The following is a 230,686-nucleotide window of genomic DNA, read 5'->3' as shown; positions in this document are numbered from 1 at the left end:
TATCGTTTCACCGATTGGCTCAACCTTCGCGGCGGTATCCTGTTGATCCCACTCGGACGATTCAACCTGGTTCATGACTCACCACTCAACGACCTTCCTTTGCGACCGATGGTCAGCCGTCTCATCATTCCTTCCACCTTTGCTGAATCCGGTATCGGAATCTTTGGAACGGTGTACCCGACTCAATTGGCCAAGGTCGACTATGAATTCTACGTGACGCAGGGATTTGACGGTGGAAGCAGTCAGGCCAATATCGGAGGAACTTTTGGAGAAGGTGGGTATCGAGGCAACCGAGGAAGCTTTCAAACCGACAACAACCAGAACAAAGCTATCGTAAGCCGAATTTCGGTCAGCCCGATCCTCGGCATCGAAGTCGCCGGATCTGTCCACCATGGCAAATGGGATGATGAGGGCAGACATAACATGACCATTGTGGCCGTTGACGGACTCCTCCAACGAGGACCATTTGAAGTACTTGGAGAAGCGGCCTGGACACATGTTCAGGGCGGCAATCGTACTCCCAATACCGCAGGTGGAATTCCTCCTCAAAAAATGTCCGGGTATTATGTCCAGGGGAATTACCACTTCTTGCCTGACGTGTTGAAACAAGCAGCCCCGTCATTCTTTTCGGATGCATCAACCTTCACAGGAGTAATCCGTTGGGGGCAGGTCGATACGAATACACAAAGTAGCAACAATGTGAATGATGTCAGCCGCCTGACCTTTGGCCTGAACTTCCGTCCTGTGGAAGACGCCGTGATCAAGTTAGCCTACACCCTCAATGATCATGAGGATGATCCAGGGCAGCGAAATGGATGGCAATTCAGCATGGCCACCTATTTCTAAGTGAGCACAGAGTGCTCTTCATGAGTGAAATGACACGATATGTTTAAACAAGTGTTTGTCATAAGCGTTTTTCTGTCGCTTTCGTTTGGGTGCGTTGGCTGGTCCAACGCGCCCAGCGTGGCGACACACTGTTCACCCGAACAGACATGGAGCGTTGCCCTGGCCAGCTTGCAAGAATTCGAACTTCGCAAAATCGATCAAGAACACCGGATCATCGAAACGGACTGGGTCGCAGTGCAATCAAGCCGTCTCAGCGGAATGATGAATCGAAACATCAATGAAGAACGAGCTCGATTTGTTTTGGAGATCGAACCGGATGAGGGAGGTCACAGCACAGTCAGAGTCAAACAAATTCGAGAATTCTGGTCACCACAAGGTGTCCAGTCACGATCGTGGAGACAGATTCCGGCCAACGAAGAGCAAGAACGACAACTTGCCGCGCGAATTCAAGCTAAACTGAAGAGGGTATCATGCTAACTATTCATCATCGACCTACGATCATCTCAACCTTGCTATTCGGACTTATACTCTGCGTCGTATGTGGTGTGATTGTGTCCCCAGCTCACGCCCAGCAACAACTCGAACGCATTTGGGACCATGAATTGAACCGTTGGCTCAATGCCGAGGAACTTGGCCATTTGGAAGTGTTTTTCACTGAGGAAGAAGCAGCCAAAGTCATGTTTCCAGATTCCGATCATATTCGCAAAACCACCCTCTCCCTGAATCCGGAACAAAAACAATTAGTGGAAGAACAGATTGGCTGGAAATTTCCCGAAGATTCGTTCACCACCTACATAGGGGAAACCGGCGGAAAGGCCGACGGGTATGCGATGGTCCAAAATACCATCGGGAAACACCGTCCAATCACCTACATGGTCGGAGTCGACACCGAAGGCGAAGTGACCAACTTCGAAGTCCTTGTGTATCGTGAGGCTCGAGGCAACGAGATTGCCACCAAACGGTTCAACTATCAATTTCAGGGCAAAGACATACGCGACCCCATTCGCATCAATCGCGACATTATCAACATTTCAGGAGCCACGATGTCGGTCCGTTCGGCCAGTGCGGGCGTTAAACGCGTCCTCGTGCTTGTCAATGAATTTTACTTAAAACCGTTAGGCTTAGGAACCAACACTCTCGTCGCCGGAAGTGCGGAAAAAGGATTTCTTGAATCCATTTTAGGATTTTAAATGACAAGTGATGCTGCATGCGGAATTTTAATACACGGTTTCGTCTACGCGATACCGATAGACAAATCCGGCTGGTTTACACCTGGTTTCTTCTCATGATGTTGGCGGGATTTATCTTTACGTTTGTGTGGGCCCATAGCATGACGGATCTCTCACCCAAAGGTATTGCCCAACATTACCGAGGCTCCGATGCCAACTTTGGCGAACCCATGTCCTTTGGTCAGTTGGCGGAGACAACACATTTTCATTTATTTACGATGCCTGTCGTTTTTTTGATTATGGTCCATGTTCTCTACCTCACCATGGCTAGCTCCATGACCAAGGTCGTCACAACATGGCTATCGTTCATGGGAGTCACCTTGGACCTTGTTTCTCCCTGGTTAATCACGTACGTATCCCCGGTGTACGTCTTGACGATGCTGGCAGGAGACATCATGATGACGCTGGGGTTTCTTGTCATGTTTATCATCCCCATGCGTGAAATGTGGTTGAACAAACAACCCTTCATTCATCGTGAGCCACAGGATTAACAATTAGAACGAACCCAATGACTTCCAGCCGAATTCACATCGTGAACACCGCACGATAGTACGTGTCGTCGTAGCTATAGACATGTATTGAAACGGCTATACACATTTGCTGTAGCAAAACTTCTACCGGCCAGAGACCATGAGTCCAGAGCCCATGAGAGTTATTCGCTCTCATGGGCTTTTTTATTCATGCGAGGGGACGAACCCATCATTCGCTTCTCGTCGCGGGGGATCTCCTCCTGGATCCCCCGCCCCCTCTTGCCGCCCCCTTATGTATCCGTACGGCCGCAGTAGGTTTCGCGACAGGACCAAAAATTTTGCAACAATTCATAGCCTTCATATATACACATTCTTTTTCAGACAGCGCGCGACTTTTCATTATCCATACATTGTCTTTTTTACGTTTTCATATGACTGACGGAGGTTCAAACATGCACAGCAATAGCCGACGACACCAACCGTTGAGATACATGCTCACGATGTCAGTATTCCTAGTGAGTGTCGGCTCGTTGATATCCATCCCTCACGCTCAGGCCCAAGAAATCGAAGAAGCTGATCCGCCAGAAATCACGAACGGAGAACGACTCTTTTTAGAAACGCGATTTGCACAATTCTTTAAGGTGTTCCTTGAAAACGGTGGTGACACGAATGACGTATTGCCAGCAGGTGATCCCTCACTCGATCAGGCCGTACATGCGACCCTGCCAGCCGATCAATTGGCTGAGGGGCCATTTATGGGCCAATCCATGAATTGCCGTAGTTGCCACTTTGTCGATGAACTTGGGGTCGAAACGCCGATGCCAGGGTATTCCATGCGCACCTATACCGATTTTGCTCGTCGAAGCCCTATTCCCCTTCGAGAAGACGGTCACACGGTCACGGTTCGCAACTCACCGCCGCTGGTCAATGCCGCTCTCCCACGCAAAGATTTCTTTCTTCATTTTGACGCCGAGTTCACCACCATGGTGGACTTGGTGAAAGGCACGTTAAGCGGACGGAATTATGGATGGTTGCCTGGCGAAGGTTTGGCTGCCATCGCTCATGTCGCTCGCATCATCCGAGAGGACGATGGAACAGGAGCGTTAGCATCGGAATTTGCCGGACTTTCCTATACCATGCTGCTGACCGGAACGGATCCATCAATTCCGACAGACTTTGTTCTTCCTGAAGATTTTCGGGTGAATGTCGCCCAGGCCTCGGATGAAGAAATTTTCGAGGCTGTGGCAAAACTCATTGGCGCCTACACGGAAGATCTGGCCTTTTCTCAAGACGAGGATGGAAACTTCAATCTCTCGCCTTACGATGTGTTTCTCCAAACCAACGGGCTACCACGACAACCAAGAACATGGGAATCTGACAGTAGATACAACACACGACTCCTTCGGAAAATTACGCGATTAGAGCGGAAGGGCCAGTTACAATTCATCACCAAGAATCCACATACCGACGACGGCCAATTCGAATTTCATGACCAAGCGTTCGCCTTTGGGCCCCAAGAATTAGACGGACTGAAGATCTTTTTCACCCAGCCACATCGCCGTCTCCAACCAAGTGACCTGACTCAAGGCAAAGTCGGAAATTGCATCGCCTGTCATACGGCACCAAACTTTACAGACTTCCAATTTCATAATACGGGAATCGCGCAATCCGAATATGACGAAATCCATGGTGCCGGAGCTTTTGCCCAACTCGACATTCCTCACTTCTGGCAGCGCAATCGACACCATAACGAGTACTTGCCCGCCACAGGACAACACCCTCAGGCCAAGGAACCCTTTCGCATGATTCCTTCAACCGGCAACACGCAACACACAGACCTAGGAATCTGGAATATTTTCATGAATCCTGACTTCCCTCGATCCCAGGATCGAATATGGGTCATGCTATGCCGAGAATCGCTCAATGGAAACGTTCGAGTGAGAAACATTATTCGATCCTGTCGACCAAGCCGGCTTCTGCCTCATGCAATCGCCCGCTTTAAAACACCTGGGCTTCGAGACCTTGGACACTCGGCACCATATAGTCATACCGGCCAAGTTGATACGCTGGAGGGTGTGATACGTGGCTACATTACGAACTCCGAACTGCAACGACAAGAAAACCTTCGAAATGGCGATCGACGACTGAAGCATATTGCACTCACAGAGCAAGACATTGCGCCCTTGGTCTTATTTTTGAAATCGCTCAACGAAGATTATAGTTAACCAGAATATCGTTACCACACGCAGGAGTCAGATTGATGAAACGTGATAACCGCGCATCACACAGCCCTATTCGCAACTACAGGCGGAGAAGCCTTCTCACAGTAATAGCCGTAGCCATAAGCTTTCTGCCTCTGTCTCTCGCACAAGCCACCGCCATCGGCGAAGCTGACGTGCATGCGCAATTGACATTCTCAATGCCGGCTAACGGAATCGATTTTTCCATCATTGATACCTTCAGTATCATCGATACCCTCGAACATGGAAACGCATCTGCCACGGCTCACGCTCCCTCACCGATGAGCTTCAACCATGGCGTTCAAGCCGTGGTCAGTGCCGCATCGACCGCTATGCCGGTAGGGTCGGCATTGGGAATCGGTGCGGCATTCGGCCTTGCCCAGCTCACGAATACAACCATCAACCCTATCAATATTGATCTCAATTTGCTCTACGACTGGTCGTTACACAGCATCGCCGATCATCCAAATGTTGAACAAGCTTTCTCTGAAATCGCGTTAGAGATTTTCATAAATGATGTCTCACATTTCACCATTTTCGAAGAAATCAGTACCGTGCCAAATTTCATGATGGGATCGGGCAATAGCTTATCCGGACCCCCAACAACACATGTACTTTCCACTATTGCGATTCCATCCGGAACGACATTTATCGAAATAGCAATGGCTGCACAGACAGAAGCAATGGCCACGACTATTCCTGAACCTTCAACATGGATCTTATTTGGATCAGGCTTGATAGGCTTGACGCTTTGCTACCGAAAAAATGTAAGAAAATCACTATGAGTATTGACCCATAATTGAGTGCAGCCGATATGGCCAGAGGACATGATCCCAGAGCCCAAGGTGTTTCGACACTTTGGGCTTTTTTTTTTGCTTTACGGAACAACCAAAACGATCTAGATGCTTTCAAAAAATCCAGATAGACAACAGAGACCAACAACACATGATAATCGTGCATTAACGTACGGGAGGACTGCCATGACCGTATCTCAGTTATCGATGACACACTTGGAATCCCATACGAGAGGCGAAAGAGATTTAATCCAAGAGCTACGCGAATACACGGAAAACTGGGTGAATCGAATGAAGCTTCTGAAACCCATCAACGAACCACAAGCGATTGCACGGGAAGTACTTGATGAACTCTTGCTCTACGGCATCAATCCTTCACACGTAATCCCCCCCCTTCCGAGACAAATTCATGACTTCATCATGTCCCATCTTCGCCATGGCGTTTCACTGAAAGATCTCTCGAGGTTCCTTGGGTATTCTGAAAAGTATTGCTCTGAACTATTTCAAACACAAATGGGAGAGTCCTTCTCTGGCTACCTCAGACGTGTAAGGATTGAAAAAGCCAAACGGCTCTTAGAAGATGACACCATCGGACTCACGCATATTGCCGACGAATTAGGATTCGGGGATCAATTTGCCTTCAGCCACTTCTTTAAGAAAACAACGGGACAATCTCCTAGACAATATCGCATGCACGTTCAGAAAAAACCCAAAGTCCATTCATGAATACTATCGCGAAACCAAATAACTTCCGCTCGTTGAAATATGGTACTGCGCTGAGTTCGTGGTATTTTCCTGTTTGGAACGTATTTGGATTCGCTATAAACATCGAAGCACCCGACACGCACGAATATTATTTTCCCGAATCACTGAGTGTCCGAATATACGCAAGCACGTCATGAATCTCCTGTGTTGAGAGCGATGACTTCCACGCCGGCATGCCTTTATCGAGTATCCCATTGCTAATAATTGACAAGAGTTCTGCATCCGGATCTGTGCGCACATCTTCACTCGTCAGATCTGCGGGTGGCGGACTCATATAGGCTCCCGTTGGCCCATTGCCTTTTCCGCTCTTCCCATGGCACGTCACACAATTTGCTTCAAACACTGCGCGTCCATGTTGAGGATCTGATACCACATCTTCGGTTTTCACAGTCTCGCCCCCTACAGGTGAACTCCAGAAAAGTGCGCCAGCAAACATGAGTACAGACAAACGTCGCATAAATCTTGTCCCTTTCAAGCAATAAAGTTTAGACGTGAATACACACTATATGTTCAGAGAAAGCTCATGACAACCACCCTCGTCAAACACACAACATCAGATGAATCAATGGTGACTATTAGGATTGACCATGGAACCATCATTCTCTGAAACTGGAATTTGAACATATTTTTCTGGAATTTGGACATGTAGAACATGGCGTGCACGATGGTAGAGTTACGATGATTTTGAGTTTCGATATCAATAAGAGACGCACATGAAATTCTTTAGGATTTCCTATTAATGTTTATGACTTACCACATCACGTCTCACAAGAAAATGTCTCGACAGTCCATCCTCTCCTGGGCAGGATCCTTCGTCATCCATGGACTCATGGTTTTTCTGGCCCTGGAACTCATGACACATGTCACACCCGCTCCTTCATCGAAGCCACTTCAATGGAATGTCTCTCTCATGAACCCGCTACCCGCCCCGCATACCCCTCAATCACAGGAGACAGTCAAACACGTTACGCCAACACATCGTGCAGCCATTTCTCGATCGCAGCCGAAAACACAGGTCACGCAACACCGACGCCGCACACGGCAGGCACCCGCGCATCAAGTCGTCCACAGATCCACGCATAGTCACGTCACCACCAAGGCATACACACCGCAACGAGCATTACCAAAATCCATGGTACAAACCACGGCGCAAAGGTCCCCTTTGCGTCAGGTCACTGCAACAACGCACAACACCGTTCGTCTCAAGAACAGTACGCAACAACAGACGCCAGTTGTCACATCCCCTTCTGGACTCAAGACACAGACTCACACGACATCGACCAAGCCTGTCTCCCAATCTGTCAAAACGTCATCGTCTGTTCAACACTCACAGAGTAATCGATCAGGCAGTATGAGCAGACCAGAACCCAAACAAAAAAATCTACACACGGCCATCTATGCCGGCAAACCTGACTCACAACCAGCAAGGCGTGTTTCCGCTCAGCCGAAACCCGTATCGACACCAACACACAAAGTTGTCTCGCGGCCACAGTCCTCCAGAAACACACGCGTCGCATCACCTAAGCTGTCACCCGAGGTCCTTGCCTTCTTAAAACGACTTCGGGAGAAAATCCAGCGACATCGGGAGTACCCACGTGTCGCAAAACGACTTGGCTATCATGGCGTCACCACGGTCGCGTTTTCCTTATCACAGGGCGGGAATCTTACTTTGCTACAAGTATCTGAACCATCGGGACACGACATCTTAGATCAAGCAGCGTTGGACGCTATTAAAAAAGTCATGCCGTTAAAGCCACCTTCGATGATGGGAAATGCAGCCATCGAAATCCCGGTGTCGTTTGAATTGCGACGCTAACAACACCGTTTCAACCAATAACTCCGTCAACCCACTACGCGAGACATACAACAGAGAGAACGCAGTACAATTATTTTCTATCCGTCAACAAAGGAGAATGTGCCATGTCGATACGATTGTTACTGACCTTCATTATTCTTGGATCCCCCATGTTCACAACCGTGACCCTGGCAAACCAATCGGCCTTCACGGCTCAAACAACAGATGCCGGCGGTGTAGAAATGACCTTGGGCAACGCACGACTGTACTGGGAAGATCAAATTGATGAGACCACATTTGTCCCACATGAAATCACTCACGTCCCAGTCAAGCGCGGAACCGCAACGGTGAATGTGAAGTTTGAGAACATTAAACACATCGATGTAAAACCTGGCTCATCAGATAAAGACACGGCCTCTCTGACCATCGCACTCCAAAATGGAAAAAGCGGTGAATTTCCTCTTGCCAAAAATGTGAGCCTTATTGGAGATTCTGATTTTGGTCAAATCAAGGTCCCGGTGAAAGATTTGAAAACCATTGTCTTCACCAAAAATACAAACATGAAAAGTGTTCAGTCTCAATCAAAGACGAAATAGCGGAATTGCGATAGAACGTACAAAGGAGCCACTCGCATGAATTCATTACACGCCGTCGTCGATTACGGAGTCATCGGACTGTTGATAGCCTTAAGTATTTGGGCACTGGCTGTGGCAACAGAACGATGGTTGTTCTATCGACGACTCAATCTTGCTCAATTTCCAGACCGACAACGTCTCGAAATTTCGTTAACCAAACGACTCGTCATTATTGGAACCGTCGCGGCCAACGCGCCATATATTGGGCTACTGGGTACAGTCTTGGGAATTATGATGACATTTCAAAGCATGGGAGAAGCGAAAACCATTACAGTCAGCACGATTATGGTTGGATTAAGCCTCGCCTTAAAAGCGACGGCCGTCGGTCTGCTCGTCGCCATTCCCTGTGTCGTCATGAATAATGCCTTACGTCGGCGAGTCACAGAACTCCTGACAGAACATGCGGTGGTCCATGGATCGTGAACTCAATGAAATCAATGTCATTCCACTTGTCGATGTAATGCTCGTCTTATTGGTTATTGTTCTCACCACCGCAACCTTCATCACGACCGGCCATATTCCTGTCGATTTAGCCAAAGCGTCAGAAGCGACAGCCCAGCCGGACGAACCCATTCGTATTACGTTGACGTCAAAGGGAACACTGTTTCTCAACGATCAAGAAATATCCCGAGAGGGCCTCATTGCACAACTACAAGAATATCCACGAAAAACACTGGTGGTCGTGCGAGCCGACCGGATCATCAAACTCGAACAATTTGTCGACGTCGTCGATGAAGTGAAGGGCGAAGGATTTCAGCAAGTCAGTCTCGCCGTCGAGCGAAAGTAATCCAGAGAGTAATGGAAAGTCCGTCAACGAACAGAACCCCTCCGCACACATTCCGGTAGAGCAAACTCGAGATGGTCATGAGGTTTCATGACCATCTCGAGCATTCAGACTGAACAAAGCAATACGGTTCTACGCATTTATTCTTCGAATTTATCACCTTTTCCTCTACGACATTCTCCAGTCAATACGGTTTTTCACTCCTCTCTCCTATTATCAAATCGTCCACCCATCACTCACTGCTGCATTCACACATGCAACGGGCTGCGTGTTCTTTGCTTAGTCAGCGGGATAACAAGAATTCAAACGGCATTTCCACAAAATCAACATATTTTTCTGGCAGATAAACATTCTCTTACTACAAGTCATCATTTACACTGGGCCACATTTTTGTGCCATACAAAGAACACAAAGTAGTCTTATCCATTTTGGTGACGACGTGAAATACCGTTTCACTCACAACACACTATGGACTGGAGTGTACATGCCTATTCATTATGACCGCCGATCACTGAAAACCACTCTCATCAGCCTCGTCGTCTTACTTAGTCTCACATCAGCCGGCCTTGCGGATGAGTTGAGCACAGAAAACCCATTAGCACCTAGAGAAGATACGCCAACAGAATCAACACTATTGCCACATACTTCAGCGAAAACAAGGCCCCAAGCACCGAGCAATCAGACATCCTCCCCTCAAAGGATCAAGTTGAAACCAGTCACGGTGACGGCAACTCGGTTCGAATCACCCTTGTCGTCCATTCCTGGCGCCGTCACCGTCATTTCACCGGAAACCATTAAAGAACAAACCCTGTTAACACGAAACCCAAGCGATCTTCTTGGAAAACTCGTTCCCGGCTTAGCCCCAGGAAATCAATCGCCAACCAACAATCCGATTGGCAGCAATGGTGGACAAACACTCAGGGGCCGCACGGCATTAGTCCTGATCGATGGTGTCCCGCAAACATCTATCCGTAATGCCGGTCGTGATTTGCGAACGATTGATCCATCGGCCATTGATCGTATCGAGGTCGTCCGTGGGGCTACGTCAATCTATGGTGATGGAGCCACCGGAGGCATAATCAACATCATTACCAAACGACCAGAATCTGAAACCCCGGTCTTCACGACGGATGTCATGATCAATTCAGCCCCCACCAATCCGTCGGCCAGCTTCGGTGGACGATTTGCGCAATCACTCTCTGGAAAGAAAGCTGGCGTGGACTACTTCGTGAGTGGGTCATACGAACATGTCGGCGGCATGTTTGACGCCGATGCCAGTCGCATCCCTCCGGATTTATTGAGTGCTCAAGGGGGATTATCCGATCTCCAGGTCTACAACATCATGGGGAAATTCGGATATGACTTCTCTCAGCAACGCATCCAACTCACCGTTAATCATTTCCAGTCACAGCAAGACACAGATTACGCATCAGACCCCATCGTCAATACGCTTCCCCTGAAATCTGAACGTGCGCAAGCACGCAAAGGCCTCAAATTAGATGACCAACCCGAGTCTCGAAATACCATGGTCAATCTGGACTATACCCATCAGAATGTTTTAGGAAGTCGAATCCATTCCTTGGCCTACTACCGAAACGCGTTAACACGGTTTCAGCCCTTTGATGGTCAAGCCATTGCCAGTCTCGGGAATAACATCACGCAATCACGTGTAGAGTCAGAGGAAGTCGGGTTTCGTCTAGAGATCAATACTCCCATTCCTCTTCCACAGGTCACGGCGCCACGACTCTTATGGGGGTTTGATTTCTCTCGAGAAGAAGCCTCTCAGCGTGTGGCAATTATGGATCCGACTGCCTTCAATAATTCAGGAGGACTCGTTTTTCAAAAAGTGGATGATCGAGTGTGGGTTCCACCACTGGAACAACGCAACCTGGGCCTATTTGGACAGCTGGAATGGAGCCCATTGGAAAACTGGATCATCCAAGGAGGCATTCGCTATGAACGCATTGATCTCAACCTTGACTCCTTTACAACGCTGGCCGGAAATACGATTGCTGGGGGAGACCTTGATTTTGACGCAACCGTCTTCAATGCAGGAACAGTCGTCTTCCTCACTGATGCCGTCAATGTCTTTTTTAATTATTCACAAGGGTTTTCCGTTCCCGACACCGGATTAATCCTCCGAAGCGCCCCCGCAAACTTTTCATTTGCGTCCTCCCAACTTGAGCCCATTGAAGTCGACACCTATGAAATTGGGATCCGTGGAGAATGGCACACGTTCCAAACGTCACTCTCCGGGTTCTACAGTGAATCGGATATGGGCGTCTCTTCAAACGGATTCGCCGCAAATGTCATCCGTGCCCCAGAACGCGTGTGGGGAATCGAAGGCACATTTGACGTCCAACCGGACGAAGCCTGGGCCTTGGGCGGCACGCTCACATGGCTCGAAGGTGAAAACGATGTGAATGGCGATGACAACTACAATGCCCTGAATGGATTTCGAATACCGCCGGTCAAATTAACCGGATACATTGAACACCACACCGCTCCTGCCTGGAACTGGAAAAACCGTATTCAGATTCTCTATGTTGGAAATCGCAATCCCGGATTGAATCCCACATCTTTTGGTGGAAGACCCGTAGAAAGTTACGCCGTGCTCGATCTTATTAGCACAGTCCAAGCGGGACCGGGACTCCTACAGTTTGGCATTGAAAATCTGCTGAACCAAGATTATTTCAATACCACGGCGCAACTGCTCAGGACAGGAAGAAACGATAGTTACACGGCATCACGCGGCATGGTGCTCACATTGGGCTATCGTGTTCAATACTAACCCCTGTGAGAGAGCAGAGCTTGAACAAAATATCGAATATTGACCTGAAATCCGGGACTGAAACTACTGGGAAACCAGTCAGAACACCTGTCCCATCACACCTGGCTATTGAGAGCCTCGACCTCTTCCAAGGTCATCAGAAAATTATCATCATTCACCAAGGGCAAGAATATACATTACAGGTCACACGTCAGGGAAAATTACTCCTGACGAAATAGTACAAAGCCAGCGTCCCATGGGTAGATCTCCTGCCAGTGACTGGGTTGCCAGCCAACACCATCAATTTTCACGATCAGTGATAGGAGAGTCTATGGGAATCCTCACCAGTCGGGCGTTGACCATTATTATCGTTTCCATGAGTAGTCTCCACATGGCAACTCCAAGTATTGCAGAAACAGGTGCAGCAGAGCATGGCATCGCTCAGCAAGAAACCTCGTCAGGAGAACAATCAATTCCCGGTGATTCGACTCCGGAAGCTAACGCTCCTGGGGAGCGGACTAGCGAGGGCACGACGATCCAAAAGATCAAACTCACACCCGTGACTGTTTCCGCGACACGAGTCGAGAAACCCATTACGGCAATTCCCAATACCGTCACCATAGTGGAACGAGAAACCATTACCCAACAAACCACCATTCGAGATGACGTGCAAAGTATTCTCGAAAATACCGTTCCTGGATTTGGGCCAAGCCTGAGAAGACTGAATGGACAAGCCGAGAGCTTTCGTGGACGAAACCCCCTCTATTTAATCGACGGCGTGCCGCAGTTCAATGCGCTGCGTAATGCTTCACGCGACGGCAAAACCATCGACCCATTCTTTCTCCAACGTATTGAAGTGATACATGGATCCAATGCCATTCAAGGCGTCGGCGCAACCGGCGGCGTTGTCAGCATGGTGACTCGCTCGCCTCGAAGCGATGGATCTTGGACGAATATACTCCGAGCCGGTGTGACGTCACATGACAGTTTTAATAAAGACGGATTCACGTACAAAGTTGCCGGACTGACCGGGAAAAAACTTGAACGATTCTTCGATGTGATTGGTGGTGCGACCTTTCACCACCGAGGCCTCTACTTTGACGGCAACGGTGACCGCGTTGGGTTGTATCAATCACAAGGCGACACGATGGACTCAAAATCATGGGATGTGTTTTTCAAGGCTGGATTCGAGCCAGATGACCATCAACGCCTCCAAGTCATGGTCAATCACTTCAACCTGGAATCTGATGGAGACTTTGGTCCGGTCATCGGAGACCGCACAACAGGACGCCTCACCACGACGGAAAAGGGTGGCCTCTTTACACGAGAACTGGATCCACCTGAAAATGACGTCACCACGCTTTCAGTCGATTACACCCATAACTCATTGTTGAACGGAAAATTAACTTCTCAACTTTTCTATCAAGACTTTGCCGCAGTCTTCGCGGGCGGGTTCAATACATTTTATACGCTGACCCCGGGAGGCGCAGCCGAGTTTGATCAATCCACCTTAAAATCCAAAAAACTCGGCGCAAAATTTATTTATTCGTGGAATGGTCTGGAAAACTTGGATATGACGCCAAGTCTTGGGTTTGATTTCATACGCGATGAAACATCACAAGTCCTGGTTCAGACGAATCGTAGCTTTATGCCGGAAACGATCTTCGACAGTTACGCACCATTTGCCCAATTCGACTATACCCTCTTTGATCGAGTGCATCTGACCGCCGGCGTGCGCTATATCTTTGCCGAACTGACGGTTGACGACTTCACCACACTTCCCGTCTCGAATAACACGTTTGTCTCCGGCGGCAATCCGACATTCCAGGAAGTCTTACCAAACGGAGGTATTACATTCGAAGTAACCCCGTGGATGTCAGTCTATGGCTCGTATGCCGAAGGCTTCACGATGCCGGACGTAGGACGGGTGTTACGCGCCATCAATTCCCCAGGACAAGATGTGGATTCCTTTCTCAACCTCGATCCTGTGGTCACGGAAAATATTGAATTTGGCATGGACTTCACTTTCACCAGAGGGCAATTACATGTGTCCTATTATCGCTCCGATTCGGATCTTGCCGCCAGACTACAAGCGAATCCTGACGACAGCTTTACCGTCGAACGTGAGAAAACCCGCATCTACGGGCTTGATGTCACTGGATCAGTGGACGTCACTGATGCAATTGTCGTCGGACTGAACTATTCCTGGATTCAGGGAGAAATAGATTCGGATGACAATGGATCATTCGATACGGAACTCGATGGGATCAACATTTCACCGAATCGCCTGAATCTCTTTAGTACCCTCTCTCTTGATAACGGACTCAGCGGACGGGTGCAGTTGTCCCATTTGTTTAAACGAGATTTCGGAGGACTGGCAGCCAGTCCGAATGCCGACTTTAACGGTATCACACTCGTGGACTTGTTGATTGCGCAATCAACTGAATACGGACAGTTCAGTCTGGGCATTGAGAATCTCTTGGATAACCAATATGTGACGTACTTTTCCCAAGTGAATCCATCACAAAACAATCAATCATTTTTTGCTGGAAGCGGACGAACGCTTTCATTATTTTGGCAACATGAGTTTTAACCCGTTCCTTTACACATGTGAATTATGACAGGCCTTCGATTATTCCATCGTTGGATGGGTCTATTCTTAAGCCTGATCGTCATCGCCATTGCCTTTTCCGGCGGCATCCTGATTTTTCACGATGCCGCCCTTCGCTACGCATGGCCGGAACTGGCTCAGCCAATTCAAGCAGGCCAGGAGCATGCGTACTCGACCATACTGACGGGACTGAATCATCGCATTCCAGATGCCTCAATCCGCCAGATTCGATTTCCCGTTCAGGGGAAAAATGCCTTTCAGGTCTGGTTAAGTGATGACTCTGAAGCCTTCGTCCATCCGATCTCAGGTGAAGTGATCACTCGCTGGACCTGGGATGAATCGCTGATGGATATCCTCTTTGAACTGCATGTTCATTTGTTTGCTGGAGAAGTGGGCGAGCAAACGAATGGGATCGTCGGCATACTGGTTGTCGGCTTTGTCGTTTCGGGGCTCATCCTCTGGTGGCCTCGACGTAAAAAATGGGGCGTACGATCAATCGTTCCACAACACGCATCTTCGCTTCATTTTATGCGATCCCATTCCGCTCTCGGCGTTATCTTTTCCGCTTCTATTCTCTTAATCGTCGCAACCGGTATCACCATGGTTTTCAATCAACCCATTGTCACGGCCATCACGTCTCTGTTGGATTCCCAGCCTCCCGCAGTTCCTACCGCCACGGTAACATTCGTGGATCAACCCACGCAGTCTTGGGCAACCATTCTGGGAACAGTCGCCAAGGTCTTACCGAAAGGCCAAGTGATTTCAGTCAGACTTCCGAGCAAAGACAACGCCGTCATGAGCTTTCGGAAACGTATGCCGGAAGAGTGGCACCCCAACGGACGATCATTTGTGTTACTCAACCCTTACACCGGAGAGGTACTGCAAGCCATTGATGCTGAGCAGCAAGAGTTTGGCATGCGTATCACGCAAAAATTCTATCCACTCCATGCGTCAAAAGTCGGAGGCATCCCCTACACCTTGCTTTCGCTCGGCACGTCTGCAGCCCTTGTGATCATTGGAATATTCGGCATCATGAGCTATCTCTATCGAACGTTTCCTCAAAGAAAATATGAAAAAGTAACTCCCAACCCAGCGCCGACTCTCGATCAGGAATGTTGAAGAACAGGACACGCCTCACATGGTCATCATAGTGTGTGTTGAGAAACACGGTAAGTCACAGAGTGCACAATAAGACATAACTGTTGACTATATAGCTCGAAGCCAGCGTCCCCATAGGTAGTTCCTGCCAGTGATTGGGTTGCCAGCCAATATTGCCTTTTTCACAAAGAATTCATGGGAGAGTCTATGAATATCCGTATTTGTCGATCGTTGGTCATTGTCGTCATGTTCATGAGTAGCCTGCACATCGTTATTCCAAGTCGTGCAGAAACAGGCTCAACGCAGAAACACATCACGCAGCACGAGACAAACTCAGGAGAACACGTCACGCCTCGTGGTTCAACACCAACACCCAACGACGCTCTTGATTCTCCTCCCGAGTCAACGACGATTCAGCAGATCAAGCTAAAGCCGGTCACCGTTTCTGCCATGCGAGTCGAAAAACCGGTAACGGCCATCCCGAACACTGTCACCATCTTGGAACAGGAGGCTATTACCCAACAAACCATCATTCGAGATGACGTGCAAAGTATTCTTGAAAATACCGTTCCTGGATTTGGCCCCAGCCTCCGACGACTGACTGGACGTGCAGAAAGTTTCCGCGGACGCAATCCGCTGTATTTAATCGATGGCGTCCCGCAATTTAATGCGCTCAGAGATGGCTCTCGAGACGGCAAAACCATCGACCCATTTTTTCTCGAACGAATCGAAGTCATTCACGGCTCCAACGCGCTTCAAGGCATCGGGGCAACCGGAGGAGTTGTCAGCATGATTACGCGTGCACCTCGAGCAGACGGAACGTGGACGAACCTCGTACGGGCAGGCATCACCAGCCATGATAGTTTTAATGGCGACGGATTGACGTATAAATTGGGGGCAATAAGCGGAAAACGATTTGACCGGTATTTTGATGTGATCGGCGGCGTCACGTTTCACAAACGAGGTCTCTTGTTCGACGGCAATGGAGACAGTGTAGGGCTCTATCGAACGCAAGGCGATACAATGGACTCGACATCCTACAATATCTTCTTCAAGGCCGGCTTCGAACCGGATGACCATCAACGCCTACAAGTCATGGTTAATCACTTTGACCTCGAACGTGACGGAGACTTTCGCCCGGTGTCCGGCGACCGATCAGTCGGACGGCTAGCCACGACGGAACAAGGCAATCCACGCGCCGAGGTCGGGGACCCAGCAGAAAACATTAACACTACCGTGTCGGTCGATTACCGCCACGACGCGTTATTCAATGGAGAACTTGTCACGCAATTTTTCTATCAGGATTTTTCAGCCCTATTCGAAGGAGGCACCTTTGACACGTTTCGCCTTACCCTCGCTGGACCGGACTTTCTTGACCAATCGGAAATTCAGTCAAAAAAACTCGGCACGAAACTCATCTATACCTGGAACGGGCTGAAAGACATCGACTTTCAGCCAAGCGTAGGATTTGACTTTCTTCGCGACCGGACTTCACAAATCCTTGCCCGCACGAACCGTGAATGGGTTCCGGAGACGATCTTTCATAGCTATGCACCTTTTGCACAATTCGACTACACGCTTCTCGATCGCGTGCATTTCACCGGCGGCTTTCGCTATGTGTTCGCGGAACTTATCGTGGATGATTTTACCACTATCGCTTCGGCCAATAATTCCTTCGTCTCCGGAGGGAATCCGACGTTTCAAGAAGTGTTGCCGAATGGCGGGATGACCATTGATCTGACCTCTTGGCTATCCATCTATGGCTCCTACGCCGAAGGATTTACAATGCCGGACGTTGGCCGTGTGCTACGCGCAGTAAATACGCCAAACCAGGATGTGGAATCACTCGTCAATCTCGACCCCGTCGTCACGGAAAACATTGAATTCGGCGTTGATCTGGAATTTAGTCGCGCCCGCATGCACGTCGCCTTTTATCGTTCAAATACCGACCTCGGGTCACGCCTCGACCCCAATGCGAATGGCATCTTTCAGGTTCGACGAGAAAAGACGCGCATTTACGGCATAGATTTTACCGGCTCGGTCGATGTCACGGAACATCTTGTCGTCGGGTTGAACTATGCCTGGATTCAGGGGGACTTTGATTCGGATAACAATGGGAAGGTAGACACGGAACTCGATGGCGTAAACATAGCCCCGAATCGACTCAACATGTTCAGTACCGTCTCACTCGACAACGGCCTGAGTGGTCGCGTGCAGGTTTCCCATCTGTTTGATCGTGATTTTGGAGGCCCAGGGTCCAACCCTCAGGCTAACTTTAACGGCATAACACTCGTAGACCTCTTGATTGCCCAAGATACTGGCTACGGACAATTCAGCCTCGGGATCGAGAATCTTCTGGATAACCAGTATGTCACCTACTTTTCACAAGTCGACCCGGTGCAATCCAATGATACGTTTTTCGCCGGTAGCGGACGAACGCTTTCAGTATTTTGGCAACATGAGTTTTAGTCCTTCAGAGAACTCATGAATCAAAGAGAATGAATTATAGCGAAACCAAATAACTTCCAACCGAATGTACATCATGTACACAGCGCAAAAACACACGTCGTATAGACGGAAGTAAATTGGAACGGCTATAACGCTGAGAAATGTTTCAGCAGAAGACGGGTAGGATTTAACAACATGCTCTCATTCATAGAAAGTCATGCGTATGTCATCCGTGAGATTTCGAGATGTGCCAAAGTAAAATGATGACGGTGTACCCCAACGTCCCCCAAGAGAGGACATCCCACCACGCGTCTCCTAATAGGGCCGAGAGTAAACCAATCGTACTGACAAGCGCCAGCATCGATGGCATACGCCAAATCTGACGGCGATTCAACGTGGCACTCATGCAGAGGACTTCCGTGATGATGGAGACAAAACAAACGCATCTTCTTGCTCCACAGCGGCCAATGCCTGGTCTTCGATTGATACCGCGCTTTTCTTCTTCCAGAGATACAAACCACTACCCAGCACGATGATGGTGATGATATCGAGGAAGGCCCAGATCAACTTAAGTGGCAGGCCTCCGTAATCACCAAAATGTAACGGTTGAGACAGCAACAACACGGTGACATACCAGGGCAGCTCACGCGAATCCGCAACCTGAGCTGTTGTTGCTTGTATCAGCACCGGCTTGAGCAATTTCGACGTCAAGGGCGTCTTCCCGCGCATGAAGGCTGTATAATGTTGAGGTCCGGCAAAACGAGTGCCGGGAAACGCCAGAAAGAACAGTTCCCCATCCGGCTCCGCCGCCCTGGCGGCTTTGACCACCCGATCAACAGAACCCGGTTCGACAGATGATACCTGGCCTTGATAGGGAGCAAGCATCGAGGCTAACTCCGTGGCCTGCCATTGTTGAAAAATTGGATTGGCCAGGGTATTGATTGATCCCGTTGCGCCAACCACCAATGCCCAGACCACCGTAACAATGCCTAGCAAATTGTGAAGATCTAACCATCGAGTACGTCGAGACCGTTCCCACCGGATCGAACCAAACGACAACTTACGCATGAACGGGGCATAGAGCACAATGCCCGATATGATCGCCGCAAGAAACAGAAGTCCCATGGCGCCCAAAAACAAGGTGCCCGGCAACCCAGTGAACATATCCACATGCAGCCGCCAGAGAATACGCATGATGCCTTGATTGACAGGATAGTCGTGGATAAATTTTCCAGTCCGCGCATCAAACATCGATAAGGTCGAAGTTTCCTGCGACGTCGCGGTTTCTCCGAACCGCACCCACCAGGCATAGGGCTCATCCTCATCGCTCACCAGAAACTTTACCGCTTCATTTGGACGCCTGGCTTTGGCCGCCTCCACGATGTCATCAAGATTGGCTCTTGCTGTGACACCAGGCATCTCGGGCGGGTCTACTGAATTCCCTACCAGATGATCAATTTCGTGATAAAAGATCAGGGGTAAGCCCGTCACGCAAAGCAATAGTAAGAAAATCGTACAGATCAAACTCGTCCATTTATGAACGAGATACCAACCCCTGATTGTCTGTGGATTCATATTTTGGCCCTAACATGTCGCAGTCTTACCGACTACCACCGATACGTCACACTGCCAACAACGTTCCGTCGCTCTCCAAACGTGCAGAAAAATGTTGTTCCTCTCTCAAAACACCCGAACTGTTCATGATCGAAGATATTGGTGACATTGAGCGCAAAGAGAAAGCGTCTCCATTCATAATCTAGTGCGACATCACCGACAACATAGCTCGGCACTTCAAAGGTGTTCGTGTCATTCGCAAAGGTGGATCCGGTATAACGCACACCTCCACCTATCCCAAGCCCCTGAGCATGACCTGACGGAACGGTATATTTCACCCACAGGGAGGCTAATTCCTTTGGGGTTTGGGACAACCGAGAGCCTTCTTCGCCGGCGTCATTGCTCTGTAAAATTTCATTATCTAAGTAGGTATACGACGCAATGAGATTCAACCCAAAATCGAAACTGGCAATGCCTTCGAGTTCAAAGCCTCGAGAGCGCACCTCTCCCGTTTGAAGCGTGTTACCGGGAACACCGGGATCGCTGGTACTCACATTCTGACGCGTCAGATCAAAGACTGCGGCAGTCACAGAGCTGTTCGTACCGGGGGGTTGATACTTGATGCCGAATTCAAACTGTTCTCCGGTTTCTGACTTGAACGTGTTGCCGCTCACATCGGTTCCAATCACCGGAAGAAACGAGGTGGCATAGCTAAAGTATGGCGCGACTCCGATGGGCGAGTGATACATGATTCCAGCACGTCCCGTAAACTTGGAATCATTTTGATCCGTCTTCGCACCAGTCAAGTTATTCTTTGTGTCATTGCTCGCCCAATCGTGACGCACCCCACCAGTAATGTGCACATCATCAAACATCGTGATCTCATCTTGAAGATACACCCCTGTCTGCCACTGGACCGTGTTCCGAAATCGCCATTGTCGAAAATATCAATAGAGGATGCGGCACTGAAGATTTGGACGGCATTGACGTTCACACGCTGCACATCCACGCCACCCAACAATGTATGCGTCATCGATCCTGTTGCCACATCACCCTCAACATGGGTGTCAAAGGTAATGGCCTTCACTTTTCCAGCAGTACCAAACACTTGCCGCTCAACTGTCCGTTTATCCGCTCCAAACCCTGAACTGAAGACCGTCACATCATCAACATTCGTTGAGTTGTAGCGGAGATTTTGCCGAATGGTCCATGCGCTATTGATATGATGCTCAAATTGATGGCCGATTGAAAATTCCGTTCTATCGTACTCGTCAATGCCAGGTTGACCAGTAAATCGCTTGAAAGAAATGCGCCCATTAGGATTCCCTCGTAACGTTCCCTCAGCCGGTAAAGCTTGAGAAGAACCCAAATTATCTTTCTGATACCAGCCATGGATCGTGAGCGATGTGTCCAAAGTTGGCTGCCACGTCAACGCCGGAGCAACATACACTCTATCGTTTTGGACAAAGTCCAATTGTGTATCACTCTCCCGGAATAGGCCCGTTAACCGATAAAAGACCGTCTCGCTGTTTTCCAGTGGCCCTGAAACATCAACCCGGCCTTCATAACGATCGAAGCTCCCTGCCAGAAATTGCACTTCACGAAAGGGGTCTCGTGTCGGCAGTTTCGAGACATAGTTCACCAGACCACCTGGACTTCCCTGACCATACAGCACAGACTGTGGCCCTCGTAAGATATCGAATTGCTCTGCACCATAGGGTTCAAGATTGTAGCTTATGGCAAATCCAGGGTTACGCAGTTGCAACCCGTCCCGGTACAAACCGTCAAGGTCAGCACGAAATCCTCGAATTCTCAAAAAGGTTAAACGAGGGTCAAACCCGAATGGCTCTCCTTGCACACCTGGGGTATACCGTACGGCATCACTGAGACTATTGACATCCTGCGCACTCATGACCTTGCGTGTGAGCACTGAAATCGACTGAGGGGTTTCAATGAGTGGGGAGTCCGTCTTCGTGGCAGAACGCGCGGTCTCCGCAACGTAGCCGGTCTCCCTACTTTCTCTCACAATCACTTCGGATAATCTGATTTTTGGAATACCCTGTGTCTCAACGGTTTTCTCGCCAGGAGCGCGATGTTCCGAGGAGTCTTCGTGGATACGATTTTCCCAACCCTCACGTTCCACGATTCGAATCACACCCGATGCGTTGGCCTGAGATGAGAGGCCGGTCCCGTCAAGCAATCGATCCAAAGCCTCTTCTGGAGAAAATATTCCCGCAATTCCCTTTGTGCGCCGCTCATGAACGATGTCTGTATCATAATTGAGGGAAAGGGCACTCTTCTTGGCAAACATCGTGAGGGCAGGCTGAAGCCGTTGTGGCGGGATGTGAAACGGCAATTGCAGATCGTGTACGACTTTGGCGACGATTCGCGATGTCGATGGTTTCGTGCGAGCATCTGATGGTTCACCGGCCAATACGCTTCCGAGTACAATGACACTCAAGACGACTCCGGTCAGCACAGATGAAACTCCATAGCCCAAAAGTCGTCTCGCCATACACATGACTCCGCTAAGCAATACGATGGGTGATAAAGAACATGTGTTCGAGGTGAACGGCGAAGACACATGGCTCATTCGAATCCGTTCGAAGGAACGAGTGATCTTAGGTGATCCTGCTCGGTGGAGGGAATGTTAAAGCAGCGGGAAAAACATGTTTATCGGCCGGATGAACACGAACAGATGCGTCATGCAGTCTGTGTGATAGAGATCCATGCAAAACAGGTATGGCGGCATAGCCATGTCCAATTGCATACCACACAAGGCACTCACCAACGCATATACCGGAGCCAGAGCGCTGACGGAACCAAAAGCATCACGCAGAATCCGGCAATGCTCCAATACACGGCCATCGGCACTTCAGGACGGGGCGGGACCATAACCGCGCCTTCTTGCTGTAAATCAATTGCCCCAATCTTGAGTACGTGTTCCATTCCATCTTTAGCGATAAGCCGAAGATGAAATGGTTCAGGGATGAAGCGCTGCCCCTTTGGTAATGTTACCTGCCCCCGCACACGGTCAGATAACACTTGCAATGAATCGGCATGGACTTCCGCATCCCGGCCATATTCATAGAATGCGTTCTGAATGTTGAAATGCAATTCCGAATCGAAATGTATACTGATAGTCTGAGTCCCTGCCTGCGGTTCGCCCTCCCGATAGACCGTGCCCCTCCAATCCTGGAACGTCAGCGAACCGGCTGGGATGGGGGTGATCCTCTGCAGTCCAGCGGACACCTGTCCCCCTGTGATAAACGCGACGGCAGACCATGCACTGGCGATCAGAACCATCGTAGTCGCAATGCCGGAAATCATCCAACGATAGCGACGCCGCCCATAATGATTCTCGGTTCGTGTAACCCGTACCCAATGAATCGTCGATCCGGAGAGAATACCAATCGTGAGGACAAGACCAGACGCAAACCACAAAACTTTCGTAGCTGTTCCCCCGAACGTGCCAAAATGCAAGGGATCTGCGGTGTGCATCAGGCGTTCGCCAAGAGACAACTCGATTCCTCTTTGAAGATCGAGGATTTCCCCAGTATAGGGATCCAGCGAAACAGAGTTGGCCTGGCTTCGCACGACAGAAGCTTCCCCCTGGCCATACACTGTGACAATGTGCTGCGGGTGGGTTGGGAGTGAGATCGTATCAATCGTGAGCTCCGGATACGCCGTCTCGACCCGTTGAACGATTTCATCTAGCGGGAGCGGGCGTAAGACGACTGAATGGGCATTGGCAGCCTCGTCGCGCACGCTCGCAAGTGCAACCTCCCGGTTGAGCACACCGGCTCCAGCCAGGACAAGTTCCGTCAAATACCACACGCCCGTCATGGAAAGAAGCATCGCCACAAGCAATGACCACACGCCGCAACAACGATGCATGTCGGACCACATGATGCGCCATCCACGCCCAAGACGAATCGTGTAAAACGCCCGCCACCAATGCTTGAACACACATAAGCCGGTGATGGCTGCCCCGAGCGTAATCAGCGAAAACATTCCAACCAGGAATGTGCCATGAACACCGATCGTGTCCGGCACCAGGTAGAGTTGCTTGTGAAAGATGCGGATGAAACTCTTGATGTCCAGAAACGTCCGCTGTCCGGTCACTTCATGTGTATAGGGATTAAGAAACACCACCCGGGTGTCGCGAGGTGGATACTGTACGACAGCCGCGGCCGCACTGTTCGGATCCGGCGGTGCGAAAACCCTGGCAACCATGGCATGTGGATGCGTGGTCTTGACGGCCTCATACAGCTTGTCCCACGAGATAGGCCGTTCGGCGACATCGGCTGGAGGAGAGACTTGCCGAATCGGGTCGAGCCACCAATCCAGCTCAGGCGTGAACACAGCTATCGTTCCCGACAGGCAAATGGCAAATAGCAGAATCCCAAGATTCAGCCCAAGCCATCCATGAATACTGAATAGTTGTCTGTTGGTAAACCAGGCGGACATGAACAATGACAAAAAGGACTGAACCAATGCACCAGAAACGCCTCGCCGGCGCCAGCTAGCAATGCAACGCAATTGAGCAAACGAACGACACGAGCTGGCGCCCCTGGCACGGCAGAGACAAAGAGACTGCGCCTTCCACACACATGTTAAAATTCAATGCCAATCGATCCGATCGCGGAGAATGGCATACCCGGATGCGCAACCGATTGATCACTCGCTCGAATGATATAGCCTTTATCCAACAGATTTTGCAGATTAAGTTGTGCACGCAACACCTGCCCGCTTGATAGGGTGTACCGGTACCAGGCCGCCGCGTCGAAGACAGTAAATTCATCCACGGTAATCGCTGTGGCGAATTGTACTGGACGAGCACTTTCATACCGAACGCCTGCGCCAAGTCCAAGGTTCGACAGAAACGTGTCCGGCCCGAATGTATAGGCGAACCAGAGTCTGGCCATGTGTAACGGAACATTGCCCAACGGCTGTCCGACTTCAGCGGGATCCTCTTGATTTTTTAATACCTTCGTATCCGTATAGGCATAGTTGGCAATCACACTCAATTCGTCAGTGATTTGCCCCGTAATATCCAATTCAATTCCCTGGCTGCGTTGATTGACCCCTGGGATCGAAGCAATACCTCCTGTATCGATAAAGAATTGATTGTCGGAAACTGGAACATCCTCTTTCTGAATTTGAAACAGCGCTACTGTCGCGAGCAATCGTTCATCAAACAAGTTCACTTTCAGACCGGCCTCATATTGAATGCCAGTCTCTGGATCGAGACCATTGCCATCCCGGTCTTGCGTGGTCGGGCTTGTCGGACGAAACGATTGAGTCACGCTGGCATAGGGCGAGAGCCAATTTGTCAGTTCATACAATACCCCCGCACGGCCGGTAAATTCGTGATCGGTTACACGTATTGACCCAATATGATCCGATTGTCTGACCCAATCAAACCGGCCTCCCAGCAGCAGCTTGAGACGCCCGTCTTCGAGCATGGATATTTGATCCTGAACGTACAACGCTAACCACTTCGTGCTTCTCGAGAAGTCTAGTATTCGCTGGAGATTGGCAGGAGGGTCAAAATTCACGTTTGGCTTTGACGAGATGGCCACATCAGCTAAATTCTGTCGAAAGCGCTCAAAATCCGTATCCTGCCGAATCAAATCGATACCGACCAATGCCTTGTGATCCAACCCGCCTGTTGCGAAATTGGCCAGTAGATCGGTCACGAGTTGATATTCAACATCCTCGCGCTCTTCATTCTGATAGCGCTGACGAAGCAATTCAGCCCCGGGAGCCCCAATAACCCCTCGATGACGGATGGCTTCGTTTCGAGGATTTGCGCGGTGATATTGAAAACGGTTACGGAGTGTAAACACATGATTAAACCGATGCTGGAACAAATAGCCCAGAAACAGATCCTCCAAGGTACGTCCGGCTAGATTGCTGTCGCCAAAAAACGTTTCGATCGGAACTAACGGATCGCCATCTGCGTCCAGCGGAATACCGCTGTCGTATGGCACGGTCTCATGCGTATAAGACAAATCGAAGGTTACATCGGTTTGTTCGCTAATCCTCCACGTAAGGGATGGGGCAATGGCAAATCGTTCCAATTCAATTTTATCGCGAAACGACCCTTGATTCGTGTAGGCGGCATTCAGACGATACAGCCACGTACGATCAGTATCCAGCGGACCAGTCGCATCAAAGGTTGTCCGGGAAAGTGAGAAACTGCCAATCTGTTGCTTAAAATTATAGTAGGGTTCATCGAGCGGCAGTTTAGTCGTGTAATTCAACACCCCCCCCGGCTCTAAAGCACCAAACAGAATGGAAGCCGGGCCTTTTAGCACTTCCACGCTCTGGATATTGACTAAATCCACAGATCCAACGAGCGTAGATCGCATGCCATTGCGAAGTACGATGGGTGCCTCAAATCCCCGAATGAAGGGCAAGACCTCCGACTGTGCATTCAACGTATTTCCGGACTCACCAACGCCGCTCACATTTTTATACACATCTTGGAGACGCTGTGCCGCTTGATCTTCGATCACTTGCCTGGGAACCACTTGAATAGATACCGGAGTTTCCCTAATCGGAGTATCGGTTTTCATTGCCGTACTCGCTGTTTCGGCTTTATACCCGGTCCCCCTCGTCTCTCTGACCACAACCTCCGATAATTTGATGAGTGGTGGAGTCGTGGTCTGCCGATCATCATTTGCCTTGCTTGAATCAGAGCTCTGCTGGAGTTTCTTGGTCTCTCCGCGCTTTGCTTCGGAATTTTCCACGACCCGGATGACTCCAGAATGATTGGGATTGTGCGAAAGTCCGGTCCCCGCTAATAAACGGGACAATGCCTCATCGAGAGAAAACCGTCCTGCTACGCCCGGCGTATGCCGTCCTTTTAGTAACGCGGGATCATAGACGAGATGAACACCACCCGCTTTGGCAAAACTCGATAACGCGGTCTCTAATCCACCTGACGCGATGGCAAACATTTTCTGATTGTGAACGTCGGCTGCGTCGAATTGTGAATCATGTTGTTGTGAGGCTGGCAGGTCGGGTGCCCCGTTGACTTCTTCCGCGCCGAGCATCATCATAATATTCAACACAAATCCAACGACGAGACACCAACCCGTTCGTCGTAGAACTCTTGTTAACTCGTTGTCTTGCAAGCACAGAAGAGACATCAATTTTCTCCTTACATCATTGCCGTATAAACCGCATGGTTCTGGAATAACCGGAACAGACTTGCTCTCAAGCTATTGAAGGGAACGAGGAATCGGACGGAGACTATAGGCAAACACCTTGCCAATAGGAATGTGCATATTCCATAAAAATATGTTTATTTTCCAGAGAGAACTACACAGACAAAAGAAGAAGAAATGTCCCCGTGAAAAATATCGAAGATCACGAGTGAACGCATGTACATTTCGGTAGACAATTCATACGATTTCAATAGATACTCTACGGAAAGAGAACAACGTGCTTCGCGCTAGATAACACTAAACTGGTGCTGAATTATCCCCCATCTTCTTTCATGACCTTACCTTCAGAACAATCTACTCAGTTGCGAACCCGCTACGAAGCGGGATTAGCGCACATACGGCTAGCGCCACAAGATGCAGGATGGGTGCATATGATCGTGGGACGCCCGGAAAAGGGTAAGCGGCAGATTGTCGACGTTGGGGAGTTGGATGTCACCAATGGACTCGCGGGCGATAATTGGAAAATCCGTGGGAGCTCCAGAACCACAGATGGGTTGGCGCATCCCCACACCCAGCTCACCATCATGAACTCCAGGGTGATCGCACTCATCGCCGGGGACAAAGATCGTTGGCCGCTCGCGGGAAACCAAGTCTATGTTGATCTTGATTTACACAAAGACAATCTTCCCCCCGGCACTCAATTAGTGCTGGGCACTGCGGTCATCGAGGTCACCGATCAACCCCTGACAGGGTGTAAAAAGTTTTCAGCACGATTTGGAGTGGAAGCCGTGAAATTCGTCAACTCTGCCATTGGGAAAACCCTTCAGTTACGCGGCATCAATTCCAAAGTCATTCGCTCCGGCAGGTTTCGAACTGGAGATATCATCAAGAAAATTTAGAAACTCAAATCACGTGCCGAGAACTCGGGGAAATATTAATGCATAAAACATGGAGACCTTTAGAAACACTCCTGCGTGTGCAATCTGAGACACATCAAACACAGGTACGATAGCACCCTCCGCATTACGGTTTATCTATAACACCCATATACATTCAAAAATTCGTTCGTATCTTTTTTTTGAATATCTCACCTGGCACTTCTCGTAACACCGCCTCGGACACCCTCTCCTCTCAATATGTTTAACCAATTCGCATCCATTCCAGGAAAATGAGCATTTTAAAGCAGGAAATTGAACATGTTCATCTATACCGCAGATATCGTAATTTAAAAAAAAACCCTTTAATCTCCTCGAAAGGAAATACCGTGAAAACTTTCCACACCATACACTCTCACGCTACAGGCCGTTGCGTTCTGTTTTTCGGACTCGTGCTCTCGGCCATTCTCACTGCGGGGGTTGCACAGTCTGCTGATCCGCTCACTGTGTATTCAGGTCGAGCCGAACGACTCATCAAACCCGTCCTAGATCGTTTTGAAAAAGAGACCGAGATCAAGGTCCAGCTCCTGACGTCGAAAACAGCGGAACTCGTCAACCGGCTCAAAGCGGAAGGTGAGAACACGCCGGCCGATGTACTTATCACCAACGATGCGGCGGGACTCGAACAGGCTCGACAACTGAGCCTGCTCCAGCCCCTGGTGTCCTCGAATACGATTGAAGCGAATTCCTCGGCCAAAGGCTCAGAGTCTCTTCCTCCAGCAGATCTCAAAAATATTTTGAACAATATTCCGGAACCGTATCGTGCTGCTGACAATAGCTGGATCGGTTTGTCTGGTAGATTTTACGTCGTGGTCTATAACACCACGAAGGTAAAGCCAGATGAGATAGAATCCATTCTCGATCTGGCTGACCCGAAATGGAAAGGGAAAATTGCCATAGAGAATGCCGGGAGCGAATACCTACAATCTGGAGTGTCGGTGATTAAAGCCGCATATGGGGAAGATGCGACACGAAAGTTTTTGCAAGGTCTCAAAGACAACGCCGAAAACCGGGTATATGGAAAAAGTTCACAGCTCGTCAAGGCTGTCGCGCGAGGCGAAGTCTCGGTGGGTCTTGTGAATCATTACTATGTGTATCGACAGTTAGCGGAAGAGCCAAAAGCTCCAATTGCGACACTCATGCCTGACCAACAACAAGGAGGCATGGGGGCCATTTTGAATGTTGCCGGGGTAGCCATTACAAAACCGACCAAACATGCCCAAGACGCGCATCGGCTCGTAGCGTTTCTGGCCTCTCCCGAGGGGCAAGAAATGTTTGCGGATATGAATAAAGAATATCCACTGAACCCAGAAGTGAAAACGAACGACGTTCTGCCAAAACGAGCAAGTTTTCGTGCCGCAACCGTTCCGCTTGGACAACTTGGCGAACTACGCGAACCGGCCATGACTCTTATCGAAGAAGTCGGAATGCGATAATGTTTAGCAATGACCAAACACGAAAAACGCCAAGTTGGCTACACCGACACTTTCCTTTCAAGTAAATCGTTAACCTCATAAGCCTGGAAGGTGTCACATTTCTAGTGAAGAGTTGTGACACCTTCTTCAGGCATACTCAATGTCACCAATTTCTGTTGCGAATGAATTCTTAAAAATCTATACACAACAGACTCCATCCCTACCTGTCATTGACTTCAACCTCGTATGATCATCAAACCATCCATACCTGTTATAGCCGTTTCAGTTATGCCGAATCTGCATGTCGTCGCACTGAATGCGGGTTGACCCATCGTGATTGAAACGTCAATCGCCTGTAGGTCATCCAGGCGGGCATAACCTTCCTTACGTTCAGGCGGTATCGCGCGGGGCTATAGCCGATTCACTGAACTTCTGAACCCTTGAAGGTTTTGACACCGCGTTGAAAGTCTTTAGGCATTATAGCGAAACCAAATAACTTCCAACCAAATGTACATCATGTACACAGCGCAACAACACACGTCGTGCAGACGGAAGTAAATTGGAACGGCTATAACTGGACCGAATTGAGATTCGCTATAATTGGTCGACCTCAGCTGGATCGTATTTGGATTCGCTATAATCTGTTGCACCCCACACTCTTCCTCACAAAACATTTCCTGTAAATTCGCATAATTTTCCGGAAAATGAACATTCCACAAGGTATCGATCAATGGTATCTATGTTGAAAATGATAATGCATTTCAAATTCATTAACAAGCACCACACATTAATCCTGTCATTTTTTCACACACGTTCCATGCAACCTTCACCTACGCATAGCCTACGGACAACCAGCCATGCACCAGAGGGCAAGCCGCGTCACTTGCCCTCACCTTGGTCAGAGCACCTCTCCTCCGGGGTGCTCTGACACCATTTCGTCTCACCGCTTCTGTTTTCAGCAAGGCTGCGAGGCATGAACGTTCCGTGATGAACCACACACGACTTGTCGTTGAACCGCATATCTCTCCGAGGATAGTAACTGGCGAATGAAGCTTGGCTCTCATATCTCTATGCATATTCAAAAGTACACATCCATGAAAGCACAGACCATCATTGTCGAAGGTGAGCGCGCCGCGTTTGTCAGCCTGACGTTCTCACTCGTACTTGTCGCACTCTATGTGCTGGGAGTTTGGATCTGTCCGGCTTTGCCTGTATAGAATCTGACAATACCTTCAAATTCCAGCCAACAGAGACTCCTACATGCAAAACCTCGAACAGTTCGTTCATCCGCATTCATCCCAGGCAATACGGGAAACCCCTGTCCTGGTTTTCCGCATGTATTTCCTGTGGCTGAACATTCTTTTTTTTCAGATGTTCGGGTAGTAATAGGCCTCGTCCGACTTCAACGTGATTATAAGCACACCGCATCCGATTCCATGAATGTTGTATCGCGGCATTAATCCTGTGTTGGCTTTTCTCACGTCCTCTGTCAAATCAAGTCTACTTATTTTATTAAAGGAGTTCCGAATGCTTCAACGAATGTTCAGGGTTCCGTCTCACCTTATTCTTTCTGTATATATGGGAATCATCCTCTGTCTCTTCCCCTTATCAGATGATGCATGTGCTGACACGGCGAAGACAACACCTACGTCACAGAGCGCGACACAAGAAGCTGACGCTGACAGTGATGTTCCTAAGCTGAAATTGAAAGAGATCACGGTCAAAGCCAAGTCACAAGAACTGAAAGAACACCCTGGAGCCGCCACGGTCATTTCCAAGGAAGCGATCGAAGTTTTTAAACCTATTAGCACTGTTGAAATTCTCCGAAGAGTTCCCGGCATTCATGCACCGGATGAGTACGGACGTGGACTACGTCCCAACATCGGAATTCGTGGAATGAATCCAAACCGAAGTGAAAATGTGCTGCTCCTACTTGACGGAGCCCCCATTCAACCGGCCGTGTATGGTGCAGCCTCCGCGTACTTCAATGTTCCACTCGAACAGATTGATCACATAGAAATTCTCAGAGGAGGAGCATCGGCATTGTATGGACCCAACACCGTTGGCGGTGTCATCAATTACATCACACGCCGTCCTCCACTGACACAAGAGATTAATATTCGCGAAACGATCCGCGCAGGTGAACAATTTTCTTCAACCGTGTCCTATGGCAACACATTCAATGAAACCGGCGTGCAGTTTCAGTACACCAACAATACCGGGAGACTGGTCCGGGAAAATACCGACATCCAACTCAATGACGTGGCCCTGCGCTTTACATTTCCAGTTGGCCATGACGGGAAAGCCGACCTTCGTTTGAGCGGGTATGTCGAAGAAACGGATACCCCTGGCGGCTTGTCGGCCGCTCAATTCAAAAGTAACCCTAAGCAAAGTCAACGATCGAACGACGAATTCTTTGGACGTCGATGGTCTGCCTACTTTCGTTACACACAGCCCATCACCAAGAGCGTGAAATTTGATGCCATGACCTATACCAATTCGTTTCAACGAGATTGGTTTATTGCTGACGGCCCAGATTCTACCGCCACAGGTAATACACAATTCCTGCGTGACTTCTTTGTCGCCGGGGTCCGGCCTACCGTTGAATGGTCCCCGAACAGCCGAATCAATATCGTGGGAGGCGGGAAAATCCACTTTGAAGAACAAGAGGACGTTGTCCGCCTTGGGTCAACTCCTCAAGCTCGCAATGGGATCACCAACCAACAAGCTGAATTATCAACGTTGGCTGGAACAGTCTTCACCAGCGCTAAACTCGAACTCCTCGAAGGGCTTATTATTTCACCCGGCATCCGATTTGAACGGTTCACCCAAGAGCGGGAAGTCGGGCTACAGGCAGGGACAGGGGGGGTAGGCGGAAGCTTAACAACCGAAGAGATTGTTGGAGGAATCGGTCTTTTATATCACCTCCCCTTGGGAATTGAGATTTTCGGAAACTACTCTCGCAACTTTCAGCCTCCGACGTTCAGTGAAGCGACCGACCCCACATCGGGAACAGCGAATGATCTTGGCGTGGAAACCAGTAACAATTATGAGGTTGGATTCCGCTCAAACCTCTCTGACTTAGTGTTCATCGAAGGAACCGGCTTCTGGATCAATTTCGACAACCAAATCATCGAAGAAGCCGGTGTCCTGACGAATGCACAAAAAACCAGACATCGAGGAATCGAAGGAACCATGAATGCAGGGCCATGGAATGGATTGAATGCGAATTTTAATGTCACCCTTCTCGAGACTGATTTTTTAACGGGAGTCAATAAAGGAAATGATCTTCCTAGCGCCCCAGAACTCCTCTTTAACTGGGCGGTCTCCTATGCCGTTGACACAACGCTTGGCTTGGCCAGAATCCAAATGGATGGAACCTTTGTCGGTGATCAATTTGCCGATGCAGCCAATACCGTTCAAGAAACTGCGGATGGGAGCAATGGACAACTCCCCTCCTATCATGTCACGAATTTGCGATTGGACTTTGGCATTCCCAACACCTTCGCCGGAGACATGAATCTCTTTGCAGGCGTGACCAACATTACCAATGAACACTATCGAATTCGACGTCAGGCATTCGTCAATGGAATTATTCCGGGATTAACCCGGGTATTCTATGGCGGCGTCTCGCTAGACTTTTAACTCTCACTGACTCACAAGGAGATGATCATGACACACACACGTAGAACCGTCATTGGGTTGACCACACTGTTGGTAGGACTTCTGGGCTATGCGGCCAACACGCCCGCTCATTTTGTCTGGATTGAAAGTCCAGCAGCGCTTCCCACCAATCAACCCGCAATCGTGAAAGCCTATTTTGGAGAGTATAACGAGCAGCTCAAAGAGCAGACTGGGGGGCGGTTAGATGAACGCGCCGGATTGGCGTCATGGCTGATTGAACCAAACGGGACCAAACGAGCCCTCGACATGACGCAACAATCTAACCACTTTCAGATACCCATTCAACCACGTAACCCTGGCACATACAATCTTATGGCAATGGATCAAGACGAACCTGTACGTGATGGGACACCCTACCCAAGTATCGGCATGCTCTATAAACCGATGTTTTACGCCCGCACACAATTTTCAATCATTGACACGCATGCCGTGTCCGCACAGACAGGAATGACAACAGAAACATTGCCATTAGATATTGTTCCTCGCCAGACATCTTCAGCCAAGCAGTCTACCCGTCCAACCGTGAATGAGGAACTGGCTCTTCAAGTCATCTTTCAAGGTCAGCCTCTCGCCAAGGCCACTCCGGTGGCCCATGCACCCAATGGATGGAGTAAAGAATTGCAGACCAATGAATCAGGAGTCACGAAGTTTACGCCACTCTGGCCAGGAACATATGTCATCGACTATGTAAACCTCGAAACAACACCTGGAGATTTTCAAGATCAACCGTATGAAGCTATCCGTCATCGAGCCACCCTCACCATCCAGGTGACTGGCGATCAATAAGGAGAGCATCGGCCAATGTCATGGGGAAACGAACGCTGGTCCCGGAGAATGCACCGGATTATCGGAGTCTCGTCTGTTGGATTTCTGTTGTTTATGGTCATCACGGGTCTTCTCTGGGCCAATGCCCAATACACCTATTGGGACGCAGGATATAAAGAACGGGTGGGGAGCGTCTTGCCAGCCCCATCCGTGGAGTCTGCACGGATTTCTCTCCACGAACTCTTTGACCACTTGCATCACCACGACATGCTTGCAGGCAGAGAGATCCAAGAAGTGAGTCTACGGCAAGACTTTGGCCGGCTCTTCTATGATGTTCGCCTCTCTGGAGGACATCCCTCTTCATCCATATTGATTGATGCGTTGTCGAAAGAACGTCTGTCCCCTATCTCCCGAAACCTGGCAGCCATCATCGCTCAGCAATATGTGAGCACAGAGTCTCACCTCGCTGCTATCACCATGGAGTCATACACACCACAAAATACCAACCTCGAGCTTGAGGCAATCCGCGTCAATTTTGATAGACCAGATGCTGCCACGATTATACTCGACCGGCACACCGGAAGAATTCTAGAAGACGAAAGCCTCTGGCGACAGTTTCATTTTCTCGTAAAACAATTACATCAATTAAACTTCTTTGGCTTCAACAAAACGCTCTTAAACATTCCAGGCATGGTTCTCTTAATCATGGGGATTAGCGGTCTGTGGCTTTGGCGATTGCAGGTCATTCGAGAGCATCGAGCCCAACAAAAAGCCTTACATTCGGAATACGGATATACCCGACCCACTCGTCAATCATAAGCCGACTCTGACATAAGAACGCAACCCTGTTTCCCAGCAAAACCATCTAGCTCCACTCCGTTTTCACAATTTCCCATATACCATTTCCTTCTATTTCATATGTGTCTATGGAATTTGAACATGTTTTTCCTCTGATATGACATGGCCGTAGATATGAATTATGACTACTATTGAAATTGATAATGATAACCTATATCATTTAAAGGAAAAACGAATGAGCCACCTATCTCTCATAAAAAAACGAATGAGTTCTTCTACAGAAAAAGTGACGTTCATCCTCTTCAACATGTTGCTGTTGTCCAGTCTCACCAGCTTCGTCCATGCAGCTCCGCCGATCGAACCGGAAAAAACCTATCTCGTAAACGAAGACGTCAATGTCATTGCTGGACTGTACTTTCGGGAATATTCGCTCACAGGCAATGGCGTGATCGACTACAAAACAGCGCGGCAAATTATCGTGTCGGAGTACAACGAATACTGAAATACGGTCGTGCATACCAAAGAACACCCCTTACTTTATTGGTATGACAGCGACCAAAACGGCCACATGGACATGTGGGTTGATCGAAAGGTGGAAGGATGCGCATGTGACATTGTCCCCTATGAGACAACCGACTCCGAAAACGGCCACTCGTATCAACAGGAGACCATATCGATTCATAGTACACACCAGCCATAGTTCGATAAAGAAATTGGGAAAGAAGTGCCTCTAGGGAAGGGCATGTTTCACAAAGTACCTCTGAAATCACATGATGATTTTCGGTCACACAACCTCTTACCAACAAGGAGAACATTTTCATGAATACCATGCGTCACTTCAAGCAACGACGATTTGGACTCTCGTTACTCGTAGGCCTGGGAATCATTATCCTCACGTCCGGGACTGCGCCAGCAGCACAAAGTCATGAGCAAGTGAAGACCAACATGGCTCAATCGGCACGTATCACCATAGACCAAGCCATTCAAACCGCGACACAAGAAGTCCCAGGCACCGTGATTAAAGCCGAACTTGAGCAAGAACATGGTCCCCTCATGTGGGAAATTGAAGTTGTCGCGTCAGATGGCAAAATCCATGAAGTCCACATTGACGGCACAAGCGGAAAACGCTTAGCCCTGGACAGCAGCCATGAGGCTCATCACGCATCAGAGGAAGGCATTCATGCCGGTTCGGTCGACAAGGGTAGCGCAACCATGCCTGAACAAAACATGAAGCCAGCCACGACTGAAGAGAAGACGCCAAAGATGCAACCATAAGAAACGCTCGCCCTCAAAACCACAATCTCTTGAGGGCGAGCAAGCGACGACCGTCACATAACTCGATACGGCACCAGGAACCATGACCAAAGGATGATCCACCAAGGAAGGAAATTTATATGATTTCTGAACGCTTAGAACACACCACCGATACGATCAGCATTCATGGAGAGTTTGACTCTAAAGCTGCGCTAGAGTTTTCCATTACGGCACAACGCGCTTACCATATGGGCTTCCGAGACTTTCACGTGAGCCTCAAAGCCGTCACGATTATCGATAAAGCAGGACTGATGCTCCTCTCCTCGATCATTCAGCAACTCCAGCAAAAAGGCTGCACTGGAAATATTATTCATTCACCGGCCTCCCTTCAAACTGAACTGCTCACGTATCAGCAAAGCAAGATACTTCCCACCGTACGCAGGAAACGTGCAAAACCTGTAGCACTTACTCATTGATCGACCTCACAACCTAGGAGCCTTGCGACCATGAAACCTCTTCTCGAAGACATTTCTTCTTACTGGCCACCTCCCCCTCATGACCCGCGTGAACGAACACGCGTGGGACGAATTGATCGGTGGGAGGTCAGGATGTTTTCACAACACGACGCCTCTCACGCATACGCCACACACAACGAGTGTATGCACTTACAATTATGGCATCCAGCTTGGAAGGTATCGATCTTAACGCCTTCTCGCTTGACGGGAAATTTCTATGAACTCTTTCCGTTTCGAGGGGCGAAACTCCCAATCTGTTGCCTCACGACCGTGAATAACGTCCTCCAGCATCTTGAGGTTCCTAGTATTGATCTGGTGATTGTACAATTCATGGAACGCTATTTAATTTCTGATGAATCATTTCGAGCCCTATCCACTTACTCACCAGTCGAGGCTGTGCCATACGAAAACTAAGACTAAAACGATTAAGACAATGGAGACGAGGCCGACGTTTCTCGACAGCAGTTTATGGCTCTCACGCCTCAGAAACAGAAACACCTCGTGGCATTTCCCGAAAACTTCATTCTTTTTAAAATTGAAGAATAATAACTCAAAGCATTATCTGATTCGACTGAGGCTCGACATGCCGCCACAATACATTTCAGCCCCCTACGCTTAGTCGTTCACCTCCCGCATGTTCCATTTCCTCGACCTGGTTATTGGACATATTTTTCCGGATATTGAACATGTCAATTAATTTGCCAATCCCTTAATATTGATAATGATAATAAAATTCAAAAACATAAATAGACATTGACGAAATAGTAGGCAATATTCATGAAACAGGATAATTCTCGAGATCTATCTCAGCCATCGGAATTGAACTATGAGCAAGATGATGAAGACAACACCGATGTTCGATGCACATGCGGTCGCCTACTCGCACGGCTCACAGTTGACGGGACCGTACTTGAAGTCCGATGTCCCCGATGTAAACGACTATGGTCATTCCCATTGAAACCTGCATCGTGAATCCAATGGAACGCTAAAAACCTCATTCTCATTCACCCTTCCCGACCACGAATGACCGTCCAGCAGAGAGGACCAAATCCATGAGCAAAGCACCACTTCATACAACCCCACAAACCTCCAAACCTTCGACCTCGACCTCCTCCAATTCTCATGACCACCCCATGAATGCGACGAAATCTGAGCCTGCAAGCACGCATCAGCCTCCTCGAATATTTCACCGGCAAACCATCTACCTTCGCCTGCCTTTCGTCGTACTTGGGTTTTTACTGGGAAGCGCTTTAGGTTGGCAGATCCATCCTCATAATTGGTCAATGGTCTTGGGGTGTGGACTTGGCGGACTCATGCTTGCATTGACCATTCTCGCGATTGAATCCATCACCTTTCGCTATCCCGCCTCTCGCATTATACAGGTGGCGCAAAGCGCCGGGATTGGAGTGTTGCTTGCGTCACTATTCGTATGGATGATCACGATCCTCTTCCCAGCATCATCGACACTTGTGTCGTTCATGACCCTCGCGAGCATGCTCGCCTTTCCGTACCTCACTCTCTCCATCAAGAGTCGAACGCCAGAAAACACACCACAGCCAAGCCCAGAACCCTGGCCTTGGCCCCTTGAAGAACAGGCTACGCTTCCAGTGAAAATACTCGACACAAGTACCATTATCGACGGAAGAATTTTAGATCTCTATGAGACTGGATTTTTGGAAGGGCCTGTCATCATCCCACGCTTCGTGCTGCTTGAACTCCATTCTGTCGCCGACTCATCACAGGCATGGAAACGTGCGCGTGGCAAGCGAGGCCTAGACATCCTGCATCACCTTCAAACTCTTGCCAACATTGACGTCCAAGTGTCGGAGCAAGACTTTGCCGATGTTCCCGAAGTCGACCATAAGCTGATCAAACTTGCTCAACATGTTCACGGGAAAATCGTCACGAATGACTGGAACCTCTCTAAAGTGGCCGCGCTTCAAGGAGTCCAGACTCTCAACGTCAATCGCCTATCCTACCAACTCAAGCCTCCCGTTTTACCCGGCGACACGATTCGCGTATTCATCAATAAGGAGGGAGACTTGGACGGGCAAGGGGTTGCCCATCTAGACGATGGAACGATGGTCGTGGTTGATCAAGCGCGAGCCTATGTACAGAAGACCGTCGACATTGTCATCACCAAATTCATGCAGACGCATACTGGGCGTATCCTCTTTGCAGCCCGACTTGAGCATGAACCAGATAATCCGTTATCCGCGAGTCATACGTCATCACTCACACCTGAATCTCGCACCTATTCACGCCATTCACTCGTCGCTTCAGGAGGAACAAGAAAGGAGTCCTATAGATGATCATTCAACATTGTCCACGCTGTGGAAAAGAAAGCCTTGCACCAACTGGGGCCTATTGGACATGTACCGTCTGTCGCATGGCCATTACGTCTCAAGCATGGTCACGAGATACCCGACATCAAACCCTCTCACGTCGACCATTGGCTCAAACTAAGTAGAGTGCTTGCATCATTGACAATCGTACGTCTTGTAGTACGCAAAAAAAAGGGAAGCGCGAAAGCGCTTCCCTTTTGCCTAACGGGTATTTCTACAAACAGAATGCCCTATGTACAGTAGAGCGTTTCTCAGCCTTCTTTTTTCATTTGCTCGCTTAAGTAGTTTTCAAGCCCAACCTGCTTAATCGTCTCGAGCTGCGTTTCAATCCAGTCAATGTGCTCTTCCTCATCTTCAACCATAGTCTCAAGCTTCTGACGAGTGTTGTAATCCCCAACTTTCACGCAATGCTCAATCCCTTCCGTCAGCAACTTCACCATCTCTTTTTCCTTCTGAAGGTCAAGCTTGAGTTGCTCAGGAACCGTTTCTCCAATCGTCACTTTTCCGAGACGTTGGACATTAGGCAACCCTTCCAAAAAGAGAATATGGCGAATGATCTCATCGGCATCCTTCATTTCGCCGAAGCTCCGCTCTTTCACTTTGTGCTCAAGCCGCTCAAACCCCCAGTTTTCACACATTCGGGAATGCAAGAAATACTGATTTATGACCGTTAATTCTTCCGTCAAGATTTTGTTCAATAAATCGACGACACCTTTTTTGCCTTTCATGACCGGCCTCCCTTACTTCATAAACGTGAATAATACATCTGTGAAAATTTTATATTTTTTATTCTCTATTATGATCATTGCTCAGATGATTCTATTATCGGAGAAATCCATACAAAAGTCAATATAAAGTCCTAGGTACAAATAACTAACATTGAATCTCATTATCATCTTCGATGAAACAACTTCTCACAATCATTTCATATATTTAGGTAATATCACCCATGTTGTAGCAAAAATTATAGATCTTACTCAAATCGCATACTCTTGACACACCCCAACAGCTTCAATTATGATAATGATAATAGTTATCATGATCATGCAAAGACGGCCATGCAACTCGCCTCATTAAATACCGCAACCCTTCTTCAGGGGATTGGAAAAGCCTATTTCCTGGCCAAGGGGCGTTCTCATGCGCCCACCCTCCTCTTCGCCTCTTGGCCTTCCCCTATTTCGACGTATCCGGCTCAGGCATAACCATGACATTCACGAAACACGGACATACTCATAGCACTCAGCACACGACAGATCCGCTGTTTCATTTTCTGACATTTTGAACATTGGAGGATCATTCACATGAAAATTGGATCACCTATTCCACCTTGGCGCGTTCCCACGTATATCAAAGGCACACTCACCTTTTCTTCTCTCTCTCACTTTTCCACTCACCCATTGGTTCTCTGCTGTGCGCCATCACTCACTGCGCCACAAGCGTGGCTGCTCGAATCCCATATCAAAGACTTCCACATGCGTCAGGTATTTCTCGCCACACTCGTTTCGCGTTATATGGATTATGACGTGCCATGGACTCTCCCCTCATCGAATTTTCGTCTACCATTACTGACAGACCCATTGAATCGGTTAGGTCGTTCGCTTGGCCTCTCTCGTCATCTTCCCGCGAACCGATGCGAAACCCTGTTTTTTAATCAATGCCATCGATTAGAATTTCGCTTACTTCATGACTTGACTGCGAAAGGGATAAGCAGAGTCCTGGAAATCACAGAACATCATTTCCCACATCTCCTTCTATTCCAAACACCAGAATCAATGCCAGAGGAACAACACGTGCAGCCTGCCCTCCAAGACGTTGCAACTCTTGCAACCGCACATGTTCCAACATGAGCCTTGCTCAGCCTGCTATAGTCGGTCATCATGATTGCAGAACTTGAAGACCGGAACTTCGATCAGTACGTGGAGTCGGCTTCCGTTCCCGTACTGATTGAGTTCTGGCAACCCGCATGTCGGCATTGTCATGCACTCCTCCATGAACTGGAGCTTGTCCAAACTGAGCTCGGCGACCGCATCCTTATTCGAAAAATGAACGTACAGGAAAACCACCTCATTCCTGCCGATCTTGAGATTCAATCACTCCCCGCACTTGCACTTTTTATCAACGGTGAATTTCAAACCTTCATCGGTGGGATTGGAAAGAAGAATGAACTCTTGCAACAGCTAGAGCCTTGGCTACCAATACACTACCCCAAACACTAACGGTTGGTCCGCTACTCAATAGATCCTATCGAGGTTCCGGCGAGAAACGTATGAGCAACGCGAATCATGTTCTCTTGTCTCATGAAGGTGAAGACTCTCAACGGTGAAAGTTTCGAAGATATCTCGCCTGCTGCTAATGCATGGTTGCCGCTTAATTAAATGGCGTATTCGTAGCAGCTTCTGAGTCTGATTCGTGAGATGCTTCAGCGACTTGTTCCTAGGAGTAGTCAGTGGCAGTTAAACAAACTTATGACTCAACAATAGATATGCCCCTATTTTTAAATGCGTACACGCAAATACACATTGCTCCCTTACATTGCTGTTCTCCCCGCCCTTTCGGACGGGGAGTCCTCGTTAAAAGTAAAGGAATGAGGTCATCCCTCTTTGACACTTCGTTTGGCACAGATGAAGCTCCAATGCAGCCAATTCACACTCAATAATGTATTAGAGTGCACCACTACCCATTTCTGTCATTAAGGATGCTTGCGGGCAATGGGACGATAATGCCAGGCTATTTCACTGTCCTTCCATTTTCTAAAGAGAAGATTTGCAAACGCCCATAGGGGGCATCGCAGTGGATGGGTATTGTGTTCCATCACACATGTCATACCACTTCTGCAATTACTGTTGCAGTCACGTATCCAGAGAAGGCATCATCGAAGTTCTTGTCCGCATACTGGCACTCGACACGTACATTAACGGTATCGCCAGATACCGATACGACATCGGTGTCTACTTCAAGAACATTGATGTGATGATCCGAGTTAACAAAGTCAAGTTTATATCCATTTAATGCAACTCCTGCCTGAAGGACGTTTGAATTAAATTTCGTACTTCCTTCAATGCTTCTGCGACCAGTACCAGAAGGTACGCTGAGGCTAATTGTGCGAAAATCGAGATTTTGACTATTGCTATTGACGATACGCATTAACGTATTAGACACGGCGAGAATCGAAGTGATTCTCACCCCATGATTGTGACTTTGAGCCGCAGCTGAACATCCGCCATTCGTGTGCACACCGATAATATGACCGTCTGGACTCTTTAGAAGCCCAGACCCCGAACTACCGCCCAAGGTATCAATACTGTCATATCCAATCCTGGAATCGTGCAAATGAAATACTGGACCAGCTTCCACTCGCTTAGGAAGGCCGGCGGGATGCTGAATGATACACAGCGTGTCTCCTTCAGCAGCATCTGCAGAAGAGATTTTGGTCCATCCGAAGAAGTCTCCTGGATTGCCCGCCAACCGCACAATAGCAAAGTCTAGACTACCCAGCCTATATTCGACGAGACTGAGAACATCAAATGATTGTTCGTTTCGCAGAGTTCCATTTTGATCAACTTGATAATTGAAGTTGACTTGCATATTAGTCGCTATTTCTTGTGATGAAATGATGTCATTCGTCCCATTTTGCAATGGCCGTTGCCAACCGCCTCCGGTTTGATCAAAACAGTGCCCTGCTGTGAGGAAGAGATCTCGTGAAATGAGTGTGCCAGAACACCATCGCACACCGGACACGTTACCTGGGTTTGTGTAAATAGATGCTAAGTTGTCGTTCCACTGGAGCTGACCTACGGCGGCCTGATGTTCTGCGACAAACTGTTTCGTCACCCCTAGTGTCCCATCGTACTGCTCAACTGGCTGAGAGTCATCGATTCCACCGCAGATGCTTTCAATCTGGATACTTCCTGGATTTTCCCGGAAATTTTCAGAAAGGCCATGCTCCCCAGCTCGAAATGGAAACTCCGGAGCAAATGTCCAGTTGGTATGTTCAAATTTATGTTCTCTCTTTTTCTTGTACACCTTCGATTGTGTTTGTTTCTGTCCAATTTTCTCTTTTGCCATGAGAGCTACCTCCTTTATTTTCAGTCCGTTTTCATTCAACATCAGCGATTACTAAAGCTGTAACATACCCCGAATACGAGTCATCAAAGTTCTTATCAGCGTAGTGGCATTCCACACGAAATTTAACTGTGTTGCCACTGATAGTCACTGTATCCGTATCAGCTTCAACGACATTGATGTGGTGATCAGAATTTTCATAATCCAACTTAAATCCGTTCAATGCAACACTTGCACGCTTCACGGAGGAATTAAAAGAAGCGTTCCCTTCAATGCTCCTACGCCCTGTACCATTTGGAATTACGACACTTGATGTACGGAATTCGATTGCCATAGCCTTACTCCTTTTTTTATTTGTTTTAATAAGTTGAGACTGAAAACGACACGTTGTCGAACGCCAACCAGCCTATCATGACCATAGATTATCTAAAGTCCAGAATGAGTAACTGCGGAGGTGCTCTGGCTATCGCCTGCTTGAAGACACACCCCCTTGTCTCATTTGCGAATAACACCAAGGCTCCTTCTCCAGTTCGCGTTTCATGTGTTTCACTAAGGATATTTTGAGCCACCCCCTAAAGTCGTTGACCTTCCTTGAATGTGTTGAATAATGAAGTGATGCGGATGATTTTCAATATGACTTAGATAGAAGTAAACGCCTTCGCAATTCTTCTGAATTCTCTCTTCCCCAAACCGTGAAGATGGAAAGGCCGCAGTCATTTCAAAAACAAAGCAAGGGACATACCAGTCCCACAATAAAGGGTGAAATTACTGGAGTTAACAGAGAAATCAGAGTTTAGTTGGAGGTGAACAAGGCAGGCTTCGCAAACGAGGAGCCATGTATGTATCGAAATATGGACTAACTGTATCTAAGTGGATAAACAAGGAGTTGTTGAAAGACTCAGTATTTCCCAATCGGCGAATTACATCTATAATTGTCTATCAACGTAATGAGTAGAGAAGTGGGTTGCGTCAGCGTCGGGAATGATTACCCGTTTAATATTCAGATACTATAGCCCATGGGGAGAAAATCGAGGCAAACAAGTTGAAGGAATCATCGCGCATCAGTATAGCCATCAATACTCTTCAGTCTTTAAATATTGTTTAATCGCTGCCGTCTCAAATAAATGCACAGAGTAGCTAATCGTCACAAGTCCGTCGACCAACCAGTACCAGTTCATAGATCTATTCCACCACCTAACTAATATTGGCATTCAAGTCTATCGCACTCTAGAATTTGTTCGTGATTTCTTCTGTAAGTCAAGGCTTGAGAATCAAGCCTCACCTTCTCTCAACTGTACAGGCTACTCAAGAAACTGCCTAGATGAGCATCAAGGTTTGCACTGTTGGTTATTGGACGCCTGTACATTAATTCATCATACTTATTTCAATCTAATTGAAGATCAAGACAATAATCTGGAAAAAGGAATGTTGTTGAAATGTTTCACGCAAGTCAATGATGCTAAAAACCCAGAGGCCTATGGAACAAGGAGTGAGATGATAGTGCTATCGAAAGTCTTATCTTTATCCATCAAGGAACACGTCAACTTCTTGTTGAATTGTTTCTTGAATACGTTCGCAGGTCTGTTGATTCACGATTTTCTGACCATCCGACGTAACATAAAAAACATCGGCGGCTTGATCTAATCGCTTGCCAATTCGCGCGGAGTGAATGGAAAGCTTCAAGCCAACTAACGCCCTGGCGATCACAAAGAGCAGCCCTTGCTTATCATCGGCAAACACCTCGATCACCGTATGCTGATCTGAGCTGTCATTATCGATTTGCACTTCTGTTTCATTTCGACCGGTAGGATAGAGTCGACCAAAGACGACTCGTTTTCCTCGTGCAAATACTTGATCAACCGTGTCTTCGCCTTTCAATACCGAAATGACGGTCTGACAGACTCGCTCCAGCCTTCTGGGAGGAGGAGCCCCATCATAGTCTGGGTCTTTGACCGAAAACGAATCGACAACAATGCCATCTTTTCTGGTCAGAATTTGCGCATCAAGCACTTCCAAACCCAGCGCCGCCAACACTCCTGTCATATTCATAAAAATACCAGGCTTATTCCCTCCGTAAGCCAATAAGGTATATTCCGTCACGTTCAAATCTTCATGGTATTGCGTTTCAACCAACGGAGCATCAGGGGTCAAGCGTTCGATAGCCGCAAGATGCAACGCAATACGCTCTAACGAGGTACTCGATCGGTAACGTGCAGGAAACTGAGACAACTGCACCTCGACCCACGGCTTATCGGGTTCCGCATGGTGTGCTGAAGAATCATGCACCTGTCCAGCCTGACACAGTCGTAGGTGCACATCCTCCACTTGCTGTTGCTCTTCTTGTTCATCCAGCCTTAAGTCTCCATGACCGGCAAGCGTGTCTTGTGTGTGTGAAAATAATTCGATCAAGAGTGTCTCTTTCCACTTATTCATCACGTCAGGCCCAACGGCGGCAATATCTGCAACCGTTAAGATTAAAAACTGCCGTAGGACTTCTTGAGATTTTACCGCGCGGGCGAATTTCTGAATAACTTTCTCATCATGAATGTCTCGACGAAACGCGGTATGCGCCATTAAAAGATGCTTATGCACAAGAAACTCCAACATCCGACTCTCGTCGTCCGTCAAGCCCAGACGCTCTGAGGTCTTGTGCGCAATCACCTTCCCAGCATCACTGTGATCCTCGGACTTCCCTTTTCCCAGATCATGAAGCAAGAGGGCCAGGTGCAGAAGATCCTTCTGTTTGATATCAGCATAGACTGTTCCGAGTGTTCCCTGATCTGTTGCTAACAACTCGGCCTGTCGAACGGCGAGAAGGCTATGCTCATCAACCGTGTATTTATGATATTGATTGAATTGCATCAATCCCCGAACGCGGGCAAAAGCCGGAACGAGTTTCTCCAGAAGCGTGGCTCGATGCATCGCCGTCAAGGTCTGAGCCACACGCCCCGTGTCGGAAAGAATTTCCCGGAATATACGACTCACGTTTGGTGTATGAAACTGTTCATTGGGAATATCATTCACATAATCATGTAGCTCTTCTATCGTATGACTTTTCACAGGCAACCCACGTTCCTGGCTGAGACGAAACAAGCGAACGAGTAATTCTGGGTTCCCTAAGACCTGCGTAAGCTTCTCCGAAGGAACGGTGAGCCGATCACCAACCTTGAGGAAGCATCCTTCGATCAAGGGTGAAGGGAACGAGTGCCACACTCGCTTCCACCAGGGGAATTCCCGGGTCCGATCGATAAAACGCAGACATCGATCATGAAGACCCATCGTATGACGATAGTACTGCTGCATGAATTGTTCGACGGCTAGCAGATGCGGTTGGTCAGACATACCAAAATTCGCTGCTAATCGCTCCTGATCTTCAAAGGTCAAGATATCTTGCGCTCTCCCTGCATCAAAATGCATCAGGCATCGAATGCGCCATAAAAACTCTCGAGCTTCCTGTATAGCCAGTGCATCTGTCCGTGCAATGACTCCGCAATTGGTTAAGTCTTGAATAGTAGACGCTTGATATTTCGCCATTCCGACCCATTGTAAGAGGTGAAGATCGCGTAACCCGCCCTTACTTTTCTTGATATTGGGTTCAAGTAAAAAGACGGTTTCCCCAAATTTCGCGTAATCCCGTTGACGTTCTTTGAGTTTTTGCTGGATAAATTGAGGCACCCGTTTATCCAAATTTCGACGGGTAAAGCGATTCTGGAAATCTTGGAATACCGCAGGATTTCCCGCAAGGAAACGTGACTCCATTAATGCGGTTTTGGCTGGCAAATCGGCATCTGCCAGTGACAGAGCTTCGGAAATGGCGCGAACACTGTGTCCAACTTGAAAACCTAAATCCCATAAGTGATGAAAGAGCCCTTTCGATAAGTCCGAAACCGCTTGAGAGTCACTGGCAGCTTCCGATAACAGCATCACATCAATATCCGAATAAGGAGCTAACTCCCGACGGCCATAGCCGCCAACCGCCACCAGACAACATCGCTGGACATCCGCTGCCGCAGCTTGACCGGCTTGATGGATAAGGTGCCGATATCGACCGGTCAACTGCTCATCGACGAGGTCGGTAAGAGATTCCACAATCGCCGCGCCGGTTGAACCGTTGACGAGTTGTGCGCGCAAATCTTCGCGGCGCGCGTGAAGCATCGTCTGAGTTGAACGTGTAGGGGAATCCGGATGATTCGGTTCAGGGTCACGAGTCTGAATTGAATCACTCATCGTAGACAGCCCTCCCGACGCAAAACGTTACTCGACTGGAATTCCGATACTCATGAATGCGGATATCGATTGGTAATCGGCATGCGGCGGTCTTTCCCGAGCGCCCTTGGTGTAATCTTTATCCCAATGGGGGCTTGCCGACGCTTGTACTCGCTTCGGTCGACCATGGTAATCACTTTCTTCACGAGAGGTAACTTAAACCCAAGGGCCGCTATGTCTTGCGGAGATCGATCCTCTTCCACATACGCTCGAAGAATCTCATCCAAGACGGAATAGGGTGGCAAGGTGTCTTGATCCAATTGATTATCCTTGAGTTCAGCCGATGGTGGACGATCTTGAATGCGTTGCGGGATTTTCAGATGGTCAAAGTGATCGCCGTGATACAGGCTCCTCCAACGAGCCAATTCAAACACCATCGTCTTGGGTACATCTTTGATGACCGCAAATCCTCCAGCCATATCGCCGTACAATGTGGCATAGCCCACACTCATTTCACTTTTATTTCCGGTCGTCAAGACTAAATACCCAAACTTGTTCGATAAGGCCATTAAGAGATTCCCTCGAATTCTCGCCTGAAGATTCTCCTCCGTCGTATCGGGCGGTCTATTCTCAAACACTCCATCAAGCAATCGAAGATAGGAGTGAAATAAACGGCTAATCGGAATGTTGAGTAATTCCATACCAAGCTCTTTGGCTAATGCTCGAGCGTCCACACGACTGGCCTGAGATGTGTACGACGACGGCATGACGACTCCAATAACATTCTCTGAACCGAGCGCATCTCGTGCAATCACTGCGGTGAGGGCTGAGTCGATTCCTCCACTGATACCAATGAGCACTTTGGTAAATTGGTTTTTTCTCACATAATCATGCACCCCAAGCACCAGGGCTCGATACACTTCCTCGAGCGGCTCAAGCACCGAAGTCAATCTAGGCTTCACGTGTTTTCGTGTTTGGGCATATGACGTGGTCGAGATGATAACGCGTTCAATCTGCTTCCCAAATTTTTTCGTGGCACGCGCTTTAGCCTTTACCGATGTCAGAGAGCTTGTCGATTTACCGAGACAGAGATCAGTCACGATAAAGTCTTCCTCAAACGCCTTGCCGCGGACAATGACCTGACCCTCTTCACTGACAATCATGCTGTTCCCGTCAAATATAAGTTCGTCTTGCCCTCCCACCATATTGGTATAACTCACGGGAATACCGTTCTGACGAGCACGGGCGGCCAGCATCCTTTCACGATTATGGCCCTTTCCTGACTGGAAGGGAGAAGCATTAATATTAAGAATCAAATCGGCGCCTCCAACAAGGGCCTGCACACGTGCAGGTCCATCCGGGTACCAGATATCCTCGCAAATATTGACGCCCACAACAACGCCATTCATGACAAACACTGGAATTTTGTGCCCGGCATGAAAATACCGGCGCTCATCAAACACACCATAATTCGGAAGATATCGCTTGCGGTACGTACCGTAGATATGACGATCAGCCATGACAGTCGCGGCATTGTAGAGATGACTTAACGCCGTCGGCACAATCTGTGTCGGCGGCTCGTCATTTTCATAGTTACCAGTGAGACACCCCACCACAGCACTCAGTCCATGGCTCTGTTTAACAATACGCTCCATCATTCGATTCGCATCATACAGAAACCTCGGCTTGAGCAGAAGATCTTCCGGAGGATAACCAGTGACCGCCAGCTCTGGAAACACGACCACATCTGCTTTGGCTTTACGTGACTCTTTTAGCCATCGACAAATCGATTGGGTATTCCCTTCCAAGTCTCCAAGAATGGGATTCATTTGTACCATGGCGATTCGAAATGTCTGCATAAAAAAAACGCCCTCGACTCCACCCAGAGTGAGGACGCCCTTGTCCTGCTATAGTATGTTCGTATCCAGATGAGACGTCATTGTCTCACACATCATGCGCTACGTTCGTTAGAAGTAGCAATCCACCTCTTCAGGTGTCAAGCACAAGAACCCCCCTAGAATTCACTGAGAGTCAATTTATGGGCTTTTTGTAGCCACCTGCAGCTCTTCCGAAAGGATAATGGCCTCCGCGATCTCCCGCATGGATTTTCGTAAATTCATACTTTGCCGCTGAATAAGTTGAAACGCTTCCGGCTCTGACAACTTTCTTGATTGCATGATATAGCCTTTTGCACGATCTACCAGTTTTCGAACTTCTAAGGCTTCCTGCATTTCAAATGACTTTTCAACCACGTTCGTATGAGCAATAGCCACAGCCGCTTGATTGGCAATGGTTTGCAACGACTTAAGCTCTTCCGAAGAAAACTCGTACACAAACGAAGTATAGCAATTAATCACACCAATGGCTTTATCTTTCATCATCATCGGAACCGAAACCAACGAACAAAGCCCTTCCCGTTTCGCAAGATCTTTATAGAAGTAGTCTTTTTCGGTTTTCACATCGGGAACGTAGACCGGTTGCTGCTTCTTAATCGCACGTCCACTCATACTTTGCCCAATTTTCAAGACCGGCTTGCGACGATAGCGTTCACTCAAGCTTTGTGTTGCTTCAATTCTCAATTCCCCTTTGCATTCATCCAGCAACATAATTGAGCATATTTTTGAGTTCGTCATGTGGGCCGTCGTCGTCACTATCAGTTGAAGAACCTCGTCTAGCAATCGATTGGATACAACCGTTTCGGACACTTGGGACAAGGTATCGAGCTGCAATGCTCGCGACTGCATTTCTTCGTACAAACGAGCATTATCAATTGCCCCCCCAACTTGATGGGCAATGGTCGAGAGGAGCGTTAAGGATTCGTCGCTATAGCGTTTTGCCCGTTTGTGCTGGACATTAATGACACCAACGACAACGCCTTTACTTTCAATCGGCACAGACACAAAGGCTTGATACCGATCCTCAGGCAAACGATTAAAGAGTTTGAATCGTGGATCATCACTGGCGTTCTTGGGAATCACAACACGAATATTTTCTCGTGCCACCCAACCAGTAATACCCTCACCCAGCCCAATTGATACGCGACCAATCAACTTCGGATGCGGGTTTTTTGAGGCCCGCAACACTAATTCGTCACGTCGGTCCGACAACAGATAGAGGAGACAGGCATCGGCCTTCGTCACCTCGACCACGACTTCCACAATATGCCTGAGAACAGCTTCGAGGTCCAAGGTGCTGCTAATGGACTTACTGATTCGGTGCAACACTTCGACTTCACGCGTTCGCTCACGCAAGGTCTGCTTGAGGGCATCGAGAGTCTGTGGTCGCTTACCAGCCATGAGTGTTGTTAGACTTGATTTGTAAAATTGATTCCATATGCATAAGGAAATTTGTGCAGAGACAACATGGAATTAACAGGTTTAGGTATTCCGGGCAAACCATTTCTTCACTGATTTCTGCTCTAACGGAATGACTGCAACCCGACCGATAGCCTTGGGAACGACACAATGAATATTCCCGTTGACCACCTTTTTGTCATGTTGCATCGCTGTCCAAAATTCGGAAAACTTCATTTTGGGAAGTTGATCCGAGAGTCCGGCTTTCTGAATGATTTCTCGTTGCCGCTTTACGACCAGGGAAGAACAGAGCCCGAGAGAATGCGCCAGATCGGCTTCTTGCACCATTCCAATACCGACGGCTTCCCCATGTATCAGCTTACGATAGCCAGACAGGGATTCGAGCGCATGGCCAACCGTATGGCCATAGTTTAAAATTCGTCTCAATCCCGACTCTCGCTCATCTTTCGCAACCACCTCTGCTTTAATTTCACAACACCGTTTGACAAGATATTGAATCGGTTCTGTTTTCAATTTCAAAATTTCTTCGATATGGTCTTCGAGATACTGAAAAAAATGACGGTCATAAATGACTCCGTACTTAATCACCTCGGCTAATCCTGCGACCAATTCGCGTGTCGATAGCGTGCGAAGTGTGCAGGTATCCATCAGCACCATTTTGGGTTGATAAAATGCGCCGATAAGATTTTTCCCTAAACGGTGATTAACGCCGGTTTTTCCTCCAACGCTCGAATCAACCTGCGCAACTAGTGTGGTGGCGACCTGGATAAACGGAATCCCCCGTACATACATTGAAGCGGCAAACCCAGCAATATCTCCAACCACCCCTCCTCCTAATGCCAGAAGGTTATCCGACCGCTCGAAACGCTGTGCGACCAACTGATCAATTATTTTCGATGCCCACCCGAATGTTTTTGCACGTTCACCATCAGGCACTTCGATAAAGAGAGGACGAAACCCGCTCTGTTTGAGAGAGGTCTTGACAATATTTCCATAGAGTTGACGAACAAGGGGATTGGTCACGATGGCCACGCGACCGGAAAGACCGGCCTGCTGAAGACACTGCCCGATGTCGTACAGCAAGCCTTCTTGAATATGAATAGAATAGCTTCGTTGTCCTAATGCAACGGGCACGGTCAGTCGAGGAGCTTTCAGACGATGAGAATGTTTCATTGGTTCAAATCAGATGGGATTCATGAATATTCAGTAATGCCGGCGACAGACACATCAAGACAATCGCATGTGAAATAATCATCTGGAGGTTGTCACGATTTGTAACCATTAGAAAGACTTGACATATTCCTGATAGGCATCAAAATTTCGCTTCATCTCTTCTATCGTGTCACCCCCGAACTTTTCAACCATCACATTGGCCATTTCAAACGCAATCACGGCTTCTCCCACGACCCCAGCTGCAGGGACGGTACAAATATCTGAACGTTCAACTGTGGCTTCAAATGGTTCTTTCGTTTGGATGTCGACACTATTCTTTGGGGTATAGAGTGTCGCAATAGGCTTCATCGCAACCCTGAGTACGATTGGTTGCCCATTCGTAATACCACCTTCCAGACCACCGGCATTATTTGTTTTACGAAGAAACGTATTTCCCTCTTCGCCTGGATAGATATCGTCATGGACTTCAGAGCCAAAGCTTCTCGCCGCCTCAAAGCCCATTCCAATCTCCACACCTTTCATTGCTTGAATGCTCATGGCGGCCATCGCCAGGCGAGCCGTGAGTCGCCGATCCCATTGCGCATACGTACCTAATCCTATAGGAGGATTGGTCACCACGACCTCAAATACTCCACCAAGAGAATCTCCCTTATGTTTCGCGGACCGGATCAGTTCGATCATTTTATCACCAGCGGCTGAATCGTGACAGCGCACTTGTGATTGCTCCGCGTGTTCATAGGCACGCAACGGATCATCTGCGATTGGAGCCTTCACACTGCCAATTTCAGTGGTATAGCTCACCACTCTCATATCAAATTGCGCTAGCAACGCTTTTGCCACTCCGCCAATTGCCACTCGAATCGCGGTTTCTCGCGCACTGGCTTTTTCCAAGACATTACGAATATCTCGATGTCCATATTTAATCGCACCGACCAAATCGGCGTGCCCCGGTCGAGGGCGGGTTACGACTCGTTCTGTGACCGGCGGACCAGGCTCAGCCGCCATAATATCTACCCAATTTTTCCAGTCCTTATTTTCAATTGTGAGGCCCAGAGGATTGCCAAGGGTTTTCCCTTTTCGCACACCACAGGAAAACTCAATGCGATCCTTTTCGATCCGCATTCGGCCACCACGTCCATACCCCCCTTGCCGCCTGACAAGGTCCACATTAATCTCCTCTGCCGTTAGGGGTAATCCAGCCGGAACACCCTCCAAGACCGCCATCAGACATCGTCCATGAGACTCTCCAGCATTCAAATACCGCAACATAGCATCACCTTATCACCTAAAATGTTCGTAACTGCTGACTATGACTTGAATTGAATCGCAAGAATGCTCTTGCGCACTTTAATGGCATATTTGACTCGTGCCGCCAATGTAAAGACAAGACGGAGCTTTTGAGGATTTTGCTCTATTCGAATTTCTTTGAGCAAACGATGTTCTACCTGAAGTGTATCAAAACTCAATGACGAAATACTGTCAGAAAAGTCCAATGCCAATTGAGACGCGCGAATCGCGACCAGTTGATAATGAATGTTTCCATCGCCTCGTACAAACACTGTAACAGAAGACGTTTGACGTTGGATGGTCACCTCGGTCAATGTCAATCCGAGCTTTCCAGTTTTCACCCGCATTTCAATTTGATATTTGAAGCGTTATAGCGAATCCATGAGGACTCTCAACGCGGTATCACTCGCTTCAAGGATACGAAGTTCATTGAATCAGCTATACCGGAAGTTATTGAAAACAGCTATAACCTTCTCACTCTTCGCGTGAATTGAACCCGCGTGGCAAGATATCTTCATACTCCACAGCGTGCAAACAGATATCGCTACTTACCACTCGTAAACGTCAGTTCCATGGTCTGTGGCTGATCTCTACCATTCTGGACTCTTCCACCGTTCTGTTCCAACCACTCCAGCGTCACGATCGTGCGAGTCAGACCTATAACTCGAATATTTTCATCTGGGAGAATATCACCAAGAGACACAAAATATCGACTGCCATTTGTATGCTGAAGCATAGCATGAGGACCCGTCACGCCAGACATGATACCAAGCAGACTCCAGTGAACTTTTGGCAAAGAGGGAGGATGCACGGCAGGCTCTTGGACCCATGGCACGATGTTCGGTTTTATAATTGAGCGAAATGGATCGCGTCGGCCTTCTGCGACATACTTATACGCTTGAGATCGGCTACGATCTTGTATGAGGGAGTCCTGAGCTTCGACCTGAGACCAGCCAGCGCCAAGCATAAGCACACCTGTTGCTATGCCTATTATCAACACCATATGGGCATAGCCGGAGCATCCCAAGCCCACATCAGCGACATTTGGTAGATACGAATATGTTTTCATCATCGGTGTTCTAGAAAGAAACCCTCCTACATGTGATTCTGTGTGTTATGGCTTGAACCCAGTAATGGCGAAGGGACAAGACTGAGAAGTTGAAAGTCAGCCGTCAAGACATCCTCTCCTCTGCTTACATCATTCAACATACGAAGGCGTATGTGATCAACATCGACGACCCAGGGTAATTCAAGAATCGCCGCAAAACATTGCGCAATACGGTGATATCCTCCCTCAAACCTTCCCCTCATTGACAAGAATCGACCTTCAGAATCTGACCCGTTTCCTCTGCTATTCGGCATCCAAAATACGAGTGGCAGCCCAAAACGTTCTGCAATTTCCATCACCTCTTTTCTTGGACGAACCGTCTGAATACGGGAAGACATAATGACTTCCTGCAGAGCCTGCGAACTGACTCCCTTTTGCCGATTCGTATCTAATTCAGCAACCTTTTCCTTTTGACGCTCAACAGCTTGCTCTAGATACCGAACATTAGCTTCTAGCGCTTCGATTTCATTTGTGGTTGGCTGCCACACCAGGGCATAAAACACAGCCCAGATAAATCCAACTGCCACGATGCACAACATGAGACGTTGGCCGGAAGGTATGGTGTTGAGCCAACTCACGATGACGACCCCGGCCGCTGAGTAGTAAATTGAAGAGAAAACTTCTGCATAATGGCATCTTCATGGAGAGTTTGAGGCTGAATTTCCATTCGAACCAGACGTCCGAACATGATTGACTCTTCGAGGGTTTGGAGAAATTGCCCCACATCTCTGTGAGACAATGCATGTCCCTCAACAGCAACATCGTCTTCTTCAATCGATAGCGCACTAAACCATATGCCAAATGGCTCTGCACTCCGGCTAATCTCGTCCAAAATGAGAATGGGGAAAATCTGTTGTTCACCTGTCCTCGCCAGAAATTGAGCCTGCGCCATTAATCGCCCCGATTGATCTGGTGCATTCAACAGCATTTCACCGCTTTCCGTATTCGCAACTATTGTTGCGAGCACCTGTTCTTGGGCATTTTTTTCTTGGCGTATCAAATCTCGCCGTTCAAACAATGAATTCCCCCAACTCCAACAAACTGTTCCATTCAACAGCACGAGAACAATCCCTAAGATCAATTGCCAGTGCACGCCTGCAGATTCACGACGGGCGCTGGAGATACGATGAGGAAGTAAATTAATCGTAATCATTGCTGATAATTGCATCGTACGGCTAATCCAACCGCCACGGCCGCTAAAGACGAATACGGTGCCACGATATTCCCGCTAGCCATAGCAGAAATTTTGAGGCTACGAAAGGGATCGATAATATTGACCGGAACATGTAGGTGCGAAGACAGATGTGCAACTAACCCGGGAAGATGAGCATAACCTCCAGATAACCAGATTTGTTGAATCATCTGACTTTGCTCGTACGAATGACAGTCGTCGAGAGCTCTTCGTACCTCATAGAGTATTTCGCTATAGACCTCTTCTAACATTTCATGTTGAGCCATAGGCTCGAAAACCTGTTGAGGAACTTCAGCCTCCCCGTCGTTCAAATACTGAGACTCTTCTTGCAAAAGATCTTGCGCCCATTCTCCTCCAAGAGCCGCATCCCGCATGGCAAAGTGCTCAGCGTCTCCTACGGTGATGATGTTTAGACCGCTAGGCCCAATATTCACCACCAGCCCTGGAACATGGACGACGCCGTGACCATTCAACTCATGCATATTCGCTAGAGCGACACAATCAATATCCACGACGACTGGACGCAAGCCTGCCCGTTTGACTAAGGCGACTCGTTGATCAACTATGTCCTTTTTAGCCGCCACAAGATAGACCAGCATTGACGATGAGGGATGAAGGTGATGCCGTTGCGGAACATAATAGTCCCAATACACCTCATCACGTTCATAGGGGAGATATCGCTCCACCTCCCATTCAAGATGACCTGCAAGTTCGTCTTCGGACATCCAAGGTATTTCTAGGGGTTTCATGATAATTGAAGGCCCTGAAATAGAAATAGCGACATGTGCCCCCTCTATTCCCATGTCCACAATCAACCGCCTTAGTACTTCTGGAAGATCGTGTTCTTGCTTGTTGGTTGTCAGGTCACCCGTTCCAATCGAGATCGCCTTCACGCGAACATCCGCGAGCTTCCACCCTCCTGCGTCACGGTTCAGTTGTACAACTTTGATCAGCCGGGTTCCAATATCCAACCCGATATGTCGTGAAGACGGTCGAATGTTCTTAGAGAATCTTTCCCAAAAAGGCGGCTTACTAGTCATGAGCTTTTCTGTGAAGAAACCTTGCATGCGTGAAACCCGTATCCCAATAGAAGAATATTTTATCGTTTTGTCATGCAACGAGTGCTTATAGCGAAACGAAATAACTTCCAGCCGAATGTACATCATGGACACAGCGCACAAACACACGTCGTACAAACTAAAGTATATTGGAACGGCTATAACAGACGACGCTGAAACGTTCCCTTACACAACAACCAATGCATGAACCTTCTCGCTCACGTATCCTTCGTCAGCATCTCAGGGTAAAACACGAGAAGGATCAGCAATGAACACAAACAGCACTTACCGTGCATCGATACGTCATTCAGAATTCAGAAATAGCCAGAAACGAGTTTAAGAGTCAAGGTAGATTCAAAAAGAAATGAGGGGTCAATGGGCGAGAAACCGGAAGGGTGCACTCAAAAACGAAAGCGGGACAATCATCATGTATCCAAGAGGGCATACGCGGAACGGAATGCGTATAGAGTCGAACGTTTAAACTTTTTCTGTTTCGGCTGACGAGCTCACGATCTCTCGATGACGTAGCATAGCCTTATAGCCAAATGCTTCGAACATCTCACATAGCTGGATCGCCATCACAACCGATCGATGTCTGCCGCCAGTACAGCCAATGGCAATCGTTAAATAACTCCGTTGTTCACGTTCAAAGAGCGGGAGTAAAAACGAAAATAAACCCTGTAAATGCTGTAAAAACGATTGCGCTTCACTGGTCTCTAGTACGTACTTTTGAACTTCTTTTTCTTCTCCGGTGAGAGATTGCAAACTCGGAACAAAGTACGGATTTCGTAGGAATCGAACGTCAAAGACCATATCCACATTGTAGGGAACACCATGTTTATACCCGAAGGTTTGCAGCGTCACCTTCATTTTCTCAGCGTGACTGCGTTCTTGATATTGCCGACCAATCCATTGTTTTAAATCGTGTATGGAGAAATCTGACGTATCGACGATTCGGTCTGCTTGCTGGCGCAACGTTTCAAGCCGTTCTCGTTCAAGCAGGATACCTTCGATGACTGGTTGCTGTGGGAGTAGCGGGTGGGGTCTTCGAGACTCTGAGAAACGACGAACGAGAATCTCATTCTGCGCTTCGAGAAACAACAGCTCAATTTGATAGCCATGGTTTTTCAAACGTTCAAGATTGCTGGAAAAATCAGAAAAAAACCCTCGTTCCCGAATGTCAATTCCTAATCCGATATTCTTGACATCCCCCCCTCGTTCAGCGCACAGCTCAATAAATTTTTGAAACAAGGCAGGCGGAAGATTATCAACACAGAAAAACCCAATATCTTCAAGACATTTGAGCGCTTGAGTTTTCCCTGAACCAGACGACCCTGTCACGATCACGAGTCGAAGATTGGCTAACTCATCACGATAACTATCCAGTTTATCCTCATTCGGCATAGAGCAGTTCGCTATCAATCAAGTGCATTGATTGTTAATTCATTCGTTGACGGGACCGGAGTCGTTGGCTATGACACGTGAGAGCATGAAACACCTTCTCGTATTACTCGTCATGACTGTATCACAAGGCACGCAGCAGGTGTCACTCGAAGGCTTAAGACGGGATCCGCTTCCGTTGACTCGCCGAAGCAATATGTAACTCAGCTCGATACTTTGCCACGGTACGTCTGGCAATAATGATATCTTTTGTTCGTAATCGAGTCACAATTTCCTGATCTTTTAATGGACGTGTCGGATCTTCTTGAGCAACCATTTCCCGAATCATTTCTCGCACCGTGACTGAAGACATTTCTTCCCCATGCATATCAGTCCGCTGAATCCCAGCATTAAAAAAGTACTTTAATTCGAGAATACCTTGCGGACAATGCATATACTTATTCGTCGTCACACGACTAATCGTCGATTCATGCATTCCTACATCCTCAGCAACTTGTTTGAGCACAAGGGGGCGCAAGTGTTGAATGCCTTTTTCTAAAAACGCTTCCTGGAACTTCACGAGGCTTGTCACAACTTTCACGATGGTTTTATTTCTCTGGTCAATGCTTCGAATGATCCACTGCGCCCCTCGTAATTTTTCTTCCAAGTAGGTCTTCGTCGACTCTTGGCCTTCCGATTGATCGGTCATCAGTCGTCGATAGTACGGACTGACTCGCAAGCGTGGAAGTCCATCTTCGTTCAGTAACACCACCCACTCACCTTCATGTTTCATGACATATACATCGGGAATAATGGTGGAATTGCTATCGGTCGAAAAGGGACGCCCAGGCTTTGGCTCTAAACATTCAATCACGCGAACGGCCTCATAGATATCTTCAACGGGAACACCCAAGGCTTTCGAGATATTGGCATACCGTTTCTTTTGTAAGTCCGGCAAATGCTCAGAAACGACCGCGGCAACCAGATCAGTTTTACTATGAGAGTGGAGATAACTCCCGATACCGATAGGGTCACAGGCCAAGTACCCCAACTGAATCAGCAAACATTCTCGCAAGTCTCGAGCTGCAACGCCTGGAGGATCGAAGGCTTGCACTTGACGAAGAACCGTTTCCACCTCATCCAGCGTGGCATGACTATCTTCGGAAATTTCCTGAATGGGAACGCTCAGGTATCCATTTTCATTAAGATTTCCAACAATTGTCCGGCCAATGACTCGGTCTTTCCCTTCAAGGGAGGAGAGCCGTAATTGCCATTCCAAATGCTCCTCAAGAGACGTTGGTTTGGCAAGTGTCTGCTCATATGATGGGAAGTCATCGTCAGAGGCAGCGGTTTGCTCCATCGGCCCAGAACGCCAATCACCATCTAATACACTATCCCATTCTTCGGATGTCAGTGGCTCGACATCTTTCTCTGGTTCCGGCTCACTGCTTTCGGCGACACTCTCTCCATCCGGCCCAACCTCTTTGACTTCAAGTGTACCCTCTTCACTTTGAGCAATTTCTTCATCCTGCACTTCATTCGTCAAATCTTCGAGCAAGGGGTTTTCAACTAAATGTTGGGACAACGTTTGTTGGAGTTCTAACCGAGACAGCTGTAAAAGCTTAATGGCTTGTTGAAGCTGGGGAGTCATCACCAACTTCTGACTGAGTCGAAGATCTAACCGAAGATCCATAAAGATTCGCCTTTACTAAGTAAAGCAAAACCAAATCATCAAGACTGGAAGACCATACCTACTCGCACGCACATAATTTCACGAGTCTCCCAGACGTCTTTCCTTACCCCGCCTCAACCATATTCATCATGTCGAGGACACTGGCACAACGTCCATTCGAGTACCATAGCACAACACCAACTAGCAAACGTTCACTGGGAATGAACGGAAAATTTCTCACAGCCGAAATCGTTCTCCAAGATACACGGCCCTGGCTTTTTCGCTCGAGACGATGGTTTCAGGCGTTCCTGCTTCTAGGATTGTTCCCTCGTTAATGATATAGGCCCGATCCGTTATCGAGAGTGTCTCTTGTACATTGTGATCGGTAATGAGTATGCCAATATGCTTCTTTTTTAGCGCGATAATGATGTCCTGAATATCCCCAACGGCGATGGGATCGATACCAGCAAAGGGCTCATCCAACAATAAGAATCGAGGCTCCATCGCCAATGCTCGTGTAATCTCCAAACGACGTCGCTCACCACCAGAAAGCGCATAGGCACTACTTTTCCTCAATGGTAAAAGCGAGAGCTCATTCAACAACTCTTCTAATCGCTGATATCGTTCCTGCTTAGTAAAACTCAATGTTTCTAAGACAGCCAGAATATTCTCTTCAACAGACAACCGCCGAAAAATTGATGCCTCCTGCGGTAAATACCCGACTCCACGACGCGCCCGCTGATACATGGGCAAATGAGTAATGACCTTACGGTTAAGGTAGATGGTCCCATGGTCTGGCTGACATAACCCCACCACCATATCAAAGATGGTTGTCTTCCCTGCTCCATTCGGGCCCAACAAGCCAACGATTTCTCCGGCCTCTAAATCAAGACTGACCCCCTGAACGACTTCCCGCCCTTTAAAGCTTTTTCGAAGTCCCTCCGCGAGTATCCGATGCCGAGGCTTCGTCTGTGTATCAGCCGTCATCACGAACTAGACGCTCTGGTATCCACCTACGAACCTTCCTCATCTGTCATAATTACCCGAGTTTCGCCTTCAACTTCACTTCGATCTTCCTTCAAATACATCGTCATTTTGGTACCACTCACTCGCGTCCCATCTTGCCACGCGATAGGGGATCCAGTTAAGACGATTCTTTCCTCATCTTTGAAGTAGACGGCATGACGACTTGTGGCTTTGCCTGTCGGTTTGAGAATAACTACCTTCCCTTTCGCCACAATCTTTTCAATTTTATTTCTGCTGTTTGTGCTCTCTGGCTCCTCAGTCTGTGTGTCTGCTGATGTTTCAGGGGCTGGCTTCCACCAGACGATCATCAGATCTGAATGCACCACTAATTCCCCTTGAGTCAACACAACGTTCCCTCTGAATATGGCCCGTCGCTCCTTACTCTGCGCGGTCATCGTATCAGACTCGATATGCGTCTCCTCGCTTTCTTGTCCAAACAGTGGTTCCGGGATTACAGTACCTATCCAGAGAACAACAAGAAGACAGCAACAGCAAACCCTCAACTGTGTTATGACGATACCTCCACCTGAACATCTCGCAAGACTTTAAACTCTTCGTCATCAATGGTTCCCACAAGGCCGATTCCCGTGATGGTGAGACCATGCCCACGAATCACAACTGGTGTTTCCGTTGTAAACTTTCGAGACGCTTCAATCCACGTGAGATGCGTTGAGAAAATAGTATATCCGCTAGCAAGATGAACAGCCATCATTTCCTTTTCATTATCTAATGCAAAGTTATTGGTGGCCGTGTCAATCGTACCCTTTTCAGCTTCGACGGTCATTTCTTGTTTATCTGTTTCATGTCCAAGAAGTTCAACATACACCGTTTCCAAATTCGCTCGATGCTCAGACTCAAAAACCTGTGCACGCTCTGCTGCAACTTTCCATTTCGTCTTGCCCGACTGTGTTTGTCGATACGTAAACCCATCTATCCATGCATCAGCTGGTGTGGACGTTGTTGATTGAACAGCAGATTGGCTAGCCCGTTCCTCCATATGTGTCACTACCCGATGGACAATAAACATGCCCATGACTAACACAATGCCGGTCAGAGTCCATCTGACCCAATAATGTTGCATAAAAAAATATACGTAGCAGCAGCAAAAAAACCCTTAAAAAATGATAGCATACGACCAATAGCAAGTAAACAAATTACTCCATATCTGGTGCACACTTGAGCTGTGGATTGAGCAAAAAAAGAAAGGGCGACTTTGACAGATGCCTACACATTTAATGATGTGAAGACACCTGCCAGGTCTAATACTGCTGACAACCTAAAAAAAAGAGCGAGGATCAACTACCTTCGTCGGCAGAAGAAGATGGGGTTGGGACTGTGGCTACGGCTTCACCCTGTTTCTCAACAAGTTCAATAGCTACGAGTTCGGCTCCGTCTCCAGGTCTACGCCGAGTTTTGATTATACGAGTATACCCACCTGGTCGGTTTTGAAAACGCGGGGCCACATCATTAAAGAGCTTTTCAACGCTCGCCTTTGTTTGGAGCACGGTCAATGCCCGACGCCGAGCATGGAGCGTGCCGAGTTTTCCAAGTGTAATCATTCTATCTGTCAGGCCACGCAACTCTTTTGCTTTTGCTTCCGTTGTCTCAATTCGTTCATGTTCTAACAACGATGTGACAAGGTTACGATACAATGCCCTGCGATGTTTGGTATTCCGCCCTAACTGCCTGCCTTGTTTTCGATGTCGCACGGCTAGTTCCTCTTTTTACCTTAATAACGTAAGTAATTAAGCGGAAAATGTTAGTTGGATTCGGCTCCGGCTGCTACCATATCAGTGACCTTAATGCCGAGTTCCAACCCCATTTCTGCCAAGACTTCCTTGATTTCGTTCAAAGACTTTTTCCCAAAGTTTTTCGTCTTGAGCATTTCATTTTCCGTCTTCTGGACAAGATCGGCGATAGTTTTAATATTCGCATTTTTCAAGCAATTGGCGGCTCTGACCGACAGCTCAAGTTCGTTGACACTTTTAAACAAGTTCACATTGACCTCTTCGCTACTCTCATCAGAGGCCACTTCTCGCTTCGCATCAACACCTTCTTCATTCGGAATGCAAATATCAAGATGCTCCCGTAAGATTAAGGCCGCAGAGGCCACACTATCTTGTGGAGTCACACTGCCATCGGTCCACACTTCAAGGTTGAGTTTATCGTAATCCGTCACTCGGCCAACTCGAGCGCTTTCGACATGAAAGTTGACGCGTTTAATTGGCGAAAATATTGAATCGACAGGAATGACGCCAATAGGTAATCCTTCTTCTTTATTCCGCTCCGCAGGCACATAGCCCCGTCCAGGCTTGACGATCAATTCCATATCAAGTGTGCCATCTTTATCAAGTGTGGCGATGTGCAAATCTGGATTAAGTATCATCACATCAGGGTCTTCGATGATATCAGACGCTTTCACTTCACCTGGACCTGTTTTCTTCAATCGAATGGCTTTGGCTCGTTCGGAAAGTAAATTTACCCGAAGTGCCTTCACATTTAAGATAATGACTGTCACGTCTTCCGTGACGCCTGGAATAGTTGAGAACTCATGAAAGACACCCTCAATTTTCACAGAAGTCACAGCTGAACCTGGAAGAGACGAGAGCAAAACCCGACGTAGTGAATTCCCGACTGTGGTGCCAAATCCGCGCTCAAACGGCTCTGCAGTAAACCGGCCATATGTGGGAGAGGCGGTCTCTTTTTCCAGTTCAAGCCTCATTGGCAGCTGGAAATCCTTCATCCCTTTAATCATACCTTCCCCTTCCGTTGTTCTCGTTTAATAAGTTGTGAGTAGTGCCAACTCTTTGAGATAAGATTTCCGTATGGACTACCGTGAATAGAGTTCAACTACAACTTGTTCATTCACAAGAACGTCAATGTCTTGCTTTGAAGGCAGTGCACGAATACTTCCCTTAAATGCCGCACTTTCTAAGTCCAGCCAATTAGGCACCCCTCTTCCCTCTACCGTCTCTAGTGCTGCCTGAATCGTTGGAATTGTCCGACTTTTTTCACGAATTTCAACAATATCATCAATTTTCACTGTAAAGGAGGCAATATCAGTTTTTCGCCCATTGACTTTGATATGGCCATGATTCACCAGTTGCCTTGCTTGACTTCTTGACGTGGCAAAGCCAAGCCGGTACACCACGTTATCAAGCCGTCGTTCCAACAAACTGAGGAGCAGCTCTCCAGTAATTCCCTCTTGACGCTCTGCTGATCGAAACGTCCCAAGAAATTGTCGCTCCTGCATCCCATAGACTCGTCGGAGTTTTTGCTTTTCTCTCAGCTGAACTCCATATTCGGTTACTCTCGCCCGTCGGGACTGCCCATGTTGTCCCGGAGCATAGCTTCTACGCTCAATGGCACACTTCTCTGTCATACAACGCGTACCCTTGAGGAACAACTTCACCCCTTCCCGTCTACATAGGCGGCAAACTGGCCCTGAATATTTTGCCACACGCTACCTCCCTTCGATGATGCAACCGTATTGCTCAATAAGTCGTATTTGATAAAGTAATCTGTATTATACCCGTCTGCGTTTGGGTGGTCGGCATCCATTATGAGGAATAGGCGTGACATCCCGAATCAATGTGACACGTAACCCAGCTGATTGTAGCGCACGAACAGCAGATTCACGACCTGACCCTGGTCCATTGACATACACATCAACTTGTCGCATGCCATGTTCCATTGCCTTTCTGGCCGCAGCCTCACCTGCACGTGTCGCGGCAAATGGAGTACTTTTCCTTGATCCTTTGAAGCCTTGACTCCCAGAACTTGCCCAGGACACAGCTCCACCGGTCATATCGGTTATCGTGACAATGGTGTTATTAAAAGAAGCTTGAATGTGGACAATCCCAGCTTGAACAACTTTTCGCTCCTTCTTTTTCCCTTTTTTTACACTCATGCTCGTATGTTCCTTGTCCGTTTACCTTCGTTGATCAGAGGGAGCTACTTTCGCCCCTTTCCTCCAATAGCCGCACGTTTCCCTTTTCGTGTTCTTGCATTCGTTTTACTTCGTTGCCCTCGGACAGGCAGCCCTCTTCGATGGCGAAGACCACGATACGCTCCGGCATCCATCAGTCTTTTAATGCTCATGGTCACTTCCTTACGGAGATCACCCTCGACATTATAATCCTGATCAATCACTTCACGAAGTTTCACGATATCTTCTTCTTGAAGATCCTTTACTCGAGTCTCACCAGGCACACCGGTCTTTTTTAGGATGTCTCTAGCCCGAATAGGCCCGATTCCATATATATATCGTAAGCCGATATCAATACGTTTCCCTACCGGTAAATCAACCCCTGCAATTCTTGCCATATAAACTCCTTTAGTTGGCTCTTATGTGCATCTGAGCCAACATCTCACACTTTCTTCTCTCCATTAAAATGCTCTACGATGCAAGAAATTCTTGATCACCCCTGACGTTGCTTATGCCGAGGATTAGAACACAGCACACGGACAATCCCCTTCCGGCGAATGACCTGACATTTCACACAAATTTGTTTTACAGATGACTTTACCTTCACAGCTCATCTCCCTTACTTAAAACGATAGGTAATTCTGCCCCTTGTCAGGTCATAGGGAGAAAGTTCAACTGTGACCTTATCACCAGGCAAAATTCTAATAAAATGCATTCTCATTTTCCCTGAAATATGCGCGAGGATAACGTGGCCATTGTCCAATTTAACACGAAACATTGCATTCGGTAAGGTCTCTTGGACCGCCCCTTGCACCTCTATGACATCTTCTTTAGCCACTCGAGCACCTATAATAACAATCGCAATACCTAGACAACTTCAACATATAATGAATCCTCAATCGCCAGAACAATCTCACCTATCGTGCTCGAGAACACCCCTATATAACATTGCGTCTATATTCAACAGCTACAGACTGTATTCTAATGTTTCAGCGCCGTCAAAATTCTCGCTGGCCCTTCGGGTTGTATCGATATCGTATGCTCAAAGTGAGCTGATAACGATTGATCACGAGTCACTGCGGTCCACCCGTCATCTAACACTCGCACCGACGCCTCTCCAATGTTTACCATGGGTTCAATGGCTAATACCATCCCAGCTTTAAGTCGCGGCCCTTGACCGGGTCTCCCATAATTTGGCACCTGTGGCTCCTCATGCAATTGACGACCGATACCATGTCCCACGAAGTCCCTCACCACGGAAAAACCTTGAGACTCGACGTACGACTGAACCGCATGAGAAATATCAGATAAACGATTTCCCACAATAGCCTTTGCAATTCCCCGTCTTAATGACTCTTCCGTCACCATGATAAGCTTTTTGATCTCAGGCGATATTTCCCCAACGGATACAGTGATAGCCCCGTCTCCGTAAAACCCATCAACAATAGCTCCAAGATCTAAACCGATAATGTCTCCATCCTTTAGCGCACGCCCTGAAGGAATGCCATGGACGACCTCTTCATTGACGGAAGCACAAAGAGTTTTGGTATAGCCACGGTAGCCTTTAAATGCTGGAATCGCACCATACTCCCGTATACACTCTTCTGCCAATTTGTCTAGCTCTAAGGTTGTGACACCTGGCTTAACTTCTTCCAGAATCCTTTGATGCGACTTCGCCACAATGTGTGACGCACTAGCAATCAGCTCAATTTCTTCAGGAGTTTTAAGAACAATCATTCGCTCAGGAACCAGATAACGCTGCGAGCAAGCGTTTCTGAACATCGGCTACAGCTCCCGAACCATCTAGCTCACATAAGTTATTTTTGTCTCGATAATACTCAATTAGCGGAGCAGTTTGCTCTTCGTATACCGAGAGTCTAGCTTGAATCGTATCCGGCTGATCATCACTCCGTTGGACGAGTGTCGTAGAGCAAAAATCACACACTCCGTCATTTTTAGGAGGAATCGACTCAATATGAAAAACCGCGCGACATTTCGGGCAGCTTCGCCTCCCACTCAGTCGACGAACGACTTCTTCACGAGATAGCACAAAATAGACAACCTTATCTAATGATTGATTCTTCGCTTCAAGTATGTCTGATAATTTATTGGCCTGCGCAACAGTGCGAGGAAACCCATCTAACAAAAATCCAGCTCGACTCTCTGGTGTTATAAGCTTTTCCTCAATGAGTCCAATAACCACTTCGTCAGGAACTAATCCTCCGCTATCCATATACTCCTTGGCTTTCTTTCCCAGAGTAGTTCCGTTTGCCACACCTTCTCGAAGGAGATCACCCGTTGATATTTTAGTAATAGCAAACTCTTTCGCAATCGCGTCAGCTTGCGTTCCTTTTCCTACTCCTGGAGGGCCGAGAAATATGATACGCATGACTAGGAACTTCTACCTCGCAAAGGTCCCTTTGACAAAAAGCCATCGTAGTTACGCATCAACATATGCGACTCTATCTGTTGAGCGGTATCTAACCCCACGCCAATCACAATCAAAAGAGAAGTTCCACCAAAATAAAACGGCATATTCAATTTATAAATCAGCAGTTCAGGAATGACACAGACAATGGCCAAGTATATAGCACCGGCAAACGTGATCCTCGTTAACACTTTATAAATATAATCTGCAGTTCGCTGCCCTGGGCGAATGCCAGGAATGAAACCGCCATGTTTTTTCATATTGTCAGCCATATCAACAGGATTGAGCACAACGGCGGTGTAAAAGAAACAGAAAAATAAGATGAGTCCAACGTAGAGCAAGGTATACAAAAGAGAACCAGGAGCTAACTGAGCCCCAATTGACTGCACCCATGGTACTTGGATAAACCCAGCAATTGTAGCAGGAAACGCGATGATTGATGAAGCAAAAATTGGAGGAATCACTCCTGCCGTATTAATCTTCAATGGTATATGCGTACTCTGCCCACCATAGACTTTTCTTCCAACAACACGCTTTGCATACTGAACAGCAACTTTCCTTCTCCCACTCTCCAAAAACACAATAGCCGCGACAACCGCAAGCATGACGACGACAAGCAAGAGTAATAAAGGCAGGCTCAGCTGCCCAATTTGATATAAATCAAATGTTTGAACGACCGCACTTGGGAGGCTTGCAACGATTCCAGCAAAAATGATGAGCGAAATCCCGTTTCCAACTCCACGCTCTGTGATTTGTTCACCAAGCCACATGAGAAATGCAGTGCCTGCAGTTAACGTGATGACGGTCATAAAGCGAAAAGACCACCCAGGCTCCAAGACAAACGCACCCTGATTCATCCCTTCAAGGCCCAACGAAATACCGAAACCTTGAATAAGAGCGATTCCAATTGTGCCATATCTGGTGTATTGAATGATGGCTTTTCGGCCTCGTTCACCCTCCTTCGCCAGCTTGGATAAATGAGGAACAACAACGGTCAGGAGCTGAATGATAATCGAGGCGCTGATGTATGGCATAATGCCCAGCGCAAAAATGGTTAACCTCGATAACGCTCCCCCAGAAAAAATATCGAGGAAGCCCATAAGAGCTCCCCCTCTATCTTGTAAGAAATTAAAGAGTTCTTCATTATTAATTCCAGGAGTGGGAATATGAGCTCCCATCCTGTACACAGCAAGCATTGCCAACGTAAACAACACGCGGCTCCGCAACTCTGGAATTTTAAAGATGTTTTGGAGGCTCGTGATGAGCCGTTCAAGCACGGCTGATCACCTTAACTTGCCCACCGACTTTTTCGATCTTCTCTCGTGCCGACTCACTAAATTTGTGAGCTTCGACAACTAAAGGATAACCCAACTCGCCATCGCCAAGAATCTTAACCTGTGATCCTCGCCCCTTGACCAAGCCAGCTTCACGCATTGTGTCAGGAGAAACGGTTGCACCTTCCTTAAAAGCCGATAAAGCCTTTAGATTAATGATGACATATGAAATGCGAAATATATTGGTAAATCCACGTTTTGGGAGGCGTCTCGCCAGTGGTGTCTGTCCACCTTCAAAGCCAGCCTGATTTTTCAGACCGGACCGTGCCAATAGACCTTTATGACCTTTCCCAGACGTCTTGCCTCGACCTGACCCAGGTCCACGACCGAGCCGCTTTCTTTTCTTTTTTGAGCCTGGAGATGGCCCGAGTTCATGCAGCCTCATGGATGTGTTACCTCGACTAGATGCTTAACTTTATTGACAAGCCCACGAACCTGGTTCGTATCAGGACGTTGGACGACTTGGTGCATTCGACGTAAACCAAGCCCCATCAAATTTCGACGGATTTTCTTTGGACTGCCTATAGGACTTCGCTTGAGCTGTATAATGAGTGTTGCTGGAGAGCTATCTTGATGAGTAGATACCATTTCTTCACCCTACCTTCGGAAGTGACTCGTCGTGCTCACCCTCTTGATGACGTATTTGCCTGACTTGCTGCGGGTCACGAAGCTGAGTTAATCCCTCCAAGGCTGCACGCACAGCATTAAACGGATTTCCTCTTCCCAATGTTTTGGCGACAATATTATGAGTGCCAGCAACCTCTAGAAGAGCTCGAACTGCGCCGCCAGCGATAATGCCTGTACCTTTTTTAGCCGGCTTTAATAAAACATGCTCTGCACCAAAATACCCATGCACTTCATGTGGTATCGTTTCATTTTTTAGAGGAATTCTGATCATATGCTTTTTGGCATGCTCAACAGCTTTCGCAATTGCTGAGGGAACTTCTGTGGCCTTTCCCTTACCGACGCCAACCCAACCTTCGCCATCACCAACAACGACTAAAGCAGAAAAGGAAAACCGCTTTCCACCCTTAACCACTTTAGCAACCCGATTGATCACGACCGGCTTGTCTCGTAAATTTAGCTCTTCAATTTTTACACGCACTCAGCAATACTCCTCTCCACAAAAGCCTGCTTCCTAGTTTGCATACTCGTATAAAGAAATTTTAAAATTCTAACCCACCTGATCTTGCCGCATCGGCCAACGCTTTTACTCGACCATGATACATTCTTCCAGCACGATCAAAGACGACTTTCTGTATTGGGATAGCTTTTGCTCTCTCAACCAACATGTTGCCTACTTTTTTCGCGGCTTCGATATTCCCACCTGATTGAATGTCTTTGCGCAACCCAGGATCACAAGTTGAAGCCGATACCAACGTTCGACCTGTCTCATCATCAATGATCTGAGCATAAATGTGATTATTGCTACGATAAACACTCAATCGAGGGCGTACCTGCGTACCAATTACACGTTGACGAACACGTGCCCGTCTCCTTGCAAGTCCTTGTCGCTTCACTAGTGGATTCATGTTATGTCCTATTTTTTCCCAGCCTTGCCGGCCTTCTTTCTCAACGCCTCACCTGCATACTTAATCCCCTTCTGCTTATACACGTCAGGAGATTTAACTTTTCTGATTTTCGCTGCGACTTGGGTGACGAGTCGCTTATCGATACCCTTGAGTGACACTACGGTTTGCTTGTCAACAGTAGCCTTAACTCCATCTGGCAGGTCAAGCAAAACAGGATGAGAGAAACCGACATTAAACGACAAGGACTGTCCTTGCATTTGCGCACGATACCCCACACCAGTCAGCTCAAGCGTTCGCTCATAACCATTGAGAACTCCCTCAATTTGATTCGATAATTCCGCACGAGTTAAGCCGTGTAATGCACGAAGCTCTGCGCCACCACCATTGCGCGACACATTCAAATGACCATCTTCAACCTGAGCCGTTACGCCAGGAGGCAACGCCCAAGTCAGTCGACCAAGCGGGCCCTTCACGGCTACCTCATGTTCATTCACCTGCACATCAACTTTTGATGGGATTACAATGGGTTTTCTTCCGATCCTAGACATCTTGTACCTTATTCATTAAATCAACAACGCCCTACTACAGCATTAACAACGAGAAAGAAATATTTGCTACCAAATATGACAGAGCACTTCACCACCAACACCTTGCTGGCGTGAGTTATAATCACTCAGTACCCCACTTGGCGTCGTGAGAATGGCAACACCAAGTCCATTCATCACTCGAGGAATATCTTTTTTCCCAACATATACCCTACGCCCAGGCTTACTGATTCTCTTTATTCCTGTGATATATGATTTTTTTTGTCGAGTTGGAAAATAGCGAAGCTCTACCTCTAACACTTCATGCCCATCACCAGTGATTGACTGATATTTTTTAATAAAACCTTCAGCTTGGAAAATTTTCAGTATTTCTGCCTTTAATCGTGAGGCTGGAACGAGAACCTTTTCATGGCCCCTGGCTCCGGCATTGAGAATACGCACAAAAAGATCAGAAATTGGATCAGTCATCGACATTGGCTACTCCCACCATCCCATCTTAATTTTTAACTATGGTCATCGTAAACATGCTCAACGGATAAAGGTCAATCACTTAAAAAACACCAAGAGCGTTTTCACCAACTCGACTTGGTCACTCCAGGAATATCTCCCTTAAGACTTAAAAGTCGAAAGCAAATTCGACACATTCTAAATCGACGAAGAAATCCCCTCACTCTCCCACACAAAGGACAACGATTATAACACCGAACTTCAAACTTTGGTTTTTTTGCGGCTTTATTTCGTAAAGCGAGTCTTGACATACACGTAGCCCCTTATTTCGACAATCATGAAGTTCTAAATGGCATACCCAAGTGAGCCAACAAAGACCGGGCTTCGTCATTTCGCTTGGCCGTCGTCACAATCGTAATATCCATTCCATGAATAGAGGTAACCTCATCGTATTTAATTTCAGGAAAGGTTAGCTGCTCTTTTAACCCCAACGTGTAATTACCGTTACCATCAAATGCCTTTGTGGACACACCTCGAAAATCACGTATTCTTGGTAACGCGATATTCATTAAGCGGTCTAAAAATTCATGCATTCGATTTCCACGTAATGTCACTTTGGCCCCAATAGGCATTCCCTCTCGAAGCTTAAACCCTGCAATCGCTTTCTTTGCACGCGTCATAACTGGTTTTTGACCTGTTATTTGCTTGAGCTCGAGGATTGCACCCTCTAATAGCTTAACATTCTGAACAGCCGCACCCATTCCGACATTTAACACAACCCGGTCAAGCCTAGGAACCTGCATCGCGTTCGCGTACGAATAGTCCTTAAGCATAGCTGGCACAACACGCTCATGATACACAGCTTTCAATCTCGGGGTATACGACTGACCAGTTGAAGAGCCGACCCCTTCGCTCTGCTTTTCAGATTTTTTTTCACTTTTCATCAGTTCTTATCCAATGACTCATCAGGAGCCTTCTGATACACTCGTATTTTCCGTCCGTCATCAAGAATCTTCATCCTGGTACGTGATGGCTTTTTCACCAACTCACAATACGGCATAATATTCGAAATGGCCATCGATGCCTCTTTCTCTAAAATTCCGCCCTGCTTATTTTTTTGAGTAGGCTTCGTATGGCGTTTTACAATATTAATTTTCTCTACCATCACTCGACCAGCCTGCATCGAAATAGAGAGGACCTTCCCGATCTTCCCACGATCTCGACCAGCAATAACCATAACGGTATCACCTTTTTTTATTCGACACTTTGCTCGCTCACGCACACGTTGACTCACAACTAAACCTCCAACACGCTAAATAACTTCAGGTGCTAATGAAATAATTTTCATATACTTTTTCATTCGTAGCTCGCGAGCAACAGGGCCGAATATTCGAGTCCCGATTGGATCGCCTTGGGCATTTACCAATACGCAAGCGTTTCGATCAAACTTGATATGAGAACCGTCAACACGGCGCCGACCTTTCTTTGTTCTCACAATGACAGCTTTGACCACATCACCTTTCTTAACCGAAGCCTTTGGAATAGCCTCCCTCACGGAGACGACTATTAAATCTCCCAATGAGCCATATCGACGCTTTGTTCCACCAAGCACATGAAAACATCGCACACTTTTCGCGCCTGAATTATCTGCAACATCAAGATATGTATAATTTTGAATCATAATGAGTCTCAACAAGGATGATTACTAATTGTCAAAATTTTTAAACGCCCCCACCCTTAGACAGTATTTCAGCGACCCGCCAATGCTTTTCCTTGCTTAAGGGCCTTGAAGGCGAGAGCCGAACACGATCACCAACTTGACAACGATCACCCTCATCATGCGCTTTCAGCTTCGTAATTCGTTTCATAATTTTCCCGTAAAGTGGATGTGCCACTTGACGAGTTACCGCCACGACAACAGTTTTAGCCATTTTATTGCTAATCACACTGCCATAAAAGTACTTGGGTTTCTTTCGAATCGTAGTCATCATATTTTATTCAGCCTACCCTAACGGCTTGCCGCGTCAGGACCTTTCGCCATTGCACGCTGCCGGATGACGGTCATTACCCTGGCCACATCGTGTTTGGTTTGCCTAATACGCATTGGGTTTTCAATTCTTCCCATCGCAAGCTGACAACGGAAATGAAATAATTCCTCTTTCAACTGCTTGACCTTCCCAAGCAGTTCAGACTCTTCCATATCTCGCAATTCACTCACATTCACTGAAATGACCCCTTATCACAAATTAATTTCACCGCGAACCACAAATTTCGTCGCAATTGGCAACTTGTGCCCAGCTAACCGTAAAGCCTCTTCCGCCACAGGCCTCGTCACATCATCCATCTCGTAGAGAATACGACCAGGCTTGACAACAGCAACCCAAAACTCAGGGTTACCCTTACCTTTACCCATTCGAACCTCTGCTGGTTTTTTTGTGACTGGCTTATCAGGAAAGACTCTTGTCCAGATTCGACCTCCACGCTTTACATGACGGGTCATAGCAATTCTCGCCGCCTCAAGCTGCCTTGCCGTGATGCGCCCTGGCTCTAAAGCCTTCAAGCCAAATTGGCCAAGGGTTACATTACCGCCCTTATAGGCCTTCCCGCGCATTCGCCCCTTCTGCACTTTACGGTACTTTATTCGTTTCGGTGCTAACATTCCCTATTTCCTTAAACCGGCTAAGAAAGTCTACAATACCCGAACACAACCTTACGTGTTACAAAAATCCTAAAGTGGAGTCAGCTTTTTCCGCAGAAGGTACTGTTGCCTCACCCTTAAAAATCCACGCTTTCACTCCAATTTGCCCCATGGCCGTCTTCGCCTCGGCAAAACCATACTCCACGTCCGCCCGAAGGGTATGAAGAGGAACGCGACCTTCACGATACCATTCAGTCCGAGCAATCTCATTCCCACCTAACCTACCGGCACAGTATACCCGAACCCCTAAGGCTCCAAGACGCAAAGCCGATGCGACACTCCGCTTTAAAGCGCGGCGAAAAGACACACGCTTCTCGAGCTGCGTCGCAATATTTTCAGCAACAAGCTGGGCATCCAACTCCGGCTTTTTAATTTCCTTGACCGTGACATACACTTCATTCCCATATTCACGCTCCAAGGAAGCCTTCAATTTATCGACCTCTGCCCCTTTTCGACCAATAATAATACCAGGGCGTGCCGTATGGATGATGACTTTTACTTGATTACCAGACCGCTCTATTTCAACTCTGGAAATTCCCGCGTGATAGAGCCGCTTCTTCACGAGACCTCGTATAGCGAGATCTTGATGCAAAAGCTTTGTGAAATCTCTCTTTGCATACCATCGAGAATTCCACGTTCGCGTGTAACCAAGACGAAAACCGAATGGGTGGGTTTTTTGACCCATCTTTACCTCACAGCCTTCCGATTAAACATAAACAATAGACTTACCCTCAGGACATCGGACCTACAACGAGCGTAATATGGCTTGTCCGTTTCACTATAGGATTAGCCCTTCCCATGGATCGAGCACGAAACCGTTTAAGCACAGGCCCACCATCCACATAGGCTCGGATAATCCTAAGCGAATCAGGTTCGCCCAACTCCTTCTGACCAGCATTCGCAACAGCCGACTGCAATACCTGCTCCACAACCCTTGCTGCCGAGCGCGGCGTATATCGTAAAAGGTTCAACGCCTCTTGAGCTTGTCGACCGCGAACCATGTCAACCACTTCCCTAGCTTTCCTAGGCGTAATTCTTACATGACGTAAAAGAGCACGAGCTTCAGACACAACAGTTACCTCAATTCACAACTTCGCATTAAACATAAACTGCCTTATGTACATTCACTACTTTAAGGCGGCACCTTTTTCTGTTTTCGCAGCGCCATGGCCCTTAAAGAACCGAGTAGGAGAAAACTCCCCAAGCTTGTGGCCAACCATATTTTCGGTGACATACACTGGAATAAACTTTCTCCCGTTATGCACACCAAACGTATGACCAATCATCTCGGGAACAATTGTTGATCGACGAGACCAGGTTTTAATCAACTTTGATTCACGTGAATCATTCATCTTTTCAACTTTTTCCATTAGATGATCATCAACAAATGGACCTTTTCGTACTGATCTAGGCATTTAAGATCCTCACTTACCTTTCTTGGACTTCCGCCGTGAAATAATGAACTTTGATGACGGATTTTTCTTTTTTCGAGTCTTATATCCCTTTGTCGGAACACCCCACGGTGAAACAGGATGAGGATTTCCCTGACCAGACTTCCCCTCACCACCTCCATGCGGGTGATCTACCGGATTCATGACGACCCCACGCACATGAGGACGGCGTCCCTTCCAACGCGAACGCCCCGCCTTGCCGACTGTGATATTTCCATGATCACTATTACCAACCTGCCCAACCGTAGCCATGCACGTACCTAAAATACGACGCATTTCGCCAGACACCAAACGAACCTGAACATACGCTCCATCACGACCCATAACCTGAGCCGAAGAGCCCGCACTCCGAACTAACTGCGCACCCTTCCCAGGGCGAAGCTCAATATTATGAACGACAGAACCAAGAGGCATAGACATGAGAGGCAAGGCATTTCCAACTCGAATCTCTGACCCGACACCGGCATACACACGGCCACCCACATTCAATCCATCAGGAGCTAAAATATAGCGCTTCTCCCCATCTTTATAGCAAAGAAGAGCAATTCTGGCTGAACGATTAGGATCATACTCAATACTTATGACCTTCGCCTCAACGCCAACCTTATCTCTCTTGAAGTCTATCTTTCTATACAGTCGTTTATGCCCACCTCCACGAAAACGAGAGGTAACTCTTCCACGATTGTTGCGACCTCCTGACTTCGCTAAACTTTCAGTGAGGCCCTTTTCCGGTCGTTTCTTTGACAGTCCCGCATTCGACAGCGCGGACATTCCTCGACGCCCAGGCGATGTTGGCTTATATTCTTTAATTGGCATTTCGTTTACTCACAGCAGTACAAAAAGAGAATGTCTAGGAGAGCGAACTACGCGCTCTCATACAAATCAACCTTTTCACCTTCCTTAAGCGTCACTATGGCCTTCTTCCAATCAGGCCTACGTCCAACAAACCGACCTTGACGCTTAGGCTTTCCCTTAACATTCATGACATTAACGGCCTCGACCTTAACTTTTAAGATCGCCTCAACAGCTTGCCCTATATCGATTCTCGATGCCCTTCGGCTTACGACAAACGATACACAATTCTTACTATCACGAAGATTCGTAATCTTCTCCGTCAAAAGAGGGCGAATTAAAATATCATATGGATTCAACATTACGACCAAAACTCCTGAATCTTTTCAACTTCACTTTGAAGAAGTACCACCTTTTCGTACCGCAAAATGTCATAGACATTCAAATTTTCAACCTTCGTCAGCTTGACTCCACTAAGGTTACGCGATGCCCTCTCTAAGGCATGGTAATCATCACCAGCCACGATTAACGCCCCGCCAGATAAACCTGCACCTGACAATACTTTGGCCAAATGACGTGTCTTTTGCTCAGGCAAGGCAATACTCGCCAGGATGACAACATCACCATCACCCACTCTTGATGACAAAGCGGAACGAAGGGCTAATCTATACATCTTCCTTGGCATCCGATAACTGTAATCCCTTGGCTTTGGACCAAACACAATACCACCATGACGCCAAATTGGCGAACGAACAGACCCGGAGCGCGCACGACCAGTATGCTTTTGCTTCCATGGCTTCTTACCAGAGCCAGCCACTTCTCCTCGCCCCTTCGTTGACGACGTTCCCTGCCGAAAGGAAGCTCTCTGCATATTCACAGCCGCATGCAGAAGAGAGCGGTCAACTGGAGTACCAAATACGCGTTCACCCAATTCCACAGTTTCAGCTTGACTGCCATCTGCCTTAGTGATCTTGTACGTTGGCATTTCCTCTACTATTCCTTACCCTTAAGTTTTCTCACAATCACAAGTGAACCAATACTGCCAGGCACAGACCCAGAAATAAACAATAGATTTTCTTCAGGTCGAACCTCAACAACCTTTAACCCCTGAACCGTAATACGCTTATTACCCATTTGACCAGGCATACCCTTATTTTTCCATACACGCGATGGATAGGAAGCATTACCAATTGACCCTGGAGCGCGATGAAACATTGAGCCATGCGTGGCAGGTCCACCTGAATAATTATGACGCTTCATGACACCCTGAAAGCCCTTACCCTTTGATACCCCCTGAACATCAATCCCCTCACCCTCAGAAAAGATATCAACCTTAAACAGATCACCCACCTTACACTCACCAGCCGCAGAAAACTCACGAAGGTAACGCCAAAGCCGAGACTCCCTCGCACGAAAATGACCCACATTCGGCTTGGCTAACTTCTTCTCTTGAATCTCCTCAAATCCAACTTGAACAGCATCATATCCATCACGATCCTTCGTCTTGACCTGAGCGACCCCACATGGCCCTGCCTCAACAACGGTAACCGGCAACAGCCTACGCTGAGCGTCAAAGACCTGAATCATTCCCAACTTTCTACCCAACAAACCAGCAATCATGTGATAACCCTGAGTTTCTATATTTCAGTACAAGTAATTGCCATGCAGCGCGGACAACAAATCACACGAACATTACAATTTAATTTCAACGTCGACACCTGCAGCCAAATTCAACTTCATTAAAGCATCCATCGTTTCAGGCGTCGGCTCCATAATATCCAACAATCTTTTATGGGTTCGAATTTCAAATTGCTCGCGAGATTTCTTATCGCAATGAGTCGCTCGCTGAACGGTAAACTTTTCGATGCGCGTCGGCAACGGAACAGGACCGGCAATCCTGGCACCACTCCGCATCACCGTATCAACAATCTCACGCACGGACTGATCCAAAATGCGATAGTCGAACCCTTTTAACCGAATCCTAATTCTGCGCTCTCCATTCACCGTGTCAAAACCCCTCTTTCCAGCCTCAGGCTAAGATTTCCGTGACCACACCGGCTCCGACCGTCCGACCACCTTCCCGCACCGCGAACCGTAACCCCTGCTCCATCGCGATCGGCGCGATCAACTCGCCCGTGAACGAGACATTGTCCCCCGGCATCACCATCTCCACCCCGGCCTCTAACTCCACAATCCCCGTCACATCTGTCGTCCGGAAATAAAATTGTGGCCGATACCCCTTAAAGAACGGCGTATGCCGCCCCCCCTCTTCCTTTGTCAACACATACACTTCCGCCTTAAACTTCGTATGCGGCGTGATACTCTTGGGCTTCGCGAGCACCATCCCGCGCTCCACGTCCTCCTTCTTCGTCCCCCGAAGTAAGGCCCCAATGTTATCCCCCGCCTGCCCTTCATCCAACACCTTGCGAAACATCTCCACGCCCGTCACCACGGTCGTCTGCGTATCTTTCAACCCGACAATCTCAATCTCATCACCCACCTTCACTTGCCCACGCTCCACACGACCCGTGACCACCGTCCCCCGCCCACTGATCGTAAACACATCTTCAATCGGCATTAAAAACGGCTTATCAATCGCGCGCTCTGGCGTCGGGATATAACTATCCACCGCCTCTAACAATTTCATAATCGAAGGCACCCCGATCTCACTCTGATCCCCTTCAATCGCCTTAATCGCCGAACCCGTCACAATCGGCACATCATCGCCTGGAAACCCATACTTACTCAGCAACTCCCGCACTTCCAGCTCCACCAACTCCAAGAGCTCGGGATCTTCCACTTTATCTGCCTTATTCAAAAAGACCACAATATAGGGCACCCCCACCTGCCGCGCCAAGAGTATATGCTCGCGCGTTTGCGGCATCGGCCCATCAGCAGCTGAGACCACCAAAATGGCTCCATCCATTTGCGCCGCGCCCGTGATCATATTCTTGACATAGTCCGCATGCCCCGGACAGTCTACATGCGCATAATGGCGATTCTGCGACTCATACTCGACATGGGAAATGGCAATCGTGAGAATTTTCGTGGGATCCCGACGGCCCTGCGATTCACTCGCCTTGGCCACCTCATCGTAGGCCACATATTGCGCCATCCCTTGATCGCCCATCACCTTCGTCAACGCCGAGGTCAGCGTCGTCTTCCCATGGTCCACATGCCCCACGGTTCCCACGTTCAAATGCGGCTTCTTCCGCTCAAATTTCGCCTTCCCCATTCCCGCCTCCTTATCAGTTCTTTTCTATCAAGCCATCACACAAACAAGTCAACAACATACACCAAAAAGAAACGCTAAAACCCTACTCTCCACTCTGCTTTTTGATAATTTGCTGAGCTAACTGCTTTGGCACAGCTTCATATTCCTCAAATTCCATACTATAAGTCGCACGCCCCTGAGTCTTTGACCTCAAGTCGGTTGCGTACCCAAACATCTCGCTTAACGGAACAGCAGCGTCAACGGCCTGCGATGAAGCCCGCGCCTTTATGCCATGGACCTTACCTCGCCGGCTATTCAGATCACCAATTACATCACCCATAAAATCTTGAGGCACGAGAACTTCAACCTTCATAATCGGCTCCAACAATGTTGGATCAGCCTTTCGACATGCAGCCTCGAAAGCCATAGATGCGGCGATCTTAAAAGCCATCTCATTCGAATCAACATCATGATACGAGCCATCAAACAAGGTCACCTTCAGGTCTCGCATGGGATAACCCGCCAGCACGCCAGACTCCAAACGCTCACGCACACCCTTTTCCACAGCAGGAATATACTCCCTTGGAATCGCCCCACCAACAATTTTGTTGACAAATTCCAGACCAACCCCAGTATCTCCAGGCTCAACAGTCAGCATGACATGACCATACTGACCTCGACCACCAGTCTGCTTCACATACTTGCCTTCAGCATCAGCAGCCTTCTTAATAGTCTCTCGATAGGCCACCTCAGGCTTTCCGACGTTGGCCTGCACCTTAAACTCCCGCAGAAGACGATCAACAATAATCTCCAAGTGCAATTCACCCATACCAGAAATTAATGTCTGCCCGGTCTCCTCATCAGTCTTCACATGAAAGGAAGGATCTTCCTGTGCAAGCTTACCAAGCGAAAACCCAAGCTTTTCTAGATCCTGCTTGGTTTTTGGCTCAACAGCAAGGGAGATAACTGGCTCTGGAAACTTAATGACTTCCAGCAAAATTGGATGCTTTTCATCACTCAACGTATCGCCAGTCCGCGAGTCCTTTAACCCAACTGCCGCGGCAATGTCTCCAGCAAAGACCTCATCAATATCTTCACGTTTATTCGCATGCATCTTCAAAAGTCGACCGACACGCTCTTTTCTACCCTGCGTGACATTGTAGATGTATGACCCGGTAGACAGCCTTCCGGAATACACACGAAAATATGTCAATTGACCGGCAAAGGGATCACTCATAATCTTAAATGCCAAGGCAGAGAACGGCTCATCCAATTCAGGCTTGCGCGCAAGCTCCTCCCCACTCTTAGGCTCCACGCCAACCACAGGAGGAAGATCCAAAGGCGAAGGGAGAAAATCAATGACTGCATCCAATAAGGGCTGAACCCCCTTATTCTTAAATGCAGACCCGCAAAAGATAGGCGTAATCTTCATGCTGATAGTGCCAGCCCGTATCGCTCGCTTAATCTCATCAACACTAAGCTCTTCCCCGTTCAGGTAACGCTCCATCACAGAATCATCAAATTCCGCAACAGCATCAATCATTTTTTCTCTATATTCCTGCGCCAATTCAAGAGACTCCGAAGGAATATCCTCAACGGTATATGCCGCCCCAAGACTTTCATCGTCATAGACATAAGCCTTCATTTCAACCAAATCAAACAACCCACGAAGCGAATCTTCCTTCCCATAGGGCAATTGAATAGGAACAGGATTCGCTCCCAAGCGATCAACCATGGTCTGGATTCCAGCAAAATAGTCGGCGCCGACACGATCCATCTTATTCATAAAAGCAATACGAGGAACCTGATACTTATCAGCCTGACGCCACACCGTCTCCGATTGAGGCTCCACACCTTGCACGGCATCAAAAACCGCTACAGCACCGTCCAACACGCGAAGCGATCTTTCGACCTCAATAGTAAAATCGACATGACCAGGAGTATCAATGATATTAATCCTATGCTCACCCCAAAAACAGGTTGTCGCAGCCGACGTAATCGTAATACCACGCTCACGCTCCTGCTCCATCCAGTCCATCTGAGCAGCCCCCTCATGGACCTCACCAATACGATGAGACACTCCGGTATAAAACAATATCCGCTCAGTTGTCGTCGTCTTCCCAGCGTCAATATGGGCCATAATGCCTATATTCCTAGTACGACTCAGACTTAATGGTAAATCTATACCCACACGTTCTCCACAAAAAAATACTGCAGGATTATTAAAGCCCAACACCCCAAGCAGTCAAAGCACCAACAGACCGCCCTGGACGGGACCACCTGCAGCACACAAAAAGCTACCTACCAACGGTAGTGCGCAAAAGCTCGATTCGCTTCAGCCATCCGATGCACTTCATCTCGCTTCTTCACAGATGCCCCGGCATTGTTCGCCGCATCCAACAACTCACCCGCAAGCTTCTCCTGCATGCTACGCCCAGCCCTCGCCTTTGCACTCTGACTAATCCACCTCAGCCCCAAGGCGATCTGGCGCACAGAACGAATCTCAACGGGAACCTGATACGAAGCCCCACCAACACGACGAGACTTCACCTCAACAACAGGCTTTACGTTTCCGAGAGCCGCGTGAAACACCTTTAGTGGGTCATTCCCCGTCTTCTCCTGAACGAGATCAAAGGCCCCGTAACATACGCGCTCAACAGTGCTCCTCTTACCATCCTTCATAAGGATGCTCAGAAACTTCCCGACCACCGGGTCATTAAAGCGCGGATCATACGAGACTTTCTTACGGAGTACAATAGGCCTTCTAGGCATAACGAAAAAATTCCAATTTAAAGAAAATTAAGAGTGAGAATGGAGCACATCAACCACTACTTAGGCTTCTTCGCTCCATACTTGGATCGACCCTGCTTTCGATTGGCCACACCAACGGCATCCAAAGCCCCACGAACCATATGATACCGAACGCCAGGCAAGTCCTTAACCCGACCGCCACGAATCAGTACAATGGAATGCTCCTGAAGGTTGTGACCCATACCAGGAATGTACGTCGTCACTTCAACGCCCGTCGTTAATCGAACCCTCGCAACCTTACGCAAAGCTGAATTCGGCTTCTTTGGAGTCGTCGTATAAACCCTGAGACACACACCGCGACGCTGAGGGCAACGGTTCAATGCAGGGCTCTTGCTTTTAGCTTTTGCACTCTTTCGTGATCCACGAATTAATTGATTAACGGTAGGCATGTATTTTCCCTGATTGCTTTCAGATATTATTAAATCTTGCGCAAAACCGACGAATTATATAGAGCAAACCTTACTCTGTCAAGAGATGTTTCCTGCATCTCAAATAAATAATTCGCCCCTTACGTACCTCCGGAAGGAACCACTGCCAACGGACTCACGCTTCCCTCTTCACCTTCAGGCAATTCCGTTTTTTGAACAGGTCCAGGAACGTAGGTTTCTCGATACTCTGAATAGCCAGTCCCGGCTGGAATTAACCTTCCAACAATGACATTCTCTTTTAACCCACGGAGATCATCGACTCGACCATTGATAGCCGCCTCCGTCAGCACTCGTGTCGTTTCCTGGAATGACGCCCCAGAAATGAAGCTGTCCGTGCTCAATGAAGCCTTGGTTATTCCAAGGAGAACCGGCTTTCCAATCGCAGGAACCCCGCCCTCTGCCAGAACTCGTTCATTTTCATCTTCAAAATTAAACCTATTAACCTGAGTCCCAGGCAAAAATATCGTATCACCCGCTTCCTCAATTCGTATCTTCCGAAGCATTTGACGCGTAATAACCTCAATATGCTTATCGTTAATTACCACACCCTGCAAGCGATACACTTCCTGAACTTCATTTACAAGAAACTTCTGGAGCTCCCTTGGCCCCAAGACCGCAAGAATATCATGTGGATTCGCTGAGCCATCCATCAGCGGCTCACCAGCACGAACCCAATCCCCCTCATGCACATTGACATGCCGCCCGCGCGGGATAGAGTACTCCTTGACATCACCAATTTTATTATCGACCGAGACCTTCCGCATGCCTTTTACGAAACCACCAAAGGACACCTCACCATCAATTTCACTGACAACAGCCTGCTCCTTTGGTTTCCTTGCCTCAAATAGCTCCGCAACTCTCGGTAAACCACCAGTAATATCTTTGGTTTTCGTTGTTTCTCGAGGAATTTTTGCCAACACGTCGCCAGGATGAACAATACCACCTTTTTCAACAAAAATATGTGCACCAACTGGCAATAAATATCGCGCCTGAGCCCCAGATGAAAGCTTACCGGTCTTCCCTCCATCATCTTTGATTGACAAACGTGGCCGCAGATTCGTCCCGGCTTGCTCAATGACAACCTTCCGCGATAACCCGGTCACCTCATCGACCTCTTCCTTCATGGTCACGCCTTCGGATATGTCACCATAAGCAATTTTTCCACCAACTTCAGTTAAGATCGTCAGAGAATAAGGGTCCCACTCGACAACCTTTTGCCCAAGTTCAACCTTCCCGCCATCCTTCACCTTTATTTTCGCGCCATAAACAACAGGATACTTCTCTCGTTCACGACCGCTATCATCGAAAACCGCAACCTTCGCATTCCGACTCATCACAACCCAATCACCCTTCTGGGTTTTGACGGCCATCGATGGATTATGAAAATCTGCATTCTTTTTGGCATCAAAGCTCAAATACTTGAGATACCCTTCATGCCGAACCTCAAGCACTGTCTGCTCGACAACTTTGCTTGCCGTTCCGCCGATATGAAATGTCCGCATGGTTAACTGCGTACCAGGCTCACCAATGGACTGTGCCGCAATCACACCAACGGGCTCACCTTTCTCCACAAGCCGCCCCTTTGCTAAGTCGCGACCATAACACATGACGCACACACCCCATCTTGCCTGACATGTCAGGACAGATCGAATACGAACTTGATCAATACCCGACTCAACAACGGCACGAACACGAGCCTCATCAAGCTCCACATTGGCCTTCACAATGACTTCTTGCGTAACGGGATCATGAACATCTTCTGCCGTAAGACGGCCCAGAATTCTCTCCTCCAAAGGCTGTATGACCTCACCACCTTCAACAAGCGATGTGACGATAATTCCATCAGTGGTCATGCAATCAATCCCGCTGACAATGACATCTTGAGCAATATCAACAAGACGACGGGTTAAATACCCTGAATTTGCAGTTTTCAGCGCGGTATCCGCTAGACCTTTCCGTGCACCATGCGTAGAGATGAAATACTGGAGCACCGTCAACCCTTCCCTAAAGTTGGCCGTAATTGGCGTCTCAATGATTTCACCGGATGGCTTAGCCATTAATCCCCGCATACCTCCAAGCTGCCTGATTTGCTGAGAACTCCCTCGAGCTCCAGAGTCCGCCATCATGAAAATCGGGTTTAAGGCTTGCATCTCACTACCGTCGCCGTCTGCAGCACTAATTTCGCTCATCATCTCATTGGCAACCTGTTCACTGACATGGGCCCAAATATCAATGACTTTGTTGTACCGTTCACCATTCGTAATGAGCCCCTCACTATATTGCTGCTGAACATCATGCACCTCAACTTCAGCCTTTTTAATGAGTGCTTCCTTCTTTGTCGGAATATGCATATTGTCGATACAAATGGATACGCCAGCTTTTGTCGCATACGCAAAGCCTAAATCCTTCAGTTTATCCAACATCACGACCACTTCATGAAGGCCTGCCTGGCGATACACCGCATCAATCAGCTTTGTCATTTCTTTTTTGGTCATCAATTGATTGACATTTGAAAACGGTATTTTCGATGGTAGAATTTCATACAACAATATTCTTCCCACCGTGGACTCAATCAATGCATGCTCGATGCGCACCTTGACGCGAGCCTGCTCTTCAACCTCTCCAGCATCATAGGCAATCCGCACTTCCTCAGGAGAAGAGAAAATCGCCCCTTCACCCTTCGCCCCCTTGGACTCCTTCGTCAACCAGTAACAGCCCAACACCATGTCTTGTGACGGGATTGATAATGGTTTTCCATTCGCAGGAGAAAGCACATTATTAATAGACATCATCAGCACCCGAGCCTCAATTTGCGCCTCAACGGAGAGCGGTACATGAACCGCCATCTGATCACCATCAAAGTCAGCATTAAAAGCGGCACACACAAGAGGATGAAGACGGATCGCCTTCCCCTCGACCAACACAGGGTCAAATGCCTGTATACCCAATCGGTGCAGTGTCGGTGCTCGATTCAACATTACGGGATGCTCACGAATCACTTCATCCAAGACATCCCAAACCTCAGGACGCTCTTTCTCAACGAGACGCTTCGCACTTTTAATAGTCGTCGCAGCACCACGCTCTTCAAGTTTATGGAAAATAAATGGCTTAAACAGCTCCAGAGCCATTTTCTTGGGAATTCCACATTGATTCAACCGCAGCTCAGGGCCCACGACAATCACGGAACGGCCAGAGTAATCAACGCGTTTTCCTAATAGGTTTTGACGGAATCGCCCCTGTTTTCCTTTGAGCATATCGCTCAGGGATTTTAACGGACGCTTGTTCGCTCCCCGAATAACTCGTCCACGGCGTCCGTTATCAAATAACGCATCAACCGCCTCCTGAAGCATTCGCATCTCATTGCGAATAATCACTCCGGGAGCCTTCAGCTCAACCAATCGCTTGAGGCGATTATTTCGATTAATGACACGCCGGTACAGGTCGTTTAAGTCAGATGTGGCAAATCGCCCACCATCTAATGGCACGAGCGGACGAAGCTCTGGAGGTAAAACAGGAATGGCATCCATGATCATCCACTCAGGATTGTTCCCTGACTTAAAAAATGCCTCAATCACCTTGAGTCGCTTCGTTAATTTTTTATTCACAGCCGAAGACACAGATCCCTTCATCTTGGTATCGCGCTCATTCCATAAGGCTTCAACATCAACTTTCCGCAGTAACTCGCGAATAGCCTCCGCACCGATACCAACCTTGAAGGACTGAATCCCAAACTCCTCAAGGCATTCCCGATACTTCTCTTCCGTTAACAATTCATGTTCTTTAAGCGAGGTATTTCCTGGATCAAGTACCACATACGCTTCAAAATAGAGAATTTTCTCTAATTGCTTGAGGCTCATGTCCAATAAGATACCAATCCGGCTTGGGACACCTTTTAAGAACCAAATATGGGCAACTGGAGCCGCCAGCTCAATATGCCCCATCCGCTCACGACGTACCTTTGACTGGATAACCTCAACGCCACACTTGTCACACACAATTCCCCGATGCTTCATTCTCTTGTATTTACCGCAATTGCATTCCCAGTCCTTTGTGGGACCAAAAATTTTCGCGCAAAAAAGCCCGTCACGTTCAGGCTTAAACGAACGATAATTAATGGTTTCTGGTTTTTTCACCTCTCCGTATGACCAAGACCGGATTTTTTCCGGAGATGCAATACGAATTCGCATGGCATCAAATGACACAGCATCACGCGGCTTCTCAAATAGGGAATATATACTTTCCAAAGAATTTCCCTCCAATTAAAAAGACAACTGCATTACTCAGGTGACAGACCGATTAGTCGGCAGACTTAATCAATTCAACATCCAAGCCCAAACTTTGCAGCTCTTTGACCAACACATTAAACGATTCAGGAAGACCAGGCTCTAAGAAGTTTTCACCCTTGACGATCGCCTCATACATTCGGGATCGCCCAGGAACGTCATCAGACTTCACGGTTAAAAACTCTTGCAGTGTGGATGCAGCGCCATACGCCTGAAGCGCCCACACCTCCATTTCGCCAAGCCGCTGGCCACCAAATTGCGCTTTTCCTCCAAGTGGCTGCTGCGTGACCAATGAATAGGGCCCAATCGAACGAGCATGAATCTTATCATCAACCAAATGATGCAATTTCAACATATACACATAGCCAACGGTCACAGGACTCTTGAATGGCTCACCGAACCGACCATCATACACGACCGACTGCCCACTTTCAGGCAGATTGGCTTGCTTGAGGAATTGCTTAATTTCCATTTCAGATGCGCCATCAAATACTGGGCTTTCCACATGAATGCCCAACGCTTTCGCAGCCCATCCAAGGTGCGTTTCAAGGATCTGCCCTACATTCATCCGAGACGGAACACCCAACGGATTGAGCACAATTTCAATCGGCGTCCCATCTGGCAAATACGGCATATCCTCTTCTGGAAGAATCCGGGAGACCACACCTTTATTCCCATGACGGCCTGCCATTTTATCGCCCACAGCAATCTTACGTTTGATGGCGAGATACACTTTCACTAACTTAATGACGCCAGGCGGCAACTCATCCCCTCGCCTCAATCGACCAACTCGTTCATCATACATGGTTTGAAGAATTTCGATCTGATCTTTGACCGCTCGCTCAATTTCCTCAAGTTTCTTTTGCTCTTCCCCATCACCAAGAATGACACGACGCGCATCATCATTCGAAAGCTTCCTCAAGACTTCTGCTGTAATTCGCCCTTTTTTCTTGAGAATCACTTCGCCACTATCAGGATCCATGAGGTCACGGCCAACAAATTGACCAAGGAGGAGTTTTCGAATTTTCTTGTTACGCTCCTCCTCAATGATGCGAAGCTCGTCCTGATAGTTTCTTTCAATTTTGACACGATCATCAGACTCAATCGTCTTGGACCGATCATCCTTATCAACGCCTTTTCTGGAGAAAATCTTGACGTCAACGACAATACCTTCAATGCCAGGTGGGACCTGGAGAGACGTGTCCTTCACATCACCCGCCTTCTCGCCAAAGATCGCTCGAAGAAGTTTTTCCTCAGGCGTCAACTGCGTTTCGCCTTTCGGAGTCACCTTTCCAACCAAAATATCTCCAGCTTTCACCTCGGCTCCAATTCGAACGATCCCACTTTCATCAAGATTTTTTAGCGCCTCTTCACCAAGATTCGGAATATCTCGAGTAATCTCTTCTTTACCAAGCTTGGTATCACGGGCTTCGACTTCAAACTCTTCGATGTGGATAGACGTGAACGTGTCATCACGAACAAGTTTTTCACTTAATAAAATGGCATCTTCGAAGTTATATCCACCCCATGGCATGAAAGCGACGAGGACGTTTTTCCCAAGCGCCAACTCACCACGATCCATGGCAGGCCCATCAACGAGCACCTGCCCCTTCTTGACGGGCTGCCCGACACGCACGATCGGAGTTTGCGTAATACAGGTGTTTTGATTCGTTCGTTGAAACTTAATCAGGTCAAATGTTTCCAACAACCGACTCCCACCTTTTTTTCCCTCTTCCGTCTTTTGAAGCTCGGCTCGTATCACAATCCGCCTGGCATCGACACTTTCAACAACTCCATCACTCGATGCGCGCTCTAAATACCCAGAATCACGTGCAACAATCGACTCCATTCCCGTGCCAACCAATGGCGCATCACACTGTATCAATGGAACAGCCTGTCGCTGCATGTTCGACCCCATCAATGCGCGATTCGCATCATCATGTTCTAAAAATGGAACGAGTGCCGTCGCAACACTCACCACTTGCTTGGGCGACACATCGAGGTAATCCACTTCTTCTGGTGTCGTGATGACAAACTCACCACCTGCCCGCGCCGTAATCGTGTCGGACTCAAACCGCCCAGCCGTATCGACTTTGGTATTGGCTTGCGCAATGACAAATTTTTCACCTTCAAGTGGCGAGAGGAATTCAACCTCATCAACCGGACGGCCCTTTCGCACTTTACGAAATGGCGCCTCAATAAACCCAAACTGATTGATGCGGGCATAGGTTGCCAACGATGTAATCAGACCAATATTGGGTCCTTCAGGCGTTTCAATTGGACATATTCGACTGTAGTGGGACGGATGCACATCCCGCACTTCGAAACCCGCCCGCTCTCGCGTCAATCCGCCAGGACCAAGTGCCGACAATCGCCGCTTGTGCGTAATCTCTGCCAGAGGGTTCGTTTGATCCATAAATTGAGAGAGCTGACTCCCCGCAAAAAACTCCTTGATCGCCGCAACAATGGGTTTCGCATTGATCAAATCATGCGGGAGCACCGTTTCCATATCGAGTAAGTTCATACGCTCTTTAATGCTTCGCTCCATGCGTGCGAGACCCAATCGAATCTGATTCTCCAACAATTCACCCACAGAACGAACACGTCGATTCCCCAAATGGTCAATATCATCGACTTCGCCTTTTCCTGACTTCAACTCAACAAGACACCGCACAACCTCTACAAGATCTTGGGAGGTTAATGTTCTCTGGTCCAAAGGCAAATCTAATTCGAAGCGTTTGTTCATCTTCAAACGTCCAACCGGGGAAAGGTCATAACGTTTTGGATTGGAAAACAAATTTTCAAACAGTAATTTTGCTGAATCAACAGACGGCATCTCGCCAGGCCGAAGCCGCTTATAAATTTCAACCCAAGCTTCCTCCCGGGAAGAGGTTTTTTCCGCATCCAATGTATCAAGAATCACAGGACTCGCCGTCCCACCAAGATAAATAACCTTAAATGGCGGAAGAGCACCTTCAATAATTTGCTCAATAATTGCTGGAGTTAATCGCTGATTTTTTTCAAGAATGACCTCGTTCGAAGTCGGATCAATTAATTCCGTTAAGACAGCACGACCCACAAGCTCATCCGGCTTCACAGGAATCTCTTTGACTCCTGCAGCCTTAATCTTACCCAAGATGGCCTTCGTAAGACGCATCCCTTCTTTGACGAGCGGATCACCACCACCAGACCCAACAATGTCAACGGGAGCGCGAAGACCGCCATGCAGCTCAGGGTCGAGTTTCCGCACTAACGTGCCCTGACTCACTCGAATTTCTTCAACCGGGTAATACATTTTTAAGAGATCATCTGCAGAATACCCGAAGGCCTTGAGCAAGATCGTCGCCGGCATTTTTCGGCGCCGATCGATGCGAACATACAAAATGTCTCGCGCATCAAATTCAAAGTCCAACCATGAACCACGATACGGAATAATTCTCCCAGAATAGAGAACCTTTCCACTCGCGTGCGTTCGACCTTTATCATGACTGAACGAGGCTCCCGGAGAACGATGAAGCTGACTCACAGCCACTCGCTCTGTTCCATTCACAATGAACGTTCCTCGATCAGTCATTAAAGGCAACTCCCCGACATAGACTTCTTGCTCTCGAACGTCTAGGACTCGATTCTTAACAGCCTTATCTTGACTATCAAACACCACTAATCGAACTCGAAGCTTTAAAGGCGCAGCCAACGTCATCCCTTGCTCTAAACATTCCCGAACATCATACTTTGGCGTGCCTAAGGCATAATTAGAGAATTCTAAAAGAGCCGAATTATTGTAATCTCCGATAGGGAACACGCTTTTCAATGCCGCATGCAGCCCTTTCTCTTCTCGCCTTTCCGGAGGTGTTCCAGCTTGAAGAAATTCATCGTACGACCTTCGCTGAACTTCCACGAGGTCTGGAATTTCAATGGTCAACGGTATTTTTGAAAAACTTTTACGCTGAATTGTCCCCTGATTCACGGATTGGGCCATTCGGTGCTCCTTTAATAAATGAACATGTCGTCGCCAGGGATGGTCGAGACTCTACTTAATTTCTACTGTCGCACCAACCTCTTGAAGTTTCTTTTGGAACCCATCAGCCTCTTCCTTCGACACACCTTCCTTAATAGGCTTAGGAGCGGCTTCCACAAGATCCTTGGCTTCCTTCAATCCCAATCCCGTAATCTCCCGCACAACCTTAATGACTTGAATTTTCTTGTCAGCAGGAGCGGCACCTAACACCACGTCAAAGGAAGTCTTTTCTTCTTCTGCAGCGGCGGCACCCCCTCCAGCAGCTGGAGCAGCCATCACACCAACCGGTGCTGCAGCCGTCACACCAAACTTCTCCTCGAGCGCCTTCACTAATTCAGACAACTCCAAGACACTCATGCTCGACACTCCGTTAATAATATCTTCTTTTGATAAATTCGATTCTGTTGCAGGCATTTCTCCCTCCCCTTTCTGACTTTTGTTTTCTTGTATTGCAGCCACAACGGCAACAAACCCACGGACAATTTGATTCAGCGCTACCACAAACCCACGCACAGGCCCTTGCACGGCTGACAGGAACATCGACAACAATTCAAGCCGAGAAGGAAGGTCCGCAACGGCATGTAAGCGTGCAGGGTCAAGTGCCACACCATCTAGCACGCCACCCTTAACGCTCAACTTGTCTTCACACTTTTCAGCTTTAATAAAATCCCGGACAACTTTGGCAGGCAACACGGGATCATCGTATCCGATCACAAGTGCCAACTGCCCACTAAATAAACCTTGAACCGGCAATAACGGCGTTCCTTCAACAGCTCGACTCGCCAACGTATTTTTCACGACGTGCATACGAGCCTGCGCATCACGAAGCTGCCGACGCAACTGCGCGACCTGATTCACGGGCATTCCAGAACACTCTGCGACAATCGCGAGTCTCGCATTGAGAAACCGATCATGCATCTCCGTCACCACTGCTGACTTTTCTGTCTTTTTCATCGATTCATCTCGCTTCCTGCATCCACCCAGGCCATTACCCAAATTGACGAATGACACCAACGCTATCAAGTGGCACACCAGGGCCCATCGTGCTGGAAAGGGTGGCAGTCTTCACATATCGCCCCTTACTTGATGCTGGCTTTGCTTTCATAATAGAGTCAAAAACAGCTAATGCGTTATCCTTAATCTGCTTGCTGTCAAAGGACACTTTCCCAACAGGCACATGGACAATGCCGGCCTTGTCTACCTTAAACTCAACACGGCCCTTTCGAATCTCCTCAACAGCCTTTCCCACTTCAAACGTGACCGTTCCCGTCTTTGGGTTCGGCATCAAGCCTCGAGGCCCAAGAACCTTACCCAACTTCCCGACCGCCCCCATCAAATCAGGAGTGGCAATCGCAGAATCAAAGTCGAGCCAACCATCCTTGACCTTCTCCAAAAGATCCTCAGCGCCAACAAAGTCAGCTCCAGCCGCTTTAGCCTCCTGCTCTTTTTCCCCTTTAGCAAACACAACGATTCGAACCTTCTTCCCCGTTCCGTAGGGCAGAGCCGTCGTCCCACGAACGAGCTGATCCGCACGTTTTGGGTCAACACCCAAACGTATAGCCAACTCGACGGTTTCATCAAATTTAGCGAACGCAATCTGTTTCACCAGTTCACTTGCCTCTGGAAGGTCATACAACTTTTCTTCCACTTTGGCGCTTGCGGCTCGAAATTTTTTATTCACCCCACACCATCCTTCCTCCAATTAAGACAAAGACACCGCACAGTCGTCACCCTTCAATCGTAATCCCCATGCTTCGCGCAGTTCCGGCAATAATTTTGGCGGCACCCGCGACATCTATTGCATTAAGGTCGACAACTTTTTGTTTGGCAATTTCCTCCAATTGGGAATGCGAGATCTTTCCCACCTTCTGCTTGTGAGGAATACCAGACCCCTTAATCAAGCCAGCCGCTTTTTTCAGCAGATCAGATGCTGGCGGAGTTTTGGTTATAAATGAAAAACTTCGATCTTTGTAAACCGAGATCACAACCGGTATGACCGATCCTTCTTCTTTTTGCGTCTTCGCATTAAACTGTTTACAAAAATCCATAATGTTGACTCCGTGCTGACCCAATGACGGTCCAACAGGAGGTGCCGGATTCGCCTTACCGGCTGGAATCTGTAACTTAATTTGAGTCATCACCTCTTTAGCCATGAGATTTCCCTACACCAGGATTAATGAAGATAACAACGCCCATCCATCACACGGAACAGACAGGCAAGAACCCACCGCATCTATAAAATACTGTACCGATACACACTCACATACATAAAGAACTACCCACGTTCAACTTGCGAAAAGGCAAGTTCAACCGGCGTAGATCGACCGAATATACTCACAAAAACTTTCACTCGAGAATGATCTTCATCAACTTCGTCTACCAACCCGTTAAACCCAAGGAATGGCCCGTCGATAATCCGAACGCTATCACCTTTTTCAAAGTCCACCGACTCCTTCGGAACGGTCATTCCTGACTCAAGTTGCCCCAATAAGGTCTCTGCTTCACCAGGATCTAAAGGGATGGGCCGTATTCCTCCGCCAACAAACCCCGTAACTTTTGGAGTTTCTTTAATCATAACCACGGCTTCATCACTCAATAGACCTTCCGATTCTAGCAAGACATAACCAGGAAAGAATTTTCGTTTTGAAGCTCGCCGCTTTCCATCCTTAAACTCCACAACCTCTTCCGTTGGAACCAACACCTGACCAACGACATCACTCATGCCCATCTGGTTAGCTCGTTCAACGATACTCGTTTTCACTCGCCCCTCATACCCAGCATACGTATGAATAACATACCAATTTTTCGGCATGACGATTTTGACCCCACTAAAGAATTTTACTGATTACCCAAACAAACAACGAATCAGCTATAGACAAATAGATTGCCATAATGACACAGAACAGCAACACGACAGTAGTAGAACCGACCGTCTCCGTTTTGGTTGGATAGGAGACTTTCTTCAGCTCACTCTTAACATCAGAAAGAAATTCTACGATTGACGTCCACAACTTCTTAAACACAATCTATCCCTTATCGCTATCAACTAGCCTATCGGACAACATAAATCTATTCAGACACATTCCTGGCAGGGGCACCAGGATTCGAACCCGGACTTTCGGTTTTGGAGACCGACGTGCTAGCCGTTAACACTATGCCCCTCTATGTTCAGCGAAACGTATTGCGCAAAATCACATGCCGCCCATTCACCCTCGACATTCTCTCCCACGCGTTTACCCTTCCATCTCATAGCACCCCTACTATTTCACTTCTTTATGGGGAACGTGCTTTCGACAAAACCGACAAAACTTTTTTCTCTCCAGTCGGTCCGGGTCATTCTTCTTATTTTTCATTGTCGAGTAATTGCGCCTCTTACATTCACCACACGCCAAAGAAATAATCACCCTCATAACTTTGCTACCTCAACTTGATAAATGAACGTACCAGCCTCAGGCTAAGATTTCCGTGACCACACCGGCTCCGACCGTCCGACCACCTTCCCGCACCGCGAACCGTAACCCCTGCTCCATCGCGATCGGCGCGATCAACTCGCCCGTGAACGAGACATTGTCCCCCGGCATCACCATCTCCACCCCGGCCTCTAACTCCACAATCCCCGTCACATCTGTCGTCCGGAAATAAAATTGTGGCCGATACCCCTTAAAGAACGGCGTATGCCGCCCCCCCTCTTCCTTTGTCAACACATACACTTCCGCCTTAAACTTCGTATGCGGCGTGATACTCTTGGGCTTCGCGAGCACCATCCCGCGCTCCACGTCCTCCTTCTTCGTCCCCCGAAGTAAGGCCCCAATGTTATCCCCCGCCTGCCCTTCATCCAACACCTTGCGAAACATCTCCACGCCCGTCACCACGGTCGTCTGCGTATCTTTCAACCCGACAATCTCAATCTCATCACCCACCTTCACTTGCCCACGCTCCACACGACCCGTGACCACCGTCCCCCGCCCACTGATCGTAAACACATCTTCAATCGGCATTAAAAACGGCTTATCAATCGCGCGCTCTGGCGTCGGGATATAACTATCCACCGCCTCTAACAATTTCATAATCGAAGGCACCCCGATCTCACTCTGATCCCCTTCAATCGCCTTAATCGCCGAACCCGTCACAATCGGCACATCATCGCCTGGAAACCCATACTTACTCAGCAACTCCCGCACTTCCAGCTCCACCAACTCCAAGAGCTCGGGATCTTCCACTTTATCTGCCTTATTCAAAAAGACCACAATATAGGGCACCCCCACCTGCCGCGCCAAGAGTATATGCTCGCGCGTTTGCGGCATCGGCCCATCAGCAGCTGAGACCACCAAAATGGCTCCATCCATTTGCGCCGCGCCCGTGATCATATTCTTGACATAGTCCGCATGCCCCGGACAGTCTACATGCGCATAATGGCGATTCTGCGACTCATACTCGACATGGGAAATGGCAATCGTGAGAATTTTCGTGGGATCCCGACGGCCCTGCGATTCACTCGCCTTGGCCACCTCATCGTAGGCCACATATTGCGCCATCCCTTGATCGCCCATTACCTTCGTCAACGCCGAGGTCAGCGTCGTCTTCCCATGGTCCACATGCCCCACGGTTCCCACGTTCAAATGCGGCTTCTTCCGCTCAAATTTCGCCTTCCCCATTCACGCCTCCAGATTCTCTAATCGATAAAACCGTTATTTTTACAACACAAACTAGTCAGGATATATGAAAACAAGTAAACCGATCACAATACGAAAGTGCCGCCATTAATGGAGCCCACGACGCGGATCGAACGCGTGACCTCGTCCTTACCAAGGACGTGCTCTACCAACTGAGCTACATGGGCCCTCAGCTCTTAACGGTGAACCGTCAAATGCGGAAGAAGGACTTCTCATCCATCATCCCCTCATGGCTCACATAAAATTGGAGCGGGCGATGGGATTTGAACCCACGACAGCCAGCTTGGAAGGCTGGAACTCTACCACTGAGCTACGCCCGCTATTAGTAAATTTCCTAGCGACTAACTAACTTGCTTACCTGCATTCACATCAAATGTATGGTGGGCAGGCAAGGATTCGAACCTTGGAAGCCGATGGCAGCAGATTTACAGTCTGCCCCCGTTGTCCACTTGGGTACCTGCCCTTTATATGTTCCTATGATCGATAGCTCGCAACAGGGAAAGACTGAGTTGGGGGTGGGATTGCTGGCCACTTGCCCACAGAGAAAGATCCTGCCGTTTTAACAGTTTACAAGAAAGCATGAGACTGGAGGTCCCTTGCCTCCGCCAGAAGGGGTATCAAATTGCCACAAGGCAAGGCAATAGCCCAATTTGTAAAGAGCTTATTATACGGAGACTTATTTAGTCAGTCAAGAAAAGACTTCTTGAATAATCCCGAGGTCAACGTTACAACATGATAACGGGATACTAGAGCGAATCCAAAAAAGTTCCAAGCAGGAAAATACCACGAACTTGGCGCGGTGCCGTGTTTCAACGAATGGAAGGTTATCCCCGCTTGAATGTACTGACAATGAGTGACGTGTTCTCTCACGTATTGGATATCACACGGTGACAAGATGGCGTGTTATCGTTTCGGTATAACTGAAACGGCTCTAGACACAAACTCGCTTTCACGAACTGGCACAATCTTGTCATATGGACTTGCATACCAGTGCTTTAGCCTCCTTAACGTATGAGCGAAACCCTTAACTTGACAAAAATTATAGATTCCCCCTAGGATCGCCTCCCCAACCCGTGACCAAAAGGCTTTGTTCTCAACAGATGCCATGCAAAACACATATTTCATCACAATAGGGGTATGCATTCACTTTTTCGTGCTGGGCTTCATGGTGACGACGTCACAGGGCCAAAGTTTAACCCATCCACCTACCGACCAAGAATTTGCCAATGACGGATTGGCAGAAATCATCACTCCACAAAAATCTATCATTATGGGTGAAATTGCCGACACTCCGGCAGAACGATCCAAAGGCCTGATGTTCAGAACACATATGCCACCCGATCATGGCATGCTTTTTATTTTTCAAGAGTTGGATTATTGGAATTTCTGGATGAAAAACACCAAAATTCCATTAGACATTATCTGGATTGATGTGGACTGGAAAGTGGTACATATTGAATCACACGTTCCAATCTGTACGAAAACTGATGATAGCTGCCCTCGATACCGCACGTTGAAAGAAGCGCTCTATGTTCTTGAACTCGGAGCTGGCATGGCCAAACACTACAACATCCGTTTAGGTAGCCAATTGATCGTCAAGTGAGCAAGACATTAGCTCCATACCGGCAATCGGTCCATGAAGCCGATCACAGCCAGCTTCCTACCATCCTCTGACTCGCCTCGCATTCACAACACCTTCAACCTGCTCAATCCCCTTTATCATACGTTCCAAATGGAGGGTATTGGTAATTTCAATCACAAAATCAAGCACGGCCTTTCGATCTTCACGCGTAGAAATTTCTGCTCGAGTAATATTGGCCTGGCAATCTGAAATGGCGGAAGAGATGTCAGCCAATACTCCCGTACGATCCAAGGTTAGCACTGAAACTTTCACGGAGTGGGTCCCCGCAATACTGGAATCCCAATCCGCTTCGACCAATCGATTGTGATCCCAGTCCAAGGCTCGAAGATTTGGGCAACCTACGGTATGAATACTCAGCCCACGCCCACGTGTAATATATCCCATAATCGGATCGCCAGGGACGGGGTTGCAGCATTTAGATAGCTGCATCAGCACGTCGTTGCCCCCCTTCACCTTTACCGACTTTTCTGGATGTGCTGGAGACGTCTTTTCACGTTCTTCGACCACTCCAATGCTCTTATCGCCTGTACTCGTAGAACTTGGAGGCTCCAGTTGATTGACCACCTGGCTCGCTGAAAGTCTTCCATAGCCGACCAACCGAATGAGTTCGTCAACAACATCAAGGCCTCGGGCTTTCGCAATTTCCACGAGACGTTCAGACTTTAGCGTTTGAGCTGTGGGGAGACCATGACGGCGAAACTCTCGCTCCAATAATCTGCGACCAATGTCTAGCGCTCGCTTTTGCTCTTCAATCTTAAACCAATGACGAATTTTGGCCTTCGCACGTGAGGTACGAACAAATTTCAACCATCCTTTATGGGGCACCTGAGAAGACGAGGTGAGAATTTCCAACATATCGCCACTACTCAACTTGTGCCGAAGCGGCACGAGCTTTCCGTTAATTTTAGCACCAACACAATGATCTCCAATTTCCGTGTGAATGGCATACGCAAAATCCACGGGCGTCGAACCAACCGGCATTTCCTTCACTTCGCCAAGCGGGGTAAAGACGAACACGACATCATGAAACAGGTCCAGCTTGACCGAATCCATGAATTGACGATTATCGGAAAGATCTTTGTGCCACTCCACAAACTGCCGTAACCAACTAAAGACTTTCTCATCCTTGCCGGTGACCGCGCCGGGTTCTTTGTAACGCCAGTGCGAGGCAACGCCATACTCATTTATCCGATGCATTTCCTCTGTTCGAATTTGAAACTCGACATATTCGCCTTGCGGACCAACAACAGTGGTATGCAACGATTGATAAAGGTTCGTCCTCGGCGTGGCGACATAATCTTTAAATCGACCAGGAACAGGTGGCCACAGCGAGTGCACTAACCCAAGAATGGCGTAACAATTCATTTTTGAATCAGTAACAATCCTGACAGCCGAGAGATCATAGACTTCCTCGAACGTAATCGATTGTCGCTCCATTTTCTGATAAATACTGTACAGATGCTTAGGCCTACCTTGAATATCACCAGGCAGATGAGCCTGAGCCAAGGCCTCACGTGCCATTCCAATCAGCATGTCCAGAAACTCCTGTCGCTCTTCATCCCGCTTGGCCACGCGCAATTTCAGCATGGCATACGCATCGGGCTTTAAGTATTGGAGACATAAGTCCTCGAGCTTTTGCTTAATGGAACTCATCCCTAATCGATTGGCCAGTGGGGCATAAATCTCAAGCGTCTCTTGAGCGATTTGTTGCTGCTTGCTCTCTGATAGATGTTCTAACGTTTCCATATTATGAAGACGATCCGCGAGCTTGATAAACACCACGCGAATATCATCTGCCATCGACAACACCATTTTTCTAAAATTTTCCGCTTGCTTTTCGGCATGTGACTTGAAGGGAATCTGCCCGATCTTTGTGACGCCATCGACAAGTCTCGCCACATCCTTTCCGAATTTCGCCTCTAATTCGTCATGCGTCGCAACCGTATCCTCGACGGTGTCATGAAGCAGTCCCGCGACAATGGCCGGGACGTCTAATTTCAAAAAGGACAAGATGCCGGCAACAGCCAATGGATGTTGCAGATACGGTTCGCCGGACTGCCGCATCTGCCCTTCATGCACTTGCGCAGAAAAATCATACGCACGTCGAAGCATGTCGACATCCGCTTCCGGATGATAGGCCTGTACCTGTTGAATCAGTTCGTCAATTTGTGTGATAGCCGTCATCAACATCGTGAAACCCTACCCGTCTCCTTCACTCGCAAGTCACGAATGCGAAGTTGAATGCGATCCATGCCGTTCCAACGGTTTATCTCGGGAACAAACACCATATCAATCATACGATTTTCGAGTCGCATACAATGCTCCAGGGCTCCCATTCGAAAGCCCATACATTCAAATGGAACAGAACCTTCCTGACGCACAACCAATTTCAAATGGTCATCTCCAACAATCCGTGTTTCTAACACTTTGATCTGCTGGCCCAAAAATGTCGGCTCGGGATTTCCCATACCAAACGGGTGCAATTGCTCTAACTCACGAATCAACTGGGGGTGAACATGCTGAAGCGCCACTGCCGCATCAATGCGTAACACCGGACATCGAATCTCCTCATTCATTTCTGCCGAAGCCAATTCGGACATCCGCTGTTGAAAAGCAGGAAACTGCTCTTGGCGAACTTGCAACCCCGCAGCAGCTGGATGCCCGCCAAATCCTTCCAACAAATCGGAACATTGACTTAAGAGTTCGCAGACATTGACGCCAGGCACACTTCGTACAGAGCCACGGCCGAACCCTTGCTCATCAAAAGACACCACAACCGATGGTCGATAATACCGCTCGACCAACCGCGAAGCCACAATTCCCACAACCCCAACATGCCACGCACAATCACCGACAACAATCGCCCCAGGAAGATTGTCCCCATTTATCATTTTGACGGCTTCAGAAGCAGCCTCTTGCTCGATGGCACGTCGTTGCCGGTTCAGATCATCTAATTGACGAGCAATGGGCAATGCATCCGTTAGCGTGCCACTAGTAAACAGCTCCACTCCCAGGCGAGCATGAGCAAGGCGCCCAGCCGCATTTATCGTCGGCGCGAGGCGAAACGCGACCATCCCTTCCGTACATAGCCCATTAATTCCCGCCAATTGCTTCAGAGCCTGAATGCCAAAACGAGCACGACCAGCTATCTGCTTTAACCCCTCGCGTACGATCCAACGATTTTCGTCTTGCAACGGCACCATGTCTGCCACAGTGGCTAATGCGGCCAAATCAGTATACGGCGTGACATCGATATCGGAAGATCCATACTTTGACGTGTAGGCCGTCGCAACCTTCAAGGCCAACCCACCCGAACAGAGCCCTTTAAACGGATACTGACAATCGGTTCGTTGTGGATTCAAAAAGGCAAACGCTTGCGGATGCGCACCGAGGATTTGATGGTGGTCCGTAATAATCACATCGAGCCCAAGGTCTTGAGCGAGAGCAATTTCTTTATGTGAACTCGTCCCACAGTCAATCGTCACAAGCACCTTGACACCGGTACTTGCTATGCGCTGTACCGCGGCTTCATTCAGCCCATACCCTTCCAGCTTGCGATCGGGTATGTAAAATTCGACGTAGGCCCCCTGCAGCTTAAGAAATAAAACATACAGACTCGTAGCGGAAATTCCATCAACGTCATAATCGCCATAACAACAAATTTTTTCTTGTTGCGTAATGGCGTAATGCAGCCGATCCACGGCCTTTGCCATGTCAGCCATTTGAAAAGGATCATGAGCTTCCGGCGAATCTAACGACAGCCATTGACGCGCAGATTCGACATCGCAGATTCCCCGATTCACCAACACCGTCGCAGTAATTGAGGAAAGGCCTAGCGCATCTGCCAATTGTGCAACATGCTCAGCATGACCATTGCGCATATCCCATTTTTTTTTAGTCATGACGATGTCATCTCCCACACTTCACTACCCTCATTCATTCCTGTGCTCTCACAGGAAGAAACACAGACAAACGCTCTGCACAAAAAGCACAACGCCGGAAACCACGCCCTATTGTACAGGAAAGGCAAAGTCAGGAGAAATACAGAGATGACAAGGAGAGGAAACGTTCAAAACTGGAGTGAGGAGAATTTCACAAAATGGCTATGAGGCTGACAGCACAATCGTTACCTTACTGCCCACCTTTTTGCACGTAGTTCTTAACAAATTCGGCCGCATTTTCTTCTAACACTTGGTCAATCTCATCAACTAATTCATCCATTTCTTCTTTGAGCTTTTCCCCAGTTTCTACAACCTTGGGATTCGCTTTGACCTCTTCGTTCTCTTTCGGGGAATCCGCTTGTCGATTATCCTGCTGGCGTTCTTTCTTTTCCATAACCATTCCTCCAAACTGAATAAGAACAATGCACCATGACCGTGAGTCCCTTGTCGATGCATGATCTACTTCACACTACTCCTCATAGAATCAACCGTCAAGATCCGGCATTCGCTCCTTCATTGATCCCCCCAAACTGGTGTGCTAGTATTTTCTCTCACGGGCGATTAGCTCAGGGGGAGAGCGCTACCTTCACACGGTAGAGGTCACTGGTTCGATACCAGTATCGCCCACCAGCCTACGCTTCAGCATCGGCAAACGATCGAATGACTGAAAGTAAAAGAATGCCGGCCAGAAGCGTCTAAGCCACTCATGCGCCAACGCTGGCTTGTATGGTGAGCACATCAGGGTACTCGTCATTTTTTCTAGCATCTGTTCCATCTCCATGAATCCTTTCCAAGCGAACGAAAGCGTGTTCTCAATCGTGGTGTTTCCGTGATGCAACGTCTCAACCTCTACAAACTACACGTCATTATCCTGTTATTTCTCGTAAGCTGTAGCAGCGGACCCACTCCACCTCCATCAAACCTTCCCCCTTCAGCCAGCGATTTAGACCTTCTTGGCCTCACACGATTGTGTGACAAGATGGACATGATACCCAAGCTAGATGGCAAGCAAACGTTTCAGCAATCCGCATGGGGCACTGGAAAAGAATGGTATACCGAAACCACAAGCCCGACACACAGAAGACAATGGTTGTTCTTTAATGATGATGAGACGTTGGTGGCAGTCGTTTCGACCTATCCGTCTGGACTCACTCTCGAACCCTACCCGGTCTTGAGAGACACACTGTCCCAGCTGACTCCCGCAAGAGAGTTTTTTGAAAATTCCGACTCTTTAATACAAGGGACTCAACCAAACACCGTCCTGCTCTATCGAACCGGTGACGAAAAATCCACGACACAATACCTTATACGAGAAGATCTCAAGCATGAGAGTCAGTTGCTTGTCGCCGTTGTGGTTCTTGACCCCTACGAACAACTCCTTGACGGAGCGCAAAAAAAATTCATGGCCCAACCCAATGACACCAAAGACAACACCTCATCCTCCCAATCATCGCCTCAACAACACACCACGAAATTTCTTGCGACACAACAATTCGCTCGTGGCGAAATTGCACTATTTGAATCGTGTCCAGGGAAAAAACCAGATATTGCTATAGATGCGTACCGCCAAACGATTCAATTAGGTCTAGAGGATCCAAAACGCTTAGCTGAAGCCCATCATCGACTTGGACTTGCGCTGAGAAATAAAGGGCAACTCACCGAAGCCAAATTGGCCCTCGAAGAATCATTGAAAATCCAACAGTATTCACCTCGTGTTCTCAATAGTCTCGGGACGGTGCTCGTTCAATTAAAGGACCCGGTAAAAGCCATCGAATTACTAGAAAGAGCCATTACATTACAACCCAACTACGCCCGTGCGCGCTACAATCTGGCCGAAGCCTATGAATCAGTCAACCGGAGCAGGGCAATCGAAGAATATGAAACGTATTTAGCCCTGGTTGAGAATATCCCAGAGGAAGCGACTCGCGCCGCTCTTGCGACAACTCGACTCGAAAAACTGAAATAGATAGGCAGGCCGAAAGTCTGGAGCAGACGAGAGCTATTTTTCTCAATACGTTTTTCGACGTTTGCATTTCTACACATCCCTACTTACAGACATGAAACAAAAATATTACGGGGTGCGACGTGGGCGAAAAACTGGGGTCTTTTTCAGTTGGCCTGAATGTCAACGACAGATCGTCAAATACCCTGGAGCAGAATACAAATCTTTTCCAACCCAAGAAGAAGCAGAGGCCTTTGCCTTCCCAGCATCGTCCACGAATTCCGAGAAATCAGACGATGCGAAGACCATTGTCGATATTTGGGTTGACGGATCTTGTATGCCACGCCCCAATGGAGTACTACTTCTCGGATGGGCCTATTTAGCATGCAAGGCTGGGAAGGAAATCCACCGGGAACGAGGGAATGACATCCCGGACGACGCGCGCCGACATCGCAATGTCGCTGGTGAGATTATGGCCGTACTCAAGGCGGTGGCTTGGTGCCAATCTCAACACATTACTAGCATCAAAGTGTATTACGATTATCAGGGACTCGCGAGCTGGCCGACACATGCATGGAAAAGAAACACCCCGTTCACACAACACTATGCAGAAACCGTTCGAGCGTCAGAAATTGCTATCGAATGGGTCAAAGTCAAAGCGCATAGCGGAGACCCCAACAACGACATCGTCGATGAAGAAGCCAAAAAAGCGGCGCAAGAGTAAAGGATGATAGGAATAGAAATAAGAGTTTCAAGAATTAAATGAGATATTTGAGTCCAATCCTAATCCAAAACTCACTCCTCACTCCGGATTAATTTCCTTATAAGTTCACTCATCAGGCCGAACACAGTTCTACCCTAGTCTTCTAAAACTACTCAACTCTGGTCTTTACTTCCTCTGTCTAAAATGTAAGAAGAAAGAATAGAATTTTGCATCCTTGGATGTTGGCTGCTCCGATCTGGTTTTGCCCGATTAATAGAGGACGTGTCTAATCTAAGCGACAGACATAAGTGAATATGTTTATAAAAAGATCTTTAGCTCAGACATTTAGAATTTCTGATGTTGTTATCCATTATCTTTCATCTTTCGGATAACATTCTTGAAGGTCGGAAGATCTGAACTGGGTTGAATGTCGGAAATTTTCAATTCAAGGGACATTCCATTTTTAGCAGCGGTTCGTATACGCGAGCGAGTGGTTTCAGAAATTACAGATCCAAAAAACTTAGTTCGTCTAAAAGTCGGTTCTACTAAATCTGGAGTAATGCCACCACTCGGAATCCAAGTCAACCACCTTTTTGCCTCGTTCTGGTCTTGCACAACTCCCTGGCCAGCTAGATGGGCTAGTGCTACATTCATGATAGCTACCGAATTGCCAATCTCAGCAGCAGCGAGATGCCAACGATAGGCCATCTGCTCACTATCAGTACCACCTAACTGCAAATGTAGATAAAGTTGTCCTAAATTATTCATGCTAGGAGCAAAACCCATCTTGCTCGACTTTTCGTACCATAACCGTGCGAACTCCCAATGCCTTTCTACCTCTATTCTTGAAGGGTTACTGTAATGTCCACTTTTCTCGTCTTGGATAAAATTTTCAAGACTTGGGCTAGCCATTTCCTCATGTACCCAGGCCAAATGGAACATCGCCACAGAATCCCCATAGTCCGCCGCGCGGTGATACCAGAATTTAGCCTTATTTAAATCACCTCTTTGTGATCTTATGTGCCCTACAGCACGCATTTGGGAGAGACAAGTTTGGCTCGGGTTTGCCTCCGAACATTGCCATTCGATTAATTTCTCTAGTACCAGTGGCACCGTCATCATATATATAACGGAACCTAAAATAACCATTGATAAAGCAATAACGAAAAGTTTTTTCAACATGTTGCGATCTAAGTAAATATAGATAAACGACAAACAAGACTCAGACTATATTCATCTATTCATATTTGTGCCTATCAATTAGCAATAATCACTCTTTGCTCTCCTCGGTCGGTTTTTGAAAATTCCTGACTCCTAGTAGTTATTTTTTGAACCATATTGGTCCAACAACTTTGAAAATGAATCACCTGCAAACGTTATACATATGTACCTGGCAGAACGGATGTGTTCCACTTCTACAAATCGGGGAATATACTTACGTCGAGTGTCCCCGCTAACAAAAATACAAACAAGAAACAGTTTTTGACCAGAAGAGAGATTGTCTGAAAACTCCATGCATCTTTTATCGTGTGACTTCCAAACCCGAGGATTGCTCTTCTTGATCAAGTAACCATCACTTTCTCCCGAAAAACCTATGAAACAGCACCCCCGCAGTTCGTGTCGATCCAAGAACCCGAGAGGGCTGCCCATGATGCTATACAGAACCGTAAATGCAGTACTGGTAGGAGTGATAGCGCTTTTACTGACTCAGTGCAGTGAAGCTACCATCGAAAATAAGAATGCTGGCAAGAGCACTGTGCAAGTTCCAACGCCACTTAGCTTGTTTAACTTATACAATCAAACTTTTGACCCAAAATCAAAATCTCCTTGGGTTTATGGCCAAGGTGGCTTCCGCTACGGGCTAAATACTGACGGAGAATTGGTAATAGAGAACACGATAACTCGTAATGTCTCTAACCGTGGGCCAATGTTTGTGAGCATTGGTTCGGTGAGCCCATTTGCACCCAAGAGTAAACGCACTGCCGGAATCATGCTGTTTAATTACGAAATCATCATCAAGAATTTATAGAAGAATGACTTAAAGAGGTTAATGAAGCCTGTTTCTTACTTAGAACCCCGCCCAGACACAACCCTCCCAGTAGCTTCCAATCTGACACAACCATGTCCTGGGTCTCCTTTAGGTACCTCAACTCCGTCGGCGATAAGAAAATGTACGGAATGGCCACCATGGAGACCAGCAGGAAAGCGGGGGATGTTTTTGAGGATTTTGACCGTACGGGAGCCTGGAGTGATGAGTCCATCATACGCCAGTTTTGCCAGTCCGGCTTGTTGAGGAAGAACTTCATATTTTTCGACATTAGAATCCGCAACCACTGTTTGAGGATCGATAGCAGTCACACCACCGGAATAATTCTTGAGGAACGAGCTCCACAACTCTGGATGAAATCCGTCTGGGAGCGGCTTTTTAAGGATTGACATTGCGTGTCTTGTAGAAGAAAACTCTGCATGGTCAGATGAAAGTGTAATATTCCCGACTTGGGAATGCCCTTCAGTGAGGTCAGGAATGCGCCCGATCATCTGCTTGATCGCTGAATTCGCTAGTACGGTTTCTTTCGATTTGGCTTGACGGTGATTCGGCATACACCGACTACTTAAAAAGCTGACCTTGTTTCTTGCTATTCCAGTAATCCCACTGGATAATTTTTCAGTCTTATCAGGGTAATTATTGTGGAGGGCTACATGAGAGATAGCATTCACGTTCCCGGAGAGCTGCCAAATCACTGGAGAGAAACTGGTTAACACCAGATACGTGGAATCGACATCATCCCCTACAGTAACCGTGACCGTTGTCGTGACCTGGTCTTGCCCCGCGGCGGTTACAGAAGAAATGGCGGAACCCTTATAAATTCCAATGCTACGCAATTGTTGCCCTTTACCGGTTTGCGGAAGTTTGCAAAATGCAGGAACGTCAAACACGTATTTGACAGCTTCTGTAAATGCCTCGAGCTCCTCGGAAGAAATCGCCGCGTTGCCATCCTTGTCGACGGTCGAAAAGGCCCTTCTGGCTAACGTGTCAAGTTCTATGACCGTCAGCTTTCCATCGTGATTCGGGTCAAGCGATAAGAACTCTTGATAGAGTTTTGACGAATTCTGTTTTATGCGTTTGACCTCATTAGGACTGAGGGTGCTCATTTCTTCATAGGAAAGTACACCATCTTGATCATGATCAGCCCGGAGGATAGCCTTCAGTCGTTTTTGAAGCTTTTCCGCATTTCTCGGCTTCTCTAAACTTGGCTGTTGCTTTATCATAGATGATCGGACCTCATCGACTGTGACCTGCCGATCAAGATTTTGGTCATACTTCACCATTCTCGCGAGCTGCCGTTTTCGGGCTTTTGCAATCATTTCCTTTTCTAGTTCTACGAGATCCTCCTCGCTTAAGTAATGCTTGCTTTGGCTTTTCTGTCTGATGAACGACAATTGCAGATAAATATATTGCTCCAGAAAGCTGTTTCGGCGCAGGGCTTTTCGTAAGGGCTTGGGAATGTCCTCGTAACTTTCATAGGCAATCGTTTCAGTTGGCTTTTCGTTTTCTTGAGCCTGGAGACTAAGGAAATAGAAGGAGCCAATGACAAGCAACGCTAGACTAATAAGGATTTTGTACATATTGATTCCTCGCAGCAGCTATCGGTGAATTTGAATCACGCCAAAGATACAGTGTTGGTTCGAAATACACCTTTGACGAGATAACAATTACTCTTTTGCACTCCAATCCCCCGACTGAGTGTTGGACATTTTCCGTTTTCTATTTCTATTCATATATTATTGGACGAAATCAAGAATTCTAGATCAACCTTGCATACCAAAGAGTCAGTTACATTTAACATCGCACTATTGAACGTTATGCACCAATTTAATCAAACGGTAATCGCATACCTACAAAAATGATGAAGGGGGCTCGTCCTTAAATAGTTGAAAATGGAATTCCAGGCCAACCTTTCTATTATTCGTGTTAACGCTAGAATGCGATAGGAGTTCAGGCCTTGTACTGTATCACTATTTACAATATCGACCTGATACGACTTCCCCGGTTTCTTCCATCTTGACACAGCGGTGACCTGGATCGCCTTTAGGGACTTGTACACCTTTCGCGATAAGAAAGTTCACGGATTGCCCTGCCTGTAATCCGGCTGGATAGCGAGGGATGGTTTTGAGGATTCTGAATGTGTTGGACCCTACTGGTGCAATGTATCCATCATAGGCTAACTTTGCGAGTCCTGCTTTTACAGGAAGTATTTCATAGGATTCTACCGGAGCATCGGCCACCACCTCCGAAGGAACGATGTCTATTACCCCGTTAGGATATGAAGAAAAGAGAGATCGATAGACTTCGAGATGATAGCCTTGGGGGATAGGTCTATCACGAGTTTGAGGTTTAAACCTCGTATGTGAAACATCTATGCGATTAGACGTCACTAAAATATTTCCCACTTCATACGATCCTTTGATGCGGTCAGGCACCCGTCCAACCATCTGTCTAATGGCAGACTTCGCTCGTGAGCTTGGTCCTTTTTGGGAACCATAGTAACTTGGAATACACCCACTCCCGAGAAAACTGACCCGCTCTTTTGGAATTCCGGTAACACCGCTGGTTGCATGGTCAACATTCTTAGGTGCGGTGTTGTGGAGAGCCAGATGCCGAATTGCTTCTGTGTGACCAGAAAATTTCCAGATAACTGGATCCGAACTCGTTAATACAACATACATGGGATTACTATCTTCCTTAATCTTGACCGAAACTGATGTAGTGATTTTGTCTTGACCTGCAATGGTCACAGAAGAAATACCGGTACCTTGGCGAATGCCAATGCTGAGCAATTGGACTCCTTGATCCACCGATGGCAACTTGCAAATGAGAGGAAGGTCGTAGGCAAACTTTACGGCTTTTTGAAAAGGTTGGAACTCATCGGAAGAAATGAAGGAGTCACGATCTTTATCGACCGTCGCAAAGGCCTTTCTTGCTAAGAGCTCCAATTCTTCTGCGGTAAAACGCCCGTCCTGATTTGGGTCAAGTAATAAGTACTTCTTGTACAGGGTAGAAAACTTCTTGGTTGCACGTTTAATCATATTCGGGGCCAAGGAATTCATTTCTTTATAAGAAAGTACTCCGTTCTTGTCGAGATCAAGTTCAGAAATTTTTTTCAGCCGTTTATTGAACTTATCGGCATAGTGCGGATTTTCTAATATAGGGTTTTGCTTCAAAATGGAAGTCCTGATTTCCTCAATCGTGACTTCTCCATCAAGATCTTGGTCATACTTGATAACCTTTGACAGTTGATTTTTTTCGGCTTTATCAATCAACTCATTCTCTTGATTCAGTAGATCTGCTTCATTCAGATATTGTCGGCTTTGGCTTCTGTTTCGAATAAAAGTCAATCGTTGGGAAATAAATTGTTCAAGGAAAACATTTTCCCGAATACCCTGACGTAATGGTTGTGGAATGTCTGTGTAATTTTTGTACGTGATTGTTGTGGATGACAATACAGCTGCGTGGCAATTTAGACTAAAGAAGACGGATGAGCCTATGACGATCATCATAAAACACATACCAATTTTACTCATGTGCCTCTCCTCAAGAAGTTCTCGTCATCTCATAGAACCTTTCAATAAATAATGACTTATTGAAAAGCCTACTTACAGAACAATGGTATTATCGGAAAAAATCCCCAATCCTATCCTTATTTTTCAATCATGATAGAGGCTCAGACTAGCCATGGGAGTTTCTTAGAATAGAAACATGCGAAAAAGACTATTAACTTTCAATAAAATCAAAAAATTCAGTTTCATCGGTTGAGCCACAAATTCTGTTAAGGAATAAAATCCAGGAAAATAGGGCACTCTATTTTACGTATCATAGCCTAATTACACACTTAAACTTCTCCCGACGAGCTGACTTTGAAAGACTACCTGAAATAACATGAGAAAGACGCTATCGAGGCTTTCCTCATATCTAATATTTTGGATTTAACTAAAAAAAGATACGGCTTGGATTGGCAAGAGTGGGAGGGCAACCAAAGAAGGAACGAGGTATAAAAAACAGATGCTTAGAATGCGCCTTCGTCTTTGAGGTATTTGCGGAAGCGGCCCATGAGGTCTTCGCCGCGGACGCCGACATCGGGTTTGGTTTGCATCGTGTGGTGCCCAACGGGATGTGGAAGACAAATCGAAGAATGCCAGAAACGATCGAAGATTTGTCCCCACGCTGATTGTCGAAATCGTTACAGGACACGCATTTTCTCAAACACCCTCAAGGCACGGCAGGCAATGCCTCAAGCAGATTCTCCAAACGATTCATACGGTGATCGCCTTTTTGTAATTCTTTCGAGATTAACTTTTCCAAGAGACTCACATCGATATGTTCTTTGATTTCTCCAGCAAACGTAAGAAATTCTAAGGAGTCTTCAAGGTCAGATTCAGAAAGTCTCGGGAGTTTCAATTGGATAAAAAGATTCACATTGGGTCGATACACAGAGAAATCGCCTTTGAAATACATGCGGACTAAGTTGTTCTCAAACCCAGCTATCTTTCTCACAAAGAATTCCGCAGCCGTATTCACAGCCTCAACAGGTAAAGACAACGACTCAGCAATCTCCATCAATTCAAGTTGGTGTTCACCTGCTCGCAGTGATGTTGTCGCTAGATCAATATCGACTGTGGCACGAATGGGCCTTCCTAGATACGGCAAAACGGAGCCACCCAGCAAAACCCATTCTCCAGAAATTTTCTCTGACGCGAGCTCGAAAAAACGATCGAGGAGTTCTTTCGAAATCGCTTTCATAGGTACGTGCCTATCTGAGCGAGAGCCAGGCGCTTCAGCTTAATATGCTTACCCTCGATCGTGTCCTGAAATAATTGCTCTACCATAGGACACTTGTGACAAAGCTCTTTGTACAGATCGGCATAATGTAACTTTAAGGCAAGAAGTGTTCCGATGAGAGCTTCTTTTTTGCGAGAAAAGTCTGGCGACTGCCTTTCCTGTATCAATGAGGAGCAGGCTCGACACATAGCGGTCAAAAAGTTTTCTCGCGTTTTCCTCACGTGCCGAATTTCTCGACGTTGCAGAGGCAAGCCGTATGCAGCTAATTCATCCCAATCCACAGACACGTCGTTGCAAGACAATTCAAGATCCAGAGCAGAAGTAAGCAACTCAAGTGTCGAAAGTGAAGGATTGGCTTTTCCTGACTCAATTCTCTGCAGAGTCGGCAAGCTCACTCCAGAACGAACAGATAATTCCACCTGACTAAGCTGTAATTCCTTCCTTTTTTTTAACATTTTCACCAGTATTTCATTCATACCCTTATATGATACATCATATATGATGTCTATGCAACTACATGCAAATTAAACTAAAACTCTTGTATTTTGTATAGATTTAGTCGAGATGGCCAGCAATGTTCCGAAAAGGGTAGATCCGCACATTGCACTGTAGCCGTTCCAATTCACTTCCGTATGTACGAAGTGTGCTCTTGCGCTGAGCGAGTGATGTGAATTCAGCTTGAATTATGTGGGTTCGCTATAATTGAATCGGCCATGAAGGTCTCTTCAAATAATAGTCCTAGGGTGACACCCAGCAATTGACAGCGCCGAGCTATTTGGCGGAATGTTAAATAGGTAGGAGAGGAACGAAGTTGAGAAAGGAATCGTTTACAGCTTCCCTTCACCTTTGAGATACTTGCGGAATTTGCCCATGAGTTCTTCGCCTAATACACCGACATCGGGCTTAGTTTTCATGTAGTCCCGGATTTCTTCTAAACGATGTTCGGCTTGATCATTCCCCTTCAGCCGTTTCACCTTTTCTAAGGCATCATCAAAGGCATCAAAGGTCAGCTCTTTATACCCGAATGCTCGAATACGCTTGACAGCTTTCATCATGGCTTCATTGCGAAAGACGGTCAGATGTTCCGAGTCAATTTCTTGAAGTCCCAGTTTTCTCGCACGCCGCTCAGCAGCTTTTCGAATACCGCTTCGCACAAAGTCTGGAGACGTTTGCAGGCGCTTCCAGGCATCATCAGCCCAAGCGACTTGAGATTGGGGGGCTTCCCACAAGCGAACAAGCGATGCGCCATCAATACGTGTAATGCCTTGTTCCCGGGCTAAGTCTTCAGCATCGTGCTTGAGCATATCCGCAACAAACTCTTTCGCCATTGGAGGAGAGTCTTGAATCTTCTGTTGTAATAACGCCAAGGCATCTTCTGTCCATTCTAATGGCGGACCACCAGCTTGCTCCTTCAGATCACCTAAGGCCTCTACCTTTTCGAACAACTCGACATTGACCTCCATATGACCACGTTCTCTGGCAATATCGTCGGCAATGCGTTTAATCATGTCCCGCATAAACTCCGGAACTGACTCTAAACGTTTTTTGGCTTCAGCCGTCCAAGGAAGGTTTCCCTTCGCCATATCATCAGCCGCTTGGCTCATGCCAGATTCGCCACCCATCTGACCCATCATTTGCTGTTTGAATTGGTCGAGGATTTCAACGGTAATCTCCGGGTAGCCAAGCTCTTTAGCTTTTTTCACAGCTAAACGCTTCACCATTCCTCGCAGAAAAAATGGCGCCCGCTGTAACCGTTCTAGGGCCTCATCTGTCCAAACAACATCTTGGTCGATGACATCTTGGTCTGAGGAACTCATATGCGTAGTCTCACCTTACGTTTATTGATTGAGCAATTCCTTAATTTCTTTGCCAGCTTTAAAAAATGGCATTCGCTTCTCTGGAACTTCGACCGTTTCGCCAGTCTTAGGATTACGTCCCTCTTTGGTCTGTCGTATTCTTAAACGAAAACTACCAAATCCTCGGATTTCAGTTTTTTCACCTTTTTTGAGAGAGTCTCGAATGGAGTCAAAGAGTGTGTTCACGACAAGTTCAGCTTGCCGATGGCTTAACGTTGGAGCTTGTTCACCAAGTTTTTCAATAAGATGAGCTTTCGTCATTCATCCCTCCTCAATCAACCCCAGCCAAACACGGCTTCGATTCGAAACCCGATCATAGCATACCAGACGAACTCCCTAAAAAACCATTAAGTACATGAGTGGAATCCATGTCGCCTGGAAAACCATAGAAGACGTCTTTCCAAGAAATGAACTTTCAAGTAAATCCCTAATAGAAAACTCTCTTGTTGGTTCGACAACGCGTGGTTCACCTTCAATTCCACCCAGTCTTCCGGCTAATGCAATGGCATCAGTCAGGTCTCCCAGTTCATCAATGAGCAGCGAATCCTTGGCTTGTTGACCTGTAAACACCCGTCCATCCGCCAACACTTCAACATCGGCCACATCCAATGATCGCCCCTCAGCCACGGCCTCGATAAACTGACGATGGACATCATCCATTACCGATTGCAACAACTGCCGGTCCTCATCTTCCATAGGACGAAACGGCGATCCAATATCTTTATACCGTCCACTCTTAATCACAAAGTTTTGTACGCCAACTTTTTTCAATAACTCTTCAAAGTTGGCCATTTGCATGATGACACCAATACTCCCGGTCAACGTCCCGGGATTCGCCAAAACTCGATCACTCGCAACAGCGATATAGTACCCGCCGGAGGCGGCAACGGTCCCCATCGAAGCCACAACGGTTTTGTTGTACTCCGACTTTACGCGCTTCACGGCATTATAGATCTCCTGAGATGGCGCAACCCCCCCGCCCGGGCTATCAATCCGTACGACAATCGCCTTGACCATCGGGTTTTCACTAAAGTCCTGCAACTCGCTGACAGCTTGCTTCGAGTCAAGAATTGGACCTTCAACCCGTACAACCGCGACCTGCTCCTTCCCGTAGGAATCCATGTCAGGCAACAGCGTCTTCCCCACCCAGGTGAGTGCCACTGCAGCCATCAAGATCCAAAACACTCGCTTCCACCAGGACTGTCGTGGTGGGCTTGGGGGCGATGCGTACGTATCAGACATAGGCGTTAACGAGAGCCCCTCTCTTCATTAGGAATCCCCTTGCGTTTCAGCATTTTTTTCCTGGGTCATCCGACCTAAGCTTTGATCGATCTGCCCCTGAGTGGCGTGAAATGCTTCAAGTTGATCTTGATCACTTTCACGAAGATGCTCAGATAAACTCAACGCAATTTTCCGTTCATCACAATCAACCTTAACAATTTTAGCCGTAACCTCTTGGCCGATCTCAAACTTATCTTCAACTCGTTCTTGGGAATCGATATTAATTTCACTGATGTGAATCAGGCCTTCAACTCCACCATCGAGCTCGATAAACACCCCAAAGTCCGCAATCTTGGAAACCTGGCCTGAAGCCTTTCCGCCAATTTGGAATCGTGCCGGAATCTCAGATTCCCATGGATCGGAAACAAGCTGTTTATAGCCCAACGATAAGCGCTCTTTATCTTTGTCGATACGAAGAATAACGGCTTGCACCGATTGCCCTTTTTTGAACAATTCAGACGGATGCTTGATATGTTTCGTCCAGGACATGTCAGAGATATGAATCAGACCATCGATGCCTTCTTCAAGACCAATAAAGGCTCCAAAGTCTGTGACACTCTTGACCTTGCCTTCGATTTGCGTCCCTTCCGGATATTTGGACTCAATGACATCCCACGGATTCGGAGCCGTCTGCTTCATGCCCAGTGAAATCTTCCGACTCTGCTGATCGACGTGGAGCACCTGAGATTCAATTTGATCACCAATCGACACGACTCGTGAAGGATGACGCACTTCATGCGTCCAAGACATTTCAGAAACATGCACCAACCCTTCGACGCCAGGCTCCAATTCCACAAAAGCCCCGTAATCAGTCAAGCTGACCACTTTTCCTGGAATCCGACTGCCTTCGGGATATTTGGCTTCAACCTGACTCCACGGATCTGCCGTTTTTTGTTTTAAGCCGAGAGAAATTCGTCCGGTTTCACGATCATACTTTAGCACCAAGACTTCAATCCGATCGCCAATGGAGAACATATCCGAAGGATGACCAACCCGTCCCCACGAAATGTCTGTAATGTGGAGCAACCCATCAATGCCCCCAAGATCAAGGAAGGCTCCATAGTCGGTGATGTTTTTCACGGTTCCGGTAATGAGCTGGCCTTCCGCAAGCGTCGACAACGTCGTCTGCCGTTTCTTATCTCGTGTTTCCTCAAGCAACGCCCGACGAGACACGACCACATTGCCTCTCCGATGATTGACCTTAATAATCTTAAAGTTAAAGACTTTTCCAACTAATCCATCCAAGTCTCGAACAGGAGTCAGGTCAATCTGCGAACCAGGAAGAAAGGCTTTCACACCAATATCGACCATCATGCCGCCCTTAATTCTCGACAGCACTTTTCCTTCAACTTCTTTATCATCGCGGTGAGCGACTTCCAGGTCTTCCCAGACCTTCATCTTGTCGGCTTTTTCTTTCGAGACGAGCAAGTTGCCTTCGGCATCTTCGCACTGCTCGATATAGACCTGAATCGTATCGTCGACGGCAAGAGTCTGAAGTTCTTCGCTTGTAAATTGATCAGACGGAATCATCCCCTCAGACTTGTACCCGATATCGACGACAACCCGTTCACGCTGGATATTGACCACGCGTCCTTCCGTTATGGTGCCTTCCTCGATATTACGAAAGGTTTCTTCATACAGTGCGGCTAATGCCTCACGATCCAGCTGTTCAGGTTGTTCAGATACTGTATTCATCCTCTTCCTACGCCTCCACTCTGCTCAATGCACGGCTGATAATGACAATAAAACTTCCATGTACCCCTCAGCATTAGAGTACCGGGAAGGTTTGCATATGCATAAAAATATATCATAGAGACCGCTTCGACGATGGAGCAGATACCTGCCCTAATTCAGCAATCCGTGCCATCACGGCGTCACTCACGGTACGATAATAGGCTTTTGGCTCTTCTCCTTCTTGATATGGAAAGGTCATCGGCTCTCCAAAATGAATGTGTATGGGTTTCAGCCGCAACCGAGCCGACCCCATAGGCAGCACCTCAAACGTTCCACCAATATAAGCTGGCACCACCGGACATTGCGCCTCAGAAAGAATGAGGCCAATCCCAGGCTTTCCCTCTTGCAGGCCCCCATGCGGGGTTCGTGTACCCTCTGGGAAAATCACAACGGACTTTCCAGCCTTCAGTCGAGACACGGCTTCATTCACTGCAGGCCGGTCTAACCGGTTGGTCTTGAGTGGAATCCAGGCAATTTTTCGAAGCATCCAATGAAGAAGAGGATGGGCGAAAAGATTCGCTCGCCCCAGAAACGATACGCGTCTGGGAATGCCACACCCCAAGAAAGGAATGTCTACGTAACTGGCATGGTTGGCTGCGAATAGGACTCCTCCACGTTTCGGAATATGCCGCGCCCCATGGACACGATAACGAAAACACAATCGACCAAGTATGTTGAAAGCCGCCCAAATGCAGGCGTATACAAGCCCGCTCACTGGCGTGCAGACACCACTTCCGTCAGATGGTCCAACACCTGATCAATCGACAAATTGGAGGTATCAATCATCATCGCATCAGTAGCCGGAATCAAGGGAGACACCTCTCGAGAACGGTCACGATCATCTCGAATGGTCATCTCTCGTCGAACATCGTCCAAGTTTTTCTGTTGATCATCCGTTTGAAGTTCACGATATCGTCGACTGATCCGAATTTCAGGATCAGCATCAAGGAAAAATTTCACGTCGGCTTGAGGAAACACCTTGGTACCCATGTCTCGTCCCTCAACCACAATACCACCATCAGCCGAAAAGTTTCGCTGAATTGGTAGCAGCCAATGTCGAACCTGAGGGAGCGCTGCGACCGTTGAAGCTAATTGACTCACGTCAAGGCTTCGAAGTTCACGAGTCACGTCTTGTGCATCAACAAACACAGACAGTGTATGCTCACGCGCCGCTAACTCAAGCTTTGTGGATGCAAGCAATTCGGCAACTTGATCCGAATCACCAGGATCAATGTTGCTCGACCGGACCTTCCACGCCACGCCACGATACAAAGCACCAGTGTCCAGGTAGGTGTACCCTAGGCGTACGGCCAGCTTTTTGGCAACTGTACTTTTGCCGACCCCAGCCGGACCATCAATCGTAATAAGCAATCGACGGACCTGAGGTTTCGGACGTTGCCCGCTTTCCTGCCATTTGCGTATTATAGTGTTCACTGAGAGTTTGTCAATAAATCCAATAACTTGCCCTGAAATCCAGGGAAAGACGTTTCAATGCAATCTGTCTCATCAATGACAATAGCCGAATTGGCAATCAGTCCGGCCACAGCCAATGACATGGCCACTCGATGGTCTCCATAGCTTTGGCAGTGCGCCCCTGACAGTGTTTTCCCGCCCGTAATACTCAAGCCATCAGGTTTTTCTTCAATAGGAATGCCGAGTTTTGATAATTCCACCGCCATGGCATGAATTCTGTCGGTTTCTTTGACTCGAAGCTCTTGAGCCCCAGTAATATGCGTGTGCCCTTCCGCAGCGGCAGCGGCAACACACAAAATGGGGAGTTCGTCAATCGTCTTGGGGATATCCTCAGCCTCGATGGTAATTCCATGAAGATTGGTTGACTTGACCAATAGATCGGCAACCGGTTCACCAGAAACCTCTCGTCTATTGCGAACTTCAATATGTGCCCCCATCTTTTGCAGAATATCGACCACCCCCGTTCTGGCAGGATTCATCCCAATTCCAGAGAGACAGAGCTCCGAACCTGGCACAATAGAGGCGGCAACCAGAAAAAAGGCTGCGGCTGACATATCTCCAGGAACTGAAAGCGGCTTCCCACTAAACGACCGACGACCAGTTACCGAGACAGTACAGCCATCAACTTGGACATCAACGCCCAAGTGTTGGAGCATACGTTCCGTATGATCCCGAGACTTGATCGGCTCGGTCACACTCGTTACCCCATCAGCTAAGAGCCCTGCCAATAGAACAGCGGACTTTACCTGGGCACTGGCCACAGGAGAGGCATACTCACAACCTTTTAAGCCTTGACCAGTAATGGCCAATGGCGCGTATTCGCCAGCTTTTCGACCGGTAATTGATGCGCCCATCATCCGAAGAGGTTTGACCACTCGCCCCATGGGTCGATTGCGCAGTGATCCATCGCCTGTGAGCACTGAAAAGAAATCCTGTCCAGCCAGCACGCCGGCAAGGAGGCGAAGGCCTGTTCCGGAATTTCCACAATCCAGAACCGTCGAAGGCTCAGTGAATCCCCAAAGGCCTTTCCCTAGAACTCTTAGGGTCGTGGCATCGATGTCTTCAATTGGAATGCCTAGCGCACGGACAACACGAAGCGTATTAAGGCAGTCTTCTCCAAGGCAGTAGCCGGAAATGATCGTTTCCCCTTGAGCCAGCCCTCCCAGGATCAGCGCCCGATGGGTAATGGATTTATCGCCTGCAACCTGCACAGTTCCACGAAGCGGTTTTGTTGCGGCTGTCGTTGCCCATGCACTCATGAAAGTCGCTCCCTTGCTTGCTTCGCCTGTTCCATAATTTTCTCGAGCCCCGCCCCATCGTGTTGTTCGACACAGCCCTTGAATTGGTTGAGATGCTCGATATAGGCATCAATCATCTTCATAAGATTGTCTCGATTGGCTAAACAAATGTCCCGCCACATCTCAGGGGAACTGGCGGCAATTCTGGTGGTATCCCGCAGCCCACCCCCAGAATACCCTAACAACGTAGTGGAGTGCCCTAATTGACTTTGGAGTTGCGTGAGCGCTTGCATCAAGGCAAAAGCCGCGACATGAGGTAGATGGCTGACCGCTCCTAACACAAAGTCATGGTCATAGGGGTCAAGCGAGCAGACATCCGATCCTGCAGATTTCCAGAGCTGGCAAATAGACTCCAAGGCCTCAGGATCCGTTCGTGTCGTTGGGGTGACAAGGCAACGAGCCCCTTTAAATAAATCAGCCGTAGCATAGGCAACCCCGGACTTTTCGCGTCCTGCAATTGGATGAGCCCCGACGAAGCGAACATGTTTCGGGAGCAACTGCTCGGCCTCTTCAACCAACTGCCCTTTCACGCTTCCCACATCACTCACAATAGCTTGCGCCGGAAGACGACCGCCCCAATCACGCAAATGCGTCGCATAGGTATCAACCGGTGTGGCTAACACAACCAAGTCAGCGCCTTGAACCGCATCCTGGGCATCGGACTCATACTGATCTATAGCACCAAGCGTCACGGCTAACTGAAGATTCTCAACACGGCGACCGACACCAATCACTGTTTCAGCCAAACCTTGCTGCTTCAGAATCAAGCCCAGCGACCCGCCAATCAGCCCAACACCAACAATAACGACTCTATGAAAAAGCCTATTCATCTCTGATTCAGTTCATCACGTAACACACATTATGATATTGCCAAAAATTGACAAACAGAAGCTTCCCAATCGACGAAGAACGTCGGGCCTCGCATATGCCTACTATAAATCCCGCCCAACAGCTTCGGCAATGAGCTTCAAACTCGACATGAGATCTTTAAAGCGCGATGGCTTGAGCGATTCCTCTCCATCGCAGAGGGCGCATTCGGGATTGGAGTGAACCTCGATCAGCAAACCATCGGCTCCGCAGGCAATCGCGGCTTTCGCCATAGGGGCCACGAGGTTCCACTTTCCAGTCGCGTGACTGGGATCGACAATGACTGGCAGATGAGACATTTCCTTCAAGGTGGGAACAGCGCTGAGATCAAGCGTATTTCGGTATTGTGTTTCGAATGTTCGAATGCCTCGCTCACACAGCATCACGTTGCGATTGCCACGAGACATGAGATATTCAGCCGACAGCAAGAATTCTTTGATAGTGGCAGAAAGGCCGCGTTTCAATAATACCGGCTTATCATAATCGCCAACCTCTTTGAGTAATTCAAAGTTCTGCATGTTTCTGGCGCCAATTTGAATGATATCCGCCTTCTCTAAAAAATGTCCCAGATCCCTGGCGTCCAAAATTTCACTCACAACAGGAAGACCCGTTTGCTTGCGGGCCTCGACTAAAAAATCGAGACCTTCTTGACCGAGCCCTTGAAAGGAATAGGGAGATGTTCGCGGCTTGTACGCACCGCCTCGTAAAATTCCTGCCCCGGCGGACGAAACTTCCCTCGCAATCCCCACGGTTAACTCTCGCTTTTCAACTGCGCAGGGACCTGCCATGACGGCAATTTTCTTCCCGCCAACTTTAACCCCATTTACATCAATCACCGTGTTATGTTTCTGGAATTCGCGACTCACCAATTTCCACGGCGCTAACACCGGCGTCACACTCTCAACCCCAGGAAATACCGTGAGGGGTTGCCCTTGAAGAATCCGGTCATCCCCGATCACGCCCACCACAGTGCGCTCCTCCCCAATCGAAACCTGGGCCTTTAAACCTAATTCACGAAGACGCTCAACCAGATGCTCAACATCTTGCTCAGTCGCTTCCGGTTTCATCACAATGATCATAGAGCGGATTTCCTACCTTCTAAATATGACCTAACACAACTTTCAAGGCTTGAAGAAAGCGACGGTTTTCTTCGGGCTTTCCAACCGTCACACGAATCATTGAACCTTTAATATGCCGCACGATCACGCCTTCGCGAAGCAGACCATCAAACACCTGTCGCCCATCTTGCTTGGTATCAAAATAAAGGAAATTGGCTTGACTGGGAATGACCACCATGCCCAACTTCGTGAGCCCTGCTTCTAGGATCGCCATCTCTGTAGCATTGACGGATCGACTCGTCGCGACATGTTCTTCATCGTCGAGAGCCCCCAATGCAGCCAATTGCGCAAGGCTATTTGCATTAAATGGCGGACGTATTCGATTCACATAGTCAACAATCTCTGTAGATGTGACCCCATATCCTACACGCAATCCAGCCAAGCCATAAATTTTCGAAAACGTTCGCAAGACGACAACCGGGCGCTGCTGTTTCACATATTGCAGGCTGTCTGGATACTCGGCTGACCGGACATATTCATAATAGGCTTCATCAAAAACAACGATCACATGATCGGGAAGCTTAGCTAAAAACGCATCAACCTCCGTCATCGACACCATCGTGCCAGTGGGATTATTCGGATTACACAAAAAAACGAGTCGAGTCTTATCGGTCACCGCTGCGGCCATGGCAGACAAATCATGTCGCCAATCTTTCAGCGGCACTTCGACCGGCACGCCATGCGATCCTTGAACCGAAAGCTTGTACATCACAAAGGTATGATCAGCCATCACGGCTTCTTCACCCGGTGCTAAGAACGCTTTGATTAAGAGACTAATGACTTCGTCCGAACCATTGCCCACGATGAGTTGATCCGCCGACACTTTCCATCGTTCCGCCAGGGCTCGCCGCAAATAATGCGCTCCGCCGTCGGGATACCGGTTCAACGTCGCAACCCCCTCAGCCAATACTGCTTGAGCTTTTGGCGACGGACCTAAAGGGTTTTCATTTGAGGCAAGCTTAATTGCATTGGTTATTCCCAACTCGCGTTCTAACTCGTCCAAGGGCTTTCCTGGAGAATAAGGAACGAGAGAAGAAATATTGGGGTGAACGATTAACGGCATGTGAGAACTCAATGGTTAGAATAGAAACATCTCCACCGGCTTAATTCAAAATGTAAAATGAAAAGTGCAAAGTAACGGATCGGAGATGGAAACACCTGACCCTGCATTCAATTTCATCTATTTTGCATTTTTCACTTTGCAATTTACATTTCCCCTCTATCCACTTGCGGACGGATACGACCCTAAAACCTTCAAGAAGAGACAGCGCCCCTTCACTTCATCAATCGCCTTCTTTACCCGGTCGTCATCTTGATGCCCCTCCAGGTCCATGAAAAAGAGGTACTCCCAGACTTTACGCCTCGTAGGCCTGGACTCGATCTTCGTCATGTTAATGCCATAAGACGAAAATGGTCGAATCATGTCATATAACGCGCCAACCCGATCCTTCGCTGACACGATAATGGAAGTTTTATCTTTTCCGGTTCGCTCGGATCCACGTTGGGATAGGATTAAAAATCTTGTCGAGTTATGAATATTGTCTTCTATCCGCGATCTCAGAATCTTCAATCCATAGATTTCCGCAGCGATTTCAGACGCGATAGCCCCGGCGGTTGCATCATTAACACATCGTTCAGCCGCGCGCGCCGTGCTGGGTTCCTCTGCAATAACAGCTGCGGGCAAATTGGCCTCTAACCATTTACGACATTGCGCGATGGCTTGCGGGTGGGAATAGATCGTCTTAATGTGCTCGAGAGAGTCCGCCTTCGACAGCACATTGTGCGCAATCTCAAACATGATTTCGCCATAGATGAGCAAGGGTGAATCTACCAGCAAATCAAGGGTGTGATTCACCACGCCTTCGGTTGAATTTTCAACAGGCACAATACCAAACCGAATTCGCCCACGCTCCACTTCATCAAACACATCTTTAATGCTACTCACCGGAATATACTCTGCCGACTCCCCAAACTTGTTGACCGCTGCCAAATGAGTGAAGGTTGCTGGCGGCCCGAGGTATGCCACTGTTTGAGAGCCCTCTAACGAAAGCGAGGCCGACATGATCTCACGATACACAGGACGGATGGCCGAACTGGGAAACGGACCAGGGTTCTTTGCCGCTAATCGCTCGACAATAGCCGTCTCACGACCCTGGGTATGCAGGTGAGCCGAGGCATCCTTCTGCTTCTTTAAATGCCCGACTTGAATGACGTATTGCGACCGCTCATTCAGAATACGAAGAATTTCGTCATCCAAGCGATCGATATTATCGCGACAAGAGGGAATATCGTTAGGCAGTTCCACAGAGTCTACTCCGGGTTATATCAGTTTTCTATACTCCGACTTCGCGTTGTCCTGCTTCCCCTTTTTGGATACGGGAAAGACGTTTGGACAACATACACAACTATAACTAATTTGAACCGACCAGCATAGCCGGAAAACAAGGGGTTTTCAAGCAGAAGGTCTATGCTTATGACGAAGTTAAGGACAGCGAAACTGCAAAATTCGTTTCTAGGTGGGCACTAATATTTCAACGTACGATCAGCGACAACATACTTGGGAGAAATGCAGGAAAGAAATCTAAAACAGAAAGGGGCCATAAATCCCATATTTCTCTATAAGATCTAATCGTAACTTTATCTCAATTCGGATGTAGTTGAGCAGTTGAATGAATTTAATGATATATTCGGTGCCACTTTCCATTGGTCTGCAACCTAACGCCTAACCTCGTGAGGTATATTAGCTACTTACATACCTATAAATCGGTCTCAGCAGCGGGAGCAACACTTGGTGTTTATTTCCAGATTTACAAATGGTAGGTGGCCTCATTCAAGACTTTGGTGAGAAGACACGGTTACAGGAGTACTTCAAGAACTGGTCGCAGCTGAAAGCGGTCTAACTCAATTTGGAGCATTCCACGTAGCGATGACTATTTGGCTGTTCAATGAAACGGAACCACCTCTATCTTAAATCCACTTCTCTAGCTTTTGATAGCCACTTATTAGATGTATTGGACAAGGACAATTGAATATCATTCCTCGGCACATCATCCCAGAAAGCTGTAATGGCATTTGAAAACTCAAATATGTGCGAATCAGTGACCTTCAGGTGTGGATAATATAAATAATATCCTATGATATTTACATCCCACAAACGACCTAAAACTTCCTTCATAAATTGCGGATAATCCTCTTTCAATTTGTCGAATGAATGCCCAATCCCATGTTTATATACATTGACTACTAGCCGGCAGATATCAAGTTGCTTAAAATAGTGCTTGTCCCGCACCTGCCAGCCAGAACTTGCTAATAGATCAATAATATTGTCAAAGGTTGCTGTCCAAATTACGGCTTTCGCATTTGAATTATCCACCAAAAAAGAACGATCTAGACATATCGCAATCCATTTCCGAAGTTCTTTATCCCACGTATGGTACATACCCGCAACAACGCTTAATTGCGTTTGCTCATGCATGTCAGTTAACAATTCATTAAAAATGCATGCTTCATTTTCAGCAGGCACTAGCAAAAAATCATCTGGATCGTGGCAATCAGGATTAAACCCCGCGTTCGCATTTGAGTTCCATTCGTTCATATGCTTGTCCATCTCACCAGAAATATCTTCGAATTGTGACAGCAAACGTTTCTTAGCTTGTTCCACATAAAATTTGTGTTTCGTAATTAATTGTTGCCGATATGGTTCTTGCATTTGAAGAATAAACAGATCACTCATCATACTGTCCCTTTCCAATTGGAAAGAGCAAAGCAACTCTTACTAACATAGTAGAAGCCACGAAACAGATCGGTTACTGCGAACACGTCGTTAATCATGCGTAGTCCTATTCCATTCTGTATTGCCTAAATACAAAGATAAGCCCAGAGTTCTAATAGTGTTAAGCCCATGTAACAATATTTTCTAGTCGGTTACATTTTCATATTGAGAACTTCAAATACTTCATGACAGTAAAGGATTAGTCTCTCTACAGAAGTTATTACCTCTGAAATTCAAAAAATCCATTTTTGAGGCCATTCACAATCAATCTAGCTTAGCTGAATATTTAGATTCACAACTCAACTAGACCCGCCAAACGATTTTGGGATGCATCAAACTTGTGGGTGGGGCCATGAGCTTCATCACCTTCAAAAACTGGGAGTAGACGACCGCGTAGTGATATGTAGCACGATTGACCTTTGCAGGAGATACTGAAGTCGGGAGTAGCATGTTCTATTCAATAAGAGCGATGATTTTGGCTCGTACTTCTGCGAGTTCGTCTAGAGATACGCTACCTTTTCGCTTGGCCTTGCGGCTTCGCCAGTCGAGACTTTTCACTTGGTCGGCGAGAACTACGCTTGTCGGGTCACCAGAGATCAAGACTTCAAACGGGTAATGTTTAATTTGAGTCGTGATGGGACAGCAGATCATCAGGCTGGTTTTTTGGTTGTAAACCTTGGGACTCAGCACCAATGCCGGACGATGGCCAGCTTGTTCATGGCCCGTCTGTGGTGTGAAGTTTAGCCAAACAATGTCACCGGCTTGCGGAATATACCCACTAGCCATCACCAAGCTTCTTCGCCTTGCGGCTTTCCAAAATCCACCGCTCGATGTTGATTCTTAGACGTGATGCCTTTGAGTAGGTTTTTGAGATCGTATTTTTTACTGTGGATTGGTTCAATCACGATACGTCCATTTTCTTCCGTAATAGACACTTCTGATTCCGAATGAAGAGAGGCGGCTTCGAGAATATGTGACGGTATACGAATAGCCGCGCTATTACCCCATTTCTTTACCGTTGATTTCATATCAGCCCCTTAATGATTCTACATTGTATATACACCATATCATGGCTTTACAAAAGATGCAACATTGTGTATACATTTCTCGAAGCAGGAAAAGTGGGGACAAAAAAAGGTCTTCCGATCTCAGGCTACAAGAAACTAAAAACATCCAATAGATGTAATTGATCCAGTCATGGATGTGGGAAGTGCGACTCAAGACCTGCCCTTGCTCTGGATAACCATCCACGACAACCGCGATTGCTGGATAATTTCACCACAGTCTTTTACTCAGACCCGCCGCGCAACACCCGCCAGACAATCTTGGGATGCATCAAACTTGTGGGTGGAGCCATGAGGTTCATGACTTTGAGAAATTGTGAGTAAACGACAGGATCGTGCTGCGTGGCACGATGGACTTTGGCGAGGTAGGCATTGGTGAGATCAGTCATCGCTGGCTTCTTGCCTACGGTTTCCGGATATCGGAAATCCTCACAGGCGGCCATTTGCCAGGGAATGTCCACGACCTTGGCGATTCGCTGAAAGAATGGCCGCCATAGACCAGTCAGGCTTGGCTGTTGGCGTAAGAGAGCATCAAGGGCTTGAACCTGCATGGCCGCAGAGGTCATCCCTTGTCCATAAATTGGATTGAAGCTCGCAATGGCATCGCCTAAGACGAGATAGCCTTCTGGAAACCGAGTTAGGTTCTCATAGCGGCGACGAAGACTCGATGGGAATTTATAGGTAAATACATCTGAAAGCGGTTCAGCACGACTCACGACATCGTAGACATCCGAGACAGGCAGACGACGGATAAATTCAAGATACTCCGACTCATCTGTTGGCGGATGATCTCCAAGCCACCCACCGGCAGAGACAATCCAACGATCGTGTTCGACAGGAAAAAGAAAAGACATATGCTTTTGCCTTGGTGGCGTTGGGGAAATCATCACCAGTTTTGCCCCAACGAGATCGTTCTCCCGACGTCGATACAGACGAGTCGCATATCCGACTCCAACCTTGACCTCATCTTCGTGCGGTCGCTCATACCCCAAATGCTCCAGCCACTTACCAGCCGACGAACCACGTCCCGCCGCATCGACAACTAGATCTGCGTCTATGGTCGTTTCGTCTGCTCCGTCGTTTCCAGTCACTACATGAACACCAAGAACTTGAGTCCGATCGTTGTTCGTCATCAGTCCACGTACGGGACAGGCAGATTGAACTGTCACATTGGGCAATCGTGAAACATAGTGACGAATGTTCCACTCTAAAAATATTCGACTCACCGAAACAGCATGAAGTCCGCTCCTAAATTGCTTCTTGTACCCATCAAAGTGATACCAGCGAATCGCTTCACCCATATCTGAAATAATGGCTCCACCATTAATCAGAGCCTCCTCCAGATCGGGGAAAAGATCTTTGATGATACGAAACCCTTGGGCAAGAAGGCCGTGGAGATGGCGGGTGTGAGGCTGACCTCGGCGAGATTCAGGATGATCGTGTACGACATCACGTTCGAGAATCGTGACTCGTTCGAAATGATCGCTTAAGACACGAGCCGTAAACAGCCCGGCTAAACTGCAGCCAATAACCACCGCATGCGTTCGCTGGTTTGGTAAGTTTTGAGTCATGTAGGACTTATGCTTCGTAAGAAGCGCCTTTCGCCCAAACAAAGATCATCACTCGTTCATCATCATGTAGACATACGAGTGGCAAACTACTCTTGGATTCAATTATGAGGATTTGCTCAATTCTTGAACAAGTTGTTTTGGCGTGATCGCTTTAATGGATAAATTCGTATAATCACGAATGTTTCGTGTTGCGATACCCTCGGCTCTTCCTGCAACCGCCGCAAGACCTGCATCACATTCTCAAAGTCCTTCATGGGTAACTGACAGGCATATCGTAAACTTTCCGTCGTTGTCGGAGCGACCTGAACGAACCGAGTCAACTCTTCAAGATACACCCTTGTCTCAGGCGCCCCTTTAATAGGAGCCACAAGATAAAAAAAGTTGGAAAGCGTATGCCATGAAACAAACCCCGTGCTGACGCCCCCCTCCAATGCCTCAAGCAAGCCCACAGAGGCATCAGCATGTGGGGTGCGATTCAGAGCTGTATCAATCAACACACCTGTATCAATGAGGATATTCACAAATATTTCTTGATTAGTCGCGTATATCGATCATCATTGCGACCAGCTGCTTGAAACTTCCCATGCCATCGTTGCGCAAACGATTCTTGCACTTTCGAACTGATCTTTTTCAGAGTCGTTTCAATGAGCTGAGAAAGTGAAATGCCTTGCGAACGAGCATATTGTTTGGCTTTGGGCAATACCTCCTCATCAATCGTTACGGTGAGCTTCGTTATCATAGGATCCTCCGTATACGTATCAACATTATTAGTATACGTAATATTCCTGGCAAGCTATAGCGAACCAAATACTTACAATGAAAAGGGGTAAAGGACTAACCTGTCAATGTAACTAGACGGATTATCAGGAAACGAGTTAATGATAACTCTCTGAGTCGGAGGGGAATTTGGCGCATTCGACTTCTTCTTTAAATCGACTGAGCGCCTGCAGTGCATCGGCTTTGAGGTGAGCATACGGCTTGACGAATTTAGGCACAAAGTCATCGAACAGCCCAAGCAGGTCATACAGCACCAGGATTTGCCCATCACAATGTGGTCCCGCCCCAATACCGATTGTCGGAATCGAGAGATGTTCCGTAATCGTCTTGGCTAAGGCCACAGGCACAGCTTCGAGCACCAACGAAAAAGCACCGGCATCTTCAAGGGCTTTGGCATCGGCGAGCATGGCTTCGGCTTGGTCTCCTTCCTTTCCTTGGACTTTATAGCCACCGTACTGATTGACAGATTGCGGAGTCATGCCGATATGAGCCATCACAGGAATCCCGAATCGCGTCAACGCTTCGACGCGATCAATCACCTGACTCCCGCCTTCAATTTTTATAGCTGCTGCCCCGGCCTGCAGAAAGAGTCCGGCATTGCGCACGGCATCTTCGACACTGGCTTGATAAGACATAAACGGCATGTCACCAATGACAAGCGACTTTTCTGCCGTCTGCGCTACCAGCCTCGTATGATAGAGCATATCGTCCATGGTGACTGAGAGGGTATTTGGCTTTCCCTGAACCACGACTCCCAGAGAATCGCCGACCAAGATCGCTTCAATGCCCGCTTGTTCGACAATCCGCGTAAACAGCGCATCGTAGGCCGTCACGACCACGAGCTTTTCTCCCTGACTTTTGCGCTGCTTGAATTCTGGAACGTTCATCAATGTTTCACTCTTTTTTATATTTAACTCTGGTCATAGGGGAAACTAGGAATCGCTATCCTCAGGGAAATGAAGACTTATTGCTTAGCAAAGCGCTTGGCTGATTCTAACGTATTTTGCAAGAGCATGGCGATGGTCATCGGACCAACCCCGCCCGGTACAGGCGTAATCCACCCAGCCTTCTCTTTAACCGGCTCAAAATCCACATCACCCACTAAACTCCCATCCTCTCGTCGATTAATACCGACATCAATGACAATAGCCCCCTCTTTAATCATCTCAGAAGTGACAAATTGCGTACGCCCGATCGCCGCGACCACAATATCAGCTTCTCGACACACAGCTGGTAGGTCTTGGGTGCGCGAATGACACACGGTCACGGTGGCATGTCGATGCATCAACAGTAGTGCGACAGGCTTTCCCACAATATTGCTTCGACCGATGACGACCGCTCGCTTTCCCGTGATTGACTGTCCGGTTGACTCAATCATGTGAATCACGCCTTTGGGCGTACACGGCGTAAACACCGGTTCCCCCTCAACTAACCGTCCAACGTTATAGGGATGAAAACCATCGGCATCTTTGTGCTGAGAGACAGCTTCTAAGATGGGTTTACTGTCAATATGTTTGGGAAGTGGGAGCTGCACGAGAATCCCATGAATTTTGGGGTCGGCATTAATTTTGTGAATAAGCGTCAGCAACTCATCTTGAGTCGTGGATTCAGGCAACTTATATTCTTCAGGGTAGAGTCCAGCTTTTTCGCAGGCAATTTTTTTATTTCGGACATAAATGGCCGAAGCGGGGTCTCCCCCCACCAACACTGCAGCTAGTCCTGGACGAATCCCAGTTTGCTCATGAAACTCAGAGACTTCTTTTGCAATATCAACTCGTATTTGCTGTGCTAAGACTTTTCCGTCGATAATCTGTGCTGCCACATTCCCTCCTCTGTATTCCGAACATTGGTCTTTCAGACGTTCACGATATCAAGCTTGAAAAAACTTCGTCAATCTAGACAAAGTAGAGACTCTAGCCGACTCACTAATTTTTAATGTGTGAAATGGGAACTCACGCTGGCTTGTCAGGCGAAGACAGGCTTAAACGTAGGTTGCCTACTTGGCCGACCAAGGGTTAATCATTGATCGTAGCCAAGGTCACTGCCCGATGCTTATTGGGATTCGCTATATTTCTTGACAGCTCTCGAAATGGTCACTTACCATACTGTGTGAAGCAACTATCCCACCACCTCTTCTTGTTCGCACTCAGCATTTGTACGTTTTTCACTTCACCGCTTAAAACCAAAGGGTGTACCGATGAATAGTCATGTCGCATCTTCGACGAAAGCCCTTTGCTTGATACTATGGACTTGCACCGTTTTCACTCCAACATTGGCGTATGCTCAAGCCATTATCAACGACCTTGCTGCCCCTCAGAGCATTATTGCGAATTCTGAAAAAGGGTATCTGGTCGCCAATGCCAATGGGGACCCGGGGAATCGAGATAACAAAGGATTCATTTCTCAACTTGATGACGCTGGAAAGCTCACCCACACTCACTTTATACAAGGTGGGAAAAATGGGACGGTCCTTAATTCGCCTACAGGCATGGTAATTGTCGGCGACATTCTCTATGTAGCCGATATCGACACCATTCGAGGTTTTTCGAGAAAAACAGGGGAAAGCGTCTCCTCCGTCTCCATGACTCGCTATCACTGCTCAACGCTCACGGGGCTTACCGCCAATACCGATGGACAGCTCTTTGTGTCGGACACTGCCACCAATGCTATTTATCAAATAGACCCCGCACAGGAATTCGCCGTCTCCCTAGTCATTCAAGACGAAGCCCTCTCCGGGCCGCGCGGATTAGCCATCCATCCACAGACTGGACGTTTAACCGGTGTGAGTTGGGAGGGGGGAAAAGTCTTTGAAATCAGTGAATCCGGGACGATCAAAGAATTACTCGCCAACTCGTTTTTTTCTCGTCGTTTTCAAAATTTGGATGGGATCGCATTTGACCGGTACGGCAGCATGTACATCTCGGACATGTCGGCAGGAAAAGTCTGGAGGGTTCTCGCCGACTTAAAGAAACAAGTAATTGCCGAGTTTCTGGTTTCGCCAGCCGGCATAGGCGTTGATCGTGAAAAACACCTGATTCTCGTGCCCTATCTCTACGCCAACGGGGCAGAAATTAATGGATTAGAACAACCGTCTAATTCAGGAAAAAAACGAAAACCTCGCGACTTGTCAGATTATGGTCTTGGGTGGACAAAGAAAGATCAACCCGATGAGTAAATGTCAACACTGCGACCAACGAAAAGGCAAACGCCCCTGCCCAGCCTTGAGCGGATTCATCTGCAGTCAATGCTGCGGAACCTATCGCATGAGTAAAATTTCCTGTCCTCCGGATTGCGTCTACCTTGACACAAACCTGGAGTACCAGCAAAAACGCGTTGGGGTCCATTTCGAGCAAGATCGTCGAACATTTTATCGTGAATTGATGGAATTGGGAGGGGAGCGTGCAGCCGAAGTGTTCTACGTCTTAGAAGCCATCACCTACCGATTCTTCCAGTCACGACCCGAAGCCCAAGATGGTGAAGTGATCGATGGCCTCAAACACCTTCGTCAATCTTTCAGCCCGATTCATATTCCCGGGGCGGCACCACCTGCCTTTGGAGAGGAACTCAAAAAGGAATATAAAACGTTGGATGATCGCCAACCCCTAGATACCCACATGGTTACTCAGGTGCTCGATCGAGCAAGTCAGTTTATTCAAGAATTTTCTGGGGAAGGGCTTCGATCTCACCGCTTTCTCAGTGGGCTCATCGGCTACATCAAGCTTCGGCATCCAGATGTTGCCGAGCAACTCGCTCGTCAATCTGGAGCCGGGGGAAGAATCATCATACCCAGTGGCGCTCCACTCGACGACTCGCCATCAGTTGCCCAACAACCCTCATGACTAGATGATGAGGTGGACAGCCCCTATTACAAATTAAGTTGAAGCCTTTACCATAGAGCTTTTAACTTTTAAAAATAGGAGGCTCCACTATGGGCATCACTACGATTGGAATTGACATTGCCAAGAATGTCTTTCAAGTCCACGGTGTTGATGATGAGGGCAACACCGTACTTCGTAAAAAGCTAAGACGTAACGTCGTCCTCCCTTTTTTCAGAAAACTCGAACTCTATCTGATTGGCATCGAAGCCTGTGCAACTGCCCATCATTGGGCACGTGGACTGAGTGCTTGGGTCACACTGTCAAGCTCATGCCTCCAACGTATGTGAAACCGTACGTCAAATGTTCCAAAAATGATGCGGCTGATGCTGAGGCCATCTGTGAAGCGGTCAACCGACCTACCATGCGATTTGTCCCAGTCAAAGATGAAGCCCAGCAGGCTGTCCTAATATTGCATAAGACGCGGGACCTCCTGACTCGGCAGAAAACCATGCTTATTAATGCACTCCGCAGTCATTGTGCGGAATATGGCATCATTGTTTCCATAGGGGTTCAAAATATACAAAAACTTGTAGAGAAGATATCCGAAGAAAGAAAGTCACCATTCCCAAAGTTAGCCAGTACCACTATGCAAATACTGATTGAGCAATTAAAGACGTTGGAGACAAGACCTCAGCATCTAGAGGAAGAATTGAAAAACTGGCATTACAATAACGAGATTAGTCAGCGGATGGCCACTGTGCCCGGCGTAGGTATCATCACCGCGACTGCTATTGCTGTCACCATTACTGAGGCAAACCATTGTAAGTCAGGGCGACAATTTTCCGCGTTTTTAGGATTAGTACCAAGACAGTTTTCAAGTGGCAGGAAAGAACGCTTAGGTAGGATATCCAAGAAAGGAAATCGATACGTCAGGCGATTGTTAATTGTTGGTGCAACATCGATGCTTCGGCATTTTCGGGATAAACCCGGGAAAGAAGCCGACTGGATGCGACAACTTCTTGAACGTCGTTCTCCACACATTGTGTCGGTGTCCTTGGCGAATAAAATGGCACGGATTGTGTGAGCGGTCATGTCGCAGCACACGGTGTATCGACCAGAAGGAGCGGCTTCTTAGGATGATGGCCCACATAGCCGAGCTTTTGACTTTGACAAGTGGTCAGGATACCTTGCGGAATGACATGGCATCTCAGCTTTTTAACTAAGGAGGCGGAAATTGAGCACTCAAAAAACTCTGTATGCACGTCTTGGTGGCTATGATGGAATCACCACGTTCGTCAATGATCTCTTACCACGGTTACAAGGCGACTCACAATTAGGGCGATTCTGGCAAAATCGTGGAAATGATGGTCAAGCACGAGAAAAACAATTGCTGATTGATTATATATGCACGAGTGCGGGTGGCCCCATGTATTACACGGGGCGAGATATGAAGATGACTCATGTTGGCATGAAAATTAGTGAAGGAGATTGGACAATATTCTTGGAACATGCTGGGGGCACCATGAAAGCCCTGCAGGTTCCCCAACAAGAATGTGACGAAGTGGTGGCTTTCGTCTTAAGCTTGAAAGCGGATATTGTCGAGCCATAAACAATCTACCAAGACGTTGCATAGGATATTGGAATGGGTCGTAAGGTGAAGAGGGTCTGATGAATAACCGGTTCTGCCGGAGATTGGCCAAACCCGTTGACGATTATGCGCTTGTATGCGCGCTCGTGATGAGTGGGACCCGATCTCAGCGGGTTCCATCAAGGCCCGCGGTCATGGGTGCCGCACCAAGAGGCCGGACACATGACGACACTTGACCTGGGTTGCATTGATCTAAACGCCTGCGTTCCCGCGGGGCTGTCCACACATAATCGTCAAACCAGGATACCCTATGCCTCGTACGAATATGTGGTGAGGGTTATTCCACGACTTCAATTGTCATCTCAATGCGCTCAAGTGGATTGTCGCGCGGGTCTCGAGCTTGACTCACGATTTTATCAATAATATCAAGTCCCTTCACAACCTCTCCAAAAATCGTATATTGCCCGTCAAGGTGTGACGCTTTATCAGCCATGATGAAAAACTGTGAACCGGCGCTATTGGGATCCGCAGTTCTGGCAGCGGAGAGAATACCTTTTTCGTGAGCGACCTTGCTAAATTCCGCTGGCAATGTGTAGCCAGGACCACCAGTACCATACGACTGGACTTTACTCGGATCTTTCGTATTTGGATCTCCACCCTGAATCATAAACCCCGGTATCACGCGATGAAAAATTGTCCCATTATAAAATCCAGACTTGGCCAATTTCATAAAACTCTCAACATGTTTCGGTGCCAACTCTGGGAAAAACACAATTTCCATTTCACCAAACTTGGTCTTGAGTATGGCATGCGGGGCCTCCGACGACATGGACGTCTCTTCGCCAGCCAAGGCAATGCTCGCAGAACCAACCAAGCCAAGCGTTCCCCACGACATGAGGACCAAACCGACACATACGATACTCGTTCTTATCAATCCTAAGCGGCGTACACTCTCCATAAACCTAGCTCCTCTCCCTGAGTCCTTGAAAATGAATGTCGTGATTATATCGCATCTTCTGCCAACCCTTTTTCCAGTGCTTCACGGGCAGCGATTTGTTCCGCTTCTTTTTTGGTTTTCCCGATACCGCGGCCACGAACTCGATCATTAATGAACACTTCCATTTCAAAAACTTTTTGGTGATCGGGACCTGTTTCCTGAACAAGCCGGTAGTCAGGATTCATATCGAACTTCTTATGCGAAAGCTCTTGGAGGTGGCTTTTATAATCACCTCTGAACTCCCCGTCTGCTGCAGTCTGCAGTTGGCCAAGTTCGGGGTTCAACACTCGAAGGATAAAGGTTCGAGCCTGCTCACTTCCACCATCAATATACACCGCAGCAATGATGGCTTCCAAGGCATTCGCGAGTAATGAACTTTTTTGTCGTCCAGCAGTCGCTTCCTCTCCTCTGCCCAACCGCAGCCAATGTCCCAACTGCAAGCGGGTCGCAGCCTTCGCCAAGGAGGAACGGCTCACCAAGAACGCTTTAATCTTCGAGAGTTCTCCCTCATCTGCATGCGGAAATAACGTAACAAGATACTCACTCACCACCAAGGCTAAGACGGCGTCTCCTAAAAACTCTAACCGCTCATTGTCTTTTCCAGCCTTATCCTGACTGCCCTGCGAAAAAGACTTGTGCGTCAAGGCTGTCTGCAAGAGCTCAGGCTTACGAAACACATATCCAAGTGTAGTTTGGACGTCTGACAGCACGGAGTTTCCATTATCAATATTTGGCGAAGTCCTAGAACCTGCTCTATTTTGTCACAATAATATCGGATTATACCACAATTGGGGGAAGGGACGGTTTGGGAACCAGACGCGTCTCACGCACACAGTGAAACCCCTAGACGATACAGCCCTTTACTCAGCAAAGCCTTTGAATATCAAACAAGCATTGACACCTCCAAACCCGAACGCGTTCGATACGGCAGCGGAAATGTTTACATCCCTTGCTTTGCCGGGGATATAATCTAAATCGCAATCAGGATCAGGGGTCTCAATATTCATCGTGGGTGGCAACCGACCTTCGCGCAATGCCAATGTGGTGAAAATAGCCTCTATCCCACCAGCAGCTCCCAAAAGATGACCCGTCATAGACTTTGTGGAACTGACCGGGATACTATACGCCCGCTCTCCGAAAACCTTCTTGATGACTCCAGTTTCTACACTATCAGCAAACGTCGATGTTCCATGAGCATTAATATAGCCAATATCATCTTTTGATACTCCTGAACCCTGGAGCGCACGCTCTAAACATTTTGTCGCCCCACTCCCATCTTCAGGCGGTGCGGTGATATGAAATGCATCACTATTCATCGCATATCCGACGACCTCGGCGTAAATTTTCGCGCCTCGAGACCGAGCCTGCTCTAATTCCTCCAAGACCAACACTCCAGCGCCTTCGCCAATCACAAAGCCATCACGATCTTTATCAAATGGACGGCTGGCATGTTCAGGATCATCGTTCCGTCGCGACAAGGCCTTAGCCGAAGCAAAGCCAGCTAGAGCGGTCGAACAAATCGTACTTTCGGCCCCTCCGACAATCATCGTATCCGCCTCACCATGTTGAATCAGACGAAATCCGTCACCGATACTATTGTTTCCTGACGCACAGGCTGTGACAGCACAGGAGTTGGGGCCCTTGGCACCAAAACGAATCGCGACCTGGCCAGACGCCAAATTAATAATCACCATGGGAATAAAAAATGGAGTCACACGATCAGGACCGCGCTCAAGCAACACTTTATGATAGTGCTCAATGGCAGGCAGCCCTCCAATCCCCGATCCGATATACACGCCAACACGATCTGCATTTTCTTGAGTAATCTCAAGTTTGGCATCATCGACCGCTTCTTGACTCGCGGCGACGGCATACTGGATAAATGTATCCATCTTCTTAATTTCTTTTTTCTCAATATAGTCAGCCGGATTAAAGTTTTTGACTTCTCCAGCGATCCGGGAAGGATAGTTCGTGGCATCAAAACGCGTGATGGGGCCAATGCCAGATTGTCCGGCACATAAAGCCTCCCACGTTTTCGACACACCAATTCCCAGTGGCGTCACGAGCCCCAAACCGGTTATCACGACTCGTCGTTTCAGGTCATTGCTCATGATACCGATACCCCTCGAGCTTCACTCAAGTCAGCCAGAAAGATAGTGGGCAGAAACATTAAGGGGCGCAAGAAAAACAACGACACCTCTCTGGACATAGAGTTCTCCTGATTACAGGATGGGTTCACTCTAGGCAATTTCATTACACTTTTTCTTTAATGAAATCGATGGCCCCACCAACGGTCTGAATTTTTTCAGCATCTTCGTCAGGAATTTCTACATCAAATTCTTCTTCTAAGGCCATCACGAGCTCAACCGTATCTAATGAATCCGCACCGAGATCATCAACAAACTTCGCATCATGGACAACCTCGTCCTCTTCCACACCTAATTGTTCAGCAATAATTTTTTTAATGCGATCTTGTACTTCCATGGCCCATCCTCCTAATGTCAAATTGTAACCTGAATATCATGAATCACCAGAAACTTCGTTATACCACTTTAGCCATGCTCATGCCATGTGCATACCACCATTGACATGCAAGACTTGCCCCGTCACATATCCCGCTGCCTCGGAAGCAAGAAAACACACAGCTTCGGCAACATCAGTGGGTTGCCCCAAACGCTGCAAGGGAATCTGCTTTAACAGGGCATCTTTGACGTCCTGCGAAAGGCCTTGGGTCATCGCCGTATCAATAAATCCTGGAGCCACAGCATTGACCGTGACCGTTCGACTTGCGTACTCACGGGCCACGGTCTTGGTAAACCCAATCACCGCCGCCTTCGACGCCGAATAATTCGCTTGCCCGACATTGCCAATGGCCCCCACAATCGAGGCAATATTAATGATACGACCGGATCGTTGTTTGCTCATGGAAGACAAACAGGCTTTCGTACAATTAAAGGTCCCTGTCACATTCACCTGCAGAACGAGATTCCAATCGTCCTCTTTCATCCGCATCAATAATCCATCTCTCGTAATTCCCGCATTATTGACTAAAATGTCAATATGGCCCCATTCTTTGAGAACCTGATCCATGCTAGCCTTCACGGAGTCCCACTCTGCAACGTTAACTTTTAAGGACATGGCCTTACGGCCTTGACCTTCAACTGCCGCCACAGTGTCCTTGCATCGATCAACATCAAGATCCATCACCACAATATCTGCACCATCACGAGCGAGACAGGTGGCAATTGTTTGGCCAATTCCTTGAGCCGCGCCCGTAACGACCGCGACCTTTCCTTCTAACGCCATAGCAGTTTCTCCCGACTCTTCGTTGCTAAGAGCTCATGCAATCCCATCAGGAAGCCAAAGACGAACGAACAGCCTGAAAGGATTCCGCATTATCAACATTCCACATTGTTGCTTTGGGTAAAATACGTTTTACCAGCCCTGACAAGACTTTCCCTGGACCAACTTCAATAAATGTATCGACTCCCATCTCCGCCATATATTGTATTGATCGTGACCATTGAACCGGCGATGGCAATTGACGGATTAACGACGCGCGCACATCGTCAACCTTCGTTAATGATCTCGCTTCTGCATTGTTGATCAACGGGACGTGTAAATCAGACCAATCGAGCGTCGCCATATCCGCCTGCAAACGATCTGCCGCCACTTGCATCAACGGCGTATGAACTGGAACACTGACAGGAAGCGGCATCACCCGACGGGCTCCCTGCTCCTTCAACAGCGCAATGGCTCGCTCGACAGCCACTTTTTCCCCGGCAATAACAATTTGACCAGGACAGTTGAAATTGGCTGGCGCGACGACACCCTCAGACTGCGCATCGTGACAAGCCCGTTCGACTTCTTCTTCAGATAACCCCAGCACCGCCGCCACTAACCCCGTTCCCGGAGCCACGGCCTCCGACATGTATTGTCCTCGTTTTTGAACGAGTTTGACCGCATCAGAAAACGAAAGCCCCCCAGCAGCCACAATGGCCGAATATTCTCCAAGGCTATGTCCGGCAACGGCAGTAGGTTGAATCGGTATCTGATCAAATAATGACAATGCTGCAAGACTCGTCACGAGCAATGCCGGTTGAGTATATTCAGTTCGATTAAGTTTTTCTGATGGCCCGTCAAAGCACAACGCAGCCATATCATATCCCAGAACATCGCTGGCCTCCTGATACAATCCACGAACATGGGGATCAGACTCATGCAACACGTGCCCCATGCCAACACTCTGAGAACCTTGTCCAGGGAAAAGAAGCCCAATGGAATGTGTCATAGTTTTACACTGTCATAAACGACAGTTGATTTACTTAACAGAGACTCCTAGTGACCCGTTTTGGTTAACTTAAGCAGCGACATTGTTGTCCGAGTCAGGGTCACACAGTGAACTGCCATATTGTTTCACTGGGTTACTAATATTCGTGGTAGAAGCGCTAGTTTCCTGTCACGGTTATTTACGGCAATACCAGAGTCAACGTCGGGTTGAACAACACAATAAGACGGACTCCATAGTAACATTGGTTTGCTGATTTTATAGGTACAGCCTCCCTAGTATGCTGCTCAGTTATTTACGGCATTACCTCACTAACAACCGATTGAGAACAAAAATGGCAATAGCTTAGAGATATTGGCTCTTTAACAATTTTGGTACAGCATACTAGTCAACAATAAATTCTCCTCCATCGACACAGATGACGTTTCCGGTTATCCATTGACTCTTTGGTTGGCTTAAGAGACCAATGGCATCCGCAACATCCTTCGGCAATGTTAACCGTCCAGATGGATTCTTGCGTTTGGCAAGAGTAATCATTTCTTCAGATCCTGGGATTTTTCGTAATGCAGGGGTGTCGGTTACTCCCGCCATAATGGCATTCGCGGTAATACCTAATGGAGCCAACTCCAGAGCTAATTGTCGGGTATGAGATTCTAAAGCAGACTTAGCTGCAGAAACAGCACCATACGTTTTCCATACCCGTGCGCCACCTGCACTCGTCATTGAAAATATTCGTCCGCCCCGCCCCATACATTGCTGATCGAGTAAGGCTTGCGTCCAATACACTAAGCTATTCGCCATGACATCCAACGTCATATCAACTTGTGGTTTTGACACAGCTTCGGCTTGGGATTGCGCAATATAGGGCTTTAAAGTCCCAAAAGCCAATGAATGCAGGAGGACTCGGACAACGAGAGGAGAACCCATCTCTTCTGCCTTTGCCTGCATCGCGGAAAGAATTTCGCTGCGTTTATCAGAGTCGGCAGCATTGGCATTAAAAAATACGGCTGTTCGTCCCAATCCTTGAATGTCTTTTACAATTCGATCCACATTAGGAAGGGTAGATTTCCGATCTAAATGCACACCAAAAATATTTAATCCTAACGAGGCCAATTCCAAAGCGACAGACTCTCCGAAACCACTTGAGGCACCTAAAATCAAGGCCCATTGCCCTTCTAAGGGCTTGATCGTTTCGCTCATAATTTCCTCACTTTCCTCGTTTACTCAGCATCAACAATACCCATGATACTCTCCTCTGGTCACAGACTCATGCTACGAGATGCCTCAAAAACACGTATTTGATTTTTGAACTGTCGCATAGTGTCTTACCATCGAATAAGTCCGGAAGCCCACGTGAGCCCCGCCCCAAATGCCGCTATCAGTAACAAATCTCCTGGACGAATCCGACCTGACAGCACTGCTTCATCCAGGGCTAACGGAATTGATGCGGCCGAGGTGTTTCCGAAACGATCAAGATTGATAACCGTCTTCTCCAGTGGAAGCTTTAGACGTTGAGCAACCGCCTTCAGGATACGAATATTGGCTTGATGGGGAACAAAAACATCGACATCATCAATAGACCGACGGTTGAAAGTCAAGACTTCATGCACGGAATCCTCCATGGTCTTGACTGCGACCTTAAACGTTTCATTCCCCTTCATCTTGACAAATTGAAGACGTTCCTTCATGACGTGTTCCGAGGCCGGAAGACGTGAACCTCCGCCTGGCACTTGTATGAGCTCTGCATGATCACCATCACCATGGAGATGAACCGAGAGGATACCATTGTCGCCTTCCGACTTTCCGACAACCACGGCTCCGGCACCGTCACCAAACAACACACAGGTGTTACGATCCGTCCAATCTGTAATCGAAGACATGACTTCTGCTCCGATTACTAGAACGTAGCCTAGACCTGTTTGGACATACGAATTGGCTAAGGCCAACGCATAGACAAATCCACAACAGGCCGCATTGAGATCAAATGCTGCCGCTCGTGTCGCCCCAATTTGCTGTTGAACGAGACAGGCCGTGGATGGGAGAGGCGAGTCTCCAGTACAGGTGCCTACGATAATCAGATCAAGCTGTGCGGCCTGGATACCAGCCTGGGCCAAGGCCTTTTGTGCAGCTTTGGTGGCTAAATCCGAACAGGCCTCCCCTGGTCCAACTAATCGACGCTCTCGAATTCCCGTTCGTTCCACGATCCAGGAGTCGGACGTTTCCACCATTTTTTCCAGATCGGTATTGGTCAGGATACGATCAGGAACATACGACCCTGTTCCAAGAATTCGACTTTTCATGGCTGAACAACTGGTGGGGTTTCAGGAATGGAAACCTTGAGGCCATCAGCAATATCGGCACGAAGCTGCTCCACAAATCCACCATCCGCAAGCTTATGGGCTCGACAAATGGCATTTTTGATGGCCTTTGCCGAAGAGCGACCATGACAAATCATACTAATCCCATTGACCCCGAGTAACGGCGCTCCTCCAAACTCGGCATAATCCGTCCGACGACGAAGACGCAGCAACGGACCGGCAATAAAGAGATACGACAATCGTCCAAGACGAGATTGAGCAATCTCCTTCATCAACATTTTTTTGATGGCATCGGCAAGACCTTCAGAGATTTTTAAGGCAACGTTTCCTAAAAAACCATCACACACAATCACATCGGCATTGCCGCTATACACATCACGGCCTTCGATATTCCCAATAAAATTAATTGGACTACTCTTTAATAATCGAAACGCTTCTTTTGTGACGTCATTACCCTTCGTGTCTTCTTCACCAATACTCAAAATGCCCACACGAGGTTTCTCCACCTCTAAGACATGCTTGCCATATTCATTCCCCATAATCCCAAACTGATAGAGCTGTTTTGCCGTACAATCAACAGTCGCGCCCACATCCAACATGACAGCATTCCCTTGCCGAGTAGGCAGACTAGCCGCAATGGCAGGACGTTCCACCCCTTGAATCGACCCAAGAAGAAAAAAGGCCGAGACCATTGTGGCACCCGTATTGCCAGCACTGACGACAGCTTGAACGTCACCAGTCTTGACAAGCTTGGTTGCCACCCAGATTGAGGAATCCCGCTTCTTTCTTGCAATCGAAGCCGGCAATTCCTGCATCCCCACTACTTGAGATGCATGGCAAATGTGGAGTGCTGTTTTTTTCCCTTTGATCGTATCAAGATGGGCCTGAATCTTTTCTTGATCACCAACTAAGATGATTTCGTCACCAAGCTCTTTGGCCGCTTGCATCGCGCCATCAACGAGAGGAGGTAACCCAAAATCACCCCCCATCGCGTCAAGTGCAATTTTCATAGTCCAACCGAGAGATTAGTGAGTCACAAGAAATGGAAAGAGAGATCTCTTATCCCTCTTCAACGGCAATAATGGCCATTCCCTTATACGTACCGCAATTGAGGCAAGTGGTATGTGGAAGCTTTGGTTCGTGGCATTGGGGACAGAGAGAGAGATTAGGAGGGGAAAGTTTGATCTGTCCTCGCCGTTTATCTCGACGTGCACGTGAAATTTTATGTTTAGGATTTGCCATTGCAAATGTACCTTCCTAGTCTAGAGGCTTCGTCGATTTTGTTCGACAACATTTCACTGTATGCGAATAAAAATTATAGATTTTTCTTCAATTGCTGCAGGGCTGACACCATTGGGGAAAAATGCACGGTATCGGCACAGGCACAAGACGACTGATTGAGGTTCGTTCCACAATGCTGACATAACCCTCGACAATCGGACTGGCAAAGCCTCTGAATAGGTGTACCAAGGATACACTGCTCACGTAACATGATGTCCAATTCAACTTGATCGTCTTGGCAAGGATAAATTTCCTCAATCTGCTCAAACCCGATATCGGAAGACTCTTCATCGAGCACAACAGTTGTCGACTCGATTTTTGTCTGTTCTCCTTGAAAAAGTCCAAGGCAGGGCAGGACGATCAACTCTTGATACTCTCCCAGACACCTCACACATTCTCGAAAAATAGTTCCCGATAACGTTCCTTTGACACAGACCCCTTCTGGACTATGACAAATATCACAATCTAAATGCAGGGGATCTACAATCCGACCTTCATCTCGGGTCAGCTCTAAATCATCTTGACCGACATCATAATTTAAATGAAACCCCTCCTGAGGAATATCCTGAACAAGGAATTTCAATGAGGTCGGTGCAATAGATACCTTTTTCTTCGCCATCTCGATCACACTCTTTGCTTCATACCCATTCATGAACGCTATGGCGCACAGTTATGGCCAGAATAATTATCGTTCTTCTGCAAACGAGAGTATGGCAATTTGTCGAGCTCGCTTGATTGCAACGGTTAAACGTCGCTGATGTCTCAAGCAATTTCCAGATGTTCGCCGCGGAATGATCCGCCCTCGCTCAGTTAAAAAATTCCTGAGCAACCCCACATCTTTGTAATCGAGGGGGGTGCTGTCATGACAAAATCGACACAGTCGACGTCGTTGAAACAATCGTCCACGTTCCACAAATACTTCTCCTATCTACCCTCAGGAGGAATAATAGTCTGCATCATACGAGGGTTCTTCTACCATATCCGTTTCTCCACCACCTTGTTGGGGACCACGCTTCGGCATAAACGTCACATTTTGGGCCACCACTTCATGCTTACTACGTTTCTGGCCATCTTCCGTTTCCCAGCGACGTTGTTGAAGTCGACCATCAACAATTGCGCCATCCCCCTTACTCAAGTATTGCCCACAATGTTCGGCTTGACGGCCAAACACGACAATATCGACGTAACAAACCTCTTCTTTAGGTTCATCCGCCTGCTTGTACCGTCGGTTAACCGCAAGCGGGAAATTCACAACAGGAGTGCCACTTGGAGTGTACCGAAGTTCTGGGTTTCTTGTAAGATTCCCGATAAGAATGACCTTATTGAACCCGGTCATCTGACGACTCGGCTCCCACTGTTACGGTCTCTTGACTTTCCGTATTCTCAGTTTCAGGTGTTGCTGTTTTCACCTGATCAGCTTGGATCTCAACGGTCAGAAACTTCATCACTCCATCTTCCATACGATGGAAACGTTCCAACTCACTGACCGCGTTGCCTTTTCCTTCGAATTGAATGATGAGGTACGTCCCCCGTCGCTCATGTTGAATATCATAAGCGAGCTTCTTTTTGCCTTCATTCGTGATATTCAGTACGGAGGCGCCAGACTTCACAATAGTTTCTGTAATTTTTTCTGTCAGTTTCGTAATTTCTTCATCAGTCTGAGACGGAGACACAATACATACGGATTCATATATTTTCATAGATTACCCTCAACAAGATCGCTTAGATAATTAGGTCTACTCAGGAGGACAAGGAATGAAAAGTATCACAGGTGAAAAGAGAGAGTCAAACAAACAACCACCGGCATTCCTAACACACGAAAACCCCTTCTCTTCCACACAGCACATGACCTACCTGAATATATGACATTTTCAAATGTTCGATGAAATCTTACCGTGTCTGACTAATAGGGTAGGCGCAACGGAGACTCAGACTTCCGGCGTCTGCTGGACATTGAACTGATTCATTGCAGCTTCAGGGCCGTTACTGATCAACACCTCTAGAGCATCAACCGCTCGCGAGAGTACCGCATCCAAAGAGATAACCTCAGACGAAGAAAACGGTGAAAGCACATATTCAGCAACATCTAGACCTGGAAGTGGATGACCAATACCGACTTTTAGCCGACAAAACTGATCAGACTTTGAAGAGGCTAAAATTGAACGTATGCCATTATGCCCACCCGCACCTCCACGCGTTTTGATACGCAAGGTCCCAAAATTCAAATCTAAGTCATCATACACGACGACCAGATCACTGACAGAAACCTCGCCGCAACGGAGAAGATCTTCCACAACCACACCCGCCCGATTCATCCAGGTTTGGGGAAGAACCAGCTGAACCTGGCGTGCGTTGATGACTCCACTCCCCTGAATCGCATTCGTGCCTTGGGTGAAAGAAATGTGCTGCTTTTGCCCAAAACGTTCAACAACCATTCGTCCAACATTGTGGCGAGTCGCTGAATATTGCACTCCAGGGTTACCAAGGCCAATGATACACAGCAAAAGTTACTTCTTGGCCTCCTTCCCCTTACCGTCGCCTTTCGCGTCTGCAGCAGGTGCGGCCTCAGCCTTTTCATCAGCCTTAGACTCAGCCTGTCCTCCTTCTTCCGCTTCACGAGATAAAAGGGCCTCGAGTTTGGCTTCTGAGATTTTGGCAACTACATGTATGACCATCAAATCTTCATCATCCAAAACCTTGACTCCAGAAGGGACCACCACATCTTTTACATGAATTCCCTGTCCCACTTCCAAACTTGACGCATCGACTTCGACATGGTCGGGGATCTGAGCCGGAAGACATTCAATATGGAGTTCGCGAAGTACATTCTGGAGCAGCCCGCCTTCCTTCACTCCAATTGGCGTCTCCCCGATAGTGGCCACAGGCACTTTGACGCGAATGGGTTTATCCATCGACACTTCAAAGAGATCGACATGGAGAATGGTTCCAATAATTGGATCTAGCTGATAGTCTTGCAACACAGCCACGCGTTGTTCTTGCTTGCCATCTCCCCCCGTCACCTGTACGGTCAATAGCCCAGTGTGGCCAGCTTGAGACAGAATGACATCTCTCGCAACCTTGGGTTCCATTGATAACAAGAGCGAGTTTCCACTGCCATACAGCACTGCTGGAATGCGCCCTAAACGTCGTAATTCACGGGCCGGCCCCTTGCCAGCTTTGTCTCTTCTCTCTACATTAATTTCAAATTTCATCGAAAGGTCCTCACTTTAGCTCGGGATATTGGCAATCAATGCTTTTCTATCTATGGTTTCTCTAGGTTCACTCTGCACATTCATAGCACAAGGTATCGTAGGCACGAAGGTGAAGGGAGACATCACTACACGAATAATGACGTGACCGACTCCTCGCGATGAATCCTCAAGATCGCTTCACCCAATAACGGTGCCACTGACAAAGCATGAAGCTTGGAACATTGCTGATCCCTCCCATCAAGTGGAATTGTATTGGTCACCACAATCTCACTCAAGCAAGACTTCTGTAACCGATCAAGAGCCGGACCTGATAAGACAGCATGTGTACACCCAGCAATTGCGCTCACGGCTCCGTTATCCATGCACGCTTGGGCTGTTTGCACAATGGTTCCAGCGGTATCAATCATATCATCAAGTAACAGGACACGCTTCCCTTTCACTTCCCCGATAATATTCATGACCTCGGCCTTATTGGCCATCTCACGTCGCTTATCAATAATGGCCAACGCAGCGTCTATCCGCTTGGCAAAGGCTCGAGCCCGCTCAACACCTCCGGCATCTGGAGAGACGACCACCACATCTTCATAGCCCTCTTTCGTGAAATGCTCCAACAACACTGGGGTGGCATAGAGGTGATCGACGGGAATATTGAAAAACCCTTGAATGGGCCCCGCATGCAGATCCATAGTCAGAATCCGTTGGGCTCCAGCGACGGTCAAGAGGTCGGCCATCAACTTCGCGCTAATTGGCACCCGAGGCTGATCTTTTCGATCTTGTCGTCCATAGCCATAATAAGGAATCACTGCCGTAATTCTGGATGCGGAGGAACGCTTCACGGCATCCAGCATAATCAGCAATTCCATGATCGATGTATTGACTGGAGCACAGCAAGATTGGATGAGAAACACATCGGCTCCCCGAACGTTTTCTTCAATCCTGACATGAATTTCACCATCACTAAACGTGGTCACCATTGCCGCGCTGAGCTCTTGGCCAACATACGCGGAAATTTCCTTGGCCAAAGCCACATTGGAATTTCCAGTAAATAACTTTAATTCTTTAGGCATCTATCACCCCTAACAACAGCTACGCACACCCATTCCCCCATCCCTTTGAGGGAACATGGCAAAGCCTCGTACGATAATTCGACATTTATGAGGTTGTCAACTAAGAACACTGACAGGCTGGTAGCATGCAAGCAAAACCCAAGTCTATTATGACTTATTTCTGAACGAGCGCAAGCCTTGAGGCACTTGTTGGCACACAAAATACTTGCATGTGAGGATTTTGCATTATTTGCTCCGAAGCCTTCACCGCAGTGTGCTCCTCAGAAAAGACTCCAAATACCGTCGAGCCACTCCCTGACAAGAGAGCAACGTCAGCTCCTAGTGAGCATAATTCATCTTTGATCTCGCACAGTCGATGGTGTGCGGGAAAAAGGGCCGATTCAAAATCATTTTCAATGTGCGGAAGCAAATCTTGAAAGTCCAAGGCTTCTCTCTGCTGAAGTGTGTGTAACTCTGCCGAGAGTTGAGGGACTTGCGTTCGAGATTGCGCAATTTGTTGATACGCCCACCCAGTTTCTATAGAGAATCCTGGATTGACTAGCAGGATCCATCGAGACCCCGTAATGGTCATTGGAGCTACGTCCTGCCCCCAGCCACGGATGAGCGCCTGTGGCCCGTAGAAAAAAAATGGCACATCACTTCCTAGCTCTGCACCGAGTTCAGCCATTTCCGACCAAGACCAGCGTAACTGAAACAATTGGACAAGCCCGAAAATTGTGGCGGCAGCATCACTACTCCCCCCACCTAACCCTGCCCCCATTGGAATGTGTTTCTCTAAAGAGATTTCAACGCCTGCATCAATGCCAGCCTTTTTTAAGACCACCGCGGCAGCACGATACACTAAATTATCAATTCCCTGGGGAACGTGACCCGGCTGGCATGTCAACTGAATGCCTTGAGAGGAAGATGTCGTTCGTAAAGACACGTGATCAAAAAGATCAACTGTCTGCATGATTGACCATAATTCATGATACCCGTTAGGCAGACGCCCAAGGACTTTGAGGATCAGATTGATCTTAGCTGGAGCCCGAACCTGAACTTCACGCACGTGGGCCTTCAACGTCATACGCTTTTTGTTGATTGATGTGTATCGAGAAAATTCAGCACTTAAATTAAGGCACCCATAGAAAACAACGGCAGGTACATTGCCACAACCATCACACCAATTCCTAGTCCAATGAACAGAATCACCATCGGCTCTAATAACGATGTTAACACGGTGACCGTTCGATCCATTTCCTGTTCATACAGGTCGGCAATCTGCTCTAACATGGTATCTAACGCGCCCGTGGACTCTCCCACACGAATCATGTGCGTGACCAGGGGAGGGAAAATGGCACTCTGCGCCAGAGGCTGGGCAATCGTTTCTCCTTCACGAATTCGTAGACGCACATGTTGAATCGTCTCTTCGACAAGTCGATTGCCCGAGACTTTACCTGCCACAGTCAGTCCCTCAAGAATAGGCACTCCACTATTCAACAAAATTCCTAACGTACGGGCAAATTGCACAACACTCGACTTCTGAAATAATCGACTCACAAGCGGTGCGGTGAGCAGAAACGCATCAACGGCTCTTCTTCCCTTCGACGTGCGGTACAGTCGGAACCCGACGAACACGAATACGACTAACACTCCCCCTAACAATACGACATGTTCCTGCATCCCAATGCTCAAGTCCAACACAGTTTGAGTCAACCAGGGCAGCGTGTCGCCAAATTCTGTAAACATCTGATCAAATAACGGCACGACCCACATGAGCATACATACGAGAACCAGGAATGCGACTCCGAATAATGTCACGGGATACGCCAGTGCAGAGAGAATACGCCCTTTGAGCGTTGCCTGCCGTTGCATATATGTCCCTAATCGAATCAACAAGGCATCCATCATCCCCGTCGTTTCACCCACTTCAATCATGTTGACATAGAAATCATTAAAAACTCGTGGGTACTTTCTGAGGGACTCAGCTAAACCGACACCTCGTTCCACATCTTGGTGAACACGACTCAGAATGCCTCGAAGAGGCTGACTGTCGGAATGACGAGACAGGGTGGCAAGACACTCGAGAAGTGGAATTCCAGCCTTGAGCATCGTGGCAAATTGTTGCGTAAATGACAAAAGATCCTGCGTGTTGACTCTGCCCGTTCCGATGTCTTCTATCCATTGCTTCAAATTCATGAAACCAACGGATTTTTGATTCATGCGCGTCACCAACACCTGACGTTGCCGTATCATAGAAACTGCTGCCTTCGCACTCTCTGCGATGACTTCGCCTTGAACCATTTGCCCGCCAGGACTTTTTCCGGTGTAAGTAAAGACTGCCATACAATATCCCTACGACGAACGCACCCCGTTAACACATGGGGCACGAACGAACACAATTATTGATTCAATGAGATCGAAGTTGAGTGAGACGACCAGCCAGTGCGCGCTCTCCGCCAGATCGATCAAGTAAACGCGATAATTCCTCAGGTTGAGAGGTCGAAGCCAACGCAGCCTGAGCAGTGATCATCCGACGTCGACAAAGATCTGCCAGCGCTTGATTCATGGTTTGCATGCCATGCTTGGCCTGCCCCGTTTGCATCATTGAATAAATTTGATGAATTTTATCCTCTCGAATTAAATTTCGTATCGCAGGCGTAGGGATTAGGACTTCAATGGCCAACACGCGTCCCCGGCCCGTAGCACTCGGAATTAACCGTTGTGAAATGACACACTCCAACACCATAGACAGCTGTGCGCGCACCTCATCTTGTTGATGAGGAGGATGAATAGCAATCAGCCGGTTCAACGTCTGGGTAGCCGAATTGGTATGAACGGTTGCAAGAGTCAAATGGCCTGTCTCTGCCACTGTCAACGCCGCATGAATTGTGTCAAGATCGCGTAACTCGCCAAGACACACGACATCAGGATCCTGACGCAACACCCCTTTTAACGCAGTATGAAAATCCGTGACATCCGTGCCAATTTCTCGTTGCGTAATGAGCGATTTTTGGGGGGTATAGAGAAACTCGACGGGGTCTTCAAGCGTCACAATGTGCGCAGACCGCACACGGTTAATACCATCAATAATGGCTGAGAGCGTCGTACTTTTCCCACTTCCCGTCGGCCCGGCCACCAGAAGTAACCCCTGCGGCCGGTGAATGAAATCCGATAACACCGAGGGAAGATCCAACTCCTCAAAAGACGGAGCACGGTGCGGAATCACTCGCAATGCGACAGCGGTCGAACCACGTTGTGTATACACGTGACACCGAAACCGTCCGTGCGGTTCCAATGTGAGAGAGCAGTCGACTTCTTTCTGTTTGGAGAGGTGAGTCTGTTGTTCGTCTGTCAACAACTCTTTCAGATAGAGCTGGACTTCTTGAGGGGTCAGCGGAGGTCCTTCAAGTGGTTGCAATTGGCCATCGACACGAATACGCGGAAGACTTCCCACCGCGAGATGAAGATCCGAACCTATCCGTTCGACTACCAGCTGACACAGGCCTTGAAGGGTGCGCATACAATGCTCTCAACACTTACCGTTCATCATCGGCATCGGTGGCGACTAACACTTCATCCACCGTGGTTATTCCCAGTTGTATCTTGTGTAAGCCACTGGCCCGCAGAGAGATTAACCCTGAACGCCGGGCACAGGCTTTCAGTTCATGAGCCGGAGCACGCTGAAGAATCCGGTCGTGCAACTCAACAGACAAGGAAAGGACTTCAATAATTGCCACTCTTCCCTTGAAGCCAGTCTCGTGACAACGTGAACATCCTCGTCCCCTCATTGGGTTCAGAGAATCTACCTCTTCTGGCTTAACCCCTAATAAGGCTAATTGATGACGAGGCACAGAATCTGGTTCCTTACACGACTCACAGATTTTCCGAATCAGTCGCTGGGCCATAACGAGAGATAGGGCAGATGAGACAAGAAAAGGCTCAATCCCCATGTCTAATAATCGCGTCACAGCCTGTGGAGCATCAGTCGTATGCAGCGTTGACAGAACGCGATGACCAGTCAATGCCGCCTGTACCGCTATATTCGCGGTTTCTTGGTCACGTATTTCTCCAACCATCATGACATCGGGGTCTTGTCGAAGAAAAGAACGAAGCCCTGTGGCAAACGTCAGACCAATATCTTCTTTGGTTTGAAGTTGATTGATGCCTGCCAATTGATACTCAACAGGATCTTCAACCGTCACAATATTCACGCTGGGTGAGTTCAGAAACTGAAGAGCAGAGTAGAGTGTCGTGGTCTTCCCACTCCCCGTTGGACCAGTCACTAATATCATGCCATGCGGATCTTCAAGTGCGGATGTCACTCGTGCAAGACTCTCTGAATCAAACCCTAATTGCGTCAGGTCTAGCTTGAGATTTGATCGGTCAAGAATTCTCAAGACAGCCTTTTCCCCATAAAAACAGGGAAGAATTGACACACGGACATCACAGTCTCGACCTCCAGGCCATGTTACGTTCATTCGACCATCTTGCGGAAGTCGCCGCTCGGCAATATTCAGGTTAGACATAATTTTGATTCGAGCCGTCATAGCCCGATGAACATTTCTGGGAAGATGCATGACTGTACGCAACACCCCATCTAAACGAAATCGCACACGAACAAAGGCCGCGTAGGGTTCGATATGAATGTCGCTCGCCTCCGCTTCTCCCGCCTGTTCCAGAAGTCGATTCACCAGATGAATAATTGGGGCTCGCTCTTCGGCATGATCAACTCCGCCTTCGCTCTCTTCCCCTAATGGCAAAGAAGATGTTACCTCGTTTAAGCAGGCCTGAAGATCGGCAAACCCCGGCATAGAACCCCCAGCATCCCCCATATACCCTGGGTTCGCCCCTTGAGGTAACGATCGAGACGAATCCAGACCTGGCGCCGCCCCATGTACTGCCTGTTCCTGTCGATCACGAATACTATTCTCAGAACGTTCTTCTTGCCGGTAGAGCCGACGAATCGCTGCTTGAATGTCTGACTCCATCGCTACAATAGGTACGACATGAACCCCAACAAGAAATTTGATTTCATCGAGCACGCTCGTATTGGAAGGATCTACCATCGCTAACATCAATCGCGAACCAGTCTTGCGGACGGGGACTACCGTATATTTTTGCGCCACATCCACGGGAATCAGCGCAAGCAGCTCACGCTCTACCTGACATGTCGACAAATCGATCGTGGACACGCCGTATTGCTGACTCAGAAATTGCAGCAAGGTCACTTCTGAGACGGCCCCCATCTCAACAAGAATACTCCCCAAGCGGCTCCCACTCAGTTCTTGGACTTGAAGGGCTGTGCGAACTTGCTCTTCAGAAACCACCTGTGCCTCTAACAAGAGCTGCCCCATTCGTTCTCGTATCATAACTTGCATCAATCCTTGCATTACCCTTGGCTATTGAGACTCATTACTCCTCGATACAAATAATGAGCACCCGATGCAACCGTCAGAGTGGCCATGACTCCCAAAACTGGTTGAATAGTGTAGGCAGGCACATGACCGGTCATCATCAGGACAACCATCGTGATGTAGATCAATTGAAACAAGGTTGTCCCTTTTCCAAGCACCGTCGGATCAATATTAACGGGCGACTCAGTCACACGTGCCAATAATGTCCCGGTCAATAGGATGACATCACGACTCACTACCATGATCACGGCCCAGACCGGCACCAGATGTAAAACCGATAACGTCAAAAAGGCCGACATTAAAAGAATTTTATCGGCAAGAGGATCGAGGTAGGCTCCGATTCGAGTTTGTTGGTTGGCCATCCTCGCGATCGCCCCGTCCAGGCCATCGGTTAACGCGGCAACAATCAGCGTCAAAAGAGCTTGGTTATAATGTTCATAGATTAAAAACCCTACAAAAACAGGAACGAGAATAATCCGAAGTACGGTAAGGCAGTTGGGGATATTGAGCGGAATTCCATCCGAAAGTGACACACGGTCCATTTGGCCATCCCAACATTAAAGGTGAAGAACCCTGACCGGCTTACGTACCCTGCAGAAAGAGTAAGTGTTGGATCTTTTGGAAGTCAACCTGGATACCGTTCAAGATCCCACGATTTCATGACTTGCGAGTCGACTCATTCAAACCTATAATCACGACCAGGTTGACCATGAAGTAATCCGATATCCGTTTGACCCACATGGAGTTTTCATCATGAGTACCCTGCCCTTGTCATTCCGCGCACGAAATACTATCGTCGAAAAACATCAATTAGAAGGCACCGACCCGAGTGACCGATATTTTAATCGCCTCATGCCGATTAAGCGTGTTGACCGGGGTTATACGACAAGCATTATGTATGAAGCCTTGATTATTGAGAGTGACAATCATCGAACAGTCCAAGCCGCCATTTCCGATGTCGTGAACAAACTGCAGGAACACGGATTCACCAAAATCCGAACCAGAATCAACTTCAAAGGACAACGATACCTAGCTGAAAAAGAATCGTGGATCGATTATCAAGACTCCTAACGTCACCGCATTACGACAATCCACATCACGGCCTTCTCCGTCTCAACAGACCAGCGTCTCTCAATAACCAAGGAGACGCATATTGAGAAAAATTCCCTATGACAATCGAACAACCTGCATAACGTAAGGTTTCATTCATTGAAGAGACTACTCGAGGAACCAGTACCCATGAGAGCACGCACTCCGTTTTCTACCCTATGGTTCAGCATCATTGTTACAGCCGTCTCGTTAACGACAGCAGTGGGAAGTTTTGCAGACGACACATTACGGAAATATGAAAATCACGGATTGTCCTTTCATCATCCATCTACCCTCAAACTCATGGGACCGGGAAGTACGAAAAAAATTCAAGGCATGCTGAATCAGCAATTGCACGGTATGGGGAATACGCAAGTCTCCGTGATTGCCCTGGATGTCTTGTTAGATCTCCCCGCTTTTCGCGTGATGATCGCGAAAGAACGCTTCGTCACGGAGCCGACTCCCCGCTACCTCATCGAAGAACGGCAACACTTTCTCGCAGAAGCGCAAAAACGGGGCATGGTCACGTCCTATGGCAAAATCACAGAAACCACGATTGCAGAACATTCCGCAATCGAGTTTCGAGACCTCGACAAAGGCGCCCAGGGCTATGGCAGTCGCGTGAGGATTCTCTGTGGAAAAGACACGTGGAATATAACATTTACAGGGCAAAACCAGGACACCTACCAAAAATTTCAAAACCACATAACGCAAATAATGGAATCAATTGTCATTTCAGAAACGTGCCAATAAATAGGAGGAAGTACGATGGCCTTAACCATTGAGAAACATTCGGTTGTCAGCATGCATTATACGCTCAAGGACAATGACGGCAATGTCCTGGATCGTTCAGAATCCTCGAAACCATTAACGTATTTACATGGTGCAGGGAATATCATCCCCGGACTGGAAAAAGCTCTCGCAGGAAAAGTCGAAAATGACTCACTGACCGTAAAGATTGAGCCTACTGAGGGCTATGGTGAAGTGAACCCCGAGCTCGTCAAAACTATCGAACGTGCAGCCTTTGAAGGTGTCGAAACGCTAGAACCTGGAATGACCTTTGAGGCCAAAGCTCCAGACGGAGCTTCTCAGCAAATCACGGTCACGAAAGTTGAAGGGGATGATGTCACGATCGACATCAATCACCCGCTTGCCGGTGTCACGCTAAACTTCGACATTCAAATTGTAGGAGTGCGGGAAGCCACAAAAGAAGAACTTGACCATGGGCACACCCATGATGGCGATGGGCATGATCATTAAATCATGACGGCCATAGAGTAGTTGGAGAACATACGTCAAAAAACGATTTAATCTTCAATCGTCGAACCCGACATTCAAATTGTCATAGTTCGAGGAGCCACGGAAGGACTATGTGCTAGACGCAACACCGCCATAGAAGACTCCTCTCCCCTCATAGCGTGTATCAAAACAATGAAAAGGTTATCGACGTTCCAAATAACTTCCGTTGATTGAAACGTCGCACTGCGCTGCGTTTATAATGTTTTCCTATTTGGAACTTATTTGGATTCGCAATTATACTGGAACAATTAATTCTAAAACTTCGCAAACGAAATTCTTGACTTCCACAGAACCGGCAGCAACAATGGCCTCAGACGTTTTCAGCCGGAAAACGCCGTACCTGGCGTATTTATTTACTCTCCCCCTCAGAAAGTGCAGGAAACATGATGAAAAAGCTTTTGATTCTCAGCGCAACAACCCTCTTGACCGTCGGCAGCCTGTTCTCGGTCGTGTATGCCGGTGACATCGAAGCGACAGTGGAATCGGTGAAGGGCGAAACTAAGGCCAAAGCGGCAGAAGCCAAAGGCGAAATCAACGCCCAGATGGAAGAAGCGAAAGGCAACGAGATGAAAGCAACCATGGAACGGGCAAAAGGGAAAGCCAACGCCACGCTGGAACGCGCAAAAGGAAAGTTCAACGAAATGAAAGCCAAGACGGAGTAACCTTTTCGAGTCCGTCAATTTCTCCTACCTACAGGCCTGACTTGCGTTTAACTTTTGAGTGCAAGTCAGGCCTCGTATTTTCAACAATAAATCATGACGAATGCCTGACCCCAATCTATTCTTCTCAACAGTTTCGAGTGGAAATTTTCTTAGCCTTCAGTCCTTCTTTGTTCAAGCTTCAGAGGACCCTCCCCGACCATTCATCCCCGCCCGTCCGGGTGAGGCACTCTGGCGAAAGAGAGCAACACATCGTAACTGACACGTAAGACTCACTGTGTGAATTAATTAAATGATATCCCACCGAATTTAACGATCGTAGAAAACCACTCAGTCACAACGCATACCCTATCCGTCCAGGAAATTCAAATTTAGCCGATAGTCTTTAGAACTGGAGGTGGGTCATGCGTAAAATTTGGGTGGCTGGATTCCTTGGAGCGTGTATTTTTAGCGGATGCGCTGGAGCTCATCACGCGACAGATGGTGAACTCGCGGATCTCTATCTCAGCACATTAGACGATAAACATTTCGCCTGGTGTACGGCGGATTTAGATCAGTGCCAAAAAGATATTGATAAATGGCAACAGACAGAACGAGGCCGTGTAATCTTACGTGAGCATGAAAAAGAACAGACAGGCAAGATACATCATGCCTATGAATTTACTGATGCTGTCGAGATAGGTCATGTCAGTGCGACTCCAACCAAGTATGGTCCTGATTTATTTCCAAAGAACGATACTCAAAATCATACGCATAGAAACGCGGTGCCCTAGCGTTGAGGTAATAACCAGAACCCCACTCGTTTTTCGTTCTAAGTTCTTTCTTCTAACCTACCAGGTTAGCAATACTTACATGAAAAACTCCTGTTTCGTAGGACTCATTTCGCAAAGGGCGTAAGGCACGTGAGAGACAAGTTTTGAGAACGCAAAACCAAGTAGGAGGGGGCATCCAGTCATGTTTGTTTTTGTTCATTGACTCCTCTTCCCATGCACAGCCCGAAACAAGCGAAGCTGACCATAGTCATAGAGATCGTTGAGAAGCTCTTTGGCACCAGTTAAATTGCCAAATCCGGTTCGTGCAAAGGCGGCGGCGATACGTGTTTGATGAGCAGGTGTGAGAAGTTGATTGATATCGACGGACTCCCCGGCTTGAATAGCTTGTTCTAAATGTCCGTAGATCGTACTGACGACCAATCCTCGCTGCTTGGCGATTTCCTCAACTGAATGTCCTGATTGAAAACCGCGCAATGTTTCCTGAACGGTATTTCCAAGTTGCATTTTCCTTGCAACTATCGGTGACGGATCATCAGACGATTCATTCGAGAAATCTTGTCGTGGGTGAGTCTCTAGGTATTCCGCAATCGCAGCGAGAAACACCCCGCCGAACTCTTGCACCTTCCGGTTTCCTACACCGCTGATCCGAAGAAATTCTCGTTCATTCATTGGGTACTCTCGTGCCATCTGACGTAACGCGACATCGGAAAATACGACATAAGCTGGAACGTCACGCCCATCGGCGACGTTCTTTCGTAGTTGCCTCAAACGATTGAAGAGTAATTCGTCATGGGCCACATCACCAGCAGATGAGGCCTTTCGCTCTGGAGTACTCATGGGCTTCGTCAGCATGATAGGCTGACGCACTTGAAGAAAGTCTCGTCCTTGGGCCGTAAGCTCTAAGATGGTGAATGGCTCTGTCGTTTGCTGAAGAAACTCAAGTCGAATAAGTTCACGAGCAATCGCGGCCCATTCAGGTCGACTGTGAATATTCTTCCCTTTTCCATACGTAGCCAAGCGCTCATGGCCCCATCGCCGGACTTTTTCCGTCTTCGCTCCCGTCAGCACCTCAATCACATGATTCAGTCCCACGCCAAAACCGCTGTTCAGTCGAATCTGCGCAACGCATGACAGTATGGTGATAGCGTCTTCCGTACCATCTACCGTTTCCCTTGGAGAAAGACAGTTATCACATGCATCACAATTTCCTTGCTCTACCGACTCTCCAAAATAGTGCAGCAATTCACGGCGTCGGCATGTGGCACATTCGGCATACTGCACCATTTGTTGCAATTGCGCACGAGCAATGTCCTGTTCACGGCGGTCTGGTTTTTCGTTGATGAATCGTTGTTGTTTAACGGTATCCCCAGCGCTAAATAGCAGCAAACATTCGCTGCGCAACCCATCACGCCCAGCACGTCCCGTTTCCTGATAGTAACTTTCGAGGTTTTTGGGTAGATCATAGTGAATGACAAACCGCACATTGGGCTTATTGATTCCCATCCCAAACGCAATCGTCGCACACATCACATGCACCTCGTCTCGTAAGAATAATTCTTGATGACGGACACGTTCTTTGGCCGATAGACCTGCATGATACGGCTTCGCCAGAATGCCATGCGCTTGCAATCGTTCCGCTAGCTGCTCTGTGGCTTTCCGGCTCTGGCAATACACAATTCCACTTTCTTGGGACTGCGCTTGAAGTACAGCTAGCACTTGTTCATAAGGATTGACCTTCGCTTGTACGCGATACGTGAGATTCGGCCGGTTGAAACTGGCAACATAGTACGCTCCATCTTCCAAACTGAGAAGTGAACGAATATCGTCTCGTACCCGACCCGTGGCTGTCGCGGTCAGCGCCATAATTGGCAGAGTGGGAAATCGTTCTCGAAGTTCCACCAACCGTCGATATTCTGGGCGGAAATCATGGCCCCACTCACTGATGCAATGCGCTTCGTCAATCGCGAGTAGATTGACGTGCCATCGCTGAAGATCTCTCAGACATCCGGGCTGCATCAGTCGTTCCGGGGCAATATAGAGCAACCGGTAGGCGCCTCGACTCAACCCCTGCAACCGGTCATGAGACTCTTGCGTCGTCATAGAGGAATTGAGAAAAGTCGCGGGAATGCCATTGGCTTGAAGAGCATCCACTTGATCTTTCATGAGTGCAATAAGCGGAGAAACCACTACAGTAAGACCCTGCCTGGCCAATGCCGGCAATTGAAAACACAGGGACTTTCCTCCCCCCGTCGGCAATAGCGCGAGAACATCCCGTCCGGCCAAGGCATCGCGAATAATCTCTTCTTGCAACGGTCGAAATGCGGTATACCCAAAATGTTCTTTTAACAGTGAGAGTAAAGGAACTTGATTCAATGTATCCATATGCAACTATTTTCAAAATGATTCTTGAGTAACTCAGAGTCGACTAGTGTTCTGTACTTCCTGTCCATCAAATTTCACATGAGCATTCTATGGCCCAAACAGCAAATCCGACCGAGCTTGAGATGTTAAAATCCAAATGGATAATGATGTTATCCCTTGGGATACGTTCTTCTCAACCATTATGGCATCGGAAAGAGAACTGAACCAAGGGTTATCGAAGTAAACCTATGAAAACACGAGTATTGCTAACAAGCTCATCCTATTCGTGTCCTAGAACGACATAGAGCTCATAGAGACGTAGGGGGAAATTTTGACTCGACGACTTCTATGAGTGGTCGTTCATCAATACCTGATACATTAGAGTTTGCGTCATGCAAGAACAATCATCTTCTGTATTTACGCGCATCAGCACGATGCGTCCTTTTCAGGGATGGCGGTTTCAAGGTCCAAGCGTAACAAAGTGACTGACGGTGGAGTGTCTATGGAAACGAGACAAGTCCAACCCAGCTGAGGCTGACAGGCCAGCATGGTTGCCAGCTGCTTGGCTTCTTCTATCTTGACTACAGGTGTCCTTGGACACGGTCGGTGAGCGACCCTGCTGCGCCTGATAGGCATACATTGTTGCCAGCTGCTTGGCTTCTTCTAGCTTGACTACAGGTGTCCTTGGACACGGTCGGTGAGCGACCCTGCTGCGCCTGACAGGCATACATTGTTGCCAGCTGCTTGGCTTCTTCTAGCTTGACTACAGGTGTCCTTGGACACGGTCGGTGAGCGACCCTGCTGCGCCTGACAGGCATACATTGTTGCCAGCTGCTTGGCTTCTTCTAGCTTGACTACAGGTGTCCTTGGACACGGTCGGTGAGTGACCCAACTGAGCCTGACAGGCCAGCATGGTTGCCAGCTGTTTGGCTTCTTCTAGCTTGACTACAGGTGTCCTTGGACACGGTCGGTGAGCGACCCTGCTGCGCCTGACAGGCATACATTGTTGCCAGCTGTTTGGCTTCTTCTAGCTTGACTACAGGTGTCCTTGGACACGGTCGGTGAGCGACCCTGCTGCGCCTGACAGGCATACATTGTTGCCAGCTGTTTGGCTTCTTCTAGCTTGACTACAGGTGTCCTTGGACACGGTCGGTGAGCGACCCTGCTGCGCCTGACAGGCATACATTGTTGCCAGCTGTTTGGCTTCTTCTAGCTTGACTACAGGTGTCCTTGGACACGGTCGGTGAGCGACCCTGCTGCGCCTGACAGGCATACATTGTTGCCAGCTGTTTGGCTTCTTCTATCTTGATTATAGGTGTCCAAGTATGAGGAGTTTCAACGTGGTATCCAACGCGTCGATGATTTCGAAGGTTATACCCGCATGGATTTTCTGATAACCATTGACATTTTATGCCACGGATTGGATACCAAACTTTAACAATTTGGTATTCTATCCATTCGGTATAACTGAATCGGCTATAGACATGCGCCTTGGTGTTGGCTAAGATCGGCTCATGCCCATCAATGAACACATTCAAGCCTGGCGGCGCATGCGAGGAAATTCGGTGACAGCATTAGCCGGCAAAGTCGGCATGCCTTCGACTGAGCTCGAAGCCATCGAAGCCGGCGAGTTGGATCCGCCAGCCTCACGACTCGAAGCATTGGCCACTGCACTCGGAATACCGCCAGGCTGGCTCTACAGTAATCCCACAGCAATCAATCTCCTCTTAGGTGACTCTGATGAGAAAGATGGTGATTGGACACATGTAGACTCTCCAGATCCCATTCTAGAACTCATCGCCCATTCGCCCCAGGAACAACGCGAAATGTATTCGCTCCTCACTGCACTGCTTCAAAGCGGAGAACCGAAACTTCTGCGAGCTGCGGAAGTGAATCTCAAAAGTCTACTGAAACAGGCAAAGACCGCCACCGTTCCCTGGCAAAACCGGATACCAGGACATTTCGAGCCTCCAAGCGATTAACAATATCTATACATTGCCAAGACTCGAATGCATTTCGTGATAGAGAGAACGGCGATGATTCGTTCACTTGGGTCAAATACACAGCGAAGGCACATGCCACTATAGCGAAACCAAATAACTTCCAGCCGAATGTACATCATGTACACAGCGCAAAAACACACGTCGTACAGACGGAAGTATATGGGAACGGCTATAGACAGTCAGCTTCACCACAAAATAGATGAATGGAAAGTAGAGACGAAGAGGAGGGTTAAGAGTCCAAATAACGCGGAAGCGCCGTTTGGATGGTCGAAAGAAATTCATCTACCGTAAATGGCTTTTGCAAACGGTGAACCGACCCGAAGATATTCTGAAGGGATTGAGATTCTTGCTCGCTTGATGGAACGGTTCCCGACATTGCAATCATTGGCAATGTTGGTGAATGACTACGAAGGGCTTGAAGATGTTCTAATCCATCTTCATCAACATTCAAAGCATTGGCAACAACGACAGTAGCAGGGTTTTCCTGGTGAAAGGCGAACCCTTCACGTGGACTTGCGGCTTCCGATACGTCATAACCAGCCCACTCCAGAGTCAGGGTCAAAGAATCTCGGAGAGACTCATCAGCATCAATCACTAAGATTCGTTCCATGCCCCTCCTCATTGATATCACACGACAGCTCACGCACGAATGGAGGAGGCAGCAAAGGCTGTACCGATTTATTAAAACGAACATGCATGAAAATTTTCGTAATTTATTCAATAGTATACAAAATATATATTGAATAAAACCATCAAGACAGGTGAAGGCTAAACCATACGATTCTGCCTTAGCAATACATTTTTCCCTACAGTGATGAGTTGCATTACATTGAACATTGCGATGAAAGAATGTTCTCGAAAGTGAATCGAACGTGTATCATTCACTCTGGAATGGAAGAAGGAGAGGAATTGCGATACCACAACCAAAGCGTCTGGCACAGTAGCCCAGAACTCACACCTAACAGACCGACGTACAGCCCGGCGACCTGGCCATAATACGTACCAACCATTAAGATTGAAGCACTGGTGACAAGATAAATCGCAACGGCCTCGGTAATGCTTTTTGTTTGATGACGATGAACAAGAGAGCCTTGCAAAAAACTTTCAACAGCGCTTAACCCAGGCAGCAAAACGGCCAACCAGATTGCCTGACAGCCTAATTCCGTCAACTCAGGCGACAAGCCAGCAATTTCTCCAAACCATATGCGAGCTAACGGAGTTGCCGCAATCAGCAATAGCAGACTACTCGTCGTGAGGCCCAACCCAATCGCAAACCGACCAAGCATTTTTTTGGCTCCAGGATACCCAACCAGCGCGACGACCACTTCTTGAAAGGCTAACCCGAGACTTCGTAGCGTAAACGAAAGCCCAGCCATCACGGGCCAGACGGCCAATGAATCTAACGCACGCGGCATACGACTCAATGCCGCACTGCCAATCGGTAACGCAATGAGCGCAAGAAAAGACGTCATTGCAAGCGGGATATAAAATTTCAGAAGACGACCCATCGTCAACGGCAATGAAAGGGAAGGTTGCTCAGCTTGCATCCGAAGCAAGAGTGGTTGAACGACGCGATTCACTACAGCCGCTTCCACCAGAACGCCACAGGACACGGCAACCGTCGCCACGACAATTCCAGGAAACGTCCCCCAATAGAGCCCACATCCTAAGATGGAAACGTTGACCAATAACCGAAGTGCCGTTCCAAGACCAATCGACCGAGTTTGGCCATATCGAATCATGACACCTTGCTGAAATCGCCGAATGGCAATCGCGCCCGTCCAGGGCGTCATAAGCATGAGCCCTAGTCGAGCCGGCTCTCGAATTGGTTCAGGGACGTTGAGAATATCCGCAGCAACCACATCATACAACGGAGAAAACCCGACAAGAATATGAAGGATGGTCAGTACGCCAGACATGTGAAACATAAATCGGCGAAGGAACAGATACGAGGTCCAATCTCTGGATAATGCCGTTGAGGCTGCCAAGAGCATAATGACTGGCGCTTCAATGATCAGCGCAATCGGGAAGACCACACCTCCATACGCCGCGAGATGAACTTCGGGGTCAGCCAGCCGAGCCATGACCGCACTCACAATTGGGAGTTCGATGCCCATGAGCACCCAACTTCCAGCCAAAGGCCACCACAACTCAAAAATCTTTCGAAGACTAAGAGACGATTCTGTCTGAGACACCGTTGTCATTGATGACACATGAAATCCTTTTCCCCTTAGGGTGTAACGGAAAAAAGCTCTCTAGAAACTCAAGACTCGTGTTCGAAATACGAGGGGTGAGATATCGAGAAGAATGATCAAGAATGATACGGTTGCGAGGACAGAGTTTCGAGCAGTGAGACCGTCACTGAAAGACGATCAATGAAATTAGGGATTTCAAGATGACAAGACCTGTGCTCTCGCGACCATTCACACAAAGACCAGCATAACACTAACAGGTTCTTTGCAGCGAGAGGTGACGGTGCTGCGGACTGAGAACCCTATAGCCGTTTCAATTATAGCGAAACTATAAAACATTTAGCCGAATTGACATCACATACAGAACGCAACTGCACACGTCGTATAAGTGAACGAGAACCGGAACGGCTATAACGTCCGCTGATTCAAACGTTGTACCGCGCGGAGTTCGTTGTATTTTTCCGTTTGGAACGTATTTGGATTCGCTATAGACCCAAGAAGCATGAAAGGTCTCGATTGACCTCTCATGCTTTTTGAGGAAGGGCTTGTGCGATAGCAGGTAAGCTGAAAGCCGCAGGATCAAAGCGATTCACTACCGTCAGAAGCCTTGCCTGGAGCTTCAACCTTGGAATGAGCAGAGTCTTCCTGACTTACGGTGGCCAACACACGATCCTCTTCATAATGAGACTTGAGATTGTCCACTTCAATTTCAACCACTTCATCGGGGGTCAAACGCTTTAAATCCAATTCCGTGATCCAGCTTTTGACATATTCCCGCATACGTGTTCCTGGGAGAACCTCAATATGCGGAACCACCGCAGAATGATCCCAATCACGCCAGTTATGGGCTTGCACATGCAGAGAACGAACGGTTTGATGCGTCTGCTGAATTAATGGTTCAGTTGGCGCTTCGATCGGAATTCTTCGAGACTCCACTAAATTCATCCCTATTTCAGCCTGTTCGGCCAGTCTCACATTGTCGTCAGATGATACGGCCCGGAGACGTTGAGGAATTTTTACCATATCCCCCTTTCCTTCCAGCACCTCTTTCTGAAAATCATCCGTCAAAGCGACAACGACGCCAATCCCGGGATAGCTCTCCGTATCCTGCCCTCCAACCAAGCGAGCCAATTCAGCATACGATTTGGCTCGTTGATTCACGGAATAACGCCCCATGACCTCAACTTCATCAACTAACACAATCCAGCCAGCATACCCTGCCGATTGGATTAATCGAGAGGTAAATTGAAACCGTTGAGAGGCAAGTTCGGCCTGTGAAATTTTTCCGAAACTATATCGCCCGGCAATGCCGCATTCCTTTAAATGCTTTTTGAGTTCTCCGACTCCAAGCGGATCGCCCGTCCAAAATCTGGTCATACGATGCCCCAATTCTTGATCCGTTCCCATCCGTTCATACAGAAACAGGGTTGCCGCAAAACGCGGGTCAATTCCAGCCTCTACACTATTCACCCACGTCCTGAAACTTTTGTACTTTGGGTCCCAAGAATCGCACTGGCTTGCAACCTCCGAGAGCAGCTCCCCTTTTTTATCGGGGATGACAGCCGATTCAACCGCAGCATGAAACATTCGGACAGGATGATACAGAGGCGTTTCCTTGCTAATCACGACCCGGCTACAGATAAAGTTCGACTCTAAGGCGACATGCTGAAGGTATTCCAGCACATGGGATTTTCCGCTCCCAAAACTCCCTTCCACAATGAGGCCCTTGGAACACTGGCCCGTCGCAATATTCTGTTGCGTCCCTTCCAATAACCGCCGGAAGCGCCACTCAATTTCCCCTTGCGAACACCCTAACGTCTTCACGACATGACTGTTCGGGACCCCTGCGCGCAAACCTTCAATGACTCGCCTGGCCATCAAGGTCTCGTTGTCGGTCTCAGAGGTGACAGTGTCTCCTATACGTAAAGACTCTAATGAAGAAGATGTCGGAGACAATCGGACGAGCGGGACCAATGGATTCTGGCGATGCTTGTCGCGCACATCATCCCAAATACGATGCTTAAGCGCCTCATAGCGATCAATACCCCGCTTGGCATCTGTCAAAAACTCAGGGGAGGCTTGTACGACCATCATAAATCCTTCCAATTCATCAGACGTATCGATAAATTGCCTGAGCATATCATATAGATCGAGCACAGCGGTGGGACTATAATGCAACGTCCGGTCAGGCTCAGCAGGCCGCTTGGCGACGAGATAGCGTGAGATATCCACGGTCATAATGAGTCCCCGTTTCCCGGCGAGCCGGAGCCAGTGCGTCAGAGACGAAAGCAAATATCGAGCATTATGACGAACAATTTTCTGGAATATCAGGGCTTTCTTGACTCCTGAGATCAAGCGAAGTTCTCCACAGAGCCATTCTTTCACCGCATTGCCTAGCACACGATCGGATTCCCCACTTTCCAATTGCGCCAAACAGAGTCGAATAATGGCCATCCGAAATTCACGACACAGATTGGCATCGCCTTCAATAGTTTCTTCTAACCAGGTTTGCAGATCCCGTCGCAATAACGGTTCCTTCCGTTCATTGAGCGTCGCGACATGGTGCAACGTGAATTCTTTGCGTTGAGCCGGGACTTGATAGCCGTGGTCAGCGAGCAATCGCACCACATACTCATAGGCCAGCTCATCCCAATCTAATTGCTTCGCAACTTTGTGAAACAAACGATCGACCATATGGGCCTTGGTATATCTCGCGTCCACCTTGGCAAACACGAATTGCTCCTCGTGGGCATTATTCCCTAATTCATCGGAAAACGATTTATGACTATCGGCATCAGGCAACACCACAAACTTCACCGCCCCTCCACCGTCGCGGACATAGCCTTGCAAGTACTCTCGCCGTACAATTTCTAGCCAGGCTTTTTGATTAATTTCCATAGAGACCGCAGCCTGAAGGTTGTCCTGCTGAACTGGTTCTTTCAAGACAGGCTGCAATTCAGGAACGATTTCGCTACTCTCCACAGATACGAGGGCCTCTTGAAAATTTTCTGTCGGATTCTGGAGTGAATCCAATCCCGTAACATCATCCTCAGATCGAAGTGATTGCAGCCGATTCAATGCATCAATAAGCTTGCTCATAACTTACAATTCACACCCTTCCCCACTTCATACAAGTGGTCATCTCATCATTGAATATCAGTTGAGTCATGGCTCTACATATATACATCGGAGATTTCTTCATATTCTTAACACTTACATGCTGTTACTGATCCCTTCATATTGCTGGACAAGCCGCCTACTTTCTTTGCGTTGGAGACACTTGTTGAATACGAGCATTCAGCGAGGGGAATAGGCGCCGTAGGGCTTTGGACGACCCCTGAGATTCAGACAGCGTACTTTGTTGAAGGGGGAGGTGACTCACCGACAAAATGCTGAAGGAAGCCCACGCACTCTAGTGAATCCAAATCCGGTATAGACACGCGCTCCTGACTAACCCGGCGTAAATGCCTACTTGAAAAACCGAAGTGATTTCCGCTTGGACTCAGGATTGAAGATCGACGTGCTTGGTGACGCTGAGATAGTCGGAATACCGCATTTGTAAAGTCATTCGATTCGCGATAACTGAATCGGCTATAGATTGACAAACCCATAAAACGATGCAAGTTGCGAGAAACGACGCTGGGTTTGAAAATGAGGAAGGAAAAGAACCGTCTGCTACGGTAGAGTCGCAACCGAACAGTTCTTAGGCTACGAAGGATGAGAACGATAAATCAAGATGACAGTGAGACGCTAGCCGTGGTTCAGGTTATCTTTTCGACGCGACCACGAATATCCGCTTACCCAACCGAACCATGAAAGCACTACAACGAAACACGCCAAGAAAATCATCGCCATGACAAAGGTTATTTTACTTAGCATTGTCCTCGCCTTTCGAGTTCATTCGCCTTTCAGTATCCATTGTCGGAAAAATCATTTTCGAGCTTGAACAATCTCTAGCTCTCTCATAATTGTAATACCTCTGATAGGCTTTTGTACACAGGGATGAATTTGAACATTCATGCTTAAGAATGATAAAGCATATTTTATGCCTATATACAAAAACCAACATCAAAAACGCTGATTTTCACAAAAACCCTTCATACTGATGTGCTGATGTGTATTTAGGTTTGCTATACACCATGAAAAAGATTTCTTCAAACCCATCCATTACATTATTTTCTCCAATAATTTACAGGCTTCAGAAAATTCAGCCCGGCAACTTACACTCAAGTCCTTGAGTCCAGGATCAAAAAACTGAAGTCGAAAATGTGACAAGCCGCGCAGATAATAGGCATGCGCTATACGTTTTCCGTCTAGGCCGAGCTTTAAGGCCTGAGAGAAATCATCAATCGCACGTCGGGAGGCATTCATGCTCGCATACACGCGCCCACGAAAAAAAAGATCGTGCGACCGTTGAATAGTATCGGCTTGTGCGGACTGAAGTACTTGATCGATATCAGAAAGCGCATGCTGGTAATCGTGAAGCTGAAAATACATATACCCGCGTTGTCGAAAACATGCCAGCAATTCCGGATTTTGTTGCACGGGGAGGTCAGCTCTTAAAAGTATTTGAATTGAATGAGACAATTCCACCAGCACTTCTTGATACTGATATCGTGTCAATGAAGTACGACGTTGACGACATACGTCATGGCGTCGTTTATCCAAAGAGTCATTCGGAAGAGCCTTCTTACGAACAAAGTTCTCCTGCACATTCACGAACGGTGATGATTCAAGAGAACGGGGCTGCGGACCTTCAGCCAATGATTGACGCAACTCCTTGTCAAGAAGAACAGGGGTGTTGATATCGGGAGGGGGCACAGTCATGGGGACAGCCTCCAGAGAATGTCCTTTTTTTCCCGATCGAACTTCCGAAATTTCTTTGTTGACTTCCAGATTCGAAGCTGTGCTCGAAACATTTGACATAACCTCTTCCGTCGAAGGACTGCCCGCATCAGCGACTACCGACGTAAACTCTTGACGATCTGACTCGTGCCGCCTTGTTTGTTCGCTGTCATCCGATGATGACTCTTCAGACACAACAACGTCTTCAGGAATAATGGTACTGGGAGGATTGTGAGACGGCGGTACAATTTGTTCTTGTATCAACTTCGGGGCTTCGTCTGTTTTTTTCCCCTGCGGGATATCTGTAGACTGCACACGATCCTGCTGATCCGATGGGACAGATTGCGTCGGCAATAACACGCGACGGCTTTTCTCATTTATTACTTCAGCCACCTCTTGAACATTCTCTACGCCCACCTTTTCAGACAAGAGGTTATCCTTCTCATACCTCGTTGAGTCTTCAACTAGGGTACGACCACTAATAGGTAACACCGCCATGGCCTCCGCCTTATCCAAGGCAATGACTTCCTGTTCCGAATTCACTTCCGGCCCGCTTCCTACCGCTTCATTCCCGTTCGAATCACCCGGGATCGCTAGGGCTTCAATACCGGGGAAAGGCACTTGAGAAATCTCATACAAGACAACCTTTTCTGGCGAGATCATGTCCTCATCAGCACGATGAAAAAATATGTGTTCGTCCGCTGATATCTCATTTAATATTTCCGATTCAATAGTGCTGATTGTCTCTGAATCGCCCGGTACACCATCGAGAAGTTCAGGACGGACTATTCGGGAAAATGGTTCACCATCTTGTTCTAACATCCGACTCTCTTGGCGTTCTGTCGTTGCGGTTGCTTCAGCAACAACCTGAACGTCATTCACATCCTCATGTTCCATCCGGCGTGTATTTTCAAAGCTCGACAATGAGTCAACACGATCATCCAACGTTCGCTGCATGCTCTCGCTATCGTTCTCTTGCTTACCTAACACGAAAGAGGAATGCGGAGGCTCCCCCTGCCCCACTTCGTCATCGGCACAATCCACAGGCTGTGATGTCAGAGCGCTATCATCCGAACGAGATACGTCAGTCGTTCCCTTATCGATCCAACGCTCTCTGTCTCCAGCACACCCCCAGGTCAACACAATACTGAGGACGAGTAGAGAAGGCCATCTATGACATAATGAAGCGTTCACATTCATTTTTACCGTCAACTGCGAAATCAGACACCCCAAACATCGAAAATATTGTGAAACGGCTATAGCTCACACCATCCATCTCACAGAGAAGTACGGCAGGGGCATACTTCCCCAATACGTTTATCGGTAATTTCTTGAAAAAGTCTAAAAAAGGAATGACACGGAGCAGTGCGTTCAGCTCTTCCCTAGGAACACAGGGACTGAGCACGAGGGAGAGGACAAAGCGAACCGACAATGCGGACGAGACTCAACATGCGATGAATCATGACAGAACATGATTGGAAGATGAGAACGGAAAAACTCCTACCCATAGGACAAACCTCCACCTACATGCCAAGGAAAAGGTTTGTCGATACTCAGAACGGCATTAATATTCAGCACAGTCAACATGAGACTCATCAAGTGCTGAAAGACAGAGAGTTTTCAGTAACAAACGGTTTGCTGCATCAGGCTCTCCATACACGCTTTCCACCATTTTCTCATACCGTTGTTTCCGATCGAGCCCTTGGGCAAGTCCGAGTAAACGAGCGGTGTTATCAATGGCATGGATGCCCATGTGGTGAATACTCGGAGCTTGCGTTGTTTTTTGAACCAGTAAGTTTCGCATTGGAAGATCCTCTCTTGAAATTGTGATTGAGGCTGAATTCACATTTCCTATGTAAGAGAGCAAGCGCAATGCCATTGAAATCGTTCATGATAGAGCAAATTCCAAGGATAGTTTTCTTCTTAAAAAACAATTCGTTATACGAAAGAAATCACATGGGTGCCTGAAACATTTTCCCATCATGCCTCTGTATCCGGAAAGATACCCTCTGTATCTATTTAGATCTTGACACTCGACGTCAAAAATATGACAGGCCCAATATTCAGAACCTCAAAAACATTTCTATAGCCGAGTCAATGAATTTACGTACCATTGAAGCATTTAACACCGCGTAGAAAGTCCTCATACTTGGACACAAGTAATCAAGACAAGAGAAGCAGCAATATCCCAACAACGATTACCCGTCAGGCTCAGCAGGGTCGCTCAACGACCGTGTTCAAGTTTACTAATGTTTAATTTGGATTTGCTATAACCACCGAAATGTGACCATTGAATCCCGACGCTCTGGTCGCTTATGAGCAGAGGAAAAAATTCATTCACTCCCTCCATCACTGTAATATACTGGAAACTCAAGGAATACTTAGATACGTACGCTCAAGTCGGATGAGACCTATGGGTATACAGGGAAACTACACGTTTGGTTAATTCGAGAAATGGCTACACGAATAGGAAGGGAACGACTGGCGGAGACCTGTGCGGCAACAACTATTCCATTATGAATGCGTTAGCGTCTCTGATGAACTTCTTAGCAACTTGTATATTATTTCTCACGTTCATTTGTCCGTGTATAGACGATCTCCATCATACGGAATTCTTGGCCGGACTGATCTAAGCTATACATTTCATACCGATGGTGATTGTCGTCGATAATCGCAAGAACGCCTCGGTAGGCTCGCTGTCCCTTCAAAGCGTCTGTATACAGACCTTGATCGGTTAAGGTCTTTTGACCAGGATCATAAGTGCCTTCACCCGTCATCATCCCAGTTCCCATATTATCCATCCAAATCGTCTGATATTTTCTTTTCTTATTATCGAATCCCGTAAACCCGATTCCTTCAAACGGCTGCCCCATCGACATGCCTTTTGCCGTGTGTTGGAGATAACGACCACCCATCAACCACTTCGCCTCACTTGTGCCTTTTGAGACCTCTGGAACACTTCCTGGCTTCATCCACCATTTCACCACATGCCTCCATGTCCCAACCAATGGAGTTAATACTTCATGATTGTTATTGGGAGTTGCATACGCCTGCCATTTGTCCATCATCGTCTTCATCGCAGGCCCCATTGACTCCTCGTGTGCCCCTGCTGGTTTATGCCCATCTGACGCATACGACGCACACCCAAACAACAGACAGAGACTGATGATACCCAAGAGCCGAACAATCGATCGTTGAGAAATACATGACTTCATGAATACACCCTCTCGCAACATAAGTAACATTCCAGATTGTGACCTACATCCCTCATTCATTGATCAACAAATATTGACACACTACAGAAAAAATCACAATCCTTTCTTCTCTCTCGAAATATTCCCAATGACTTTCAGGAAACATCCGTCAACCCATGTCCATAGAGATGGAGCACCAATGTTCAAAGACCATCCTCCTATGGTCGACAATAGAGGATCAGGCCTATTCTTATCGCGACACTGTTTATCCCGTCCATTGACAAATCATGACGATTTTTTTTCAATTTTAGCCCAGGAATCACGTAAGGCAACGGTCCGGTTAAACACCAGCTTGTTCGGCGTTGTATCAGGATCCACGCAAAAATACCCCTGTCGCTCAAATTGATACTGGGTTCCAGGTTTGGCGCCAACAAGACTCGGCTCTACTTGGCAATTCGCTAAGGTTTGTAATGAATTGGGATTAAGAGAGGAACGAAAATCAACGCCATCGTTCTCTTCAGCAGGGTTGGCTTTCGTAAATAAGGATTCATAGAGTCTGACTTCTGCAGACACTGCATGTGCCACTGAAACCCAATGAAGTGTACCTTTGACCTTTCGACCAGCTTGCGGCCCTCCACTTCGAGTGTCCGGATCATAGGTACAATGCACTTCGAGAAGTTCTCCAGTCTGCTCATCCTTCACAACACGTTCACATCGAACAATATAGGCATACCGGAGACGAACTTCCTGACCCGGCGTCATGCGGAAAAACTTTTTGGGTGGATCTTCACGAAAATCATCCTGCTCAATATAGAGTTCACGAGAGAAAGGGACGATCCGCGAACCGGCGGTGGCATCTTCTGGATTATTGACGGCACTCATCTCTTCCACCTGGCCTTCAGGAAAGTTATCAATGATCACTTTCAAGGGATGCAACACCGCCATGACGCGTAGGGCCCGTCGATTCAAATCTTCACGAATGGCATGTTCCAATGCCGGCATCTCAATGATGCCGTCACGCTTGGCCACTCCGACTTGTTCACAGAATGTACGAATTGATTCCGGCGTGTAGCCTCGACGACGCAATCCTTTTAGCGTGAGTAAACGCGGATCGTCCCACCCTGAGACATGCCCCTCGTCGACGAGCTGAAGCAACTTCCGTTTACTCATGACGGTATAATTCAGATTGAGCCGAGCAAATTCAATTTGTTGCGAATGGCAATCAACTTGACAAGCATTCAACACCCAATCATAGAGTGGACGATGATCCTGGAACTCCAGCGTACACAATGAATGCGTAATGCCTTCGAGTGAGTCCGAGAGCGGGTGGGCAAAATCGTACGTTGGATACACATTCCAGGTATCGCCAACTCGATAATGTGGAAGCCGGCGAATACGGTAGAGCGTCGGGTCGCGCAAATTGATATTGGGCGAGGCCATATCGATTTTGGCTCGAAGCACATGCGCGCCGTCCTCAAACTCTCCGACACGCATTCGTGCGAAGAGGTCCAAATTCTCTTCAAAAGATCGCGTGCGATGTGGACTATCGATCCCAGGTTCCGTCAAGGTTCCTCGATTGGCACGAATCTCGTCAGCCGATAAACTGTCAACATAGGCATTTCCGTCACGAATGAGTTTGACGGCAAATTGATACAGTTGCTCGAAATAGTCAGATGCGTGAAATAATCGATCTTCCCAATCAAAGCCCAACCAGCGGATATCTTCTTGAATGGACGTCACATAATCGACATTTTCCTTGCTGGGATTGGTATCATCAAATCGGAGATTACAGAGGCCATGTTGTTCCTCAGCCACACCAAAATTTAAACAGATGGATTTGGCATGACCGATGTGAAGATGGCCATTAGGTTCTGGAGGAAAACGTGTATGCACACGTCCTCCATGTTTTTCCGCTTTCACATCTTGCACAATCAGAGTACGAATAAAGTCTTTGGCACCTGAGGAACTGTCCGAAGTCATATTGCTCCTTTTCTCAAAATCAATGGATTGCTCAAACCTTGACGGTCTCATCACACGTGCAGTAATTCAGCCATAGTACCGCAATCAACCTTGATGCAGAAACACCAACAAAGAAATACCGAACATTCGGACCAACAAGAGACGGTGGCAAAGAACCGACGAGGAAGGCTATGGTGGTGGCTTTTGGGGCTTGTGTTGCTCGCAATCGTTGGATACGGCGGGCTTCCATACATCGCCTCAACCGTGCTCTCGGAAGCCATGAAGCAACATGGGTTCACGCATGTCTCGATTCGCCTCGGATATCCAACGACGCATTCTCTCCCTATCCATAGGCTGGCGTTTCAAAAAGACATTGCCGAAGCTTCGTACCAAGGCACCTTCCAGAATATCGAGATAACGTATCAATTTCCTCAACTTTTCGACGGGCAGGTAGCTCAAATCGTTATCGGAAGTGGAAATCTGGACATCAAACCCTTATCGTCCGATCTCCCTACAGAAAAAGAACAGAAAGGCCTCTCGGCCCCGCAAAGCCCATCTTTTACCATAGATGAGATGCTTTCGCCCTTTCCCAGACTTCCCTTTGAACAACTGATGATCGGTCAAATATCAATCGATCGTTCACTAGGAGACGATCCATTGCAACACATACGTGTCGATGGAACGGTGGACACACGACAGGAAAGACTGCACACACACCTCACAATTCAGGGAGCGGACATCCCTGATTACGACATCACACTATCCGGAACATCGATAGGCGATATCAGTTTGGCCATGCTCTCTCCAGACTCCACTCCCCCAACGCTTGCCCGTATGACGTCACACGCAACACGCATTGCTGACACCGTTCAAGTGCAAGGGTCTCTCGACATCGATATCCCCAATGTCATCAAACTCGTTAAGCTGTTCTTTCCTGTCGAGCGTGACTTCTTGCAGATGACTGGAACCATCGCAGCGAACTGGAACGGGACTACTCCCCATTCGGCTACGATCGACTCTCTCGTAAAAGAAAAAGTTGGGACACTGAACGGAGCGTTTCAAATCCGCGCAGCCCTGCCTCAATTTCAGCCCTATGGCCAGAACATCGACGCGAAGGTCAACGGAACTTTTGCCGCCACGCATGACACCATCACCTGGACGCTTTCGAAGGACTCAGAGGTTTCGAGCAACGTACTTGTTGATCAGCTTCAAATCCCAGAACCTGCACCTACGATGATCCCAATGACCGGACATCAACTTTCCATAAGCTTTCCCAAACCTCTCTCTGGCCACATAGACCTCAATAATACGCCCCCTTCTTTGAACATAGACGGGCTGATTCGAGGTCGCTATCACATCCAAGACTTTCCGGTCGATCTGGAATGTTCATTGACTCACCTGTCAGGCTCATCGATCCAGAATCTTTCCGCCCAAGGTACCTATGCTTTTTCGGGGACAGTAGACACACAACTCGAACCTGACCTCCCTATCAAACACCTACAATGGAAGCTTTCAGGAGAGCTGTCTGTGCGAAAGGAAAAGCTAGCCGCATCGCTTGCGCCGCAATCGTCCTTACGCATGAGCCTGCTTCCAATCAATGAGATTCTCATACCTCAAGCCGATTTCACATTCATAAAAACATTTACGACTACCTACAATCTTAAGGACCAACAATGGGAAACGAATCCCCTTTTTCTGAGAATCAAGACGCCTGAGATATCACGGAAAGACCAGGCAGTCACAATACAACAGGCCAAACTCTCCATCCATGAATTGAAAGGTTCTCTCTCAACGTGGCAAACCTCTGGGGAGATGGTTCTCTTGGGAATCTCAACCACCGTCCAAGACGTGACACCTCCGTCATCCAATTGGAAATTTCAATTTTCTGCGAACCCGCAATCTGTCCGCGTCAATCTGCTTGGACAAACAGCGGACACGCAGGCGTCCATCTATGGACGACTGCACCAAAACCTTATGACTCGAAAGGGGACTTTTCACATGAAACTTGCCCCGATCACCTTTTCACCCTCCGCATTCAATCTTCGAACCAGCATCACGCCGTGGCCACACCCGCTCGACATCACCACCGGGCAAATCTCTGCCAAGGCCGAAGCCTTTTGGACGCTGCCAACGGATACGGACAAACAACCTGTTTCTCTCACACGGGCACAGGCTGATCTCAACGTCGATCATCTTGGCGGACATTACGAGAATATTATTTTTGATGGCTTGAGTACCGCAATGACCGTGGTTGGGACCGACACATGGTCCATGCCAAATCCGGCAACGCTGACCCTCGCAAAAATGGAAACGGGTGTAACCATTTCAAATATTTCCATGAATTTCCTGTTGAACCACATACCAGGTTCCGTTCTCCCTCGAGCAAATATACGTATGTTTTCAGCCGAGATGTTTGATGGAAAGATCTCCAGTGATGACTTTGTCTTCGATGCGTCTCAGTCCAGCAATCAACTGACCGTCCATGCACAAGGCCTTGCTATTGGTGCCATTCTCAATCTCGAACAACAAGAAGGGCTTCATGGCACCGGATTGATTGATGGAACCATTCCGGTCTTGCTTACGGAGAACGGAGTGGAAGTACACAATGGAAAACTTGCGGCACGCCCGCCAGGTGGTATGATTCAGTATCAAACAGAGGAGGGAACGACGGAAGCACTGAAACACACGAGTGCCAACATGAATTTGGTTTTGCAAGCACTCAACAACTTCCACTATGATGCGCTGACAGTAGGGCTTGACTACGACCACACGGGAAAGTTGCTGCTTGAGACCAAGATTAAGGGGAAAAATCCAGACCTGCATCGTGGAAAACCGATCCACTTTAATCTGAATGTTGAAGAAAACATCCCGGCGCTCTTGCAGAGCCTGCAAGTCGCCAAAGACATCGAAGGGACAATAGATGAGTTGATCCAGAGTTCAGGGGAAAAGCTGATACAAGGCCTTTAGCCTTGTACGGCATACTCGGCTCGCCGCCGGCTTAAAAGGATGAAGAAACGCCGTACCGATCACACACATGCACAGACAATTTCACGAAGGTCAATACACCATGAATAGACGCCGTACGTTGCTCCTCGTATCTATCGTCTTGTGCCTTAGCGCGCTACTGTTCTCATCCACCAGTTGCACCCCGACCGCACGAGTGGAAGTCGCCGCGCCAGAAAAACCCATTACGATTAATCTCAATGTCAAAATTGACCATGAAGTTCGCGTGAAAGTTGAAAAAGAGCTTGACCAAATACTTTCTGAAGATAGTGACCTCTTCTAGTCAGAATGGAGAACGCGATGACACAGCGGCATCATTCAATCATAGGTAAGACATTCATAATTGCGCTCCTCGCCATGGGCCTCTACACAGGAAACACGGCATTCGCCGCATCACTAGAGGAAGCCAAATCGCAAGGGTTTCTTGGCGAGATGGTGAGCGGCTATCTTGGGCTTGTCACTCCAACAGCCCCGCCAGAGATGAAAGCACTGATGAATGAGGTCAATCAAAAACGCAAAGCCAAGTACCAGGAAGTGGCGAAGCGAAATAACACGACGCTCAAAGCCGTAGAGACGTTAGCGGGAAAGACCGCGCTGTCCAAAACCAGCCCTGGCCATTATATTCAATTACCAAATGGCCAGTGGCAGAAGAAGTAATACACGCGGGTTCTATGCTGTGCAAATTATACTGTCATAACTCGGGTCTGACCTGACAGGATGTGATAGTACAGCTCAAAAGCGGACGTTGGAAATGGGTCGGCTATCAGGCGGCAGTCGGCCGAGGCTGTGTGAAAACTCCGTATAAAATTTGGATCTAAAAATTTAGCCTTCGAGGATCGCTTGTATACGACGATCTCAGGATGAGCAAGGGGTGAGGCACCCCCTGAATCCAGAAAATTTCGAGTTTTCGCACAGCCTGGGCCACAACCTGTCATTCAGATTTCTACCAAGAGAGTACCCGTGGTTAACAGCGGGACTTGATCAACTACCTCTCCATCGGGATTTATCGCCGCCGTGGGGCCATAACTAACCCAATCTTCTCGATAGCCAGTCACATCAAAGGATACTCAAATCGCTTTTACACCACTCGTAAAGTTAATATCAATTTCCAACCACAATCCCTTGTCATCACACAAGGGTATTAACTCCTTTAAGTGAGCCTGTTTGAATTCGTCGATTTTGTTATCTAGCTGCTCGACGAAACCTCGAAAGCCAGCACTCCATACCACCTCCCACCAACCTTCTGGATCAATATAATAACCCATTGAGCGTCTCTCAATATGCATATCATTAAATCCAGCCTGTGTGAAGATTTCTTGTAATTGCACAGTCTTTGACATGCGTTGCCAACCAATCTGCTGCGGAATTTCTAACCCATAAGACCGCAATCGATCTAGGCAGAGCCGCGCCATGGGTTGAAAGGAATCCCCACAAAAACCACTTATCAACACTTTTCCGCCAGGTTTAACGGTGTTGGCTATATGTTTTAATGCTTCACTCATATCGTCAACAAAGAATAATCCAAATGCACAAGTGGCATGATCAAAGTTGTGATGATGAAACGGTAGCTGTGTCATGTCATGGGTCTCAAAGATAAGATTACTTAACCCTTCCTCTGTTGCTTTCATGCTAGCCTGCTTGAGCATGTCAGAGGAAAAGTCAACAGCGGTGACCTGTCCATGTGGTAGTTTTCTTGCCAAGGGCAAGGCTGTCGCTCCAGTACCCGATGCGACATCCAGAACTGACTCATCACCATTCAGACGCAACAACTCGACCATCACCTCCCCGCTCAAGTGAAAAAAACGACTAGTTCTGAGGCCATAGTCTTTGGCAACGATATTGAAGGTTTTCTGTGTAAACTGTTTGCGTTGTATTTCATCTAACATAATGTTCCTGTGAATTTACCATAATAAATATGAGGGTTATAGAATCTCCGGTAGGCAATAACGAATGTCTGCTGTGGGTCGAAAGCGCATATCACAAATCTGAATCATAATTTTCCATCACCCTTAACAAGGAGGAGAATTATGATTCATGCACCTCAAGTCGTCAATGTGGCACCGCCTTGGAATAAACGCAAACTCGTTGGACAAAAACCTCCGTTAAAACCTCGAGAGATTTAGGCAATCCGAATCAGATTGCAGCTTCAGAAGGCCACCAAAGAGTTAGCCATGTTTACCTCGCCCTCGACAGTAAATTACGAAGTTGTGATCTTGTAAGACTTAAAGTCCGAGACGTCTCTCATGGCCATGGTATTGCTCCTCGAGCCATGGTGCTGCAGCAGAAAACCCAACAACCCGTGCAGTTCGAAATCACTGAGCAAACCCAGGATGCCCTATAAGCCTGGGCCAGCCATAAGCCATTGCGTCTAGAGGACTATCTGTTTGGGAGTCGGATAATCGATCCCAGCATCTTTCAACTCGCCAATATGCTCGAATCGTCCACAAATGGATCGAGATGATTGCCCTCGATACGATGCTCTATGGCACCCATTCGATGAGACAAACACAAGCGACGCTCATCGACAAACGAACCAAAAACCTTCGAGCAGTGCAGCTCTTGTTAGGCCATACGAAATGAGAAAGTACGGTTCGGTATCTGGGGATCGAAGTCGATGATGCGTTAGCTATCGCAGAACAGACAGAAGTTTGAGCCAAGTGACAGGTAGCGGCCTTGCCACAAGGCCGCTCTGCTGTCCAAGGAGAGGACAGAGAGACACGATAAGGAAAAAAGATTCTCGTCAGCGGCTTGCTTGTGGTTTGCCGGCGTGGGCCAGGGGAGCCACCACCGAATGGATTCACATTAGGGGCTTAATGAAGCCTCCATGACCTGCCGAATGTATTTGTGGTAGGACATGCCCTGTTTTTTGGCTTTCTTTTTGACGCTCGCCAGTAATTCTGGCGGCACTCGTAAGGTAATCCGTTCGGTCTTTGGCAAAAACTCGAACGTCACCTTTTTGAGATTCCCAGGGTGAATATATTCGCTGAGGTCTTGCTCTAAAAACGTGGCAATCTCTTCATCGTTTTTAAACTTCGGGAATTTCTTTTTCATATGTGTGCCTTTCTTTCTGGTGCATATATCGGGCACTGATAGGTCTCACACACGTCATGCCTTCCTTGTCTCGTAGGGTAAAGACCACCAACACGGCTCGGTCCTCATCGGTGGTTCCAAAGGCGAAGAACCGTGGCTCGTACTGCGAATGGGCCACGTCTTCGGAAATCGAAACCTCTGAATCGTAAAAGAGTGCTTCAATCTCGGGTTGCGAAACGCCGTGTTTTTGGCACTTCTTCAGATTGCCAGAGTCCCAATCAAATCCTATAACCCTTATCTTCATAATATCCTAATGTCTGCCATTTGTACAGCCAAACATATGATTGGATCTCTTCGCGGTCAGCTTCTGGCTATTGCACGATAACCCACATGACCGCTTTGGGTCGACAACCGCCGGTTGCTGCTAGCCCTAGAAATATCCGCGTTAGGTACTATGCTTGATCAAATCTGACGCTATCCGTTAGATGAGATTTGGACTATTACAAATTAGGATGGCCACAGCCATGCCGCTCCTCGCACTCCGGAAGAGTCTCCGTGTTTCGCAAGCACGAGCTTCGTATCGACTCGATCGGAAAACACCCATCTGTCCCAGATCCGAGGCACAGCCTCATACAATCGCTCGATATTGGACAGCCCCCCGCCCAACACGATGATCTCCGGATCGATAATATTGATCACCGACGCTAAACCACGTGCCAACCGATGCGCATAACGCTTCAGGACGGACTCAGACTTGGAATCGCCCTTTCGTAACAAGCGGTCTATTTCTTGTGGCGACACACATTGTCCGGTCGCGAGAAAATACTCTCGCTCAAGACCTGAGCCGGAAAGAAAGGTTTCAATACACCCCTGCTTCCCACAATAACAGGGCTCGCCTGGACGTTCATTATCGTCAGGCCACGGCAAGGGATTATGACCCCATTCCCCTACAATGGCATTCGGTCCGCGTAACAATTGACCGTTCCAATACATTCCACCCCCGACCCCCGTACCGAGAATCACGCCAAAGACCAATTGTGCTCCAGCCGCAGCACCATCTGTCGCCTCTGACATGGTAAAACAATCTGCATCATTGGCTAATCGGATAGAACGACCGAGACATTCCTCAAGATCCTCTTGCAACCGATGGCCAATCAGACACACAGAATTGGCATTTTTCACAAGGCCTGTTGCCGGAGAAATCGTACCGGGAATTCCAACACCAACAAGTGCCTCGCCCTCAAAGTCACGATCAATACCTTGTATGAGTTGAGCAATTGTCTTTACTGTCGCCGCATAGTTTCCTTGAGGCGTAGGCTCACGACGACGCGCCAGTTCGTTTCCGCGCTCGTCCAGCAAAATCGCCTCAATTTTTGTTCCACCGACATCTACCCCGATTCGCATAGAGTCTTTCTCTTAGGAGTTTGCACAATGACACACGCAACACGAGAAACGTGTTATCCGCTAAGTCCTAGTGCCTGTTCATGCGGAATGGCTAAATCTATGGTACGGCCCGAAGGCATAGAATTCTGACAAATTTTGCTTACCCCGCCTCACGCTATCGTGAGGAAAAATGACTGGAGACTATATCATTCGAGGAGGACAATTTTGTTAGAGAGGGAGGCATGACGACATCGTTCCATTCTTTACATCGTTGAATATTCACTCTTGACTGTCCACATTTCTCCGTGATCGCTTAGGACCTTTTTTCACGTTTTTTTCCAAGAGATCGTCGTACTGTTTTTGCCGTTCTACTTGACGCTGAAAAAAACGTTTTCGATGTTCTTGAATATTTTCCAGAGCCTCTTCCTGCTCTTCAGGTGATAGAGTTTTCCAATGTTCTGAATTTTTCAGTGTCTCTTCATAGTGAGCAAAAGGCACAAGCCTTTGGGGTAATTTCCGGTCAGGCTGCTTGGATGACTTGACATCGCCTCCGGGAGAGCTTGACTTCATGGTATCGGAGGATGAGGTTTCTGCTAAAATAGGCGAGGTCCACCAGAAGCAGAAAAAAAGAGACAAGAAACAGAAGGACCTGAGAGAATCGTGCATTGTGTCACCTCATGTAGTTGGTCGATGCTCATAGCGGTAAGAACCCTGGAGCACCTGCCTTCTTCCCATAGTTATAGGACATTGGTAATCGTTTGGCCCTCTGTACTTTTCTAGATACGTCACTTTCCTACGAGAACGTAGTCAGGAAAGATGACAAATCATAGACGTGCTTCTTCTCTCTTTTCAAGATTATAGCGAATCCACATACGTACCAGTTGAACTATGAGAACTTTCTACGCGGTATCCAACACGTCAGGGGGTACGGAAATTCATTGAATCGGCTATAAGTGCTCACTGATGATTCAGACCGTAACCCTACGTATAATTTGCCCATTCGAAAGTCATTCCCTTGACAGGGCTAGGTTGGCATAGCATGCATCAACGACGTCTCCTGTTGTTTGTACTACTTCATATGGTGTTGAGCCTATTCAGACCGGAATGGGCTTCAGCGGAAGACCCGTCTCAACTCCTCGCGATTGAGATACAAGATCACGGCACAGCCGTGATCCATGCCACCATGGAATTACTCACGGCTCCAGATCAAGCATTTGCGATACTAACCGATTACGAGCAATGGGCAGCCCTTTTTCCTGAAGGCTTTCACATTCACCTCACAGACTGCGCAGAAGCTTGCACGGTCGTCGCCGATATGATTATTCCACATGCCCTCGTCCCCTGGACCACTCGCTTACGCGTACAATCTCAGGAATCGCCTCCTCACCTGTTTGAATTACACTTACTAGACGGCGATTACTTGCAATATCACCTGAGGTGGGAATTTGCTCCGGCACTGGATACTAAAAAAACCCGTGCAACCATGAGCCTCACTCTCCAGCCCAAAGGCTCATTGACCAATTGGACACCAAACTTCCTCTATGAATGGACATTGCGGAACGGACTAGAAGATCATTTCGAAAAGATTCGACAACACATCGCAAAACATCACACGTCAACGACGCATAAGTAATGTCACAATATATCGGATCGTCACAACCATGAAATGTTTGCAACCAAAAGTTCGCAGTCAACATTGTTCGCCAATATAAGGAATGACCCCATGCTCCATTTGCTCATGACAGTACCAGTCTTTCTTTTTCTGTATTCGTGGTCACACCTAAACGTTCAAGCCGCAAACACACCTGATGAAATGTTTCAAGGCATCAATTCTCAACAAATGAGAACTGATATCGAGACCTTAAGTCGCGAAGAATATGAGGGGCGACAAGCTGGAACGGTAGGCGGACGGCAATCAGCCGACTTTGTCAAGAAACGCTTGAGAAAACTGGGCTTACGTCCAGCAGGAGAACACTCAGCTGACGGAAATGCACGATCGTGGACTCAACAGGCTCCCCTCACAGCCGTTCAAATTTCCCCCACTATGTCTTTTTCCCTTTCTTCCACTCAGGAAGACAAGGAAGGTCTACGAACGGGGTTACGCCTTGGAATTGATTTCTTACCGATCCTTGATTCACCTTCAATAAACATTCTGGCACCGATAATATTCGTCGGCTACGGTATCGATGACCCTGCACGCGGCGTGAACGACTATGAAAACGTCAACGTACGAAACCGCATCGTCATGTTCTTACGAGGAAAACCTGAACATTATTCAAAATGGGTCACGCATGAGGAAAAAGAACACACGGCGCGAAAGCATGGGGCTGCAGGCTTTATCACGCTCACCGGCCCAATCCTCAATCGCTATGAAGCGCGCCGCGGCATGGGACAAGCGCCGCTTGCGATGTACTCACGTACATCCACTGACGAACGACCACTCCCTGGGGTGTGGATCAGCGGACAAATCGGCGACACGCTCTTTCAATCACAAGGACGTTCCTTGCAAGAGATCCAAGCCCAATTGAATGAGCTACCGAACAAGCAATCATATGAATTGGGCATCACCGCCCACCTGCAATGGGATAGCGAGCAGGAACCTGGAACGTTAATAAATGTACTTGGTGCCATTCCAGGACATGATCCGAGGCTTCGCGAAGAGATCGTGATTGTGGGAGCCCATCGCGATCATTTTGGGAAACAGGCGGGCCACCTGTTCGCAGGCGCCGACGACAATGCCTCAGGCACTGCGGTCCTACTTGAACTTGCGCGCATTATGAGTCAGGCTAAACCCGGCCCAGCAAAAACGATCGTGTTTGCCTCATTTGATGGAGAGGAACGAGGTCTACTGGGCTCGAAGCTCTATATCAGTCAGCCGACGTCTCCACTCGACACAATAGTCTCGATGGTGAATATCGATCACGTTGGTGTCGGAAATGGCAAGCTGACAGTTGGAATAACCAGGCAATCACAAACCATTGCCAAACAATCAGCGGATCTAGCCGGCCTCAGCGAAAAGACCACGTTCTATGGGTTTTTCCCAGGCGGCGATCATGTTCCGTTCTTCGAAGCCGAAGTGCCGACCACCACGATTGTGAGCAGCGGAACACACCCGTCGTTTCATCAGCCTTCTGATACGGCAGAAACGATTCAACCTGAGATACTGCACAACGCCACCCGATACGCGCTAGCTCTTACCTGGCTGCAAGCCAATTGATCGTATAGATTTCGATCGTTCATAGCGAACTGAATGTACTCTCAATTTACATCCATGCATTATTATTTAATTATTTTTCTCAGCCTTCTTCACAAATTTCAATACCCTGGGTACACTACTAGAGAGCACAGGCAACACAACACGAACATTCCGACAGGCAGAAACCTATCTCATGAATCCCTACGCGCATCTTAGAGCGTAAAGTCTTGTTGCCCCTGTCTTCTCCCACTCATAGTAACGGAATGCTCTACCTTTTTTAGTCACGACATGGTAAGAAAACTTTTCATGCATACATCAATATCGTCCATGCTGTTCATATGTGTATTGTGTTGCTTCGCTCTCCTGTATGCCTGTTCAACTCCACAGGTCACCAACCTAGCTGAACAAGCGCTTGCGACGGTAGAAATAGACGAAACGGTGTATTTCCCTACGACTTCCGGAGAAGACATCGCCGTCTTACCGGGAGCGTATGATATTAAAACCGAAAAATTTGGAATACGCTTGATTGCCGAGGAAGGTACTGAGACCGAATCAATGCTCATTGAAGCCAACGCGACAAACCATGGGGCGTCGATTTCCCACCCGATGGCCTTGATGCTTTCCAATAACAAAGATGCCAGAGTCGTCACCCTGCTTCGCCCGAATGGCGAAAGATGGAATGCCTGGGGATCCACACAGGGCGATGGACATGCACGCGCTGCCGAACGTTTTGACGTGCCAAACACAGAGATTATGCAACGTCTCAACACCAAAAATCAGGCCAATGCCATCATTCCGCAATTTTCCTTAGCCTCAGTTTCAGTCAGGTACGAGGACTCGAAGAAGTCTTACAAGGGGAAAAAACTCAAAACCACTTGGCGGCTGCCAATCAACGATACGCTCAATACCGGAAGCTTTACCTTCACATGGCGAGGATACTGGGAAAAGTCAGCCTTCCAACCATCGTTTATTCCCAGCAAGGTCGTAGATCTCCAGAATCTGGTCAAGAAAAAACAATGTTGCATCACCTTAACAATCAACGGGGAAGAAGCGCCGCTCACTCGATTGAGTTTTGGAAAACACGGAACACTACTCACCAGAGTGACACTTGACAATGTCAGAGTACAGACATGGCCCAAAACCGTGAAAATCGTCGTGACAAAAGGGAAGAAAACATGGGAGTCAGCCCCGACAAAGATGTACGCCAAGGCCATCAGTTACTACAAATCGGTCCTTCATCCAATTTTTTCGCATGAGCGATGCACAACCTGTCATGCCCTTGGCACACACGATAAGATTGTCGACATGCATCAATACCGCATCGGGATCGAAAAGTTTCCGTATGAGTTTGATCCGGAAGCCAGGCCACAGAATCCAACATTTTGCGAAACCTGCCATAATGCATCAAATCTCGGCAAAGAATGGGTCTCTCCATTGGCTGCACAAGAACTTGACTGGAAAGGGTTGGATGCCATCCGAGTGTGTCGCAAGGTCACGGGACCATTTACGAATAAAGACGGAGAGGTCGAACCACCACTCGATCGTGAGAAATTCACCTATTATTTTCATAAGGACCCACGAACGCTCTGGGCTGTCAGCGACGGCATGACTCCATCCGGCAAAGATCTCCGAGTGCCATTGTCGAATAAACTGAACCTATGGTTCCGTAAGGTGGATCCTTGGGTGAAAGCGGGTACGCCATGTCCAACCAACTCCAACTTTTTTCAACGGCAGAGAAAATCGTTAACAGGAAAGTTTTTCCCTCGCGAATAACATCCTCTTCAATCCATAGCTCGTAACCGCAAAGATGTAGCAAGCCCCAACGCTACGAAGGCACCCGCTCCAACCGGTCCTCAAGACGTTTCAACGCTTTTTGCGTTTCACGAAGATCCCTCAAAATTTCTTTTTGCGTGACCGGAGCCTCAAGTTCCAGCAACCGCTCGGCCTTGGCTTCGTCCAGATTATTAATGACCACCGCAATAAAGAGATTGACGACCACAAAGGTACCCAACACGACAAAACTCACAAAATATATCCACGCAAACGAATGGAGTTCCATCGCTTTATACATCACGTCGGTCCAGTCTTCGAGCGTCACCACACGAAATAACGTCAACAGGGATATGCCCAGAGACCGCCAATGAGTGGGATCATGCTCATGGAACAACTGAAAACCCGTGATGGCATAGATGTAAAAAATGACCCCCATCAACGTCATCACATGAACCATACTGGGAATTGAGCGAACTAAGGTTGAGACGATGAGTCGTAGTTCTGGGATTGTAGAAATCAACCTCACCACTCTAAGGAGGCGCGCTAATCGTGCGATCATCGCAAATTCCCCGGTCGCGGGAATCAACGAAAACGCAATCACGGAAAAATCAAAGATATTCCACCCATCTTTGAAATACCGGCTCACCTGCGGGGCGACAGCCATCATCTTGAGCGCAGCCTCGAGAATAAATACGCCCAGAATGACGTGATTCGCCAGATAAAAGAAATCTCCGTATTGCGCGACGAGATCCGGAGAGGTTTCCATTCCCAAAATCACACCATTCACAAGGATTAACCCAATGATAAGTCTTTCAAATAGGGGGGCATTCACGATACGACGAGAAAATTGCTTCATAGAATTCGACTCACTGTTGAATGTTGACCAACGGAACAAATACTGAAGATGAAGTACAAAAAGCTAGAACAACAAGTGCAAAACGTCTTCGATCATACCGCGCGCACTCATTCACCCGAAAGACCTAAACGACTAAAGTCGTTTAACTTTCAACTAAGACACTCCAAATCTCCTCGCCCCCATTTGATGGGGGAGAGGGAAGGGTGAGAGGTCTAAACAAACAAAAAGGTAAAACACTATATGTGGTGAAGAGAGAGGATGGATACACACAGGAAGAGAATCCGCAATCGTCCCCCGACAAGAGAGAGACGATTCACGAATAGTGAGAGGTGTGACGCTTAAACAATATTACGTGTCAAAGGATACAGGACAAGGACACGAAATGAAGAGAAAGGGGTTGTACTCTATAAATACGAGGTCTGCAGATAGCCGCGCAGCACATCACGTCTCGCCACAATTCCAATTAACCGACCAGCGGAATCAATGACCGGAACGCGAATGAGGTGGTTGTTATGCAGTACATCAATCACCATTAGGACGTCAGTATCTTTTGTCACAGAGACAGGATTCGGGGTCATAATTTCGCCGGCAGTCACATCGGCCAGCTTTCGCCCCTTACGAACAGCATTGAGCAGGTCAAATTCCGAAACGATCCCAAGCAGACGATCAGCGTCATCCACAATAGGCACGGATCCGAATCCTTCCATCATGAGCGAGGCCACAAACTCGGCCTTGACATCTTTCCCTTCAGATTGCACATCTTCTTCCATGATGGCCCCGACGGTCATATGGCCAAATTTGCTTTCTCGAAGAGCGGTCCGACCTTCCTTATTAAATGCCACTGTTGCCATAGTACCCCCTATCCAAAAAAATCAATGTTGACCACGAAATGCTCATTCCTCTGACTGAGGAAGAGCCCTTACATGAAGCCGACCTGCGCCAATCTGGTTTCTAGAATCTGGTCGGGATTCCAGCGCCGGAACTTGAGGGTTTTGATACACTCAGAGGGAATAGCTGCCTGAGGGACAAGCCCCACCAGTTCACTTTCTTCAATCTTGACGCCATAGCGTTCGGTTTCTTCTTGAATCGCCAAATACGCATCAGAGAGTGAGGTTTCACGATAATTCGTTAAATTCATTGAAACCTGGACCAAGCCACGGCTAGGCAAGGGCACACCCATCGCTTTTACTGAGGGAAGGCCACCTTCAGATGCTCGAATGGATTTGGCGATGGCTTGTGCGATAGCAAGATCCTTCGTGTGAAGCAGCACATTATAGGCAATCAAAAAATCTCTAGCCCCCACGCACACCGCTCCTGCCGTCGCATGCAATTGCTGTGGTCCAAAATCTGGGCACCACTCCCCTCCTGTTACCATTCGCTGCGACAACCCGCCCCAGCCGCCTCGTCGTATGACCTCCAACTGCCTTGGTGGGGTAAGAGCTGAAGCCTGGGCATACAGAAATACAGGAATGGCTAACTCCGTGCCGACCTTCGCTCCCAAACTCCTTGCGAGAGTCATACAATCAGCCATCGTGACCCCTTGAAGCGGAATAAAGGGAACAACATCCACAGCCCCCACTCTCGGATGAACTCCGTGATGTTTCGACAAATCAATGCATTGCGCAGCGACGCGAACAAGCTCATAGACCGCACACAGCACACCATCTGCTCCTCCCACAATCGTGAAGACGGTACGGTGATGGTCGGCATCACGATGTTGATCAAGCAACCCAACGCCCTCGACCCCTTGCACGACCTCCGCTAAGGCATCAAGACAGCGAGAATCCCGTCCTTCACTAATGTTGGGCACACATTCAACAAGTTGGGTCATCATTTGCCAAGCGGGAAAATGGCCTTTCGTCTCACGCTATTCGAATGTAGAGTGAACAGCAGAGGTCCACACGTTTCTTGACAGCAAAAAATACACCATACTATAGTCAATATACGCAACACGAATGAGAGAACGGTACAAATATTTCCCTTTATAGAGGTAGGTGCACCATGAATTCCACTCAACTCGAGCCCGAAGCAGCGCTCGCAGAGTTAAAAGAGAAAAAACCAGACAGCGTAACCATTGTCTGTCTCAGTGGGGACATGGATAAAGCCATGGCGGCATTTATCATTGCCACAGGCGCAGCAGCCATGGGCATGAAAGTAACCATGTTTTTTACATTCTGGGGCTTGAATATTATCCGCAAACAGGACACAACCAGTTCGGCCAAAGACTGGATGCGGAAAGCCTTTGGATGGATCAATAAGGGCGGCACCGAAAACCTTCCCTTATCCCGATTCCATTTCGGAGGTCTTGGGACCAGCATGATGAAAAAGGTAATGAAAAATAACCGGATGCCTGGCATTGCTGAATTGTTGGAAACCGCTCAAGATCTTGGCGTTACCATGATTGCCTGTACAACCACCCTTGGGATGATGGGCATTTCGAAAGATACCCTGATTGATGGCGTCGACCAATTAGCCGGTGTCTCTACGTATCTTGCCGAAGCCAAAAATGGCTCAGTCAACCTGTTCATTTAACGTGTAAGGAATCACCAATGATAGAAGCCGATGTCAAACTCGATACCCTTGGGTACTTTTGTCCCATGCCGATTATCATGACCTCCAAAAAGATTAAGGAACTCGTGCCGGGGCAAGTCTTAGAAGTGGCCTCGGACGACGAGGGCATTAAGAAAGACATGCCGGCCTGGTGCGAAACGACCGGCCATGAGTGGGTTGGCTTAGAAGAAGCCGACGAAAACTCCGTCCACGTCTACAAAGCCTACGTCAAAAAAGCCGGCGGGTAAATTACTTCAAACACTATGTTTGCTAAAGGCCGTTGGCGTTCAAGCCCCAACGGCCTTTTTGCGTTTTGCGACGTTGCCTTAAGCACGGCCTAACCTAACCCAAGCAAGCAAACGAAACAATATTTCAACGTCCCCCTCCCTCAAAGCCAGGTGAACACAGCGCAAACACCGAGACGCTTACTTCTGCAACACAGCCATCACTCACAGCCCGGCCATTCGTGTGTTAGGCCTTACACATTCTCCAGAGATGTTCATCATGAAATTCTCACGACAAATCTACGTCCCGCGGTATCTGTTGAGATATGAGCAAAACCTAGCGGTACGAATGCTTTCAATATTTTGCGTTTTTGATTAAGATAGGTTTCTGAAAATTACGGCAGGCAAGATCTCTCACCATTTTTTCACTTTTTCAGCCTGGTTTTTGTGCAATATCGTCTTTCTTAGATTACGCTCAATAACCCCATATTTTCCATTCCATCTAAATTCCCTGGAGGGCAATCATGCAAAAACTAATTATACTTTTGTGTATTATCACTGCGTGGATTTCTCCAGCATTGGCCCTTCCTCTCAGTAATGGTGGGTTTGAGACGGGAAGCCTTAACCATTGGCAGACGCTCGGGTTAGTCAATGTTGAAACATCCGTATTTGGAAGCGGACCCAAGCAGGGAAACTCCCAGGTATTTCTCAATACAGAAGATGGCACGAGTATGGATACAGCCAGCATCAATCACATAGAGGCCTTCCTTGGCGTTTCTCAAGGACTTGTGGATTCCATTCACCCTGCACCTGGGCCGTCATTTGGGGCAAAGGACGGATCAGCCATCAAGCAAGATTTTCACGCTTCCGCAGGTGAAACCCTATCATTTCAATATAATTTTCTGACCAGCGATGGACTTTGGGGTGGCGGTGTTGATCCAGATGCGTCACGCGACGTCTCGTTTGTCACACTGACCGGGCCAAACATGTCTTTAGGGAAAATCTTAAGCAACACCCTCGATATTCCTAACGCACCAGAGGAGACACTTGTGTCAATAAACCCTTTTCGGTCATCCCCTACCCCCTTTAACCTTGAAACAGGATTTCGACATGTCTCCCTTGTGCTTCCGACCGACGGCAACTATACCGTAGGCTTCGGAGTCGTCAACAGTGGGTTCGTTGGAGCTTCTTCAGGCTTACTCGTGGACCAGGTATCCACGACACCTTCGCAACCCGTACCTGAACCGTCGACCATACTGCTACTGACATCAGGACTCATCGGTTTGGCAACATGGCACCGGAGGCAAAGGGCATGCACATGAACAATCACACACTTTCTGATGTTTCTGTCGACACGTGGGTACAGGGTGGACCGATCACACTCCAAGAACTCGTCGGCTCTGTCATCGTAATCGAAGTGTTTCAGGTGAATTGCCCTGGGTGTTTTCTCTATGCGTTACCGAAAGCCATTCAACTACATGAACGCTATCGGGATAAGGGGTTAGTCATCATTGGACTCGCGACAGCATTTGAGGATTACGACAAAAACACGACAGAAAACTTACAGCGACTGGTCGACACGGGAGAAGTGATTGGGGAAACATTAAAAGCCTTAACACATCAAGGCATGCTGACTGATGGCAAACTTGAGTGGCGATTACCATTTCCGGTCGGCATGGATCGCGTCGTCCCAGAGTCGGAACCGGTTACACAAGAAAAGGTAGAGCGGTATGCCCAAGACATTCTTCCCAACTTTGGAGAATTAGCTGAAGACCAGCAACGCAACGTCCTCACTCAAGTCAGAAATTATTTGAAACAGAAAACAATGAAAGCCGAGACCTTCGATCGCTTTTCCTTACAAGGTACACCCTCAGCCATCCTGTTTGACCGCAAAGGTCAACTCCGCGATGTCTCGTTTGGGCAAATGGAACACCAGCAATCGCTAGTGGACCGATGTCTCTCTGAAGCAACCTAACGTCAGTAATCAAACAAACATACCCTAAACCTAAATTACGTTGAGACCGACGTCTTCGATTCCATATACCACTCGTTAAAGAGATGGCATCCCGCACAGAGCGTGGCCTCCTCATTCTGAATCCATCGACGAATCAATCCAAGGATACAGAGAGTATTCGCAAGAGGTTTGATAGTCGGCAATTTTAAGAAACGGGCCACTTCCCTTGGGTTGATGGGAACTCGGACGTTGATCACATGAGCCAGCACGTCATGTTCCATGGGCTCTTTCATTTCTTTAATACAACGCTGAAAAAATGGGAAAAGGTAGGCCCCAGCCCTTTGGATCATCTCCTCTCTTTTGCATTGTTTCCCATCAGCCAACAACAGCGAGCCAAATGCTTTCAGAACGTACGGATGAGTCCCAGCCTGCTCGAGAATTGTAACTCGATGTTCACTGGAGAGACCTTCACCTTCACCCAGAACTTGGTGGGCTTCTTTCTCCAAAAAGACGGACAACGGAATAGGCCGAGGCTGACGTTTGAATCCACTGAATCCACCGCTCTTAACAAATTCCATCCAGTCTCTGCCTCCTGCATACACGATCACGCCACTCTCCACCATCGAGGTTAGAGCAAACACATTGTGATCATCTGCCAACACATGATCACAATTATCGAGAAACAAGACCGATTGAGAATTCGCTGCTGTCGCGATGAACTGCTCTCGGTCTTGTGCTATGGACAAATCAAAATACACGGCTCGTGGCTCATTCGATCGGGAAGCCGATGAAGAATGGTTCAACTGCCACGCCAAGTGGAGCAGCAAAGAAGTCTTCCCTAATTTCGGTCCACCGAAAATGCTCAGCGACTCTCGCCGTTCAAGCCGCCAGAGTAGATTCCGAACCAATCCCTCACGCCCGTAAAACTCTCCTGGTCGAAAGACCGCAGCTTCCGGATTGTGAAATGATTGTGGCACATCTTGTTTTGACATGATCAAAAGTGTAGAAGCCTACGGTGAAATTGGCAATGAAGAGTTACGTGAGAAAAATAAAGGCATCGGAAGCCGGGTTATGCCCCAAAAGCAGAATTAGCAGCAGACTCGGGCCACAGTTTCGATCCATTTACGACCCACCAGTTAAATCAAAGATTTATATCGTTTCATACCAAACCCAATTCGGGTAAAAATCTGTTTCTGTGAATTGAGCTCCTCATTTTGCCTTATCCTTCGTCATGGGATAGGGATTTGGCCCAATGCCATCCTAATACACCAAAGATATTGAGGGGGTTCGAATTTTCTCGACTTATTTTTAGCAATGGAATATCCTTAAAACCGATGAAGAAATTAAACGGAATAATCCATCTAAGTGCATCTGATCTCGTAGGTCATTTGAACTGCAATCACCTCAGTGCGTTGGATATTCAGGTAGCAGTTGGGATGCTCGCTAAGCCCGACAGTTATGATCCATTGCTGGAAATCCTTCGGAAACGAGGTCTTCAGCACGAGCAAACTTACATCGAGCATCTTCAGGCAGAGGGCTTCGAAATCACCGTTATCGACGGTGTTGATATTAATGAGGTTTCAGTAGCTCAAACATTGGAGGCGATGCGGGAAGGTAAAGATATCATAGTCCAAGGTGCATTACACAATGGGCGATGGAGTGGACGCGCAGATATATTAAGGCGCGTTAAAACTCCAAGTGACCTGGGAAGCTGGTCATATGAAGTGATTGACACAAAACTTGCGCGGGAAACAAAAGGTGGGACAGTTCTACAACTCAGTTTATATGCAGACCTTCTTGCCAAAGCACAGGGTGTTCCTCCAGAGAATGTCTATGTCGTCGCACCTTGGTCTGATTATGAGCCGCAAAAATTTCGATTTGTCGACTATGCCGCCTACTTTCGGCATGTGAAGGCTGCAGCAGAAAAAGCAGCTGACTTAGACAATACTGACACAACTTACCCCGAACCTAAGGATCACTGTGATATTTGTCGCTGGTACAACCAATGTGCGCAGCGCCGCCGCGATGATGATCATCTTTGCCTAGTCGCAAATATCTCGAAACACCAGATCAGGGAACTGCAAGCCAATGGCATTGCAACTACGCAAGGGCTTGCCGACATGCCTCTTCCGATCCCGTTTAATCCTCAAAAGGGTTCGCCAGCATCATTTGAGAAAGCCAAGGCGCAAGCATCCATTCAAGTCCAATCGCGCAAATCTGGAGAACTCAAGTATGAGTTTCTCAATATCGTGCCAGAAACTGGGCTGGCCGCATTGCCAGAGCCTTCCTCAGGCGACGTCTTCTTTGACATAGAAGGCGATCAATTTGTTGGTGAGTACGGTCTCGAATATCTCTTCGGATATACCTATACCAATAAACATGGGGAAATCCAGTACACTGGAGAATGGGCCTTTGATCGTGAGAAAGAGAAGGTCATCTTTGAACGCCTCGTAGATTTCATCACTGAGCGCCGCGAAACCCATCCAGACATGCACGTCTATCATTTCGCCCCTTACGAGCCATCCGCGCTGAAGCGCCTGATGGGGCGATATGCAACACGGGAAAGCGAGATCGATAATCTCCTGCGTGGCTTGGTGTTTGTTGATCTTCTAAGCGTCGTTCGAAATGCCTTACGGGCAGGTATAGAGAGCTATTCGCTCAAAAAATTAGAGGCGATCTTTGGCTTTGAACGCCAGATTTCTTTGCATGAGGCTAATATCGCGTTGACCAGAGTTTCGGCGGCCCTTGAGCTTAATGACATTCCCTCGATTGAGGATGATACAAAGTCAGTGGTGCAAGGCTACAACGCCGACGACTGTTTTGCCACCAGAGCACTCAGGGATTGGCTTGAAAAGCTCCGCTCCCAACTCATCAGTCTGGGACAAGATATCCCACGTCCAGTACTTGGACAGGAGGGCCCAAGCGAAGAATTAGACGAACAAGCCCAGCGTGTTCAAGCACTGGTGGAACAGTTGACGCACGATATTCCAGTTCATCCTGAGGAGCGCACCAATGAACAGCAAGCGCGTTGGGTGCTCGCGCATATTCTGGAATGGCACCGCCGGGAAAATAAAGCTCTTTGGTGGGAATTCTTCAGGCTCAAAGCTCTTACGCCAGATGAATTACTTGGAGAGCGTTCAGCTCTTTCGAAGCTTTCACTGCTTGAAACTGTTGATCGCAGCCGGACCGGCATCCCAACCCACCGCTACAGATTTGAGAAACAGGATGCTGACCTACGCGGCGATGAAGACTTAATGCAAGTTGGCGGAGACAAGCTCGGAAAAGCGATTACAGTTTCCACTGAACAACGCACAATCGATATAAAAAAGACTAAAGCAACTGCAGACATACATCCAGAAGCTGTCTTTTCCCACAAAATATTTGACGATAAGGAACAGGCGGCTTCGCTGTTTCGATTGGGAGAGTACGTTGCAGAGTATGGAATCGAAGGTGATGGACCATTCAAGAGTGCCCGCGCACTTCTTTTGCGCGAGCCTCCCAATCTAAAAGGGCAAGTCATACGGAAAGATGATGAGAGCGCCCTCGATGCCGCATTGCGAATTAGCCACCAGCTCGATGGTGGGGTTTTGCCAATTCAAGGCCCACCGGGAACAGGGAAAACGTTCACAGGTGCACGAATGATTTGCTCGCTCGTGCATGACGGAAAGAAAGTTGGGATTACGGCGAATAGCCACAAAGTTATTCGTCATCTAATTGATATGGTGCTCGAAGCTGCTACTGAAATGAAGATAGACGTGAGCTGCATTCAAAAACCGAAAGCGGATGATGAAGAAGCGGATCAACCCAGCCTTACGTTTGCCAGGACGAATGATGACCTATTCTCCGACCTTCAAGCAGGACGGGCTCAAGTTGCAGGGGGAACACATTTTTTATGGTCTCGCCAAGAGGCGCAAGACACGCTCGATGTTTTAGTTGTCGATGAGGCTGCCCAGATGTCGCTTGCGAATGTTTTAGCCGTATCGCATGCAGCACCGACAATAATCTTACTGGGCGATCCCCAACAACTTGAGCAGCCTATGAAAGGTTCTCATCCAGATGGAACCGGGGTATCTGCGCTCGATCACATCCTTGACGACCGCCAAACAATCTCAGAGGAACATGGTTTGTTTCTTGAATCTACCTGGCGCCTGCACCCAGACATTTGCATATTTAATTCAGAGCTTTTTTACGATGGAAAACTTAGATGCGTCGAAGACTGTCACCGTCAAGAGATCAGCTCCAACGGCACTCTAGAAGGATCAGGATTGCGGTATCTACCAATCAGTCATACTGGAAACACCAGCTCATCGATCGAGGAAGCGGATGCCGTTAAAGCGCTTGTCGATCGCATCCTTGCGGAAGATACACAATGGACTAATCGCGAGGGCAAAACGGTACCAGTCACACTGGAGGATATTCTAATTATTGCCCCTTACAACGCTCAGGTCTTCGAGATTCATCAGCGACTTCCGCAAGCGCACGTGGGCACAGTGGACAAATTCCAGGGACAAGAAGCACCCATTGCAATATATTCGATGGCAACCTCAAGTCATGTCGACGCTCCTCGCGGAATGGAATTTCTCTACAGTTCAAACCGCTTTAATGTTGCAATTTCACGCGCTCGATGCCAGGCAATCCTTGTCGCATCGCCTGGGGTTTTCGAAGCTGAATGCCGAACGCCACGCCAGATGCAACTAGCCAATGCCTTTTGCCGTTATCTTGAAATGGCAAAAACCGTCTAGGAGTTATTGTCTGATATTCCTATGATTGGTTTGTATAGACGATTACCTGATCAAGAATATCTTCTGCTAAACCGAAAAGGGTTTCATTCTACATCATTGATTCCCATATCACTTCTGGGTATCAGGTGGAAAATAACATCCTGACACTTTCAAATGTGTGATGCTAGTGTATGAAGAAGACTCGTTAAGAATTCAGATGTCAGTCAAAAGGGAAGCAAAGCCCCCTCCCTCAGGATGAAAAAAGAGTCGTTGTTTCTAAATCCCCAACAAAGAGGGCCACATGGATCGAGATCATTACTATATGAATATCGCAATGGCGGTTCGAAAAAAAGCGAATTGCCATGGCCGTAAAGTTGGGGCATTGATTGTCAGGGAAAATCGCATAGTATCCACAGGCTACAACGGAACACCTGAAGGAACAACGAACTGCACTGATGGAGGATGCGTCCGTTGTCGTGATAGACACACTTTCGAGCCCAGTGTAGGCTACGATGTCTGCATCTGCGTGCATGCAGAGCAGAACGCTCTTATCACAGCCGCACGATTCGGAAACGCCGTTGAAGGGTCAGTGGTCTACTCAACTCTGCGCCCATGCTTTGACTGCACCAAGGCAGCGTTACAAGCAAAGGTTACCGCAATTTACTATCTTCATGATTGGCAACATCCTATAGGGGAACTGCAAGAGCAATACGCGCTCTTACAAAGTACGTTTCCTGAAGGGGTTCATAAGGTCGATTTAGAAGACCCAGATAGCGATTGGGCAAATGCAAAAGGGGCCCAATCACCCTAGGCTGTTCTTTCCATTAATTTTCCATATTGACTGGTTTGCCCAACCCCGTGAGACCAAGTTCTAAAACAGCCTTTTCTATGTCAACCTCTCCCGCAAAAACTTCCCCAAAAAGTAAGTTTTTTCCGCAATACTACTGATTCCGTATCAGTGAGTCTGAGACACATTCTTCTATTGATTCCTAGGACTACGCTGCAACAAAAGTGCATTAGACTTGGCCTTGGTCTTGCCTTCTTCACTATGGTAGTGAAAATTGTTAAACTATAAGGGAAGTAAGAATACTCATCCTTCAAGCTGGAGGGCCACCCCATGCAGCTCTTCATTCAGCTTTTTCCTACTGATGTTCAAGTTCTCATAAGAAATGCTTTTCTCATTTCCCTTCTTTTCATAACCATGATTCTCCCGATCATGATTGCAGAGGGCTGCGTGAAACGTCCATCTTTGGAACCGACACCAGGAGTCGCGCCGCAGCAAGATACGAATCCCTAAGTGTTTTCTCTATACGAATAGCCCTCGTGTCTGTCGTTTATGAAGCACTCATACAAGAACCTGCGTTGACTTAGAACGTCAAGCCTAAAGAGAATGAGCCGAGGACGCCTCGTTCGTTAAAATCATACCCCGCTCCGGCATCAAATTGGAGGGCCCAGAGACGAAGGCCAACTCCCGCTGTTGGAGTAAATTGAGACTTGGCATCTTCCACATCCTTCAACACGCCTGCCCGAAGAAAAACCACCTCAAAAAGGCCCTGTTCAGCTCCAAGGCTCAGTACTCGACTGCGGATATCGGGAAGGAGTGTTTTATTTTTGGTGATATCTGCATCAAAGGTGATGGTGGTGGCGGAAAATGGCTGCAACGCCAGACCGCCGCGAACCTGTGGTCGTAATTTGAAGGTCCCGCCTCCAGGAGCATTGAATGAGGGCGTGTTGAGATCCTTCCCTACAACACCAAGCTGCAACCAAGGCAGTGGACGAATTAACGCACCAACGTCTATACCGAATTCATAGGACGTCTTAGAATTTTTGAGTTCATCGGAAAGATCAAAGTCATCTTCTGCATTATCGACATCGATGCCACGGTTGTAGGCTACGCCTTGGATCACTTTGGCCGTCACGCCTAATGAAACTTTCTTTTCCCACAATGCATAGGCATACGATAAGGCCACTTGGCGAGCCTCAAGAAAATTCACCTGCAGTTGCCCGTTGATATCTAACACACCCCCGGCCACGACAGCGGTTGTGGGCGTCGGAGCAAAGGACCCTCCGGTGCCGACATTTGAAACATTCAAGCCAAGAACATGATCTCCCCACGAGCCTTTGATATACAATCCGGCAGCCGCCAAAGCTGAGAGTGAACTCCCATTTAAATTATCGAGGAGGCCCTGCAAGCGATTTTGATTGGCCGCAGAAATATCAGAGTCATTGATGTTATCAATATCGTCCAGCGTATCGAGAATACCTCCCCGATCAATGCCTTGCCCCGAAGCTTGTACACGAATATCAAATCCTTCAGATTGAGCGAGCCCGGCAGGGTTCCAATAGGTGGCGAGCGAATCGGTGGTTACCGCTACCCCCGCACCTCCCATTCCAACGGCTCGCGGACCAACAACGACAAATTCGACAGCGGAACCAATGGAGGGGACAATCAATGATACGGCACTTGCCAAGAGACACAATCGACACAGGTGAGTGAAAGGAACATGCGCCATGAGATCCTCCTTGGATAAAGCCAGTTCGGGACAGCATGAAGGTCCAATCTTTCGGTCATGTCCAAACCCTATGAAAAAGCGTGAATTACGTCAAGTGAAAATATGTTATTGGCAAGCCGTCAGCTCTCTTCCGGCCTGAGTCATAGCGTATTGTTCGAGTAGACGAGAACTTTCAGAGTCATATGTTGCACACCTCTCTCTCATAGAAATATCTATGGAATACAAGCAGACGTTGATTCAATAGTGGAAGGATCGCATTCCAACACACCCTTGAAAGGCAAGACTATTCGAAAAGGCGAGGATACGCTTTTTCTAGTTGTTCGTTGATTGGTGAGTCGAATTGAGCATGTAAAAACGTTCGCGCTTTGGACAGTTGTGAGATCGTGGCATTTCGAAGACCATGTAGATTGGCCTTGGAAAAATTGGCTTGCAGCAATGAGGTTTTGTCGAAATTGACTCCATCACAATTCGATTGCGTCATATCCGCTTGTGCGAGATCGGCATTTCGAAAATTCACATCGGCCAGATTGGCTTGGACGAAACAACTCTCTCGGACTTTACTCTCTTCGAAGTTGGCGTTGCTCAGGTTGGCTCCGGAAAAATTAGCCAAGTGCACATTCGTTTCAGCCAAGTTACTTTCCCGTACATCAGCTTTGCTAAAATCAGTCTTCGCCAAATGCGCTCTCGTGAGATTTGCTCGAACAAGAATGACCTGAAGGAGGTCAGCATCACTCACGTTCGCATGACTCAAGTTCACTTCTGTGAGATTTGCGTCGACCAGGCTTGATTCCGACAGATTTGCCCCGGACAGCATGGCTCCAGAAAGATCAGCCTCATCGAGCGTCACATCTTGAAGGTTTGCCCCTGTGAGGTCAACGTGAGAAAGTTCCAACCCTGAGAGGTCAGCACCACTCAAATCGATACGCACCGATGGATTCCCTATGCGCCAGGCATTCCAAGCTTCGACTCCCGATCTGATTAATCGTAATTGTTCTGTATCTGCCACGTAGACACCTTTCTTCAATCGATCAGTTGAATGATGCGTTGGCAATGTCGAATGCTTGCAAGCAACGCATGGGCTTGCATATATCGTATCTCAGCATAGCTAGGTTCAACATTGAGATTCAGGATTGCTAAGATTTGTAGTGGATCTTCAAACAGAGAATCGTGAAAGCGAAGACAAACGTCACCCCGTTGGCGACAATGAGTGGAAGATCACGAAGCGACACACCATACACAATCCAAAGAAGAATCCCCGTGCAGAGCGTCAAGAGCATTCCGAGCGAAACATCGTCTGCAGAACGAGTTTTCCAGGTTTGAATTAATTGCGGCAAAAAAGCCGTCGTCGTTAACACTCCGGCCAGCAATCCTATGACAGTTGTACCATTCACCTTTCTTCTCCTCACACCTTCCTGTGCTGGAACACAGAAGGAATCAATCGTTGTTACCCATATGCGATGGAACGAACACGTCTTCAAGAAGATCATAGCAACTTGACCATCAACCCAATTCAAGGATAGCCTGATACGAGCAACAGTTCAATCTAGCGATGTCAAATATTATTCTTCCTCCAGCTTGGCGAATTCCAGAACGCGAGGCCACACCTGAGTCTCTCTATGGGAGTGTTGAATAATGCTGATATCGAGCTGCAATATTCCTCGAGCACGTGTTGGATGTCAGAAGCCTCGGGTCGGTTCAAAAAAGTCCGTCCAGCAAGGCCACAGCCATTTTGACGCGCGGAGCGTACTGGTTATACGTGAGCACGGCAAAATGGCGAGAACGCCGCTGGCGGCTTTTTTCAACAGACCCTCTATCGGCAATCTGTCAGCCGACGCTCCTACCTTAAACTCATGGGACTGGGCGCCTTAGCTCTGACTGGTGGGTTTCCAGGATGCTCGGTCGAGGTTAGTGAAGAACGGTTTTCGAAGACTCCCAAAAACTATGAATTGTCCGCCAGAAGCGGACGCTTGATCAAAAGCGATCCGCCACAATGTTTAATTCGATACCGTGTTCCAAGTAGACTTTTGCCGCTGTAGGTACGAACAAAAACCCGCCCGTCGAATCGACGACTTTGTTCATGACATCATCTGCCGCGCTGTCAAAACCACTATGGACGACGCTTTAGAAATGGCAGAATAGACAGAAGGTTGATTCACCCACTGCTAGCGGCCGTGTTAAAAATAGCACTATCGGCCAGTATAGGATTCATTCAACTATATCAAAGAACTAATGCCGTATGCGGTAACATTTTCACCTTACCCTTGTAACCCTACTTCTATTTTTGCATTGGCAAAAGCAAAATTTTAACAAATGAGGTCATGCTGTATTTTTCATTGTTACGAATTGTGTTCTTGTGAAAACTACAGTCGACCGTCACATTGCATCTGTGGTGTGACGGTCAACTGTAGCATTTTGTTAGGGTCTTCCAAATCAAGGAAAGACGAAATAACTTTGCCTCTTTCTCTCCAAAGTCAGTCCGCGTATTCGGCCGAACCAGACACTTTCTCAAGTGTATTGATGCTGATGTGCGGCCATCGCGCACGATCAGGATGTCCATCCTCTCGTGGCCGGAAGAAATCCAAAATCACGACCTGGGAATACTGTAAGCGAAGTCTGGGATGCCCATACTTGTCTTTTTCCTTCAACTCCTGAATCCAAAAAGTCGACTTCATACTCACCGGATCCGCTTGCTTTGTTACAAAAGGCACATTGACGATGCCAGCGTCTTGTCGAGTGGTATCCACCGTCAAAACCGTCGTACGCTCTACATCAATGCAATTGTTCGCAAAACGGAGAATTTCATTCATGTCCTGCGGATTGAACCCTGGAAAACCCGGAACGCCCTGAACGTCGCCCATGAATGGATTTTCAATATAGTGTTTGTAAGGAGCCAAATAAGGATCCGTCAAGAAATCATAACCCGGGATAGATACATCCTCGAATCGGCCAATGGGTAGACCACTCACAGGCGGAATGTCCGGCATGCCCTTCACGGTACTTGCGGTGCCGAGGGCCAGCACAGAATTCCCGTGGGGGATAGAGGCCAGTCGAGCAACCTCGATCACGGCATCTGCAATTTCAATCCCTCCGCCAGGCGCACCAGCTATATCTTTGTCGATAGCTCTAAGGTTCTTCATATAGAGCCAGAGACCTGGTTCGTGATGTATTGGTTTTCCAGGCACGCCGGCAAGGCCATTGCTATCTGGCTTGTCCTCTGCCTTCCCTTGCTGGATAGACTGTTGGTAATCCAGTGCAACAACAAATTGGTCATCGTCCGGGCTCCCAGGAGGGTTGTTGCTGTTGTCGAGAACACCCTTCAGTCCACGGTTTTCAACATTATCACTAACTGTCGTGAATACCAATTCCTCATCGTATTGATTCATAAGAATTCGGAATTTGAAGTTCGCTCCATCAAATGGAAGGGCAATCATATTCCATCCGGTTCGTTTCCCTTCCCACTTTCCGGGAAGCAACCCCAGCGGACCTAATTCTTTCGAACCAGTTTTCGCCATTTCGTAACGTCGTGTGCATTGTTCGGATTTTTTCATTTGTCACTCCATAAAAGTATTGATGGTAAATAGGTGAATTGCACACCCACATCATCAGGCAATATATGTTCCTGTTGTTTACCCTGCTAACAGGGTTCATAAGTAACGGAATTATTAAATATTTCAGGCAGGCGTCTACCAAAAGAAGAAAGCTGTTATCCGATTAGATACATATTGTATCTAATCGGATTCCACTAACAGGAAATTTTGATCACCAAATCTAGAACAGATTTGATTTCATGCATGAGTAACTTACTTTTATGGGACAAGTGGGCTACCAACCAAATGATGTTGATGTATCTGTATGCGCTGTATGCAAAATTTTGAGTATCTGTTCTCTTAATTTTTACTTTCGAGAAAACCAGAAATAGGAAACGACACAACATTAATAGGTTATAGCATTCATAGGCCACACGACTTTGGCATTTCATAAAAAACAAGAAAGCACAAATTGAAAAGACGCTCTGGGAGACACTGTATGTCCGCTATCGATACAAAGGTCTATCCCGCTCCACGAAATGCCTTGTTTGAACTTGACCGGCAAATGACGGCTGAACATATTGCCGCACAATACAATAACTTTTATGAATTCAGTGAAGCCAAAGATGATATTTGGCAACGCGTGGGACCGTTCGAGCCTCGACCGTGGGATATTGCAGTGACGGGATTAGTTCAGAAGCCCAGAAAATTTACCATCGATGAATTACTTCAAACCATGCCTCTTGAAGAACGAATATACCGTCATCGCTGCGTTGAGGCGTGGGCCATGGCTGTGCCGTGGACAGGATTTCCTCTCAAAGCCTTACTCGATCAGGTCGAACCTTTACACTCCGCACGTTTTCTTCGTTTCACGTCCTTTTATTCCCCAAAAGTCGCCATGGGACAACGAGGTTATGGGCCGTGGCCATATCAAGAGTTCCTTACCATCAAGGAGGCAATCAATGAATTAACGCTGCTCGTGACTGGCATCTATGGTCATCCACTGCCTAAACAACATGGAGCACCCATTCGCCTGATTACCCCGTGGAAATATGGGTTCAAGAGTATAAAGTCCATCGTCGCTTTAGAATGTGTTGCCGAACAGCCCACGACATTCTGGAACACCATGGCACCGCAAGAATATGATCTGGTCGCAAACGTCAATCCAGCCATTCCTCATCCGCGCTGGTCGCAAGAAACCGAAAAAATGATTGGGACCAACGAACGCCGCCCCACGCTCTATCTCAACGGGTACGAACAATGGGCAGGCGAGCTGTACAGTTAGGCATATGACACGACACAGCCCCTCTTCGACTCACCGTACACGTATTTCAACTCATAAACCGACACCACTCACTCCAGCTCTTTTCGTATTTTGATAGAATAGAGCTATACCAACGCATCGCTTTCCTCTATCATACGTCATATACGTCTTTTTTCTGGGAGTTGCTGTCATGATCTGGTGGTATTGGGCCCTACTCGGACTTGCTTTCTTAGGGTTAGAAATTTTGACCCTGGGCGGGCTCGGTAACTTTTACTTCCTATTTTTCGGCACTGCCGCCTTGGTCGTCAGCGCCATTGTCTGGCTGGGTCTTGCCGAAGCGGCTTGGATCCAGTGGGTCTTATTCGCCATCCTTGGGATCATTTCACTCTTAGCGCTCAGTCGAACACTACAGAAAAAGATCACGCCCAAAGAACAAGAACTCACCAATGTGGACTCCCTCTTGGGTGAAATTGCGACTGTCCTTGAAGATCTCCCGAGCCAAGGCGCCGGCAAAGTTGAGCTTCATGGATCGACCTGGACCGCCTGCAATGCCGGAGACACCTTGCTACAGAAGGGGCAACGCACGCAAGTCATTCGAGTCGAGGGCTTAACGCTCTGGATTACAGCCGAATCAGTCATGAAGGAGGAACAGCATGTCGGGTGAATTAACCGTTGCCATTTTCCTAGCAATACTCGTCCTGATCATTTTGGCCAAAACGGCCGTTGTGGTTCCTCAGCAAAGCGCATATGTCGTGGAACGTCTGGGCAAATACTCGGCCACAATCGGAGCCGGATTTCATATACTGATCCCCTTCCTCGACGTGATTCGCTATAAGCATACCCTCAAAGAAGTTGCCATGGATGTGCCAGAACAAATCTGCATTACCAATGATAACGTTCAGGTTGGTGTTGACGGTGTGCTCTACATAAAAGTCTTAGATGCCGAACGTGCCTCCTACGGGATTACGGACTATCACTTTGCCATATCCCAACTGGCCCAAACGACCTTGCGTAGCGAGATCGGTAAAATCGATTTAGACCGTACATTCGAGGAACGGACAAACATTAATGTGCAAGTCGTCAATGAGTTGGATAAGGCCTCGTCGCCATGGGGCATCAAGGTCCTCCGCTACGAAATACGGAATATTAATCCCCCGCAAGACGTGCTCAACGCCATGGAAAAACAGATGCGGGCTGAGCGGGAGAAGCGCGCCGTGGTATTGACCTCAGAAGGACAGCGAGACGCAGCCATTAATAATGCCGAAGGTGAAAAGCAAAAAGTGATCAAAGCTTCGGAGGCGAGGCAACAACAACAGATTAATGAGGCAGAAGGAGAGGCAGCCGCCATTCTGGCCATCGCGTCGGCGACATCTGAAGGCATTCGAAAAGTTGCCGAAGCAATTCAAAACAACGGTGGATACGAAGCCGTTCAACTACGAGTTGCCGAACAATACATTCAAGAATTTGGCGAACTCGCCAAATCCAGTAATACGCTTGTGCTCCCGGCTAGTGTTTCAGACGTGGGTTCAATGATTGCGCTCGCGATGAATGTGATTAACAAGAAACCTGGAGCAACCCCACCTAATGCCTAACCCCATTCAGCCAAGCTCTCGGCTTATTTGACTCTTGGCCCCTCGGTCATTCCCATCTCAATTCACGAAGCGCTACAGGCTTTCCAAAGGATTGATCTGTACGATGACGGACGATCGTGACGGCTCGGCCAGTATTCTGTAGGTTAATGACTTCACCAATTTTTGGAACACTCCCATGGTTCACCACATATTCTGCACTTTCCTCGAGGACTTCTTTGACAACGGCCTCAGAAAGCCCCGTTGGGCGAAGACATTCCAGTTCATCGAGACCGAACTTGCTTAATCCACGCGTATAAAACCAGACTTGTCCTGATTCCAATTTTTCTCGCTGCTCAATCTGAATGTGCTCGTCCAGGAAAAACGTCGTCAATGTCTGATCTTGCCAATCCGAAGGATTGAGATACACGCTTGCGGACACATCAAAGGCTGTCCCATCCGTTAACAGCGTCAAGCCGCGAGCCAGCCGTGCGACATGCAACACTACATCAAGCTTAGACTGTCCGCTATTGGAACCAGGGAACACCTCGATAACTGAAGTATGTTCCCAATGGAGCTGTTCATTCCACGTCTTGGCTGTTTGAGAATCAGGGGACATATTAATCCGGGCTCGCCATTGCGTATGAACCGCCTCAAATTGTGCATGACCGGTTTGACTCAGAAACTGAATTGACAACGGTCCGCCATATTGCTGATCAAACCAGGCAGTCACATACCCTGGCGGCGGTGGGTCGGCATGCGTGTACCCAATGACATAGGCGGGAAGTGCACGAGAATTTCCGGTTTTCTTTTTTTTAATTTTTTTCATGTGGCGTAAATGAGTAAATCTTTGATGAAATGCCTAGGTCACGTTTGTTCTGTGAATCAATGGCTCTCATGATACTCCATTTCTGATCTCATCACCATGCTCACTCATAGCGCGGATGACAGGTGGCCTAGGAGGACGAGAACGCTTAGAACCGTTTCAATGAACGTACGATTGTAACGCTCCCCCGAAATCAAGCCATCTGCGGCTGTTGTTCGTGCCGAAATTGGCGTGGACTCCGTAACGCTTGATACTGATGATTCTTGTTCTTGCAATGAATGTCGTTTCCCTGTACGAGCTAAGACTTGCAGCAATGGAGTGATTCTCAATTACATACACTGCGCATCTAATGAGACGTTGAACCTTAATTGACAGGGCTTCCTGAGCCTCCTAGGATAAAAATACCATGTCGACCGATACAATTCTTTCACCAGACGCCTTATCCCATCTTTGGGCCGAAATGGCACAGAACGAACAACTGCCCGATTGGTATGAGCTCACTGAACATGGAGAAGTTATCTTAAGCCCGAAGCCTAGCAATCGGCATCAACGCCTATGTGCCGAAATTGCCTTTCAGCTGCGCACCCAACTAGGAGGCGAAGCGGTGGTCGAGGCTGCTATCCTCACCACGTCAGCTGGCGTCCGCGTTCCAGATGTCGTCTGGATGCCAGGTGAAAAATGGCCGGTTGGCACTACGAGCCAAGACCTTCCCCAAGCTCCCGACTTGGTTGTCGAGGTACTATCGCCAGGAAACCGTGAAACCGAAATCAACTATAAAATCCAAGCCTACCTAAGTTCAGGCATTCAAGAAGTCATTGTGATAGGACTTGATGGCACGATCACCTATCACCACCCTACAGGCATCAAGCCTGCTTCGACATTCGGAATCACCCTTACCTTACCTGCGCACCTGTTTGCGTAAGTTGAACTTTTTGATCGGCCTTCCTCATTTTTCAACAGACTGGGCCTAGAACCGTTTCAATGAACCTACGATCTGTGAGGCGTATAGAAGTTTTACTTAGGTAATGACGAGCAGAGCCTCACTCGAACTGTTCAGAAATTCCTTGATGACAGATTCTTCACGGATACATAGGTCATAGATATGCCGTGTCGAACAATTCCCGATTCGTCATTGGATCACTTGAGGTGGGTGTCCGCGGAGGAGACTACGGTGCAAGAAATCAGTGTCTTGGAAAACGACGGTGAATTGCTTGGTCCAAGGCTAGCTTCCAAATAGCCTCATCAACACCCGTCAATCCAACATCTTTGACATGCTTCGAACCGGGATATTGTTGACTGAGGCGTAAGACGAGTTTATACGAAAGATTCTGCTCAAAGACCTGTTTCATACATTCGCTACGGAAAGTTTTTCCGCGAATTCATACAATAAGTGTAATTTCTCTTGCCTCACTCATCGTTGATGATGGGATGACACACTCATCAACTCACCCGGAGACATTGTACCCAAGGAAAGTGATGAAGGACATTACTCCTAGAGTATGAATCAGAATTTAGAAAGAAAATGTTATCAGGAACTGTGTTATCTTGACGTTTTTGAAAAGGACAGTGGTTTCCATTCCATCGCTAAAAAGGGAAACATCCCCTTTCTTTACATGAGTTTGAACGAACACGATGCATAACTTTGCTCCCGGCCAACGCTGGGTCAGTGACAACGATGCCGCCCTGGGGTTGGGCATCGTCCAAGACGTAACCGTGCGCACAGTTCAAATAGAATTTCCCGCCGTTAAAGAAACGCTCACCTATGCAAAAAATACTGCCCCGCTGACGCGCGTCAAATTTAATGTTGGTGATTCAATTACAAGTATTGATGGGTGGTGTCTGTCGATTACCAACATCGAAGAGGTCAATGATACTCTACGCTACCACGGCATTCGAGACACTGGCGAAACGGCCACCCTACATGAAAGTGAACTGTCCGATGACATGACGTTTAATTTACCTCAAGACAAACTGCTTGCAGGGCAAATTGACAGCAACCACTGGTTTGAATTGCGCGCGGCCACCCTGCAACACCTGGCCACACAACAAACCTCAGCAAGCTTTGGCTTGCACGGGCCACGTGTCAGCCTGATTCCACATCAAATGTATATTGCCCATGAAGTCTCAAAGAGAACAGCCCCTCGTGTACTACTCGCCGATGAAGTGGGACTCGGCAAAACCATTGAGGCCGGGTTAATTCTACACCGTCTGATACTGACCGGAAAAATACACCGTGCACTCATTATCGTACCAGAGCCACTGCTCAATCAGTGGCTCGTGGAATTGCGACGACGCTTTAATTTACTCTTCACCATCATCGATGAGCAGTATTATGCCAATGATGACCCTGAGGTTGACGATTTTGAAGAACCGACACCTATAGAGAATTATTTCGATCAATTCTCCCTCGTGTTATGCGGATTAACATTTGCCTGTCGCGATGAGATCGCTCCGTTCATTGCGGCTTGCGAATGGGATATGTTGGTCGTCGATGAAGCGCATCATCTTGAGTGGACACCAAGTGAGAGCAGCCGGGAATATCGACACATCGAGACATTGGCTCATCAGACAGATGCCGTGCTGTTATTGACAGCCACACCTGAGCAATTCGGCACGGCGGGGCATTTTGCCCGCCTACGACTACTCGACCCAGCGCGTTTCCACTCGCTCGAAAGTTATATATCCGAGGAGAAACAACATGCGGAAACGACTGAGCTCGTCAATCTGCTACTCGACAATCATGATATGACGGAAAGCGATCTCACGCGATTACGTTTACTCATTGAGGATAGCGACTCCATCGAGCTAGAGGCCATCAATGCGGCAAACGACAAAGCGCACAAACTTCGACGACACATTATCGATACGTTAATTGATCAACACGGCACGGGCCGTATGTTGTTCAGAAACTCGCGCGCGACCATCAGCGGGTTTCCTCAGCGTCATTACATTCCTGCTGTACTTGAGGATGAGAGTAAGAAGACTCGAATTCACTGGCTGTCAGACAAACTACGCGAACTATCGCCGCACAAAGTCCTCTTGATTTGCGCAACAGCCGAGACCGCGATAGCCACGGCAAAAAGACTGCTTCAGAAATATAGCCTGCGAGCCAGCGTATTTCACGAAAATATGAATCTCCTGGAACGAGATCGCGCGGCCGCCTGGTTTGCCGAAGCCGAGGATGGTGCGCAACTCTTGATTTGCTCGGAGATAGGCAGCGAAGGCCGTAACTTTCAGTTTCTACACAATATCGTGTTGTTCGACTTGCCCGACAACCCTGATTTACTGGAGCAACGCATTGGCCGCCTGGATAGAATCGGACAGCAGCACGATATTAATATTCACGTGCCTGTTGCAGGTGGCTCAAGAGAAGCACGGCTAAGCCACTGGTACCATCATGCACTCAATGCGTTTGAGCAGAGTTGTGTCACCGGCCCATACATAAAAGCCGAGATGAATGAACAATTTGCCACGTACCTTCATGGCGACCACCCCGATGAAGAGCAGTTTATCCGTGAATGTCAGCATCTGCACGAAGAAAAGACCCAGCAACTCAACCTCGGGAGAAATCGCTTACTCGAACTCAGTGGTTGCCGGAAGGACATTGCCGACCCCTTGATTGAAGAAATCAATCACAATGAACAGGCGGACGTGTTATCACGATATCTCGAACACACGTTTGATTGTTTTGGAGTTGAAATTGAAGATCATTCGCTCAACAGTTGGATTCTGCGACCGGGTGCACATTTAGAGGTCGAACAATTTCCTGAGTTACCCGAAGACGGCATGACCGTCACGACCAACCGCGAGACCGCGCTTGCGCGAGAAGACATGCAGTTTCTGACCTGGGAACATCCATTGGTGCGTGCGACAATCGACATGATTGTGAACGGAGACAAAGGCAGGGTCAGCATCTGTACGCTACACATGCCACAATTTCCCCCTCGTCAAATTTTTATCGAAGCCCTATTCGAACCCAACTGCCCCGCTCCCGCCTACTTAGACATCGGTCGCTTCCTTCCGTGCAACGCATTACGCTTGATGGTCAACCAGGAAGGGAAAAACTTTGCACGCCAACTACCACCTGACTCCTACGAACAGCTCTTAAAGACAATCCATCAGGAAGTGGCACGGAAAATGATCGAAAAGACACGTGCAACAGTAAAAAAACAAATACAAATCATTGAGGAAATGGCCACCCAACAACTCCCTATAATTCGCAAGACAGCCATCGCGGCGATGCATGCAGAATTAGATGGGGAATTACAACGCCTGCGTACCCTGAAAAAGCGAAACCCGACCATTCGCATGGAAGAAATTCAAGCCCTGAGCACGCAAATTTCCGATCTGGAAGAGCGCTTACAAAGCAGTACCGTAAAGCTGTCTGCGTTGCGTGTCATCTATACGCATTAATCCATCGAATGGCATGGCGATAACGGCACAAGTTCAGCCGGGCTTGTAGTAGCCATACATGCGGGTTAATACTTCCGACAAGATGGCTTCATGTTGCGCCACGGCTTCATCTCATGTGGAACAGCGGCGGCACGTTTGATCAAGATCGCCACCAAACACCATCGTTTCAAACAGGAGAGGAGGCCCCGCGAAAAGCTTATGATCGATCCCAAGAAACACCGTCGACACCTCAACATCGGCAACCTGCGTGTGACTCACCACCCGATCAGCCGTTTCCACCCATTCGCCAAACTTCTTTGCACCAGAAGCCAAAACGACCTCCTGATTACGTAAAATATAGAATCGCATGGAAAGAGCTCCAAATCACATTCGACGCTACCGCGTTCTCGATTGATGGGGAGAACTCGTCATATCTGTTGTTAAAAGTCTTTCAGATATATTACATGTGACATGAAGCCAATCTCTGGTCCTTCACATCAACACTGGGCACAGAATTCCATATCTGTGATGGTACCGTGGTCGTGGGCAGGAAAGACGGGAAGACTATTTCATATCCCTCATAAGAACCCGCAGAGAAAAGTGAACTATTTTGGAGAATAAGGAAGATCGGAAGGGAGCTGAGTTCTGCAGGAAAACCAACTCGAACCTCGAGCAAAGCGAGAAGTTAAGACGTCCATCAGCAAGAAACGGGACGCATTGAAAAATCAATCTTATAAAAACAGACTTGACCCGTATTTCAGGCCTTGGAGAACGGCGCTCAGGCTCGGACTCACATTGGCGTTTGGTTGAGCCATTACACCCAAACACGGTCTCATTCGACCTTCAATGGACACCCCCCAGATGAGATGTCTACCCTCTCTCATCTACAGAACCCTGACTCTGAAGAGGCGAAGCAAGCGGCATAACATCAACCAATGAATTGTCGCTTAACTTTGCCGCAAATCTGTCCAAGAAAGTAGGACCACCTCTCTGATCCCATTAATCATTCACTAGATTCAAGCTTAAAACATGCCGTAATGACGATTCGATGGGGATTGGCTCTTTCTGTCACTATTGATATATTTCAGTTATTCACATATACTTACACATATAATTTAAAAATTCAACGGAGGTGTCAGATGGGTCAGGTCACCATATATTTAGAAGCTGAGATTGAGGCAAAAATGCGTCAGGCGGCAAAAGCCATGCATGTCTCTCAAAGTAAATGGATTGCTTCGTTAATCAAGGAAAAGGTCGCAGACGAATGGCCTGAATCGGCATTGAAGCTTGCAGGTGCATGGTCAGACTTTCCCACCGCAGAAGAAATACGAAGCACGCAAGGCACTGATACCGTGCGTGAGGAATTCTAATGTATGTGATTGATACAAACACACTCATTTATTTCTTCAAGGGTCGTGAAAGTGTTTCCCGAAAACTCTTAAGCATCCCACCTAAAGAAATCGGTATCCCTTCTGTTGTTGTCTATGAGTTGGAGGTGGGCATTGCCAAATCCAAGGCTCCTCGCAAAAGACTGAAGCAACTTGAAGAGATGATCTCTCTCATTACCGTTTTGCCTTTCACGGTCAAAGAAGCCAGGAGTTCAGCGATGATTCGTGCTCAACTTGAGCGCAAGGGTCGTCCGATTGGCCCTCTTGATATGTTAATTGCAGGAACGGCACTTGCTCATCAGGCCATATTGGTTACGCACAACGTCAAAGAATTCACACGTATCGATAAATTGCAGGTTGAAGACTGGCACATGTAAGGGCAAAAAATCTTTTGCCCCTACGGTTTGTTATCGGATTTCAATGCGTTCGTTATTTTTGATGGTCGGCGCCACAAAGGGGTCAAATTATTGGGCTCTTATGAAGTCAGGGTTGAAAATTTTAAAATGCAAAAGGGGCAAAAGGGAAGGGGACATTCTCCTTTTTATTGTCTCATGCTATTCTCACTTTATCGAAATAGATTAGAAAGAAAATGTTATCTGAAACGATGGAATCGTTAAGTTTCTTACAAGAAAAGTGGGTTCTGTTCCATCGCTAAAAAAAAGAATGTCCCCTTTCTCAAAAAAGTCCGTCCAGCAAGGCCGCAACCAAATTCTGGCGCGGAACGTCCATTTTGTACGTGAGCACCACAATTTAGTGAGAACGCCGCTGGCGGCTTTTTTCAACTGACCCATAGAGCACGCGAGATATGATGCCTGCCTCAGGTCTTCCACACCAACTCTGGACACAGAATTTCATATCTGCGGTGGTTCCGTGGTCGTGGGTAGGAAAGAAGGGAAGACTATTTCATAGCCCTCAGAAGAACCCGCAGAGAAAAGTGAACTATTTTGGAGAATCAGGAAGATCGGAAGGAAGCTGAGTACTGCAGGAAAACCAACTCGAACCTCGAGCGAAGCGCGAGAAGTTAAGACGTCCATCAGCAAGAAACGGGACGCATTGAAAAATTAATCTTATAAAAACAGACTTGACCCGTATTTATGCAGGTATAAGTGTTCAGATCCTCTTTTTAATATACAAACCAACCAAGAAGCCAAGCCGAAAATCGAAATCACGGGGTTCGCATCACATAGAGCAACAGCAAGCAAATCGACCATGTCATGGCAGGATCTGAGCCTAGCTATAAATATTCTTGATAAATAGGCCAGATTGTGTATTCTTCTTCATACAAAAAAACTAAAACCAAGAATCGGCCATTATCTTCCAATTAGGTGGAACAAACTTAAGTACCTTTCTTTAGTATTTTGACGTGTATTATTATGTCTGAACAAAAAGACAAACGAGAAGCGTTTGTTGTAATGCCATTCGACGAGTCGTTCGATGCAGTATATGAAAATCTTATTCACAATACCTTCTCTGAAGCTGGCTTTCATGTTTATCGAGGTGATGACATCACAAGTCAGCAAAATATTCTTCGAGATGTTGTCACAGCACTTATCACTGCAGACATTATTGTCGCAGACCTCACCGATTCTAATCCAAACGTTTACTATGAACTTGGCCTCGCTCATGCCTTAAAAAAGCCTGTTGTCTTACTTACTCAAGATATTGGCTCTATTCCTTTCGACCTTCGACCTTACAGAATAATTGAGTATGACACTCGATTTGATCGATTTAAAGATGCCAAAGAACGACTTGCGACCCTAGCAAACCAAATCGCAAGGAACGAGATTATATTTGGAAATCCAGTCATGGATTTTGGAGGAGAAGAGGCACTTGATAGGCCAATGTTATCACCATCAAAGCTATCAACTGCTACGAGCAATAGGGAGGTAGAAAAGCCTGGCTATCTTGACTGTCTGATAGAAGTAGAAGAGGGGTTTGAAGAGCTGACTAAGATCATTGAGGAACTTAGGGAACATGTTACAGAGATTGGGAAGCAAGCCACAGTCTCAACACCAAAATTGGAAAAAGCAGCGAGACGAAACAATGTTCGCCAAGCGAGAGACCTGCTTAGATCACTGGCAAAACAGTACGAAGTACATCATGATGAATTGAAATTACTCAACGCCAAGTTTAGAGAGCGGTGGACTAACACTGGTAACGCTCTAGAAATAGTCTTAACACAAATCCCCCATACTAATACGCCTGAAAATCAGGATATGCCTAGGCTCATAGCATCAATGCAATCCATAGAACAGAATGCACAAATCTGTAAAGACTCTCTTGTAAGTCTGATCGATAGTATGAATAACCTACCTCCCATGGAGAGATCATTCGATAAAACAAAGCGTGAGCTTGCTGAGCAGCTTAATGGCTTCGTTGATAATGTTGATCAGGTAATATCTCTATCTATTCGAGTTCGTGCAATCACCGGGCAATCGAATTAAAACAGCTCTTGAATTCAAGTCATAAGTGCAATTTTCTTCAACCACTTCAACCTATTACTTTTCCCTTAACAATTTAAGGTGACTTTTTCATGGTATAGGGCACATTCATATTTGCTCCACCGACATCATCTTATTCGTCAACTGTAGGGGCCGTTGGTTCTCAATCGAATTCACTTTTTCTCTTGTGATGATCATGAAATGGCCTATCGTTACCGCATGCCCCAGGTGAGAGTGTAGTCAATGTCGTAGCCTGATCCTGCCGGACTTTGTCCTAGTACGGTGCCATCCCAGGCCAATCGGTACCATCCGCTTTTCTCCACTGCGAAACTGGCGGTACCTTTTCCTGTAGACTCCACCTTATGCCGATCCCAGGCGTCTGCGTCCAACATGGATGTGACATTGTAAAACTTGATCCATAAAGATCCAGCTTTGACGTTTGCGTCATAGTCCACAAAGACTGTCTGCCCTTTTAAAAAGTACATGGTTTTGACACCTAAGGACATTCCTGACTGAGTGCTCGTAAACCCGCTGCCTTTGATGGACTTAGATTCGTACCCGAGGGTTTCGAGCATGCCGGCCTGATAGCCAAGCGGCACTCCAAGCAGCAGGAGAGGCACCAGGATGACGAACAGACATGTCGGTCGGTTTATCCGCTGACCGACCTTGATGGTGCTGTCATCTTGATCAGACAGGAGCACTTCGGATTCAAGGTCTTCTTCAGATTCTTGATTGCTTCGTGTAGGTACCCACTCTGTGGTTTTGCTCATTGGCTCCCCCCTAACCAAACTGGAGGCAAGATTTGCCTCACAGTTCTTCAGCGCAGACGCTTTCACGTCCTCGTATTCACAAAAGGCCTTTTGTGTTTCCATCGGGTGTTTTTGCGTACTCTTGAAAGAGCGGTTGATGATTCCCTGAACTGATTCTGTTCATTAAACGATCTGAACAATCAAAAACCACCACCAAGATTCGGTGAGTAGTCCCAACAGCAGGGAAATCATCTTGTGTTCATTGGATTTTTGGGCACAGGTTTTTCTGTAAGGGTGGAAAATTGTGGATAACCAGTAAAAGGAAACATTCTTATTTTTTTCCAACCACTTCAACGCATTACTTTTCCCTTAACAATTTAAGGAGACTTTTTCATGTACGGTGTTCTAGCTACACTTCTGACAAGAGAAAGCCGCACCATTCCTACGCCAAAAAGGTGAATGTCCCTTTTCCTTAACCCAGCTTGTGACCACTTATGTCTTGCTGCTATTCGGTTTTGTTTCAGGAAAAAGTAGGTCAAAGGGTTTGAGCAGAATGTTCACCATGGGCATTAAGAACAATCCGAATAATAACCCAATCACCGCATCCCCAAAGGCCGTGATAAGCCACACCACAAGACCTGACGCAGCACTACCTGCACCTGCATCGGCTATGGCATTAATCGTGTTGTAGAGCCAAGACCAACCCACTTCGTGTAGCCCGTGGATCACAATACTTCCACCCACCCACAGCATGGCTGCCGTCCCGACAACGGAAATCACTATCAGGACGGTGGGCATTGAAGTAACAAGGCCGCGTCCGAAGGCACGCACAACCTCAATTCCGCTAGACTCGCTGAGGCGTAACCCAACATCATCAATTTTGACGAGAAGTGCGACAGCACCATAGACCAGAACCGTAATCATGACCGCAACAACCGCAAGCACTCCTGCCATCTCCCAAAGACTGTCATTACTAATCGACGTCAGCGCTATGGTCATGATTTCAGAGGACAGAACAAAGTCTGTCTTGATCGCGCCTTTCACACGCTGCTCTTCGAGATGTGCCGCATCGAGAGTTACAGCTTTTTGCGGACCTTTGTCGTTATGATGTGTGAGGGCATGCCAGATTTTCTCAGCACCCTCAAAACACAAGTATGCCCCCCCTAATATGAGCAGCGGAGGAATCATCCATGGTGCGAACACATGTAACAGTAGTAGCACTGGCAAAAGGATGACGAGCTTATTGAAGAGGGAGCCTCTGGCGATCTTGGCAACAATGGGGATTTCACGGGCCGCCGGAAGCCCGGTCACATACTTTGGGGTAACGGCAGCATCGTCAATCACAACACCTGCCGCCTTGCTTCCGGCCTTAGCTGCCTGTGCTGTAATGTCGTCGAGTTGAGCGGCTGCTAGCTTTACAATTGCAGCAACGTCATCGAGCAGGGCAAGTAAGCCACTCATACTTCTTCCTTATCCCTCTGAGCTTTGATAAATTGACGGTACTGAACCACCGATCGACCCGTAACCAGGCCTGTACATTTCTTCATTATAGACTGATCGCTAGCTCTCTCTGAAGGTCTTGATCTCACAAATAATAGGTCATGTTACTTTCTTTATAATAGAACCATGATTTTGAAAGACTCTTCTCTCACGGCGGGATAAACTACAGACTTTCTCGATGCTCCCGAGCCAACCACTTATAGCCGTTTCAATTATAGCGAAACCGCAGAACGTACAGCCGAATTGACTAGACGTACACAACGCAACCATACGCATCGTACAAGCGAATATTCAAATGCACGGCAATAACTTCCACCTCTTGAAGTGTTTGATACCGCGAAGAGCTTCAGGATTGTTCGACTGGACTTGGACACCTGTCATACATGCAGCAGATAAGCTGTTGAGTTATCAACGTTAAATGTATGGCAAGAGTCGGTGAGTATTCAAAACTATCGTGTCCAAGCATGCCGACCAGGTGACATTTTGGATTCGCTATAATCTTGTCATCACGTGTTGGGACCGTCGTTTCTCGACTGAATTCAGTATGTTCATGTCTCTTGTTCTTATCGATATCAGGCCACATTTTTTGATAATGAATTAAAGCATGGATGAGGTGGTCCTAAAAATACAGACACGACGTTGAGAGTCAGACGCCTCCTTCACAAACGCCTCGAGACTGCGATAGCCGAGCGTTTGGTGGAGACGCTGCCGGGTATAGAAACATTCAAAAAAGATCGCCTAACGGTTCCGTGCGGTCTTGAATGATTGTTGCTTGATGAGGCGTTTTCCTTGTCTGGGGAAAGCTTCTGCCTTATAGGCTTCCAGTTCGTCCTTCCACAGCTCAATCAACACCACACTTAAGCCTAAACTTCGCCCAGCGACCACACAACTACAGTCATGTTCCACCACCAACGCAACCGTTTCCTGCTGAAATTCCCGACTGTGCTGACTGCGTGTTCACTTCATTCAACATCTCGTTTCGAATTATTATATAATGTGTCCGATCTTCCAGGGGAAGATCAAGCATGACCACTACGGATTAGTTTTAAAGCATCCGATAGAGGAAACACTATCCATGAGTATGTCATCCGATTCTACTGAAATTCCCAAGGGGAATCTTGACGGGTTTAAAGCCCATGCCAAAAACGATATCCTTTCTGGATTTTTAGTTTTTCTTATTGCCTTGCCGCTGTGTCTGGGAATTGCTCTGGCTTCAGGATATCCCGCGGTGGCGGGCATCTTTACTGCCATTATTGGCGGTCTTGTTGCCACCTTCCTGAGCAATTCAGAACTGACAATTAAGGGACCTGCAGCTGGCTTGATTGTTATTGCATTGGGTTGCGTTCAGGATTTTGGTTTTACGGGCGGGGAGGATCCGGCGAAGGACTTTCAGGCCTATCGCTTGGCGCTAGGCGTTGGGGTTGTGGCAGGCGTATACCAGATTATACTCGGACTTTTTCGCGTAGGAATCCTTGTAAAGCTTTTTCCGAAAGCGGCGATTCACGGTTTGCTGGCTTCCATTGGAGTCATCATCATCGCAAAACAATTTCCTGTATTGATGGGATTGAATCCACAGGGAGCTCCTCTAGAGTTACTCGCTGGTATCCCTTCCTTTGTCATGAACATGAACCCGAAAGTTGCGTTAATTGGGATTATAGGCCTTACCATTGTGGTGGGTTATAGCTATATAAAAAATCAAAAATTGAAAGTCATTCCCGCACCCATGTTGATGTTAATGATCACTGTTCCAATAGCCATACTTTTAGGAATTGGGGAGAAGGGGTCTTATACGTTCAATCATCAAATCTACGAACTAGGCGAAAAGTTTTTAGTCAATGTTCCAGGGAATTTGCTGCATGCCATAACCTTTCCGGATTTTTCAGGAATAACCACGGAGACTGGAATTAAATATACAGTTCTTTTTGCGATCATTGGAAGTTTAGAGGGCATTCTGAGTGCCAAGGCTATTGATGGGATTGATCCGTGGGGTCGAAAAACAAATCTGGATCGAGACTTGTTGGCCACCGGTACAGCGAACACCCTGTCGGCTTTCATTGGCGGGTTGCCCATGATTTCTGAAATTGTTCGAAGTAAGGCCAACATTGATAATGGGGCAAGAACCCGGTTTGCCAATTTTTACCACGGAATGTTTTTACTGATATGTGTGGCATTGATTCCAGGAGTTATTAATCAAATTCCTCTCGCTGCCTTGGCAGCGTTATTGGTCATCACAGGATCTCGTCTGGCTTCTCCCGATGAGTTTGTCTCTGTGTATCGTGAGGGAAAAGACCAGTTCATTATTTTTGTCTCTACCATATTGGGTGTACTCGCGACTGATCTTTTAAAAGGATTAGCAATTGGAATTGTAGTCAGCATTGTCATGCATTTTATTCGTGGAGGGTCTATCTTCAGATTGAATGCCAAGATCATTCATGAAAGAGATCAGTCTGTCACAATTTTTTTACGAGGTTCCATCATTTTCAGTTCATGGATTCCTCTGAGAAAACACCTTGATCGTTTCTTTCTGGAAGGGAAGCGGGTCACCGTGGATATGACAGAAACGAAACTTGTGGACCGTCGGGTCATGTCTAAGATTGACGAGTGGATACGGAAATTCAGAGAAAACGGTCTTGAGTTGTCAGTGCGAGCCAGAATGACATCACTCGATGAGTGATTCGAATATCATAGCGTGTAGGCGTGACAACCCCACCTTGGTGGGATGGGGGTTATTGGGGAATTCCAACGGCAAAAGACATCTTGCTTTGCGCGCATGCGGCCATTGAATTGTTCGCAACACGTCAGTCTTTATCCTGTGATTTTTCTTTCTGCAATCGATCCAACAGTTGGTTGAAACTTTGGCTCAGGGTGCCCAATTCATTTCGGGAATGAACTGGGAGGCGTTTCCCCTTGTAATTTCCATGCGCCAGCTCATCTGCCAGTTTGCAAACATCCAGGATGGGTTCGCTGATTGAGCGAGTGATGTTTGCCCCCAACACACCGCTGATTAGTGCCGCCGTAAAAAACAATGCCACTAAAAGAACAATTAAATAATGCGTTCTGCTGGAAATCTCCTCAACATCATTTTCCAGCAATTGCTCCTGAAGCACAGTCATTTCATTCAAGAGTTCCTTGATTCGAAATGCTAAAGGAGCAGCCTCAGTTTTCGCCAAATAATTAGCCCGGTTCCAATCTTCTCCTGACCGAATGCGGATAATTTCTTTCAGTAAAGGCTCGAATTGATTCAGTCCATCTTGCAGGGATTCAAAATTCTTCAACTGCTCTTTACTAAAGTTATTTTTCTTTTCCTGTAATGCGTCCATAGACGCAGCACTTTTTCCCCAGTTTTCCAGAGATTCCTTTTTAAACTCTTGTTTGCCAGATAACAAAAACTCGTCGGCTCTTTCCAAAGCCAGACTGGTTGTCGTTTCTATAGTCGCGAGAATTTCTACCAGGTGCTGATTTTGGGAAGTAATTTTGCCTTTCATATTCTGCTTGATCATTTTAGACACGGTGGCCACGATGGTTTTTTCCAAAGGTTCCGCTTGATCGAATAGAATTTTTTGTGCCGGAGAATTTTCCGGGGTTTGTGCGATATCTTCGATCTTCTCTTGGGTCTTCTTAAAAGCAACGATTTCTTTTTCGATGGATTGTAACCTGGCCTTATTTTCTGGATCTGTCCAGTGGGGAGCAAGCTGATGCATCTGCTTCAGGGATGGGTTGATTTGTTCTGCCCAGGCAAGAGCTCGTTCTGTCTGGTATTTGGGATCTCCCAGGAAAATCCACCCACGCAGCGAAGCCAGGGAATGGTTGATACCATTTAACATCATAAGACTGGCATGAGCCGTGGGAGTTCGAAGGTCGACAACCCTCTTCGTGATGACCTCCATAGTTTTTACTTGCTGAATGGTAAGCAATACCACTCCCATTAAAATAAGTGTGATGACCCCAAAACCTAAGCCCACCTGCTTCCCTATCGTCATATCCCTAAAATTAAACATCTCAACCCCCGAATCTAACTTTTCATCACCTCCTACGCTGTAGCGAGGAGGAGGAATGTATCAAATTGTGTAGTTGCTATCATAGCAAAACGTAAAGTCTGTACTATAGTAATAGTTTTAGTTTCTCCCGATCTATTTGCAAGGCATTGAAAAAACGGTGCCTACCTTCCTCCCCTCTGTCTGATCATTCATCGTTTAACCATTCTCAACATTTTTCGAAATTTCGAAAAATGTATCATTCAGGAATCAACCCTGGAATTACATTGATCCGCTTCAGCACATTTTGGGGTTGTCGCCGAAGACCTGACATGACTACGGGAAAGGGGACATTTTTCTTTTTGCCCATACTGTATCGTTAAAAATGAGAATGTTCCATTTTCCTAGCCATATCACTTTGTCATAGAGAGCAGATAGCTTTAATAAGAAGAATGCCCCCTATTCCTTTTTGAAGAATACGCCATATTACCTGTGGGTTCGCAATCTTCCCTATTTTCCATGATTGATACGAGACGAGAAATACCCCATTGACATATATGCATATACAATGCATATTAATGCATATGAGGACAACATTAAACATCGATGATGACCTTCTTGAGAAAGCCGCAAACCTCACGGGAATTTCTGAAAAAACCTCGTTGGTGAGGCTTGGTCTTGAGGCATTGATTTCTAAAAACGCTGCATTGCGACTTGCTCAACTCGGAGGATCAGAGAAGCACCTAAAGTTGCCTCCACGACGACGATCGCCCAAGACACGATGACCCTGGTCGACACATCAATCTGGGTCAATCATTTTCGATATGGAAGCCCTCGCCTAGAGTCCTTGCTTCAAGATACACAGGTACTCATTCATCCCTTCATCGTTGGCGAACTTGCTTGTGGGGGACTGAAGAATCGAAAAGAAGTACTTGCCTTGCTTTGCGCCCTTCCCGAAACACACATTCCAGAACATCACGAAGTGATGCATCTTTTAGAAGCTCACAAACTCTATGGAACAGGGATAGGGTGGGTAGATATGAACTTGTTAGCAGCCGCGCAGTTGACAGGATGCGCTCTATGGACAGCAGATACTTCCTTGCAAAAAGCAGCCGCCAAACTCCAGCTATCTAATAAAACACGGCGTACATAGCCGATCTATTGATTTGCTCTATGAAAGTGTCGTTATAGAATATTGAGTCGGCGAATTTCACCATGATTCAGATGCAGAAACGCTGCAAAGGAAACCCTGACTGCGTGAAGGTGATTCAGAGGATTAGGCCCTATGTCTTAAAACAAGCAACAGGCCCCTCTATAAAAAAAGATGAATGCCCCCTTTCCTTCGAAGTGTTCACTAGCTTATTAGGGTCCCTCATTCCTAGATGAAAAATTTGAGGGCAGACATATGCCTTAGCCTGCCCCCGATGACGCGATTACTTCATGTCTTCTACCCGAGTGCGAACCGAGGCCCCGTGAATATCGCTATGTTCGGTGCCCGCATAGATATGACCGCCCGGTGCACTGACCGGTGTGTCGTCGATCGTATTGGTGGTGCGCAGTACGGTGGCAAGCTTGCCCCTTTTGCCGCCTGCCAGCAGTCGAATGATTCCAACACCGGGGCAGCTACCCTGCGCTGCATGGGTGACTGAAACGGGTATAGGCCCGCGCAGTGCCACCGCGAGGTACTTGCCATCTGGTGTATTCTCTAGCAGATCTGGTGCGGCATCGTTGGGAGGCAGGGCTGGGTCGCCCGTCGAACCACTTTCTGATGTGACAGACGCGGCATCGCACGGTCCTACGCCATTGCCCATGCCGTTGGCCGAGGCCAGGTCATAGGTCGTTCTGGCCAGGGTTTTAGTATTGATAACCTCAACTATGTTCTGGATGCGATCCACCGTGTGCACGTGCTTGCCGGACAGCGTCCGCGCCATGCCATGGCTGTCCCGTCGGGTGCTTGTCCCTGGAAGCTGCCCGGTCAGGTTTGGGGACGGATCGCCACCCAGGTTGCCAATGGTTGCGGTATTGGCCGCATTACCATCACTGGCATCCGAGTCTTTGTAGACTGTCACCGGCAGGGGTGTGTTCTCTGCCTGAACGGTATTGAACACACGATCATCGAGCGTATAGATGGTGAAAGTCGAATGCACGTTACCAGCGGCTGACGCTGATATGCCGGCATTGAGCCACATGTGATCACCCACCTGAATGCCACCACAACCGGCGCCGTTAATCACTTCCTGCCCGTATTCGCCGACGATAGTCATCGGCGTGGTCCTGGTGTTGGCCACCAAGAGCCCACCACCGCCCATGGTGATATACGCGTAATCGTTAGCAGAAACGATGGGGCAAATAATTACGTTATTAACGCGACCGCCCATATCGCCATCTGTACCGCTGATGCAGCCATTTTCTCGACACTTACCGGCTGGGGTAAGATCGCCCAGATCGGCGTTGCTATAGTCGCCGGTAATCGTACCGATCATGGGGTTGCCTTGCGCATTCTGCCCCAGGTAAACCTTAACCTCCGCTGTCACGGCCAGGTTTTTGCCAACGCCAAGACTGGCAGAACGATTGAAGGCTGCTTGAGTGATGGAACCATCTGTATCGCGGGCGATGTCGATGCGCTCGAGCACTTTACCGTCCAGGTTGGCGATCAGCAGGGCGCTGCCATCGCTGTTCCAAAACGACATGTGCACCCGCTGACCTGAGCTCGTGCCGGTCACGCGAAACAACGCGACGGCTTCCTTGGTCGCACCGTCCATGATTCCTATAAAGCCGTTGCCAGGGCCGAACAGATTAATGTTCATGTAGCGATTCTGTGGATCCGGCAGTGCCCCGTGTAAGCGCCCATAGTCGTAGTCGTCGAGGGACGCACCGGTCACGCCATTGCTATCATGCTCGACCAATGTGCCGGGAAACACATTGAGCAGATCGCAGGGACCGTCACCAGGAGTATTATTTCCATCACAGCCCAGAGGTTGAGCCGTCGTGCCATTGGTGAGCTGGCTATGGATGTCTTCGCTGTTCCATACCCAAATCAAACTGCCTATTGTACCGCGGGCGGGAACACTGCTCACAGAGTTAGACTGATCGGCGCCCCAGACTTCATAGAGTATATTCTTTCCATTTTTCGCACTCACGGGCACCGATAGTAGGACGAGAAGGAAACCTACAGTAAGACTCAGAAAGGTAGGCTTGAGTTTGAAGCGTTTCATTCGGTTCCTCCTTGAGTTATGCATTGCAAGCGTATATCGATCAGCCAAGATGAGTTGCGGGGTTCTAGTTCCGGTTTTCTTGGGCGTTGTAGACACAAGCTCCCCCTCAATTTTTCCAAGAACTGGTGCAACAACAGGCAAGTACATATTAGGTGTGACTACCAGGTCCCGACTCCAAAATGACGAATAATTCACGGAAATTTGCGCCTTCATTCTCGCTGCACCAACTCAGGTGAGTTGTACGAAACGATTCTACTCGCCTACTAAAGAATCACAAAACAGATAATAGAATTGGATTCGCTCAAAATACGACATCTATTCCACTCCACCGAATGGACCACCAGAAATCAAAAGATATAAGACATTTTACAGAAATAGGAAATGGAAACGACCCTTTTCGTCCGACAGCAAAGTATCAAAGGTTTCGCTGGGGGTCAATCTGAGACCCTCACCGGTTGGAACGCGGGCGCTCCCCTTGCAAGTGGTAAAGAGGTCAACATGTTTGCGTTAGAATATAACCTTGATACTGAAAGACTCTTCTACTACAACTACAACGGAAAGCACTACAGGCTTTCTCGATGCTTCCGTACCAACCACTTATAGCCGATTCAATTATAGCGAAACCGCAGAACGTACAGCCGAATTGACTAGACGTACACAACGCAACCATACGCATCGTACAAGCGAATATTCAAAAGCACGGCTATAACTTCCACCTCTTGAAGTGTTTGATACCGCGAAGAGCGTCAGGATTATTCGACTGGACTTGGACACCTGTCATACATGCAGCAGGTAAGCTGTTGAGTTATCAACGTTAAATGTATGGCAAGAGTCGGTGAGTATTCAAAACTATCGTGTCCAAGCATGCCGACCAGGTGACATTTTGGATTCGCTATAATCTTGTCCATCACCTGTTGGAACCGTTGTTTCTCTACTTAAAAAGGGGACATTCTCCTTTTTACTATTAAGGCATACGTCTTGATGATCCCTGACAGGGACGCTCACCCAGATTCATACTGAACTCAAGGTCCAATCACTTTGCCATTCGTTATATCCAGACCTGTCGATCAAACGGTGAGCCTCGTTTGACCTTTTGTCGAATGGCGTCGACGTCCATCTCCCCTCAAATGAGATTATCCCCTTCCCCATTCGGATGGTCGTCTGTACAAAAAAGTTGAATGTCACTTTTTCAATAGAACCTATCCTAAAGTTCTTACCTTATTTGTCAAGAAGAAATTGAGAAGGGAGAAATAGGAGAAAAGCGGATGAGAAGATGACTTTAAAGACCTACTGATATAGATCAATAGGTGGACTTGACCACGGTAGTTCGGTACGCCTAGGCAAATATCTCTGCCTGAACTCATGCACCTCATTTATACCTGTATTACAAGTGACCTAGACCGCGAACGCTCAACGGTCCAGGGGCTCATGACATTACAATATTCAACTCAATCACCTGGCACTTGAACGTCGGGATTACAGGTGCCTAGAACACGAACGCTCAGCAGTCCAGAGGCTCATGATATTCCAATATTCAACTCAATCACTTGGCATTCGAACGTCAGGATTACAGGTGTTCTAGGTGGCCACGATTGTTTTTGGTCTTCAAGCTAATGAACAGACAGCCTTTTATGAGATCAGACCCACCATGACATATCGATTACAGGTGACTTAGATGGCCACGGTGATGCTGACACAGTTCCCGCAATTGACAGACAACCTTTTATGGTATCAGGTCGCAAATGACATATTGATTACAGGTGGGCAGGTGGATACGATAGGTGTGCATTCTCTGGCATGCCTACAGGCAATCTTTCATGATATCAGACACCATGTGATATTTAGATTATAAGTATCCACTACCACTTAGCTTCGGCGGGGGGCCATTCGAGTTCAGCTTGGCGGCCGCAATAGTGGCAGGAAATTTGGTATCGCGCTTTTCGTCGAGGATTGGGGAGGGAATGGAAATGCACAGGAGCCTGATCATGCGGGCATACCGGTTCAAGGTGTAAAAGATGTTCCTCAGTGATCTCAATTAATGCGGCTTCATCCCAGGGAGGATCCACTTGCAACTCCCCGGCTATCTCTTCGTTCCACTTACATTGGGCACAGTGAAAATTGAAAGTTTTCACACGATCATCACGATGTGTACGATCATCAACCGTGACCACACCTTTACACTCCGGAGTTCGACATGTGACGGAGGCTTTATGTAAGGCTTGAATGAATGCCAATGGCGCGTTCATCACATTCATAGTCTTGTGACCCTTTCATTGGGGTTGGAATGTCGTCTTTTCCAAGAGACTCGCGGCCTGTTCATCGATGAGCCAGAGCAACTGACCTGATAGCGGGTTAATGACCTGAGAAGGATATTGGTCTGGGTCCGGAGGCCCCTCTAGTACAGCATGAAGGGCTTTCGCTTTCTCGGTCCCACTTACCAGAAACATGACGTGGCGCGCCTGATTCAGGACGACGGGAGTCAAGGTCACGCGATGGGTTTGAAATTTTTCAACCCAAGGCGCAGCAACCCACCGTGAGGACTCGTGCACCACATCTGTCCCAGGAAACAACGAGGCGGTATGGCCATCTGGCCCCATGCCCAAGAGTATGAGGTCGAAAACAGGCACCTCTTCTGGTGGCGAGTTAAACTCTTCCTGTAATTCGTCCTCATAGGCTTCCGCAGCATCTGAGGCTTTGGGCAACTCCCCTTTCATGCGGTGAATGTGCTCAGGAATCACTGGTACGTGTGACAGTAAAGCTTCCTGTGCCATTCGATAATTGCTGTCCTGATGGTCAGGCGAAACATGTCGCTCATCACCCCAATAGAAACGGATCGTTTCCCAGTCGACCATCGATCGATAGGGCTCCTTTGCCAAGAGTTCATAAAGCCCCTTGGGAGTCGAACCTCCAGCCAATGCCACAACCATCTTTCCAGATCGCGCAACAGCCTTTTCCGCAATTTCACAGAATTCTTTGGCCGCAAGTGAAAAAAGTTGCTGAGAGTCGGACGCCTTGCGAAGAATGCACGTCATCCGATACACCCGGCGGGATTATGAGCCACGCACTGCCAACCAAACGTTTTACAAGGCCACGTTCGAGTACCACAGAAGAATATCCATCCCATCATTGCCTACCTATCCCATCGTGCCTTAGCAGTCCGTGTAATCATACGAATCCAACTTCTCGTCTTTGTCAAAATCTAACGTTATTTCACACGAGTTCGGGGAGAAATTAAAAAATGGGAAATGTTTTTCTCCACCAGCCATCCGGTGATACACCCACGTTTCTCCTCCAAAAAACCGTTGAGATTTCCCGGTGGGCGTCCCCCATTTTTCTTCAAACCACGCCTTATCCTTCCCTTCAAATTCGGCAGGATTTAACGAAGCTTCAAGATAAGGATTCCCCCCACACGCGGATACCATCAATCCAATCACTAGCACACCAACTAATCGTCCAATCACATCACACCCCCATACCACCCATCATGTTATAATGCAGAATGTCGTCTTGATTTCGTTCCAACTGACAATTGAGGGCTTCGTTGCCAGATACGATAGACATAACCTTAGTAAAATTCTAGCCCTTGCAGGGAGATTCGTCAAACAAAGACCAATCAAATGGCACTCTTCGAATTGTGTAAACAACTATCCTCTGCTTACAATAGATAGTATTTCTCACATCAACACCAAAGGATAGACTATGAAAATTTATCTCGATACCGGCAACATCAAAGAAATTCGGGAAGCCGCGAGCTTTGGAGTTATTGATGGCATAACAACAAATCCTTCACTCGTCTCGAAAGAAGGACGGGACTTTAAAGATCTTCTGCTCGAGGTTTGCAGCGTTGTAGACGGTCCGATTAGCGCCGAAGTGGTCAGTGTGGATGCTGACGCCATGGTGCAAGAAGGGCGGGAACTGGCTAAAATTCACAAAAATATCATCGTCAAATGTCCCCTGATTCCTGAGGGATTGAAAGCCACCAAACAACTTGCCAGCGAAGGGATTCGCGTCAACGTCACGCTCTGTTTTTCACCGGCTCAAGCACTACTTGCGGCAAAGGCTGGGGCCTGGTGCGTCTCTCCATTTATCGGCCGCCTGGATGATATCAGCAGTAACGGCATGGAGCTCATTCGGCAAATTGTGACCATCTTCACCAACTACAACTTCCCCACTCTGGTCCTGGTCGCCAGTGTGCGCAGCCCGCAACATGTTGTCGAAGCCGCACTGGCCGGCGGACACATTTGCACCTTGCCCTTTAGTGTCTTTCAGCAGCTGATCAAACATCCATTGACGGATAGTGGGTTAAAAAAGTTTCTCTCTGATTGGGAAAAACAAAATTCACCCAAAACGTCTTAAGCAGATGAAGTGTGAAGTGTGAAGGGAAGCCTCTTCTTACCCTGCATCGCTTCACGTTTCAGGCCTTCGCGTCACGTCTTATTTTTCAATACAGAACGCGCTTGTTGAAAGACCTCATAAAACATCGGGCGCGTGAGCTTGCCCGTGAAGGTATTCTGTTGGCTCGGATGGTATGACCCAAGCAACGTCACATGCCATGGGAGGACATAGGAGACTCCATGACCAAATTTAGGCTTCGGCGAAGGAACCGCAAAGCCTAACTCTTGGCATGTCTTGAGATATTCATCAAAGGCTATTTTGCCAAGAGCGACAACCACTTTGACACCCTTCAACAAACGAAATTCTTCTTTAAGATACGGCCGACAGGCATCAAACTCCTCTTTGAGAGGTTTGTTAGCCGGTGGAGCGCAACGTACAGCCGCAGCAATATAACAATCCTTCAATTTCATACCATCCTTCGCATGAGTGGAATCGGGCTGGTTCGCGAAACCAAATTGATGGAGTGCGTCATACAACCAATCGCCACTTCGATCACCAGTGAAGACTCGTCCCGTTCGATTTCCCCCATGCGCCGCCGGTGCCAGCCCAACAACAAAGAGCCTTGCCTTTTGATCACCAAATCCCGGTATGGGCCGCCCCCAATAGTCCCAATCTTGAAAGCGCTTGACCTTGACTCGCGAAATTTCACGACGGTACTTCGTCAAGCGCGGACACAACGTGCAATCAGACACCGTTTGATGTAAAACCTTGAGTGATGACATTGCAACGATGGTACCATAGGAGCCGAATACACTCCCATACCGGCAACTCACTTTATCCATGACCATTCACTTTCCCAACCGACACACCAAATTTATTCTCAAGCAACTCATCCAGGCTGGACTCACAGCGGCAGATCCGGGAAAAGGCATTCACAAGCATTGCACGAGACAAGGGGAAACCGTATGGGTCCAACGACGACGGTATGACCTGACACGATATAATCGGATTGTCTGCATCGGAGCCGGGAAAGCCTCGGCACGCATGGCCAAGGCGTTGAGACAACTTCTTGGCAAGCGGTTGGAAGGTGGAATCATTGTTGTCAAAGATCTTCCCAAACGGCCGATGCAGCATATCGAGGCGTTTCAAGCCGGCCATCCAACTCCAGACTCCAGAAGCACCCGCGCAGCCAAGGCTCTCCAGCAATTGCTGAAATCTCTGACCGCTCAAGATTTACTCATTGTGCTTATTTCAGGTGGAGCCTCAAGTCTTGTGGCCGCCCCAGCAGAAGGCCTGACGCTCAAGGACAAACAACGTACCACACAATTGCTTCTCCGAAGTGGAGCCAGTATTCAGGAAATGAATGTCGTACGGAAACATCTGTCGGCAATCAAAGGCGGGAAACTCATAGCCTCCACTTCGGCTACCGTCCTGAGCCTTATTCTTTCTGACGTCATCGGCGATCATCTCGAAACCATTGGTTCAGGATTGACGGCCGCGGATCCAAGCACATTTCTTCAGGCTCGCCATATTCTTGAGCACTATAGTCTCTGGAAACGTTTACCCCTCGCGGTTACGCATCATATTGAACAGGGCATAGATGGAGTCGTACAGGAAACGCTCAAACCGGAAGACCCACGATTGAAACGAGTCCAGAATGTTATTATTGGAAATAATCAATTGGCGGTACGCCACATTGCAAAAACAGCCAAAGAGTTAGGTCTTCGCCCTGTCGTCCAACCGACTGCCTTGCAAGGTGAGGCCAGAAAAGCTGGAACCTTGATCGCAGCCTTTGCTAAACGTATACATAAATCTGCATCTTCAATCCGACGCCCTGCCTGCGTGATCTGGGGCGGTGAACCGACGGTAACAGTCACAGGTAAAGGCACAGGAGGCCGAGCTCAAGAATGTGCGCTCTCTGCGGCTCTTGGCATATCTGGACTCTCCAACATGATTGTGGCAGGGTTTGGGACGGATGGATCCGATGGCCCAACTGATGCGGCGGGCGCAATAGTCGATGGCACCACGATAGCCAGAGCACACCGTAAAGGCGTCAATGCCATGAATGCGTTGAAGGCTCATGACAGTTATTCATTCTTTCAACAAGCCGGAGGTCACATCACGACAGGTCCCACTGGAACCAACGTCAACGACATCTATATCTTATTAGCACTCTAAGTACACCCCCTCTTTTATAAGGAGGGGAAAAGGGAGGTAGACAAACACGTGAACGAGGCTCAACAAATGGTGTTCGCATTCCATCAAGAATTTGATATTCATATCGCCGATCAACCAACAACCCTGGACGAACCCACGCAAACGTTAAGAACTCGTCTTATCCAAGAAGAATTCGATGAACTCCAAGAGGCCATGAAAGCCAAAGACCTTCCGAATATCGCGAAGGAACTCGCCGACCTTCTCTATGTGGTGTACGGCACCGCAGTCTCGTGCGGCATTGATATGGAACCTATTTTTCAGGAAGTGCATCGCTCGAACATGAGCAAAATAGGAGGACATAAACGAGAAGACGGGAAATGGGTCAAACCTCCAACCTATTCGCCAGCGGATATCTCACCCATTCTTACAGCACAGAACATTCGCTAGAAGAGAATGTTGCATCAGACCTCGGACACACAGGGTTGGCTGTATTACACATGTATATCTTTGCTAGCGGGATACAATTCACAAAGAACCGTGCGGGCCACAGACTCAAGTCGCGATGTAAGAATGCGAGTTCGTTCGTTCACATCGTGAGATTCACGCTCATGGTCTGCTTCCCATATTTGCTGAAATGCTGACTGCTCGCCTTCATACCCTTTTCGGATCACCTCTTGCCAAACGAGGGGGCTAGCTTGATCATCCTGAAAATTTCCACGGCCTCGACCAAAATGGGCTACCGCCATATAGCGTAGAAGAAGATCTTGGGTCAGTGTATGAAGAAACTCCGGCACCCATCGAATGGTTAAGATCTCTCCTATTTCTACGTCTTTTCCCCAGGCTGCTAAACCTAATGCACCAAGAAATGCGCCAGTCAACGCAAACAGTCCTAACGACATTCCTCCCGTTGCAGCATCAATGGCTGCACCAGCGGCAGTGCCTGCGGCAGCCCCTCCAAAGCCTCCCAACGCCGCACGACCTAAGGCCTCCTCCATGACTGAAGACTCTATTGGAACGGTGACATCGTGTAATTGTGATTGAATTTTGATAGCGGCCTCACCTTCCAACCCATGCCACTCGATTAAATCTTGCATTGCAAGACGAATGTCCTGTTCAAGCCGATGACACAAATCTTGAGCGGCGCGTTTGATTTTTACCTTTCGAAGTTGTCCTGTCTCACTCACGACTTCCTCATCGCTCATCGCCCGCACTAAGACTTGGGCTAACCGGTTCATAGACTTCTTGAAGACTTCGGTATTTTGGACCTTCCAACTCTCAGTCAAACGCCCCATGGTCTCTTGAGCCATTGAAGGGAGCAGTTCCCGGACATGTTCCAGTAGCATGCCTTCAAGCACCCAGCATCGCGAAAAACTATCAAGGCTCACAATGCCTTGCACGACAGCATACGGCTTGAACAAATTATGCCAATCACGTTCACACGCTTCTCGTTCTTGCGTTCCACTCTCGGAACCGATTTGATTCAGAACCACCAGCACGGGCTTCTGCAGCCAATCAAGGAGTTCCATTTCCGGTTGTATATACCCGCTCGCCAGACTTGGATCTTCTAACGCATTGACAAGATACAGCACCACATCAGCTTCATCTCGCACATTTTTGAGAGCTTGCTGACTACACCATAATGGGCGATCCTTGAAACGGTCCCATACGTGCGCAATCATCCATCCGATTGGATGTTCTTGCCTCTGCAATACCTTCAACAGTTGAACCGAATTACCAAATCCCGGTGTATCCCAAATATGTAATCGTGCCCCATCATGAGTCTCTAACCACGTGAACTTCTCATTCTGATCGGTCACATGCGCTTGATCCAGTACTTTTCCGACATCACGACGCAGCAGCGTCCTCACCAATGTGGTCTTCCCGATATTGGTGTGCGAAATAATGGAGAGAGTAATATCCGACGTGACCGTCTGACTCACAGTACCTCTTGAGAATGTGCCGGCCATAATTTTCCCGTCGCCTGCTTCAGCAGCTCATCGTTTTCGATTGCTGAAGAAAAGAACAGAGGCTCTATGCCATGCCCGCTCATGAAACGTTGCCAAGATTGCATTCGTTCCTGTTGTCGCTGTTGATTCATTCCCTTTTGATATGTTCCGGTAAGAACGACAATCAACAGCGATCCCCCTGCAGACCAACATGCGACATGATCTTGCATGTGTTGAAGAAATGCGCCATGCACCTCATGCTCAGGTGTCGTTGTGACATCAAAGATTATGAGCACCCGCAGGGGAATGCGTTTCTCTATTTTCATAGAATATTCCACTTCTCCATAGGGAAGTGAAGATCGTGTCTGCACGGACGAGGCATTCCCGAACATTTGCAAACACCATCGTTCAAGACGTTCGGTTAGAGAATGATCGAGTTGACATTGGTACGGCAACACCTCAACCCAGATTCCATTGCCCCGAAAGGGAGCCAGCATTCGCTGAAAATACGGTTCGTCTAGTGGAAGCGTCAACGACTCGAATTGCGTCATCGCTATTCGTCTTGTAATAAGCGCGAGAACGATTCTTGGTATCACGATAACCAGCAGACACGTCACCGCCCACAGATGAATCCAGACTGCAGCGTTTTCACTCCCAGGCGCCCTAAGCGTCGCCAACATCTGCAGAGAAGGAAAATCCACGCCTAAGATGATTGATGCTGGGAACAAAATTATGCCGAGAATACCATGAACCTGTTCGGTTTCAAGAAAAGTACTCTGCCAGCTCGCACGATATTCAAAGGCAAACCCTCGCAGGTACATCCCGAGAATAACTCCCACTGCGAGGACGGCCGCCGCTCCATGCAGAATAGACTTGCCTTGTAGACGAACGGCCCGCCCCACAAGCGAACTCCACAGGCTAAAAAATCGCGTCAAAGATGCGACTATCCAGTGTTTTTCTTCCGGGCTTTTTCGTTGAACGATACGGACGTTCAGTT

The 230,686-nt window shown here is 47.8% G+C and carries 224 protein-coding genes, 5 tRNA genes and 3 pseudogenes (2 of these 232 running past the window's edge); 74 read left to right on the top strand and 158 right to left on the bottom strand.

Annotation, left to right across the window (positions count from 1 at the left end; all coding sequences use genetic code 11):
- The 7 genes from ACWHX8_RS03720 to ACWHX8_RS03690 form a co-directional block, all read left to right on the top strand.
- Positions 1-846, top strand: the 3' portion of a protein-coding gene (locus ACWHX8_RS03720) for a hypothetical protein (RefSeq protein WP_447970621.1). The gene continues 591 nt to the left of window position 1, outside the view; only the last 846 of its 1,437 coding nucleotides appear in the window; the start codon falls outside the window, past its left edge; its stop codon occupies positions 844-846.
- Positions 847-885: 39 nt separating this feature from the next.
- Positions 886-1,323 carry a hypothetical protein gene (locus ACWHX8_RS03715; protein ID WP_447970620.1) on the top strand — a complete coding sequence of 146 codons (438 nt, stop codon included), beginning with the start codon at positions 886-888 and terminating at the stop codon, positions 1,321-1,323.
- Complete coding sequence (locus tag ACWHX8_RS03710) at positions 1,317-2,036, top strand: FMN-binding protein (protein WP_447970619.1); 720 nt, start codon at positions 1,317-1,319, stop codon at positions 2,034-2,036. Before ACWHX8_RS03715 ends, ACWHX8_RS03710 begins: the two co-directional genes overlap by 7 nt.
- A gap of 17 nt (positions 2,037-2,053) precedes the next feature.
- A complete protein-coding gene (locus ACWHX8_RS03705) occupies positions 2,054-2,566 on the top strand; it encodes a hypothetical protein (protein ID WP_447970618.1) in 513 nt (170 codons plus the stop codon).
- Positions 2,567-2,997: 431 nt separating this feature from the next.
- Positions 2,998-4,770 carry a hypothetical protein gene (locus ACWHX8_RS03700; protein WP_447970617.1) on the top strand — a complete coding sequence of 591 codons (1,773 nt, stop codon included), beginning with the start codon at positions 2,998-3,000 and terminating at the stop codon, positions 4,768-4,770.
- 35 nt (positions 4,771-4,805) lie between these two features.
- Positions 4,806-5,570 carry a PEP-CTERM sorting domain-containing protein gene (locus ACWHX8_RS03695; RefSeq protein ID WP_447970616.1) on the top strand — a complete coding sequence of 255 codons (765 nt, stop codon included), beginning with the start codon at positions 4,806-4,808 and terminating at the stop codon, positions 5,568-5,570.
- Between the two features lie 195 nt (positions 5,571-5,765).
- Positions 5,766-6,305 (top strand): helix-turn-helix transcriptional regulator, encoded by a 540-nt coding sequence (locus ACWHX8_RS03690; RefSeq protein ID WP_447970615.1) that lies wholly within the window; start codon positions 5,766-5,768, stop codon positions 6,303-6,305.
- A gap of 127 nt (positions 6,306-6,432) precedes the next feature.
- Here ACWHX8_RS03690 and ACWHX8_RS03685 read toward each other — a convergent pair whose 3' ends face one another.
- Positions 6,433-6,801, bottom strand: a complete 369-nt coding sequence (locus tag ACWHX8_RS03685) for a c-type cytochrome (protein ID WP_447970614.1) — start codon at positions 6,799-6,801, stop codon at positions 6,433-6,435.
- A gap of 282 nt (positions 6,802-7,083) precedes the next feature.
- Between ACWHX8_RS03685 and ACWHX8_RS03680 the strand changes: the two genes are divergently transcribed.
- From ACWHX8_RS03680 to ACWHX8_RS03640, 9 genes are all read left to right on the top strand, one after another.
- Positions 7,084-8,160 carry a TonB family protein gene (locus tag ACWHX8_RS03680; RefSeq protein WP_447970613.1) on the top strand — a complete coding sequence of 359 codons (1,077 nt, stop codon included), beginning with the start codon at positions 7,084-7,086 and terminating at the stop codon, positions 8,158-8,160.
- Between the two features lie 104 nt (positions 8,161-8,264).
- Positions 8,265-8,735: a hypothetical protein gene (locus tag ACWHX8_RS03675; protein WP_447970612.1), complete on the top strand. Its 471-nt coding sequence runs from the start codon at positions 8,265-8,267 to the stop codon at positions 8,733-8,735.
- A 36-nt stretch (positions 8,736-8,771) separates the two neighbouring features.
- Positions 8,772-9,197, top strand: coding sequence for a TonB-system energizer ExbB (exbB, locus tag ACWHX8_RS03670; RefSeq protein ID WP_447970611.1), 426 nt, complete (start codon positions 8,772-8,774; stop codon positions 9,195-9,197).
- Positions 9,187-9,561 (top strand): ExbD/TolR family protein, encoded by a 375-nt coding sequence (locus ACWHX8_RS03665; protein ID WP_447970610.1) that lies wholly within the window; start codon positions 9,187-9,189, stop codon positions 9,559-9,561. Before exbB ends, ACWHX8_RS03665 begins: the two co-directional genes overlap by 11 nt.
- A gap of 703 nt (positions 9,562-10,264) precedes the next feature.
- The gene (locus ACWHX8_RS03660; protein WP_447970609.1) at positions 10,265-12,349 is read left to right on the top strand and encodes a TonB-dependent receptor; all 2,085 of its coding nucleotides are present in this window, start codon (positions 10,265-10,267) and stop codon (positions 12,347-12,349) included.
- Between the two features lie 20 nt (positions 12,350-12,369).
- Positions 12,370-12,567, top strand: a complete 198-nt coding sequence (gene hemP / locus ACWHX8_RS03655) for a hemin uptake protein HemP (protein WP_447970608.1) — start codon at positions 12,370-12,372, stop codon at positions 12,565-12,567.
- 17 nt (positions 12,568-12,584) lie between these two features.
- Positions 12,585-14,921: a TonB-dependent receptor gene (locus tag ACWHX8_RS03650; protein ID WP_447970607.1), complete on the top strand. Its 2,337-nt coding sequence runs from the start codon at positions 12,585-12,587 to the stop codon at positions 14,919-14,921.
- Positions 14,922-14,945: 24 nt separating this feature from the next.
- A complete protein-coding gene (locus ACWHX8_RS03645; protein WP_447970606.1) occupies positions 14,946-16,058 on the top strand; it encodes a PepSY-associated TM helix domain-containing protein in 1,113 nt (370 codons plus the stop codon).
- A 186-nt stretch (positions 16,059-16,244) separates the two neighbouring features.
- Complete coding sequence (locus ACWHX8_RS03640) at positions 16,245-18,506, top strand: TonB-dependent receptor (RefSeq protein ID WP_447970605.1); 2,262 nt, start codon at positions 16,245-16,247, stop codon at positions 18,504-18,506.
- A 205-nt stretch (positions 18,507-18,711) separates the two neighbouring features.
- Here the strand turns inward: ACWHX8_RS03640 and ACWHX8_RS03635 are convergent, their stop codons facing one another.
- The 6 genes from ACWHX8_RS03635 to ACWHX8_RS03610 form a co-directional block, all read right to left on the bottom strand.
- Positions 18,712-18,891, bottom strand: coding sequence for a hypothetical protein (locus ACWHX8_RS03635; RefSeq protein WP_447970604.1), 180 nt, complete (start codon positions 18,889-18,891; stop codon positions 18,712-18,714).
- A complete protein-coding gene (locus ACWHX8_RS03630; protein WP_447970603.1) occupies positions 18,888-20,060 on the bottom strand; it encodes a PepSY-associated TM helix domain-containing protein in 1,173 nt (390 codons plus the stop codon). The genes ACWHX8_RS03635 and ACWHX8_RS03630 overlap by 4 nt, the downstream gene beginning before the upstream one ends.
- A 32-nt stretch (positions 20,061-20,092) precedes the next feature.
- Positions 20,093-20,914 (bottom strand): TonB-dependent siderophore receptor, encoded by an 822-nt coding sequence (locus ACWHX8_RS03625; RefSeq protein ID WP_447970602.1) that lies wholly within the window; start codon positions 20,912-20,914, stop codon positions 20,093-20,095.
- Positions 20,842-22,554, bottom strand: a complete 1,713-nt coding sequence (locus tag ACWHX8_RS03620) for a TonB-dependent siderophore receptor (protein ID WP_447970601.1) — start codon at positions 22,552-22,554, stop codon at positions 20,842-20,844. Before ACWHX8_RS03620 ends, ACWHX8_RS03625 begins: the two co-directional genes overlap by 73 nt.
- 269 nt (positions 22,555-22,823) lie before the next feature.
- Positions 22,824-24,509 carry a PepSY-associated TM helix domain-containing protein gene (locus ACWHX8_RS03615; RefSeq protein WP_447970600.1) on the bottom strand — a complete coding sequence of 562 codons (1,686 nt, stop codon included), beginning with the start codon at positions 24,507-24,509 and terminating at the stop codon, positions 22,824-22,826.
- A gap of 146 nt (positions 24,510-24,655) precedes the next feature.
- Positions 24,656-27,199, bottom strand: coding sequence for a TonB-dependent siderophore receptor (locus ACWHX8_RS03610; protein ID WP_447970599.1), 2,544 nt, complete (start codon positions 27,197-27,199; stop codon positions 24,656-24,658).
- A 350-nt stretch (positions 27,200-27,549) separates the two neighbouring features.
- Here ACWHX8_RS03610 and ACWHX8_RS03605 point away from each other — a divergent pair, with 350 nt between their 5' ends.
- The 13 genes from ACWHX8_RS03605 (at position 27,550) to ACWHX8_RS03545 (ending at position 39,053) form a co-directional block, all read left to right on the top strand.
- Positions 27,550-28,116 carry an MOSC domain-containing protein gene (locus ACWHX8_RS03605; protein ID WP_447970598.1) on the top strand — a complete coding sequence of 189 codons (567 nt, stop codon included), beginning with the start codon at positions 27,550-27,552 and terminating at the stop codon, positions 28,114-28,116.
- A 365-nt stretch (positions 28,117-28,481) separates the two neighbouring features.
- On the top strand, positions 28,482-29,588 hold the full coding sequence (locus ACWHX8_RS03600) for an extracellular solute-binding protein (protein ID WP_447970597.1): 1,107 nt from the start codon (positions 28,482-28,484) through the stop codon (positions 29,586-29,588).
- A 1,073-nt stretch (positions 29,589-30,661) separates the two neighbouring features.
- On the top strand, positions 30,662-30,784 hold the full coding sequence (locus tag ACWHX8_RS03595; protein WP_447970596.1) for a hypothetical protein: 123 nt from the start codon (positions 30,662-30,664) through the stop codon (positions 30,782-30,784).
- A 310-nt stretch (positions 30,785-31,094) separates the two neighbouring features.
- The gene (locus ACWHX8_RS03590) at positions 31,095-33,212 is read left to right on the top strand and encodes a TonB-dependent receptor family protein (protein ID WP_447970595.1); all 2,118 of its coding nucleotides are present in this window, start codon (positions 31,095-31,097) and stop codon (positions 33,210-33,212) included.
- Between the two features lie 27 nt (positions 33,213-33,239).
- The gene (locus tag ACWHX8_RS03585; RefSeq protein ID WP_447970594.1) at positions 33,240-34,037 is read left to right on the top strand and encodes a DUF4198 domain-containing protein; all 798 of its coding nucleotides are present in this window, start codon (positions 33,240-33,242) and stop codon (positions 34,035-34,037) included.
- Between the two features lie 15 nt (positions 34,038-34,052).
- Positions 34,053-34,835 (top strand): PepSY domain-containing protein, encoded by a 783-nt coding sequence (locus ACWHX8_RS03580; RefSeq protein ID WP_447970593.1) that lies wholly within the window; start codon positions 34,053-34,055, stop codon positions 34,833-34,835.
- A 214-nt stretch (positions 34,836-35,049) separates the two neighbouring features.
- Positions 35,050-35,316: a hypothetical protein gene (locus tag ACWHX8_RS03575; protein ID WP_447970592.1), complete on the top strand. Its 267-nt coding sequence runs from the start codon at positions 35,050-35,052 to the stop codon at positions 35,314-35,316.
- Between the two features lie 317 nt (positions 35,317-35,633).
- Positions 35,634-36,089, top strand: coding sequence for a PepSY domain-containing protein (locus ACWHX8_RS03570; protein WP_447970591.1), 456 nt, complete (start codon positions 35,634-35,636; stop codon positions 36,087-36,089).
- A gap of 119 nt (positions 36,090-36,208) precedes the next feature.
- Positions 36,209-36,544: a hypothetical protein gene (locus tag ACWHX8_RS03565; RefSeq protein WP_447970590.1), complete on the top strand. Its 336-nt coding sequence runs from the start codon at positions 36,209-36,211 to the stop codon at positions 36,542-36,544.
- Positions 36,545-36,574: 30 nt separating this feature from the next.
- The gene (locus ACWHX8_RS03560) at positions 36,575-36,997 is read left to right on the top strand and encodes a hypothetical protein (RefSeq protein WP_447970589.1); all 423 of its coding nucleotides are present in this window, start codon (positions 36,575-36,577) and stop codon (positions 36,995-36,997) included.
- 421 nt (positions 36,998-37,418) lie between these two features.
- On the top strand, positions 37,419-37,541 hold the full coding sequence (locus tag ACWHX8_RS03555; RefSeq protein WP_447970588.1) for a hypothetical protein: 123 nt from the start codon (positions 37,419-37,421) through the stop codon (positions 37,539-37,541).
- A gap of 94 nt (positions 37,542-37,635) precedes the next feature.
- On the top strand, positions 37,636-38,895 hold the full coding sequence (locus tag ACWHX8_RS03550; RefSeq protein ID WP_447970587.1) for a PIN domain-containing protein: 1,260 nt from the start codon (positions 37,636-37,638) through the stop codon (positions 38,893-38,895).
- Positions 38,892-39,053 carry a hypothetical protein gene (locus ACWHX8_RS03545; RefSeq protein ID WP_447970586.1) on the top strand — a complete coding sequence of 54 codons (162 nt, stop codon included), beginning with the start codon at positions 38,892-38,894 and terminating at the stop codon, positions 39,051-39,053. Before ACWHX8_RS03550 ends, ACWHX8_RS03545 begins: the two co-directional genes overlap by 4 nt.
- Before the next feature lie 126 nt (positions 39,054-39,179).
- On the opposite strand, the gene bfr is transcribed toward ACWHX8_RS03545, so the two are convergent.
- Positions 39,180-39,656 (bottom strand): bacterioferritin, encoded by a 477-nt coding sequence (bfr, locus tag ACWHX8_RS03540; protein WP_447970585.1) that lies wholly within the window; start codon positions 39,654-39,656, stop codon positions 39,180-39,182.
- A gap of 330 nt (positions 39,657-39,986) precedes the next feature.
- Between bfr and ACWHX8_RS03535 the strand changes: the two genes are divergently transcribed.
- The 3 genes from ACWHX8_RS03535 to ACWHX8_RS03525 all read left to right on the top strand — a co-directional run bounded on the left by ACWHX8_RS03535 (position 39,987) and on the right by ACWHX8_RS03525 (position 41,144).
- The gene (locus ACWHX8_RS03535) at positions 39,987-40,130 is read left to right on the top strand and encodes a hypothetical protein (RefSeq protein WP_447970584.1); all 144 of its coding nucleotides are present in this window, start codon (positions 39,987-39,989) and stop codon (positions 40,128-40,130) included.
- 99 nt (positions 40,131-40,229) lie between these two features.
- A complete protein-coding gene (locus ACWHX8_RS03530; RefSeq protein ID WP_447970583.1) occupies positions 40,230-40,775 on the top strand; it encodes a hypothetical protein in 546 nt (181 codons plus the stop codon).
- A gap of 30 nt (positions 40,776-40,805) precedes the next feature.
- Positions 40,806-41,144 (top strand): thioredoxin family protein, encoded by a 339-nt coding sequence (locus ACWHX8_RS03525; protein WP_447970582.1) that lies wholly within the window; start codon positions 40,806-40,808, stop codon positions 41,142-41,144.
- A 604-nt stretch (positions 41,145-41,748) separates the two neighbouring features.
- Here ACWHX8_RS03525 and ACWHX8_RS03520 read toward each other — a convergent pair.
- The 66 genes and pseudogenes from ACWHX8_RS03520 to ACWHX8_RS03195 all read right to left on the bottom strand — a co-directional run bounded on the left by ACWHX8_RS03520 (position 41,749) and on the right by ACWHX8_RS03195 (position 95,451).
- Entirely contained in the window at positions 41,749-42,993 is a 1,245-nt protein-coding gene (locus ACWHX8_RS03520; RefSeq protein ID WP_447970581.1) for a trypsin-like serine peptidase, read from the bottom strand.
- A 31-nt stretch (positions 42,994-43,024) separates the two neighbouring features.
- Entirely contained in the window at positions 43,025-43,324 is a 300-nt protein-coding gene (locus ACWHX8_RS03515; protein ID WP_447970580.1) for a hypothetical protein, read from the bottom strand.
- A 1,187-nt stretch (positions 43,325-44,511) separates the two neighbouring features.
- Positions 44,512-47,217 (bottom strand): [protein-PII] uridylyltransferase, encoded by a 2,706-nt coding sequence (gene glnD, locus ACWHX8_RS03510; RefSeq protein WP_447970579.1) that lies wholly within the window; start codon positions 47,215-47,217, stop codon positions 44,512-44,514.
- A gap of 50 nt (positions 47,218-47,267) precedes the next feature.
- On the bottom strand, positions 47,268-49,055 hold the full coding sequence (locus ACWHX8_RS03505; protein ID WP_447970578.1) for an NAD+ synthase: 1,788 nt from the start codon (positions 49,053-49,055) through the stop codon (positions 47,268-47,270).
- 177 nt (positions 49,056-49,232) lie between these two features.
- Positions 49,233-50,492 carry a GAF domain-containing protein gene (locus ACWHX8_RS03500; protein ID WP_447970577.1) on the bottom strand — a complete coding sequence of 420 codons (1,260 nt, stop codon included), beginning with the start codon at positions 50,490-50,492 and terminating at the stop codon, positions 49,233-49,235.
- An 81-nt stretch (positions 50,493-50,573) separates the two neighbouring features.
- On the bottom strand, positions 50,574-51,683 hold the full coding sequence (aroB, locus tag ACWHX8_RS03495) for a 3-dehydroquinate synthase (protein ID WP_447970576.1): 1,110 nt from the start codon (positions 51,681-51,683) through the stop codon (positions 50,574-50,576).
- Between the two features lie 108 nt (positions 51,684-51,791).
- Positions 51,792-52,952 carry a chorismate synthase gene (gene aroC, locus ACWHX8_RS03490; protein WP_447970575.1) on the bottom strand — a complete coding sequence of 387 codons (1,161 nt, stop codon included), beginning with the start codon at positions 52,950-52,952 and terminating at the stop codon, positions 51,792-51,794.
- Between the two features lie 38 nt (positions 52,953-52,990).
- Positions 52,991-53,311, bottom strand: coding sequence for an AMIN domain-containing protein (locus ACWHX8_RS03485; protein ID WP_447970574.1), 321 nt, complete (start codon positions 53,309-53,311; stop codon positions 52,991-52,993).
- Positions 53,312-53,514: 203 nt separating this feature from the next.
- The gene (locus ACWHX8_RS03480) at positions 53,515-54,042 is read right to left on the bottom strand and encodes a hypothetical protein (RefSeq protein ID WP_447970573.1); all 528 of its coding nucleotides are present in this window, start codon (positions 54,040-54,042) and stop codon (positions 53,515-53,517) included.
- Positions 54,043-54,065: 23 nt separating this feature from the next.
- Positions 54,066-54,656, bottom strand: a complete 591-nt coding sequence (gspM, locus tag ACWHX8_RS03475; RefSeq protein ID WP_447970572.1) for a type II secretion system protein GspM — start codon at positions 54,654-54,656, stop codon at positions 54,066-54,068.
- On the bottom strand, positions 54,653-55,246 hold the full coding sequence (locus ACWHX8_RS03470) for a PilN domain-containing protein (RefSeq protein WP_447970571.1): 594 nt from the start codon (positions 55,244-55,246) through the stop codon (positions 54,653-54,655). The genes gspM and ACWHX8_RS03470 overlap by 4 nt, the downstream gene beginning before the upstream one ends.
- Positions 55,228-56,310: a type IV pilus assembly protein PilM gene (gene pilM / locus ACWHX8_RS03465; protein ID WP_447970570.1), complete on the bottom strand. Its 1,083-nt coding sequence runs from the start codon at positions 56,308-56,310 to the stop codon at positions 55,228-55,230. Before pilM ends, ACWHX8_RS03470 begins: the two co-directional genes overlap by 19 nt.
- A 495-nt stretch (positions 56,311-56,805) precedes the next feature.
- Positions 56,806-57,732: an RNase adapter RapZ gene (rapZ, locus tag ACWHX8_RS03460; protein WP_447970569.1), complete on the bottom strand. Its 927-nt coding sequence runs from the start codon at positions 57,730-57,732 to the stop codon at positions 56,806-56,808.
- Positions 57,733-57,886: 154 nt separating this feature from the next.
- Positions 57,887-59,401 (bottom strand): RNA polymerase factor sigma-54, encoded by a 1,515-nt coding sequence (rpoN, locus tag ACWHX8_RS03455; protein ID WP_447970568.1) that lies wholly within the window; start codon positions 59,399-59,401, stop codon positions 57,887-57,889.
- A gap of 216 nt (positions 59,402-59,617) precedes the next feature.
- Complete coding sequence (gene lptB / locus ACWHX8_RS03450) at positions 59,618-60,367, bottom strand: LPS export ABC transporter ATP-binding protein (protein ID WP_447971857.1); 750 nt, start codon at positions 60,365-60,367, stop codon at positions 59,618-59,620.
- 26 nt (positions 60,368-60,393) lie between these two features.
- Complete coding sequence (locus ACWHX8_RS03445) at positions 60,394-60,909, bottom strand: LptA/OstA family protein (RefSeq protein WP_447970567.1); 516 nt, start codon at positions 60,907-60,909, stop codon at positions 60,394-60,396.
- 5 nt (positions 60,910-60,914) lie between these two features.
- Entirely contained in the window at positions 60,915-61,487 is a 573-nt protein-coding gene (gene lptC / locus ACWHX8_RS03440) for an LPS export ABC transporter periplasmic protein LptC (RefSeq protein WP_447970566.1), read from the bottom strand.
- 214 nt (positions 61,488-61,701) lie between these two features.
- Complete coding sequence (gene rplQ / locus ACWHX8_RS03435) at positions 61,702-62,115, bottom strand: 50S ribosomal protein L17 (protein ID WP_447970565.1); 414 nt, start codon at positions 62,113-62,115, stop codon at positions 61,702-61,704.
- Between the two features lie 50 nt (positions 62,116-62,165).
- Positions 62,166-63,149, bottom strand: a complete 984-nt coding sequence (locus ACWHX8_RS03430) for a DNA-directed RNA polymerase subunit alpha (RefSeq protein ID WP_447971856.1) — start codon at positions 63,147-63,149, stop codon at positions 62,166-62,168.
- Positions 63,150-63,236: 87 nt separating this feature from the next.
- Entirely contained in the window at positions 63,237-63,866 is a 630-nt protein-coding gene (gene rpsD / locus ACWHX8_RS03425) for a 30S ribosomal protein S4 (protein WP_447970564.1), read from the bottom strand.
- Between the two features lie 66 nt (positions 63,867-63,932).
- Complete coding sequence (rpsK, locus tag ACWHX8_RS03420) at positions 63,933-64,316, bottom strand: 30S ribosomal protein S11 (RefSeq protein ID WP_447970563.1); 384 nt, start codon at positions 64,314-64,316, stop codon at positions 63,933-63,935.
- Positions 64,317-64,360: 44 nt separating this feature from the next.
- Positions 64,361-64,732: a 30S ribosomal protein S13 gene (gene rpsM, locus ACWHX8_RS03415; protein ID WP_447970562.1), complete on the bottom strand. Its 372-nt coding sequence runs from the start codon at positions 64,730-64,732 to the stop codon at positions 64,361-64,363.
- 95 nt (positions 64,733-64,827) lie between these two features.
- A complete protein-coding gene (rpmJ, locus tag ACWHX8_RS03410) occupies positions 64,828-64,941 on the bottom strand; it encodes a 50S ribosomal protein L36 (protein ID WP_447970561.1) in 114 nt (37 codons plus the stop codon).
- Positions 64,942-64,953: 12 nt separating this feature from the next.
- Entirely contained in the window at positions 64,954-65,172 is a 219-nt protein-coding gene (gene infA / locus ACWHX8_RS03405; RefSeq protein WP_447970560.1) for a translation initiation factor IF-1, read from the bottom strand.
- Positions 65,173-65,315: 143 nt separating this feature from the next.
- Positions 65,316-66,071, bottom strand: a complete 756-nt coding sequence (gene map, locus ACWHX8_RS03400; RefSeq protein ID WP_447970559.1) for a type I methionyl aminopeptidase — start codon at positions 66,069-66,071, stop codon at positions 65,316-65,318.
- 4 nt (positions 66,072-66,075) lie between these two features.
- Positions 66,076-66,723 carry an adenylate kinase gene (locus ACWHX8_RS03395; protein ID WP_447970558.1) on the bottom strand — a complete coding sequence of 216 codons (648 nt, stop codon included), beginning with the start codon at positions 66,721-66,723 and terminating at the stop codon, positions 66,076-66,078.
- 2 nt (positions 66,724-66,725) lie between these two features.
- On the bottom strand, positions 66,726-68,039 hold the full coding sequence (gene secY, locus ACWHX8_RS03390) for a preprotein translocase subunit SecY (protein WP_447970557.1): 1,314 nt from the start codon (positions 68,037-68,039) through the stop codon (positions 66,726-66,728).
- Positions 68,032-68,481: a 50S ribosomal protein L15 gene (gene rplO / locus ACWHX8_RS03385; protein ID WP_447970556.1), complete on the bottom strand. Its 450-nt coding sequence runs from the start codon at positions 68,479-68,481 to the stop codon at positions 68,032-68,034. Before rplO ends, secY begins: the two co-directional genes overlap by 8 nt.
- On the bottom strand, positions 68,478-68,684 hold the full coding sequence (rpmD, locus tag ACWHX8_RS03380; protein WP_447970555.1) for a 50S ribosomal protein L30: 207 nt from the start codon (positions 68,682-68,684) through the stop codon (positions 68,478-68,480). Before rpmD ends, rplO begins: the two co-directional genes overlap by 4 nt.
- 4 nt (positions 68,685-68,688) lie before the next feature.
- Positions 68,689-69,201 (bottom strand): 30S ribosomal protein S5, encoded by a 513-nt coding sequence (gene rpsE, locus ACWHX8_RS03375; RefSeq protein ID WP_447970554.1) that lies wholly within the window; start codon positions 69,199-69,201, stop codon positions 68,689-68,691.
- Between the two features lie 61 nt (positions 69,202-69,262).
- Positions 69,263-69,628 (bottom strand): 50S ribosomal protein L18, encoded by a 366-nt coding sequence (gene rplR, locus ACWHX8_RS03370; protein ID WP_447970553.1) that lies wholly within the window; start codon positions 69,626-69,628, stop codon positions 69,263-69,265.
- 8 nt (positions 69,629-69,636) lie between these two features.
- Positions 69,637-70,176 (bottom strand): 50S ribosomal protein L6, encoded by a 540-nt coding sequence (gene rplF / locus ACWHX8_RS03365; protein ID WP_447970552.1) that lies wholly within the window; start codon positions 70,174-70,176, stop codon positions 69,637-69,639.
- A gap of 66 nt (positions 70,177-70,242) precedes the next feature.
- Positions 70,243-70,647: a 30S ribosomal protein S8 gene (rpsH, locus tag ACWHX8_RS03360; RefSeq protein ID WP_447970551.1), complete on the bottom strand. Its 405-nt coding sequence runs from the start codon at positions 70,645-70,647 to the stop codon at positions 70,243-70,245.
- 98 nt (positions 70,648-70,745) lie between these two features.
- Complete coding sequence (locus ACWHX8_RS03355; protein WP_447970550.1) at positions 70,746-70,931, bottom strand: type Z 30S ribosomal protein S14; 186 nt, start codon at positions 70,929-70,931, stop codon at positions 70,746-70,748.
- A 24-nt stretch (positions 70,932-70,955) separates the two neighbouring features.
- The gene (gene rplE / locus ACWHX8_RS03350; RefSeq protein WP_447970549.1) at positions 70,956-71,564 is read right to left on the bottom strand and encodes a 50S ribosomal protein L5; all 609 of its coding nucleotides are present in this window, start codon (positions 71,562-71,564) and stop codon (positions 70,956-70,958) included.
- Entirely contained in the window at positions 71,564-71,914 is a 351-nt protein-coding gene (rplX, locus tag ACWHX8_RS03345) for a 50S ribosomal protein L24 (protein ID WP_447970548.1), read from the bottom strand. The genes rplE and rplX overlap by 1 nt, the downstream gene beginning before the upstream one ends.
- Before the next feature lie 18 nt (positions 71,915-71,932).
- Complete coding sequence (gene rplN, locus ACWHX8_RS03340) at positions 71,933-72,301, bottom strand: 50S ribosomal protein L14 (protein WP_447970547.1); 369 nt, start codon at positions 72,299-72,301, stop codon at positions 71,933-71,935.
- Positions 72,302-72,341: 40 nt separating this feature from the next.
- Positions 72,342-72,608, bottom strand: a complete 267-nt coding sequence (gene rpsQ, locus ACWHX8_RS03335) for a 30S ribosomal protein S17 (protein ID WP_447971855.1) — start codon at positions 72,606-72,608, stop codon at positions 72,342-72,344.
- A 20-nt stretch (positions 72,609-72,628) separates the two neighbouring features.
- On the bottom strand, positions 72,629-72,844 hold the full coding sequence (rpmC, locus tag ACWHX8_RS03330; protein WP_447970546.1) for a 50S ribosomal protein L29: 216 nt from the start codon (positions 72,842-72,844) through the stop codon (positions 72,629-72,631).
- Between the two features lie 15 nt (positions 72,845-72,859).
- Complete coding sequence (gene rplP, locus ACWHX8_RS03325) at positions 72,860-73,279, bottom strand: 50S ribosomal protein L16 (protein ID WP_447970545.1); 420 nt, start codon at positions 73,277-73,279, stop codon at positions 72,860-72,862.
- 58 nt (positions 73,280-73,337) lie between these two features.
- Positions 73,338-74,003: a 30S ribosomal protein S3 gene (rpsC, locus tag ACWHX8_RS03320; RefSeq protein ID WP_447970544.1), complete on the bottom strand. Its 666-nt coding sequence runs from the start codon at positions 74,001-74,003 to the stop codon at positions 73,338-73,340.
- Between the two features lie 46 nt (positions 74,004-74,049).
- Complete coding sequence (gene rplV, locus ACWHX8_RS03315; RefSeq protein WP_447970543.1) at positions 74,050-74,388, bottom strand: 50S ribosomal protein L22; 339 nt, start codon at positions 74,386-74,388, stop codon at positions 74,050-74,052.
- Between the two features lie 57 nt (positions 74,389-74,445).
- Positions 74,446-74,733: a 30S ribosomal protein S19 gene (gene rpsS / locus ACWHX8_RS03310; RefSeq protein ID WP_447970542.1), complete on the bottom strand. Its 288-nt coding sequence runs from the start codon at positions 74,731-74,733 to the stop codon at positions 74,446-74,448.
- Between the two features lie 9 nt (positions 74,734-74,742).
- Positions 74,743-75,585, bottom strand: coding sequence for a 50S ribosomal protein L2 (gene rplB / locus ACWHX8_RS03305; protein WP_447970541.1), 843 nt, complete (start codon positions 75,583-75,585; stop codon positions 74,743-74,745).
- Between the two features lie 47 nt (positions 75,586-75,632).
- Positions 75,633-75,920, bottom strand: a complete 288-nt coding sequence (locus ACWHX8_RS03300) for a 50S ribosomal protein L23 (RefSeq protein WP_447971854.1) — start codon at positions 75,918-75,920, stop codon at positions 75,633-75,635.
- Positions 75,921-75,922: 2 nt separating this feature from the next.
- Entirely contained in the window at positions 75,923-76,546 is a 624-nt protein-coding gene (rplD, locus tag ACWHX8_RS03295) for a 50S ribosomal protein L4 (protein WP_447970540.1), read from the bottom strand.
- An 8-nt stretch (positions 76,547-76,554) separates the two neighbouring features.
- Complete coding sequence (rplC, locus tag ACWHX8_RS03290) at positions 76,555-77,181, bottom strand: 50S ribosomal protein L3 (protein ID WP_447970539.1); 627 nt, start codon at positions 77,179-77,181, stop codon at positions 76,555-76,557.
- A 72-nt stretch (positions 77,182-77,253) separates the two neighbouring features.
- Entirely contained in the window at positions 77,254-77,565 is a 312-nt protein-coding gene (gene rpsJ, locus ACWHX8_RS03285; RefSeq protein WP_447970538.1) for a 30S ribosomal protein S10, read from the bottom strand.
- 25 nt (positions 77,566-77,590) lie between these two features.
- The gene (gene tuf / locus ACWHX8_RS03280) at positions 77,591-78,796 is read right to left on the bottom strand and encodes an elongation factor Tu (RefSeq protein ID WP_447970528.1); all 1,206 of its coding nucleotides are present in this window, start codon (positions 78,794-78,796) and stop codon (positions 77,591-77,593) included.
- An 82-nt stretch (positions 78,797-78,878) separates the two neighbouring features.
- Positions 78,879-80,960, bottom strand: a complete 2,082-nt coding sequence (gene fusA / locus ACWHX8_RS03275) for an elongation factor G (RefSeq protein WP_447971853.1) — start codon at positions 80,958-80,960, stop codon at positions 78,879-78,881.
- Positions 80,961-81,076: 116 nt separating this feature from the next.
- Positions 81,077-81,547: a 30S ribosomal protein S7 gene (rpsG, locus tag ACWHX8_RS03270; protein WP_447970537.1), complete on the bottom strand. Its 471-nt coding sequence runs from the start codon at positions 81,545-81,547 to the stop codon at positions 81,077-81,079.
- Positions 81,548-81,603: 56 nt separating this feature from the next.
- Complete coding sequence (gene rpsL, locus ACWHX8_RS03265; protein WP_447970536.1) at positions 81,604-81,975, bottom strand: 30S ribosomal protein S12; 372 nt, start codon at positions 81,973-81,975, stop codon at positions 81,604-81,606.
- Between the two features lie 119 nt (positions 81,976-82,094).
- Complete coding sequence (gene rpoC / locus ACWHX8_RS03260) at positions 82,095-86,258, bottom strand: DNA-directed RNA polymerase subunit beta' (RefSeq protein WP_447970535.1); 4,164 nt, start codon at positions 86,256-86,258, stop codon at positions 82,095-82,097.
- Positions 86,259-86,310: 52 nt separating this feature from the next.
- Positions 86,311-90,276: a DNA-directed RNA polymerase subunit beta gene (gene rpoB, locus ACWHX8_RS03255; protein WP_447970534.1), complete on the bottom strand. Its 3,966-nt coding sequence runs from the start codon at positions 90,274-90,276 to the stop codon at positions 86,311-86,313.
- A gap of 51 nt (positions 90,277-90,327) precedes the next feature.
- Positions 90,328-90,729 carry a 50S ribosomal protein L7/L12 gene (rplL, locus tag ACWHX8_RS03250; RefSeq protein WP_447971852.1) on the bottom strand — a complete coding sequence of 134 codons (402 nt, stop codon included), beginning with the start codon at positions 90,727-90,729 and terminating at the stop codon, positions 90,328-90,330.
- Positions 90,730-90,762: 33 nt separating this feature from the next.
- Positions 90,763-91,269, bottom strand: a pseudogene (gene rplJ, locus ACWHX8_RS03245) (50S ribosomal protein L10); the annotation flags it as partial.
- 34 nt (positions 91,270-91,303) lie between these two features.
- Positions 91,304-91,996, bottom strand: a complete 693-nt coding sequence (gene rplA / locus ACWHX8_RS03240) for a 50S ribosomal protein L1 (RefSeq protein WP_447970533.1) — start codon at positions 91,994-91,996, stop codon at positions 91,304-91,306.
- 46 nt (positions 91,997-92,042) lie between these two features.
- The gene (gene rplK, locus ACWHX8_RS03235; protein ID WP_447970532.1) at positions 92,043-92,468 is read right to left on the bottom strand and encodes a 50S ribosomal protein L11; all 426 of its coding nucleotides are present in this window, start codon (positions 92,466-92,468) and stop codon (positions 92,043-92,045) included.
- Positions 92,469-92,590: 122 nt separating this feature from the next.
- A complete protein-coding gene (gene nusG, locus ACWHX8_RS03230; RefSeq protein WP_447970531.1) occupies positions 92,591-93,127 on the bottom strand; it encodes a transcription termination/antitermination protein NusG in 537 nt (178 codons plus the stop codon).
- Between the two features lie 16 nt (positions 93,128-93,143).
- Complete coding sequence (gene secE, locus ACWHX8_RS03225) at positions 93,144-93,338, bottom strand: preprotein translocase subunit SecE (RefSeq protein ID WP_447970530.1); 195 nt, start codon at positions 93,336-93,338, stop codon at positions 93,144-93,146.
- Positions 93,339-93,401: 63 nt separating this feature from the next.
- Positions 93,402-93,477 (bottom strand) — tRNA-Trp (locus tag ACWHX8_RS03220).
- A 98-nt stretch (positions 93,478-93,575) separates the two neighbouring features.
- Positions 93,576-93,725: a 50S ribosomal protein L33 gene (rpmG, locus tag ACWHX8_RS03215; RefSeq protein ID WP_447970529.1), complete on the bottom strand. Its 150-nt coding sequence runs from the start codon at positions 93,723-93,725 to the stop codon at positions 93,576-93,578.
- A gap of 39 nt (positions 93,726-93,764) precedes the next feature.
- The gene (gene tuf, locus ACWHX8_RS03210) at positions 93,765-94,970 is read right to left on the bottom strand and encodes an elongation factor Tu (RefSeq protein ID WP_447970528.1); all 1,206 of its coding nucleotides are present in this window, start codon (positions 94,968-94,970) and stop codon (positions 93,765-93,767) included.
- A 109-nt stretch (positions 94,971-95,079) separates the two neighbouring features.
- Positions 95,080-95,155 (bottom strand) — tRNA-Thr (locus ACWHX8_RS03205).
- A 78-nt stretch (positions 95,156-95,233) separates the two neighbouring features.
- Positions 95,234-95,308: transfer RNA gene (locus tag ACWHX8_RS03200), tRNA-Gly, on the bottom strand.
- A gap of 58 nt (positions 95,309-95,366) precedes the next feature.
- A tRNA-Tyr gene (locus tag ACWHX8_RS03195) sits at positions 95,367-95,451 on the bottom strand.
- 702 nt (positions 95,452-96,153) lie between these two features.
- Between ACWHX8_RS03195 and ACWHX8_RS03190 the strand changes: the two genes are divergently transcribed.
- The gene (locus ACWHX8_RS03190) at positions 96,154-96,591 is read left to right on the top strand and encodes a DUF192 domain-containing protein (protein ID WP_447970527.1); all 438 of its coding nucleotides are present in this window, start codon (positions 96,154-96,156) and stop codon (positions 96,589-96,591) included.
- Positions 96,592-96,648: 57 nt separating this feature from the next.
- On the opposite strand, the gene ACWHX8_RS03185 is transcribed toward ACWHX8_RS03190, so the two are convergent.
- The 3 genes from ACWHX8_RS03185 to ACWHX8_RS03175 form a co-directional block, all read right to left on the bottom strand.
- Positions 96,649-98,820 (bottom strand): RelA/SpoT family protein, encoded by a 2,172-nt coding sequence (locus tag ACWHX8_RS03185; protein WP_447970526.1) that lies wholly within the window; start codon positions 98,818-98,820, stop codon positions 96,649-96,651.
- Complete coding sequence (recJ, locus tag ACWHX8_RS03180) at positions 98,814-100,532, bottom strand: single-stranded-DNA-specific exonuclease RecJ (protein WP_447970525.1); 1,719 nt, start codon at positions 100,530-100,532, stop codon at positions 98,814-98,816. Before recJ ends, ACWHX8_RS03185 begins: the two co-directional genes overlap by 7 nt.
- Positions 100,533-100,761: 229 nt before the next feature.
- Positions 100,762-100,965, bottom strand: a complete 204-nt coding sequence (locus ACWHX8_RS03175) for a ubiquitin-like protein Pup (RefSeq protein WP_447970524.1) — start codon at positions 100,963-100,965, stop codon at positions 100,762-100,764.
- A gap of 161 nt (positions 100,966-101,126) precedes the next feature.
- On the opposite strand from ACWHX8_RS03175, the gene ACWHX8_RS03170 reads away from it, so the two are divergent.
- From ACWHX8_RS03170 to ACWHX8_RS03160, 3 genes are all read left to right on the top strand, one after another.
- Positions 101,127-101,201: transfer RNA gene (locus ACWHX8_RS03170), tRNA-Val, on the top strand.
- Between the two features lie 202 nt (positions 101,202-101,403).
- A complete protein-coding gene (locus tag ACWHX8_RS03165) occupies positions 101,404-102,537 on the top strand; it encodes a tetratricopeptide repeat protein (protein WP_447970523.1) in 1,134 nt (377 codons plus the stop codon).
- 91 nt (positions 102,538-102,628) lie between these two features.
- The gene (locus ACWHX8_RS03160) at positions 102,629-103,237 is read left to right on the top strand and encodes a ribonuclease H1 domain-containing protein (protein ID WP_447970522.1); all 609 of its coding nucleotides are present in this window, start codon (positions 102,629-102,631) and stop codon (positions 103,235-103,237) included.
- A 342-nt stretch (positions 103,238-103,579) separates the two neighbouring features.
- Here ACWHX8_RS03160 and ACWHX8_RS03155 read toward each other — a convergent pair whose 3' ends face one another.
- The 24 genes from ACWHX8_RS03155 to folD form a co-directional block, all read right to left on the bottom strand.
- Positions 103,580-104,398, bottom strand: coding sequence for a tetratricopeptide repeat protein (locus tag ACWHX8_RS03155; protein ID WP_447970521.1), 819 nt, complete (start codon positions 104,396-104,398; stop codon positions 103,580-103,582).
- 882 nt (positions 104,399-105,280) lie between these two features.
- Positions 105,281-106,843, bottom strand: a complete 1,563-nt coding sequence (locus ACWHX8_RS03150; protein ID WP_447970520.1) for a hypothetical protein — start codon at positions 106,841-106,843, stop codon at positions 105,281-105,283.
- A 390-nt stretch (positions 106,844-107,233) separates the two neighbouring features.
- Positions 107,234-108,799 carry a hypothetical protein gene (locus ACWHX8_RS03145; RefSeq protein ID WP_447970519.1) on the bottom strand — a complete coding sequence of 522 codons (1,566 nt, stop codon included), beginning with the start codon at positions 108,797-108,799 and terminating at the stop codon, positions 107,234-107,236.
- 685 nt (positions 108,800-109,484) lie between these two features.
- Positions 109,485-110,015 (bottom strand): hypothetical protein, encoded by a 531-nt coding sequence (locus tag ACWHX8_RS03140; protein ID WP_447970518.1) that lies wholly within the window; start codon positions 110,013-110,015, stop codon positions 109,485-109,487.
- Positions 110,012-110,509, bottom strand: coding sequence for a helix-turn-helix domain-containing protein (locus tag ACWHX8_RS03135; RefSeq protein WP_447971851.1), 498 nt, complete (start codon positions 110,507-110,509; stop codon positions 110,012-110,014). Before ACWHX8_RS03135 ends, ACWHX8_RS03140 begins: the two co-directional genes overlap by 4 nt.
- 372 nt (positions 110,510-110,881) lie before the next feature.
- Positions 110,882-111,871 carry a PCP reductase family protein gene (locus tag ACWHX8_RS03130; protein ID WP_447970517.1) on the bottom strand — a complete coding sequence of 330 codons (990 nt, stop codon included), beginning with the start codon at positions 111,869-111,871 and terminating at the stop codon, positions 110,882-110,884.
- A 21-nt stretch (positions 111,872-111,892) separates the two neighbouring features.
- Positions 111,893-112,171 carry an integration host factor subunit beta gene (locus ACWHX8_RS03125; RefSeq protein ID WP_447970516.1) on the bottom strand — a complete coding sequence of 93 codons (279 nt, stop codon included), beginning with the start codon at positions 112,169-112,171 and terminating at the stop codon, positions 111,893-111,895.
- A gap of 75 nt (positions 112,172-112,246) precedes the next feature.
- Positions 112,247-113,152, bottom strand: coding sequence for a signal peptide peptidase SppA (gene sppA / locus ACWHX8_RS03120; RefSeq protein WP_447970515.1), 906 nt, complete (start codon positions 113,150-113,152; stop codon positions 112,247-112,249).
- Positions 113,153-113,179: 27 nt separating this feature from the next.
- Positions 113,180-114,886: a 30S ribosomal protein S1 gene (locus ACWHX8_RS03115; protein ID WP_447970514.1), complete on the bottom strand. Its 1,707-nt coding sequence runs from the start codon at positions 114,884-114,886 to the stop codon at positions 113,180-113,182.
- A 112-nt stretch (positions 114,887-114,998) separates the two neighbouring features.
- Entirely contained in the window at positions 114,999-115,640 is a 642-nt protein-coding gene (locus ACWHX8_RS03110) for a lysophospholipid acyltransferase family protein (protein WP_447970513.1), read from the bottom strand.
- A complete protein-coding gene (cmk, locus tag ACWHX8_RS03105) occupies positions 115,637-116,359 on the bottom strand; it encodes a (d)CMP kinase (protein WP_447970512.1) in 723 nt (240 codons plus the stop codon). Before cmk ends, ACWHX8_RS03110 begins: the two co-directional genes overlap by 4 nt.
- Positions 116,356-117,657, bottom strand: coding sequence for a 3-phosphoshikimate 1-carboxyvinyltransferase (gene aroA, locus ACWHX8_RS03100; protein ID WP_447970511.1), 1,302 nt, complete (start codon positions 117,655-117,657; stop codon positions 116,356-116,358). Before aroA ends, cmk begins: the two co-directional genes overlap by 4 nt.
- Positions 117,654-118,526 carry a prephenate dehydrogenase gene (locus tag ACWHX8_RS03095; RefSeq protein ID WP_447970510.1) on the bottom strand — a complete coding sequence of 291 codons (873 nt, stop codon included), beginning with the start codon at positions 118,524-118,526 and terminating at the stop codon, positions 117,654-117,656. Before ACWHX8_RS03095 ends, aroA begins: the two co-directional genes overlap by 4 nt.
- Before the next feature lie 102 nt (positions 118,527-118,628).
- On the bottom strand, positions 118,629-119,642 hold the full coding sequence (gene aroF, locus ACWHX8_RS03090; RefSeq protein ID WP_447970509.1) for a 3-deoxy-7-phosphoheptulonate synthase: 1,014 nt from the start codon (positions 119,640-119,642) through the stop codon (positions 118,629-118,631).
- Between the two features lie 19 nt (positions 119,643-119,661).
- Positions 119,662-120,744 carry a histidinol-phosphate transaminase gene (gene hisC, locus ACWHX8_RS03085; RefSeq protein WP_447970508.1) on the bottom strand — a complete coding sequence of 361 codons (1,083 nt, stop codon included), beginning with the start codon at positions 120,742-120,744 and terminating at the stop codon, positions 119,662-119,664.
- A 156-nt stretch (positions 120,745-120,900) separates the two neighbouring features.
- Complete coding sequence (gene pheA / locus ACWHX8_RS03080; RefSeq protein ID WP_447970507.1) at positions 120,901-121,986, bottom strand: prephenate dehydratase; 1,086 nt, start codon at positions 121,984-121,986, stop codon at positions 120,901-120,903.
- A 657-nt stretch (positions 121,987-122,643) separates the two neighbouring features.
- A complete protein-coding gene (locus ACWHX8_RS03075) occupies positions 122,644-123,417 on the bottom strand; it encodes a hypothetical protein (protein ID WP_447970506.1) in 774 nt (257 codons plus the stop codon).
- Positions 123,418-123,906: 489 nt separating this feature from the next.
- Complete coding sequence (gene mazF / locus ACWHX8_RS03070; protein WP_447970505.1) at positions 123,907-124,239, bottom strand: endoribonuclease MazF; 333 nt, start codon at positions 124,237-124,239, stop codon at positions 123,907-123,909.
- Positions 124,239-124,481 carry an AbrB/MazE/SpoVT family DNA-binding domain-containing protein gene (locus ACWHX8_RS03065; protein ID WP_447970504.1) on the bottom strand — a complete coding sequence of 81 codons (243 nt, stop codon included), beginning with the start codon at positions 124,479-124,481 and terminating at the stop codon, positions 124,239-124,241. Before ACWHX8_RS03065 ends, mazF begins: the two co-directional genes overlap by 1 nt.
- Before the next feature lie 260 nt (positions 124,482-124,741).
- On the bottom strand, positions 124,742-126,088 hold the full coding sequence (locus ACWHX8_RS03060; protein ID WP_447970503.1) for an NAD(P)/FAD-dependent oxidoreductase: 1,347 nt from the start codon (positions 126,086-126,088) through the stop codon (positions 124,742-124,744).
- A gap of 116 nt (positions 126,089-126,204) precedes the next feature.
- On the bottom strand, positions 126,205-126,609 hold the full coding sequence (locus tag ACWHX8_RS03055; protein ID WP_447970502.1) for a type II toxin-antitoxin system VapC family toxin: 405 nt from the start codon (positions 126,607-126,609) through the stop codon (positions 126,205-126,207).
- Positions 126,606-126,827 (bottom strand): DUF6364 family protein, encoded by a 222-nt coding sequence (locus tag ACWHX8_RS03050; protein WP_447970501.1) that lies wholly within the window; start codon positions 126,825-126,827, stop codon positions 126,606-126,608. Before ACWHX8_RS03050 ends, ACWHX8_RS03055 begins: the two co-directional genes overlap by 4 nt.
- A 136-nt stretch (positions 126,828-126,963) precedes the next feature.
- Positions 126,964-127,773: a 3-methyl-2-oxobutanoate hydroxymethyltransferase gene (gene panB / locus ACWHX8_RS03045; protein ID WP_447971850.1), complete on the bottom strand. Its 810-nt coding sequence runs from the start codon at positions 127,771-127,773 to the stop codon at positions 126,964-126,966.
- Positions 127,774-127,829: 56 nt separating this feature from the next.
- The gene (gene folD / locus ACWHX8_RS03040) at positions 127,830-128,687 is read right to left on the bottom strand and encodes a bifunctional methylenetetrahydrofolate dehydrogenase/methenyltetrahydrofolate cyclohydrolase FolD (protein ID WP_447970500.1); all 858 of its coding nucleotides are present in this window, start codon (positions 128,685-128,687) and stop codon (positions 127,830-127,832) included.
- Positions 128,688-129,062: 375 nt separating this feature from the next.
- Between folD and ACWHX8_RS03035 the strand changes: the two genes are divergently transcribed.
- The 4 genes and pseudogenes from ACWHX8_RS03035 to ACWHX8_RS03020 all read left to right on the top strand — a co-directional run bounded on the left by ACWHX8_RS03035 (position 129,063) and on the right by ACWHX8_RS03020 (position 132,292).
- On the top strand, positions 129,063-130,040 hold the full coding sequence (locus ACWHX8_RS03035; RefSeq protein ID WP_447970499.1) for a hypothetical protein: 978 nt from the start codon (positions 129,063-129,065) through the stop codon (positions 130,038-130,040).
- Between the two features lie 88 nt (positions 130,041-130,128).
- Positions 130,129-130,704: a hypothetical protein gene (locus ACWHX8_RS03030; RefSeq protein WP_447970498.1), complete on the top strand. Its 576-nt coding sequence runs from the start codon at positions 130,129-130,131 to the stop codon at positions 130,702-130,704.
- Positions 130,705-130,793: 89 nt separating this feature from the next.
- A pseudogene (locus tag ACWHX8_RS03025) lies at positions 130,794-131,767 on the top strand (IS110 family transposase).
- Positions 131,768-131,917: 150 nt separating this feature from the next.
- Positions 131,918-132,292 carry a group I truncated hemoglobin gene (locus ACWHX8_RS03020; protein WP_447970497.1) on the top strand — a complete coding sequence of 125 codons (375 nt, stop codon included), beginning with the start codon at positions 131,918-131,920 and terminating at the stop codon, positions 132,290-132,292.
- Between the two features lie 316 nt (positions 132,293-132,608).
- On the opposite strand, the gene ACWHX8_RS03015 is transcribed toward ACWHX8_RS03020, so the two are convergent.
- The 22 genes from ACWHX8_RS03015 to ACWHX8_RS02910 all read right to left on the bottom strand — a co-directional run bounded on the left by ACWHX8_RS03015 (position 132,609) and on the right by ACWHX8_RS02910 (position 151,372).
- On the bottom strand, positions 132,609-133,100 hold the full coding sequence (locus ACWHX8_RS03015) for a peptidylprolyl isomerase (RefSeq protein WP_447971849.1): 492 nt from the start codon (positions 133,098-133,100) through the stop codon (positions 132,609-132,611).
- Between the two features lie 173 nt (positions 133,101-133,273).
- Complete coding sequence (gene rnc, locus ACWHX8_RS03010; protein ID WP_447970496.1) at positions 133,274-133,978, bottom strand: ribonuclease III; 705 nt, start codon at positions 133,976-133,978, stop codon at positions 133,274-133,276.
- Positions 133,979-134,128: 150 nt separating this feature from the next.
- Positions 134,129-135,379 (bottom strand): beta-ketoacyl-ACP synthase II, encoded by a 1,251-nt coding sequence (gene fabF / locus ACWHX8_RS03005; RefSeq protein ID WP_447970495.1) that lies wholly within the window; start codon positions 135,377-135,379, stop codon positions 134,129-134,131.
- Between the two features lie 142 nt (positions 135,380-135,521).
- Positions 135,522-135,752: an acyl carrier protein gene (acpP, locus tag ACWHX8_RS03000; protein ID WP_447970494.1), complete on the bottom strand. Its 231-nt coding sequence runs from the start codon at positions 135,750-135,752 to the stop codon at positions 135,522-135,524.
- Positions 135,753-135,830: 78 nt separating this feature from the next.
- Positions 135,831-136,574 (bottom strand): 3-oxoacyl-[acyl-carrier-protein] reductase, encoded by a 744-nt coding sequence (gene fabG / locus ACWHX8_RS02995; RefSeq protein ID WP_447970493.1) that lies wholly within the window; start codon positions 136,572-136,574, stop codon positions 135,831-135,833.
- A 46-nt stretch (positions 136,575-136,620) separates the two neighbouring features.
- The gene (gene fabD, locus ACWHX8_RS02990) at positions 136,621-137,559 is read right to left on the bottom strand and encodes an ACP S-malonyltransferase (protein ID WP_447970492.1); all 939 of its coding nucleotides are present in this window, start codon (positions 137,557-137,559) and stop codon (positions 136,621-136,623) included.
- A 381-nt stretch (positions 137,560-137,940) separates the two neighbouring features.
- Complete coding sequence (locus ACWHX8_RS02985) at positions 137,941-138,756, bottom strand: SDR family oxidoreductase (RefSeq protein ID WP_447970491.1); 816 nt, start codon at positions 138,754-138,756, stop codon at positions 137,941-137,943.
- A gap of 125 nt (positions 138,757-138,881) precedes the next feature.
- Positions 138,882-139,856, bottom strand: a complete 975-nt coding sequence (locus tag ACWHX8_RS02980; protein WP_447970490.1) for a beta-ketoacyl-ACP synthase III — start codon at positions 139,854-139,856, stop codon at positions 138,882-138,884.
- Positions 139,853-140,884 carry a phosphate acyltransferase PlsX gene (gene plsX / locus ACWHX8_RS02975; RefSeq protein ID WP_447970489.1) on the bottom strand — a complete coding sequence of 344 codons (1,032 nt, stop codon included), beginning with the start codon at positions 140,882-140,884 and terminating at the stop codon, positions 139,853-139,855. Before plsX ends, ACWHX8_RS02980 begins: the two co-directional genes overlap by 4 nt.
- A gap of 49 nt (positions 140,885-140,933) precedes the next feature.
- A complete protein-coding gene (gene rpmF, locus ACWHX8_RS02970) occupies positions 140,934-141,116 on the bottom strand; it encodes a 50S ribosomal protein L32 (protein ID WP_447970488.1) in 183 nt (60 codons plus the stop codon).
- Positions 141,117-141,189: 73 nt separating this feature from the next.
- Positions 141,190-141,774 carry a YceD family protein gene (locus tag ACWHX8_RS02965; protein WP_447970487.1) on the bottom strand — a complete coding sequence of 195 codons (585 nt, stop codon included), beginning with the start codon at positions 141,772-141,774 and terminating at the stop codon, positions 141,190-141,192.
- 66 nt (positions 141,775-141,840) lie between these two features.
- The gene (gene rpsR / locus ACWHX8_RS02960; RefSeq protein WP_447971848.1) at positions 141,841-142,083 is read right to left on the bottom strand and encodes a 30S ribosomal protein S18; all 243 of its coding nucleotides are present in this window, start codon (positions 142,081-142,083) and stop codon (positions 141,841-141,843) included.
- A gap of 6 nt (positions 142,084-142,089) precedes the next feature.
- Positions 142,090-142,491, bottom strand: coding sequence for a single-stranded DNA-binding protein (locus tag ACWHX8_RS02955; protein WP_447970486.1), 402 nt, complete (start codon positions 142,489-142,491; stop codon positions 142,090-142,092).
- Positions 142,475-142,855: a 30S ribosomal protein S6 gene (rpsF, locus tag ACWHX8_RS02950; RefSeq protein ID WP_447970485.1), complete on the bottom strand. Its 381-nt coding sequence runs from the start codon at positions 142,853-142,855 to the stop codon at positions 142,475-142,477. Before rpsF ends, ACWHX8_RS02955 begins: the two co-directional genes overlap by 17 nt.
- A gap of 228 nt (positions 142,856-143,083) precedes the next feature.
- Positions 143,084-143,659 carry an aminoacyl-tRNA hydrolase gene (gene pth / locus ACWHX8_RS02945; RefSeq protein WP_447970484.1) on the bottom strand — a complete coding sequence of 192 codons (576 nt, stop codon included), beginning with the start codon at positions 143,657-143,659 and terminating at the stop codon, positions 143,084-143,086.
- 3 nt (positions 143,660-143,662) lie between these two features.
- Positions 143,663-144,367, bottom strand: coding sequence for a 50S ribosomal protein L25 (locus ACWHX8_RS02940; RefSeq protein ID WP_447970483.1), 705 nt, complete (start codon positions 144,365-144,367; stop codon positions 143,663-143,665).
- A gap of 125 nt (positions 144,368-144,492) precedes the next feature.
- Positions 144,493-145,434, bottom strand: coding sequence for a ribose-phosphate diphosphokinase (locus ACWHX8_RS02935; RefSeq protein ID WP_447970482.1), 942 nt, complete (start codon positions 145,432-145,434; stop codon positions 144,493-144,495).
- Positions 145,435-145,588: 154 nt separating this feature from the next.
- Positions 145,589-146,482 (bottom strand): 4-(cytidine 5'-diphospho)-2-C-methyl-D-erythritol kinase, encoded by an 894-nt coding sequence (gene ispE / locus ACWHX8_RS02930; protein ID WP_447970481.1) that lies wholly within the window; start codon positions 146,480-146,482, stop codon positions 145,589-145,591.
- A 59-nt stretch (positions 146,483-146,541) separates the two neighbouring features.
- Positions 146,542-147,759 carry a type II secretion system F family protein gene (locus ACWHX8_RS02925; RefSeq protein ID WP_447970480.1) on the bottom strand — a complete coding sequence of 406 codons (1,218 nt, stop codon included), beginning with the start codon at positions 147,757-147,759 and terminating at the stop codon, positions 146,542-146,544.
- Positions 147,760-147,823: 64 nt separating this feature from the next.
- Positions 147,824-148,936, bottom strand: coding sequence for a type IV pilus twitching motility protein PilT (locus ACWHX8_RS02920; RefSeq protein WP_447970479.1), 1,113 nt, complete (start codon positions 148,934-148,936; stop codon positions 147,824-147,826).
- 16 nt (positions 148,937-148,952) lie between these two features.
- Complete coding sequence (locus ACWHX8_RS02915; RefSeq protein ID WP_447970478.1) at positions 148,953-150,785, bottom strand: GspE/PulE family protein; 1,833 nt, start codon at positions 150,783-150,785, stop codon at positions 148,953-148,955.
- A 20-nt stretch (positions 150,786-150,805) separates the two neighbouring features.
- Positions 150,806-151,372: a CDP-alcohol phosphatidyltransferase family protein gene (locus ACWHX8_RS02910; RefSeq protein ID WP_447970477.1), complete on the bottom strand. Its 567-nt coding sequence runs from the start codon at positions 151,370-151,372 to the stop codon at positions 150,806-150,808.
- A gap of 211 nt (positions 151,373-151,583) precedes the next feature.
- On the opposite strand from ACWHX8_RS02910, the gene ACWHX8_RS02905 reads away from it, so the two are divergent.
- From ACWHX8_RS02905 to ACWHX8_RS02885, 5 genes are all read left to right on the top strand, one after another.
- On the top strand, positions 151,584-151,901 hold the full coding sequence (locus ACWHX8_RS02905; protein WP_447970476.1) for a hypothetical protein: 318 nt from the start codon (positions 151,584-151,586) through the stop codon (positions 151,899-151,901).
- Between the two features lie 168 nt (positions 151,902-152,069).
- Positions 152,070-152,672 carry a hypothetical protein gene (locus tag ACWHX8_RS02900; protein WP_447970475.1) on the top strand — a complete coding sequence of 201 codons (603 nt, stop codon included), beginning with the start codon at positions 152,070-152,072 and terminating at the stop codon, positions 152,670-152,672.
- A 15-nt stretch (positions 152,673-152,687) separates the two neighbouring features.
- Entirely contained in the window at positions 152,688-153,179 is a 492-nt protein-coding gene (locus ACWHX8_RS02895; protein ID WP_447970474.1) for an FKBP-type peptidyl-prolyl cis-trans isomerase, read from the top strand.
- A gap of 422 nt (positions 153,180-153,601) precedes the next feature.
- Positions 153,602-153,880: a hypothetical protein gene (locus tag ACWHX8_RS02890; protein ID WP_447970473.1), complete on the top strand. Its 279-nt coding sequence runs from the start codon at positions 153,602-153,604 to the stop codon at positions 153,878-153,880.
- A 401-nt stretch (positions 153,881-154,281) separates the two neighbouring features.
- Positions 154,282-154,650, top strand: a complete 369-nt coding sequence (locus ACWHX8_RS02885) for a hypothetical protein (protein ID WP_447970472.1) — start codon at positions 154,282-154,284, stop codon at positions 154,648-154,650.
- 195 nt (positions 154,651-154,845) lie between these two features.
- On the opposite strand, the gene recQ is transcribed toward ACWHX8_RS02885, so the two are convergent.
- The gene (recQ, locus tag ACWHX8_RS02880; protein ID WP_447970471.1) at positions 154,846-157,032 is read right to left on the bottom strand and encodes a DNA helicase RecQ; all 2,187 of its coding nucleotides are present in this window, start codon (positions 157,030-157,032) and stop codon (positions 154,846-154,848) included.
- Positions 157,033-158,525: 1,493 nt separating this feature from the next.
- Here recQ and ACWHX8_RS02875 point away from each other — a divergent pair.
- Positions 158,526-158,993: a helix-turn-helix domain-containing protein gene (locus ACWHX8_RS02875; protein ID WP_447970470.1), complete on the top strand. Its 468-nt coding sequence runs from the start codon at positions 158,526-158,528 to the stop codon at positions 158,991-158,993.
- Positions 158,994-159,243: 250 nt separating this feature from the next.
- Here the strand turns inward: ACWHX8_RS02875 and ACWHX8_RS02870 are convergent, their stop codons facing one another.
- From ACWHX8_RS02870 to ACWHX8_RS02840, 7 genes are all read right to left on the bottom strand, one after another.
- Complete coding sequence (locus ACWHX8_RS02870; protein WP_447970469.1) at positions 159,244-159,624, bottom strand: response regulator; 381 nt, start codon at positions 159,622-159,624, stop codon at positions 159,244-159,246.
- A 271-nt stretch (positions 159,625-159,895) separates the two neighbouring features.
- Positions 159,896-161,227 (bottom strand): hypothetical protein, encoded by a 1,332-nt coding sequence (locus ACWHX8_RS02865; RefSeq protein ID WP_447970468.1) that lies wholly within the window; start codon positions 161,225-161,227, stop codon positions 159,896-159,898.
- A gap of 558 nt (positions 161,228-161,785) precedes the next feature.
- Positions 161,786-164,305 (bottom strand): BREX system ATP-binding domain-containing protein, encoded by a 2,520-nt coding sequence (locus ACWHX8_RS02860; RefSeq protein WP_447970467.1) that lies wholly within the window; start codon positions 164,303-164,305, stop codon positions 161,786-161,788.
- Positions 164,306-165,373: 1,068 nt separating this feature from the next.
- Complete coding sequence (locus ACWHX8_RS02855; RefSeq protein ID WP_447970466.1) at positions 165,374-167,245, bottom strand: tetratricopeptide repeat protein; 1,872 nt, start codon at positions 167,243-167,245, stop codon at positions 165,374-165,376.
- 370 nt (positions 167,246-167,615) lie between these two features.
- Entirely contained in the window at positions 167,616-167,855 is a 240-nt protein-coding gene (locus ACWHX8_RS02850) for a hypothetical protein (protein WP_447970465.1), read from the bottom strand.
- 757 nt (positions 167,856-168,612) lie between these two features.
- Positions 168,613-169,266, bottom strand: coding sequence for a DUF1579 domain-containing protein (locus ACWHX8_RS02845; RefSeq protein ID WP_447970464.1), 654 nt, complete (start codon positions 169,264-169,266; stop codon positions 168,613-168,615).
- A 264-nt stretch (positions 169,267-169,530) separates the two neighbouring features.
- On the bottom strand, positions 169,531-171,225 hold the full coding sequence (locus ACWHX8_RS02840) for a glutamine--tRNA ligase/YqeY domain fusion protein (RefSeq protein WP_447970463.1): 1,695 nt from the start codon (positions 171,223-171,225) through the stop codon (positions 169,531-169,533).
- Between the two features lie 93 nt (positions 171,226-171,318).
- Between ACWHX8_RS02840 and ACWHX8_RS02835 the strand changes: the two genes are divergently transcribed.
- The 3 genes from ACWHX8_RS02835 (at position 171,319) to ACWHX8_RS02825 (ending at position 174,864) form a co-directional block, all read left to right on the top strand.
- Complete coding sequence (locus ACWHX8_RS02835) at positions 171,319-174,171, top strand: YdbH domain-containing protein (protein ID WP_447970462.1); 2,853 nt, start codon at positions 171,319-171,321, stop codon at positions 174,169-174,171.
- Between the two features lie 100 nt (positions 174,172-174,271).
- Positions 174,272-174,490 carry a YnbE family lipoprotein gene (locus ACWHX8_RS02830; protein ID WP_447970461.1) on the top strand — a complete coding sequence of 73 codons (219 nt, stop codon included), beginning with the start codon at positions 174,272-174,274 and terminating at the stop codon, positions 174,488-174,490.
- A gap of 17 nt (positions 174,491-174,507) precedes the next feature.
- Positions 174,508-174,864 carry a YdbL family protein gene (locus ACWHX8_RS02825; RefSeq protein ID WP_447970460.1) on the top strand — a complete coding sequence of 119 codons (357 nt, stop codon included), beginning with the start codon at positions 174,508-174,510 and terminating at the stop codon, positions 174,862-174,864.
- Positions 174,865-175,274: 410 nt separating this feature from the next.
- Here ACWHX8_RS02825 and ACWHX8_RS02820 read toward each other — a convergent pair whose 3' ends face one another.
- Positions 175,275-176,093: a class I SAM-dependent methyltransferase gene (locus tag ACWHX8_RS02820; protein WP_447970459.1), complete on the bottom strand. Its 819-nt coding sequence runs from the start codon at positions 176,091-176,093 to the stop codon at positions 175,275-175,277.
- A gap of 240 nt (positions 176,094-176,333) precedes the next feature.
- Between ACWHX8_RS02820 and ACWHX8_RS02815 the strand changes: the two are divergent.
- Positions 176,334-176,859: pseudogene (locus ACWHX8_RS02815) on the top strand (tyrosine-type recombinase/integrase).
- 150 nt (positions 176,860-177,009) lie between these two features.
- Here the strand turns inward: ACWHX8_RS02815 and ACWHX8_RS02810 are convergent.
- From ACWHX8_RS02810 to ACWHX8_RS02795, 4 genes are all read right to left on the bottom strand, one after another.
- A complete protein-coding gene (locus ACWHX8_RS02810) occupies positions 177,010-177,258 on the bottom strand; it encodes a CopG family antitoxin (RefSeq protein WP_447970458.1) in 249 nt (82 codons plus the stop codon).
- Positions 177,233-177,541: a BrnT family toxin gene (locus ACWHX8_RS02805; protein ID WP_447970457.1), complete on the bottom strand. Its 309-nt coding sequence runs from the start codon at positions 177,539-177,541 to the stop codon at positions 177,233-177,235. The genes ACWHX8_RS02810 and ACWHX8_RS02805 overlap by 26 nt, the downstream gene beginning before the upstream one ends.
- 203 nt (positions 177,542-177,744) lie before the next feature.
- Complete coding sequence (locus ACWHX8_RS02800) at positions 177,745-178,641, bottom strand: ROK family protein (RefSeq protein WP_447970456.1); 897 nt, start codon at positions 178,639-178,641, stop codon at positions 177,745-177,747.
- A gap of 258 nt (positions 178,642-178,899) precedes the next feature.
- The gene (locus ACWHX8_RS02795) at positions 178,900-179,190 is read right to left on the bottom strand and encodes a hypothetical protein (RefSeq protein ID WP_447970455.1); all 291 of its coding nucleotides are present in this window, start codon (positions 179,188-179,190) and stop codon (positions 178,900-178,902) included.
- Between the two features lie 469 nt (positions 179,191-179,659).
- Here ACWHX8_RS02795 and ACWHX8_RS02790 point away from each other — a divergent pair, with 469 nt between their 5' ends.
- The 3 genes from ACWHX8_RS02790 (at position 179,660) to ACWHX8_RS02780 (ending at position 183,589) form a co-directional block, all read left to right on the top strand.
- The gene (locus tag ACWHX8_RS02790; RefSeq protein WP_447970454.1) at positions 179,660-180,253 is read left to right on the top strand and encodes an SRPBCC family protein; all 594 of its coding nucleotides are present in this window, start codon (positions 179,660-179,662) and stop codon (positions 180,251-180,253) included.
- Positions 180,254-180,343: 90 nt separating this feature from the next.
- Positions 180,344-181,837 (top strand): M28 family peptidase, encoded by a 1,494-nt coding sequence (locus ACWHX8_RS02785; protein ID WP_447970453.1) that lies wholly within the window; start codon positions 180,344-180,346, stop codon positions 181,835-181,837.
- A gap of 285 nt (positions 181,838-182,122) precedes the next feature.
- Positions 182,123-183,589, top strand: coding sequence for a hypothetical protein (locus tag ACWHX8_RS02780; RefSeq protein ID WP_447970452.1), 1,467 nt, complete (start codon positions 182,123-182,125; stop codon positions 183,587-183,589).
- Positions 183,590-183,641: 52 nt separating this feature from the next.
- Here ACWHX8_RS02780 and ACWHX8_RS02775 read toward each other — a convergent pair whose 3' ends face one another.
- The 3 genes from ACWHX8_RS02775 to ftcD all read right to left on the bottom strand — a co-directional run bounded on the left by ACWHX8_RS02775 (position 183,642) and on the right by ftcD (position 186,276).
- Positions 183,642-184,445 (bottom strand): ion transporter, encoded by an 804-nt coding sequence (locus tag ACWHX8_RS02775; RefSeq protein WP_447970451.1) that lies wholly within the window; start codon positions 184,443-184,445, stop codon positions 183,642-183,644.
- A 404-nt stretch (positions 184,446-184,849) separates the two neighbouring features.
- Positions 184,850-185,296 carry a CBS domain-containing protein gene (locus ACWHX8_RS02770; protein WP_447970450.1) on the bottom strand — a complete coding sequence of 149 codons (447 nt, stop codon included), beginning with the start codon at positions 185,294-185,296 and terminating at the stop codon, positions 184,850-184,852.
- Positions 185,297-185,364: 68 nt separating this feature from the next.
- A complete protein-coding gene (gene ftcD, locus ACWHX8_RS02765; protein WP_447971847.1) occupies positions 185,365-186,276 on the bottom strand; it encodes a glutamate formimidoyltransferase in 912 nt (303 codons plus the stop codon).
- A 170-nt stretch (positions 186,277-186,446) separates the two neighbouring features.
- On the opposite strand from ftcD, the gene ACWHX8_RS02760 reads away from it, so the two are divergent.
- From ACWHX8_RS02760 to ACWHX8_RS02745, 4 genes are all read left to right on the top strand, one after another.
- A complete protein-coding gene (locus tag ACWHX8_RS02760) occupies positions 186,447-186,977 on the top strand; it encodes a DsrE/DsrF/DrsH-like family protein (RefSeq protein WP_447970449.1) in 531 nt (176 codons plus the stop codon).
- A 17-nt stretch (positions 186,978-186,994) separates the two neighbouring features.
- Positions 186,995-187,243 carry a sulfurtransferase TusA family protein gene (locus tag ACWHX8_RS02755; RefSeq protein WP_447970448.1) on the top strand — a complete coding sequence of 83 codons (249 nt, stop codon included), beginning with the start codon at positions 186,995-186,997 and terminating at the stop codon, positions 187,241-187,243.
- Positions 187,244-187,743: 500 nt separating this feature from the next.
- Complete coding sequence (locus ACWHX8_RS02750) at positions 187,744-188,541, top strand: PEP-CTERM sorting domain-containing protein (RefSeq protein WP_447970447.1); 798 nt, start codon at positions 187,744-187,746, stop codon at positions 188,539-188,541.
- Positions 188,538-189,194 (top strand): peroxiredoxin family protein, encoded by a 657-nt coding sequence (locus ACWHX8_RS02745; RefSeq protein WP_447970446.1) that lies wholly within the window; start codon positions 188,538-188,540, stop codon positions 189,192-189,194. The genes ACWHX8_RS02750 and ACWHX8_RS02745 overlap by 4 nt, the downstream gene beginning before the upstream one ends.
- Positions 189,195-189,229: 35 nt before the next feature.
- Here the strand turns inward: ACWHX8_RS02745 and ACWHX8_RS02740 are convergent, their stop codons facing one another.
- Positions 189,230-190,165, bottom strand: a complete 936-nt coding sequence (locus ACWHX8_RS02740) for a hypothetical protein (RefSeq protein ID WP_447970445.1) — start codon at positions 190,163-190,165, stop codon at positions 189,230-189,232.
- Positions 190,166-190,507: 342 nt separating this feature from the next.
- Here ACWHX8_RS02740 and ACWHX8_RS02735 point away from each other — a divergent pair, with 342 nt between their 5' ends.
- Positions 190,508-193,915, top strand: coding sequence for a TM0106 family RecB-like putative nuclease (locus tag ACWHX8_RS02735; protein WP_447970444.1), 3,408 nt, complete (start codon positions 190,508-190,510; stop codon positions 193,913-193,915).
- 280 nt (positions 193,916-194,195) lie between these two features.
- A complete protein-coding gene (locus tag ACWHX8_RS02730; RefSeq protein ID WP_447970443.1) occupies positions 194,196-194,705 on the top strand; it encodes a deoxycytidylate deaminase in 510 nt (169 codons plus the stop codon).
- 556 nt (positions 194,706-195,261) lie between these two features.
- On the opposite strand, the gene traF is transcribed toward ACWHX8_RS02730, so the two are convergent.
- Positions 195,262-196,407, bottom strand: coding sequence for a conjugal transfer protein TraF (traF, locus tag ACWHX8_RS02725; RefSeq protein ID WP_447970442.1), 1,146 nt, complete (start codon positions 196,405-196,407; stop codon positions 195,262-195,264).
- On the opposite strand from traF, the gene ACWHX8_RS02720 reads away from it, so the two are divergent.
- A complete protein-coding gene (locus ACWHX8_RS02720; protein ID WP_447970441.1) occupies positions 196,406-196,546 on the top strand; it encodes a hypothetical protein in 141 nt (46 codons plus the stop codon). The two genes, traF and ACWHX8_RS02720, sit on opposite strands and share 2 nt — an antisense overlap.
- Before the next feature lie 144 nt (positions 196,547-196,690).
- Here the strand turns inward: ACWHX8_RS02720 and ACWHX8_RS02715 are convergent, their stop codons facing one another.
- The 3 genes from ACWHX8_RS02715 to ACWHX8_RS02705 all read right to left on the bottom strand — a co-directional run bounded on the left by ACWHX8_RS02715 (position 196,691) and on the right by ACWHX8_RS02705 (position 199,955).
- Positions 196,691-197,413 (bottom strand): pentapeptide repeat-containing protein, encoded by a 723-nt coding sequence (locus tag ACWHX8_RS02715; protein ID WP_447970440.1) that lies wholly within the window; start codon positions 197,411-197,413, stop codon positions 196,691-196,693.
- A 127-nt stretch (positions 197,414-197,540) separates the two neighbouring features.
- Positions 197,541-197,798, bottom strand: a complete 258-nt coding sequence (locus ACWHX8_RS02710; protein WP_447970439.1) for a SemiSWEET transporter — start codon at positions 197,796-197,798, stop codon at positions 197,541-197,543.
- Between the two features lie 1,080 nt (positions 197,799-198,878).
- Entirely contained in the window at positions 198,879-199,955 is a 1,077-nt protein-coding gene (locus tag ACWHX8_RS02705) for a heme-binding protein (RefSeq protein ID WP_447970438.1), read from the bottom strand.
- A 478-nt stretch (positions 199,956-200,433) separates the two neighbouring features.
- Between ACWHX8_RS02705 and msrP the strand changes: the two genes are divergently transcribed.
- The 3 genes from msrP to ACWHX8_RS02690 all read left to right on the top strand — a co-directional run bounded on the left by msrP (position 200,434) and on the right by ACWHX8_RS02690 (position 202,790).
- The gene (msrP, locus tag ACWHX8_RS02700; protein ID WP_447970437.1) at positions 200,434-201,219 is read left to right on the top strand and encodes a protein-methionine-sulfoxide reductase catalytic subunit MsrP; all 786 of its coding nucleotides are present in this window, start codon (positions 200,434-200,436) and stop codon (positions 201,217-201,219) included.
- Between the two features lie 169 nt (positions 201,220-201,388).
- Positions 201,389-201,862 (top strand): NfeD family protein, encoded by a 474-nt coding sequence (locus tag ACWHX8_RS02695; RefSeq protein ID WP_447970436.1) that lies wholly within the window; start codon positions 201,389-201,391, stop codon positions 201,860-201,862.
- Positions 201,852-202,790: an SPFH domain-containing protein gene (locus ACWHX8_RS02690; RefSeq protein WP_447970435.1), complete on the top strand. Its 939-nt coding sequence runs from the start codon at positions 201,852-201,854 to the stop codon at positions 202,788-202,790. The genes ACWHX8_RS02695 and ACWHX8_RS02690 overlap by 11 nt, the downstream gene beginning before the upstream one ends.
- Before the next feature lie 46 nt (positions 202,791-202,836).
- Here the strand turns inward: ACWHX8_RS02690 and ACWHX8_RS02685 are convergent, their stop codons facing one another.
- Entirely contained in the window at positions 202,837-203,595 is a 759-nt protein-coding gene (locus ACWHX8_RS02685; RefSeq protein ID WP_447970434.1) for a DUF4026 domain-containing protein, read from the bottom strand.
- A gap of 403 nt (positions 203,596-203,998) precedes the next feature.
- Here ACWHX8_RS02685 and ACWHX8_RS02680 point away from each other — a divergent pair, with 403 nt between their 5' ends.
- On the top strand, positions 203,999-204,514 hold the full coding sequence (locus tag ACWHX8_RS02680) for a Uma2 family endonuclease (RefSeq protein WP_447970433.1): 516 nt from the start codon (positions 203,999-204,001) through the stop codon (positions 204,512-204,514).
- 259 nt (positions 204,515-204,773) lie between these two features.
- Here ACWHX8_RS02680 and ACWHX8_RS02675 read toward each other — a convergent pair whose 3' ends face one another.
- A complete protein-coding gene (locus ACWHX8_RS02675) occupies positions 204,774-204,941 on the bottom strand; it encodes a DUF5615 family PIN-like protein (RefSeq protein WP_447970432.1) in 168 nt (55 codons plus the stop codon).
- A gap of 283 nt (positions 204,942-205,224) precedes the next feature.
- Here ACWHX8_RS02675 and ACWHX8_RS02670 point away from each other — a divergent pair, with 283 nt between their 5' ends.
- Positions 205,225-208,005, top strand: coding sequence for an SNF2-related protein (locus ACWHX8_RS02670; protein ID WP_447970431.1), 2,781 nt, complete (start codon positions 205,225-205,227; stop codon positions 208,003-208,005).
- A gap of 111 nt (positions 208,006-208,116) precedes the next feature.
- Here ACWHX8_RS02670 and ACWHX8_RS02665 read toward each other — a convergent pair whose 3' ends face one another.
- Positions 208,117-208,353, bottom strand: a complete 237-nt coding sequence (locus ACWHX8_RS02665; RefSeq protein WP_447970430.1) for a hypothetical protein — start codon at positions 208,351-208,353, stop codon at positions 208,117-208,119.
- Between the two features lie 770 nt (positions 208,354-209,123).
- Here ACWHX8_RS02665 and ACWHX8_RS02660 point away from each other — a divergent pair.
- The 3 genes from ACWHX8_RS02660 to ACWHX8_RS02650 all read left to right on the top strand — a co-directional run bounded on the left by ACWHX8_RS02660 (position 209,124) and on the right by ACWHX8_RS02650 (position 211,816).
- Positions 209,124-209,354, top strand: coding sequence for a CopG family transcriptional regulator (locus ACWHX8_RS02660; RefSeq protein ID WP_447970429.1), 231 nt, complete (start codon positions 209,124-209,126; stop codon positions 209,352-209,354).
- On the top strand, positions 209,354-209,749 hold the full coding sequence (locus tag ACWHX8_RS02655) for a PIN domain-containing protein (RefSeq protein ID WP_447970428.1): 396 nt from the start codon (positions 209,354-209,356) through the stop codon (positions 209,747-209,749). Before ACWHX8_RS02660 ends, ACWHX8_RS02655 begins: the two co-directional genes overlap by 1 nt.
- Before the next feature lie 996 nt (positions 209,750-210,745).
- A complete protein-coding gene (locus ACWHX8_RS02650) occupies positions 210,746-211,816 on the top strand; it encodes a hypothetical protein (RefSeq protein ID WP_447970427.1) in 1,071 nt (356 codons plus the stop codon).
- A 209-nt stretch (positions 211,817-212,025) separates the two neighbouring features.
- Here ACWHX8_RS02650 and ACWHX8_RS02645 read toward each other — a convergent pair whose 3' ends face one another.
- The 3 genes from ACWHX8_RS02645 to ACWHX8_RS02635 form a co-directional block, all read right to left on the bottom strand.
- Positions 212,026-212,583 carry a hypothetical protein gene (locus ACWHX8_RS02645; RefSeq protein ID WP_447970426.1) on the bottom strand — a complete coding sequence of 186 codons (558 nt, stop codon included), beginning with the start codon at positions 212,581-212,583 and terminating at the stop codon, positions 212,026-212,028.
- Positions 212,584-213,054: 471 nt separating this feature from the next.
- Positions 213,055-214,023: a DUF808 domain-containing protein gene (locus tag ACWHX8_RS02640; RefSeq protein ID WP_447970425.1), complete on the bottom strand. Its 969-nt coding sequence runs from the start codon at positions 214,021-214,023 to the stop codon at positions 213,055-213,057.
- Between the two features lie 777 nt (positions 214,024-214,800).
- The gene (locus tag ACWHX8_RS02635) at positions 214,801-214,974 is read right to left on the bottom strand and encodes a hypothetical protein (protein WP_447970424.1); all 174 of its coding nucleotides are present in this window, start codon (positions 214,972-214,974) and stop codon (positions 214,801-214,803) included.
- Positions 214,975-215,137: 163 nt separating this feature from the next.
- On the opposite strand from ACWHX8_RS02635, the gene ACWHX8_RS02630 reads away from it, so the two are divergent.
- Positions 215,138-216,736: a SulP family inorganic anion transporter gene (locus ACWHX8_RS02630; RefSeq protein ID WP_447970423.1), complete on the top strand. Its 1,599-nt coding sequence runs from the start codon at positions 215,138-215,140 to the stop codon at positions 216,734-216,736.
- 124 nt (positions 216,737-216,860) lie between these two features.
- On the opposite strand, the gene ACWHX8_RS02625 is transcribed toward ACWHX8_RS02630, so the two are convergent.
- On the bottom strand, positions 216,861-218,060 hold the full coding sequence (locus ACWHX8_RS02625) for a HAMP domain-containing protein (protein ID WP_447970422.1): 1,200 nt from the start codon (positions 218,058-218,060) through the stop codon (positions 216,861-216,863).
- Between the two features lie 560 nt (positions 218,061-218,620).
- Between ACWHX8_RS02625 and ACWHX8_RS02620 the strand changes: the two genes are divergently transcribed.
- The gene (locus ACWHX8_RS02620; RefSeq protein ID WP_447970421.1) at positions 218,621-218,821 is read left to right on the top strand and encodes a type II toxin-antitoxin system VapB family antitoxin; all 201 of its coding nucleotides are present in this window, start codon (positions 218,621-218,623) and stop codon (positions 218,819-218,821) included.
- Positions 218,818-219,189, top strand: a complete 372-nt coding sequence (locus ACWHX8_RS02615; protein ID WP_447970420.1) for a type II toxin-antitoxin system VapC family toxin — start codon at positions 218,818-218,820, stop codon at positions 219,187-219,189. Before ACWHX8_RS02620 ends, ACWHX8_RS02615 begins: the two co-directional genes overlap by 4 nt.
- A 280-nt stretch (positions 219,190-219,469) precedes the next feature.
- Here the strand turns inward: ACWHX8_RS02615 and ACWHX8_RS02610 are convergent, their stop codons facing one another.
- The 4 genes from ACWHX8_RS02610 to ACWHX8_RS02595 all read right to left on the bottom strand — a co-directional run bounded on the left by ACWHX8_RS02610 (position 219,470) and on the right by ACWHX8_RS02595 (position 224,712).
- Positions 219,470-221,251, bottom strand: a complete 1,782-nt coding sequence (locus ACWHX8_RS02610; RefSeq protein ID WP_447970419.1) for a hypothetical protein — start codon at positions 221,249-221,251, stop codon at positions 219,470-219,472.
- Positions 221,252-223,110: 1,859 nt separating this feature from the next.
- Positions 223,111-223,506 carry a hypothetical protein gene (locus tag ACWHX8_RS02605; RefSeq protein ID WP_447970418.1) on the bottom strand — a complete coding sequence of 132 codons (396 nt, stop codon included), beginning with the start codon at positions 223,504-223,506 and terminating at the stop codon, positions 223,111-223,113.
- A gap of 15 nt (positions 223,507-223,521) precedes the next feature.
- Positions 223,522-224,283 carry a 6-phosphogluconolactonase gene (gene pgl, locus ACWHX8_RS02600; protein ID WP_447970417.1) on the bottom strand — a complete coding sequence of 254 codons (762 nt, stop codon included), beginning with the start codon at positions 224,281-224,283 and terminating at the stop codon, positions 223,522-223,524.
- A gap of 117 nt (positions 224,284-224,400) precedes the next feature.
- The gene (locus ACWHX8_RS02595; protein ID WP_447970416.1) at positions 224,401-224,712 is read right to left on the bottom strand and encodes a hypothetical protein; all 312 of its coding nucleotides are present in this window, start codon (positions 224,710-224,712) and stop codon (positions 224,401-224,403) included.
- A 238-nt stretch (positions 224,713-224,950) separates the two neighbouring features.
- Between ACWHX8_RS02595 and fsa the strand changes: the two genes are divergently transcribed.
- Positions 224,951-225,607, top strand: coding sequence for a fructose-6-phosphate aldolase (gene fsa, locus ACWHX8_RS02590; RefSeq protein WP_447970415.1), 657 nt, complete (start codon positions 224,951-224,953; stop codon positions 225,605-225,607).
- Positions 225,608-225,678: 71 nt separating this feature from the next.
- On the opposite strand, the gene ACWHX8_RS02585 is transcribed toward fsa, so the two are convergent.
- Entirely contained in the window at positions 225,679-226,428 is a 750-nt protein-coding gene (locus ACWHX8_RS02585; protein WP_447970414.1) for a uracil-DNA glycosylase, read from the bottom strand.
- On the opposite strand from ACWHX8_RS02585, the gene ACWHX8_RS02580 reads away from it, so the two are divergent.
- Positions 226,427-227,764 (top strand): glycerate kinase type-2 family protein, encoded by a 1,338-nt coding sequence (locus tag ACWHX8_RS02580; RefSeq protein WP_447970413.1) that lies wholly within the window; start codon positions 226,427-226,429, stop codon positions 227,762-227,764. The genes ACWHX8_RS02585 and ACWHX8_RS02580 overlap by 2 nt on opposite strands.
- A 48-nt stretch (positions 227,765-227,812) precedes the next feature.
- A complete protein-coding gene (locus ACWHX8_RS02575) occupies positions 227,813-228,190 on the top strand; it encodes a pyrophosphohydrolase domain-containing protein (protein ID WP_447970412.1) in 378 nt (125 codons plus the stop codon).
- Between the two features lie 44 nt (positions 228,191-228,234).
- Here the strand turns inward: ACWHX8_RS02575 and ACWHX8_RS02570 are convergent, their stop codons facing one another.
- Positions 228,235-229,683 carry a GTPase domain-containing protein gene (locus tag ACWHX8_RS02570; RefSeq protein ID WP_447970411.1) on the bottom strand — a complete coding sequence of 483 codons (1,449 nt, stop codon included), beginning with the start codon at positions 229,681-229,683 and terminating at the stop codon, positions 228,235-228,237.
- On the bottom strand, positions 229,680-230,686 hold the 3' portion of the coding sequence (locus tag ACWHX8_RS02565) for a DUF2868 domain-containing protein (RefSeq protein ID WP_447970410.1). The gene runs 490 nt beyond the window's last position; only the last 1,007 of its 1,497 coding nucleotides appear in the window; its start codon lies off the right edge, out of view — the gene reads right to left on this strand; its stop codon occupies positions 229,680-229,682. The genes ACWHX8_RS02570 and ACWHX8_RS02565 overlap by 4 nt, the downstream gene beginning before the upstream one ends.

This window comes from Nitrospira sp. M1, assembly GCF_965152605.1.
The sequence above is the reverse complement of the archived record's forward strand: the minus strand, read 5'-3'. Positions and strand labels throughout refer to the sequence as shown.

What these genes read in the sequence shown, in the direction of transcription:
- aroF (WP_447970509.1), bottom strand. Translation starts at nt 119,642, where the DNA reads ATGATCATTGTGATGAAACCGGAAGCGACTGAGCAAGATGTTGAGCAT.
- ACWHX8_RS02910 (WP_447970477.1), bottom strand. Translation starts at nt 151,372, where the DNA reads ATGGACCGTGTGTCACTTTCGGATGGAATTCCGCTCAATATCCCCAAC.
- rpsG (WP_447970537.1), bottom strand. Translation starts at nt 81,547, where the DNA reads ATGCCTAGAAGGCCTATTGTACTCCGTAAGAAAGTCTCGTATGATCCG.
- ACWHX8_RS03185 (WP_447970526.1), bottom strand. Translation starts at nt 98,820, where the DNA reads ATGTTGATGACGGCTATCACACAAATTGACGAACTGATTCAACAGGTA.
- ACWHX8_RS02795 (WP_447970455.1), bottom strand. Translation starts at nt 179,190, where the DNA reads ATGAAGTCAAGCTCTCCCGGAGGCGATGTCAAGTCATCCAAGCAGCCT.
- ACWHX8_RS02680 (WP_447970433.1), top strand. Translation starts at nt 203,999, where the DNA reads ATGTCGACCGATACAATTCTTTCACCAGACGCCTTATCCCATCTTTGG.
- rplR (WP_447970553.1), bottom strand. Translation starts at nt 69,628, where the DNA reads ATGAATCCACTAGTGAAGCGACAAGGACTTGCAAGGAGACGGGCACGT.
- rpsS (WP_447970542.1), bottom strand. Translation starts at nt 74,733, where the DNA reads ATGCCTAGATCAGTACGAAAAGGTCCATTTGTTGATGATCATCTAATG.
- ACWHX8_RS03565 (WP_447970590.1), top strand. Translation starts at nt 36,209, where the DNA reads ATGATTTCTGAACGCTTAGAACACACCACCGATACGATCAGCATTCAT.
- ACWHX8_RS03605 (WP_447970598.1), top strand. Translation starts at nt 27,550, where the DNA reads ATGACCTTACCTTCAGAACAATCTACTCAGTTGCGAACCCGCTACGAA.
- ACWHX8_RS03145 (WP_447970519.1), bottom strand. Translation starts at nt 108,799, where the DNA reads ATGAGTAAAATTGGTATGTGTTTTATGATGATCGTCATAGGCTCATCC.
- fabD (WP_447970492.1), bottom strand. Translation starts at nt 137,559, where the DNA reads ATGACACATTCCATTGGGCTTCTTTTCCCTGGACAAGGTTCTCAGAGT.
- ACWHX8_RS02825 (WP_447970460.1), top strand. Translation starts at nt 174,508, where the DNA reads ATGACACAGCGGCATCATTCAATCATAGGTAAGACATTCATAATTGCG.
- ACWHX8_RS02820 (WP_447970459.1), bottom strand. Translation starts at nt 176,093, where the DNA reads ATGTTAGATGAAATACAACGCAAACAGTTTACACAGAAAACCTTCAAT.
- ACWHX8_RS02905 (WP_447970476.1), top strand. Translation starts at nt 151,584, where the DNA reads ATGAGTACCCTGCCCTTGTCATTCCGCGCACGAAATACTATCGTCGAA.
- ACWHX8_RS03695 (WP_447970616.1), top strand. Translation starts at nt 4,806, where the DNA reads ATGAAACGTGATAACCGCGCATCACACAGCCCTATTCGCAACTACAGG.
- ACWHX8_RS02835 (WP_447970462.1), top strand. Translation starts at nt 171,319, where the DNA reads ATGCAGAAACACCAACAAAGAAATACCGAACATTCGGACCAACAAGAG.
- mazF (WP_447970505.1), bottom strand. Translation starts at nt 124,239, where the DNA reads ATGGCTAGTGGGTATATTCCGCAAGCCGGTGACATTGTTTGGCTAAAC.
- ACWHX8_RS03610 (WP_447970599.1), bottom strand. Translation starts at nt 27,199, where the DNA reads ATGTCTCTTCTGTGCTTGCAAGACAACGAGTTAACAAGAGTTCTACGA.
- lptB (WP_447971857.1), bottom strand. Translation starts at nt 60,367, where the DNA reads ATGACGGCTGATACACAGACGAAGCCTCGGCATCGGATACTCGCGGAG.
- ACWHX8_RS03155 (WP_447970521.1), bottom strand. Translation starts at nt 104,398, where the DNA reads ATGTTGAAAAAACTTTTCGTTATTGCTTTATCAATGGTTATTTTAGGT.
- ACWHX8_RS02675 (WP_447970432.1), bottom strand. Translation starts at nt 204,941, where the DNA reads ATGAAACAGGTCTTTGAGCAGAATCTTTCGTATAAACTCGTCTTACGC.
- ACWHX8_RS03130 (WP_447970517.1), bottom strand. Translation starts at nt 111,871, where the DNA reads ATGAGTTCCTCAGACCAAGATGTCATCGACCAAGATGTTGTTTGGACA.
- ACWHX8_RS02770 (WP_447970450.1), bottom strand. Translation starts at nt 185,296, where the DNA reads ATGGCAACAGTGGCATTTAATAAGGAAGGTCGGACCGCTCTTCGAGAA.
- ACWHX8_RS03115 (WP_447970514.1), bottom strand. Translation starts at nt 114,886, where the DNA reads ATGAATACAGTATCTGAACAACCTGAACAGCTGGATCGTGAGGCATTA.
- ACWHX8_RS03160 (WP_447970522.1), top strand. Translation starts at nt 102,629, where the DNA reads ATGAAACAAAAATATTACGGGGTGCGACGTGGGCGAAAAACTGGGGTC.
- ACWHX8_RS02955 (WP_447970486.1), bottom strand. Translation starts at nt 142,491, where the DNA reads ATGACCGGGTTCAATAAGGTCATTCTTATCGGGAATCTTACAAGAAAC.
- ACWHX8_RS03500 (WP_447970577.1), bottom strand. Translation starts at nt 50,492, where the DNA reads ATGGCTGGTAAGCGACCACAGACTCTCGATGCCCTCAAGCAGACCTTG.
- ACWHX8_RS02965 (WP_447970487.1), bottom strand. Translation starts at nt 141,774, where the DNA reads ATGGCGAAGAAAAAGGTATCTATTGCACCGACCTCATTGAAATTCCTT.
- ACWHX8_RS03030 (WP_447970498.1), top strand. Translation starts at nt 130,129, where the DNA reads ATGAGTAAAATTTCCTGTCCTCCGGATTGCGTCTACCTTGACACAAAC.
- ACWHX8_RS02915 (WP_447970478.1), bottom strand. Translation starts at nt 150,785, where the DNA reads ATGATACGAGAACGAATGGGGCAGCTCTTGTTAGAGGCACAGGTGGTT.
- map (WP_447970559.1), bottom strand. Translation starts at nt 66,071, where the DNA reads ATGATTGTTCTTAAAACTCCTGAAGAAATTGAGCTGATTGCTAGTGCG.
- ACWHX8_RS02850 (WP_447970465.1), bottom strand. Translation starts at nt 167,855, where the DNA reads ATGCGAAACTTACTGGTTCAAAAAACAACGCAAGCTCCGAGTATTCAC.
- rpsH (WP_447970551.1), bottom strand. Translation starts at nt 70,647, where the DNA reads ATGTCGATGACTGATCCAATTTCTGATCTTTTTGTGCGTATTCTCAAT.
- ACWHX8_RS03545 (WP_447970586.1), top strand. Translation starts at nt 38,892, where the DNA reads ATGATCATTCAACATTGTCCACGCTGTGGAAAAGAAAGCCTTGCACCA.
- rpoB (WP_447970534.1), bottom strand. Translation starts at nt 90,276, where the DNA reads ATGGCCCAATCCGTGAATCAGGGGACAATTCAGCGTAAAAGTTTTTCA.
- ACWHX8_RS02780 (WP_447970452.1), top strand. Translation starts at nt 182,123, where the DNA reads ATGCATACATCAATATCGTCCATGCTGTTCATATGTGTATTGTGTTGC.
- ACWHX8_RS03575 (WP_447970592.1), top strand. Translation starts at nt 35,050, where the DNA reads ATGAGCCACCTATCTCTCATAAAAAAACGAATGAGTTCTTCTACAGAA.
- rplB (WP_447970541.1), bottom strand. Translation starts at nt 75,585, where the DNA reads ATGCCAATTAAAGAATATAAGCCAACATCGCCTGGGCGTCGAGGAATG.
- ACWHX8_RS03590 (WP_447970595.1), top strand. Translation starts at nt 31,095, where the DNA reads ATGCTTCAACGAATGTTCAGGGTTCCGTCTCACCTTATTCTTTCTGTA.
- ACWHX8_RS02750 (WP_447970447.1), top strand. Translation starts at nt 187,744, where the DNA reads ATGCAAAAACTAATTATACTTTTGTGTATTATCACTGCGTGGATTTCT.
- ACWHX8_RS02695 (WP_447970436.1), top strand. Translation starts at nt 201,389, where the DNA reads ATGATCTGGTGGTATTGGGCCCTACTCGGACTTGCTTTCTTAGGGTTA.
- ACWHX8_RS03075 (WP_447970506.1), bottom strand. Translation starts at nt 123,417, where the DNA reads ATGATGAGTGATCTGTTTATTCTTCAAATGCAAGAACCATATCGGCAA.
- acpP (WP_447970494.1), bottom strand. Translation starts at nt 135,752, where the DNA reads ATGGAAGTACAAGATCGCATTAAAAAAATTATTGCTGAACAATTAGGT.
- ACWHX8_RS02640 (WP_447970425.1), bottom strand. Translation starts at nt 214,023, where the DNA reads ATGAGTGGCTTACTTGCCCTGCTCGATGACGTTGCTGCAATTGTAAAG.
- ACWHX8_RS02705 (WP_447970438.1), bottom strand. Translation starts at nt 199,955, where the DNA reads ATGAAAAAATCCGAACAATGCACACGACGTTACGAAATGGCGAAAACT.
- pgl (WP_447970417.1), bottom strand. Translation starts at nt 224,283, where the DNA reads ATGACGTGCATTCTTCGCAAGGCGTCCGACTCTCAGCAACTTTTTTCA.
- rplN (WP_447970547.1), bottom strand. Translation starts at nt 72,301, where the DNA reads ATGATTCAAAATTATACATATCTTGATGTTGCAGATAATTCAGGCGCG.
- tuf (WP_447970528.1), bottom strand. Translation starts at nt 94,970, where the DNA reads ATGGGGAAGGCGAAATTTGAGCGGAAGAAGCCGCATTTGAACGTGGGA.
- ACWHX8_RS02735 (WP_447970444.1), top strand. Translation starts at nt 190,508, where the DNA reads ATGAAGAAATTAAACGGAATAATCCATCTAAGTGCATCTGATCTCGTA.
- ACWHX8_RS03050 (WP_447970501.1), bottom strand. Translation starts at nt 126,827, where the DNA reads ATGATAACGAAGCTCACCGTAACGATTGATGAGGAGGTATTGCCCAAA.
- ACWHX8_RS03165 (WP_447970523.1), top strand. Translation starts at nt 101,404, where the DNA reads ATGCAACGTCTCAACCTCTACAAACTACACGTCATTATCCTGTTATTT.
- ACWHX8_RS02745 (WP_447970446.1), top strand. Translation starts at nt 188,538, where the DNA reads ATGAACAATCACACACTTTCTGATGTTTCTGTCGACACGTGGGTACAG.
- ACWHX8_RS02740 (WP_447970445.1), bottom strand. Translation starts at nt 190,165, where the DNA reads ATGTCAAAACAAGATGTGCCACAATCATTTCACAATCCGGAAGCTGCG.
- ACWHX8_RS02920 (WP_447970479.1), bottom strand. Translation starts at nt 148,936, where the DNA reads ATGCGCACCCTTCAAGGCCTGTGTCAGCTGGTAGTCGAACGGATAGGT.
- ACWHX8_RS02885 (WP_447970472.1), top strand. Translation starts at nt 154,282, where the DNA reads ATGCGTAAAATTTGGGTGGCTGGATTCCTTGGAGCGTGTATTTTTAGC.
- ACWHX8_RS03555 (WP_447970588.1), top strand. Translation starts at nt 37,419, where the DNA reads ATGATGAAGACAACACCGATGTTCGATGCACATGCGGTCGCCTACTCG.
- ACWHX8_RS03570 (WP_447970591.1), top strand. Translation starts at nt 35,634, where the DNA reads ATGAATACCATGCGTCACTTCAAGCAACGACGATTTGGACTCTCGTTA.
- recJ (WP_447970525.1), bottom strand. Translation starts at nt 100,532, where the DNA reads ATGACTAAAAAAAAATGGGATATGCGCAATGGTCATGCTGAGCATGTT.
- ACWHX8_RS02875 (WP_447970470.1), top strand. Translation starts at nt 158,526, where the DNA reads ATGCCCATCAATGAACACATTCAAGCCTGGCGGCGCATGCGAGGAAAT.
- ACWHX8_RS02845 (WP_447970464.1), bottom strand. Translation starts at nt 169,266, where the DNA reads ATGAAGTCATGTATTTCTCAACGATCGATTGTTCGGCTCTTGGGTATC.
- rpmF (WP_447970488.1), bottom strand. Translation starts at nt 141,116, where the DNA reads ATGGCAAATCCTAAACATAAAATTTCACGTGCACGTCGAGATAAACGG.
- fabF (WP_447970495.1), bottom strand. Translation starts at nt 135,379, where the DNA reads ATGAGCAATGACCTGAAACGACGAGTCGTGATAACCGGTTTGGGGCTC.
- ACWHX8_RS02935 (WP_447970482.1), bottom strand. Translation starts at nt 145,434, where the DNA reads ATGCCTAAAGAATTAAAGTTATTTACTGGAAATTCCAATGTGGCTTTG.
- ACWHX8_RS03470 (WP_447970571.1), bottom strand. Translation starts at nt 55,246, where the DNA reads ATGCAATTATCAGCAATGATTACGATTAATTTACTTCCTCATCGTATC.
- ACWHX8_RS03060 (WP_447970503.1), bottom strand. Translation starts at nt 126,088, where the DNA reads ATGACTCAAAACTTACCAAACCAGCGAACGCATGCGGTGGTTATTGGC.
- hisC (WP_447970508.1), bottom strand. Translation starts at nt 120,744, where the DNA reads ATGCCGTTAATCGTTCACCCCAATATTTCTTCTCTCGTTCCTTATTCT.
- ACWHX8_RS03560 (WP_447970589.1), top strand. Translation starts at nt 36,575, where the DNA reads ATGAAACCTCTTCTCGAAGACATTTCTTCTTACTGGCCACCTCCCCCT.
- rpmD (WP_447970555.1), bottom strand. Translation starts at nt 68,684, where the DNA reads ATGGTATCTACTCATCAAGATAGCTCTCCAGCAACACTCATTATACAG.
- ACWHX8_RS03595 (WP_447970596.1), top strand. Translation starts at nt 30,662, where the DNA reads ATGAAAGCACAGACCATCATTGTCGAAGGTGAGCGCGCCGCGTTTGTC.
- ACWHX8_RS02580 (WP_447970413.1), top strand. Translation starts at nt 226,427, where the DNA reads ATGACCATTCACTTTCCCAACCGACACACCAAATTTATTCTCAAGCAA.
- ACWHX8_RS02720 (WP_447970441.1), top strand. Translation starts at nt 196,406, where the DNA reads ATGAGATCCTCCTTGGATAAAGCCAGTTCGGGACAGCATGAAGGTCCA.
- ACWHX8_RS02605 (WP_447970418.1), bottom strand. Translation starts at nt 223,506, where the DNA reads ATGAATGTGATGAACGCGCCATTGGCATTCATTCAAGCCTTACATAAA.
- ACWHX8_RS03680 (WP_447970613.1), top strand. Translation starts at nt 7,084, where the DNA reads ATGTTTATGACTTACCACATCACGTCTCACAAGAAAATGTCTCGACAG.
- ACWHX8_RS02620 (WP_447970421.1), top strand. Translation starts at nt 218,621, where the DNA reads ATGAGGACAACATTAAACATCGATGATGACCTTCTTGAGAAAGCCGCA.
- tuf (WP_447970528.1), bottom strand. Translation starts at nt 78,796, where the DNA reads ATGGGGAAGGCGAAATTTGAGCGGAAGAAGCCGCATTTGAACGTGGGA.
- rpsK (WP_447970563.1), bottom strand. Translation starts at nt 64,316, where the DNA reads ATGAGTGTAAAAAAAGGGAAAAAGAAGGAGCGAAAAGTTGTTCAAGCT.
- ACWHX8_RS02895 (WP_447970474.1), top strand. Translation starts at nt 152,688, where the DNA reads ATGGCCTTAACCATTGAGAAACATTCGGTTGTCAGCATGCATTATACG.
- ACWHX8_RS03580 (WP_447970593.1), top strand. Translation starts at nt 34,053, where the DNA reads ATGTCATGGGGAAACGAACGCTGGTCCCGGAGAATGCACCGGATTATC.
- ACWHX8_RS02760 (WP_447970449.1), top strand. Translation starts at nt 186,447, where the DNA reads ATGAATTCCACTCAACTCGAGCCCGAAGCAGCGCTCGCAGAGTTAAAA.
- ACWHX8_RS02645 (WP_447970426.1), bottom strand. Translation starts at nt 212,583, where the DNA reads ATGAGCAAAACCACAGAGTGGGTACCTACACGAAGCAATCAAGAATCT.
- ACWHX8_RS02775 (WP_447970451.1), bottom strand. Translation starts at nt 184,445, where the DNA reads ATGAAGCAATTTTCTCGTCGTATCGTGAATGCCCCCCTATTTGAAAGA.
- ACWHX8_RS03630 (WP_447970603.1), bottom strand. Translation starts at nt 20,060, where the DNA reads ATGAATCCACAGACAATCAGGGGTTGGTATCTCGTTCATAAATGGACG.
- rplO (WP_447970556.1), bottom strand. Translation starts at nt 68,481, where the DNA reads ATGAGGCTGCATGAACTCGGGCCATCTCCAGGCTCAAAAAAGAAAAGA.
- fsa (WP_447970415.1), top strand. Translation starts at nt 224,951, where the DNA reads ATGAAAATTTATCTCGATACCGGCAACATCAAAGAAATTCGGGAAGCC.
- aroB (WP_447970576.1), bottom strand. Translation starts at nt 51,683, where the DNA reads ATGAAACATTCTCATCGTCTGAAAGCTCCTCGACTGACCGTGCCCGTT.
- ACWHX8_RS03710 (WP_447970619.1), top strand. Translation starts at nt 1,317, where the DNA reads ATGCTAACTATTCATCATCGACCTACGATCATCTCAACCTTGCTATTC.
- ACWHX8_RS02670 (WP_447970431.1), top strand. Translation starts at nt 205,225, where the DNA reads ATGCATAACTTTGCTCCCGGCCAACGCTGGGTCAGTGACAACGATGCC.
- sppA (WP_447970515.1), bottom strand. Translation starts at nt 113,152, where the DNA reads ATGTCTGATACGTACGCATCGCCCCCAAGCCCACCACGACAGTCCTGG.
- recQ (WP_447970471.1), bottom strand. Translation starts at nt 157,032, where the DNA reads ATGGATACATTGAATCAAGTTCCTTTACTCTCACTGTTAAAAGAACAT.
- ACWHX8_RS02690 (WP_447970435.1), top strand. Translation starts at nt 201,852, where the DNA reads ATGTCGGGTGAATTAACCGTTGCCATTTTCCTAGCAATACTCGTCCTG.
- ACWHX8_RS03700 (WP_447970617.1), top strand. Translation starts at nt 2,998, where the DNA reads ATGCACAGCAATAGCCGACGACACCAACCGTTGAGATACATGCTCACG.
- ACWHX8_RS03665 (WP_447970610.1), top strand. Translation starts at nt 9,187, where the DNA reads ATGGATCGTGAACTCAATGAAATCAATGTCATTCCACTTGTCGATGTA.
- bfr (WP_447970585.1), bottom strand. Translation starts at nt 39,656, where the DNA reads ATGAAAGGCAAAAAAGGTGTCGTCGATTTATTGAACAAAATCTTGACG.
- ACWHX8_RS03690 (WP_447970615.1), top strand. Translation starts at nt 5,766, where the DNA reads ATGACCGTATCTCAGTTATCGATGACACACTTGGAATCCCATACGAGA.
- rplK (WP_447970532.1), bottom strand. Translation starts at nt 92,468, where the DNA reads ATGGCTAAAGAGGTGATGACTCAAATTAAGTTACAGATTCCAGCCGGT.
- fabG (WP_447970493.1), bottom strand. Translation starts at nt 136,574, where the DNA reads ATGGCGTTAGAAGGAAAGGTCGCGGTCGTTACGGGCGCGGCTCAAGGA.
- ACWHX8_RS02630 (WP_447970423.1), top strand. Translation starts at nt 215,138, where the DNA reads ATGAGTATGTCATCCGATTCTACTGAAATTCCCAAGGGGAATCTTGAC.
- rplC (WP_447970539.1), bottom strand. Translation starts at nt 77,181, where the DNA reads ATGATTGCTGGTTTGTTGGGTAGAAAGTTGGGAATGATTCAGGTCTTT.
- ACWHX8_RS03015 (WP_447971849.1), bottom strand. Translation starts at nt 133,100, where the DNA reads ATGTCGTCGGAGGCCCCGCATGCCATACTCAAGACCAAGTTTGGTGAA.
- ACWHX8_RS02805 (WP_447970457.1), bottom strand. Translation starts at nt 177,541, where the DNA reads ATGAAGATAAGGGTTATAGGATTTGATTGGGACTCTGGCAATCTGAAG.
- nusG (WP_447970531.1), bottom strand. Translation starts at nt 93,127, where the DNA reads ATGCCGAAAAATTGGTATGTTATTCATACGTATGCTGGGTATGAGGGG.
- ACWHX8_RS03620 (WP_447970601.1), bottom strand. Translation starts at nt 22,554, where the DNA reads ATGGCGAGACGACTTTTGGGCTATGGAGTTTCATCTGTGCTGACCGGA.
- ACWHX8_RS02810 (WP_447970458.1), bottom strand. Translation starts at nt 177,258, where the DNA reads ATGAAAAAGAAATTCCCGAAGTTTAAAAACGATGAAGAGATTGCCACG.
- ACWHX8_RS02625 (WP_447970422.1), bottom strand. Translation starts at nt 218,060, where the DNA reads ATGTTTAATTTTAGGGATATGACGATAGGGAAGCAGGTGGGCTTAGGT.
- ACWHX8_RS02665 (WP_447970430.1), bottom strand. Translation starts at nt 208,353, where the DNA reads ATGCGATTCTATATTTTACGTAATCAGGAGGTCGTTTTGGCTTCTGGT.
- ACWHX8_RS03395 (WP_447970558.1), bottom strand. Translation starts at nt 66,723, where the DNA reads ATGCGTATCATATTTCTCGGCCCTCCAGGAGTAGGAAAAGGAACGCAA.
- ACWHX8_RS03125 (WP_447970516.1), bottom strand. Translation starts at nt 112,171, where the DNA reads ATGACGAAAGCTCATCTTATTGAAAAACTTGGTGAACAAGCTCCAACG.
- ACWHX8_RS03430 (WP_447971856.1), bottom strand. Translation starts at nt 63,149, where the DNA reads ATGAAGGATTTCCAGCTGCCAATGAGGCTTGAACTGGAAAAAGAGACC.
- ACWHX8_RS03640 (WP_447970605.1), top strand. Translation starts at nt 16,245, where the DNA reads ATGAATATCCGTATTTGTCGATCGTTGGTCATTGTCGTCATGTTCATG.
- rpsQ (WP_447971855.1), bottom strand. Translation starts at nt 72,608, where the DNA reads ATGACTACGATTCGAAAGAAACCCAAGTACTTTTATGGCAGTGTGATT.
- msrP (WP_447970437.1), top strand. Translation starts at nt 200,434, where the DNA reads ATGTCCGCTATCGATACAAAGGTCTATCCCGCTCCACGAAATGCCTTG.
- ACWHX8_RS02830 (WP_447970461.1), top strand. Translation starts at nt 174,272, where the DNA reads ATGAATAGACGCCGTACGTTGCTCCTCGTATCTATCGTCTTGTGCCTT.
- rplL (WP_447971852.1), bottom strand. Translation starts at nt 90,729, where the DNA reads ATGCCTGCAACAGAATCGAATTTATCAAAAGAAGATATTATTAACGGA.
- rpsC (WP_447970544.1), bottom strand. Translation starts at nt 74,003, where the DNA reads ATGGGTCAAAAAACCCACCCATTCGGTTTTCGTCTTGGTTACACGCGA.
- ACWHX8_RS03135 (WP_447971851.1), bottom strand. Translation starts at nt 110,509, where the DNA reads ATGTTAAAAAAAAGGAAGGAATTACAGCTTAGTCAGGTGGAATTATCT.
- ACWHX8_RS02925 (WP_447970480.1), bottom strand. Translation starts at nt 147,759, where the DNA reads ATGGCAGTCTTTACTTACACCGGAAAAAGTCCTGGCGGGCAAATGGTT.
- ACWHX8_RS03520 (WP_447970581.1), bottom strand. Translation starts at nt 42,993, where the DNA reads ATGGCAAAAGAGAAAATTGGACAGAAACAAACACAATCGAAGGTGTAC.
- ACWHX8_RS02900 (WP_447970475.1), top strand. Translation starts at nt 152,070, where the DNA reads ATGAGAGCACGCACTCCGTTTTCTACCCTATGGTTCAGCATCATTGTT.
- ACWHX8_RS03480 (WP_447970573.1), bottom strand. Translation starts at nt 54,042, where the DNA reads ATGATGAAAACATATTCGTATCTACCAAATGTCGCTGATGTGGGCTTG.
- exbB (WP_447970611.1), top strand. Translation starts at nt 8,772, where the DNA reads ATGAATTCATTACACGCCGTCGTCGATTACGGAGTCATCGGACTGTTG.
- plsX (WP_447970489.1), bottom strand. Translation starts at nt 140,884, where the DNA reads ATGAAAATTGCACTTGACGCGATGGGGGGTGATTTTGGGTTACCTCCT.
- ACWHX8_RS02940 (WP_447970483.1), bottom strand. Translation starts at nt 144,367, where the DNA reads ATGAAATTTGAAATTAATGTAGAGAGAAGAGACAAAGCTGGCAAGGGG.
- aroC (WP_447970575.1), bottom strand. Translation starts at nt 52,952, where the DNA reads ATGTTGCGGTATTTGAATGCTGGAGAGTCTCATGGACGATGTCTGATG.
- ACWHX8_RS02610 (WP_447970419.1), bottom strand. Translation starts at nt 221,251, where the DNA reads ATGAAACGCTTCAAACTCAAGCCTACCTTTCTGAGTCTTACTGTAGGT.
- rplP (WP_447970545.1), bottom strand. Translation starts at nt 73,279, where the DNA reads ATGTTAGCACCGAAACGAATAAAGTACCGTAAAGTGCAGAAGGGGCGA.
- ACWHX8_RS03095 (WP_447970510.1), bottom strand. Translation starts at nt 118,526, where the DNA reads ATGAATAGGCTTTTTCATAGAGTCGTTATTGTTGGTGTTGGGCTGATT.
- aroA (WP_447970511.1), bottom strand. Translation starts at nt 117,657, where the DNA reads ATGAGTGCATGGGCAACGACAGCCGCAACAAAACCGCTTCGTGGAACT.
- ACWHX8_RS03505 (WP_447970578.1), bottom strand. Translation starts at nt 49,055, where the DNA reads ATGCAGACATTTCGAATCGCCATGGTACAAATGAATCCCATTCTTGGA.
- ACWHX8_RS02660 (WP_447970429.1), top strand. Translation starts at nt 209,124, where the DNA reads ATGGGTCAGGTCACCATATATTTAGAAGCTGAGATTGAGGCAAAAATG.
- rpmG (WP_447970529.1), bottom strand. Translation starts at nt 93,725, where the DNA reads ATGAGGGTGATTATTTCTTTGGCGTGTGGTGAATGTAAGAGGCGCAAT.
- ACWHX8_RS02650 (WP_447970427.1), top strand. Translation starts at nt 210,746, where the DNA reads ATGTCTGAACAAAAAGACAAACGAGAAGCGTTTGTTGTAATGCCATTC.
- ACWHX8_RS02685 (WP_447970434.1), bottom strand. Translation starts at nt 203,595, where the DNA reads ATGAAAAAAATTAAAAAAAAGAAAACCGGAAATTCTCGTGCACTTCCC.
- rapZ (WP_447970569.1), bottom strand. Translation starts at nt 57,732, where the DNA reads ATGCCGAATGAGGATAAACTGGATAGTTATCGTGATGAGTTAGCCAAT.
- ACWHX8_RS02730 (WP_447970443.1), top strand. Translation starts at nt 194,196, where the DNA reads ATGGATCGAGATCATTACTATATGAATATCGCAATGGCGGTTCGAAAA.
- ACWHX8_RS03065 (WP_447970504.1), bottom strand. Translation starts at nt 124,481, where the DNA reads ATGAAATCAACGGTAAAGAAATGGGGTAATAGCGCGGCTATTCGTATA.
- ACWHX8_RS02615 (WP_447970420.1), top strand. Translation starts at nt 218,818, where the DNA reads ATGACCCTGGTCGACACATCAATCTGGGTCAATCATTTTCGATATGGA.
- ACWHX8_RS03530 (WP_447970583.1), top strand. Translation starts at nt 40,230, where the DNA reads ATGAAAATTGGATCACCTATTCCACCTTGGCGCGTTCCCACGTATATC.
- rpsM (WP_447970562.1), bottom strand. Translation starts at nt 64,732, where the DNA reads ATGGCAAGAATTGCAGGGGTTGATTTACCGGTAGGGAAACGTATTGAT.
- rplD (WP_447970540.1), bottom strand. Translation starts at nt 76,546, where the DNA reads ATGCCAACGTACAAGATCACTAAGGCAGATGGCAGTCAAGCTGAAACT.
- ACWHX8_RS03190 (WP_447970527.1), top strand. Translation starts at nt 96,154, where the DNA reads ATGGTGACGACGTCACAGGGCCAAAGTTTAACCCATCCACCTACCGAC.
- ACWHX8_RS02785 (WP_447970453.1), top strand. Translation starts at nt 180,344, where the DNA reads ATGCTCCATTTGCTCATGACAGTACCAGTCTTTCTTTTTCTGTATTCG.
- ACWHX8_RS02790 (WP_447970454.1), top strand. Translation starts at nt 179,660, where the DNA reads ATGCATCAACGACGTCTCCTGTTGTTTGTACTACTTCATATGGTGTTG.
- ACWHX8_RS03635 (WP_447970604.1), bottom strand. Translation starts at nt 18,891, where the DNA reads ATGAGTGCCACGTTGAATCGCCGTCAGATTTGGCGTATGCCATCGATG.
- ACWHX8_RS02980 (WP_447970490.1), bottom strand. Translation starts at nt 139,856, where the DNA reads ATGAAAAGTCGAATTCTTGGAACAGGGTCGTATGTTCCTGATCGTATC.
- ACWHX8_RS03675 (WP_447970612.1), top strand. Translation starts at nt 8,265, where the DNA reads ATGTCGATACGATTGTTACTGACCTTCATTATTCTTGGATCCCCCATG.
- ACWHX8_RS02860 (WP_447970467.1), bottom strand. Translation starts at nt 164,305, where the DNA reads ATGAGCAAGCTTATTGATGCATTGAATCGGCTGCAATCACTTCGATCT.
- rpsF (WP_447970485.1), bottom strand. Translation starts at nt 142,855, where the DNA reads ATGAAAATATATGAATCCGTATGTATTGTGTCTCCGTCTCAGACTGAT.
- ACWHX8_RS03650 (WP_447970607.1), top strand. Translation starts at nt 12,585, where the DNA reads ATGGGTAGATCTCCTGCCAGTGACTGGGTTGCCAGCCAACACCATCAA.
- ftcD (WP_447971847.1), bottom strand. Translation starts at nt 186,276, where the DNA reads ATGACCCAACTTGTTGAATGTGTGCCCAACATTAGTGAAGGACGGGAT.
- ACWHX8_RS03140 (WP_447970518.1), bottom strand. Translation starts at nt 110,015, where the DNA reads ATGAAAGCGATTTCGAAAGAACTCCTCGATCGTTTTTTCGAGCTCGCG.
- rplF (WP_447970552.1), bottom strand. Translation starts at nt 70,176, where the DNA reads ATGTCTAGGATCGGAAGAAAACCCATTGTAATCCCATCAAAAGTTGAT.
- ACWHX8_RS03625 (WP_447970602.1), bottom strand. Translation starts at nt 20,914, where the DNA reads ATGTTTGATGATGTGCACATTACTGGTGGGGTGCGTCACGATTGGGCG.
- ACWHX8_RS03175 (WP_447970524.1), bottom strand. Translation starts at nt 100,965, where the DNA reads ATGGAAAAGAAAGAACGCCAGCAGGATAATCGACAAGCGGATTCCCCG.
- ACWHX8_RS02890 (WP_447970473.1), top strand. Translation starts at nt 153,602, where the DNA reads ATGATGAAAAAGCTTTTGATTCTCAGCGCAACAACCCTCTTGACCGTC.
- ACWHX8_RS03615 (WP_447970600.1), bottom strand. Translation starts at nt 24,509, where the DNA reads ATGTCCGCCTGGTTTACCAACAGACAACTATTCAGTATTCATGGATGG.
- ACWHX8_RS03645 (WP_447970606.1), top strand. Translation starts at nt 14,946, where the DNA reads ATGACAGGCCTTCGATTATTCCATCGTTGGATGGGTCTATTCTTAAGC.
- ACWHX8_RS03685 (WP_447970614.1), bottom strand. Translation starts at nt 6,801, where the DNA reads ATGCGACGTTTGTCTGTACTCATGTTTGCTGGCGCACTTTTCTGGAGT.
- rpsL (WP_447970536.1), bottom strand. Translation starts at nt 81,975, where the DNA reads ATGCCTACCGTTAATCAATTAATTCGTGGATCACGAAAGAGTGCAAAA.
- ACWHX8_RS03715 (WP_447970620.1), top strand. Translation starts at nt 886, where the DNA reads ATGTTTAAACAAGTGTTTGTCATAAGCGTTTTTCTGTCGCTTTCGTTT.
- ACWHX8_RS02985 (WP_447970491.1), bottom strand. Translation starts at nt 138,756, where the DNA reads ATGAGCGAAACGATCAAGCCCTTAGAAGGGCAATGGGCCTTGATTTTA.
- ACWHX8_RS02755 (WP_447970448.1), top strand. Translation starts at nt 186,995, where the DNA reads ATGATAGAAGCCGATGTCAAACTCGATACCCTTGGGTACTTTTGTCCC.
- rpoN (WP_447970568.1), bottom strand. Translation starts at nt 59,401, where the DNA reads ATGGATCTTCGGTTAGATCTTCGACTCAGTCAGAAGTTGGTGATGACT.
- ACWHX8_RS02870 (WP_447970469.1), bottom strand. Translation starts at nt 159,624, where the DNA reads ATGGAACGAATCTTAGTGATTGATGCTGATGAGTCTCTCCGAGATTCT.
- ACWHX8_RS03035 (WP_447970499.1), top strand. Translation starts at nt 129,063, where the DNA reads ATGAATAGTCATGTCGCATCTTCGACGAAAGCCCTTTGCTTGATACTA.
- glnD (WP_447970579.1), bottom strand. Translation starts at nt 47,217, where the DNA reads ATGAGTGATTCAATTCAGACTCGTGACCCTGAACCGAATCATCCGGAT.
- ACWHX8_RS02800 (WP_447970456.1), bottom strand. Translation starts at nt 178,641, where the DNA reads ATGCGAATCGGGGTAGATGTCGGTGGAACAAAAATTGAGGCGATTTTG.
- ACWHX8_RS03150 (WP_447970520.1), bottom strand. Translation starts at nt 106,843, where the DNA reads ATGTACAAAATCCTTATTAGTCTAGCGTTGCTTGTCATTGGCTCCTTC.
- ACWHX8_RS03525 (WP_447970582.1), top strand. Translation starts at nt 40,806, where the DNA reads ATGATTGCAGAACTTGAAGACCGGAACTTCGATCAGTACGTGGAGTCG.
- lptC (WP_447970566.1), bottom strand. Translation starts at nt 61,487, where the DNA reads ATGCAACATTATTGGGTCAGATGGACTCTGACCGGCATTGTGTTAGTC.
- ACWHX8_RS03355 (WP_447970550.1), bottom strand. Translation starts at nt 70,931, where the DNA reads ATGTCAAGACTCGCTTTACGAAATAAAGCCGCAAAAAAACCAAAGTTT.
- ACWHX8_RS03535 (WP_447970584.1), top strand. Translation starts at nt 39,987, where the DNA reads ATGCAACTCGCCTCATTAAATACCGCAACCCTTCTTCAGGGGATTGGA.
- pilM (WP_447970570.1), bottom strand. Translation starts at nt 56,310, where the DNA reads ATGACTAGTAAGCCGCCTTTTTGGGAAAGATTCTCTAAGAACATTCGA.
- ACWHX8_RS02655 (WP_447970428.1), top strand. Translation starts at nt 209,354, where the DNA reads ATGTATGTGATTGATACAAACACACTCATTTATTTCTTCAAGGGTCGT.
- ACWHX8_RS02840 (WP_447970463.1), bottom strand. Translation starts at nt 171,225, where the DNA reads ATGACTTCGGACAGTTCCTCAGGTGCCAAAGACTTTATTCGTACTCTG.
- ACWHX8_RS03705 (WP_447970618.1), top strand. Translation starts at nt 2,054, where the DNA reads ATGCGGAATTTTAATACACGGTTTCGTCTACGCGATACCGATAGACAA.
- ACWHX8_RS03515 (WP_447970580.1), bottom strand. Translation starts at nt 43,324, where the DNA reads ATGGCAATCGAATTCCGTACATCAAGTGTCGTAATTCCAAATGGTACA.
- rplE (WP_447970549.1), bottom strand. Translation starts at nt 71,564, where the DNA reads ATGAAAAGTGAAAAAAAATCTGAAAAGCAGAGCGAAGGGGTCGGCTCT.
- ACWHX8_RS03550 (WP_447970587.1), top strand. Translation starts at nt 37,636, where the DNA reads ATGAGCAAAGCACCACTTCATACAACCCCACAAACCTCCAAACCTTCG.
- ACWHX8_RS03585 (WP_447970594.1), top strand. Translation starts at nt 33,240, where the DNA reads ATGACACACACACGTAGAACCGTCATTGGGTTGACCACACTGTTGGTA.
- traF (WP_447970442.1), bottom strand. Translation starts at nt 196,407, where the DNA reads ATGGCGCATGTTCCTTTCACTCACCTGTGTCGATTGTGTCTCTTGGCA.
- ACWHX8_RS02585 (WP_447970414.1), bottom strand. Translation starts at nt 226,428, where the DNA reads ATGGATAAAGTGAGTTGCCGGTATGGGAGTGTATTCGGCTCCTATGGT.